This window comes from Sorangium sp. So ce834 (assembly GCF_051521425.1).
Taxonomy (GTDB): Bacteria; Myxococcota_A; Polyangia; order Polyangiales; family Polyangiaceae; genus Sorangium; species Sorangium cellulosum_D.
Genome location: NZ_CP150351.1, coordinates 8978708 through 9209393, shown reverse-complemented (window position 1 = coordinate 9209393; position 230686 = coordinate 8978708). Strand labels below are relative to the sequence as shown.

At 72.1% G+C, this 230686-nt stretch carries 181 protein-coding genes, 9 tRNA genes and 1 pseudogene (2 of these 191 cut by a window edge); 107 read left to right on the top strand and 84 right to left on the bottom strand.

The window, feature by feature from the left end:
- Positions 1-982, top strand: partial view of a M20/M25/M40 family metallo-hydrolase gene (locus WMF20_RS33555; RefSeq protein ID WP_437605931.1) — the final stretch only. It extends 1304 nt beyond the left edge of the window; the window shows 982 of its 2286 coding nt (coding positions 1305-2286); the start codon falls outside the window, past its left edge; the stop codon is at positions 980-982.
- Between the two features lie 124 nt (positions 983-1106).
- Here WMF20_RS33555 and WMF20_RS33550 read toward each other — a convergent pair whose 3' ends face one another.
- From WMF20_RS33550 to WMF20_RS33535, 4 genes are all read right to left on the bottom strand, one after another.
- Positions 1107-1973 carry a fibro-slime domain-containing protein gene (locus tag WMF20_RS33550; RefSeq protein ID WP_237244323.1) on the bottom strand — a complete coding sequence of 289 codons (867 nt, stop codon included), beginning with the start codon at positions 1971-1973 and terminating at the stop codon, positions 1107-1109.
- A gap of 182 nt (positions 1974-2155) precedes the next feature.
- The gene (locus WMF20_RS33545; protein ID WP_437605929.1) at positions 2156-3220 is read right to left on the bottom strand and encodes a pyridoxal-phosphate dependent enzyme; all 1065 of its coding nucleotides are present in this window, start codon (positions 3218-3220) and stop codon (positions 2156-2158) included.
- Between the two features lie 37 nt (positions 3221-3257).
- Positions 3258-3719, bottom strand: a complete 462-nt coding sequence (locus WMF20_RS33540) for a PaaI family thioesterase (RefSeq protein WP_129578161.1) — start codon at positions 3717-3719, stop codon at positions 3258-3260.
- Between the two features lie 59 nt (positions 3720-3778).
- A complete protein-coding gene (locus WMF20_RS33535; RefSeq protein ID WP_437605928.1) occupies positions 3779-5242 on the bottom strand; it encodes a phosphatidylglycerol lysyltransferase domain-containing protein in 1464 nt (487 codons plus the stop codon).
- A 306-nt stretch (positions 5243-5548) separates the two neighbouring features.
- Here WMF20_RS33535 and WMF20_RS33530 point away from each other — a divergent pair, with 306 nt between their 5' ends.
- From WMF20_RS33530 to WMF20_RS33520, 3 genes are all read left to right on the top strand, one after another.
- Entirely contained in the window at positions 5549-7441 is a 1893-nt protein-coding gene (locus tag WMF20_RS33530) for a DUF4215 domain-containing protein (RefSeq protein ID WP_437605927.1), read from the top strand.
- Positions 7442-7597: 156 nt separating this feature from the next.
- Entirely contained in the window at positions 7598-8335 is a 738-nt protein-coding gene (locus WMF20_RS33525; RefSeq protein WP_437605926.1) for a hypothetical protein, read from the top strand.
- A gap of 267 nt (positions 8336-8602) precedes the next feature.
- Positions 8603-9037 (top strand): hypothetical protein, encoded by a 435-nt coding sequence (locus WMF20_RS33520; RefSeq protein WP_437605924.1) that lies wholly within the window; start codon positions 8603-8605, stop codon positions 9035-9037.
- A 31-nt stretch (positions 9038-9068) separates the two neighbouring features.
- Here the strand turns inward: WMF20_RS33520 and WMF20_RS33515 are convergent, their stop codons facing one another.
- The 3 genes from WMF20_RS33515 to WMF20_RS33505 all read right to left on the bottom strand — a co-directional run bounded on the left by WMF20_RS33515 (position 9069) and on the right by WMF20_RS33505 (position 12864).
- Positions 9069-10520 carry a peptidoglycan-binding domain-containing protein gene (locus WMF20_RS33515; RefSeq protein ID WP_437605922.1) on the bottom strand — a complete coding sequence of 484 codons (1452 nt, stop codon included), beginning with the start codon at positions 10518-10520 and terminating at the stop codon, positions 9069-9071.
- Positions 10460-12082, bottom strand: a complete 1623-nt coding sequence (locus WMF20_RS33510) for a flavin-containing monooxygenase (protein ID WP_437605921.1) — start codon at positions 12080-12082, stop codon at positions 10460-10462. Before WMF20_RS33510 ends, WMF20_RS33515 begins: the two co-directional genes overlap by 61 nt.
- A 77-nt stretch (positions 12083-12159) precedes the next feature.
- A complete protein-coding gene (locus WMF20_RS33505) occupies positions 12160-12864 on the bottom strand; it encodes a hypothetical protein (RefSeq protein WP_437605919.1) in 705 nt (234 codons plus the stop codon).
- 212 nt (positions 12865-13076) lie between these two features.
- Here WMF20_RS33505 and WMF20_RS33500 point away from each other — a divergent pair, with 212 nt between their 5' ends.
- From WMF20_RS33500 to WMF20_RS33445, 12 genes are all read left to right on the top strand, one after another.
- Positions 13077-13802, top strand: a complete 726-nt coding sequence (locus tag WMF20_RS33500; RefSeq protein ID WP_437605918.1) for a RibD family protein — start codon at positions 13077-13079, stop codon at positions 13800-13802.
- Positions 13786-14889: a zinc-dependent alcohol dehydrogenase gene (locus WMF20_RS33495; protein ID WP_437605917.1), complete on the top strand. Its 1104-nt coding sequence runs from the start codon at positions 13786-13788 to the stop codon at positions 14887-14889. The genes WMF20_RS33500 and WMF20_RS33495 overlap by 17 nt, the downstream gene beginning before the upstream one ends.
- Before the next feature lie 14 nt (positions 14890-14903).
- Positions 14904-15302 (top strand): 6-pyruvoyl trahydropterin synthase family protein, encoded by a 399-nt coding sequence (locus tag WMF20_RS33490; RefSeq protein WP_437605916.1) that lies wholly within the window; start codon positions 14904-14906, stop codon positions 15300-15302.
- Between the two features lie 646 nt (positions 15303-15948).
- Entirely contained in the window at positions 15949-18486 is a 2538-nt protein-coding gene (gene nirB / locus WMF20_RS33485) for a nitrite reductase large subunit NirB (protein ID WP_437605914.1), read from the top strand.
- 104 nt (positions 18487-18590) lie between these two features.
- Positions 18591-19007, top strand: a complete 417-nt coding sequence (locus WMF20_RS33480; protein ID WP_437605913.1) for a Rieske (2Fe-2S) protein — start codon at positions 18591-18593, stop codon at positions 19005-19007.
- Positions 19008-19469: 462 nt separating this feature from the next.
- Positions 19470-20192, top strand: a complete 723-nt coding sequence (locus WMF20_RS33475) for an HPP family protein (protein WP_437605912.1) — start codon at positions 19470-19472, stop codon at positions 20190-20192.
- Positions 20189-21316 carry an MFS transporter gene (locus WMF20_RS33470; RefSeq protein ID WP_437605910.1) on the top strand — a complete coding sequence of 376 codons (1128 nt, stop codon included), beginning with the start codon at positions 20189-20191 and terminating at the stop codon, positions 21314-21316. The genes WMF20_RS33475 and WMF20_RS33470 overlap by 4 nt, the downstream gene beginning before the upstream one ends.
- Positions 21317-21340: 24 nt before the next feature.
- Positions 21341-23566, top strand: coding sequence for a molybdopterin oxidoreductase family protein (locus WMF20_RS33465; protein WP_437605908.1), 2226 nt, complete (start codon positions 21341-21343; stop codon positions 23564-23566).
- Entirely contained in the window at positions 23563-24231 is a 669-nt protein-coding gene (locus WMF20_RS33460; RefSeq protein ID WP_437605907.1) for a 4Fe-4S dicluster domain-containing protein, read from the top strand. Before WMF20_RS33465 ends, WMF20_RS33460 begins: the two co-directional genes overlap by 4 nt.
- Positions 24231-24746 (top strand): ubiquinol-cytochrome c reductase iron-sulfur subunit, encoded by a 516-nt coding sequence (locus WMF20_RS33455; protein WP_437605906.1) that lies wholly within the window; start codon positions 24231-24233, stop codon positions 24744-24746. Before WMF20_RS33460 ends, WMF20_RS33455 begins: the two co-directional genes overlap by 1 nt.
- An 8-nt stretch (positions 24747-24754) precedes the next feature.
- Complete coding sequence (locus WMF20_RS33450) at positions 24755-25018, top strand: DUF6755 family protein (protein ID WP_437605905.1); 264 nt, start codon at positions 24755-24757, stop codon at positions 25016-25018.
- A gap of 65 nt (positions 25019-25083) precedes the next feature.
- A complete protein-coding gene (locus WMF20_RS33445; RefSeq protein WP_437605903.1) occupies positions 25084-26151 on the top strand; it encodes a glycosyltransferase family 4 protein in 1068 nt (355 codons plus the stop codon).
- Between the two features lie 4 nt (positions 26152-26155).
- Here the strand turns inward: WMF20_RS33445 and WMF20_RS33440 are convergent, their stop codons facing one another.
- Both WMF20_RS33440 and WMF20_RS33435 read right to left on the bottom strand, forming a co-directional pair.
- Entirely contained in the window at positions 26156-26686 is a 531-nt protein-coding gene (locus WMF20_RS33440) for a hypothetical protein (protein ID WP_437605901.1), read from the bottom strand.
- A 461-nt stretch (positions 26687-27147) separates the two neighbouring features.
- Positions 27148-28095, bottom strand: a complete 948-nt coding sequence (locus tag WMF20_RS33435; RefSeq protein ID WP_437605899.1) for a 1-acyl-sn-glycerol-3-phosphate acyltransferase — start codon at positions 28093-28095, stop codon at positions 27148-27150.
- Positions 28096-28324: 229 nt separating this feature from the next.
- Between WMF20_RS33435 and WMF20_RS33430 the strand changes: the two genes are divergently transcribed.
- Positions 28325-29794, top strand: coding sequence for a cytochrome P450 (locus WMF20_RS33430; RefSeq protein WP_437605898.1), 1470 nt, complete (start codon positions 28325-28327; stop codon positions 29792-29794).
- A 21-nt stretch (positions 29795-29815) separates the two neighbouring features.
- On the opposite strand, the gene tpx is transcribed toward WMF20_RS33430, so the two are convergent.
- From tpx to WMF20_RS33400, 6 genes are all read right to left on the bottom strand, one after another.
- A complete protein-coding gene (gene tpx / locus WMF20_RS33425; protein WP_437605897.1) occupies positions 29816-30310 on the bottom strand; it encodes a thiol peroxidase in 495 nt (164 codons plus the stop codon).
- 172 nt (positions 30311-30482) lie between these two features.
- Positions 30483-30857 carry a hypothetical protein gene (locus WMF20_RS33420; protein ID WP_437605896.1) on the bottom strand — a complete coding sequence of 125 codons (375 nt, stop codon included), beginning with the start codon at positions 30855-30857 and terminating at the stop codon, positions 30483-30485.
- Between the two features lie 418 nt (positions 30858-31275).
- Entirely contained in the window at positions 31276-32559 is a 1284-nt protein-coding gene (locus tag WMF20_RS33415; protein WP_437605895.1) for an SGNH/GDSL hydrolase family protein, read from the bottom strand.
- Positions 32560-32843: 284 nt separating this feature from the next.
- Positions 32844-34316: a hypothetical protein gene (locus WMF20_RS33410; protein WP_437605893.1), complete on the bottom strand. Its 1473-nt coding sequence runs from the start codon at positions 34314-34316 to the stop codon at positions 32844-32846.
- A 338-nt stretch (positions 34317-34654) separates the two neighbouring features.
- Positions 34655-35998, bottom strand: coding sequence for an endo-1,4-beta-glucanase (locus WMF20_RS33405; RefSeq protein ID WP_437605891.1), 1344 nt, complete (start codon positions 35996-35998; stop codon positions 34655-34657).
- A gap of 158 nt (positions 35999-36156) precedes the next feature.
- The gene (locus tag WMF20_RS33400; protein WP_437605890.1) at positions 36157-36705 is read right to left on the bottom strand and encodes a tetratricopeptide repeat protein; all 549 of its coding nucleotides are present in this window, start codon (positions 36703-36705) and stop codon (positions 36157-36159) included.
- A gap of 438 nt (positions 36706-37143) precedes the next feature.
- Between WMF20_RS33400 and WMF20_RS33395 the strand changes: the two genes are divergently transcribed.
- On the top strand, positions 37144-38925 hold the full coding sequence (locus tag WMF20_RS33395; protein ID WP_437605889.1) for a hypothetical protein: 1782 nt from the start codon (positions 37144-37146) through the stop codon (positions 38923-38925).
- 66 nt (positions 38926-38991) lie between these two features.
- Here the strand turns inward: WMF20_RS33395 and WMF20_RS33390 are convergent, their stop codons facing one another.
- Positions 38992-40410: a proteinase inhibitor gene (locus WMF20_RS33390; protein WP_437605888.1), complete on the bottom strand. Its 1419-nt coding sequence runs from the start codon at positions 40408-40410 to the stop codon at positions 38992-38994.
- Positions 40411-40772: 362 nt separating this feature from the next.
- On the bottom strand, positions 40773-41906 hold the full coding sequence (locus WMF20_RS33385) for a hypothetical protein (RefSeq protein WP_437605887.1): 1134 nt from the start codon (positions 41904-41906) through the stop codon (positions 40773-40775).
- Positions 41907-42361: 455 nt separating this feature from the next.
- Here WMF20_RS33385 and WMF20_RS33380 point away from each other — a divergent pair, with 455 nt between their 5' ends.
- Positions 42362-43786 carry a peptide MFS transporter gene (locus tag WMF20_RS33380; RefSeq protein ID WP_437605886.1) on the top strand — a complete coding sequence of 475 codons (1425 nt, stop codon included), beginning with the start codon at positions 42362-42364 and terminating at the stop codon, positions 43784-43786.
- Between the two features lie 54 nt (positions 43787-43840).
- On the opposite strand, the gene WMF20_RS33375 is transcribed toward WMF20_RS33380, so the two are convergent.
- The 7 genes from WMF20_RS33375 to WMF20_RS33345 all read right to left on the bottom strand — a co-directional run bounded on the left by WMF20_RS33375 (position 43841) and on the right by WMF20_RS33345 (position 54366).
- A complete protein-coding gene (locus WMF20_RS33375) occupies positions 43841-44200 on the bottom strand; it encodes an S-adenosylmethionine decarboxylase family protein (protein WP_437605885.1) in 360 nt (119 codons plus the stop codon).
- A gap of 97 nt (positions 44201-44297) precedes the next feature.
- Positions 44298-47948 (bottom strand): response regulator, encoded by a 3651-nt coding sequence (locus tag WMF20_RS33370; RefSeq protein WP_437605884.1) that lies wholly within the window; start codon positions 47946-47948, stop codon positions 44298-44300.
- A gap of 112 nt (positions 47949-48060) precedes the next feature.
- The gene (locus tag WMF20_RS33365) at positions 48061-49107 is read right to left on the bottom strand and encodes a response regulator (protein WP_437605883.1); all 1047 of its coding nucleotides are present in this window, start codon (positions 49105-49107) and stop codon (positions 48061-48063) included.
- A complete protein-coding gene (locus WMF20_RS33360) occupies positions 49104-49478 on the bottom strand; it encodes a response regulator (RefSeq protein WP_129578129.1) in 375 nt (124 codons plus the stop codon). The genes WMF20_RS33365 and WMF20_RS33360 overlap by 4 nt, the downstream gene beginning before the upstream one ends.
- A gap of 527 nt (positions 49479-50005) precedes the next feature.
- A complete protein-coding gene (locus WMF20_RS33355) occupies positions 50006-50722 on the bottom strand; it encodes a hypothetical protein (protein ID WP_129578128.1) in 717 nt (238 codons plus the stop codon).
- Positions 50723-50977: 255 nt separating this feature from the next.
- A complete protein-coding gene (locus WMF20_RS33350) occupies positions 50978-51442 on the bottom strand; it encodes a PaaI family thioesterase (RefSeq protein WP_129578127.1) in 465 nt (154 codons plus the stop codon).
- On the bottom strand, positions 51439-54366 hold the full coding sequence (locus WMF20_RS33345; RefSeq protein WP_129578126.1) for a 2-oxoglutarate dehydrogenase E1 component: 2928 nt from the start codon (positions 54364-54366) through the stop codon (positions 51439-51441). The genes WMF20_RS33350 and WMF20_RS33345 overlap by 4 nt, the downstream gene beginning before the upstream one ends.
- A gap of 144 nt (positions 54367-54510) precedes the next feature.
- Between WMF20_RS33345 and WMF20_RS33340 the strand changes: the two genes are divergently transcribed.
- Positions 54511-56148, top strand: coding sequence for a glucose-6-phosphate isomerase (locus WMF20_RS33340; RefSeq protein ID WP_437605882.1), 1638 nt, complete (start codon positions 54511-54513; stop codon positions 56146-56148).
- Positions 56149-56313: 165 nt separating this feature from the next.
- Here WMF20_RS33340 and WMF20_RS33335 read toward each other — a convergent pair whose 3' ends face one another.
- From WMF20_RS33335 to WMF20_RS33300, 8 genes are all read right to left on the bottom strand, one after another.
- On the bottom strand, positions 56314-57114 hold the full coding sequence (locus WMF20_RS33335) for a hypothetical protein (protein WP_437605881.1): 801 nt from the start codon (positions 57112-57114) through the stop codon (positions 56314-56316).
- A 47-nt stretch (positions 57115-57161) separates the two neighbouring features.
- Complete coding sequence (locus WMF20_RS33330) at positions 57162-57989, bottom strand: hypothetical protein (protein ID WP_437605880.1); 828 nt, start codon at positions 57987-57989, stop codon at positions 57162-57164.
- 119 nt (positions 57990-58108) lie between these two features.
- The gene (locus WMF20_RS33325; RefSeq protein WP_437605879.1) at positions 58109-59500 is read right to left on the bottom strand and encodes a S41 family peptidase; all 1392 of its coding nucleotides are present in this window, start codon (positions 59498-59500) and stop codon (positions 58109-58111) included.
- A 589-nt stretch (positions 59501-60089) separates the two neighbouring features.
- Positions 60090-61766: a hypothetical protein gene (locus tag WMF20_RS33320; protein WP_437605878.1), complete on the bottom strand. Its 1677-nt coding sequence runs from the start codon at positions 61764-61766 to the stop codon at positions 60090-60092.
- A gap of 56 nt (positions 61767-61822) precedes the next feature.
- The gene (locus WMF20_RS33315) at positions 61823-62578 is read right to left on the bottom strand and encodes a hypothetical protein (protein WP_437605877.1); all 756 of its coding nucleotides are present in this window, start codon (positions 62576-62578) and stop codon (positions 61823-61825) included.
- 146 nt (positions 62579-62724) lie between these two features.
- Positions 62725-64335: a hypothetical protein gene (locus WMF20_RS33310; protein ID WP_437605876.1), complete on the bottom strand. Its 1611-nt coding sequence runs from the start codon at positions 64333-64335 to the stop codon at positions 62725-62727.
- Positions 64336-64478: 143 nt separating this feature from the next.
- A complete protein-coding gene (locus tag WMF20_RS33305; protein WP_437605875.1) occupies positions 64479-65465 on the bottom strand; it encodes a tetratricopeptide repeat protein in 987 nt (328 codons plus the stop codon).
- 22 nt (positions 65466-65487) lie between these two features.
- Positions 65488-67110, bottom strand: a complete 1623-nt coding sequence (locus WMF20_RS33300) for a serine/threonine-protein kinase (RefSeq protein ID WP_437605874.1) — start codon at positions 67108-67110, stop codon at positions 65488-65490.
- A 338-nt stretch (positions 67111-67448) separates the two neighbouring features.
- On the opposite strand from WMF20_RS33300, the gene WMF20_RS33295 reads away from it, so the two are divergent.
- The gene (locus WMF20_RS33295) at positions 67449-68153 is read left to right on the top strand and encodes an FmdE family protein (RefSeq protein WP_437605873.1); all 705 of its coding nucleotides are present in this window, start codon (positions 67449-67451) and stop codon (positions 68151-68153) included.
- 88 nt (positions 68154-68241) lie between these two features.
- Here WMF20_RS33295 and WMF20_RS33290 read toward each other — a convergent pair whose 3' ends face one another.
- Both WMF20_RS33290 and WMF20_RS33285 read right to left on the bottom strand, forming a co-directional pair.
- Positions 68242-69231: an ATPase gene (locus WMF20_RS33290; protein WP_437605871.1), complete on the bottom strand. Its 990-nt coding sequence runs from the start codon at positions 69229-69231 to the stop codon at positions 68242-68244.
- Positions 69232-70172: 941 nt separating this feature from the next.
- Complete coding sequence (locus WMF20_RS33285) at positions 70173-70421, bottom strand: hypothetical protein (RefSeq protein ID WP_437617264.1); 249 nt, start codon at positions 70419-70421, stop codon at positions 70173-70175.
- Positions 70422-70466: 45 nt separating this feature from the next.
- On the opposite strand from WMF20_RS33285, the gene WMF20_RS33280 reads away from it, so the two are divergent.
- The 5 genes from WMF20_RS33280 to WMF20_RS33260 all read left to right on the top strand — a co-directional run bounded on the left by WMF20_RS33280 (position 70467) and on the right by WMF20_RS33260 (position 75640).
- A complete protein-coding gene (locus tag WMF20_RS33280; RefSeq protein WP_165374332.1) occupies positions 70467-70613 on the top strand; it encodes a hypothetical protein in 147 nt (48 codons plus the stop codon).
- Between the two features lie 922 nt (positions 70614-71535).
- Positions 71536-72312: a hypothetical protein gene (locus tag WMF20_RS33275; RefSeq protein ID WP_437605870.1), complete on the top strand. Its 777-nt coding sequence runs from the start codon at positions 71536-71538 to the stop codon at positions 72310-72312.
- The gene (locus WMF20_RS33270; RefSeq protein WP_437605869.1) at positions 72309-72875 is read left to right on the top strand and encodes a hypothetical protein; all 567 of its coding nucleotides are present in this window, start codon (positions 72309-72311) and stop codon (positions 72873-72875) included. Before WMF20_RS33275 ends, WMF20_RS33270 begins: the two co-directional genes overlap by 4 nt.
- A gap of 1126 nt (positions 72876-74001) precedes the next feature.
- Complete coding sequence (locus WMF20_RS33265; protein WP_437605868.1) at positions 74002-74925, top strand: TIR domain-containing protein; 924 nt, start codon at positions 74002-74004, stop codon at positions 74923-74925.
- A 13-nt stretch (positions 74926-74938) separates the two neighbouring features.
- On the top strand, positions 74939-75640 hold the full coding sequence (locus WMF20_RS33260) for an adenylate/guanylate cyclase domain-containing protein (protein ID WP_437605867.1): 702 nt from the start codon (positions 74939-74941) through the stop codon (positions 75638-75640).
- Between the two features lie 531 nt (positions 75641-76171).
- Here WMF20_RS33260 and WMF20_RS33255 read toward each other — a convergent pair.
- Positions 76172-76729 (bottom strand): hypothetical protein, encoded by a 558-nt coding sequence (locus WMF20_RS33255; protein ID WP_437605866.1) that lies wholly within the window; start codon positions 76727-76729, stop codon positions 76172-76174.
- A gap of 147 nt (positions 76730-76876) precedes the next feature.
- Positions 76877-77857: a cupin domain-containing protein gene (locus WMF20_RS33250; protein WP_437605865.1), complete on the bottom strand. Its 981-nt coding sequence runs from the start codon at positions 77855-77857 to the stop codon at positions 76877-76879.
- Between the two features lie 183 nt (positions 77858-78040).
- On the opposite strand from WMF20_RS33250, the gene WMF20_RS33245 reads away from it, so the two are divergent.
- Positions 78041-78490 carry a DUF4267 domain-containing protein gene (locus tag WMF20_RS33245; protein ID WP_237244314.1) on the top strand — a complete coding sequence of 150 codons (450 nt, stop codon included), beginning with the start codon at positions 78041-78043 and terminating at the stop codon, positions 78488-78490.
- A gap of 97 nt (positions 78491-78587) precedes the next feature.
- Here the strand turns inward: WMF20_RS33245 and WMF20_RS33240 are convergent, their stop codons facing one another.
- On the bottom strand, positions 78588-79733 hold the full coding sequence (locus WMF20_RS33240) for a hypothetical protein (protein ID WP_437605864.1): 1146 nt from the start codon (positions 79731-79733) through the stop codon (positions 78588-78590).
- A 616-nt stretch (positions 79734-80349) separates the two neighbouring features.
- Here WMF20_RS33240 and WMF20_RS33235 point away from each other — a divergent pair.
- The 3 genes from WMF20_RS33235 to WMF20_RS33225 all read left to right on the top strand — a co-directional run bounded on the left by WMF20_RS33235 (position 80350) and on the right by WMF20_RS33225 (position 84378).
- Positions 80350-81999, top strand: a complete 1650-nt coding sequence (locus WMF20_RS33235) for an FAD-dependent monooxygenase (protein ID WP_437605863.1) — start codon at positions 80350-80352, stop codon at positions 81997-81999.
- A 104-nt stretch (positions 82000-82103) separates the two neighbouring features.
- A complete protein-coding gene (locus WMF20_RS33230; RefSeq protein ID WP_437605861.1) occupies positions 82104-82955 on the top strand; it encodes a Cof-type HAD-IIB family hydrolase in 852 nt (283 codons plus the stop codon).
- A 22-nt stretch (positions 82956-82977) separates the two neighbouring features.
- Positions 82978-84378, top strand: coding sequence for an FAD-dependent oxidoreductase (locus WMF20_RS33225; RefSeq protein ID WP_437605860.1), 1401 nt, complete (start codon positions 82978-82980; stop codon positions 84376-84378).
- A gap of 92 nt (positions 84379-84470) precedes the next feature.
- Here the strand turns inward: WMF20_RS33225 and WMF20_RS33220 are convergent, their stop codons facing one another.
- Positions 84471-86918 (bottom strand): membrane dipeptidase, encoded by a 2448-nt coding sequence (locus WMF20_RS33220; RefSeq protein ID WP_437605859.1) that lies wholly within the window; start codon positions 86916-86918, stop codon positions 84471-84473.
- A 125-nt stretch (positions 86919-87043) separates the two neighbouring features.
- Between WMF20_RS33220 and WMF20_RS33215 the strand changes: the two genes are divergently transcribed.
- Entirely contained in the window at positions 87044-88129 is a 1086-nt protein-coding gene (locus WMF20_RS33215; protein ID WP_437605858.1) for an AraC family transcriptional regulator ligand-binding domain-containing protein, read from the top strand.
- 63 nt (positions 88130-88192) lie between these two features.
- Here WMF20_RS33215 and WMF20_RS33210 read toward each other — a convergent pair whose 3' ends face one another.
- Positions 88193-90412, bottom strand: coding sequence for a cytochrome c peroxidase (locus WMF20_RS33210; protein ID WP_437605857.1), 2220 nt, complete (start codon positions 90410-90412; stop codon positions 88193-88195).
- 525 nt (positions 90413-90937) lie between these two features.
- Between WMF20_RS33210 and WMF20_RS33205 the strand changes: the two genes are divergently transcribed.
- The 5 genes from WMF20_RS33205 (at position 90938) to WMF20_RS33185 (ending at position 97528) form a co-directional block, all read left to right on the top strand.
- Positions 90938-92212: an L-tyrosine/L-tryptophan isonitrile synthase family protein gene (locus WMF20_RS33205; protein WP_437605856.1), complete on the top strand. Its 1275-nt coding sequence runs from the start codon at positions 90938-90940 to the stop codon at positions 92210-92212.
- An 81-nt stretch (positions 92213-92293) separates the two neighbouring features.
- The gene (locus tag WMF20_RS33200) at positions 92294-93586 is read left to right on the top strand and encodes an MFS transporter (protein WP_437605855.1); all 1293 of its coding nucleotides are present in this window, start codon (positions 92294-92296) and stop codon (positions 93584-93586) included.
- Between the two features lie 303 nt (positions 93587-93889).
- Positions 93890-94486, top strand: coding sequence for a DUF4142 domain-containing protein (locus tag WMF20_RS33195; protein WP_437605854.1), 597 nt, complete (start codon positions 93890-93892; stop codon positions 94484-94486).
- Positions 94487-94943: 457 nt separating this feature from the next.
- Entirely contained in the window at positions 94944-96563 is a 1620-nt protein-coding gene (locus WMF20_RS33190) for an ABC-F family ATP-binding cassette domain-containing protein (protein ID WP_129578104.1), read from the top strand.
- A 95-nt stretch (positions 96564-96658) separates the two neighbouring features.
- Positions 96659-97528 (top strand): phytanoyl-CoA dioxygenase family protein, encoded by an 870-nt coding sequence (locus tag WMF20_RS33185; RefSeq protein ID WP_129578103.1) that lies wholly within the window; start codon positions 96659-96661, stop codon positions 97526-97528.
- A gap of 27 nt (positions 97529-97555) precedes the next feature.
- Here WMF20_RS33185 and WMF20_RS33180 read toward each other — a convergent pair whose 3' ends face one another.
- Complete coding sequence (locus WMF20_RS33180; RefSeq protein WP_437605852.1) at positions 97556-98479, bottom strand: hypothetical protein; 924 nt, start codon at positions 98477-98479, stop codon at positions 97556-97558.
- Between the two features lie 142 nt (positions 98480-98621).
- Here WMF20_RS33180 and WMF20_RS33175 point away from each other — a divergent pair, with 142 nt between their 5' ends.
- From WMF20_RS33175 to WMF20_RS33115, 13 genes are all read left to right on the top strand, one after another.
- Positions 98622-102422, top strand: coding sequence for an RHS repeat-associated core domain-containing protein (locus WMF20_RS33175; RefSeq protein ID WP_437605851.1), 3801 nt, complete (start codon positions 98622-98624; stop codon positions 102420-102422).
- Positions 102423-102454: 32 nt separating this feature from the next.
- Positions 102455-103042, top strand: coding sequence for a hypothetical protein (locus tag WMF20_RS33170; protein ID WP_437605850.1), 588 nt, complete (start codon positions 102455-102457; stop codon positions 103040-103042).
- The gene (locus WMF20_RS33165) at positions 103029-103325 is read left to right on the top strand and encodes a hypothetical protein (RefSeq protein ID WP_437605849.1); all 297 of its coding nucleotides are present in this window, start codon (positions 103029-103031) and stop codon (positions 103323-103325) included. Before WMF20_RS33170 ends, WMF20_RS33165 begins: the two co-directional genes overlap by 14 nt.
- Positions 103322-103930: a hypothetical protein gene (locus WMF20_RS33160; protein WP_437605848.1), complete on the top strand. Its 609-nt coding sequence runs from the start codon at positions 103322-103324 to the stop codon at positions 103928-103930. Before WMF20_RS33165 ends, WMF20_RS33160 begins: the two co-directional genes overlap by 4 nt.
- A gap of 76 nt (positions 103931-104006) precedes the next feature.
- On the top strand, positions 104007-104447 hold the full coding sequence (locus tag WMF20_RS33155) for a hypothetical protein (protein WP_437605847.1): 441 nt from the start codon (positions 104007-104009) through the stop codon (positions 104445-104447).
- A gap of 106 nt (positions 104448-104553) precedes the next feature.
- Positions 104554-105111, top strand: coding sequence for a hypothetical protein (locus WMF20_RS33150; RefSeq protein ID WP_437605846.1), 558 nt, complete (start codon positions 104554-104556; stop codon positions 105109-105111).
- A 124-nt stretch (positions 105112-105235) separates the two neighbouring features.
- Positions 105236-107440: a type VI secretion system Vgr family protein gene (locus WMF20_RS33145; RefSeq protein WP_437605845.1), complete on the top strand. Its 2205-nt coding sequence runs from the start codon at positions 105236-105238 to the stop codon at positions 107438-107440.
- A 12-nt stretch (positions 107441-107452) separates the two neighbouring features.
- On the top strand, positions 107453-109690 hold the full coding sequence (locus WMF20_RS33140) for a type VI secretion system Vgr family protein (RefSeq protein ID WP_437605844.1): 2238 nt from the start codon (positions 107453-107455) through the stop codon (positions 109688-109690).
- A 3-nt stretch (positions 109691-109693) separates the two neighbouring features.
- The gene (locus tag WMF20_RS33135) at positions 109694-112369 is read left to right on the top strand and encodes a type VI secretion system Vgr family protein (protein ID WP_437605843.1); all 2676 of its coding nucleotides are present in this window, start codon (positions 109694-109696) and stop codon (positions 112367-112369) included.
- A gap of 6 nt (positions 112370-112375) precedes the next feature.
- Positions 112376-113404: a DUF2169 family type VI secretion system accessory protein gene (locus WMF20_RS33130; protein WP_437605841.1), complete on the top strand. Its 1029-nt coding sequence runs from the start codon at positions 112376-112378 to the stop codon at positions 113402-113404.
- Positions 113401-114444 carry a beta-ketoacyl synthase N-terminal-like domain-containing protein gene (locus tag WMF20_RS33125; protein ID WP_437605840.1) on the top strand — a complete coding sequence of 348 codons (1044 nt, stop codon included), beginning with the start codon at positions 113401-113403 and terminating at the stop codon, positions 114442-114444. The genes WMF20_RS33130 and WMF20_RS33125 overlap by 4 nt, the downstream gene beginning before the upstream one ends.
- On the top strand, positions 114441-114815 hold the full coding sequence (locus tag WMF20_RS33120) for a PAAR-like domain-containing protein (protein WP_129578090.1): 375 nt from the start codon (positions 114441-114443) through the stop codon (positions 114813-114815). Before WMF20_RS33125 ends, WMF20_RS33120 begins: the two co-directional genes overlap by 4 nt.
- Positions 114816-114892: 77 nt before the next feature.
- Positions 114893-116926: a hypothetical protein gene (locus WMF20_RS33115; RefSeq protein WP_437605839.1), complete on the top strand. Its 2034-nt coding sequence runs from the start codon at positions 114893-114895 to the stop codon at positions 116924-116926.
- A gap of 1 nt (position 116927) precedes the next feature.
- Here the strand turns inward: WMF20_RS33115 and WMF20_RS33110 are convergent, their stop codons facing one another.
- The 4 genes from WMF20_RS33110 to WMF20_RS33095 form a co-directional block, all read right to left on the bottom strand.
- A complete protein-coding gene (locus WMF20_RS33110; RefSeq protein ID WP_437605838.1) occupies positions 116928-119285 on the bottom strand; it encodes a hypothetical protein in 2358 nt (785 codons plus the stop codon).
- A gap of 464 nt (positions 119286-119749) precedes the next feature.
- Entirely contained in the window at positions 119750-119926 is a 177-nt protein-coding gene (locus WMF20_RS33105; RefSeq protein ID WP_165374328.1) for a hypothetical protein, read from the bottom strand.
- A 40-nt stretch (positions 119927-119966) separates the two neighbouring features.
- Positions 119967-120230 carry a hypothetical protein gene (locus WMF20_RS33100; RefSeq protein WP_020738639.1) on the bottom strand — a complete coding sequence of 88 codons (264 nt, stop codon included), beginning with the start codon at positions 120228-120230 and terminating at the stop codon, positions 119967-119969.
- A complete protein-coding gene (locus tag WMF20_RS33095) occupies positions 120227-120847 on the bottom strand; it encodes a hypothetical protein (RefSeq protein WP_437605837.1) in 621 nt (206 codons plus the stop codon). The genes WMF20_RS33100 and WMF20_RS33095 overlap by 4 nt, the downstream gene beginning before the upstream one ends.
- Positions 120848-120898: 51 nt before the next feature.
- Here WMF20_RS33095 and WMF20_RS33090 point away from each other — a divergent pair, with 51 nt between their 5' ends.
- The 18 genes from WMF20_RS33090 to WMF20_RS33005 all read left to right on the top strand — a co-directional run bounded on the left by WMF20_RS33090 (position 120899) and on the right by WMF20_RS33005 (position 134551).
- Entirely contained in the window at positions 120899-122563 is a 1665-nt protein-coding gene (locus tag WMF20_RS33090) for a Ppx/GppA phosphatase family protein (RefSeq protein WP_437605835.1), read from the top strand.
- Between the two features lie 191 nt (positions 122564-122754).
- On the top strand, positions 122755-124239 hold the full coding sequence (locus WMF20_RS33085) for a hypothetical protein (protein ID WP_437605834.1): 1485 nt from the start codon (positions 122755-122757) through the stop codon (positions 124237-124239).
- Between the two features lie 185 nt (positions 124240-124424).
- Positions 124425-124799: a hypothetical protein gene (locus WMF20_RS33080; RefSeq protein ID WP_020738635.1), complete on the top strand. Its 375-nt coding sequence runs from the start codon at positions 124425-124427 to the stop codon at positions 124797-124799.
- A gap of 178 nt (positions 124800-124977) precedes the next feature.
- Complete coding sequence (locus WMF20_RS33075; RefSeq protein WP_437605833.1) at positions 124978-126057, top strand: protoporphyrinogen/coproporphyrinogen oxidase; 1080 nt, start codon at positions 124978-124980, stop codon at positions 126055-126057.
- A gap of 32 nt (positions 126058-126089) precedes the next feature.
- On the top strand, positions 126090-127313 hold the full coding sequence (locus WMF20_RS33070) for a tetratricopeptide repeat protein (protein ID WP_437605832.1): 1224 nt from the start codon (positions 126090-126092) through the stop codon (positions 127311-127313).
- Positions 127314-127533: 220 nt separating this feature from the next.
- Positions 127534-127710 (top strand): hypothetical protein, encoded by a 177-nt coding sequence (locus WMF20_RS33065; protein WP_437605831.1) that lies wholly within the window; start codon positions 127534-127536, stop codon positions 127708-127710.
- Positions 127711-128221: 511 nt separating this feature from the next.
- A tRNA-Lys gene (locus WMF20_RS33060) sits at positions 128222-128295 on the top strand.
- 151 nt (positions 128296-128446) lie between these two features.
- Positions 128447-128518: transfer RNA gene (locus WMF20_RS33055), tRNA-Asn, on the top strand.
- Positions 128519-128693: 175 nt separating this feature from the next.
- Positions 128694-128768: transfer RNA gene (locus tag WMF20_RS33050), tRNA-His, on the top strand.
- 97 nt (positions 128769-128865) lie between these two features.
- Positions 128866-130545, top strand: a complete 1680-nt coding sequence (locus WMF20_RS33045) for a TROVE domain-containing protein (protein ID WP_437605830.1) — start codon at positions 128866-128868, stop codon at positions 130543-130545.
- Positions 130546-130730: 185 nt separating this feature from the next.
- A tRNA-Arg gene (locus WMF20_RS33040) sits at positions 130731-130802 on the top strand.
- Positions 130803-130878: 76 nt separating this feature from the next.
- Positions 130879-131000 (top strand) — tRNA-OTHER (locus WMF20_RS33035).
- Positions 131001-131007: 7 nt separating this feature from the next.
- Positions 131008-131079, top strand: a tRNA-Asp gene (locus WMF20_RS33030).
- A gap of 154 nt (positions 131080-131233) precedes the next feature.
- Positions 131234-131305, top strand: a tRNA-Ala gene (locus WMF20_RS33025).
- A gap of 139 nt (positions 131306-131444) precedes the next feature.
- Positions 131445-131518, top strand: a tRNA-Glu gene (locus WMF20_RS33020).
- Positions 131519-131589: 71 nt separating this feature from the next.
- Positions 131590-131662: transfer RNA gene (locus tag WMF20_RS33015), tRNA-Phe, on the top strand.
- Between the two features lie 60 nt (positions 131663-131722).
- On the top strand, positions 131723-132241 hold the full coding sequence (locus WMF20_RS33010; RefSeq protein WP_437605829.1) for an HNH endonuclease: 519 nt from the start codon (positions 131723-131725) through the stop codon (positions 132239-132241).
- 114 nt (positions 132242-132355) lie between these two features.
- Positions 132356-134551 carry a protein kinase domain-containing protein gene (locus tag WMF20_RS33005; protein ID WP_437605828.1) on the top strand — a complete coding sequence of 732 codons (2196 nt, stop codon included), beginning with the start codon at positions 132356-132358 and terminating at the stop codon, positions 134549-134551.
- A gap of 75 nt (positions 134552-134626) precedes the next feature.
- On the opposite strand, the gene WMF20_RS33000 is transcribed toward WMF20_RS33005, so the two are convergent.
- The 4 genes from WMF20_RS33000 to WMF20_RS32985 all read right to left on the bottom strand — a co-directional run bounded on the left by WMF20_RS33000 (position 134627) and on the right by WMF20_RS32985 (position 139060).
- Positions 134627-135202, bottom strand: a complete 576-nt coding sequence (locus WMF20_RS33000; RefSeq protein WP_437605827.1) for an HPF/RaiA family ribosome-associated protein — start codon at positions 135200-135202, stop codon at positions 134627-134629.
- Between the two features lie 34 nt (positions 135203-135236).
- Positions 135237-135644: a hypothetical protein gene (locus tag WMF20_RS32995; protein WP_437605826.1), complete on the bottom strand. Its 408-nt coding sequence runs from the start codon at positions 135642-135644 to the stop codon at positions 135237-135239.
- A gap of 698 nt (positions 135645-136342) precedes the next feature.
- Complete coding sequence (locus WMF20_RS32990) at positions 136343-137125, bottom strand: hypothetical protein (RefSeq protein ID WP_437605825.1); 783 nt, start codon at positions 137123-137125, stop codon at positions 136343-136345.
- A gap of 357 nt (positions 137126-137482) precedes the next feature.
- On the bottom strand, positions 137483-139060 hold the full coding sequence (locus WMF20_RS32985) for a DUF4215 domain-containing protein (protein ID WP_437605824.1): 1578 nt from the start codon (positions 139058-139060) through the stop codon (positions 137483-137485).
- 278 nt (positions 139061-139338) lie between these two features.
- On the opposite strand from WMF20_RS32985, the gene WMF20_RS32980 reads away from it, so the two are divergent.
- Positions 139339-140307 (top strand): ornithine cyclodeaminase family protein, encoded by a 969-nt coding sequence (locus WMF20_RS32980; protein ID WP_437605823.1) that lies wholly within the window; start codon positions 139339-139341, stop codon positions 140305-140307.
- A 9-nt stretch (positions 140308-140316) separates the two neighbouring features.
- On the opposite strand, the gene WMF20_RS32975 is transcribed toward WMF20_RS32980, so the two are convergent.
- Both WMF20_RS32975 and WMF20_RS32970 read right to left on the bottom strand, forming a co-directional pair.
- A complete protein-coding gene (locus WMF20_RS32975) occupies positions 140317-141462 on the bottom strand; it encodes a formylglycine-generating enzyme family protein (protein WP_437605822.1) in 1146 nt (381 codons plus the stop codon).
- A 385-nt stretch (positions 141463-141847) separates the two neighbouring features.
- A complete protein-coding gene (locus WMF20_RS32970) occupies positions 141848-142762 on the bottom strand; it encodes a hypothetical protein (RefSeq protein ID WP_437605821.1) in 915 nt (304 codons plus the stop codon).
- 881 nt (positions 142763-143643) lie between these two features.
- Here WMF20_RS32970 and WMF20_RS32965 point away from each other — a divergent pair.
- A complete protein-coding gene (locus tag WMF20_RS32965; RefSeq protein ID WP_437605820.1) occupies positions 143644-144525 on the top strand; it encodes a DUF4351 domain-containing protein in 882 nt (293 codons plus the stop codon).
- Between the two features lie 236 nt (positions 144526-144761).
- On the opposite strand, the gene urtE is transcribed toward WMF20_RS32965, so the two are convergent.
- The 5 genes from urtE to urtA all read right to left on the bottom strand — a co-directional run bounded on the left by urtE (position 144762) and on the right by urtA (position 149828).
- On the bottom strand, positions 144762-145463 hold the full coding sequence (gene urtE / locus WMF20_RS32960; RefSeq protein WP_437605819.1) for an urea ABC transporter ATP-binding subunit UrtE: 702 nt from the start codon (positions 145461-145463) through the stop codon (positions 144762-144764).
- A gap of 4 nt (positions 145464-145467) precedes the next feature.
- Positions 145468-146331 carry an urea ABC transporter ATP-binding protein UrtD gene (gene urtD, locus WMF20_RS32955; RefSeq protein ID WP_437605818.1) on the bottom strand — a complete coding sequence of 288 codons (864 nt, stop codon included), beginning with the start codon at positions 146329-146331 and terminating at the stop codon, positions 145468-145470.
- Between the two features lie 14 nt (positions 146332-146345).
- Entirely contained in the window at positions 146346-147506 is a 1161-nt protein-coding gene (urtC, locus tag WMF20_RS32950; RefSeq protein WP_437605817.1) for an urea ABC transporter permease subunit UrtC, read from the bottom strand.
- 14 nt (positions 147507-147520) lie between these two features.
- Complete coding sequence (gene urtB / locus WMF20_RS32945; protein ID WP_437605816.1) at positions 147521-148417, bottom strand: urea ABC transporter permease subunit UrtB; 897 nt, start codon at positions 148415-148417, stop codon at positions 147521-147523.
- Positions 148418-148523: 106 nt separating this feature from the next.
- The gene (urtA, locus tag WMF20_RS32940) at positions 148524-149828 is read right to left on the bottom strand and encodes an urea ABC transporter substrate-binding protein (RefSeq protein WP_129578071.1); all 1305 of its coding nucleotides are present in this window, start codon (positions 149826-149828) and stop codon (positions 148524-148526) included.
- Positions 149829-150505: 677 nt separating this feature from the next.
- On the opposite strand from urtA, the gene WMF20_RS32935 reads away from it, so the two are divergent.
- Together WMF20_RS32935 and WMF20_RS32930 are read left to right on the top strand one after the other, a co-directional pair.
- Positions 150506-151267 (top strand): hypothetical protein, encoded by a 762-nt coding sequence (locus WMF20_RS32935; RefSeq protein WP_437605815.1) that lies wholly within the window; start codon positions 150506-150508, stop codon positions 151265-151267.
- 369 nt (positions 151268-151636) lie between these two features.
- Positions 151637-152152, top strand: coding sequence for a hypothetical protein (locus WMF20_RS32930; protein ID WP_437605814.1), 516 nt, complete (start codon positions 151637-151639; stop codon positions 152150-152152).
- A 201-nt stretch (positions 152153-152353) separates the two neighbouring features.
- On the opposite strand, the gene WMF20_RS32925 is transcribed toward WMF20_RS32930, so the two are convergent.
- The 3 genes from WMF20_RS32925 to WMF20_RS32915 all read right to left on the bottom strand — a co-directional run bounded on the left by WMF20_RS32925 (position 152354) and on the right by WMF20_RS32915 (position 157198).
- Positions 152354-154168: a hypothetical protein gene (locus WMF20_RS32925; protein ID WP_437605813.1), complete on the bottom strand. Its 1815-nt coding sequence runs from the start codon at positions 154166-154168 to the stop codon at positions 152354-152356.
- A gap of 1 nt (position 154169) precedes the next feature.
- Positions 154170-155219, bottom strand: coding sequence for a tetratricopeptide repeat protein (locus WMF20_RS32920; RefSeq protein WP_437605812.1), 1050 nt, complete (start codon positions 155217-155219; stop codon positions 154170-154172).
- 212 nt (positions 155220-155431) lie between these two features.
- Positions 155432-157198, bottom strand: a complete 1767-nt coding sequence (locus tag WMF20_RS32915) for a protein kinase domain-containing protein (RefSeq protein WP_437605811.1) — start codon at positions 157196-157198, stop codon at positions 155432-155434.
- A gap of 385 nt (positions 157199-157583) precedes the next feature.
- Between WMF20_RS32915 and WMF20_RS32910 the strand changes: the two genes are divergently transcribed.
- The 4 genes from WMF20_RS32910 to WMF20_RS32895 all read left to right on the top strand — a co-directional run bounded on the left by WMF20_RS32910 (position 157584) and on the right by WMF20_RS32895 (position 164148).
- The gene (locus WMF20_RS32910) at positions 157584-158519 is read left to right on the top strand and encodes an ATP-binding cassette domain-containing protein (RefSeq protein WP_437605810.1); all 936 of its coding nucleotides are present in this window, start codon (positions 157584-157586) and stop codon (positions 158517-158519) included.
- Positions 158519-159571, top strand: a complete 1053-nt coding sequence (locus WMF20_RS32905; protein ID WP_437605809.1) for an ABC transporter permease — start codon at positions 158519-158521, stop codon at positions 159569-159571. Before WMF20_RS32910 ends, WMF20_RS32905 begins: the two co-directional genes overlap by 1 nt.
- 147 nt (positions 159572-159718) lie before the next feature.
- Positions 159719-162490: a hypothetical protein gene (locus WMF20_RS32900; protein WP_437605808.1), complete on the top strand. Its 2772-nt coding sequence runs from the start codon at positions 159719-159721 to the stop codon at positions 162488-162490.
- A 299-nt stretch (positions 162491-162789) separates the two neighbouring features.
- Positions 162790-164148: an LLM class flavin-dependent oxidoreductase gene (locus tag WMF20_RS32895; protein ID WP_437605807.1), complete on the top strand. Its 1359-nt coding sequence runs from the start codon at positions 162790-162792 to the stop codon at positions 164146-164148.
- Positions 164149-164309: 161 nt separating this feature from the next.
- Here the strand turns inward: WMF20_RS32895 and WMF20_RS32890 are convergent, their stop codons facing one another.
- The 5 genes from WMF20_RS32890 to WMF20_RS32870 form a co-directional block, all read right to left on the bottom strand.
- Positions 164310-164678, bottom strand: coding sequence for a VOC family protein (locus tag WMF20_RS32890; RefSeq protein ID WP_129578065.1), 369 nt, complete (start codon positions 164676-164678; stop codon positions 164310-164312).
- Between the two features lie 696 nt (positions 164679-165374).
- Entirely contained in the window at positions 165375-166673 is a 1299-nt protein-coding gene (gene lysA, locus WMF20_RS32885) for a diaminopimelate decarboxylase (RefSeq protein WP_437605806.1), read from the bottom strand.
- Between the two features lie 179 nt (positions 166674-166852).
- Entirely contained in the window at positions 166853-168490 is a 1638-nt protein-coding gene (locus tag WMF20_RS32880) for a phospholipase D-like domain-containing protein (protein ID WP_437605805.1), read from the bottom strand.
- A gap of 211 nt (positions 168491-168701) precedes the next feature.
- A complete protein-coding gene (locus WMF20_RS32875) occupies positions 168702-168959 on the bottom strand; it encodes a hypothetical protein (RefSeq protein WP_129578064.1) in 258 nt (85 codons plus the stop codon).
- A gap of 348 nt (positions 168960-169307) precedes the next feature.
- Positions 169308-169853: a hypothetical protein gene (locus WMF20_RS32870; RefSeq protein WP_437605804.1), complete on the bottom strand. Its 546-nt coding sequence runs from the start codon at positions 169851-169853 to the stop codon at positions 169308-169310.
- On the opposite strand from WMF20_RS32870, the gene WMF20_RS32865 reads away from it, so the two are divergent.
- Positions 169852-170319, top strand: a complete 468-nt coding sequence (locus WMF20_RS32865) for a hypothetical protein (RefSeq protein ID WP_437605803.1) — start codon at positions 169852-169854, stop codon at positions 170317-170319. The genes WMF20_RS32870 and WMF20_RS32865 overlap by 2 nt on opposite strands.
- 178 nt (positions 170320-170497) lie before the next feature.
- Here WMF20_RS32865 and WMF20_RS32860 read toward each other — a convergent pair whose 3' ends face one another.
- Complete coding sequence (locus WMF20_RS32860) at positions 170498-172252, bottom strand: alpha/beta hydrolase (RefSeq protein ID WP_437605802.1); 1755 nt, start codon at positions 172250-172252, stop codon at positions 170498-170500.
- A gap of 332 nt (positions 172253-172584) precedes the next feature.
- Here WMF20_RS32860 and WMF20_RS32855 point away from each other — a divergent pair, with 332 nt between their 5' ends.
- Both WMF20_RS32855 and WMF20_RS32850 read left to right on the top strand, forming a co-directional pair.
- Complete coding sequence (locus WMF20_RS32855) at positions 172585-173502, top strand: class I SAM-dependent methyltransferase (protein WP_437605801.1); 918 nt, start codon at positions 172585-172587, stop codon at positions 173500-173502.
- A gap of 214 nt (positions 173503-173716) precedes the next feature.
- On the top strand, positions 173717-175234 hold the full coding sequence (locus WMF20_RS32850) for an SIR2 family NAD-dependent protein deacylase (protein ID WP_437605800.1): 1518 nt from the start codon (positions 173717-173719) through the stop codon (positions 175232-175234).
- A gap of 291 nt (positions 175235-175525) precedes the next feature.
- Here WMF20_RS32850 and WMF20_RS32845 read toward each other — a convergent pair whose 3' ends face one another.
- Positions 175526-176896: a sigma-54 interaction domain-containing protein gene (locus WMF20_RS32845; protein WP_437605799.1), complete on the bottom strand. Its 1371-nt coding sequence runs from the start codon at positions 176894-176896 to the stop codon at positions 175526-175528.
- A gap of 176 nt (positions 176897-177072) precedes the next feature.
- Here WMF20_RS32845 and WMF20_RS32840 point away from each other — a divergent pair, with 176 nt between their 5' ends.
- Positions 177073-177381 (top strand): 4Fe-4S dicluster domain-containing protein, encoded by a 309-nt coding sequence (locus WMF20_RS32840; RefSeq protein WP_129578057.1) that lies wholly within the window; start codon positions 177073-177075, stop codon positions 177379-177381.
- 300 nt (positions 177382-177681) lie between these two features.
- Positions 177682-178359 carry a hypothetical protein gene (locus WMF20_RS32835; protein ID WP_165374322.1) on the top strand — a complete coding sequence of 226 codons (678 nt, stop codon included), beginning with the start codon at positions 177682-177684 and terminating at the stop codon, positions 178357-178359.
- Between the two features lie 56 nt (positions 178360-178415).
- Here WMF20_RS32835 and WMF20_RS32830 read toward each other — a convergent pair whose 3' ends face one another.
- Positions 178416-178880, bottom strand: a complete 465-nt coding sequence (locus WMF20_RS32830; protein ID WP_129578055.1) for a helix-turn-helix domain-containing protein — start codon at positions 178878-178880, stop codon at positions 178416-178418.
- Positions 178881-179313: 433 nt separating this feature from the next.
- Between WMF20_RS32830 and WMF20_RS32825 the strand changes: the two genes are divergently transcribed.
- Positions 179314-180162 (top strand): polysaccharide deacetylase family protein, encoded by an 849-nt coding sequence (locus WMF20_RS32825; protein WP_437605797.1) that lies wholly within the window; start codon positions 179314-179316, stop codon positions 180160-180162.
- Positions 180163-180973: 811 nt separating this feature from the next.
- Positions 180974-182485: a hypothetical protein gene (locus WMF20_RS32820; RefSeq protein WP_237245696.1), complete on the top strand. Its 1512-nt coding sequence runs from the start codon at positions 180974-180976 to the stop codon at positions 182483-182485.
- A 16-nt stretch (positions 182486-182501) separates the two neighbouring features.
- On the opposite strand, the gene WMF20_RS32815 is transcribed toward WMF20_RS32820, so the two are convergent.
- The gene (locus WMF20_RS32815; protein ID WP_437605796.1) at positions 182502-183863 is read right to left on the bottom strand and encodes a restriction endonuclease subunit S; all 1362 of its coding nucleotides are present in this window, start codon (positions 183861-183863) and stop codon (positions 182502-182504) included.
- Positions 183860-185323: an N-6 DNA methylase gene (locus tag WMF20_RS32810; protein ID WP_437605795.1), complete on the bottom strand. Its 1464-nt coding sequence runs from the start codon at positions 185321-185323 to the stop codon at positions 183860-183862. Before WMF20_RS32810 ends, WMF20_RS32815 begins: the two co-directional genes overlap by 4 nt.
- Before the next feature lie 204 nt (positions 185324-185527).
- On the opposite strand from WMF20_RS32810, the gene WMF20_RS32805 reads away from it, so the two are divergent.
- From WMF20_RS32805 to WMF20_RS32795, 3 genes are read left to right on the top strand one after another with little or no spacing between them, the layout of a single operon-like run.
- Complete coding sequence (locus WMF20_RS32805) at positions 185528-186163, top strand: hypothetical protein (RefSeq protein ID WP_437605794.1); 636 nt, start codon at positions 185528-185530, stop codon at positions 186161-186163.
- On the top strand, positions 186160-187026 hold the full coding sequence (locus tag WMF20_RS32800; protein WP_437605793.1) for a DUF4159 domain-containing protein: 867 nt from the start codon (positions 186160-186162) through the stop codon (positions 187024-187026). The genes WMF20_RS32805 and WMF20_RS32800 overlap by 4 nt, the downstream gene beginning before the upstream one ends.
- 6 nt (positions 187027-187032) lie before the next feature.
- Positions 187033-187449, top strand: coding sequence for a hypothetical protein (locus WMF20_RS32795; protein WP_437605792.1), 417 nt, complete (start codon positions 187033-187035; stop codon positions 187447-187449).
- A gap of 64 nt (positions 187450-187513) precedes the next feature.
- On the opposite strand, the gene WMF20_RS32790 is transcribed toward WMF20_RS32795, so the two are convergent.
- The gene (locus tag WMF20_RS32790) at positions 187514-188950 is read right to left on the bottom strand and encodes a PAS domain-containing protein (protein WP_437605791.1); all 1437 of its coding nucleotides are present in this window, start codon (positions 188948-188950) and stop codon (positions 187514-187516) included.
- A gap of 279 nt (positions 188951-189229) precedes the next feature.
- Between WMF20_RS32790 and WMF20_RS32785 the strand changes: the two genes are divergently transcribed.
- Positions 189230-191590: a glutamine amidotransferase gene (locus WMF20_RS32785; protein WP_437605790.1), complete on the top strand. Its 2361-nt coding sequence runs from the start codon at positions 189230-189232 to the stop codon at positions 191588-191590.
- Between the two features lie 55 nt (positions 191591-191645).
- On the opposite strand, the gene WMF20_RS32780 is transcribed toward WMF20_RS32785, so the two are convergent.
- From WMF20_RS32780 to WMF20_RS32750, 7 genes are all read right to left on the bottom strand, one after another.
- Positions 191646-192767 (bottom strand): SMP-30/gluconolactonase/LRE family protein, encoded by a 1122-nt coding sequence (locus WMF20_RS32780; RefSeq protein WP_437605789.1) that lies wholly within the window; start codon positions 192765-192767, stop codon positions 191646-191648.
- A 440-nt stretch (positions 192768-193207) separates the two neighbouring features.
- Positions 193208-194179 carry an RNA polymerase sigma factor SigJ gene (gene sigJ, locus WMF20_RS32775; RefSeq protein WP_437605788.1) on the bottom strand — a complete coding sequence of 324 codons (972 nt, stop codon included), beginning with the start codon at positions 194177-194179 and terminating at the stop codon, positions 193208-193210.
- A complete protein-coding gene (locus tag WMF20_RS32770) occupies positions 194176-195501 on the bottom strand; it encodes an FAD-dependent oxidoreductase (protein ID WP_437605787.1) in 1326 nt (441 codons plus the stop codon). The genes sigJ and WMF20_RS32770 overlap by 4 nt, the downstream gene beginning before the upstream one ends.
- Before the next feature lie 97 nt (positions 195502-195598).
- Positions 195599-197158, bottom strand: coding sequence for a hypothetical protein (locus WMF20_RS32765; protein WP_437605786.1), 1560 nt, complete (start codon positions 197156-197158; stop codon positions 195599-195601).
- Positions 197159-197289: 131 nt separating this feature from the next.
- On the bottom strand, positions 197290-198366 hold the full coding sequence (locus tag WMF20_RS32760; RefSeq protein WP_437605785.1) for an ABC transporter substrate-binding protein: 1077 nt from the start codon (positions 198364-198366) through the stop codon (positions 197290-197292).
- The gene (locus WMF20_RS32755; RefSeq protein ID WP_129578043.1) at positions 198366-199148 is read right to left on the bottom strand and encodes an ABC transporter permease; all 783 of its coding nucleotides are present in this window, start codon (positions 199146-199148) and stop codon (positions 198366-198368) included. Before WMF20_RS32755 ends, WMF20_RS32760 begins: the two co-directional genes overlap by 1 nt.
- Before the next feature lie 385 nt (positions 199149-199533).
- Positions 199534-199665 carry a hypothetical protein gene (locus WMF20_RS32750; RefSeq protein WP_257792738.1) on the bottom strand — a complete coding sequence of 44 codons (132 nt, stop codon included), beginning with the start codon at positions 199663-199665 and terminating at the stop codon, positions 199534-199536.
- A 420-nt stretch (positions 199666-200085) separates the two neighbouring features.
- Here WMF20_RS32750 and WMF20_RS32745 point away from each other — a divergent pair, with 420 nt between their 5' ends.
- The 6 genes from WMF20_RS32745 (at position 200086) to WMF20_RS32720 (ending at position 205621) form a co-directional block, all read left to right on the top strand.
- Positions 200086-200925, top strand: a complete 840-nt coding sequence (locus tag WMF20_RS32745; RefSeq protein ID WP_437605784.1) for a hypothetical protein — start codon at positions 200086-200088, stop codon at positions 200923-200925.
- A gap of 60 nt (positions 200926-200985) precedes the next feature.
- Positions 200986-201633 (top strand): HAD family hydrolase, encoded by a 648-nt coding sequence (locus WMF20_RS32740; RefSeq protein ID WP_437605783.1) that lies wholly within the window; start codon positions 200986-200988, stop codon positions 201631-201633.
- A gap of 159 nt (positions 201634-201792) precedes the next feature.
- The gene (locus WMF20_RS32735) at positions 201793-202767 is read left to right on the top strand and encodes a hypothetical protein (RefSeq protein ID WP_437605782.1); all 975 of its coding nucleotides are present in this window, start codon (positions 201793-201795) and stop codon (positions 202765-202767) included.
- A gap of 190 nt (positions 202768-202957) precedes the next feature.
- Positions 202958-203560, top strand: a complete 603-nt coding sequence (locus WMF20_RS32730) for an RNA polymerase sigma factor (protein WP_129578038.1) — start codon at positions 202958-202960, stop codon at positions 203558-203560.
- Positions 203557-204336, top strand: a complete 780-nt coding sequence (locus WMF20_RS32725; protein ID WP_437605781.1) for a hypothetical protein — start codon at positions 203557-203559, stop codon at positions 204334-204336. Before WMF20_RS32730 ends, WMF20_RS32725 begins: the two co-directional genes overlap by 4 nt.
- Positions 204337-204406: 70 nt before the next feature.
- A complete protein-coding gene (locus WMF20_RS32720) occupies positions 204407-205621 on the top strand; it encodes a glycosyl hydrolase family 8 (protein ID WP_437605780.1) in 1215 nt (404 codons plus the stop codon).
- Positions 205622-205722: 101 nt separating this feature from the next.
- On the opposite strand, the gene WMF20_RS32715 is transcribed toward WMF20_RS32720, so the two are convergent.
- Complete coding sequence (locus WMF20_RS32715; RefSeq protein ID WP_129578036.1) at positions 205723-206493, bottom strand: class I SAM-dependent methyltransferase; 771 nt, start codon at positions 206491-206493, stop codon at positions 205723-205725.
- Positions 206494-206551: 58 nt separating this feature from the next.
- Entirely contained in the window at positions 206552-206995 is a 444-nt protein-coding gene (locus tag WMF20_RS32710; protein WP_129578035.1) for a hypothetical protein, read from the bottom strand.
- Between the two features lie 298 nt (positions 206996-207293).
- On the opposite strand from WMF20_RS32710, the gene WMF20_RS32705 reads away from it, so the two are divergent.
- The gene (locus WMF20_RS32705) at positions 207294-208295 is read left to right on the top strand and encodes a metallophosphoesterase (protein WP_437605779.1); all 1002 of its coding nucleotides are present in this window, start codon (positions 207294-207296) and stop codon (positions 208293-208295) included.
- 36 nt (positions 208296-208331) lie between these two features.
- Here the strand turns inward: WMF20_RS32705 and plsY are convergent, their stop codons facing one another.
- A complete protein-coding gene (gene plsY / locus WMF20_RS32700; protein WP_437605778.1) occupies positions 208332-208982 on the bottom strand; it encodes a glycerol-3-phosphate 1-O-acyltransferase PlsY in 651 nt (216 codons plus the stop codon).
- Positions 208983-209103: 121 nt separating this feature from the next.
- On the opposite strand from plsY, the gene WMF20_RS32695 reads away from it, so the two are divergent.
- From WMF20_RS32695 to WMF20_RS32665, 7 genes are all read left to right on the top strand, one after another.
- Positions 209104-210390 carry a patatin-like phospholipase family protein gene (locus WMF20_RS32695; protein WP_437605777.1) on the top strand — a complete coding sequence of 429 codons (1287 nt, stop codon included), beginning with the start codon at positions 209104-209106 and terminating at the stop codon, positions 210388-210390.
- Between the two features lie 158 nt (positions 210391-210548).
- Positions 210549-212582: a bifunctional serine/threonine-protein kinase/formylglycine-generating enzyme family protein gene (locus WMF20_RS32690; protein ID WP_437605776.1), complete on the top strand. Its 2034-nt coding sequence runs from the start codon at positions 210549-210551 to the stop codon at positions 212580-212582.
- 294 nt (positions 212583-212876) lie between these two features.
- A complete protein-coding gene (locus tag WMF20_RS32685) occupies positions 212877-213563 on the top strand; it encodes an STAS domain-containing protein (RefSeq protein ID WP_437605774.1) in 687 nt (228 codons plus the stop codon).
- A 101-nt stretch (positions 213564-213664) separates the two neighbouring features.
- Complete coding sequence (locus tag WMF20_RS32680) at positions 213665-214297, top strand: RNA polymerase sigma factor (protein ID WP_437605773.1); 633 nt, start codon at positions 213665-213667, stop codon at positions 214295-214297.
- Positions 214288-215565, top strand: coding sequence for a FecR domain-containing protein (locus tag WMF20_RS32675; RefSeq protein WP_437605772.1), 1278 nt, complete (start codon positions 214288-214290; stop codon positions 215563-215565). The genes WMF20_RS32680 and WMF20_RS32675 overlap by 10 nt, the downstream gene beginning before the upstream one ends.
- A 71-nt stretch (positions 215566-215636) precedes the next feature.
- Positions 215637-216674: a hypothetical protein gene (locus tag WMF20_RS32670; RefSeq protein ID WP_437605771.1), complete on the top strand. Its 1038-nt coding sequence runs from the start codon at positions 215637-215639 to the stop codon at positions 216672-216674.
- Between the two features lie 75 nt (positions 216675-216749).
- Entirely contained in the window at positions 216750-218339 is a 1590-nt protein-coding gene (locus tag WMF20_RS32665; protein ID WP_437605770.1) for a hypothetical protein, read from the top strand.
- Between the two features lie 30 nt (positions 218340-218369).
- On the opposite strand, the gene WMF20_RS32660 is transcribed toward WMF20_RS32665, so the two are convergent.
- Positions 218370-219389 carry an amidohydrolase family protein gene (locus tag WMF20_RS32660; RefSeq protein ID WP_257792737.1) on the bottom strand — a complete coding sequence of 340 codons (1020 nt, stop codon included), beginning with the start codon at positions 219387-219389 and terminating at the stop codon, positions 218370-218372.
- A 176-nt stretch (positions 219390-219565) separates the two neighbouring features.
- On the opposite strand from WMF20_RS32660, the gene WMF20_RS32655 reads away from it, so the two are divergent.
- From WMF20_RS32655 to WMF20_RS32645, 3 genes are all read left to right on the top strand, one after another.
- Complete coding sequence (locus WMF20_RS32655; RefSeq protein ID WP_437605768.1) at positions 219566-220351, top strand: hypothetical protein; 786 nt, start codon at positions 219566-219568, stop codon at positions 220349-220351.
- 204 nt (positions 220352-220555) lie between these two features.
- Positions 220556-221737: an oxygenase MpaB family protein gene (locus tag WMF20_RS32650; RefSeq protein ID WP_437605767.1), complete on the top strand. Its 1182-nt coding sequence runs from the start codon at positions 220556-220558 to the stop codon at positions 221735-221737.
- 56 nt (positions 221738-221793) lie between these two features.
- Complete coding sequence (locus WMF20_RS32645) at positions 221794-222696, top strand: hypothetical protein (protein ID WP_437605766.1); 903 nt, start codon at positions 221794-221796, stop codon at positions 222694-222696.
- 35 nt (positions 222697-222731) lie between these two features.
- Here WMF20_RS32645 and WMF20_RS32640 read toward each other — a convergent pair.
- A pseudogene (locus tag WMF20_RS32640) lies at positions 222732-223508 on the bottom strand (aldo/keto reductase); the annotation flags it as partial.
- On the opposite strand from WMF20_RS32640, the gene WMF20_RS32635 reads away from it, so the two are divergent.
- Together WMF20_RS32635 and WMF20_RS32630 are read left to right on the top strand one after the other, a co-directional pair.
- Entirely contained in the window at positions 223480-224067 is a 588-nt protein-coding gene (locus WMF20_RS32635; protein WP_437605765.1) for a LysR substrate-binding domain-containing protein, read from the top strand. The pseudogene WMF20_RS32640 and the gene WMF20_RS32635 overlap by 29 nt on opposite strands.
- 192 nt (positions 224068-224259) lie before the next feature.
- Complete coding sequence (locus WMF20_RS32630) at positions 224260-225573, top strand: endo-1,4-beta-xylanase (protein ID WP_437605764.1); 1314 nt, start codon at positions 224260-224262, stop codon at positions 225571-225573.
- 129 nt (positions 225574-225702) lie between these two features.
- Here the strand turns inward: WMF20_RS32630 and WMF20_RS32625 are convergent, their stop codons facing one another.
- The 3 genes from WMF20_RS32625 to WMF20_RS32615 form a co-directional block, all read right to left on the bottom strand.
- Positions 225703-226254, bottom strand: coding sequence for a nuclear transport factor 2 family protein (locus WMF20_RS32625; RefSeq protein ID WP_437605763.1), 552 nt, complete (start codon positions 226252-226254; stop codon positions 225703-225705).
- A 546-nt stretch (positions 226255-226800) separates the two neighbouring features.
- A complete protein-coding gene (locus WMF20_RS32620) occupies positions 226801-227295 on the bottom strand; it encodes a hypothetical protein (RefSeq protein WP_437605762.1) in 495 nt (164 codons plus the stop codon).
- Positions 227296-227512: 217 nt separating this feature from the next.
- Positions 227513-228961, bottom strand: coding sequence for a glucose/sorbosone family PQQ-dependent dehydrogenase (locus tag WMF20_RS32615; protein ID WP_437605761.1), 1449 nt, complete (start codon positions 228959-228961; stop codon positions 227513-227515).
- A 675-nt stretch (positions 228962-229636) separates the two neighbouring features.
- Between WMF20_RS32615 and WMF20_RS32610 the strand changes: the two genes are divergently transcribed.
- Positions 229637-230359, top strand: a complete 723-nt coding sequence (locus WMF20_RS32610) for an SAM-dependent methyltransferase (protein WP_129578018.1) — start codon at positions 229637-229639, stop codon at positions 230357-230359.
- A 150-nt stretch (positions 230360-230509) separates the two neighbouring features.
- Positions 230510-230686, top strand: the beginning of a protein-coding gene (pgm, locus tag WMF20_RS32605; RefSeq protein WP_437605760.1) for a phosphoglucomutase (alpha-D-glucose-1,6-bisphosphate-dependent). It continues 1470 nt past the right edge of the window; only the first 177 of its 1647 coding nucleotides appear in the window; it begins with the start codon at positions 230510-230512; its stop codon lies beyond the right edge, outside the window.

The window sequence follows — 230686 nt, the reverse complement described above, 5'->3', positions numbered from 1 at the left end:
CGTGTGGCTCTCGCTCCTCCTCGGGGCGAGCCTCTTCATGCCGGGCGCGAGCTTCTACTTCGCCTGGCCGCTCGCGTTCGCGCTCGTCGGCGTCGTGGCCGTGACGATCCGGCGCGGCGACGCCCCGCCCACGCTCGGCGACGCGGCGCTCCTCGTCGCGACCGCGGCGCCGGCGGTCGCGCTGGCCGTGCCCGGCCCGTACCTGCTCTTCGTCGCGCTGGGGCTGCCGCTGGCGGCGGCGCCGGCCCTGGCCGTCGCGCTCGTGTTCGGGCTCTTCCTGCCGCACGCCGAGCTGCTCGGCGGCGGCGCCTCGCGGCGGCTCGCGCTCGCCTTCGCCCTGCCGGGCCTCGCGGCGCTCGCCGCGGCCTGCGCGACCCACGGCTTCACCGAGGCCGAGCCCCGGCCGGCGAGCCTCGCGTACGCGCTCGACGCCCCCGGCGGGAGGGCCCACTGGCTCTCGGCGGACCGGGACCTCGACCCGTGGACCGCCGGGTACTTCCCGGCCGGGCGCGCGCAGGCGCCCTCGTTCGCGGTGCCGTACGTGCGCGTGGCCCGCCAGAGCGAGGCGCCGGCCCTCGCCCTGCCGCCGCCCTCGCTCACGGTGCTCGGCGACGCGACGGGCGGCGGCGTGCGGTCGCTCCGGCTGCGCGTCGCGTCGCCCCGGCGAGCCCCCTGGCTGCTCGCCGAGGTGGCGTCCCCCACGGCGGTGATCCGCGCGGTGGTGGACGGGCGGCGCGTGGAGGAGTCGGCCCGCGGGGCGGGGCGGAACCAGCGCTGGGGTTTCACCTACATGGGGTTGCCGCCGGAAGGCATCGAGTGGTCGCTGGAGGTCGAGGACGCGGGGCCGATCGAGATCCGGCTGATGGACCAGACCTACGAGCTCCCGCGCGAGCTCGCGCCCGGGCCGCGGCCGAGGGAGATCATGGGGGTGCCGTACCGGCTCGCGGATTCGACGTTCGTGAGCGGGTCGTCCTGGCTTTAGCCCCGCGCCGCCGCGTCGTCCCCGGGCTCACGAGCGAGAGAGAGAGAAAGAATCACAGAGGGCACAGAGGGAGAAGAATAATCTCTGTGCCTCTGTGGCTCAAATCCTCCCGAGGAACGCGCGCTCAGTCGACGAAGATGGGCTCGCAGTTCGTGAACGCGAGCGTCGACTGGATCTTGAAGTTCGACTCGTTCGTGTGCCGCTCGGCGTGGAAGAAGTCGAGCGGATACTCCTGGCCGGGCGTGATCCCGAGCTCGCTCGCCATCGCGTCGAGGTCGAGCTCGTCGGACTGCGGGCTGTGGAGGCCGCCGAGATCGATGGCGAGCCGGTTGTTGATGAACACCCAGAGATCGTCGTCGCCGGAGAACGAGAACTCCTCGCCACCTCTGTAGACGAACTTCATGTGGAGCTCGAACGTGAAGTGGAAGTTGTGCTCCCTCCGCTCGTTCCCGAAGCCCTTCCCGTCGATGGGGAAGAAGGCCCGGTTGTCGTAGGTGGCAATGCCGTTCCCGTCGACCGTGGGCGTGATGGTGAACTGGATCGGCATGTTCACGCCGTCGACGTCGCGGTACCACTGATCGAACTCGGCCGGCCCGGTCGTGTGCTCGGTGCCGCCCCGGTGCGCATAGACGGGCTTCTGATCCGGGCCCAGCTCGCGCTCGACGATGCCCTTCAGGCCCTGGCCCGTGAACGTCTCGAAGTCGGGGTGCCCCTCGCCGCGGTTGTAGGCGCGGAAGTCGCGCACGATCCCCGTGAGGGTCGTGTCGCACCCGCTGCCGCTGCCCGCGCCCGAGCCCGCGCCCGGCCCCCCCGTCACGCCGCTGCCGATGTCGTCGCCGCCCGTCGGCGCGCCCGCGCCAGCCCCGGCGCCGGAGCCGGCGCCGTTCCCAGAGCCGCTCGACTCGCCGTCGCTGCCGCCACAGGCGACCCCGGCCAGGACCAGCATCATTGCGAGCGGAGCACACCAATTCGATTGCAGCGGCTGAAGCATGCGAAGACTCCTTCTGAGCGTGAGTTGCGCGCGCGAGGCGCCCGGGCAGCCAAACCAAACACCGGCCGAGGGCGCAAGGGAGAACGCGATCTTATCCCGCCGCCATCGCTGGTCGAATCATAAAATTGCGACGATGCGACAGAGCGGTAGGTCCGCCGGAGATGCGCTGAGCTGTGGGGCATTCACCGAGCGCCGCCGCCGCAGTGGGCGCCGAGCCGCTGCGACAGCCTCGCCGGGAGGCGGTCGCAAAAGCCGGGCGCGCGGGGCAGGGGCTCGCGCCGCGCGGTCTGCCAGAAGAGCGCCGGGCCGAGCCGGCGACGCCGCGCGTCGGCCATGAGCGCGGCCATCGCCTTGCCGGTGTAGACCGGCTCCAGCGAGATGCCCTCGGCCGCGAGCGCCTCGCAGGCCGCGAGCGATTCGGGCGTCGGGGCGCCGTACCCGCGGCCGAGGTAGCCGTGAACGAGGTCGATCGGCGCCGCGGCGGGCACCGGCCAGGCGCCCTTCTGCGCGAGCAGGGCGCGGAGCTCGGCCGTGAGGGCGCGGAGGCGGAGGCGCGAGGCGAGGAGGCGCTCGACCACGGCGACGGCGACGACGCGCGACCGCAGGCCGCCGAGCGCGAGCCCGACGGCGAGCCCGGCGGCGGTGCCGCCGGAGCCGAGCGGGACGTAGACGCGCTCGGGCTCGGGGAGCTCGCCCGCGCGCACCTGCGCGCAAAGCTCGAGCGCGGCGCGCGCGACGCCCACCATGCCGAGCGCCGAGGAGGCGCCGAGCGGCACGATCGCCGCGCCGTCGCCGTCCCGCGCGCGGAGCGGCAGGAACAGCGATGGGCGCGCGAGCGCGAGCTCGAGGCGCGCGGGGTAGAAGCGGATCGAGGTCGGCCCCGAGGCGATGAACGCGAGGTTGTCGACAACGCTCCTCGACAGGTCGGTCCAGAACAGGTGCGCGTGCACCCGCCGGCCGAGCCGCTCCGCCGCCGCGGCGAGCGCCGCGAGGTTGCCCGAGCCGATGCCGCCCGCCGCGGACCACGCCGCCGCGGTCGAGAGCGGAGGGGCGGCGAGCACGTAGTCGAGCTTCCGCATCTTCATCCCGCCGTGGACGGGCTCGCAGAGGTCGTCGCGCTTGACGCCGAGGTAATCGAGGCCCAGCGCGGCGGCGAGCCGCGGCAGCGCCGCGACCGGCGAGGGGGCGTCGATCCAGCCGAGCCGGGGAATGCGATCGATCGTCCGGAGGGCGACTGCGTCGCGCATCGAGGGCACCTCGCGAAGGGGCGTCGAGGCTACCGCGTCAGCCGGGCGCGCCGGCGCGCTGCCCGGCGAGCACCGCGTCCGGCTCCAGCACGAGCAGGCGCACGCGCCCGGTGGCGCAGAGCCGTCCCTCCTCGTCGTGGACCGAGCCCTCCCAGACCTGGGTGCGCCGCCCGCGGTCGAGCGGCCGCGCCCCGGCGCGGAGCTTCCCCGACCGGACCGCGCGCAAGAAGCTCGTGTGGTTCTCGAGCCCGACGACCGATCGGCCGTCCGGCAGGGCGTGGAGCGCGGCGCCGACCGACGCGAGCGTCTCGATGATCCCCGCGTGGACGCCGCCGTGCACGATGCCGTAGGCCTGCCGGTGCTGCGGTCCGATGTCGAGCTCGGCCTCGACCCCGTCGCCCGTCGCGCGGAGGAGCCGGAGCCCCATGGCGCTGACCCAGCCGTCGATGTTCGCGGCGTTGAACGCCGCGGCGAAATCTTCAGGTGCCCCTTCGGCCATGGAGACAGCCTAGTCCATCGTCGGCCGGAGACGAACCTGCAGTGGCAGGTGCTGCGATCCTATCGTGAGTGCACGGTCGAGGACGAGCTTGGGCCTCGAATTTGCGGTGGCGGACCGCGCCGCGCCTCGTCTCGCCGGCTCCTTTGAGGCGCCGCCCGGACGAGCCGCTTCGGCCTGTGCATCCGTGCGCTCCACAGCAGCACCGCCGCGACCGCCGGCGCCGCGACCGCCACCCCCACGACCGCGAGCTCGAACGCCCCCCGCGCCCGCGGCAGGTTGAACAGCAACGCTTGCGCCAGCGTCAGCGCCGCGTCGCAGGTCACCAGCCCGGCCAGCACCAGAGAGAGCGTCTGCCCGTGCCGCTGGCTCAGCCGCAGCATGGCCGGCGCGAGGCACGCGTCGAACGCCACCCACGCCCATTTCACGGCGGCTGACGGGAACCATCGCTCCGCGGGAGCGAGCGCGAGCAGCGCGGTCCACGGAATGAGCAGCCAGCCGAGCACCTCGAAGACCACGGCCGGCCCGCGCAGCAGCGTCGCGAGCCCGAAGCGCAAGAGACCTCCGCGCGCGAACGCCGCGAGCGCGTCATAGATGGCCACGAGCCCGTGGCCGCCGGGCGGGTACACGAGGTAGATCGGGACCCAGCTGTCGGGCCGCAGCTTCGCCTTGAACGCGTAAAGGCCCTGGAAGTCGTAGAGACGAGCCCCGAGCCGCTGCGCCGCGCGCAACCCGCGCCGCACAGGCCCGGCGAGCGGCGCGAGGCCGAGCGTGACATAGACGCACTCCTCCGCCGCGGCGGTGCGCATCGCGTGATCCACGAGCACCTCCGTGGTGCCGTTCGGCGCGGACGGGTCGCGCAGCAGGTCCTCCAAAAAGAGGCCGCGCCGCGCGTACACCGGCACCGCCGCGAGGAAGCCGACCACCGCGCCTCCGGCCTCCGCCACGACGTAGCGCCGCTCGCCGGCGAACGAGAACGGCTCCAGCTGCACGAGGAATCCCATGGGCGCCATCGGCCGCGAGGAGGCCCAGCGCGCCATGAGGCGCTCCACTTCTCGCCGCAGCGGGCTCTCGGCGTCCTCGATCTCGCCGGGGCTCACCGCGCGCGCGACCACGCCCTTCGCGCGCGCGCGCCGGAGCTGCTCGCGCAGCCTCCGGCTCGACCGGAGGACATCGCCCCAGCGCGCCGGATCCCACACCGGCTGCTCCCCGATGAGCATCGCGCTCCACGGGACCCTCTCGGAGAGCCGCGCCTCCGCGCCGAAGAGGCACGCCCGCCGCCCCGCCGTCGCGGCCGCCTCCACGAACGCCCGCGCGACCTCGGCCAGCCGCTCGGCCGCCGCGATCGGGGCGCCGGCGGCGACCCACGCGCCGCCGGTGTCGACATAGGCCACGCAGGCGTCTTCGCCATGGAACCAATACCGAAAGTCGGACTCCAGGGTCTGGAACGAGGTCGCGTTCCACCCGTGGCGTTTGAGCAACGCGAGGACGCGCTCGCGGTCGGGGCCATGGTTCAGCGGCGGCACGGTCCGGCCGAGCTTAGCGCAGGGGCGCTCCGGTGCGCGCCGGGCTGTTCGAGGCAGCCGCGTCGATACGCCACGCAGGAGTCCAGCGGCAAACGGCCTGATCGACAGCGCGCTCCTCGATCCGCCCTTGTAGAAAAGCGACGCTGCATCGGTATTTATCCGCGCACCGGAGAAGGGGCCTTCACCGCGCGATCCTCGCGGTCGACGGCGCGGCCCACGAGGGGCTCGAGTTCAGGGCATCCGCGTGAAAGACTGCGGCCGCTTCGCGCGTCTCGGGCGATCGCGGGCGACCGAAAGGAGCAGGTCATGCGTCCTCGTGCTTCGTGCTTTGGTTCGACGATCTTCATCGCGGGCTGCCTCGCCGTCGCGGCGAGCTGCTCTGCGGCCGGCGAGGGCAAGAGGGGCACGTCCGGCGGCGGCGGCGGCCCCGGGGACGACCCCGGCGCCGGCGCCGGCGGCGATTTCGGCGACGGCGACATCGGCGTCGACGGCCCGACGTTCCGTTGCGGTGACGGCGTCCTGACCTCGGACGAAGCGTGCGACGACAGCAATATCCAGAGCGGGGACGGCTGTGCCGGGGATTGCCTCTCGGTCGAGCTGGGCTGGTCGTGCCCGATCGCCGGCGCTGCCTGCTCCCGCATCGCCCGCTGCGGGGACGGCGCCGTGGTGTTTCCGGAGCTCTGCGACGACGCCAACACCGCTGCGGGCGACGGCTGCTCGCCGACCTGCAAGGTGGAGGTGGGCTACAAATGCGACGGCAGCCCGAGCGCCTGCGCGGCGACGACCTGCGGCGATGGCGTCCAGGAGGGGGCCGAGAGCTGCGAGGACGGCAACACGATGCCGTTCGACGGCTGCTCCTCGACGTGTCAGGCCGAGCCCGATTGCTCCGCGGGCACCTGCGTTTCCCGCTGTGGAGACGGCCTCGTGCTCGCGGAGGACTGCGACGACGGCAACAACATCGACGGCGACGGGTGCTCCTCGGCGTGCACGAGGGAGCCCGGTTATGAGTGCGCCGTGCCCCAGCCTTCGGGATCCATGGCCGTGCCGGTGGTGTTCCGCGACTTCCGGGCGGCCCACCCCGACTTCGAGCCGAACGGTCCAGGCCGGAGCGCGCCTGTCTTCGGCATGGTCGCGAACCGGCTCGACGCGGAGAAGAAGCCGGCGTACGTGGCCGCGGCGAACAGCCAGGTGACGAGCGCGCAGAGCTTCGCCGCCTGGTATCACGACGTGCCTGGCACCAACAGCACCACGGTCACCACCCTCACGCTGTGGGACATCGGGGATGGCCGCTTCGTGAACCGCTGGGGCGAGGACGGCGCGCCGTGGACCCTGTTGTCGCCGGAGAGCGCGCACTATTGCGGCAACGTGGGCAACGAGGTGGACGGCGAGCGCTGCACCTCGTCCACCGAGAACACGGCGGCCTGCGGCGATATCCACGGCCCCGATTTCCGCAGCTGCGAGGTGCGCGGCGGCGTCTACTGGGCGAGGTACGTGGAAGCCACGTACGACGGGAACCCGCTGTTCTTCCCCGTCGACGGAGATCGGTTCACCCCGGCGGCCGAGCGCGTCCCTGCCGACATCTTCCCGAGCTACGGGGACGGGAGCTGGCTGAAAGAGGAAGGCACCCCGGACCACAACTTCCACTTCACGAGTGAGATCCGCTACTGGTTCCAGTACACGGCGGGCGAGCAATACGTCCTCGACTTCACCGGCGACGACGACGTGTGGGTGTTCATCAACGATCGTCTCGCGGTCGACGTCGGCGGCATCCACAGCGCCGTCACCGGGCACCTCGTCATCGGCGCCAACGGGACAGGGACGGTGACCTACGCCGGGGGCGAGGACGACGTCATCCGGCCGCGGAACGTCGACCTCGGCCTCGCGGACGGCGGCGTCTACCAGATCGCCGTGTTCCACGCCGAGCGCCAGACGGCGGCGTCGACGTTCAAGCTGACGCTGCAGGGCTTCGCGACGGCGCGCAGCGAGTGCAGGCCGATCTGCGGCGACGGCGTCGTCGGCCTGGGCGAGCAGTGCGACGACGGCGTGAACGACGGCGGCTACGGCGAGTGCGGGCCGGACTGCCAGCTCGGCGAGTACTGCGGCGACGGCATCGTCCAGGGTCCCGAGGAGTGCGACGACGGCAACAACCGCGACGGCGACGACTGCGGCAGCGGCTGCCGCAACCTCATCCCCCGCTGAGCCGGCGCGCGCCCGTCCGGCAGCGCGCCCCTCGCGAGCGCGCGCGGGCGCCCGCACGTGCGGGCGGGCTCGGCCGCGTCGAGAACGGCCGGTCGCCGACAGCGTGCGCACATCTCCCACGCAGCGCGGAGGGCGCCTTTGCGCTACGACTGCGGGATGTTCGGTCCCGGGCATCCTCAGTATCGTCCCCAGCAGCCGCCTTATTACCCTCCCCAGCAGCCGCCTTATTACCCTCCTCCGCCGCCCCCGCCGCAGCGCCCGAAGCCGGGCGTGTCGCCGATCGTGATCGTGCTCGCGGTGCTGGGCGGGTTGTTCGCGCTCGGCGTCGGCGCGCTCGTCGTGATCGGCGGCGTGGTGTACGTGGTGGCGAGCGCGGAGCCCGAGAGTGCGGAGCCCGAGAGCGCCGTCGGCGAGCCCGCGCTCACCGGCGCGCCGACCGCGGGCGGCGCCTCGCCCGTGCTGCCCGTGCCGCCCGCGTCGACGAGCACCCGGCTGCGCCCCGACCAGGAGGCCGACGAGGCGGCGGGCGCTGACCCGTCCAGCGGCGGCGACGGCGTCCCCGAGGTGCCGTCGCCCGCGGGCGACGACGGGGCGGGCGACGCGCCGGCGCCCTCGCTGGCCGGGACGCGGACGCCCGCCTCCCCGAGCGCGGGCGCCTCGAAGGAAGGGTCGAACAGCGGGAGCGCGGCGAGCGGGACGTCCTGGTGGTGCACGGCGAGCGCGTCCGTGCGCGTCTGCGGCTTCGCGGGCGCCTGCAACTATCAGATGGTGTTCGGCAACGGCACGGGGAACGACCGCTTCATGGCGTCGCAGCAAGCCAAGCGCTCGTGCGAGGCGAGCGCGCGCGCGAAGGGCGCCTCGGCCATCTGCGTCGTGCAGTGCAGCCCTCGCTGACGTCGTCGATGATGCAGAGTCGATGTCGTCCCATGTGAGAGGGCGACGACCCGTCGTTGCGTGCGCGCGCGTGCGTGGCGGATGAATCAAATAAATCCCCAAGAGCCCTCACGATCGATTAGTTTACGCTTGGGAGATCCGTCGTCCCGGAGCCAACGAAGCAGAGGAGATGGCTCCGGAGCCGATAGGACATGCGCCTCCGGCGCGCTTGCTTCGGGCAGCCGCGTGCGGGTCGTCACGCGGTGGGTATCCAAGGGTATCGTCATCATGAAATCGTTCAGTGTGCTTCTGATCCTGGGTTCGGTGTTCGGGCTCGTGGGGTGCGTCGCCGACATGGACTCCTCGTCGGAGCAGGGGGACGACGCGGAGGCCGGCGAGCAGACCGGTGTCGCCGAGCAGGGGGTGACGAACGGCGCGGTGAACGCCGCCTGCGCCGATTCGCTCACGCTCCGCAGCTCACCCGGCGGAGCGACGATCGGCACGATGTACACGGGCCCGTACAACGGCATCTCGAAGTTCTACGTCGCGTCGACCGACGGTGCCTGGTCGTACGGCTACTCGTATTCGCTCGGTCGCTGGGGCTACGCGATGGCCTACTACCTGACGACGAGCTATTCGGAGTCGGGCACACCGGGGCAGATCGGCTACAACTACGTGTGCTATCGATCGGACGGGACGGCCAGAGGCGGCGGCATCGGCTGACCGGCGCTCGGGGTCGCGGGCGGCGCCGCCCCTAGCCCCTGAGGGTCGCGCCGTTGATGTGCGCGGCGAGATCGGCGTACTTCATGCGAAACCGGCCGCCAAGCTCGGGGACCGGCGCGCGGGGCGGGGGGCCCTGGCAGCTGTCCGACCCCACGGGGTTGCGCAGGACGACCGCGGCGGGCGCGCCGTCGGCCCCGCGCTCGATCTTCTCGGCCGCGACCCAGTGGTAGCCGCCGTCCCATTTCAGGAGGACGGGCACCCTCTCGCCGCGCTCCATCGCCGCGGCGACGTCGGCGGCGACGGACGCGCCGCTGCGCAGGAGCGACGAGACGCTCGTGTAGCTGCCGCCCATGATGTCCTGGAACAGGCTCGTGAAATTGCCGAGCGGGACGCGCGAGTCGCCCCCCAGGGCGGCCCAGAACGAGTCGTTGTCCTCGGGGTTGTCGTAATCGAAGATCCAGCTCATCGCGGTCGCGTGGTTCATGAGCGCGGATTGCAACAGCCGGTCGATGTCGACCCGGCCCGAGGCGTCGCGCAGGATCGCGTTGCGCGGCATCCTGAGCGCGCGGCCCGAGCGGAGCGTCACCTCGCCCGCCTCCCGCGTGATCCCGTCGAGGATCCGCACGAACTCGGCCGGATCGACGCGCAGCAGGACGTACTCCATCGTCCCCGCGCCGCAGGTGCCGTGACACGCGCCCTGCTTGACACGCAGCGGGTTGTCCACGTGCCGGATCGCCTGCGCGAGCACGAGGTGCGGATCGATGCCGCCCTCGAGCACGAGCCTCGGATCGCGCCGGACGCCCGCCATCGTCGCGAAATTCGGCAGGAGCGCCCCCGTGTGCAGCCGGCCCGCCGCGAGCAGCCTGTCGAGCGCGGCCAGCGCGGGCGCGTCGCCCCGGAGCGCGCGCCGGACCTCGTCGAGGCGCGCGCCCCGATCGGCGGCGAGCGCGCCGGCGGCGGTGGCCGCGGGCCTGTCGTCGACGGAGTCCACGGCGGGCGGCGGCGAGTCCGGATCCGGCTCGGCCCCGGGCACCACCTGCGGGAGCTCGTCGCCATCCTTGAAATAGCCCTCATCGTGGCGCGAGGGCCCGCCGGACGCCTGGACCGCGGGCGACTTGCGGCCGAGCGCCGCCACCTGGTCCGGGCTGAGCCCCGCGGCCCTGGCCAGGGCCTCGTCGAGCGCGAGCGCACGCTGGGCGGCGAGGCGTCGATCGAGGACGGCGATCGTCGCGGCGTCGACGATGCCCGTCTGCGGCAGGCCCTCCGCGGCTTGCAGCGCGACGATGGCGTCGCGCGTCTTCGGCCCGAACGAGCCGTCGGCCGTCATCCGGTCGCCGATCGCGCCGAGCGCCTCTTGCAAGGCGCGCACGCCGTCGCCGCGCGCCCCCTGCGCGAGCGTCGCCGCGCCCGCGGCGATCGATCTCAGCTCCTCGTTCGCCGCGAGCTCGGGGGCGCCGAGCCCCGTGTTCCCGCTTTCGCCCATGGGTCCCCTCCGGCAGTCGCCACACGCGCTGGTTCCGTCCCAGGATACCACGCCTCCGCGTGCCGAGGACGCTCCGCGCTCGCGACATCGCGGCGCGGCGGCCGACCCTCTTTGGAAAAGACCATGGCGCGGTCCTCCACCGGGCCGAGCTTCATCGCGAGCAGATCGAGCACGTAGTTCTGGCGGAAGTACCACGGCGCCTTCGATCCCTGCTTGGGCAGGTGGTCCGCCGAGCGCCGCACGTAGCCCGACGTCAGCCCGAGCAGCGGCCGAGGATCGAGGTCGGATTCGTCATGGCGGGGCAAGCACTGCCGGTAGCCGTGGCGATCCATGTGGCTTAGCAGCCGACAGACGTATATCGAGGCCAGCTCCGCGCGGAGCGTCCACGAGGCGTTGGTGTAACCGAAGCAGAGCGCGAAGTTCGGGACGCCGCCCAGCATCAACCCCTTGTAGATGAACGCCCGCCCGGGCTCGAGGACGTCGCCGTCGACGTCGATGCGGATGCCGCCGCAGAGCAGGAGCTCCAGGCCCGTCGCGGTCACGATGATGTCCGCCTCTAGCTCCTTGCCCGACTCGAGCAGGACGCCGCTCTTCGTGAAGGTCCGGATCCGGTCGGTGACCACCGAGGCGCGCCCCTCCTTCACCGCACGGAAGAGGTCGCCGTCGGGCACGAGGCAGAGACGCTGATCCCACGGATCGTAGCGAGGGTTGAAGTGCGTATCGATGTCGAAGTCGGGCGGCAGGTGCCGGGCGACGCCGCTGCGGAGCATCCGCCTGGCGAGCGACGGCGCGCGCTGACAGACCTGGTAGACGAGCAGGCTGAGCGCGACGTTCTTCCAGCGGGCGACGCGGTGGGCGACCCGCTCCGGCAGGTGCTCGCGGATCGCGTTCGCGATCGCGTCCTCCGAGGGCAACGAGGCGATGTAGCTCGGCGAGCGCTGGAGCATCGTCACGTGCGCTGCGTCGGCGGCCATCGCGGGCACCAGCGTCACGGCCGTGGCGCCGCTGCCGATGACCACGACGCGCTTGCCCCGGTAGTCGAGATCTTGCGGCCAGCTTTGAGGGTGCACGAGCCGTCCCTGAAAGTCGTCCGCGCCAGGGAAGCTGGGCGTATAGCCGCTCTCGTAACGATAGTAGCCGCTGCAGACGTACAGGAAGTCGCAGGAGTAGCGGACGCGCTCCTCGCCTGGCCCGACGTCGACCTCGACGGTCCAGCGCGTGTGCTCCGAGGACCACGACGCGGAGCGAACCCGGTGATTGAACCGGATGTGCCGGTCGACGCCGAACTCCCGGGCCGTATCGCGCACGTACTCGCGGATCGACGGCCCGTCGGCGATCGCCTTGGCCTCCTTCCAGGGGCGGAAGGAATAGCCGAGCGTGAACATGTCGGAGTCCGAGCGGATCCCGGGGTAGCGGAACAGGTCCCAGGTACCGCCGATGGCGCTGCGCCCCTCGAGGATCGCGTACCGCTTGCCGGGGCAGCGCGCCTGGAGGTGGTAGCCGGCCCCGATGCCGGAGAGGCCGGCGCCTACGATCAGGACGTCGAAGTGCTCGATGGACATGCTGCGTTCCCTGGGGGCGAGCGCCGTTGCGCTCCAGGACCCGAGCATAGCCTGGCGAACCACGGCTGTGCTCGGCGCTACGAGCTGATTTCGCTGCGCCCCGCGGGCGGGGCAGCGCGGAGGAACGCGCGCATGTGGAAGCGGCGTTGATCGTCGGAGTAGATGTGCTCCTGCCCGACGGGGCACGCGCGGCGCGACAGGCACCCTGCGGTCATGCACGCCCCGGCAGGCTGGGCGTCGAGGTGGCCGACGCAGGCGGCGACGTCGTAGCTGCCGGGCGAGAAGGCGGAGACGGGGCAGGCGCGCAGACAGGGCTTGTCGGCGCAGGACGCGCAGGGGCTCGGCAGGTCCTCGCGCGGCGGGAGCGACAGCCGCTCGGCGAAGACGAGCGCGGCGCGGTACCCGTGCCAGAGGCCGAACCGCGGGTGGATGAGGATGCCGAGGGGCGACGGGGACACCGGCTCGGCCCGCTGCGCCCAGCGCTGGAAAGGCCAGTACGGAGGGCCGGTGAAGGGGAACAGCGGGGCCGCGCCGAGCTCCGCGGCGAGCGCGGAGACCACCGCGGAGGTCCAGTCGTCGAGCGCGAGATCGGGCGCTTGCTCGCGGGCGCGCGAGAACGCGCGCCACATGGAGGGGCCCGCGTTGCCGAGCAGGACGAGCGTCCCCGCGGGGAGCTCTCCGGCCGCGGGGACGCCGTCGCCCTCGCCGGGGTGGAACCCGCCGCGCAGCGGGATGCCCGCGCGGTCGCAGCGCGCCGAGAGATCAGGCCAGCCGATGGGCATCGGGGCTCGCTTAGGGCGCCAGCGCCGGCGCGGCAAGCGAGCGACGGCGAACGCGGCCCCGCGGGCGCCCTCCTCGCCCGATCAGGCGTTCTGTTCTAGAGTGGCGCCGTGGTCCGGAGGCTCGATGGCCGGCTCGGGACGAGGACGTCGTCCCCCAACGCCCGCGCGGCGCGCGCGTTCGGCCGCGCCGGGCGTCCGCCCGCGAGCGCGCCATGAGCCTCCCGCGCCCGCTGGTCACGCTCCACTTCGCCCAGACGCTCGACGGCCGCATCGCGGCCCCCAACGAGCGCGTCGAGCTCAGCACGCCCGCGGGGATCGAGCACGCCCACCGGGCGCGCGCGGATCACGACGCGGTGCTCGTCGGGATCCGCACCGTCGTGATCGACGATCCCCTGCTGACGGTGCGCGCATGCGAGGGCCCGCAGCCGATGCGCGTCGTGCTGGCGAGCTCCCTCGGCGTGCCGGAGGGGGCGCGCCTCTTGCGATTGTCGTTCACCACGTTCACCACGTCCACCACCACCGGCACCGCACGAGGGCAGCCGGCCGGCGGGCGCGTGGTCGTCGTCGGCGCGGCGGGCCGCGCGCTCGACAGCGCGCGCGCGCGCCTCGAGGAGCGCGGCGCGGCGGTGATCGTCGTGCCCGCGGACGACCACGGCCGCGTCTCGCTGCCGCACGCGCTCGCCGAGCTCCACGCGCGCGGCGTGCGGCGGCTGCTCGTCGAGGGGGGCGCCGCCGTGCTCACCTCGTTCCTGCGCGCGCGGCTCGCCGATCGCGCCGAGGTCGAGATCGCGCCGCGCCTGCTCGGCGACACGGCGATCCCCGCGGTCGGCGCCCTCGGCGAGGCGCCGCTCGCGTCGGCGATCGACCTGCGCGAGCCGGCGGTCGAGCTCCTGGGGGGCAACCTGCTCCTGCGAGGGGAAGTTGCCTATCCCGACTGATCCTCCGGCGCCGCCCGGGACCTCCGCGCCGCCCGCGGCGCCAGAGGCCTCCACGCCGCCGGGAGCGCCCGCGCCGCTCGCGGGGCCCGCCCGGGAGCTCTGGTTCGTCCGGCCCGGCGTCGTCGAGGTGCGCGCCGTCGACCCGCCGCGCGAGCCGCGGGCCGGCGAGGTCGTGGCGCGCGCGGTCGCCTCGGGCATCAGCCAGGGGACGGAGCTCCTCCTCTTCCGCGGCGAGGGGCCGACGCCGTTCGATCCGTCGCTCGACGCGCCGGGCGCGCCGACCTACCCGCGCCGCTACGGCTACGCGTGGGTCGGCGAGGTCGTCACCCGCGGCGAGGGCGCGGCGCTCGGGCTGGGCGACCGCGTCTTCGCGCTCGCGCCGCACGGCGATCTGCACCTGTTCGGGCCGGGCGCGGCGCGCGCGCTGCCCCGCTCGATCCCGGGCGAGCGCGCGGTGCTGGCCGCGAACCTCGAGACGGCGATCACGTGCGTGTGGGACGCGGGGGTGGGGCTCGGGGACGCCGTGGTGGTGCTCGGCGGCGGCGTCGTCGGGCTGCTCGTCGTGGCGCTCGCGCGGCGCGCCGGGGCCGAGGTCCGGCTGGTCGAGCCGAGCGAGCGGCGCCGCCGCGCCGGCCTCGCGCTCGGCGCCGCCGCGGCGATCCGGCCGGAAGACGACCGGCCGCGCGGCGACGCGGACGTCGTGATCGCCGCGACGGGCGACCCGGGCGAGCTCGACCGCGCGATCGCGCACGCGGCGCGCGAGGCGACGGTGACGGTCGCGTCGTTCTACGGGGCGCGGACGAGCCCGGTCGCGCTCGGCGCGGAGTTCCACCGCCGCCGGCTGCGCCTGCGCGCGAGCCAGGTCTCGACCATCCCGCCCGAGCGCGCGCCGCGCTGGGACCACGCGCGCCGCTTCGCGCTGGTGCGCGCCCTGCTGGAGGACGCCGCGCTCGACGCGCTGCTCGACCCGCCCGTCCCGTTCGACGCCGCGCCCTCGGTGTACGCCGAGCTCGCCGCCGCGCCCGGGGCGAGGCTGCAGACGGTCTTCCAGTACGCACCGCGATCGGCTACGCGAGGGGCAACCTAACCAAGGGGCCTCCCATGTTCCTCCTGGGCGTCAGCGATCACGTGATGATCGCGCACAGCTTCTCCGATCCGTTCTTCGGCCCGGCGACCCGGATGCACGGCGCGACGTACGCCGTCGAGGTCGAGATCCGCGCGAAGGCGCTCGGCCGGTACCACGTGGTCATGGACATCGGCGCGCTGCACGCGTCGCTGCGCCGGGCGCTCGACACGATCGACTACCAGAACCTCGACGAGCACCCGGCCTTCCCCGGGCGCACCTCCACGACCGAGCGCGTGGCCGAGCACGTGGCCGGCCTGCTCGCCGCGGACATCGCGAAGCTCCCCGCGGACGAGGCGCCTTGCCCGGGCGCGACGCTGCGGGTGCTCGTCCGCGAGTCGCCCACGGCATACGCGGGCTTCGAGCGCGACCTCTAGGCCCTGTCGGACGAGCTGCTGCGCCGCCCGGACGGCCGGCCGACCCCGCTCGAGGACCTGCAGATCTCCTCGCTCGCTCTCCCAGGCCCGAGGCCGCTCGCGACGCTCGTCCGGCAGAGCCGAGCGCCCTTGAGCCCGGCGAGGCGCGCGCCTGTCCGGCCGAGGCCGAGCGGCCAGCGGCTCGGCGCCTGCTCCGGCGCTCGCGCGGGAGCAGGGCAGTCGGCTCCGCCGGCATAACAAGGCCGAGACAGGCTTATTCCTCTGACGAGCGATCTTCACAGAGACGCCATGTAGCCCGACCGGGCGCGCCCGGAGGACACCCGCGGTGTCTCGCGACATGCGATCGGGATCGCACAATTCGTCACGACGCCCGGAACCCGGCACCCCCCTGTTCCGTCTTCTGGGCCACAAAGGCGCGGCGCATCAAGGCGACCCGCGCGGGGCTGGATCAATTTTTGTATCCATGTTGCATCAGTAACTCGATGCGAGAACGCGACCGAGCCCGCTCCGCCGCGTCGTCGTGACGTCGAGGGGCCGCTGTTCCGGATGGCCCGACGAGCGCTCGCGTACGACCGCGGGCGACAGCGCTCGGGGCGCGCGCAGCCGCGTCGAGCGGCTGCCTGAAGAACAAGGAGGACTGGATCTCATGAACGATGAACCTGGATCTGCCGTCGCCGACGGGGGCACGACCGGCAGGGGCGGGCAGGCGGTCCCAAAAAGAGAGAAGGGGCGCCTCGTGGTGATCGGCAACGGGATGGCCGGCGCGCGGTTCGTGGAGGAGCTCGTCGCGCGGGGGGGCAGGGACCGCTTCGAGATAGCGATGTTCGGCGATGAGCCTTACGGCAACTACAACCGCATCCTGCTATCGAACGTTCTTGCGGGAATCCAGGATCCGAAGGACATCTTCATCAACCCTCTGTCGTGGTACGAGGACAACGGCGTCCGCCTCCACGCCGGGGTCCGGGTCGCCTCGATCGACCGCAGGAGCAAGACCGTCCGCGGCGCCTCGGGCGTCGTCGAAGCCTACGACAAGCTCGTCATCGCCACGGGGAGCCGCGCCTTCGTGCCGAAGCTCGAGGGGCTGGAGCGGGAGGGCGGCGGGTACAGGAGCGGCGTCTTCGTGTTCAGGACGCTCGATGACTGCAGCGGCATCATCGAGCACGCGAGGCGGTCGCGCCGGGCCGCCGTGATCGGCGGCGGGCTCCTCGGCCTCGAGGCCGCGCGGGGCCTGCTCGGGCTCGGCCTGGAGGTGCACGTGGTGCACCTGATGAAGCACCTCATGGAGGTCCAGCTCGACGCGGCCGGCGGCGCCGTGCTCCGGCGCGCGCTGGAGGACATGGGGCTCGTCATCCACCTCGAGAAATCCACCCGGGAGATCCTCGGCGACGAGCGGGTCGAGGGGCTCCGCTTCGAGGACGGGAGCGAGCTCGCGTGCGATCTCGTGGTGATCTCCGCCGGAATCCGCCCGAACGCAGAGCTCGCGCGCGACGCGGGGCTCACGGTCGAGCGGGGGATCGTCGTGGGAGACGACCTCTGCTCGCCCGACGATCCGGACGTCCATGCGATCGGCGAGTGCGCACAGCACCGCGGGCGCACTTACGGGCTCGTGGCTCCCCTGTGGGAACAGGCGCAGATCCTGGCCGATCGGCTCACGGAGCGCAGGCCCGACGCGGCGTACGCGGGCTCGAAGGTCTCCACCAAGCTCAAGGTGATGGGCGTCGATCTCCTGGTGATGGGGGAGCAGCGCGCCGCGACCGACGCGGAGGAAGAGGTCGCCTACGTCGAGCCGTCGCGCGGGATTTACCGGAAGCTCGTGATCCGCGACGGCATCCTGGCGGGCGCCATCCTGCTCGGCGGCGGGGGGCCCGGCGGGAGGCTGCTCCAGGCGTTCGAGCGGGGCCTCGCGATCCCCGAGGATCGCGCGGCGCTCCTCTTCCCCGGGGCCCACGCCGGCGCGGGCGAGCCCAGCGTGGCGGACATGCCGGACGAGGCGCAGGTATGCAACTGCAACGGCGTCTCGAAAGGCCAGATCGCCGCGGCGGCGCGGGGCGGGTGCCGCACGCTCCGGCAGGCGTGCGCCGCGACGCGCGCCGGGTCGGGCTGCGGGGCGTGCAAGCCGCAGGTGCAGGCCGTCCTCGAGCTGGTCCTCGGGAGCGGCGCGGCGGAGGACCCCTCGGCCCACTACTACGTGCCCGGCGTGCCCTACGCGAAGCCGGAGCTCGTCCGGCTCATCAAGGAGCGCGGGCTGCGCAGCGTCTCGTCCGTGTTCCGGGAGCTCGCGGGCGGGCAGGAGGACGTCGCGAGCAAGCCGGGGCTCGCCTCGCTGCTCAAGAGCATCTGGGGGAGAGCCTATGAGGACGAGCGCGACGCGCGCTTCATCAACGATCGGGTGCACGCGAACATCCAGCGCGACGGGACGTTCAGCGTCATCCCGCGCATCTATGGAGGCGTCACGACGCCGGCCCAGCTCCGGAAGATCGCCGACGTGGCCGAGCGCTACGACGCGAGGATGGTGAAGATCACGGGGGGCCAGCGGATCGACATCCTCGGCATCTCGAAGGAGCGGCTGCCGGACGTGTGGCGCGACCTGGGCATGCCGTCCGGTCACGCTTACACGAAGGGATTCCGCACCTGCAAGACGTGCGTCGGCAGCGAGTTCTGCCGCTACGGGGTCGGGGACAGCACGGCGCTCGGCATCGCGATCGAGCGCCGGTTCCAGGGGTTCGAGGCGCCCCACAAGCTGAAGCTCGCCACCGCCGGCTGCCCTCGCAACTGCTCGGAGGCGACGACAAAGGACGTGGGCGCCGTCGCCATCGAGGGAGGCCGGTGGGAGATCTACGTGGGAGGCGGGGCCGGCTCGCGCGTCAGGAAGGGAGACCTGCTCTGCGTGGTTGACACGCAGGAGGAGGTCATCCGCTACGCGGGCCGCTTCATGCAGTATTACCGAGAGCAGGCCAGGTACATGGAGCGCTCGTACGATTTCGTCGAGCGTGTCGGCATCGAGAAGGTGCGGAGGGTGATCGTGGACGACGCCGAAGGGATCGCGGCGCGCCTCGACGCGGAGGTCGAGGCCTCGGTCGACGCGTACGCGGACCCCTGGAGCGAGGCCGAGAGCCCGATCCATCCGTCCCAGTTCACGACGCTGCTCCCGCCGCCGAGCGGCGCGCCCGCGCCGGCGGAGTAGGCCGTGGATCGGCGGAGAGGAGCGCCGGGCCAGCGCCCGGCGCCCGCGGAGACGAGGGGTGTCATCCGGTCGGCCCGCGCGCCGGCCGGGGAGGAGTTCAGGTGATGGGCAATGTCGCGCTGAAGGAGAGGAACGTCTTCAACCTTGGCCCGCTGGGCCAGATACCCGAAGGAGAAGGGAGGGCGTTTCATGTCGGCGGCTACGAGGTAGCCGTGTTCCGGACGCGAGCAGGGGAGCTGTTCGCCGTGCAGGCGCGCTGCCCTCACCGGGAAGGGCCGCTCGCGGACGGGCTCCTCGGGGGCAACGTCGTCCAGTGCCCTCTTCACGGGATCGCCTTCGACCTCTCGACCGGTCACCCGATCGGCGCCGAGTGCAGCGCGCTCGCGTGCTTCGAGGTGGCGCTGAGCGCGTCGGGAGAGATCCTCGTCCGCCTCTCGCGTCCCGAGGCGGGCACCTCCCCCTTTTCGCGCGAGGAGCCACCCGCGCTGGCGCAGCTGCGCGCCGAGGCGACCGCCCGCTGAGGAGGGCAGTCGGCGCGCACTATCGAAACACTATCGAAACAATCCCGATCCCGAAACAATCCCGATCCCGAAACAATCCCGATCCCGAAACAATCCCGATCCCGAAACAATCCCGAGCCGCGCGTATTCCGCCGACACGATCTCTTCGTGAACGCCATTCAGGCTGGCCCGGTCGCGTCCGGATGACACGCGCGGTTTCTCACGAATCGCTCGGGGCTCTCCTGAATCGTCGTGACATTGGAACCCGGCGCACGGCTCGTTCCGTCTTCTGGGTTACATGGATGCACGTCGAGGCTGCCGGGCAACGGCGCCTGTTCTACTGCAATCGTGCTGCATCAGTGACTACGTGGCCGGAAGGCGGTCGAGCCCGCTGTGTCGCGTCTGCCCGGTAGCGCTGGACGCGGCGGCGAGCGAATGCGAGGGCCCCAGCCCATGATGGAAGACAGGGACATTCGATCCAGGATGCAGGAAGAGCCGTGGGGCGCCGGGCGCGGCTACGGCCCGATCTCGCCGCGCCACCCGCTCGGCGGCGAGATGTCGGACGTCGCGCGCGGGATCTTCTCGCGCCTGCGGCTGCCGCGGCTCCTTCAGCGCTACGCACAGGTGCCGGTGCTCGCCGCGTTCAGCTTCGTGAACGGGTTCGTGAGCATCGGTCTGATGGCGGCCCTCGCCGCCGTGACGAAGGAGCCCTTCGTGTTTCCGTCGCTCGGTCCGACCGCTTTCTTGTTCTTTTACACGCCCAGGGCTGCCTCGGCCGCGCCGCGCAACACCCTCATCGGGCACAGCATCGGTATCGCGGCCGCTTACTTCAGCCTGTTCGTCACGGGGCTGACGCACGCGGGCCCGGCGACCGCCGCGAGCGTGACGCTCCCGCGCGCCCTCGCCGCCGCGCTCTCGCTGGGGCTCACGGCCGGCCTCATGGTGCTCGCCCGAGCTCCCCACCCGCCGGCGGGCGCCACGACGCTCATCGTCTCGCTGGGCATCCTGGACCGGCCGCCGATGTTTCTGGTGCTCCTCGGAGGCGTCGCCCTGCTCACGATGCAAGCCATCATCATCAATCGCCTCGCGGGCGTCGATTACCCGCTCTGGGCGCCGCGGCAGGCGCGCGGAGCGGAGGACGCGCCGCCGCACGTCGCCGCGCCGCCGGGGCGGAGCGCGGCGACCGGCACGGCGGTGCAGCCATGAGCGCGGAGCTCACCGAGCGCCCCGCGTGCCGCGCGGTGCCCGTGCGCCCCGGCGCCGCCGCGAGCCCGCCGCGGCGCGTCCCGCTTGCGCACTGGGGCGCGGTCCGCAACGGGGCCGCCGCCGCCGCCGCGCTCGCGGCGCTCATCGTCCTCGGCAGCCGCGACCTCGCGGACTTCGACTCCGCGCTCGTGGGCTACACCTTCGCGTGCCTCTTCATGACCTTCGGGGTCGTGTACCGGTACTCCGTCTGGCTCAGCAAGCCGCCGACCCGCAAGTACTGGGTCCGCGGCGTGGAGGTGCTCTTCTCGCCGCGCCGCTGGCCGCGCCTCGGCCGCCCGACGCTCATCGTCAAGGCGCTGTGGTCGAAGATCATCGCGCAGGATTTCATCCTGCGTCGCGGCCTGACCCGCTGGATCGCGCACATGCTCATCGCGTGGGGCTGCGCGCTCGCCGCGGCCGTGACGTTCCCGCTCGTGTTCGGCTGGCTTCACTTCGAGGCCGGCGCCGCCGGCGCGGTCTATCGCGTGGTGCTCTTCGGGGTCCGCGTGTCGGAGATCCCGGTCCACGGCGTCGTGGGGTGGGCGATCTTTCACGCGCTCGTCGTCAGCGGCTTCATGGTCGTCCCGGGGGTGATGCTCGCCATGCTCCGCCGCATGCGGGAGGGCGGCGCGGTGGCGGCCCAGCGCTTCGAGCGCGACCTCCTGCCGCTCCTCCTGCTCTTCGCCGTGAGCGCGAGCGGGCTCTTGCTCTGGGTGAGCTACGAATGGCTGCACGGGTATTTCTACGGCGCGCTCGCCCAGGTCCACGCGCTGACGGTGATCGTCACGCTCGTTTACCTGCCGTTCGGCAAGCTCTTTCACGTGTTCCAGCGCCCCGCGTCGGTGGGCGTCACGTTCTACAAGGAGGCGGGCGGCCGGGGCGAGCAGGCGGTCTGTCCGGTCACGGGCGAGGCGTTCGCGGCCAAGCTCCAGACCGACGATCTCAAAGAGGTGCTCGCGGAGGTGGGGTTCGACTACGCGGCGCCGACGGCGACCGGACCTGCGTGGAGCGAGATCTCCCCGCGGGGGCGGCGGATGCTCATCGGCCGCGCGCACCACCGCGCGCGCGGCGGCCGCTTCTCGTGAACGACGGAGCGGAGGAGACGACACATGGCTCACCTGAGATTGCCTATTTCCGACTACATCCGCGAGTACGGGCCGCACGTCTCGGACTCGCCCGTGACCGGGTGGGGACCGAAGCCCGAGCCCGACAGGCTGGTCGAGACGCACTGCTGCTTCTGCGGGATGCAGTGCGGCGTGAAGCTGCAGGTCAAGGACAGCCGGGTGATCGGCATCGAGCCGTGGGAGGAGTTCCCGTTCAACGAGGGGCGGCTCTGTCCGAAGGGGGTCAAGCGGTACATGCAGACGCACCACCCCGACCGCCTGACCGACCCGCTGATCCGCGACGGGGCCGGGTTCAGGAAGGCGGGCTGGGACGAGGCGCTCGATCTCGTGGCGTCGAGGGTGCGCGCCATCCAGGCGAAGCGGGGCAAGGACGCCTTCGCGATGCTGAGCGGGGTCTCGCTGAGCAACGAGAAGAGCTATCTCGTGGGCAAGTTCGCGCGCCTCGCGCTCGGCACCGCCAACCTGGACTATAACGGCCGGTTCTGCATGGTCTCCGCGGGCGCGGGGAACAAGAAGGCGTTCGGGATCGACCGCACCGCGAACCCGTGGGACGACATCCCCGAGGCCGGCGTCGTGCTGCTCGCGGGCACCAACGTGAGCGAGTGCTTCCCGACGCTGACGCACTACATCTGGAAGGCGCGCGACCGGGGGGCGAAGCTCATCGTGGTCGATCCGCGCGAGACGCCCATCGCCCGCACCGCCGACCACCACGTGGCGCTTCGCCCGGGCACCGACAGCGCGCTCAACCAGGCGCTGCTCCACGAGCTCGTCGCGAACGGCTGGTTCGACCGGGAGTTCGTCGAGCAGCGCTGCACCGGCTGGGCCGAGCTGCGCGCCTCGGTCGAGCGCTGCACGCCCGAGTGGGCCGCGGAGATCTGCGGCGTCCCGGCGGCGCTCATCCGCGAGGTCGCCGCGGCGTGGGGGCAGGCGAAGACGAGCTTCCTGCTGCACGCGCGCGGCGTGGAGCAGCACACGAAGGGCGTCGAGAACGTCCTCAGCCTGATCAACCTCGTGCTCGCCACCGGCAGGATCGGCCGCAAGGGCTGCGGCTACGGGACCATCACGGGGCAGGGCAACGGGCAGGGCGGGCGCGAGCACGGGCACAAGTGCGATCAGCTCCCCGGCAACCGCGACATCGAGAACCCGGAGCACCGCAAGCACATCTGCGATATCTGGGGGATCTCCGACGCCGAGCTGCCGCGCAAGGGCAAGACCACCGTGGAGATCGTCGAGGCGATCCACGCGGGCGAGATCCGCGGGCTCCTCAACATCTGCTTCAACCCCATGGTCAGCCACCCCGACACGGGCTTCGCCCGCGAGGCGCTCGAGAGGCTCGAGTTCTTCTGCGTCGTCGACTTCTTCATGAGCGAGACGGCCCGCTATGCCGACGTCGTGCTGCCCGGCTCGCTGCACGAGGAGGAAGAGGGCACCTCGACGACGGCGGAGGCCCGCGTGGTGCGCCTCCGCGCCGCCGTCGATCCGCCCGGCAACGCGCGGCGGGACACGTGGATCCTCCTCGAGCTCGCGAGGCGGCTCGGGAAGGAGGAGCACTTCCGCTTCTCGAGCAGCGAGGACATCTTCAACGAGCTGCGCCGCGCGAGCGCGGGAGGGACCGCCGATTACGCCGGCGTCACGTACGAGCGCGTGGAGCGGGAGATGGGGGTGTTCTGGCCCTGCCCGTCGGAGGGGCACCCGGGCACCCCGAGGCTCTTCGAGGACGGAAGGAGCTACCACCCCGACGGCAAGTTCAAGCTGATCCCCACGCCTCATCGCCCGAGCGCGGAGGTGCCCGACGCGGAGTTTCCGCTGTACATGACCTCGGGCCGGAGCGTGTTTCATTACCTCAGCGGGACGCAGACGCGGCGGATCAAGTTCCTCGTCGAGAAGAGCCCCGGGCCGAGCTGCGAGATGCACCCCGCGCTCGCGGCGCGGCTCGGCCTCGCCGATCGGCAGCTGGTCACGGTCGAGACCCGGCGCGGCGGGATCACGGTCCCGCTCCGGGTCGCCCCGACGATCCGGCCGGACACGGTGTTCCTCCCGTACCACTGGCCCGAGGAGCTCGCCGCCAACCAGCTCACGGTCCGCGCGCTGGATCCCGTGAGCAAGATGCCGGAGTTCAAGGTCGCGGCGTGCAGGGTGCGCGCCGCCACGCGCGCCGAAGCCGCTCGGGCGCGATCGCTGTTCGCCGAGCTCAAGCTGGAGGCCTCATGAGCGCTGTGGTGCGGGATTTCTTCATCGATTTTCAGCGGTGCATCGGCTGCCAGGCGTGCGCCGCGGCGTGCTCGGAGTGCCACACGCACCGCGGGCTGCCGATGGTGCACGTGGACCTCGTCGCGCCGGGCGTGTCGCTCCAGACCGCGCCGATGGTCTGCATGCATTGCGCCGATCCGACGTGCGCGTCGGTCTGCCCCGCGGACGCCATCAAGGTCGATGAGCACGGGATCGTGCACTCGAGCCTCAAGCCCCGGTGCATCTCGTGCGGCAACTGCGAGCTCGCGTGTCCGTTCGGGGTCCCGATCATCAAGATGGAGATCCAGCAAATGCAGAAGTGCGACATGTGCTTCGACAGGACGAGCGCCGGGAAGAAGCCGATGTGCGCGACGGTCTGCCCCACGGGCGCGCTGTTCTACGGGACGCGCGAGGAGATCGCGCAGCAGCGGCCGGCGAGCAAGCCGATCAACCGCTGGCGCTTCGGCAACCAGCGGATCGCGACGCGCGTGCACGTGATGGTGCCGCACGACGTGGACGAGATGGGGGTCGAGCTGCCCGCCTTCGACGAGGGCGGCGGCCCCGCGGCGCTCGCGACCGCGCTGGCGGCGGGCGCGGGCGACGGGCGAGCGCCGGAGGAGGCGCGGCTGGACGCGGAGTTTCTGTGATGGGCGCGGACGATCTGCCCAAGTGGCGAGAGGACTTCCCCTACGAGTCCGAGGGCGACGACCACGTGACCCGCCGCGATTTCGCCCGCTTCCTCGTGCTGCTGAGCGGCGGGCTCGCGACCGGCAACGCCGTCGTGTACCTCCGCTCGCGCCGCCCGCCCGCGGAGCCGCCCGGCCGCGTGGAGATCGCGCGGATCGAGGATCTCGCGCCGGGGAGCGCCGTGGCCTTTCGCTACCCGGACGAGACGACGCCGGCGCTGCTGATCCGCCGGGAGAGCGGCGAGCTCCTGGCGTTCGAGCAGAAGTGCTCCCACCTCGGATGCCCGGTCTCGTATGCGCGGGAGGGCGGGGAAGAGCACCTCCGGTGCTACTGCCACAACGGCCGCTTCGACGTGGCCTCCGGCGAGGGCACGTCCGGTCCGCCGCGCGATCTGCGGCCGCTCGGGCGCATCGCGCTGGCGGTCGAGGACGGCAAGGTGTTCGCGGTAGGGCTCTCACGGCGGCGCGCGACGTGAGGTGAGCGATGCCGATCCCTGGACCGAAGCACGATCTGCGCCCTGGGGCGAAGGGCGCGATGAGCGCGAGGCTGCTCTCCGTGGCGATGCTCTGCGCGTTCCAGTACTGGCTCCTGACGTCCACGGTCGAGGCGTACAACGGCGGCGATCGCGACATCCCGCTGCCCGCGCTGGCGACCTCGCTGGTGTGCTTCGCGCTGGGCGCCGGCCTTGTCGCGGCGGGGGAGCTGTCGGCGTGGAGGGCGCGCCGGAGGCCCCCGCCCGGCGCGTGACACCCGGGCGCGGCGCCTGGCCGCCCGCGCGGGGCTGGCCGGGTTCCGTGGTACTGGGTCGACGCATGCGCATCGCCTGGGTCGTCTACGGCGCCCTCGACCAGATCACGGGCGGGTACATCTACGATCGGCTCGTCGTCGAGCGGCTGCGGCGGAGGGGCGATGTCGTCGAGGTGGTGTCCCTCGACCCGGCGCCGCGGTCGCGCGCGCTGGCCGGGCTCGCGCTCGCGGGGCGCCTCGCCCGGCTCGACCCTGCCGTCGTGGTCGGCGACGAGCTCTGCTTCCCGGAGCTCGGCCCGGCGTTCGCGGCGCTGCCGCGGCGGATCGCGCGCGTGCTCCTCGTGCACCACCTGAGCGCGTGGGAGCTCCCGCCCGGCGCGCGGCGCGTGGCGCTCGCGCTCGCCGAGGCGGCGGTGATCCGGCTCTGCGACGCGCACCTCGCGACGAGCGCGACGACCGCGGCGCGGCTCCGGCGCGAGCACGGGCTCGCCCGGGTGGACGTGGCGCCGCCGGGCGCGGACCGGCTCCCCTTGCGCCCTCGCGCCGCGCGGGGCGGCGGCCCCGCCGCGCGGGGCGGCGGCCCGCTGCGGCTCACGTTCGTGGGGAGCTTCATCCCGCGCAAGGGGCTCCTGGAGCTGCTCGCGGCGTTCGAGCGGGTCGGGAGCGCGCGCGCCGCGCTCGTCCTCGTCGGCGACGCGGCGCGCGACCCGGCCTATGCCGAGCGCGTGCGCCGGGCGATCGACGGCTCCGCGCACCTGCGGGCGCGCGTCGAGGTGCGCGGCCTGCTCGACGACGAGGCGCTCGCGGCCGCGCTCGCGGAGACGGACGCGCTGGTCCTGCCCTCGCGGCTGGAGGGGTACGGCATGGTGCTCACCGAGGCGGTCCGCGCTGGCGTGCCGGTGCTCGCCGCCCGCGCCGGCGCGATCGCCGAGGTCGTGCAGGACGGCGCCGAGGCGCTGCTCTGGGACGACGGCGAGGGGCTCTTGCGGGCGCTCACCCGCTTCATCGAGGACGGGGCGCTCAGGGCGAGCATGAGCCGCGCGGCGATGCTCCGCGCTCCGGCGCTGCCCACGTGGGACGGCGCCGCGGCCGCGGTCGGCGCGGTGCTCGCCCGGGCGGCGCCGGGGCGCTGAGCCGTCATCCGCCGCTGCCGCCGGGGTTGCGCAGGACGCACCTCTTGGCGCGGACGAAGGCGTCGAAGCGGGCCTCTTGCAAGCCGTCCGCGTCCGGGGTCGGGTCCCTCACGATGCACGCCGCCACGGAGAGCTCCCCTTCGTAGAGGTCCTTCTCGCGAGTGGTCTTGTGGTTCAGCTGGCAAACACCGCTGAGCACGTCGTCGCCGAGGTTGGCGGACACGTTCCATTCGTCGTCGTCCAGCTCGCGAGATGCGCGGAGGGTGATACCCCAGAACCCCTTCTTTTCCCGGATGGGATCGTTGAGGATCATCACCTCGAGCCCATCTCCTTTCACCCCACAATCCGTGTACCAGCTGCGCTGGTTGTCCTCGTCGAACGCGACCGCGGTCTCCCCGTTGTTCCCCGTATCGAGGAAGAGCTGCTTCGCGCCGAGGGTGAGCACGGCTCTCCCCGCGACCAGCGGCGGCTCGAAGTCGCTGCCGCACCCGAGCGGCGCGAGCGACAATGCGGTGGCGAGCAATGTCCTGAGCATGGGTATCCTCGGTTGCGAGGATCATGCGTGGTCAATCCACAAGTCAATCTTCAAATCGACCGAATCGCGCGCGGTGAAGTGGTAATTTGCGCAGGCTCGCGGGAATGAGTCCGACTGATAGCGTGGAGATCGGTCTTCCTGTCAACCGTCAGCGTCCAGTTTCATGATCTGGGGACGGGATTCGGATTAGACGATGATAATTTTTGTCGGTTTATGGGAATGGTCTTGCTGTGGATTTCGTCGCAGGGGCCCCGATGCCGCCCGCCTCCTGCGTATGAAGCAAATACCACCTCATCCATGGCAGCCCCCGTCGGCCGCCCCCACATCACGGCAAGCCTCCTCGACCGGATCCACCCCCTTTACCGTAGGCCCCCGGAGAGGGTGTTCTCGGCGCGGGGTGGGGGGTGGGGATGGGCCGATGTTTGAGCCTGAGATGTGAGCCATCCGGCTTGCCGGATGGCTCACATCTCAGGCGAGTTCGGCGGGGCCCCACCCCCCACCCCGCGCCGAGAACACCCTCTCCGGGGGCCGGTCCTCGCAAGCAACATCGCCGCCTCTTCCCGGAGCCGCCGCGTGAGCCCCGCGTCATCGTCCCCCTCGCCGACCGCCGCCGCCGCCTCCCGCGCCTCGCCGAGCCGCACCCGCACGTCGACGTCGTCGAAGCCCGGCAGCGCCACCTGGAGGAGCGGCGCCAGCGTGCTGATCCCGCGCCGCTCGGCCCAGCGCGTGACGGCCAGCCGCTTCGCCCGCGGCGAGTGCACCCCCGAGACGACCGCCACCGCGACGCGCCCCCCCGCGGCCGCCGCCGCGCGCAGCAGCGCCCCGGCGCTCGGATGCCACGCCCCGAGCGGCGCGTCGCCGTCGCCCGCGAACGCCGGATCCGCCTCGATGCGGCCCGCGGGGAAGTGCAGCAGCGCCCCCCCGCCGCGCAGGTGCCGCAGCGCGCGGCGCACCCCGGCCGTGCGCGCCGCGAGCTCCCGCCCGCCGCCGCCCCCGTCGATCGGCACGAAGAGCAGCCGCTCGCTCACGTGGGGCAGCGCCCGCAAAAATCGCCGCTCGGCCGCCACGATCATGAGATCCCCCCGGCCGATCGCCGCCATCAGCGCGAGCGCGTCGTAGGCGCCGGGGTGGTTCGACACCACGAGCAGCGCCCCGCGCGACGGCGGCGCCGCGTCGGCCGTCCACCGCGCCCCGAAGCCCGAGAGCGCCTCCCGCGCCGCCACGTGGATCCCCGCCTCGCCGGCGCGCCGGTCGAACCGCGCGAGCGCGCGCCCGAGCGGCCACGACGGCACCGCGAACGCCGCGCGCCCCGCGCGGCGCACCCACGCCGGCGCCCCGCCGAGGCCGAGCGCCGCCACCATCTCCTCGCCGGACAGCATCGCGAGCTCTCTCGCCAGCGGCTCCGCCATGTCCGCGTCTCTACCCGCGCCGGTGCCGCCACGCCAGCGCCGCGCTCCGGCCCGGCCGACCACCAGGCGCCGCGATCCGTACCCCACCGACGCTGCGGCCCACCGCCCCGGCGCCGGGCGACGGCCCGGCGCGCGGCGGCCTCGAGCTGCGCTCCAGCGCGACCTGCGGCGCGCCCATCGTGGCCTGTCGTGTTTGCGCCGGGGCGCGCCGGCTCTGTATGAAGAGAGCATGAAGGCCACGTCCCTGACCCTGGATGACTCCATCCGACGCGGCGCCGCGCCCGCGCGCCCGCGGCGGACGCTCGCGGACCTCCCGGGGCCGAGGGGGCTGCCCGTGGTCGGTCATCTGCTCGCGCTCCACCCCGACCGCTGGCACCTCGACTTCGAGCGATGGTGGCGCGCCCACGGAGACCTGTTCGCCGTCCGGCTGGGCCGCAAGTCGAACCTCGTCGTGGCCGACGGCGAGCTCGTCCGCGACGTGCTCCAGCGCCGCCCCGCGGTGTTCCGGCGGATGCGCACCATCGAGGACGTGTCGCGCGAGGCGGACATGGTCGGGCTGTTCTCGGCGGACGGGGACGCGTGGCGGAAGCAGCGGCAGCTCATCGGCCCGACGTTCCACGCGCGGCACGTCGAGGGCTTCTTCCCGAGCATCTCCGCGATCACGGGCAGGCTGCGCGCGCTCTGGGCGCAGGCGGCCGACGAGCGCGCCGCGCGCGACGTGCTCGGCGATCTCATGCGCTACGCGGTCGACGTCACCTCGTCCGTCGCCTTCGGCCGCGATCTCGACACGCTCGCGCGCGGCCCGGACGCGCTCCAGGAGCACCTCCAGCGCGTCTTCGTCGGCCTGAACCGGCGGATGCTCGCGCCGCTGCCCTACTGGCGCTACCTGGGCCTCCCCGCCGACCGCGCCTACGATCGCGCCATCGCCTCGGTGAAGCGGTTCATCCTCGATCTCGTGACCGCCGCGCGCCGCGAGATCGAGGGCGGCGCGGACCGGCCCGCGCGCCCGAGGACCCTCCTGGAGCTCATGATCGCGGCGCGCGACGGCGAGGACCCGAAGGCGCGCCTCTCGGACGCCGAGGTCTACGCGAACGTCCTCACGATGCTGCTCGCGGGCGAGGACACGACGGCGAACACCCTCGCGTGGATCCTCTATTACCTCGGCTCGCGCCCCGACGTGCAGGCGCGCGCCCGCGAGGAGGCGGATCGCGTCGTCGGCGGCGCCCTGATCCCGACGCTCGAGCAGAGCAAGCGGCTGGAGTACGCGGGCGCGGTCGCGCACGAGACGCTGCGCCTGCGGTCCGCGGCGCCGCTGCTCTACCTGGAGGCGAACCACGACACCGTCGTGGGCGACGTCGCGGTGCCGGCCGGCGCCGGCGTCGTGGCGCTCACGCGCGCCGCGGGGCGGAAGCCCGAGTATTTCGGCGATCCGGAGTCGTTTCGCCCCGAGCGCTGGCTCGGGGGCGCGCCCGCGACGCTGCCGCACGAGCCGCGGATGGCGCTCGCGTTCGGCGGCGGGCCGCGCGTCTGCCCGGGGCGCTCGATGGCGCTGCTGGAGTGCGCCGTGACGGTCGGCATGGTGCTCCGGAGCTTCACGGTGGAGCTCGCGGATCCCGCGGCGCCGGTGCGGGAGCGGATGGCGTTCGCGATGCAGCCGGAGGGGCTGCGCATCCGGTTCACGAGGCGCGCGAGCGCGTGAGGGCGAAGGCGCCGGCGCGGCTCACCGCACCTTGGCGAGGGCCGCGTCGTAGTCGGGCTCCTGCGCGATCTCCGGGACGAGCTCCGCGTGGACGACCTTGTTCTGCTCGTCGAGCACGAGGACCGCGCGCGCGAGCAGGCCGGCGAGCGGCCCGTCCACCAGCTTGACCCCGTATTTGTCCCCGAAATCGCCCCGGAAGGTCGAGAGGCTCTCCGCGTTCTTGATGCCCTCGGTCCCGCAGAAGCGGCCGTGCGCGAACGGCAGATCGGCCGAGATGTTGAGCACCGTCACGCCCGGGAGCTGCGCGGCGCGCTCGTGGAACGTCCGAACGGACTTCGCGCAGACGCCGGTGTCGACGCTCGGAAAGATGTTGAGGATCTTCTTGCCCGAATACGACGAGAGCTTGCCTTCCGACAGATCGCTCTTCACGAGCGTGAAATCGGGTGCGGTCGCGCCGACGGACGGCAGCTCGCCGGCGGTGTGGACGGGGCTTCCCTTGAACTTGGTCTGAGCCATGGTCGCATCCTCCTCTGTGCAGCGGTGCTTCGGCGCCCGTCGTAGGCGCGCGGAGGGCGGATGCCAAGCAGATCCAGCCAGGCCGCCGGCGCCCCGAAGCGCCGGCCGGCCTGCCGCGTGGGCGATCGCTGCCTCGCGGGCTTCCGGGCGCGAGCCGTCGCTCGCGGCCGGATCATCCGCCGAGGGGCGAGCGGCTCACCAGGGGGAACGGCTCGACCTCGGCGTCGTCGGGGTTCATCGAATCCCTGCTGTACCCGATCTCCTGCTCGGCCGTGGTGATGATGAAGGGGCCCCCGATCTCCTCGGGATCCACCGCGTCCTCGTAATCCTCGGTGGTGTCGCCCTTGCCCGACGTCGCGGAGGCGAGGTACTGCTCGGCGATCTGCTCGGCGAACTCGTCCACCACCCGCGGCGGGCCGTCCCCCGGATCGGGGATGAACGCATCGCGGTCGTCCGTGCGAGTCGCGCTCTTGCGCGCTGCCTCCACGAAATCCTTTCCGTGGCTTCTGCTGGTGGCCCGCTGGGAGCCGTCTTGCTTGGTCTGCATGATGGGTGATCTCCTCGCTCGGCGGCACGCTCCCACGCGCTTTCAGCGACGCCGCCCGTCCGGTGTTACGACGTTCCGACATCCAGAGATGCACCGCGTGTACCAAGGCTGAAACGCTGCGCGGCGCGCGCTGTGGCGAGCCGATCCGATCGGCGCTCGAGCGCCAGGGCGCGGGCGAAAGCCCCAACGTGCGTCGGGTGTAGCGGCGTGCCACAGCCGACGAGAGGCGCCGGTGACACGATGCCCCGGCGTTGCGCCGCCGGTGCACGGCGCTGCCCCGGCGTGTCCGGCTCGCGTGGGCTGCTGGAGAAGAGGCCAATCTCATGGCCGGCGCCTCGTCGAGCGCCGCGCGCGACGAGGCGCGGCGCGCGCCGGGGCGCCGCGGAGGAGCGATGTCGTTGCGCCCCGCGCCGTGCCTTTACCAGCCGAGCTCTTCGCTGATCGCGTCGGCGAGCTGCTCGGCCATGTCCCGGTTCTTCTTCGCGCTCGGGTGCCAGTCGCAGCCGAGCCCGTCCGTCGCCTTGTCGTGCGGCGGGAACTCGAGGAAGCGCACCCGATCGTCGCCGCCGGCGGTCCGGTCCTCCACCACCTGGCCGATGTAGTCGCGCGCCCTGCTGAGCGCCTCGGCGCCCTCCGGGTACGAGTCGCTGAGCATGGGCCCGATGGTGCAGAAGATGTACGCCTCCGGGTAGTTCTTCCTGACCGTGTCGACGAGGCCCTCATAGGCGTTCGTGAACGGCGCGCGGAACTGGGCGTCGCCCGGGACGTTGATGCTGAAGTCGTTCGTGCCGAGGTTGATCACGACGACCTGCGGCACCCAGGACGAGAAGTCCCACGCGGGCTGCGCCTCGTCGGCGATCGTCCGGCCGTAGATCTCCGGCATGGTGGGCACCTTCTCATCGTCGTAGTTGCGGACCACGCCCCTGCCGGACCAGGCGACGATCGTTGTGTCGGCCTCGAGCAGCCGGCCGACCAGGGCGCTGTAGGCGAGGTAGTTGTTCTCCGTGTCGCTCGTGAACGGGCACGTCTCATCCGCTCCGTCGACCCCGTAACCGGCGGAGATCGAGTCGCCGATCACCTCGATCCGGCGCTCGGGCGCGGGCGCGACCGGCAGGAGCTCCCCGCCTTGCTCCGGGACGAACTCGAGGAACTGCGTCACGCCGACGAGCGGCTCGGTCCGGCGGTGGAGCAGGAGATCGTGCTCGCCGTCGGGCAGCCCTTCGGCGACCGTGTAGAGCTCCTCGTTGGCGTTGACCTTGAGGACGCCCTTCGACTCGCCGTCGATCACCACCTGGAAGAAGTTGGACCGCGCCGTCGTCGACGCGTCGTCGAAGCGGACGCTGATCGACGTCCCCGAGAACCGCGTGGCGATCGCGCTGCCGGCCCAGGAGAAGCGGGGGCCTTCGGGCTTCGTGGTGTCGAAGCGCCCGATGAAGCGGACGGTGTCCCCGGAGGGGTTTCCCCCGCCGGTGCCGCTCGTGCTCGACGCCGTCGTCGCGCCTGCGCCGCCCTCGCCGGCGCCGCCCTCGCCCGTGCCGCCGTCGCCGCCCGCGCCCGAGGCGCTCGTCGTCGAGGTCGATGAGCCGGCGCCGCTGCCCGTCGTCCCGTTCGGATCGTCGTCCCCGCACCCGGCGAGCGCCGACCAGGCGATGCAGACGGCGGAAACGAGCTTCGGGAAGGTTGAGTAAGCTGCTGTCTTCATGGGGGCGGAGGATGCTGCAGGTCCGTGGCGCACACAACTCCAATCTGTCCCTGGAAACCGGTGCAGACTCCGCGATGCGGCCGTGGAGAGGCGGAGATCGGTTGGCGCGCGGGCGCTCCGACGATGTCGGGTGAGCGAGCGGCGGCGCTGTCGCCAGAAGAGGGGACTCGAACAGGACGGCGGGAGGCGGGGCGGGAGCGCTGAGTGGTTTGCGCGCCTCGGCTGCCGCGCCGGGGGTCAGGGGAGGGATACGCGTCTAGCGCGATGGATCGGCGCGGAGGCGCTCAGTTCCAGGTCCGGTTCTGGCTCTGGTGCTCGGAGCGACCGCTCTCCTCGGCGGAGGAGCGGCCTGGGCCCTGCGAGGCGCGCACGTCGTCGCGCTCGTGGACCCGGGTCGAGTACCCCTGCGGGATCTCGTCGCCCATGAAGCGGCCGAACCCGGGCCGGCGCTCCGGGCGGTTGTAGATGTCGCCCTGGCCGCCGCGCTCCTGGCCGCGGCCGTGGCTCTCGCGCTCGTCGCTGCGGCCCTGGTGGCCGCGGTCCTCGTCGCGATCGCGGCGCCCGCCGCGCTCTGCCTCCCAGCCCCGGCCGCCGGCGCGCTGGTGCTCGTCGCGACCGCGCTGGCCGCTGGACCCGCCGCGCTCGTCGCCCCAGCCGTAATGGCCGGGGTTCTGGCGCTCGTCGCCGCCTCGATACCCGCGGTGCTGGTCCTCGCCGCGCCCGTAGCCGCGGCCCTGGTACTCGTCCTGTCGCCCGTAGCCGCGGCCGTAGCTCTCGCGGCCCTGGTACTCGTCCTGTCGCCCGTAGCCGCGGCCGTAGCTCTCGCGGCCCTGGTAGTCGTCGCGGCCCTGATAGCCGCGGCCCTGGTAGTCGTCGCGGCCCTGATAGCCGCGGCCCTGGTAGTCGTCGCGGCCCTGATAGCCGCGGCCCTGGTAGTCGTCGCGGCCCTGATAGCCGCGGCCCTGATAGTCGTCGCGGCCCTGATAGCCGCGGCCCTGACTCTGGCCCTGGTAACCGCGGCCCTGGTCGTCGTCGCGCCCCTGATGGCCGCGGCCCTGGCTCTGGCCCTGGTAGCCGTGGCCCTCGTACTCCTCCTCGCGCCCGTAGCCGCGGTGCTGGTTCTCCTCGCGGCCGTAATCGTCGCGACCGTAGTCGTCGCGCCCGTAAGAACCGCGGCGCTGGCCCTCTTCCTGTCCGGTGGTCCCGCGGTTCACGTCGCGGCCGTAATAGCCGCGGTTCTCGTCGCGCCCTCGCTGCGCCGAGCCGAACCCTCTGCGCTCGTCCTCCGCGCCCCGGCCGCCGAAGTGATCGCCGCGCCCGCCGCTCCGCTCCCACGAGGGGCTGTCCTGTCCGTACGCGCGGCTCTCCTCGTGCTCGCGGTAGCCGGGCCCGCCGTAGCCGCCTTGCTCCTGCCCGCGCCCGCCGTACCCGCCGTACCCGCCGCGGTGGTCCTGCCCGTGCTGGCCGCCCGCCTGCCACGGTCCCCTGCCTTCGCCGCGCCCCTGCTGGCCATCATACTGCGGCTGCCCGTACTGTGGCTCCTGGCCCAGCTCGCCCTGCCGGCTGCCGCCGCTCTGGTTCGCGTAGTTGCCGCGGCTGTACGAGCCTCGTTCGAACGCGTCCCGCTCCTCCTCGTGGCCGCGGAAGCCGCGTTGATCGTAGCTCCCAGGAAAGCGCCCCTGCTCTTCCCGGCGACGCCAGTCGTCGCGCGCCCCCTGGTCACGGAAATCTCGGTCGTCGTAGCGATCTCGTGCCATGTCGCTCTCCTTGCTGGGTGCTGGTTGACAACGCTCGTGGCTCACGCAAGCGAACACCTCCGTGAGCAGCGGGCCTGCTTGCCCAGCAACCGACGTGCCCGCAGGAGACGGAGGACGAGCGCCGGGCCGCCGAGCGACTGCCTCGGCGGCTCAATCGCGCGCTGCGCCTCGCGCGCCGCGCGCGCGACGACGCGCCAATGCGCCACACGCTGGGGCAAGCTGTCACGCGAGCGCGGTCGAGCTCGTCCAGGACGATCTCGCCACCGCCGGCGCGACGACGAGGTTCAGGCTGGATGGCGGGAAGCGCGGCGCCGCGGACAGCAGCGCTCGCCCGGCGCTCAGTACCGCGTCTCGCAGGGGTGCTGATCGGCGAACGCCTTCACGCGGGTCTTGTTGGACGACCAGGGGAAGTTCGCATCGGTGATCGACCAGGACATCGCGCCCGCATACCCCATGTTGTAGAGGTCGCCCACGAACTTGTCGTAGCCCACGTCCATCTCGGCCATGTTGATGGGGAACTCGCCCATGACGACCGGCTTGTCCGTGAGTCGGTACTCGGACAGGGGCCTGTCGTACGGGAAGTAGTCGTTGACCCAGCCGTACATATGGACCTGGTAGAAGTCGACGTCCGCGTGGGTCCACGCCTGACCCCACTTGATCGCGGCGCTGCCGACGCTCACGGGCGCGCCGGTCTCCTCCCGCAGCACCGCGGCCGACTCCTTGGCGAGCGCCTCCATCTGCTGGTGCGTCACGAGATCGAACTTGCTCGAGTCCCCCTCGAACGCCGGGTCGCCGCCGTAGAGGCTCGGCCCGGTCATCGCCCACTCGGGCTCGTTGATGACGTCCCAGGCCAGCATCCGGCTCTGGTGCGGGCTCGACACGACCGTCTTGGCGATCGGCCGGACGACGTTCTCGATGAGCTTGGCCCGCCGGCCCGCGTCCGCGACGATCGGCCCCATGCTCCAGACCGTCAGGCCGTTCGGCGGGTTGTGCGACGTCTTGTAGAAGCCGTCGAAGGAGAACAGGGTGAACATCACGTTGACCTGCGCCTGGTCCGCGAGCTCGAGCGCCGCCAGGATGTCCTGCGTCGAGGTGCCGCCGAGCCCGGTCGGGTTGCCCTGCCCATCGAAGTTGATCTGGTCCCCGTAGAAGCGGGGGTAGATCCACCAGCGGACCACGTCGACGCCGTTGGCGCGCATGTCCTGGAGGTCGGAGAGCACCTGGCTCCTCTTGCCCGAGACGCCCGCCTGGCTCCACCGGGACTGACCGCCGAAGTCGGCGCCGAAGTCGCGCCACGCGTAGTTCACGCCGTACATGAAGCGGAGGCGGCAGGCGATCTCGACACCGGCCTCGAACGGGCATTCGTCCTCCACCGTGCAGGTGCTGGGCTCTCCGCCGCTGCTTGTGCTGCTGCCCACGGGCTCGCCGCTGCCCGTGCTCGCGGGCCCGCCCGTGGGCGCGCCGCCGCCCGTGCCCGTGGGCCCTCCGCCGCCCGTGCCCGTGGGCGCGCCGGCGCCCGTGCCCGTGGGCCCGGCGGTGCCCGAGGAGCCGCTGCCGGTCGGGCCGTTGTCCGCCGATTCCCCGCCGGCGCCGCCCTCGCCGCCGTCGCCCGTCCCGTCGCCGCACCCAAGGCCAGCCGCGGTGAGCTGGAGAACCCCAACAAGAAGAAGCCAATTGCGCATGGGCCGATTATCGCCAGAAACGCACGTTCGAGCCAGCCCGAAATCTTAATCGGTTCAGTGACTCACCGCGCAACGTTCTGCCGTGGCTACAAGATGCTTGTCACAGCGGCCCTGGCGAGATCATCGCCTCTCCTCTGGGGCAGCTGCGGTGTTTCGCCTTACCGCGAGGGGCCGCGCGGCCTGGGGTGAACCCCCATATAGGCGGCGGCGCTCCTGGCGGACGGGTCGTCCGGATAGCGCTCGATGAGGTCTTCCGCGAGGCTGCGTGCCTGGCCGGCCCGGTCGAGGCGCACGAGCGCCCGCACGCGGAGCAGGCCGCGCTCGGCGGCGCGCGGGCTGTCGCCGAAATCGCGAGACGCCGCGTCGTCGAGCCGGAGCACCTCCTCCGGGGCGCTCGTCAACGCGGCGCGCATGTGCTCGAGGACGCGGGCCTCGGGGTCCGCGTCCAGCGCCGCCGGCGCCGCGTCGGGCTGCGGTGCTGCGGCGCTCGCGGGGGTAGCGGCCGGCGGCGGCGCCGGGGGGACGGCGGACGACTCGTCGCGTCGCTGCGGCCTCGCGCCCTCGCTGGGCTCCGCGCTCGACGGCCGCGCCTTCCGGGCGGGGCGCTCGTCGCGGCCGAGCGCGAGGAAGCCCGCCACGGCGAGCGCGGCGAGGGGGAGGCCGATGAGCAGCGCACGGCGGGTGCCGGACGGTCGGGGTGCGTCCACGGCGGCGAACGTAGCGCGGCGGCGCGGCCGGCGGTAGCCGCCGCTCGAACGGCGGGGCGGCGGCTCGGGCGCGCTCGATCGGGACATGAGGGCGCGCGGGTCGTGGAGCGAGCCATCCTCGGAACAGGCCATCGAGGTGCGCTGTGCGCCGCGCGAGGGCCGCGCGCTGGAAGCGCGTTGAGGGACTCGCCCTGTCGGAGCGCGAGCTGGCACAGATGGCCGCGGCGCCGGGGGAGTGTGCCAGGATCTGATCCCCGTGTCATGAGGGGGCGAAGGCCGCGCGCCGCGCGGCCCGCGGGGCGAGAGGGATGATCTCCTCGAAGATCTCACCGGATCTGCGGGGTCGGCATGGCCCCGGGGCATCGCCACCGTCGCTGTCACAATTTTGCCACGGACGGTACGATTTTTGCAGTGACATGGTGCGGAAAGGTTGCGCTCATGCCCTCTCAGCTACCGTCTCTTTCGGCTCGGTCACGGTCGTTCCGCACGCGAGCGATTTCGCTGTTCGCCCTCTCGGTCATCCCGTCTGCCATCCTCCTCGCGGGCTGCGCCGATCCGCCGGACACCATCAACAACTACTATTACACGAACGGGGAGGGCGGGGCCGGCGGCGACGGCGGCGACCGCGGCGACGGCGGCGATGGCGGCGCGCCGGCAGAGGAGTTCCCGGGGGCGCCCGTCGCGGACACCGAGGTGGCCGATCATGCGCTCGACGTCTTCGGCGCCATCGGCAACCGCTACTGGCTCGCCGTCTCGAAAGAGCAGCTCGAGCTCATGAACGAAGGGCTCGACAACGGCCCGATCCCCATCGCGCGGCCGGGGTTCGGGGATATCTACTCACCGACCGGGGAAGACGCGACCTTCGTGGATCACCTGTGGGTGACGACGGCCGGCGCCAAGGGCAAGACGGCCGATTACGGCAAGGTCCAGGTGGGGGTCGCCGGCCAGTCGACGCTGCGGCCCTGGACGAAGCGGACCATTCCCAACCTCAACGTCGACGCGGACGAGTTCGTCGAGAAGCAGCGGCTCGGCGGCTTCGAGCACCTGCGCTTCAACAACGGCCAGGTCGGCACCATCTTCCGCGAGCGCCTCACGCTCGAGCTCTATGCGCGCCTCGATTACCCGGCCCCCCTGACCAACTACGCCTGGATCTCGAGCAACGTCTGGGGGCCGGAGGTGTCGATTCCATACATCGTGGTCGAGCGCTACAAGAAGGCGTTCTGCGCGCGCCTCGGGGACAAGCTCGGCGGCGGCTGCGCCAACATGTGGGAGTTCGCCGGGGACTTCGCCGGCAACTTCCCGGGGGGCGGCTGGATCCCGAAGCCGATCGACGTGGTGATCCCCGGCGGCAGCATCTTCGACGACCCGGCGACCTGCCAGCTGAAGACGTGCGACAACACCCGCGCGAAGGCGCTCGAGCAGGCGATCGCCGAAACGCCGCCGGGCGAGGGCTTCAAGGCCGCGCTCGAGGGCTGGATCGACTGGCCTGCTTTCCATCGGTTCCAGTGCCTGTCGTGGGTGCTCGCCACCGGGGATGACGCCATCCACAACAGCAACAACGTCGTGCTGGTCGAGCGGTCCGATGGTCTGTTCCAGTACCTGCCGTACTCGGTCGACATCAGCCTGGGGCAGAGCTGGTATCCGCTGGTCCCCCTGGCCGGCGCGAACTCGCTGGCGCGCGGGTGCCAGAGCGATACGGCCTGCTGGGCCGACACGATCGCGATGTGCGAGGACGTGATCGAGGATTTCGCGGCGCTCGACCCGAACGCGGTGCTGAAGGGCATCTACGAGCAGCTCTCGGACGAGGGGATGCTCCGTCCGGGCGACGAGGAGCGGTACGCGGCGCTGGACGCCTGGCTCACCGAGCAGCTCAAATTCCTGCCGGAGGATCTGGAGAGGAACCGCGAGCAGCCGCAGCTCTGCGTTCCTCCGCAGGTCGATTGCGGCGGCTACTGCGGCTATCCCCAGGACTGCGGCTGGGGCGTCGGTGCGGCGGTCGGCGCGGGCGGATTCGGCGCGGGCGGTGGAGGTGAGGGCGGATTCGGCGAGGGCGGTAAAGGCGTCGGCGGATTCGGCGAGGGCGGTGGAGGCGTCGGCGGATTCGGCGAGGGCGGTGGAGACGCGGGGAGCGGCGGCCTCGGCGGAAAGGACGAGGGGAGCGGAGGCCTGGGCGGTGGCGCGGCGGGGAGCGGCGGCGCCGGCGGTGAATCCGCGGGCTGACGCCGGATAAGCCTCGACAGGCTCGACGCTCGGAGAGAGAGGGGCGCCGCGCTCCGGCGCTCCCTCTCAGGGCGAGATCTCGAACAGGCACCGCGTGATCGGGATGCCGACGTCCGCCAGCACGTACAGATAGTATTTCGTGCCGGGGACGAGCTCCTCGGGGGCCCCATCGGCGGGATAGCCCTGCTTCGCGCTCGGTGGGACCTCGCCGTAGGTGATACCGCTCTTCATGGGCTCGGCGCTCGAGGGCACGTCGAGCCGCCAGATCGTCCCCTCGGGCAGGTCGAGGTTGGGGGGAGCGCCCGGGTTCTCGGCGTCCGCCGACATGACGTAGACGTAGCGGGCGCCGCCGCCGGCCCAGGTGACCTTGCCTGCGGCGTCCACGCCTTCCCCCGCCGCGCAGTCGCTCGGCTCGTAGAGGCTCTGTTCATAGATGGGCCCGCCGAACGGGGTCATGTCCGCGAAATCCTCCCTCGTGAGCCCGCGGCGCTCGAGCTCGCCCTCGAAGAACGCGATCATGCGCGCCGGGTCCGTGGTGGGCAGCCCGGCGACGTCGCGGGAGAAGCCGTTGTTCTGGTCCGGCGGATACGCGCCGAGCGCCGCCGAGGAGACCCAGCCGGCGGCCAGCGCGAGGCCCGACGGCTTGAAGCTGTCGGTCCAGATCGGCCCGGCCTCGATGTACCAGTTCGACGGCCCCGTGGCGGGCGCGGCCTCCGTCGAGTGACAGCACACGCACCCGCACGCCTCGGTCTGCTCCGTGACCCAGGCGAGCTCGGCGAGCCATGCCGGGTCGGACAGGCGCGGATCGTCGCTCGGGGTCTTGTACCCGGAGGGAGGCGCGGGCCAGTACGGGCGCTGCGTGAGGACCGGCTCGCACGACGCGTAATCGGTGAATCGGCGGCCCGGCTCGGTGCAGCCCGAGATCGCGCCGAACGTGCAGACCTTGCCGTCGCTCTGCCCGGCCGGCTCGCCGGCCTTCGGATCGACGCAGACCTGCTCGGGCCACTGGAAGACGGCGCCGCCCGTGCCGATGCCGGGGTCGTCGGTCGCGGCGCCGCAAGCGTCGGGCTCGAACTGGCCGCCGCCAAACATCTCGCAGCCGCGCTGGGTGGCGGCGCACTGGCTCGTGTCGCCGCCGGGGAAGACGAGGGTGTACGCGTCGTCGGTCCCGCCGCCGAGCACGCAGCGGCCGAGCGTCTCTGGATACGCGCAGCTCTCGCCGCTGGTGAAGGTCGAGCCCTGGAGCGCCTTGCAATCGGCCTCGGCGGCCTCCGCGGTCCAGCCGCCGCCGGTGTACTCGCGGCACTCCTCGGCCTGGCTGAAGGGGCTCGTGTAGACGCAACGGCCCGGCGTCCCGGAGGGCTCTGGAGCCCCCGGGGCGGCATTGTCTTCGCTGTTTTGGCAGGCGCCCAGCCCTCCGAAGGCCGAGACGAGGAGCGCTGCGACCAGCATCGCGTGCGGTGAACGGAGGAGCTCTCGCTTCACGGTGAATCTCCTGAACGTGGACCTTCGAGCGAAGGTGAATGTGGTTTAGCTCACCGGAATCTCCGGAGAGCATGTTGATGTGTATCGTTTGTTCATGATTGTGCAATCTTGGTACATAGTTTTGTGAAGAATTTGTGTTGCAGAACACAAATTCTGTCCACCGACGCCAGGAACGGAGGCATGCCGGAGGCGTGCCGGGGGGACGGCGCCCGCCTGTCCAGGAAGCATGAAGGGGCGGTCCGAGGCGCTTCAGCGACGGGAGGCCGGCGTCGCCGGCGCAACTCGCCCGTAGGCGACGCGATGCTGCGGGGCGGAACGGCGCGCTCGGCGGCGAGGAGCAGCGGCCGGGCGGCGCCGGCCCGTCACCGGAGCGCGCCGATGCCGAACGAGAGGCACGGCTCTCCGTCGCGCAGCGACACCGCCGCGAACTGCTTCTCCGGCGGGTACATGTACCCGAACAGCGTGCACATCTCGTTGTCGCCGAAGCCGAACCTGAGATCGTGGTCCGACGTGTTCTGGAACCTGCACGCGTACCGGAGCGAGTCGCCCTCCTCGAGCGCGATCGCCGGCCGGTACACCTCGATGTCGCCCTCCAGGTCGAACGCCCCGCCCTCGTAGACGCGCGCCTCGCCGCCGTCCTCGCCGACGACATCCACGTCGAAGGCCTCGGCGTAACGGTGCGTGTGGGGCATGAGAGACACGATGTTCCCGCCGAACGTCGAGCACGTGGCGCCGACGGTCCGGGTCGCGCGCGGCGGGACGAGGAAGTCGTTCACGTTCATGACGAACGGCACGAGCTCTTCCGTGCGCTCGGAAAGGGGCATGGTGAAGAAGTCGTAGGCGAGCTCGACGACCGCGGGCTCGGCCGACGCGTTGAGCAGGTGGACGCTCGTCGAGATCTCGCGGGTCGTGTCCAGGGTGAAGCCCATCCCCTCGGGGAAGACGAGCGTCTCGTCGCCGACGACCTGGGTGGAGCTCGCGAAGAGGACGTCCGGGATGACCGCCGGCAGCGCGCCAAAGGGATCGTCGGCGCCAGGATGGCAGCCCGGGTAGGGGTTCGGCCCGAACGACGGATTCACCGGCTTGGCGATGACGTTGCTGTGGTGCAGCCCGGCCGTCGTGTAGAGGCGCGCCGCGTGGACGGTCTCGTTCACGAGGGCAGGGAAGGGCCATGAGAGGCAGAAGAGCGCCTCCTCGCCGGGCGCGAGGGTCCGCGGCGGCGCGATGATCCTGAAGCCGCTGCGCGGCGGCTCCGGCAGCCGGAGCCGGGTGAGCGGCGCGCCGAACGCGACGACGTTGTCCCGGTCGATCCGCTCTTCAGGCTCGTAGCGGGCGGCGGGGGGGACGCACCGACCCCGGAAGAGCTCCTCGCCGGGCGCGCACGCCGCGGGCGGCGAGGGCTCGATTCCGGCGCAGGCAGGGAGGAGAGGAATCCAGAGGAGGATCGACGAACGAGCGATATCCCTCGGGACGGAGCGGAGCTTTGGAGTTCGCATCACGCGTCACCTGCGACCGGCGGCGCCTCACCGGAAGCCTCGACTGCCGATCTCCACCGCTCGATCGGATCTCCCGTCGTCGACGCGCGCGGCCTCGCGCGGCCAGGGCGGAGCGCGCGGCCGCGCGGCGCTCGCGGCGCGACCGAGGGCGCGCCGGCCGGCGCCGCCCAGCCGCCTCGACCGCCGCCCCGCCGCGCGGCGCCGGCGCCGCGGCCGCCTCGGCGCAGGGCCATCCGGGCGCGTACCGACGGCCTGGAACGCCGGAGGGGCACCGCGCGCCGCGGGGCCGCCCACGTGGATACCCGGTTCACCCGGGTCGACGCTGTGCGCAACAAGGGCGTGACGTGGGCGTCGCGGATCGTCTAGCATCCGCATGCCGAGGGGCATCGCGCCCCACCATCCCCTGCATCGCCCGACGACCACGCAGCGTGGTCCCAGCTCGTGGAGAGACAGCATTGAGCGAGCAAGCAACCGAGCCGGCCCTCCCCGTCACCGCCTTCGAGAGGCGCTTCAAGCACCCGCCGGGGCTCGTGATCCTCTTCTTCGCGGAGATGTGGGAGCGCTTTTCGTATTACGGCATGCGTGGCCTCCTCAAGCTGTATATGGCGAACTACCTGTTCGTCACGGCGCGCGAGGCGTACCAGGGGTGCCGCCAGCACTCGCCGCCGTGCGACCTCGTCCCTGGCGATCCGGCCACGGTGTTCGCCGGAGACTTCATCCGGGGCTTGCTCCCGAGCGCGCCCGCCGAGCAGGCGTCCATGCTCTACGGGCTGTACACGGGCCTCGTCTACCTCACCCCGTTCTTCGGCGGCATCCTCGCCGACCGGGTGTGGGGCCAGCGCAAGACGGTGGTGATCGGCGGCGCCCTGATGGCCGTCGGACACTTCGTCATGGCCTTCGAGAACTCGTTCTTCCTCGCGCTGCTCCTGCTCATCCTCGGCAACGGCGCGTTCAAGCCCAACATCTCGACCCAGGTCGGCAGCCTGTACCCGAAGGGTGATCCGCGCCGCGACGGCGCCTTCACCATCTTCTACATGGGCATCAACCTCGGCGCCTTTATCTGCAACTTCGTGTGCGGCACGCTGGCCGCCGTCTACGGCTGGCATTACGGCTTCGCCGCCGCGGGCGTCGGGATGTGCCTTGGGCTCGTCGTCTACCTGATGGGGCAGAAGTACCTCGCCAAGGACAACCTCACCAAGGCGGCCGAAGGGACCGGCGAGGAGAAGCAGCCGCTGTCCAGCGAGGAGTGGAAGCGCGTTGGCGCGCTCGTGGCGCTCTGCGCCCTCAATATCGTCTTCTGGGCGGTCTACGAGCAGCAGGGCAACACGATGCAGACCTGGGCCGACGAGAAGACCGTGTGGCCCGTCATCCTCGGCTTCCAGATCCCGTCGACGTGGTTCCAGTCGTGGAACCCGCTCTGCATCATCCTGTTCGCCCCGCTCCTCGACATCTTCTGGCGCTGGCAGTCGAAGCGCGGCACGGAGCCGACGAGCGTGTCGAAGATGGCCATCGGCTGCACCCTCCTCGGGCTGTCGTTCATCGTGATGATCCTCGGCGCGCAGGCGGTCGGCGACGGCAAGGGCAGCCTGTTCTGGCCGCTCTTCTGCACGCTGCTCCTCACGATCGGCGAGCTCTACCTGTCGCCCATCGGCCTGTCGCTCGTGACCAAGGTCTCGCCGGTGCGGATCGTGTCGATGATGATGGGCATGTGGTTCGTCTCGAGCTTCTTCGGCAACACGCTGAGCGGCTACATCGGCATCTTCTACACGCGCTGGCCGAAGGAGATGTTCTTCCTGCTCCTCACCGTCCTCGGCGTCGGCGCCGGCGCCGCGATGTTCGCGTTCAACAAGCCGCTCCGCCGGGTCATCGGCAGCCACTGACACCGACCGTCGAGAGGCGCGGCGGCGCCCCCGGGGAGGGGGCGCGCCGCCGCGTCAGGGCGCCCTGGCGCCGCCGGGGTCGACGATCCGCTCGTCGAGCACCGCGAGCCGCCCCGCGGGCAGCGCGGCCCCGATGGCCTCCACGGCGCGGCGGACGCTCTCCAGCGTACTGCACGAGGCGACGTCGACGAAGAGCCGCCCCGACTCGGGCCAGGAGTGCAGCGCCACGTGCGACTCGCTGACGACCGCGCACGCGGTGATGCCCTGCGGCGAGAACGGGACGACCACCATCTCGAGCAGGGTGAACCGCCCGGCGGCCACGGCCGCCTCCAGCGCCCCGCGGAGCGCGGCCTTGCTGTTCAGGAAATCGAAGGGGCAGCCTTCGAAGTGGGCGAGGGCGACGTATAACCGCATCGTGGGCGAGGCGCGCAGCGGCGGCGCCGCGCTGGCCGCCGAGGATAGCCGAGGCCGGGCGCGCCGGCGAGCTCACGCCGCGGGCGCGCCGGCGAGCTCACGGCGCGGGCGCGCCGATGGGGGCGGGCGCCCGCGGAGCGCCGGCCTGCGCCGCAGCCTCGACGCAGACGCGGACCTCCTCCAGGAGCTCCTGGAGGCCGAGCTCCCCCTTCTGGAACACCCGCTCGGTGCCCAGCCGGAGCCGCGCGCGATCCTCGTCCGTGAGCTCCTTGGCCGTGAGCACGATGAGCGGCATCCGGCGCCAGTGCTCGTGGACGCGCAGCCGCTCGATCAGCTCGAACCCGTCCATCTCGGGCATCATCAGATCGACGATGGCCGCGTCGGGCGCCTCGGCGTCGGTCTCCAGGAGATCGAGCGCGACCCGGCCGTTCGCCGCCGACAGCGCGTCGCAGCCCGACCTGCGCAGCATCCCCTCGAGCACCTCCCGGCTCGGCGCGTCGTCCTCGACCACGAGGACGCGCGGGCTGCGCCCGCTCCGGAGCGCGCAGCGCGCGAGCGCGCGCTCCAGCGCCTCGCGCTCCACCGGCTTCGTGATGTAGTCCGCGGCGCCGAGCGAATACCCGATGCCCCGCTCCTCGACGATCGAGATGACGATCACCGGGATCGACGCGAGCGCCGGGGTGGACTTGAGCGCCGAGAGCACCCGCCAGCCGTCCATCTCGGGCATCAGGAGATCGAGCGTGATCACGTCGGGGAACAGCGTGCCGGCGAGGCGCAGCCCCTCCCGCCCGCCCGGCGCGAGCGCCACGTGGTGGCCGAGCGCCTCGATGTGCCGCTTGAGCAGGTCGCGCACCGTGACGTCGTCGTCCACCACGAGGACGAGCCGCTGAGCGTCCGCGTGGCCCGGCGCCCACGCCTCGGCGCCCGCGCGGTCGTGGCCGTCCGCCGCGCCGCCCCGCGCCGCGGCGTCGTCGGGCGGCGCCGCGAGCGGCAGCCGCACGCGGAACGTGGAGCCCTTGCCGACCTCGCTCGTCACCTCGATGGCGCCGCCCATGAGCTCGACCAGCCGCTTCGTGATCATGAGGCCCAGCCCGGTGCCGCCGTACCTGCGCGAGGTCGACGCGTCGGCCTGGACGAACGGCTGGAACAGCCGATTCAGCTGCTCCTCCGTCATCCCGATGCCCTCGTCCTCGACCTCGAGGTGCAGCGCCGGCAGGCCGGGCCCGCGCTCGACCGCGACCCGCACCCGCACGGCGCCGTCGGCGGTGAACTTCGCCGCGTTGCTGAGGAGGTTGTAGAGGATCTGCCGCGTCCTCCGCGGGTCGGCGTGCAGGGTGATCGCGCCCTCGGGGCGGTGGATCGAGAGCGTGTTCCGGCGCTGCGCGACCAGCGGGCGCACGGTGGAGGTCACCTCGTCGAGCACCGCCTGGACGTCGAACGACTCGGGGTGGAGCTCCATCCGGCTCGCCTCGATCTTCGACAGGTCGAGGACGTCGTTGATGAGGCCGAGGAGGTGGGCGCCGGCCTGGTGGACCTTCTTCAGGTCCGCCACGAAGGCCTGGTTGCCGAGCTCGATCGCGTCCTCCTGGAGCATCTCGCTGTAGCCGAGGATCGCGTTGAGCGGCGTGCGCAGCTCGTGGCTCATGTTGGCGACGAACTGGCTCTTCGCCAGGTTCGCGCGCTCGGCCGCCCGCGCCATGGCCTCGGCGTGCGTCTTGGCCTCCGAGAGCTGCCGGTTCACGACCTCGGCCCGCTCCATCGCCTGGGACAGCGCCTGCTCGGTCTCCTTGTGCAGGGCGATCTCCTGCTGCAGCTGCTCGTTCTGCCGATCCAGCTCCTCCTCGACGAGCTCGCGGCTCTCCCACGAGAGGACGAGCCACCACGCGCCGACGCCGATGAGGACCACGACCGCGGCGTAGAGCTTGATGAACGCGGCGAGGACCTCGGGCCGCGCCTCGGCGGTCAGGGCGGCGCTCCAGTAGAAGAGCCCGAAGAGCGCCCCGACGACGCCGGCCATGGCGGCGAACACGAGCGCGAAGCGCGCGAGCCGCGACGAGAGCCGCGCCGACAGCCGCTCCGCCACGAAGGCGCGGAGCGCCGTCGCCCGGCGCGCGGACACCCCGGGCCGGGGCGTCTTGCAGACGTCGTGGCAGCGCGCGTCCAGCGTGCAGCAGAGCGAGCAGATCGCCCCCTCGTACACGGGGCAGTACGCCATGTCCTGCGGCTCGTAGCCGTGCTCGCAGACGCAGCACTGGGCGATCCCGGGGGCCTTGTCGCTCGGGAAATGGGTGTTCTCGCGGGCGATGTAGTACTTGCCCCGGGTGAGCCAGGCGATCGCGGGGGACAGCGCGAACGCGAGGCCGAGCGCGATGAACGAGGAGTACGCCGCGGCGGCGGGGCCGAACACCCCGGCGAAGCAGAGGATGGAGGCCGCGGCGCCCGCGCCCATCGCGCCGACCCCCACCGGGTTCACGTGATAGAGGTGCGCCCGCTTGAACTCGATATACCTTGGGCTAAAGCCGAGGGGCTTGTTGACGACGAGGTCGGCCACGATCGCGCCGATCCACGCGATCGCCACGCTGGAGTAGATCGCGAGCACCTTCTCGAGGGTATGGAAGACCCCGAACATCATGAGGAGGAGCGCGATGGCGACGTTGAACACGAGCCAGACGACGCGGCCGGGGTGGCGGTGCGTGAGCCGCGAGAAGAAGTTGGACCACGCGAGCGACCCGGCGTAGGCGTTGGTCACGTTGATCTTGAGCTGCGAGACGATGACGAACGCCATCGCCGCGAGGAGGACGACGCTCCGGTTCGAGAAGACGTGCTCGTAGCCGGCCAGGTACATCACCACCGGCCGGAGCGCCGCGTCCACGCTCGAGCCCTGCCGCACCGCGAGCGACGCGAGGAAGCCGCCGGCCAGCTGCTTGGCGCCGCCGAGCAGGATCCACCCCGGCCCCGCCAGGATCAGCGCGAGCCACCAGCGGCGGCGGTTCGATCGCGTCCTGTCCGGCATGAACCGCAGGTAATCCACCTGCTCGCCGATCTGCACGATGAGGGAGAAGCTCACGCTGGCCGCGAGGCCGAAGAGGACCGGGTCGAACCGGTCGCCGCCCTCCGACCTGCCGGCGAAGCTGGTCCAGCCGGACAGCGCCTCCGGGTCCCTCTGGAGCACGAAGACGAACGGCAGCGCCATGAGCACGAGCCACAGCGGCTGGGTCCAGAGCTGGAACTTGTTGATCAGGGTCACGCCGAAGAGCACGAGCGGGATGATCACCGCCGAGCACAGGAGGTATCCGGGCACGAGCGGCAGCCCGAAGTAGAGCTCGAGGGCCTGCGCCATGATGGCAGCCTCGAGGGCGAAGAAGATGAACGTGAACGACGCGTAGATGACCGACGTGATCGTCGAGCCGATGTAGCCGAACCCCGCGCCCCGCGTCAGGAGGTCCATGTCGAGGTTGTAGGTCGCGGAGTAGTACGAGATCGGCAGTCCCGTGAGGAAGATGATGACGCTGGAGACCAGGATCGCCCAGAGCGAGTTCGTGAACCCGTAACTGACGAGCAGCGAGCCGCCGATGGCCTCCAGCGCCAGGAACGAGATCCCGCCGAGCGCCGTGTTGGCGAGGAGCGCCGGGGACCATTTGCGGAACGACCTCGGCGCGTAGCGGAGGGAGTAGTCCTCCATGGTCTCGTTGGCGACCCAGCTGTTGTACGCGCGCCTCTCCCTGACGATGGTGTGGATGACCTGCATGGCTCGCCGCTCCGCGCCTGTCCGCGGCACGCCCCGGACAGGCGCCCTCGTGTCCTCGGTACAACCGCCCTGTGAAGCGCCCCGCGCGCGCCCGGCCGGCGCGGCCTCGCGCTCAGCCCCCGCCCTGCTCGCCCGCGGCGCCCCGCGTCGCCGCGCGCTGCGCCTCCTCGGCGCGCGCCTGGTGCTCCCGGAGCAGGGTGACGTAGGCCTCCTCGCACTGCCTGAGCCGCTTGAGCTCGAGGCAGGCGCGGATGCGCGCCTGGAGCAGGACCATGTTGAACGGCTTGGTCACGTAGTCCTCGGCGCCGCACTCGATGCCGCGCGCCACGTCGCCGAGCTTGTCGGACGCGGAGAGCAGGACCACCGGGGCGAGGCCGAGGCGCCCCTCGTCCCGCAGCTTCTCCAGGACGTCGAGGCCGCTCAGGTCCGGCATGACGAGATCGAGCAGGATCAGGTCGTAGTCGTTCTCGCGGATGAGCTGCAGCGCCGTGCGCCCGCCGGGCGCCTGGTCCACCTCGTACCCCCGCCGCTCGAGGCACGACGTCAGCATGTCGCGGTTCACGGAGTTGTCGTCGACGACGAGCAGGCGCCCGCCGATGCTCCCGGCCCTGGCCGGGGAGGTGAGCGCGGGCGGGGGAGCCTCGTCCTGGACCAGCGGCAGCCCGAGCCACGGGGCCTTCGGGAGGCCGCTCTGCGAGTAGCCCGCGATGAGGCTGCGCAGCATCACCCCCGCCGCCTGGATCCGGCAGAGGATGGGAATCAGCGCGAACCGCTCCTCGCGCTCGAACCGGGAGAGCAGCTCCGCGCAGAGCGGCTCGATCTTGCTGGTGTGCGGCTCGGTGGCGTCGTTGAGCTCGCGCAGGCTGCGGAGCAGCGCCTGCGAGTCGCGGTTGCCGAGCGCCTCCTCCGAGATGCGCTCGTTCACCTGGGTGAGCACGGAGGCCCCGATGCCCCGGAGCCCGTTGAGCGCGTCGAACGTGCTCGTCGGCGCGTCGAGCGGCAGGCACTCGAGGAGGTGGTCGCCGTAGCCGACGATCGCGGTGAGCGAGGTGCGGAGCTCGTGGCGGAGGTGCGCGATGAGCGATCTCCAGAGCTCCTGCTTCCCGGGCCTGTCGCTCGCGGCGCCGCGCCCGGCGAGGGGATCGGTCGGGCGCTTCACGGCGACTCCCGGGCGAGCAGCGTCTGGATCTTGGCGTCGAGGCGCTCGATCTCGACGGGCTTGATGTCGTAGTCGTCGCCGCCCGCCTCGATGGCCTGCTCTCGATCGCTGCTCATCGCGTGGGCGGTGAGGACGATGATCGGGATGTCCCTGGTGCGCGTGTCCCCCTTGAGGCGGCGCGTCGCCTCGAGGCCGTCGATGTTGGGCAGGCCGACGTCCATGAGGATCAGCTGCGGCCGCGCGGCGCGCGCCATCTCCACCCCCGACTCGCCGTCCACGGCGGTCATCACGGCGTATCCACGGCGAAGCAGGCGTCGCGATAACATGTCGCGGTTCATCTCGTTGTCTTCGACGAGGAGAATGGTGGTCATGAGGTCGCCCCCTTGAAAGCAAGATCCCCGCAGCGCCCCGCCCGACGACGAGCGCGGCCGCCGCTCGCGCACGCGCGCGACTGAGGCGCCGGAAGAGGACCGCAAGGGCGCAAGGGACGCAAGGGGAAGAGAAGAATACAATTTTATCTCTGTCCCGTTGCGCCTCTTGCGCCCTTGCGGTCTCTCCTCTTGCCCCATGCCGTGCTCTTCCAGCTTGCTCGTCGCCTAGAAGAGCTCCTGAGCGGTCGTGTCCCCCGTCCGCGCCGCCTTCGTCGATTCGATGTCTCGTACGTTACGGTATCGGTTTTTGAGGATCCATAGAAATCGGTGTTTGCCACCGCCAGAGGCGTGCTGCTCGGAGAGCGAATGTCCGCGGCCCGAGCCTCTCCTGGAAGGGGAGCCGCGTTGTGTCCAGCACGTGTCGAGCGGTGATGGAGAGAGCGGTGAGGCCACGAGATGGCCTGTCGCAGGTGGATGAATGGATTCGGGACGTACGCTGCCGGAGCGCCGCTCCGCTCCTCGAGCGCTCAGCGCCGCGCGATCTCGACGATCTCCCGCGCGCGCTGGCCGCCGAGGTCGAAGCGCCCCTCGAGCCCCGCGAACACGAAGCCGTTCATGCGGCTGCCGCGGACCTCGTGGGCGGCGCTCGCGCCGCCGGTGCGCTCCAGGAAGAAGACGTTGAGCCCGCCGCCGACCGATGGGCCGAGCGCCACGCTGTCCGACATGCGGACATCGAGCGTCGCGGTGAGGCGCGCGAGCTCGACGCCGTGGGTGAGCGTGTCGCGCTCCTGGCCGGGCGCCGCCGTCCAGAGCGCGCGGTAGCCGCCGCCGAGCGCGATCACCGGGTCGATGCGCTGGAACGGCGCCATGTGGAACCTCGCCTCGGCGCCCGCCGTCAGGCCGCGGACGTCGGTGTCGCGCCGGGCCGGGCCCATGGCCATGTACTGCTCGTAGCTCGACGTCAGGCCGAGGCCGATCTTCGGCGTCGCGCGGTAGCCGAGCTTCACGGCCACGCCGGCGCCGGGGCCCGACACGTCGCGGAGGCGCCGCTCGCTCCCGATGTTGCCGAACCCCTGCGTGTACCCGGCGGCGACCCCGAGCTCGAGCGCGTTGCTCGGCGCCCGGAGCGGCGAGCTCAGGTAGCTCGGCGGGACCTCGCCCTCGTAGTCCTGCGCCGAGGCGACGCGCGCGTACAGCGCGCCGAGCGCGGCCGCGGCGACCGCGAACCCCGTGTATGCCTTCATTGCGGATCCTCCTCGTTCGCGGCGCCGCGAGGCGGCGGAGCCGATCCGCGCGCCACGATCCGCGCTGCGCGGCCCGCGCCGCGCGAGCCGTCCGGGGGCGCCGCTCGCGGGGCGCGGAGCATCGCGTGTGCCACGGAGGCGGCGAGCACCGCCTTCTCGGTCGCGGACGGGCGGCGCGGCGGCGCGCGCGGCCGCCGGCCTACCGCAGCGGCGCGCGCGACCGCTGGCCTACCGCGGCGGCGCGCGGCCGCCGGCCTACCAGCGGTGGTAGGCCGGGTGCCCTTCCTTGACGGCCACGAACGTCCCGCGGCACGTCGCCGTGACCCGGCCCCCCGCCTCCAGGGTCGCCTCGACCACCACGCGGTCGCCCTCGGCCTCCGCGACCTGCGCCCGCAGGCGCACCGGGCCGAGCGGCGTCGGCTTCTTCAGCTTCACGTGGAAGTCCGCCGTCACCGTGCACGGCGGCGCGTCGGCCCCCCGCGCCTGCATGAGGTGGTGGGCCGCGGTCCAGTTCGAGTGGCAGTCGAGCAGCGCCCCGATGATGCCGCCGTTGACCATCCCGGGGAACGCCTCGTGGTGCGCCTCCGGCGTGAAGTCGCAGACCACCGCGTCGCCCTCGACGCGGCTCTTCAGCCGGAGCCCCCTCTCGTTCGCCGGCCCGCACCCGAAGCACCGGCTCTCTGGCGCGTACCTGTCCTGCAGGCTCGCCGCTTCGCTCAACGGGTGCCCCCCACGAACGCCTCGTCCATCAGCATCTTCTGCTCGAGGAGGTGGCTCGCCCGCGAGCCGGTCGCCGGGCTCGCGCTCGGCGCGCGGCTCACGCACGAGAGCGGCAGCCGGTCGCCGAGCTTGTTCCGGAGCACCGCGAGGACGTAGTACCAGGACCCGTAGTTGCGCGGCTCCTCCTGCACCCACACGAGCGGCGTGCCGTCCTTGTAGGGCGCGAGCGCCTGCACGATCTCCTCGTTCAGCGGGAAGAGCTGCTCCAGCCGCAGGATCGCCACGTCCTTGAGCCCGCGCGTCTCCCGCGCGAGCGCGAGGTCGTAATACACCTTGCCCGAGCAGAGCAGGATCCGCTTCACGTCGGCCGGATCGACGCCGCTCGTGTCGGGCAGCACGCGCTGGAACTGGCCCTCGGCGAGGTCCTGGATCGTCGACACGGGCCGGTGCGGGCCCTTCGACGTCGCCGGGACGCGCAGCAGGCTCTTCGGCGTGGCGATGATGAGCGGCTTGCGCCACGGGCGGTGCACCTGCCGCCGCAGCACGTGGAACAGCTGCGCCGGCGTCGTCAGGTTGCACACCTGGATGTTGTCCTCGGCGCTGTTCTGCAGGCAGCGCTCGATGCGCGCGCTCGAGTGCTCCGGCCCCTGGCCCTCGTAGCCGTGCGGCAGGAACAGCACGATGCCGCTCAGGCGGTGCCACTTGTCCTCGCTCGACGTGATGAACTGGTCGACGATGACCTGCGCGCCGTTGAGGAAGTCGCCGAACTGCGCCTCCCAGATGACGAGCCCGTCCGGGTAGTCGAGGCTGTAGCCGAAGTCGAAGCCGAGCACGCCCGCCTCGCTGAGCGGGCTGTTGTACGCCTCGAAGCGCGCCGGCGCCTTGGCCACGCTCGACAGCGGCGCGAAGCGCGCGCTCGTCTCCACGTCGCGCAGCACCGCGTGCCGGTGGCTGAAGGTGCCGCGCTGCACGTCCTGCCCGGAGAGCCGCACCGGCGTCCCCTCGGCGAGCAGCGACGCGTAGGCGAGCATCTCGCCCGTGCCCCAGTCGAACGGCTCGCCGGCGACGAGCTTCTCGTGCCGCTGCTTGAGCGTCGGCAGCACCTTCGGGTGCGCCTTGAAGCCCTCGGGCAGCTCGAGGAGCCGCTCGGACAGCGCGATGAGCCGCTCGGCCGGCACGCTCGTCGGCACGTCCGGCGTCGCGTGATCGGCGCCGCCGCGGTAGTGCGTCCACACGCCGCCCATCGAGTAGAGCACCGGCGCGAAGCCCTTCTGCTTCACCTCGTCGAGCGCGGCGGCGAGCGCCTCGCGGCGCCGCAGCACGATCTCCTCGGCCTTCTCCGCGGTGATCTGGCCGAGCTCCATGAGGCGCCGGACGTAGACCTGCCGCACGGTCGGCTTCTTGTCGATCGCGGCGTACATCCGCGGCTGCGTGTAGCGCGGCTCGTCGCCCTCGTTGTGGCCGTACTTGCGGTAGCAGTACATGTCGATGACCACGTCCGAGCCGAAGCGCGTGCGGTAGTCGATCGCGAGCTGCGCGACGTGGGCGACCGCCTCCGGGTCCTCGCCGTTCACGTGGAACACCGGGACCTTCAGCATCCGCGTGATGTCGGACGCGTAGCGGGTCGAGCGGCCCTCCATCGGATCGGTCGTGAAGCCGACCTGGTTGTTCACGATGACGTGGACCGTGCCGCCGGTCGAGTAGCCCTTCAGGTTCATCATGTTGAGCGTCTCGGCGACGACGCCCTGCCCGATGAACGCCGCGTCGCCGTGGATGAGCAGCGGCATCACGCGGCGGCGCGCGTCGGCCGCGCCGTCGGCGAGCCGCCGGTCCTGCTTCGCGCGGACGCGGCCCTGCACGACGGGGTTCACGAACTCGAGGTGGCTCGGGTTGAACGTGAGCGTGAGGTGGACGTTGCGCCCGTTCTCGAGCGTGCGGTCGGTCGAGTAGCCGAGGTGGTACTTGACGTCGCCGCTGCCGAGGTGGCGCTCCGCGTCCTTGTCCTCGAAGGCCGCGAAGATCTCGCGCAGGCTCTTGTCCATGATGTTCGCGAGGACGTTGAGCCGGCCGCGGTGCGCCATGCCGACCACGATCTCGTCGACCTCGTGCGACCCCGCGCGCTCGATGATGAGGTCGAGCAGCGGGATGAGGCTCTCGGCGCCCTCCAGCGAGAAGCGCTTCGTCCCCGCCTCGTAGGACTTGTGGATGAACTGCTCGAAGATCTCGGCGTCGGAGAGCTTCGTCAGGATGCGGAGCTGCTTCTTTCGGTCGAGCGTCAGGCGGTTGCGCGTCGACTCCATCTGCTGCTGGAGCCACAGGCGCGCCTCGGGCTCCTCGATGAACGTGAACTCGACGCCGATCGAGCGGCAGTACGTCTCCTCGAGCCGGCGGATGATCTCGCGCAGCGTGAGGACGGGCGGCACGCCGGCGAGGTCGGTCGTCGGGAAGGCGAGGTCGAGGTCCTCGACGCGCAGCCCGAAGTTCGTGAGGTCGAGCTCGGGCGGCGTCGCGGGCGGCAGGCCGAGCGGGTCGACGTGCGCGAAGAGGTGGCCGCGCACGCGGTAGGCGTTCACGAGGGCGTAGACGCGCGCCTTGAGCGCCGCCTCCGCGAGCACCTTCAGATCGCGCGACGTCTCGAGCGAGGTCGGGTGCTCGCTCAGCGTCTGCGCGAACGCGGCCTCCAGCGTCTTCGCGGCCTCGCCGTTCGTCTTGCCGTGCCCGTTCCCCGGCGCGGCCGCGGGCCGCACCACTTGAGGCTGGACGGACGGCAGCGCGGCCGGAGCGGGCAGCCTGATCGGCGCGGCGCCGCCGTTCTTGCTCTCGAAGAACGAGCGCCAGCCGGGGTCTACCGACTCCGGGTTCTCGAGGTACTGCGCATAGAGCTCCTCGACGAGCCCTGCATTGATTCCGAAATCAAGCTGCATCGTGGTTCGGCGTGCAAATAACGCGTGTCGGGGCGGCACGCTAGAGTCGTTTTCCGATGGCCTCGGTGCATAGGGCGGAACATCGTCCGGGCAAGGGGTCCGAGCGCCTGGAGAAACGGTAGGGAGAAGCGGTAGAAGGGGGCCATGGATCAAGACCGCGCAACCCCGGGTCGAGGACCGGCGCCCGCCGTCCTCCCCATCGACCGTTTCCGGGACCACCTCTTCCACGACGGGAGCCTCGGCCTCTGGCTGGACGTGAGCCGGATCCGCTTCGAGAAAGACTTTTTCGCCACGATGGATCCGCGCATCCAGGCGGCGCTCGCCGAGATGGCGGCGCTCGAGGGCGGGAGCATCGCCAACCCCGACGAGAACCGCCGGGTCGGCCATTACTGGCTGCGCGCGCCTGAGCTCGCGCCCGAGGCCGCGCTGCGCGCCGCGATCGAGGCGACGAACGCGCGCATCCTGAGCTTCGCCGCGGACGTGCACGCGGCGCGGGTGCGGCCGGAGCGGGCGGCCCGCTTCCGCAAGGTGCTGGTCGTCGGGATCGGCGGCTCGGCGCTCGGGCCGCAGTTCGTCGCGTCGGCGCTGGGGACGCCGGCCGACCGAATGCAGCCGTATTTCTTCGACAATACGGATCCGGACGGGATCGATCGCACGCTGGACGCCATCGGGGACGACCTCGGCGCGACGCTCGCGGTGATCATCTCGAAATCGGGCGGGACGAAGGAGACGCGCAACGGAATGCTCGAGCTCGAGGCGGCGTACCGGCGGCTCGGCCTCTCGCTCGGGGCGCACGCGGTCGCGGTGACGGGGGAGGGGAGCGAGCTCGACAAGTACGCGGTAAAGCACGGCTTCCTGGCCCGCTTCCCGATGTGGGACTGGGTCGGCGGGCGGACGAGCGAGCTCTCGGCGGTCGGCCTCTTGCCGGCGGCGCTGCAGGGGCTGTCGATCCTGGAGATGCTGCAGGGGGCGCGCGAGATGGACGAGGTCACGCGCTCGAAGGACGTGCTCCGGAACCCGGCGGCGCTGCTCGCGCTCGCCTGGTACTCGGCGACGGGCGGCGTGGGCCGCAAGGACATGGTGCTGCTCCCGTACAAGGACCGGCTCGAGCTCTTCTCCCGCTACCTCCAGCAGCTCGTGATGGAGTCGCTCGGCAAGCGGCTCGATCGCCAAGGCAAGGAGGTGTGCCAGGGGATCGCCGTCTACGGCAACAAGGGCTCGACCGATCAGCACGCGTACGTGCAGCAGCTCCGCGACGGGCTCGACAACTTCTTCGTCACGTTCATCGAGGTGCTGCGCGATCGCGCGCCGCCGCGCGGCTCGATCGAGGTCGACCCCGGCGTCACGACGGGCGACTACCTCTCCGGCTTCCTGCAGGGGACGCGCAAGGCGCTCACCGAGAGCGGGCGCGAGTCGATCACGATCACGATCGAGACGGTCGACGCGCGCGCCGTCGGCATGCTGATCGCGCTCTACGAGCGCGCGGTCGGGCTGTACGCGTCGCTCGTGGGCATCAACGCGTACCACCAGCCCGGCGTCGAGGCCGGCAAGAAGGCCGCGCAGGAGGTGCTGGATCTGCAGGCCAAGGTGCTCGCGGCGCTGGCCGCGGGCGCGGGGCGCGCGCTGAAGCTCGAGGAGATCGCGGGCGCGGCGGGCACCGGCGACGTCGAGACGGTCTTCTGGATCCTGCGCCACCTCGCGGCGAACCCGGAGCGCGGCGTGGTCCGGGAGGTGCCGCAGGGGGGCTCGCCGTTCGACGCGACGTACCGGCTGGCGCGGTGAGCGGGCGCCCGCCCGGGGGGGCGGGCCGCCTCGCCCGGGGCGGCCGACGGGGCGGCGCCGCTGAGGCGTGAGGCGCGCCGCTGAGGCGTGAGGCGCGCAGGAGGCGCGGGGAGCGAAGGGCGCAGGGGGCGCCGGGAGCCGGGGTGGGCTCCCGGCGCGCGTCGCTCAGAAGTGGACGCGCAGGGTCCCGCCCGTCGGGCCGACGCGGAGCTCGGGGGCGTGGAGCGACGTCTCGCGCGGGATGTCGTGGCGCACCCAGACCTGCTGGTTGGAGACGAGGCCCGCGACGAGCAGCGCGAAGCCCGTCACCTGCGTGAGCCCGTTGAGGAGCACGAGGGAGCCGGCGACCTGGCCGTCGTCGCGGGAGAAGTCGACGTCCTCGCCCGTGGCGAGCGTGATGAACGGGCCGCCCACGGGCACGAACAGCGGCGTGTAGCTGCTGGCCTCGCTCTCGCCCTCGCTGAGGATGCTCCCGGCCGTGAGCGCGGCGAGCGCCCACGCGGTGCCGAGGACGATGGACCCCGCGACAAGCAGCCGGCGGCTCTTCTGCGTCTCGAGGCGGTAGCCCTGCGGCGCCGGCTCGCCTTCCTTGAAGGGCAGCGTCCGCGGCATGCCGAGGACGAAGGGCGCCGTATACGATGCGTCGTCCGGCGGCGGCGGGTAGCCGGGCGGCGGCGGGTAGCCCTGCGGCGGGTAACCCTGCGGCGCGAAGCCCGGCGGCGGCGCGTAGCCGGGCGGCGGGTAGCCCGGCGGCGCGAAGCCCGGAGGTGGCGCGTAGCTCGGAGGTGGCGCGTAGCCCGGAGGTGGCGCGTAGCCCGGAGGTGGCGCGTGGCCCGGAGGTGGCGCGTGGCCCGGCGGCTGCGCGCTCTGCGCTGACGGAGCGTCGCTCTCCGCCGCGGCCGGGGTCGCGAGCGCGAGCACGCCCAGCAGCGCGGCCATCGAGAGGACAGTGCGGATCGCGATCACGTGCGTCTCCCTTCGGGGATGAGAGCCGCTGGCGCAGGCTCGCCGGATCAGAATCGCCATCGGAGCTCCGCGGACGACGCGCCGATCGAGATCGCTGGCCACGGGGACGCAGCGTGCTCGGGGCTGCGCGAGCTCACCGTGAACTGCCGCTCCAGGTAGACCTCCTCGTGCGCCAGGCCGGCTGCAACCAGGAGCAGCCCGCCCACCTGGGCCACGGCGTCCACCGTGAGCCAGAACATGCCCGCGCCCTCGGCGTCCAGGCTCACCGTGCCGATCATCGGGCCGACGAACGGGATGAACAGCGGCCCGAACTCGTCGAAATCCTCCTCCGCGAGGGTCGCGACGCCCGCGACCGTGAACGAGAGCGCGTACGAGATGCCGAACGTCAGGAGCCCCGCGCCGACGAGCGCGCGGTCCGTCCTGGTCTTGAGCGCGTAGCCGCGCGGGATCGGGTCGCCCTCCTCGTACTGGATGGTCCGCGGGTTCGCCCACGGCGGGAGCGGCGGCAGCAGGTAATAGCCCGGCGGGATGGACATCGGCGCCCCGCCCGGAGGCGCGGGAGGAGCGGTCGCGGGCGCGGGAGGAGCGGTCGCGGGCGCGGGAGGAGCGGTCGCGGGCGCGGGAGGAGCGGTCGCGGGCGCGGGAGGAGCGGTCGCGGGCGCGGGAGGAGCGGTCGCGGGCGCGGGAGGAGCGACCGGCGCGGCGGGAGCCGCCGTCGTGCTGCCGAGCGCGGGCCTCTGCGGCGCGCCAGGCACCTGCGCGGCCGCGGGCGCGGCGAGCCCGAGCAGCGCGGCGAGCACCGCGGCGGCCTGCGCGCCGCGGGCGCGCGGCGCGGCGAGGCGGCGGCGCGGCACGGCGAGGCGGCGGCGCGGCACGATACTCCCTTCCGTTGGCCCGATCGGCATGCTGGCTCCCGTCGCGCTCGCGCGGCGACTCCGAGGAACTGCGGTGGCTTCGGTGCAGCGAGGCCAGCATACGCGGACGGCTCGCGAACTCAACGAGGCGCGCACGATGTCCGCGCGCCGCGGCGACGCGCGCCGGACGGCGCCCCGCGCAGCGCGAGCGCGGCCGCGCCTTCGACGACATCGGCGCCGTCGAGCCGCACGTCGGGCTCGAACCCGCGCAGCTCGACGAAGTCGCCGAGCGGGTCGCGGTACGCGCGGGTGCCGAGCGAGAGGGTGACGCCCGAGCGCGGGAGCCGGAAGAGCGCGAGCTCGCCGACGCTCATGCCGCCGCGGGTGTTCTGCCCGACCACGAGGACGCCCGGGATCTGCCGCACCAGCGCGAGCAGCATCTCGCACGCCGACGCGCAGCCGCGGTCGACCAGGAAGACGGCGCGCCCCTCGAGCGGCCCCGTCGCCCGCCCGCGGACCACGGCGCCGCGGGTCGTGAGGTCGACGCGCGGCGCCGCGGCGGCGCGGTCCGCGGCGCGACCCCGCAGCGCCCCGGCGACGCGCTCGAGCGCGGCGAGGTGCTCGACGAAGCGCGGCCGCGCCTCGGGCGGGACGTCGCCGCGGGCGAGCCGGCGGCGGGCGCTGTTGGCGCGCCCCTCGGCCGCGGCGACGGAGATGACCTCGCGCTCGTCGAGCGCGCAGAGCGGCGCGTCGGTGAGCGCGAGCGCGAAGCGCTCGGCGAAGAGGTAGTTGCCGCCGGCGTTGCCGCGCAGGTCCACGACGAAGGCGGGCGCTCGCCGCAGCTCGGCGGCGAGCGCGGGGAGCGCCGCGAGCGCCGGGGCGGCGGCGGCGCTGAAGGTGCGGATGGCGAGCACCGGGACGCCGTCGCGGCTCTGCGTGAGCTCGACGGGCGGGCCGGGGCGGCGCGGCGGATCGAGCGGCCGCGGCGGGGCCTCGGTCCGCGCGTCGGCGCCGCGGCCGGCGCACGCCGCCGGGGCGGCCGGCGCGAGCGCCGGGGCGGCCGCCGGCGCGGCGGTGAGCCGGAGCGGCGCGCGGCCGCCGTGGCCGAACGCGAGGTGGCCGTCCGGCGCCGCGAAGACGTCGCGCAGGAGCCGCGCGAGCTCGCCGGGGCGCCACGCCGCGCGGCCGCGGAGCGCGGCTTCGGCCCGGGCGAGCGCGAGCGGCGAGGGCGCGGGCGGGCGCCCGTCGAGGCCCGCGTAGGCATGCTCGAAGGCGTAGCGCGCGTCGTCGAGATCGAGGATCGCCTCGGCCGAGGACACGGTCCGCGGCTCGCCGTCGAGGTCGACGTCCGCGATGCGCAGGCTCCGGAGCGGCGCCGGCGCCTGCGAGGGGGCGACCGCCGGCGCCGGGGCGCATGCGAGCGCGGCGCAGGAGAGCGCGGCGCCTGCGAGCGCGGCCCATGCGACCGAGGCGCAGGAGCGCGCCGCGGTCGCGGCGCGGCGAGGTCGGCGGAGCGAGCTCTCGGGGGGCACGGCGCGCGAGGGTGCGACGGCGCGCGTCGCCGGCGCAACCGGAGCCGCTCGGGCTCGTGAAGGAGATCACGGCACCGCAGCGAGATCCAGGGCCAGGCGCGACGGCGCGGCGCCCGCACCGCGCGCCGGCTAGCTGGATGCGCGCCGTCGCTCGACGCGTAGCGCGCCACGAAGATCCCGCGGCCCTCCGGGGCGCGGGGCGTGTCCTCGCCGAACGCGACGGCGCCGCGCGCCGTGTCGCACTCGCCACAGAGCCCAGCTCGGAGCTTCGTGCGAGAGCGCTTCATTGCGTCGACCTCTATCGCACGGCGCAGTCGCGGCCGCCATGACAGGAGGCGAGCGAAGCCGCAATCGCCGCTCCTCTCGAAACCCAGCGTGCCTGAGCCCGGAACCGCAGAGAGCATGAGGTCCCGGACGGGTCCTCTCCGCTGCTCACGACGTCTCCTGGAAACACGCTGGTTGCGCGGCGACAAACAACTCCGCCCTTGAAGTCGACTGCATGGATCTCCTTACGCCTCGTCGCCGCGCGCGCCGTGCGGGACGCGACGGCGCCTCCGCCGCTTCCGGCTGTGCTCGGCGCGATCGCAGCTCAGCGCACGCCCGAGAGCCTCGCGATGAACCCGTGAGACTCCGGATCGCTGTCGCTGCCGAGCGGCTCGTCGAGCCCGGGGAGGTGGAGGGTCCCGGTCACGGCGCCGGCGACATAGAGGGGATCGCCGGACGCGCCGTTCGCGGCGACGACCCGCAGGGCGACGGTGCCGTCTCCCTCGAGCTGGGCCGCCGAGACGAGGTTGCCTCGAGCATCCAGCCTCATCAGGAATCCCGCCCGCTTCCGGGAGGTGGTGAGCGCCCCGGCGCCCCCCAGCGGGAGCGCGCCCGTGAACTCGCCGGTGACGTAGATCGAGCCCGCCTCGTCCACCGCCACGCCGGCCGCGACCTGGCTCTCCGTCGCGTCGCCGAACCCGCGGCTCCACACGACGCCGTCGTCGGAGACGCGCGCGACGAAGAAGTTCTCGGTCTCCCCCGCGTCGGGCAGCGGCGGGCAGCGCTCTTCGAAGCGGACGCGCCCGCGGTACGTCCCGGCGATCACGACGTCGCCGCCCGGGAGCAGCGCGGCCCCGTGCTGCGCCACCTGCTGATCTCCCTCGACGTTCAGCGTCTTCACGTCCTGCAGGGCGCCGTCGGTGGCCACGTAACGCGCGATGAAGACGTCGCGGCGCTCCGAGGCGAAGGGGAGGTCCCCGCCGAACGAGACCGCTCCGCTGAGCGAGTCGTAGTCGCCCACGACGGTCACGAACCTCGACCCTGACCTCGCGTTGGCGGCGATCGCCTTGACCGTCACGGCGGCTCGCGGCCCGAGGCGGTGCTGCCACCGGCACGCGCCGTCCTGCGGGTGGAGCGCGGCGAGCAGCGCCGACTCCTGCGGGATGTCCCGGAGCGCGCACGGCCCGAAGCTCCTGCCGGCGTCCGTCACGTCGACGGCGAAGACGAGCGCCTCGGAGGTCGCCGCGAGGCCGCGCGCGGTGGTGCCGTGCGCGGCGTCGACGCTCCACACCCACCCGCATTTGCCCTCTGGGCCGAGCGCCGCCACGAAGCTCGTCGTGAAGGCGGTGTCGAGCAGGCCTGGTCCGATGCGGCAGGCGCTGAGCGACCCCGTGGGCAGGTTGGTGGCCCCGTCGGACTCCCCGGCGACATAGGTGAAGTCCTTGCCGGCGGCCAGGTGCAAGCCCCAGATGTCATTCACCGAGAGCCCGTACCGGCCGTCGCGCGCCCCGGCGGCGCTCCACTTCGCGACCGTGAATTGATAGCGTGAATCCTCGAGGACATCCGTGGCGACGGCCGTCAGCGCGCCGCCCGAGGCGGTGAGATCGCCCACGTCGAAGCCGAGCGTCTCGCCCCACGCGGCCGACGGCTCGATGATGGCGCCCGGGGCCTCGCTGCACATCGGAGCCCCGCCGCCGCTGCCCCCGCCGCCGCCCGCTCCTCCCGCGCCCGAGCCCCCGCCGCCCGATTCCGCGGCTCCGGAGCCGCCCTCGCCCGTGCCGCCCGCGCCCATGCCGCCCGCGCCCATGCCGCCCGCGCCCGTGCCGCCCTCGCCCGAGCTCGCCGCGGAGGAGGTCGCGCCCGGGGCCGCGCCAGCGCCGGACTGCGACCGGTCGAGCTCGCCGACCTCGAGCCCGATGATCGCATTGCAGCCGCCCGCCACGACGGCGCACAGGCCGGCGCAGGACACGGCGGATCGGATCGGACGGGGCTCGCGTTTCATCGGATCGGCTCTCCGCGGGGTGGCATCCTCCAGGCTGCCGCCGCGCCAGCGAGGGCTCAATGGCAGGCTCTGACGTAATCAGGAAAGAGGATGGTGGACTGGCAGGTGAGGCTGCACGACCCGAACGGGCCGCGTTGCCCGCACGGGACGTCCGCCAGAAACACGTTGGATACCACCGCGCACGTCAGGAGGCCGCTGCAGTTGACCGAGCGGAACTCCTTCTCCTCGGCGCCGCTGCAGTCGTAATCGAAGCCGCCTCCCGGGCTGATCGGCCTGTCGTAGAACGCGCTGGCCTGGCCGGGGTGGACCAGGGGGTTGTCGTCGTTGCAATCGTTGCCGCCCTCGCACGCCTTCGAGCGATAGCCGTCGCCGTCCGCGTCGCAGTCGACGCCGCCGCCGCCGCCGGAGCCCGAGGTGGCCGAGGTGGAGCTCGCGCTGGAGGTCGCCTCGCCCCCGCCGGCGCCGGAGGTGGCCGAGGTGGAGCCCGCGCTGGAGCTCGCCGCGCCCCCGCCGGAGCCATCGCCGCCCGCGCCGCCGCCGGAGCCGGAGGCCGTTGCGCCGCCGCCGTCCCCGCCGGCGCCGGAGCTCGCCGCGCCGCCGCCGGAGCCTGCGGCGTCCGCGGACGAGGCGGCGGTGCTCGCGGACGAGGAGGTGGTGCCTGCGTAGTCCCCGCCAGCGCCTGCGTCGCCTGGGCCGCCCGGGCCCTCGGTGAACGTGACCTCGGGGAAGCACCCCGCGACCGCGCCCAGCGCGGCGGCCGCGGCGGCCGCGGCGGGCAGAGCCAGGCGGAAACATCGGTGAAGCGAGCGCATCCTCGAATGGAAGCCCCCGTTCCCACCGGCGTCAACCGGCGGCGGCCGGATCACGCGCCGCGCCGCTTCCGTGGCAGGCTCAGCGGCGCCGTGTGGAAATGTCGTGGGCTGTTCTGCAGGCGCGCGCTCGATGCCGAGCGCAGCGGTCACGGCATGCCCTTCAGCCGAACGATGAACCCCTCTCCCGGCGCCCGGATGGGACGGTCGAAGTCCATGAGAGGGAACGTGTCCGTCAGCTCGCCGGCGATGTGGAGCGGATCGCCGGGTCTCTCGCCCGGCGCGACCGACCAGACTGCCACGGTGCCGTTCCCCGCGATCGCGGTGCCCCAGAGGACGTTGCCGCGCGGGTCGAGCGCGATCAGATAGCTGGACAGCTCGTCCGTCCCGGCGGCGAGCGTCTCGCCGCTCTCCAGCGGGATCTCGCCCTCGAGCGTCCCCGCCACGTAGATCGCGCCGCTCTTGTCCACTTCGAGGCGGACGGCCATCTGATCTTTCACCGCGTCGCCGAATCCACGGCTCCAGACGACTCCTCCTCTCGAGACGCGCGCGACGAAGGTGTTCTCCGAGCTCCCCGCGTCCGGCAGCAGCGGGCAGTCATCCTGGAAATTGAAGGACGGCCCGGAGTACGTTCCGGAGATCGCGAGGTCGCCGCCCGGGAGCAGCGCGGCCCCGTGTCGCGCCGCCGACTGGCTCCCAGGGGCCCTGAGCGGGAGGAGGTCCGTCAGCTCGCCGTCCTCCAGCCGGACGCGCGCCACGAACAGGTCGCGATCCGGCGTGCGGGGGAGCTCCTTCGTCTGGATCTTGATCGCCGCGTCCGGCGCATCGTAATCGCCGAAGACGAGCACCTCCCCGGTCTCCGGGGCCGCGACGAGCTCTTCGATGCGCACGGCCGCGGCGGCCTCGAACGGGCGATGCCAGAGGCACGCGCCGTCGGAGTCGAGCGCCACGAGCTCCGTGGAGCCGCGCTCGTCGCCGGGCCCGAGGGCGCAATCGCGGGTGCCCGCCGTCGCCTGTCCCGAGAGCGAGACCGCGAACACGACCCGCTTGGGCATCGCCGCGAGGGCGAGCGGGGAGGTGTTGAACTCGGCGTCGACGCTCCAGATCCACTTGCATTTGCCCAGCGGATCGAGCGCCGCCAGGAAGCTCGGCCTGTGCCCGTTCTCGTCGGGCAAACCGATCAAGCACCCGCCGTCCGGCGTGAGCAAGGTGAACGGCGCGTCCGACCAGCCGGTCACGTAGGCGGTGTCCGACACGACGGCCAGGTGCTCGGGCCAGACGCTGCCGGGCAGCTCGCCGGTCCTCATCCCGTACGTGGAGTCGAGGGCCCCGGACGGGCTCCAGCGCGCGACCGAGAACCCGACCTTGCCGGGCATGCTGGGGAGCTCCCGCGCCTCCTTGATGACCGCCGTCACCGCGCCGTCCCGCGCCGCGATGCCGGCGACCGACAGGCCCGACAGCTGTCCCCACGGGCTCGACGCGCCGCGGACCGCCCCCTCGCGGGTCGGGCCGCAGAGCGCCGCCTCCCCGCCGGCGCCGCCGCCGTCCCCGCCGTCCCCGCCGCTGCCGTCCCCGCCGGCGCCGTCCCCGCCGCCGCCGCCGCCGCCGCCCGTGCCGACCGCGGACGCGTTCGCCGACGTCGCGCCCGCGCTGCCGGAGGACGAATCGAGCTCGCCGACCTCGAGCCCGATGATCGCGTTGCAGCCCGCTCCGGCCGCGGCCGCGAGCAGCGCAGCGCGGAACATGGGTCGAGTGTTCATGAGATCGCGCGTCATCTCTCCGTCTCCCGTGGCGCGGCGCCTCCGGCGGCCGGCGAAAGATCACCCTCGCCACCGCCGGCTGCATGCCGGGCGTGGCTCCGGACGTCGCGAGATTACCAGCGCTCCGCCGGCCGCGGCTGCCGTCAGAAGATCACCTTCGCCACGGCGCCTCCCGGCACCACGCCGACCGTCGCCCTCGGGGCCGCCGGCGCCTGCGCCGACGACGGCGCCGTGAAGATGAGCACCGCCCCGGCGCCCAGCGCCGCCGCCCCGACCAGGAACGCGACCGTCGAGATCGTCCCCGCGGTCGCGCCCTGCCGCTGCAGCTGGATCCCTCGCTCCGCGCAGACGTTGGCCTCGTCGCAGTACGGCTCGGCGTCGCCCTTCTTCCCGAGCGCGCGCAGGCCGAACGCGGCGCCGACGCCCAGCCCGACGACGCCGGCGCCGGCGCTGATCCAGCCGGCCGTCCGCTGCATCGAGCTCCCCCCCGCCCGCGGGCCCTCCTTCGGCGGGAGCGCGGGCCCGGCGCTCCCGCCGCCGGCCGCGGGCTCCTCCGGCGCCACCAGCAGCTCGGCCTGCGCGCCCTCGGCGAGCTGCACCGTGAACGTCTTCTGCTTCCGGCCCGGCGCCGCCGCCGTCACCTGGACCTCGCCCGGATCCACCGGCAACGGCGCGCCCAGCGAGCCCGCGCCGACCGGGATCCCCGAGCGCTGCACGGCCGTGTCCGACGGCGCGCCGGGCGCGAGCCGGATGGTGAGCCTCGGGACGCGGCCCTCCAGCGCCGCGGCGCGCGCCTGCGCGATGGGGCGCCGGTCGTCGTTCGCCGGCAGATCGCGCGCGAGCTGCCGGAAGATCGACCACGCGGTCGCGACCTTGCCGCGCTTCTCCTCGCAGTCGGCGAGGTTGAGCAGCGCGCCGGGCGCCGGATCGAGCTCGTAGCTCTCCCGGAACTTCGGGCACGCCGCGTCGTAGTCCTTCGCCTGGAGCGCCGCCCTGCCGGCGTCGAACAGCGCCTCCGCCGCCGCGGGATCGCGCACCTGCGCCGAGGCGCCGGGGCAGGCGAGGAGCGCGGCCCCTCCCAGGGCGAGCACCTCGACCGGGAATCGTTTACGCGAGCTCAATCTACCCATCGGTCTACCCATCGGTGCGACCTCAGCGTCGCCGGTTGAACGGGTCGTCCGCCGGCGTGGGCGCTGGGGCCGGCGCGGGGGCGGGCGGCGTCTTCGCCGGGGCGGTCGCGGGCGGTCGCGCCTTCCCCGCGGCGGGCCGCGCGGTGGCCGCCGTGGGCGCGGGCGGCGCCCCGGTCGCGGACGCGCTCGGCGTGGGCGCCGGCGGCGGCGTGGGCTCCGGCGGCGCGGGCACGGGCGCGGACGGCGCGATCGCCGGGACCGCATCGCCGGACGCCGCGGGCTCTGCGCCGGCCCCGGGCGCGCCCGCGCCGCCGAGCGGCCCCTGCGCCCCCCCTGCGCTCGCCCCGGGGCGCGGCTCTGCCTCCACCGCGGAGCCGTTCGACGCGTGCTCCGCGCCCCCGGCGCTCCCGCGCTGCCACCACACGAGCCCGACCAGGGCGCCCACGGCCAGCGCGCCGGCGCCGGCCAGGAGCGCGCCCACGGCCGCCGCGCGCGGCGCCGGGCGCTCCGTGCCGCCCGAGCGCTCCACGACCGGCGAGACCGTGCCCGCGCCCCCGCCGGCCGAGCCGGCGCTGACCGCGCCGCCGCTGCCCGTGCTGGGCGAGCTCGCCGCGGAGAGCTCCGTGCCGTGCGGCCCGCTCCCCGGGGCGCGCGCGTGCGCCGCCTGGCGCCCTGGATCCGAGAACAGGTGCCCGCGCCCCGGATCCGGGTGCGCGGACATGCGCGATGGATCCGGGTGCGAGCCGGGCGCGGGGTCGAACGCCGCGCCGCCCCGCGCCTGGCGCAGCGCGCGCTGCATCGCGCGGGCGTTCGGCCAGCGCCGGTCGGGATCGAACGCGAGGGCCACGTCCATGACGGCGGCGATCGGCGGGGGGAGGGCCGGAAGGACGCTGCCCACGGGCGGCGCCGGCTGGGTCATGGCCGCGAGCAGGAGCAGCGGGAGCGTCTCGGCCTCGTGCACGTAGCGCCCCGAGAGGAGCTGGAACATGGTGCTCCCGACGGCCCAGAGGTCGGTGCGCGGGTCGACCCTGTCCCATTGCCCTCGCGCCTGCTCGGGCGGCATGAACTGCGGCGTCCCCATCAGGCTGCCGGCGCGCGTTGTCGCGTTCGCCGGGGACGAGAGCTCGCGCAGCCGCGCGATGCCGAAGTCGAGCACCTTGAGCTGCCCCTGGCGCGTGAGGAAGAGGTTGTCTGGCTTGAGGTCGCGGTGGACGATCCCGCGCTCGTGCGCGACGGCGAGCACGTCGAGCAGGTCGTCGGCGATGCCGAGCACCTCGCCCACGCCGAGCACGCCGCTCGGCTCGCGGGCGCGGCGCGCCTCGACCGTCTCGCCCTCGAGCAGCTCCATGACCAGGAACACCGAGCCGTCCTCGGTGACGTCGTCGTCGAGGACCCGGACGATGCCCGGGTGGTCCACGCGGTTCGCGACGTAGCCCTCGCGCAGGAAGCGCGAGCGCGCTTCCTGGTCCTCGGACAGCTCGCGGCGGAGGATCTTCACCGCGCCGCGCATCCCGTTGCGGTGCGTGCCGGCGTAGACCATGGCCATGCCGCCGAAGCCGAGGAGGCGCTCCAGGCGCCATTTGCCGCGCAGGACCTGGCCTACGAGCGCCTCCGGCCGGAAGCCCTCAGGGTCGACTCGGGTCATCGGCGGAGACCACCTCTTGTCCTGGCCACGGGGGGCGTCGCCCCGCCGGCGAGGCCGGCGGAGCCGACGAGGCCGGCGCGGCTCGAGCGGCAGGGGTGGCTGACGGGCGCGCGGCGCATGACGGCCGCATGTTACCCCGGTCTCGGGCGGTGGGGCGCGAAACCGTCCAACACACGCGCGCCTTCCGATCCGCGCGCTGGCGCCGGCGGATCGGAAGGCGCGGGGGAGCGGCGCGCGTGCGGCGCGGGGGAGCGGCGCGCGGCGCGCGCGGGGGCCGACACCCTTGACGTCGCGCGCGAACGGGGACACTTCGCCTGCTCCCGGAGGATCGAGCGAGCATGCGCAAGACGGTGAGCCACGCGGCGTTGATCCTCCTCGCCGCCGTTTCCTCGATTCGGTGCGGCGGCGCGGGCGCCCATTCCCCGACAGCCCCTGCGCACGAGCCCGTCGTCCATGCGCAGGCGCCTGCCGGCCCTGATCGCGGTCCCGGGCACGCGGCCCATCACCACGATCGCGGTCCCGGGCACGCGGCCCATCACCACGATCGCGGTCCCGCGCAGCACGACCACGGCCACCGGCCGGCGGCGGGCGCGGCCCCGGGGGCGCCCGAGGACGAGCTCCGCGCGGTCGCCGCGATCCATGGCGGCGCGGGGCCGTGGGCCGTCGCCGGCTACCGCATGGGGCGGTATGCCCTCGCGAAGCTCGGGCTGCCGGCGCGGAGCTTCGACCTCGAGGTGATCCACCACAGCCCGAGGAACGTGCAGTTCTCCTGCATCGCTGATGGCGCCGCGGCGGCCACGGGCGCGAGCCTCGGGAAGCTCAACCTCAGCCTGGTCGAGGCGACGGAGGCCGGCGTGGAGACCACGTACCGGCGCAGGTCGACCGGACAGGCCGTGACGCTCCGCCCGTCCGCGGCCTTCCGCGCGCGCTTCCGCGACGTGCCGAGAGAGGGGCTGGAGGCGTCCGGCAAAGAGGTCCTGTCCTTGCCGGACGCCGAGGTGTTCGAGGAGGTGCCGCCGCCTCCCGCCGGCGCGCCCCGCTGACGAGGCGGCCCCGGGGGTGGGGGAGCTTGGGGGAGCCAAGGACGAGCCGGCCACCCCCTCTGGACGCGCTCACCGCGGCCTGAGGCGATTACCGCTCGTCCTCGTCCTCGTCTTCGCCCGACTCGCCGACTTCCGTTGCGCCCCCATCCGACGCGCCGCCGTCCGCTGCGCCCTCCTCCGACGCGTCGCCTTCCGGCGCGCCGTCCTCCGCGAAGGCCTCGTCTTCCTCTTCATCTCCGGTGGACGCGGCGCCGCGGGAGACGGGGAAGGGCGCATAGTCCTTCATCTTGTCGGTGCCGGCGTACCAGTACTCCGCGGCGGCGCGCAGCCTCCGCTCGGCGTGCACGACGAGCGTGTAGGCGGCGTCGCGGAGCTTGCGCGAGCGCTGCGCCTCAGGGGAGAGCGTCTTGTCGGCGAGCATGCGCGCGAGCAGCGGCGAGAGCTCGCGGAGGCGGGCCGCCGCGTCGGCCTCGCCGCGAGGCGCCTTGTGAAGGGCCTCCGCGTGCTCGGAGCAGAGCAAGAGGAGGTCGGAGACGTCCTGGACCAGATCCGCGTCGCCGCTGCCCGCGCGGATCGCCGTGAGCCGCTTTTGACCCTCGGGGCTCTTCCTGAAGCGGAGATCGAAGAAGCGGAGGAGCGTTTGCCGGTGCAGGGCGGCCTCGGCCGCCGGCTTCGCGAACGTCGCTGCGGCCCGCTCCTGGCGCTGCTGCGCGGCTTGCCAGCGCGATTGCGTGGCGCGCAGGAGCTCGATCTTGTCGCGCAGCGCGAGGATCTCCTGGCGCGTGAGCGGGGGCTCGTCCTCGGGGAAGGGGGTGCGGACGAGATCCGCCGCGTCGCGCTCGGCGGCGAGCTGGATGCGGCTCGCCCAGACGACGCGCCGGGCGAGCTTGCCTGGAAACACCACGGTGTTGTCGCCGACCGACTCGGCCTCTCGGAGGAGCTCGGCCTCGCGGGCGGCGCTCAGCGTGGTTGCTGCTGCTCTCGTCGAGGAGCGAGGCGCGCCCTGTGTCTCGCGCGGAGCGGGCTTCTTCGAGGCCTTGTCGGTCCTGGGCGACGTGGTGGTGGATGCCTTTGCCATGGTAAAAATACGCCTCCTTGTCGGGGCCAGCGCCCCTCGGAACGAGGGGCTGGAAGATCGGCGAGGGTATCGGCGAACAAGGCATTGGCCAGAGGAGAGCACGAGTCGGTCGCGTCGCGAGCGAGGCGCTGGGGCGAGGGTTGGGAGATGCGGTGTGCCGCGGCATCGGAAGGATGCGGTGTGCCGGCGTCGCGGGTAGCGGGCACGGAGCTGGCGAAGGGGGCGCGGGCGCAGGAGGGAGGAGGGAGAAAGGGGTGCGCAGCAACCACAAAGGCGCGCGAGACGACGCCGGGGCTGCGCAGGAGGGCCGACGGGGCTGCGCAGGAGCCGGACGATGGTGGCGAAGGACACCATCGGGGGCGCGCAGGTGAGGCGCGGGGGCTGCGCAGGACAGCGGCGAGTGTGGCGTAGGACACGGACGGGGGTGCGCAGGAGGACGCCGGGGCCGCGCAGGAGGGCCGGCGGGGCTGCGCAGGAGGGTCGACGGGGCCGCGCAGGAGGGCGCCGGGGCTCGTGCAGCAGGGCCGACGGGTTGCGCAGGGGGGCCGACGGGGCTGCACTGGACGCCCGACGGCGCTGCGCAGGAGGGCGCCGGGGCCGCGCAGGAGGGCCGGCGGGGCTGCACAGGAGGGTCGACGGCGCTGCGCAGGAGGGTCGACGGCGCTGCGCAGGGGGGCGCCGGGGCCTGTACAGGAGGGCCGACGGGTGCGCAGGAGGGGGTACGAGCGGAGCCCTGATAACACTTCACACCGGCAGCCGCGGTGACCCTTTCCTGAGCTACGGGTCCGTGCTCCGGGAGGACCGGAAACAGGGACCGGATCCACGTCGACGCGACACGCTTGCCTCGTTCTCTCGAACCGCCAGGATCTATATACGAACCGCTCCCCGCGGTCTCGGTACACGCGAGCCTCTGCTCACGGTCCGGCGTGCGAGCGCGCAGGTCACCGTGCCTTGGCGAGCTGCAGCTCCTTGTTCTTCAAGGTGACCTGCGCGAGCAGAACCGGCCCATAGTACAGCTCCCAGACGTCGTCGGCGCGCGATCGCGTTGGCGTTCCACAGGATGCCGGAGCAGACAGCGCGGCCGCGGCGTCGAGATGGACGCCGGCGAGCTCGCGATCGCGCTTGCGTACACGGCGCCCGCGCAGATAGTGGGGCCGCGACGTCGAGGAGCACCGCGGCGTGCTCCGCATTTTCCGGCGGACCGGAGGGGCGGTCTATGAGAGGAGGGCTGCCTGATGAAAAGAGCGTGTTCTCCCGGATGCGGCGCGGTGGCCGTCTCCTTTAGCTCGGATCCCCTGGATTGGGTGTGGGTCGGCGTGGCCCTGCTCGTGCTCGTCGGCATGGGCGCCGCGCTCGTCCTCCGCTTCCGGCGCCGTCGCTGACGCGGTAGGCTGGGTGTACCCCGCACGGGGGCGCCGCTCGCTTGGGGCGGCGCCAGGCGGGGGAGCGGCCACGGGGACGAGGTGAACGTCCGCAAGCCTCGGGCTCGGTGCCGTCGGTGTCGCCTGGCCGGGCCGCGGAGCGGCCGCGAAGATCGAGGGATGCATCGGGCGCTGGTGACCGGCCGTTCATCGACCAGCTCGTTGGCGACACCCCCGCCGCGTAACCGCGTGCGCCCCTGCGCACGCCCGGGACGGGCCGACCCACATGCATCCCGGTTTCACCGCGAAAATTGTCTTTGACGCCCACGTCACGCTCAGAGAAATGGCTCGCGGTCCTCAGCGCACTGCGCGGCCACGGCCAAAGGCTTCCAACCCGGGGGGAGACGGTGAGGGCGTCACAGCGACGGATCTCATGGGCAGCAGGGGTTGTCCTCCCGCTCCTTGTCGTCCCGGCGCGCGTAGAAGCGTACGAGCTGAGCACCGGCGTAAGCCTCGGGTGGCTCCAGGCCGGTACCGTTCCGCGCCTCGCGGTGGGGCCGCACGCGGGCATAGCGTGGCCCATCCAGCGAGACATCCTGTTCGCGGTGCACGACCTTTGCACGATCCTACCCCCGACCCAGGAGGACGGGCCCGGGGTCTACAACCAGACCTCGGTTGACCTTGGGTATGCTTGGGAGGACGGCAACGTCAGCGTGGGGCCATCGGTCGCGTTCTACGTCGTGCCGGCGTGCGGCATCACCTTGTGCGGCCTCGTCGGTGGCTTGGCCGTAGGCGGCCACGCGCAGACGAACGCGTACGTTGCCGGACCGCTGGGGGTGTCGGTGAGCGTCAACGTGGATTGGGTCGGTCGGGGTAGTCTGGTGCTCCCGAGCTACGTGTCCGTCGTCGTTGTTGCTGGTCCTGTGCTTCGATGGAGTGCTAAATGAACGTGAGAACAGTCCTGTTATCGATCGTGGTCATATCGGTTTGGACGCTGGCGGCGTGCAACTGGACGATCGGAGACTGCTACCCTGTCGGGGAAAGAACTTCGGGTGCAGGTGCCGGTCCAGGCTCGGAGCCCCGCCCCGTCTACACCTCCGCCGCATCCGGGGACTTCGGGGCGGAGCCGCCAGACGGCCCGCACGACGGCAGCGAGCGCAAGATCGCCTGCAACGAGTGGGAGCTCGAAGATGAAGAGGAGAGACCGAGCGACAGCTCGGAGACCCCGACGACATATAGCCCGGAGAGCCCGCGAGACACGTGCCCCGGAGCCGGCGACGTAGCCGCAGACGGAGCGACCTTCTTGAGCTGTAGCGGTGCATGCAGCTCGAAGTGTCCGAAGCCCGGAATGGCCCACTTTGTCTGGGTAAATTTTGATCCATCGGATTTTCCGTTTGTTACCACTGTCCAGGATGACGGAAGGGGTAAGGCCGGAGGGTACCAACAGGCCAAGGCAAACCTGAAATTCGAGCACGTGTCTACAGCCGGCACCAGGGAGTGGTACTGTTCTCTCACCATCCAGATGCCGCTCCGGACTGAGTTGATGGGAAAAATCGATCCACTCCTTGCAGCCAACCTCAGCGAAGAGATCACGGAGGAGGTCGGACAGCTCATGGACTATAACTTGCCGCCGGGGATCTTCTGCGAAAGGTTTCACCGCGCGGTGGACGCTGCGTTCAAATTCAAGTACCCGAAACTAGGCGCCTCGGTGACGAAATGATGGTGATAAACCGCTCCGATCTGCTCGACCTCGTCTACCGCTTCTACCCGCGGGGCGTGCATAACTTCGAACGCAGGCACGTGCCTCCCAACGAGCCCTTCTACGACGACACGGAAGAGCACCGCCGCCTGGTGGAAGCCGCAAACCGCGGGCGAGCGGAGTACCCAACGTGGGAAGCGATGATCCACCGCATGTACGAGCGATACAGCCTTCAAAACGAATCGCTCAGCCTTGTGGCAGGGGGGAGCGACCCGGCATACTCGGCCCGCGTCTATCGCCCCCAGGACTCGGGGCCCGTTCCCTCGCTCAGCGACAGGGCTTCGCTCAGCTTCCACGTGAGCCTCCTCGGGCCCTATTATGGGATCCACGATACGGGCGAGCCCGACGAGATACCGGCGGCGGTCGCAGAAGAGATCGAGGCCACGTACCCCGGTTGCCAGACGATCCCGCCGGAGCTCGGGAACGAGGTGGTGCCGGACGTGGCGATGGACGGGGCGTTGATGGGCGAGGCGACGATCTACATGTGCCTCTTCTCGAAGGTCTGGACCTGGGTGGATCCGTAACTACTCCCCCCGGGCGGCCGCCGTCCACGTGGCTGAGCTCGGGCGCTTCGTCCTCGGAAGCGCTCGCGGGGAGCTCGGCGGCGCTCCGCCGCCGCGGCGCGGTCATGGCCGCACGAGCCGGCGGAACCCTGGCGGCTCGCATCTCGGCAGGGGATCTCCTCCTCGAGGGAGAAGCGCCGCCCACGCGGGCCTCTGCACAAGGAGGCCAGTGCTCGGGCGGGAGCGCGTCCGCGGCGTGCCCTGGAGCGCGAGCTCGGCCGCATGCGCCTCGACGTACGCGGCCCCGTGCTGTCGGCTCGCCCTTGATGCCTTCTGCGCGCGACCACGGCGGCACGCTCGCGAGTTCGCAGTCGTCGTCGCCTACCTCGACGCCCTCCACCCCGGGCCAGCCGCGTCGAGCTCGGCGAGGCGGCGTGCGCTGTCCACCTGCCGCGCGGATGCGCTCCGCGGCGCCGCGGGGAACGCTAGCACCTCGTGCACGGCGGGCAGCCAAACGAGAGCGACGAGCCCCAGCGGTGGACCGGCAGGTCGGCCGCGCGCATGATGGCGCGGATCTCCCGCTCCGAGTCTATCGTCTGGGCATGGCTCACGGAGTGGCCGGCAGTCTTGCTCCACGTCGCAGGAAACACGGGACCGTCGGGCCTGTACCAGCCGCGCGCTCGTAGCTGAGCACGCAGCTGGCGGAGCGCCCACACCGCGACTGGATGCGGCTCCTGGGCTTGTCGGAGTTGTCCTTGGCGTTGCGATGCTTGGGCCGCTGCAGGGGGTCGCGTCCATGTCGGGGTCGTCCGTCGTCAGCTGTCGATCTCGTGATGGCGCCCCCTGAGGATCAGCAGGGCTCCGAGCACAGGCATTTCGCGGTCCAGGCTTTCGAAGTCGTCCCACCCGAGCCTTGCGAGCTCGACTTGCCGGAGTCCTGTCAGCACCGTGAACAAGACCCGGTGCCGCGAGGTCCGCGAAGCCTCGGGAAGCACGCTGTTACGCGTTCCGCTCGGCAGCCGAGAAGTAAGCCGACCGCATCGTGGAGGGAGGAGCATGGTGGTCGCCATCCGCGCCTCTCGCTGGTATCCTCACGCTCCCGGCCGGGCCGTCGGCAAGACGGGCCACCTCGGCTGCCAGAGGAACCATGCTGCTGGACAGATTCACCGAAGCGAAAGAAGGTCGAGGGCGGCGCCGGTTAGAGGAGGCGCTGCGCGAGCAGTCGATCGTCGCGCATGACGGGCACGTCGCGAGCGAGATCGCCGACTCGGTAAGGCTCGAGGCTTACATGCCAGGCGAGATCGTGATTACCCAGGAGTATACGGACACCGACCTCTGCCTTATCCTTGCGGGAGTCGTGGGAGTAGAGATCAATGGTCGCGAGGTCGCCAGGCGCCGCGCCAGCCAGCACGTAGGCGAGATGGCCATGATCGACCCCTCGGCCAAACGGAGCGCGACGATCCGCGCCCTTGATGAGACGGTTGTCGCATGGATCGAGGAGCCGGCCTTCTCGACAATCGCAGATCGGCACCCCAAGGTGTGGCGCAGGCTCTCGGTCGACATTAGCAAGCGCCTGCGAGAGCGCGGCCAGCTCGTCAGGCCGTCCAACGCGCGGCCCGTCGTCTTCATCGGCTCCCCCACGGAGCGCCTGCCCGTCGCGCGTGCCATCCAGGCGGCCTGCCAGCACGACCCGTGGACAATGCGCCTGTGGACCGACGGGGTCTTCGGTGCAGGCCAGACGCCCATCGAGTCCCTCGCTGCGCAGCTTGACACGCTCGACTTCGGGCTTGTCGTGGTTACGGCCGACGACGTAGTGGAGACCCGTGGGGCGCGGAGCCCGACCCCGCGCGACAACGTCACCTTCGAACTCGGGCTGCTCATGGGGGCCCTCGGGCGCGAGCGCACCTTCATGGTGCGACTGCGCGATGAGCGCGATCTCAAGCTCCCCTCAGATCTTGTCGGGATAAAAGCGCTTGAAATCGCTCCCGGTCCCGAGACTGATCTTCCGTCGCGCGTAGCGCCGGCGATGAACGAGTTCCGCACTATAGTTTCCCGGTTGCGGTGCAGGTGAGGAAGGGACGACCATGGCTTTCACAGACGACCTCAGAGCCGAAGTCACGAAAATTCTCAAGGAGCAGTGGACATCTCGCGATGGCGCGAAAGTGCCCGATACCCCAGATCTGAAGCTCGCGAATGACGCTGTGAAGCTCACGGGTACCGTGCTCTATGCGGACCTCGCAGATTCGACGGGCCTGGTTACACTTTATAAGCCAGAATTCGTTGCCGCGGTGTATAAGGTCTACCTGAACTGCGCCTGCCGCATCATCCGTGAGAAGGGTGGCGAGATCACGGCGTTCGACGGCGACCGAGTTATGGCAGTCTTCCTCGGCAGCGGGATGGCCACGAACGCTTGCCGCGCAGCTCTTGCGATCAACCATGCTGTCGTAGAGATCCTGAACCCGAAGGTCCGCGAACAATACCCGACCCTTCCCCAAAGCTTCCGCGTCAGCCAGGCCGTGGGCATCGACATGAGCTCCCTCTTCGTCGCCCGGACCGGAATCCGAGGAGCGAACGACCTAGTGTGGGTGGGACGCGCAGCTAACATCGCGGCGAAGCTCTGCTCCTTACGCGAGGGAAACTACGCCACATACATTACAAATGACGTCTACTCGGCGGCGGACGAGAGCGTCCGAGTGTCCCGCGACGGCAAGTCGATGTGGGAGTCTTACCCGGAGACCGTGAGAAACCTTACTGTACGGCGCTCCGCATGGCACTGGGCACTTTAGACATCTACGTCTGCGATGGGTGAGACATCATGTGAACGTGGCGTCCGCAACGTCGACCCTGCTGGTTCCCGCACCTGCTGACTGTAGCCGTGCAGCCGGACACGTCGGATGAGCTCCGCCGTCGCCCGACGAGGGTGGCACGGTGCTCGCAAGCCTCGTCGAGTAGGGGTCCCTGGTCGCCTAGGGGTCCCTCTGTCAAGCGACAGCAAATTTTACTGATACTCTACACGATCCGTCCGATCCCGCCGGCGCTCGGGAACGAGGTGGTGCCAGATGTGGACATGGATGGGGTGATGATGGGCGAGGCGACGATCTACGTGTGCCTCTTCTCGGTCGTGTGGACTTGGGTGGATCCGGTGTAGTCCTTCCCTGGCGGCCGCCGTGCCTGTGGCTGAGCTCGGGCGCCCCGCCGCGGCGGCGCGACCGTGGCGATACGCGCCGGGGGATCTCGGGCGGCTCGCACCTCGGCAGCGGCGTAGCTGCGCTTGGCCATCGTCAGCCCATCCGTGAGTAGGTGGTCGATAACCGCTGCTACCGCCACCGAAACAGGGTCCACCAGCTTCGCTTGGGCTTTGCGGCGGCGCGTGAAGCGCCGCCATCACCGCCGCTCCCGGCGCCCTCCCCGTGGAGCGAATCGCCCCGCTCCACGATGGCGCCGCTCACCATCGTCGTGAAGAGCATCCGCAGGGACTCCTCCTGTTCGAGCGGCGCGACGAAGCCGAAACCGAACAGAAGCAGGTCGCCGTGGGCCTCGCAGAGGAACAGCTCGTACACCGCCCCGGGGGCGAGCTTCGTACACTCCTCCAATCGGTGCTGCTCGAACGCCATGCCCTGCCAGCTCGTGCTCTCGCGGAGGTGACGCAGCGGTGCCTTACCCTTCACGAATCCGTCGACGTGCCGCCGTCGTTCCTCCTCGTCCCGCCCCCGCCCGACGATGACGTAGAAGTCGAAGCTCACCCCCACGATGGCGACGGCGTTGTACCCAAAGAAGCCGGGCTTCTCGCGGACGTCACCCTCCTCGTACCAGAGCTCGGGCAGCCGAAGGGGGTAGGGGCCGACGTGAACGATCTTCGGCTCGATCATGCTCATGCGCTCCAAACGGAGCTCGACCGATACCACGGCGGCCGAGCAGGTCACGACGAAGAGTGCGTTGAAGCTCCAGATCCCTACCCGCTTCGCACCGGAAAGGGGGCCGGCCTGGTTCGAGCCGATGGGCGTCGAGCGTGCTCCCGCCCTTCACTCGATGAGGGAGGGCGCAGCCGGCGCGTCGTCGCCGGCCTCACGCCGGTCATGCGCGGCGCCCTGCTTGCGGAACGCGCCGGGCGGCACCCCGTGCTCGCGGTGGAAGGCGCGGTTGAAGGCGGACACCGAGGTGTAGCCCACCGCCTCGGCGATCTCGGTGAGCGGTCGATCGGTCTCGCGCACCAACCTCGCGGCCTCGTGCATGCGTGCCTGGGTCAGGTACGCGAGCGGGGAGAGACCCACCTCGGCCACGAAGCGGCGCGCCAGCGTGGGCCGCGAGGTCCCGAGCTTCGCCGCCAGCGTCGCGACGTCCCAGGGCGCGGCGAGGTCCTCGTGGAGGCGCGAGAGCGCAGCGGCGACGAGCGAATCGCGCAGCGCGCCCAGCCAGCCGGCGCCGCCGGCGGGCTGATCGTCGACCCAGGCGCGGAGGAGCTGCACGAAGAGCACGTCGAGGAGCCGCGACACCACCAGGGATTGGCCGAGATCCGCGCGATCGTGCTCGCGCGTCAGGCCGGCGATGGTCTCGGCGAGCTCGGGCCTTCCGCGCGTCTTCTTCGCCGGGATGTGGACCAGCTCGGGCAGCACGCGCAGCGCCGGGTGGCGGGCGCCGGGGACGTCGAACGCGTACACCCCGCAGAGCACCTGCGTCTCCGCGCCCTGGCCGTCGCCGAGGCGCATGCGGTGGTCGACGGCCCCGCGCGCCGCGAGCCACGCCGCGAGCGGTATCCGCCGGCTCCGCGCGTGATCGGCGAGCGCGTGCGCGCTGCCGCGCGGCAGGAGCACCACGTCGCCCGGCCCGAGCGCGACCCGCTGCTCGCCGAGGAAGAGCCAGCACGTGCCGGCCGTGACCAGGTGGAAGACCGCGCCCGCGGACGCGTCGAAGCAGAGCCCCCACGGCGCCCGCGCCGACGAGTGGCAGTAGATCCGGCCGCGCAGGTGCGTCAGCTCCAGCACCCTTCCCAGCACATCGTGCACCGCGCCCTCGTTCATGGACCGCCACGGTAGCAGCCTTCTCCCGAACGATCGCGCCGTGAGCGCTTCAGACAAAACATCGAGAGCCGGAGCGATGGCTCGTGGCGGCGACAATCCCTAACTTCTCTCGCATCGAACGGCTCGCGCACCGCAAGGGTGGCGATGCCGTATCGGAGGAGGCGGATCGTGAAGCGTGAACCTTTGGAGCAATCGTCGTCCTGGAAGCCCACCTCGCCGTCGTTCATCCTCGGCGCGCTGGGCGGCGCGTTCATGCTGTTCCTCGCGGTGCGCGGCTTCGCCCAGCCGGTGACGGCGGCTCAGGGCTTCGGCCTCCCGCTCCTCGACGTCGGAGACGCAGTCTTTCTCCACATCAAGGCGGGCCGCGATCTCGGGATCGGCCTCATGTTCGTGGGTCTGCTCGCGCTGCGGATGCGCACGGCGCTCGGCGTCGTCACGCTCGCCTCCAGCGTGATGCCGCTCGTCGACTGCCTGGTGACGAGCACGAGCGGCCGTTGCAGCATCCCCTACGCGCTGATGGTCCACGGCTCCGCGGTCGTCTACTGTGTGGTCGCCGCCGTGGTCATGCTGTGGACGCCGCGCCCCGTGCTGGAGCCGCACGCGGCGCTGGAGCGTTGAGCGGCGCGGCGGGCAGCTGCCGCGGCGCCGCTTGCTACGTGCCGCGTGCCCTCTTCCTGATGACTCTTGATGGTGTTTACCTGCCAGCGTTTATCGATCATTGCATCGGCGCAGGCGCAGGCGCGGCGTCCGGTGCGGGCGCAGGTGCAGGCGCCGCGTCCGGTGCGGGCGCAGGCGCAGGCTCGGGGGCCGGCGTGGGCGCAGGCGCCGGCGCGGGCTCCGGGGCCGGCGTGGACACCGGGGCTGGCGCGGGCTCCGCCTTGGTCGGCGCCGGCTTGCAGGGCACGCAGGGCGGCAACCCTGGCACCTTCGAGCCCACGGCATAGGAGAGCGTGAGCAGGATGTTGTTCTGCACCTGCCAGGCGTCGACGAGCTGCGGCTGGCGCACGACATGGAGCTGGTAGTCGAGGGACGCCCACTCCACGAGCTTGAAGGAGAGCCCCCCGACGATGTCGACGTTCATGAGGTCCAGCGCGCCGCGCTCATCGCCTGCGTCCAGATCCGAATACACGATCGGCAAGAGGGCGGCGATGCCCGCCTTGTACGTGATCTGCTTGTCACGGAGCGTGCCCGAAGCCTCGATGACAGCCTCGGCGCCGAGCTGGCTATAGCTCGAGAGCTCGCTCACCTCGACCTCGGGCGTCCCGTCGTCGTCCCCCAGGGCGAGCACGCCCGACGCAATGACCTCCTGCGCGCCAGCGCCGGCGCGCGCCTCGACGAGGACGGACTCCCGATTGACAGGCTGGACGAAGACGCCAAGCGACTGCTTGAGCGTCACCGGCTGGAACGGATCGCTTAGGTGAAGGCGCGTCCCGGTGATCGCCTCGGTCGTCCCGTCCGCGCGCGTGATCGCATAGGTCGTCGGCGCCGAGCGCGGGTCGCTGCCAGGGAACATCTGCGTATCGAGGGCGAAGCGGCCGAACGGCCCGAACCAGGGCACGGCGTGGTAGAGGTAAATCGCCTCGAAGGCGAGCGCGTCGCGCGTCTTGACCCAGGCATCCAGGGCCGGCGTGCGCGTCACGCCAGCGCCAGCCCCGAGCGTCGCGCGGAGCTCATGGGCGGCCTTATTGAAGTCGAGGGAGCCCTCCAGAACGAAGCCTGCGGATACGCCTGTCCCGTCTGCCTGCCCGACGACGCTGCGATTGTTGGCCAGGTGGAACGTGCCGCCGAGGAGCAGCCCCGGTGACCAGCCTTCCACGCGCCCCGGATCGGTCGCGGGCGCGTCGACGTACGTGGTCTCCACGGAGGGGGCCGACTGCGCAGAGGCTCCGCGAGCGAGGAGACCGGCCACGGCGCACGCTGATACTACAAGCCCGAAGCGTTCTGAAGAGATTTTCATGGGATGCCCTCGGCGATTGTACTGAATTGGGTGCAAACGCGGGGTCTATAGCACACAAAGCGTTTGACGAGGGTCGAACGTAGAAATAACTCAGAAGAGATCGGCCCCGTCGAGTGAACGGCTGGGTCTCACGTGAGCTCACCTCGCCCGAGCCCCTCTGTCACGAACGACGCTGCTTGGAGGAGATGGGGCCACGGCCGCTCCTCTCCAGTCGCTTCCAGTCGCTCGTAGTCCAGTCGCTCGTAGCGCCCCGCCCGCCTGCGCGCTTTTCCGGAGAACGGGTCGATCGCTTCAGGATTCCGGTGCGCAGAACGAACACGATGCCCGTCGACGCGACGCGGTCGGGCGTCCTCGATCGGCCTCGTCGCGATCGGCCCCGCGGCTGGGAAGCAGAGGTTCGATCTCTGCCCACGACTCGTCATCGAGCAGCGACATCCAGCGCCGGATCCTCCGCTCCGAGCAGGCAAGGTCAGCATTCGCCGCGACCTTCGAATGGCACGGCGGATGCGAACGACGGGGCATGTCGATCCCCGTGCTGATCGTAGGCGCCGGGCCCACCGGAATGACGGCCGCTCTGGAGCTCTCGCGTCTGGGTATCCCGGTGCGCCTGATCGAGAAGGTGCCTGCTCCGCCTCCGGCTGCGGCTCCGCCGCCCGAGCGGTCCCGGGCCATCGGCGTCCAGGCCCGGACGCTGGAGCTGATGGAGATGCGGGGGTTGTCGGAAGAGATGCTGCGGATCGGCCATCCAACCGCCGGGGTCAGCGTCTACGGCGGCGGAAAGCGCCTCTTTCACCTGGACTTCAGCCACATCGACAGCCGGTATCATTACCTCCTCTTCATCTCGCAGATGGAGACCGAGCGGATCCTCCGCGAGGCGATCGAGAAGCTCGGCGTCGCGATCGAACGCGGCGTCGAGCTCGTCGGCTTCGAGCAAGACGCGCGGACCTCCGACCCGAGCCCGGTCAAAGCCACGCTGCGCCACCCGGATGGGAGGCTGGAGCAGGCGCAGGCGCCCTGGCTCATCGACGCCGAGGGCGCGCACAGCGCCGTTCGGGCCACGCTCGACCTTCACTTCGAGGGCCGGACGATGGACGAGACGTATGCGCTTGGCGATCTGCACGTCGACGGCGACCTCGCCGAGGATGATTTTCATATCTTCTCCACGGAGTACGGCTTCATGGGCCTGTTCCCGCTGGGCCACCGGCGCTTCCGCATCATCGCCGGTGTGCCGCCGAGCAAGGTGCGCAAGGACGCCGCCCCGGCGATGGCGGACCTACAGGCGATCTACGACGAGCGCTCGCCCGTCCCTGGGCGCTTCAGCGACCTGCGCTGGGCCTCCTGGTTCCGCATCAACAGCCGCATGGTGCCGCACCTCCGGGTTGGCCGCGTGCTCCTCGGCGGCGACGCGGCGCACATCCACAGCCCGGCGGCCGGTCAAGGGATGAACACCGGCATCCAGGACATGATCAACCTCGCCTGGAAGCTCGCCCTCGTGATGCAGGGGCAGGCCCCGGAGGCCCTGCTCGACACCTACGAACAGGAGCGTGTGCCGGTGGCGCGCTACGTCCTCCGCAAGACGGAGCGGATTACGGACCTCATGACGTCCCGCCGTCCCGTCGTTCGCGGTCTGCTCCGTCACCTCGCCCCCAGCCTCGGGGGAGTCCGGCCGCTCCAGCGGATCGTCCCATTTCGAATCAGCCAGGTCGCGATCGCCTATCGCCGCAGCCCGCTCTCCGCGCACCACGGGCGTGCCGGCCGACTGCGTGCCGGCGATCGCGTGCCCGACCTGCCCGTCCTGAGCCTGGTCGGCCACGGCGATGCCTGGCAGGAGAGACGGCTGTTCGGCCTGCTCGATCCATCCCGATTCACGCTTCTGGTCGTGCACCCCGAAGCCTCCGACGCAGCGAGCGTGGACTGGTGCGAGGCCGTGCGGCCGTGGCCCGCCATCCGTGTCGTCGGGATCGCCCCCCTATCGGACGACGCCGCCCGCGCGCGATTTCACGCGATCTTCGGCCGATCGAGGGGCGTGCTCCTGGTGAGGCCCGACGGCTACGTCGGGTTCGTCGGCGACAAGAGCGCGTCGGCCAGGCATCTCGAATCCTATTGCCGGCGGTGGCTCCGCACGTGGCAGGAGGCCCGAGCTCTCCAGCAGCAGGCGGCGCTCGGGTGAGCGCAGAGGTCCACCACGCGCTCGCGCAGGCAGCGTTCGGCCCGAGGGAGGGCGCGCCTCGCGCCGCGCGGACCTCGTCCGCCCATCATGGGAGTCGTGAGACAATGGACTCGTCACCTGCAATCAAGCTGCTCCTCACCGACGTCGACGGCACCCTCGTCACCTCGGACAAGCGTCTCACCGATCGCGCCCGCGCGTCGGTCGAGCGGTTGCGCTCGGCCGACGTCGGGCTCGCCATCATCAGCGGTCGCCCGCCGCGCGGGATGGCGATGCTGAACGGACCGCTCGCGCTGGCGACGCCCATCATCGCGTTCAACGGCGGCATGTTCGTGACGCCCGATCTCGCCAGGGTGCTCGAGCAACGCTGCCTGCCGGTCACCGTCGCCGAGGAGGTGGTGACGGCGCTCGCGAACGCCGGCCTGGACGTCTGGGTCTACCGTGGCAGCGACTGGTTCATCCGCCGCCGCGACGCGCCGCACGTCACGCGCGAGGAGCAGACCGTGCAGTTCGCGCCCGTCGTCACCGACGATCTCGGCGGCGTCCTCGAGAACGCCGTCAAGATCGTCGGCGTCAGCGACGACCTCGCCCTGGTAGCGCGCTGCGAGGGCGAGCTGCGTCGACGCTTCGGAGCACAGGTGTCCGCGGCGCGATCGCAGCCTTACTACCTCGACGTGACGCACCCCGAAGCGAACAAGGCGGCGGCGCTGCGGTGGCTGTCGCGCACGCTCGGCGTCCCGCTCTCGCAGGTCGCCTGCATCGGCGACATGCCGAACGACGTGCTCATGTTCGGCCTGGCGGGGCTGAGCATAGCGATGGGGAACGCAAGCCCCGACGTGCAACGCTGCGCGCGCCACGTCACCACGTCGAACGACGACGAGGGGTTCGCGAGCGCCGTCGACCGGTTCGTCCTCGGCGCGCGCGCCGACCCGTCACCGCGATCTGGTCAGCTTCAATGACCCCGAAAGCCAGGAGGGCCTCATGTCTCCCGAACAGTTCGACATCCTCATTCTCGGCAGCGGCGCCGGCGGAAAGCACGTGGCCTGGGACATGGCCCCGGCGGGGAGCCGTACGGCCGTCGTGGAGCGGGACCGCCGCATGATCGGCGGCGCGTGTCCCACCACCAATTGCCTCCCGAGCAAGAATGAGATCTGGAGCGCCAAGGTCGCCGACCTGGTCCGCCACGCGGCCGCGTACGGCACGATCACCGGCCCCTTCGCGGTCGACATGGCGCGCGTGCGGCAGCGCAAGCGCAACATGGTCGAGGCGCAGATCGCCCGCCATCTGGCGCTCTTCCGCGCGAGCGGCGCCGACCTGATCATCGGCGCGGGACGGTTCGTCGCGCCGAGGACCCTCGAGGTGCGATCCGACGGCGAGACACGCGTGCTGAGGGGCGACCGCGTGTTCCTCGACCTGGGGACACACGCCACGATCCCGGACGTCCCCGGCCTCTCGGCCGCGGGACCGCTCACGCACGTCGAGGCGCTGGAGCTCGACAGGCTCCCCGAGCACCTCATCGTGCTCGGCGGGGGCTACGCGGGCCTCGAGTTCGCGCAGGCGTACCGTCGCTTCGGGAGCCGCGTCACCATCCTCAGCCGCGGGCCGCAGCTCGCCCCTCGTGAGGACCCCGACGTCGCCGGGGCGCTCCGCCAGATCTTCGAGGGCGAGGGGATCGAGGTGCTGCTGTCGGCCGAGCTGCTGCGGGTGCAGGGCCGGTCCGGCGACCATGTCAGCCTGCGCGCGCGCACGCCGGGCGGCGAGCAGACCATCGAAGGGAGCGATCTCCTGGTCGCGGTGGGGCGCACGCCCAACACGGCCGGGATTGGCCTCGAGAGCGCCGGAGTCGAGCTCGACGCTCAAGGGTACATCAAGGTCAACGAGAGGCTGGAGACCACCGCGCCTTCTGTCTGGGCGATGGGCGAGTGCGCCGGCAGCCCCCAGTTCACCCACGCCGCCATCGACGACTTTCACGTCGTCCGCGACAACCAGGCCGGGGGCCACCGGACCACGCGCGACAGGCTCATCCCCTTCTGCATGTTCACCGACCCGCAGCTCGCCCGCGTCGGCCTGAACGAGCGCGAGGCAAGGAGCCGTGGGGTCGAGGCGCGCGTCGCCACGCTGCCGATGAGCGAGGTGCTGCGGGCAGCGACGACCGGCGAGACGCAGGGCTTCATGAAGGCCCTCGTCGACGCGCGGAGCGACCGCATCCTCGGCTTCGCCATGCTCGGCGTGGAGGCCGGGGAGGTGGTCGCCGTGGTGCAGACCGCGATGCTGGCCGGCATGCCCTACACAGGGCTGCGAGACGCCATCCTGGCGCACCCGACGATGTCCGAAGGCCTCGGCGCGCTGTTCGCAAAGGTGCCGGCCAGGTCCACGCGCTAGGTCCTCCCCCCGGAGACGTCAGCTCGTCCGGGTCGCCGGGCCGCCGCCGGGCCGCGGCTGTCCCACGGTGAGCGCCCGACGCGCTGCCACGGTCAGCGGCAGAAGAGGAGCCTGCAGTTCCCGGACTGGCACTGGTTGTCCTTCGTGCACGCCGCGCCTCGGCCGCGCTTGTTCACGCACTCGCCCTCGTTGGTGCCCCAGCCGCAGAACTGGTTCGCGCCGCAGTGCGCGTCGTTCCGGCAGAGGCAGGTCTGGGTGAGGTCGCCGCAGCGGTTGCTCGGGCACTCCTCGTTCACCCGGCACCCCTGGCCGATGGCCTTCGATCCGGGCGTGTAGCACCAGCCGGTGCCGGCGATGAACCCGCCGCAGCGGCCGGACGCGCACTGGCCGTCGCGCGTGCAGATCGCGTGATCGCCCTTGTCCGGCACGCACTCGTTGTCGCCCCCGATCCCCGGCGTCTTGAGCGCGCAGTAAGCGACGCTGTCGTCGCAGTCGGCGTCGTCGTTGCAGACGCAGCGGCCCGGGATCGCGTTGCAGGCGACGGCGGTGCACTGGCCGCTCTCGCACTCCTCGTTGAACCTGCAGCTGCCCCCGAGCTCCTGGAAGCCGGGGCAATACGCGGCGCCGCACTTGGTGGGATAGGCGAGCTCGCGCGCCTCCGCGGGGACGAACGGCGCGACGCCGCTCTCGTCCATGTCGGCGGCGGGGTCGGCCATGCCGGCGCGCGGGCCGTGGGCGCGCTCCCACATGCGGAGGAAGGACTCGGTCGAGGAACGCAGGCCCGTCGTGTCCACGCCGAGGCGTTCCAGGTCGGCCACGAGATCGGGCAGCATCCCCTCGTGGGCGAGGCCCTTCTCGTCGAACTCCGTTCCCAGGGGGCCGGGCCCCTGCTCGCGCTGCTCCCAGGCCTGGCAATCGGCCTCCGCCCGGAACGCCGCCGAACAGGCGCCGTCCTCGCCGAAGCGCGGCCGTGTCTGCTGGATGAAGCCGTTGAGATCGGCCCCGAACGCCATGGGGACCTTCAGGCCGAGCCGCCCGTAGTCGTAGGCCTGCGCGAAGGAGCGCGAAGACCCCTGGCAGCTGTTCTCGACCGAGCTCCGGGTGTACTGCTTTGTCTCGTCGTGCGCGGTGCGCAGGCCGAAGATGCCGCCGGTCTGCCGGAGCATCCGGATCACCCGCGCCGGCGTGGACTTCTCGGCCTCGGCCACCTTGGGGCCCATGATCTCCCGGAAGTGACCGTGGGAGATGTACATCGGGTAATAGTCGCGCGCCCGCGCCAGATCGAAGACGCGGTCGACGCCTCGCTCGGACATGTGGGCGACGTCGATCAGCATGCCTCGGCTCATCATCTCGCCGACGAGCTGCTCGCCGAGCGGCGTGAGCCCACGCATGTTGTTGCAGTTCGCGTCGACATCCATGCCCAGGGTGACCCCCGCGAGGGTGGCGCCGCAGTCGGTGTCGATGAAGCAGCTCTCGGTGTACTGCGCGAACTGGAAGATCGGGTTGTGCAGCGCCGCCCCGGAGAAGGCGTTGTCGACCTGGTGCACCGGCTGGAGCGTCCGGACCCCCAGGGCGTGGTACTTGTCGAGCTGCGCGCGCATCCTGGCCGCGTCGACGTCACGACCGAACAGGTGGCTGGCCTCGATGGACAGGACCACCGCCAGCTTGCCCGCCCCGATGATCTGCCGGGCGTGCGCGGGCGAGAGCGCGATCTCCATCCAGCCGGCGTTCCGCGCGGCCAGCGCGTGGGTCATCTGGAGCTGGAGGTCGACGTCGGCCATCTCGTCACAGGCCCGCTCGCGGTTCTGCGCCGGCAGGATCGAGCACAGCCAGTCGTAGCTCACCGCCGACATGACGATGAGGCTCAGCCCGCGATCGTGGGCTGAGCGCAGCCAGCTCACGTGACCTTGCTGGTGAGCGATGGTGTCCCAGCGCGGCCAGCCCTCGGAGAAGCGCTTCCGCTGGAGGTGCAGCCCGGTGTCGCCCTGCGTCCCTTCGGTCTTGCCTATCGCCTCCGAGCCGAGGGCGCCGCCCCCGATGCCGAGCAGCGCCGACAGCGCGCCGTTGCTGGCGAAGTCGAGCATCGTCGACTGAGGGCAGCTATCCAGCAGGCCGCTGAGGTCCTGTCGAACGCGGGCGTGGTCGCTCGCGGGCATGCCGCCGTCGCAGTCGTCCAGGGCGCCGGGGCCGTCGTGCTTGCCGTGCAGCCATCCGCCGCCGAACGCCTCCTCGGACATCATGTGGAAGTGCAGATCCGCGAACCCGCTCACCGGGGACGCGGCCAGCGCGGCGAGCGCGCCCGACGCGGCGGGCCCGGCTGCCGCCGCCGCCTCGGCGGAGAGGTCGCTCCGCGCAGGGAGGGTGAGCTCGGCCATCTCGTCTTGCCCGCTGGCCGAGGGCAGGATCGCGGCGTCACACCCGCAGGCCAGCAGGGCGGCGGCGGCCAGCGCCGCGGTCGCGAACGGGCGCGCGCGCCGGCGAGGCGCCGCGCCGGGGAGGGTGGATAGGCCAAGTCGTGAGAGGTGGTCGTGGCTGGTCATCGCTGTTGCGGCCGGAGGGGTTCGAGTGAGCTTGTCCCCGGCTTACGCGCAGAATAGCTGCGCTGCCATCGATCGGACGCCGCGACAGATTTACATTTCGCGACACGCTCTCATAATGCGCCATCGTGCCCGTCCAAGGTTCGGCGTCGACGGAGTTCCTGCGCGTCCTGGCGACGGCGGCGGTGAAGGACGGCCTCGAGGTCGACGACGTGCGGCGCGTGATGGCCGTGCCCGGCGATCTGCTGGAGAGGCGGGGCGCCCGGGTCCCCATCGCGCTGGTCCGCCGTGCCTGGAGCGGGCTGACGGCGCGGGCGGCAGACCCTCTCCTGAGCTTGCGCGCTGCCCGCAGGCTCCCGCCGGGCAGCCTGGACATCCTGGACTACCTCGCGCAGACGAGCACGACCGGGGCCGAGGCGTTCGAGCAGCTCACGCGGTACCTTCCGCTGCTCGCGGACGCCGGGCGCGTCTGGACCGAGGTGGATCGGCGCTCCTTCCGGTTCCGCCACGCCGCGCCAGGCGGCCTGCCCTCGCTCGCGGAGCTGCTGCTCGGGCTGATCGCCGAGCGCGCCCGGGCGATGTTCGGGCCGGCGTTCGCGCCGCGCCTCGTCCGCTTCGCGCACGCGCCCTCGTCCACGGCGAGCGCGTACGAGGAGGTCCTGGGCGCCCCGGTCCAGTTCGGCGGCGACTTCGACGAGCTCGTCTTCGATCGCGACATCGTCCGGGCGCCGGTCTCCAGCCACGACCCGGCGCTCCGGGGCATCCTCGTGGCGCAGGCGGAGGACGCGCTCTCCCGCGTGCACCTCGACCTCCGGGCCGCATCCTCGCTCGATCGCGAGTTCGTGCCGGCGTTCCGGCACGCCCTGGCGCTGGCGCTCGACGCGGGCGACCCCAGCATCTCGCGCATCGGCGAGAGCTTCGGGATGAGCGCGCGGACACTGCAGCGCCGGCTGGCCGCGGCGCGCGTGAGCCACCGGGAGCTCCTGCAGGAGCTGCGGCTGGAGCGGGCGCGGCAAGCGCTGGCCGCCGCCCAGCCCAAGGCGGTGTCTCATGAGCTCGGCTACTCGAGCCCCAGCGCCTTTCATCGCGCGTTCAAGCGGTGGACCGGGCTGACCCCTGGCGCCGTGGCCGAGGGCGGCGCCTCGCCGCCGGCGGGTGGGGGCGGCCGCAGCGCGCTGCCGGGGGCGGGAGGGAAGCCGTCCGCCGGCGCGTGAGCCGTGGTGTAGGGCCGGGTGGTCCTGGCCCCTCGTACGTTGTCGCCCGCCCTCGGGAACGGCTCAAGGCGCCGCGCGATCCATCACGATCGCGCGGGACGCGTCGTCGAGCTCGATGTCGGCGTGGGGGATCTCGCCCGTCAGGCTGCCGAGCCAGAGGGCGATGAGGCGCGCCTCCTCGTCGCGCAGCTCCTGCCCGAGCTGGTGACGCGCCATCCTCCGCACGGCCTCTTCGAGCGAGGATACGGACCCGTCGTGGAAATACGGCCCCGTCTGAGCGACGTTGCGCAAGCTAGGCACCCGGAAGACCATCCAGTCCACGTCGTGCCGCGTGATCTCGTAACGACCCCGGTCCTTCGTGTCGGGCCACGGCTTCACGAGCCCGGCCTTCTGGTACATCGTCGCGCCGACGTCAGGACCGAAGTGGCAGGAGATGCACCCGACGTCGACGAACAGGTTGAAGCCCTCCTTCTCCTCGCCGCTCAGCGCGCCCGTGTCCCCCTCGAGGAACTTGTCCCAGCGGCTGCTCCGCGTGAACAGCGTCTTCTCATAGGCCGCGAGCGCCCGCGTGACCTTGTCGAACGTGATGGTGTGCGGCGGATCGGGGAACGCCTCGGCAAAGGCCCGCGCGTAGCCTTCCGACGAGCTCAGCGCCGCCTCGACCCCCTCGGGCGTCGACGCCATGGCGCGCGGCGACGCCAGCACCTCCTTCGCCTGATCCACGAGGTTGTCCTTCCGGCCGTCCCAGAGCAGCGCGAAGTAGTTCGCGACGTTGTAGATGCTCAGCGTGTTCCGCGGGGGCTCGCGGTCGTCGCTCCCCCGCGATAGCTTCCGCCCGTCCACCCCCCAGGTCTCGAGCGGATGACACGAGCTGCAAGCGATATCGTGGTTCTTGGACAGGCGTGGATCCTGAAAGAGCATCCGGCCCAGCCTGATCTGCGCCGCGGTGGACGGGTCCGGCGGCGTGGCCGGGCCGGCGGGCATGGGCGCGAAGCTCGCGAGCCGCTCCGGGGCGATCTCCGAAGATAGCGCGTGGATCGGCGGCGCCTTGCGCGAGAGCGCCCAGCCGAGCACGGCGGCCGCGACGATGGCGGCGCCGAGGAGAAGGGTGAGGCGCCCCTGGGACGCTCGCGCGGCGGCGCCGCGGGGCGAAGCGATCCGCACCTCCGGCTCCAGGGTGCCCGTCGACGTGACGAGCGGTGGAGCCGGCGCGACGAGCGGTGGAGCCGGCCGCGCCGCGGGAGGCAGCGCGCCCGGCGGCAGCCGCTGCGTCGCGTCCTGGTCCTCTCGGGCCGTCCACCCGCCACCTGCCGGGACCTGCTCCGCGGTCGGATCGAGCGACAGCGCCCAGGAGTCGGGCGGCGCCAGGCAGCGGCGGATGCGCTCGACGGAAGGGCCGGATGCCGGGGTCGCGAACGGCTCGAGCGCCCGGGCCAGCTCGGCGACCGTCTGCGGGCGCAGGCGTCGATCCCTCTCCAGGCAGCGCAGGATCGCGTGCTCGATGCCCGCCGGCACGCTGATGCCCCACGCGCTGAGGGGCTCCGGCGGGACCGCGAGGCTCGCGAGCAGGCGCTCCGGCGTCAAGCCGCCCTCGAAGGGGCGGTGCCCGGTGATGAGCTCGTAGAGGATGACGCCGAGCGCCCAGATGTCGGCGCGCGCATCGGCGCATTTCAGGCTGAACGCCTGCTCGGGCGCCATGTACGGGATCGAGCCCCCGGCCAGGCTCGAGCTCGTGATGCTCCCCTCCGCATCCTCCGTGTCCGCGAGGGTGCACTTCGAGAGCCCGAAATCGAGCACCTTGACGACCTCCTCGCCGCCCTCGTCCCTCGCCAGGAACAGGTTGGCCGGCTTGAGATCGCGGTGGACGATGCCGCGCGCGTGGGCCTCGGCGATCGCCTCGCAGACCTGCAGGACGAGGTCGACGGACTCGGCGACCGGAAGGCGGCCGCGCGCGCGGAGCGCCTGCCGCAGGTCGAGCCCCGTGAGGCGCTCCATCGCGAGGTACGGCGTGCTCTCGTCGATCAGGCCGGCGTCGAGCACGCGCACGACGTGCCTGCTCTGCAGCGACGCGGCCACCCGAGCCTCGCGCAGGAAGCGTGCCAGGGACTCGGGAGATCGCGTGCAGCTCGGGAGCAACAGCTTCAGCGCGACAGGCTGCTTCAGCGCCAGGTGCTCCGCGGCGAGGACGACCCCCATCCCGCCTCGCCCGAGCACGCGCTCGACGCGGTACCTACCCGCGATGACCTCGCCCGGCTCCGGGACTCCGGCGATGGATGCGTCCATGTCCTCTCGACGAACCGATGAGATGGAAAGGCAGCCGCCGCCCGGGCTGCAGCGGCGCTGCAGCGGCGTGGCGCGGCGTCCGGGCCGGGAACATGGGCGAGTCGACGACCGCTGGCAAGGCGAGGACAGCCGCCTTGACGCGCGGTGGCAGGCGAGCTGAAACGAGGGACAGCCCGCGGAGCATGAGGCCGCGCGGGCGTCGAGGGGCGCGGTCCAGGAGCCCGAGCCGTCGGCCTAGCAGGCCGAGGTGCCCGGGCCCCCGCACCGGCACGAAGTTGCTTGATCGCGCAATATGGCCCGACGGCCCATCCCCACGATACTCCTCGATATCGGACCTTTACCCCTCTCGACGTCGCTTCCTCCAGGCTCTCCCGGCCCGGCGGACCTCTGCTCTGGAACGCGATGTGGACCGGGATTGGTCCGGCCCTTGCTCGAGAGCTCGCGCACGGCGCCGAACGAGAGGGTCGGGCGGGCCGCGAGATACATCGCTCATCTACACGGCGGAGACCGCCGTGACGGGAGACCATGTCGAATCAGGGCTATGTGGCTGGTGGTCACGAGCTCGGCACCTCCGAACCCACGGATCTGACGAAGCTCGAAAGCGGCGCTCTTGCGCGAGGCCATCACTCTTATGTTGAAGTCGGCCGCCGTGGCGAGATTATCTCCGATTGCAAGCTCGGGAAGCGATATCGCTGGCCCGCGACGGATCCTCGACAGCAGCAGCGGCGCGTGCGTGTCGCGTCCGAGGCCGATGCGCGCATGGTGAAGCGGGCGTCCATCACGCCGCACTTCAGTCCGGGCTCGTTCTTCGAGGCGAACAGAGGCAATCCAGTCGACCTGCAGGTCCTCGAGCTCCTCAACCACAGGGCGTTCCAGTTCAACTCGCGGCGCCGGTTCCGCGAATCGCCCGTCTGGCGGGAGCGAATCAGCGCCGCCTGCAAGGACCAGCGCCCGGTCGAGATCGTCGTCCCGGTGTTTTGTGTGGTCGCCAACCCTGTGAAGAGGCTCCAGTCAACCGTGGCCACCGCGGCGGAGGACGTCTCTCTCCTTCACCTGGGGAACCTGGCCAATCTCGTGTCCGAGGTATATGCCCCAGGAGCGGTCTTCCACGTCGTCACCGACAGCACGTTCTACAGCATGCCGTTCCAGGTGACATCGGTCGAGGCGCAGCGATATGTGAGCCTGCTTCGCGCTCGCGTCGCGGCGCTCGAGCTGTCGGCGAGCGTTCGCATCCACGACATGTCGGACGTCCTCGCAGAGCACGGCTCCGCGTTTTATCGGCGCTTCGAGGGCCGGCGGCAGGAGTTCTTGAACAACGCCTTGGCGGACGGGATATCGCGGGACAGCTATGAGGGCTGGCTCTCAAGCATGAAGGCCAGCATGAACACGCGCGACCTGAGCCTCTCGTACGATAAGCTGCGGGACACCTTTGGCGCCGAAGGGGGCTCCCTCAGCGGCGCGCTCGATGAGCGCGCCCGCAATGCGCTCGCGGAGTACAGGGCGCTCAAGGCCGCCGCCGCCGATCTACAATGGGAAGAGCGAGCTTTCCCCGGCGCGATCCGGGCGACGATTCACAGCAAGAACATCCCGGTGCTGGGCCTGCGAATCTACCCGGAGTACAAGTTCCGGTCCACGCTCCTTCCGTACCACGGCATCGGAGCGATCTCGTCCTCGGAGGAGACGGGCCGCTGCGTCTTGAAGATAGAGCCCGAGATGTTCCTCTGTGGAGATCCGGAGTATACCAGAGTGATCGACAGCCAAGGAAAGACGTTATTCTACCACAGGTCGTCGGACCAGTAGGCGGCGTTCGGCTCCGGCACAAGGAGCCCTGGGGTCCTGGGATCAGCTTGAGAGCGTCGCGCGACGCCCTGGGCAGTGCGCATGAAGATGGAAGAGCTGGACGAGCAGGTCGTTCCCCTCTCGCGAGCCGGAGGAGTCACGAGAAGCGACGAAGAGCCAGGCAGGAAAGCAGGGGTAGATGAATCGGTGGGCGGCCGAAACACGCGCGTGCTGGCGGTCTGCCAGGCGCTGTACACGTCGTCGCTGTCGATCGATCTGACGCTTACAGGGCTCGTCGGGTACACGATCTCCACAGACAAGTCGCTCGCGACGCTCCCTTTTTCGCTCATCACGGTCGCGGCAGCGGTGACGACGGTGTTCGCGTCGCTCCTGATGAGGCGCATCGGGAGGCGAGCGGGCTTCATGCTCGGGGCGACCGCTGCGTCCATCGGAGGCGCGGTTTCCGTGTGGTCGATCGTTCATCGAAGCTTTCCGGCGTTCTGCCTCGGAACCTCGCTGGTCGGAGTTTTTCAGGCTTTTGCTCAGTATTACCGGCTCGCCGCCGCAGACGCGGCCGGCCTCAGCTCGAAGGGGCGCGCCATCTCTGTCGTGCTGACAGGCGGCGTCGTCGCGGCTGTCGCGGGCCCCGTGATCGCCAATTGGAGCAAGGATCTCCTGCCGTCTGTGACGTACGCCGGCTCGTACCTGGTCGTCACGGTGTTCGGCATGCTCTCGCTGGCGTTGCTCGCGTTCGCGTTCCATGACGACGGCGCGCGTCGACCGGAGGGGGCGGCGGAGCAGCCGCGATCCGGTCGCCCCCTCGGGCAGATCGTGCGCCAGCCGGTCTTCGTCGCTGCGGTGGCCAACAACGCGCTGGGCTATGCGGTGATGATGTTCGTGATGACCGCGACGCCCATCGCCGCGGTCGGGTGCGGGCATACGATCGGCAGCGGCGCGCACATCATCCAGTGGCATATGGTCGGCATGTATGCGCCATCCCTGTTCGCGGCGCGCCTGCTCCAGCGGTTCGGCGTGCTCTCCTTGGTCTTCGCAGGGATCGCCCTGTCCGCGGCGTGCGGGGGGCTGGCGCTGCACTCGACCGACGTGCAGTACTTCTATGCGGCGCTCGCGTGCCTCGGCGTGGGGTGGAATTTCATGTTCGTCGGCGGCAGCACGCTGCTCGCCCACTCGTACCGTCCAGGGGAGCAGGCCAAGGCGCAAGCGGTGAGCGAATTGACGACGTTCGTCTTCTCGGCCTTCGGCTCGCTCTTCGCTGGTCAGGTGCTCGCCCGCTATGGTTGGGGAGCGGTCAACGTGGCGATTTTTCCTCCTCTCGCTCTGGCTGCTCTGGCGACGATGTGGTTCGGGCTGTCGGAGCGCCGAGCGAGACCTTGAGCGCGGATGCCGCTTCTGCTCACGGAGGTCTCGTCGCGCGCCGGGAGTCGTCGCCGACGAGCGCCGCGGCCGCGCTGCTCTCCGGCCGCATTGCAGCCGGCGGCGCCTGCGTCCGGTGGATGACCGCCGCCATGGGCGCCGACAGCGCGCCATGGCGGCTCCGAAGCGGCCCGCCGCTTGCTTGACGTGAGCCGCGGCGGGCTGTCGCGCGTGCGCGATGGTGCGCGCTTTCGGCGACGTCCAGCTTTTACGGCTGGTGCCGTATCCTTTCGACGTTTCATCGGAGCATTGTAGGGGGAATCCATGAACCGCAAGCGATGTGAGCTCTGCACCGTCGTCCTCTCCGTCGTCGGCTGTGCCCTGTTCGGGTCCGCCGCGTGCAGCACAGAGGACATAGCCGATCTCTCTGGCCGGGAGAGGGGCACGCCCGAGCAACAGGGACCGGTGGTCGTGTCGGACGCGGAGATCGCGGCTGTCGTATCGGCTGTCAACGCGAGCGAGATCCGTCGAGCCCAGGTCGCCTTGCAGAGCGCCCAGCTCCCGGCGGTGCTCGATTTCGCGAGGGCCATGTTGCACATGCACAGCGAGGCGGAGCAGCGCCAGTCCGTCTTCTTCGCGCAGCTCGGGATCTCGCCTCGACAGAACCCGGTGAGCGCGGCGCTCGTGGCCGACGCCACCGCCTTCACGGCCTCCTTCAGCGCATCGGACGGCTCCTTCGACCGGAAGTACATCCTCACGGAGATCAAGGCGCACTCGAGCGGGCTCTCGCTGATCGACGAGCAGCTCCTGCCCCGCGCGCAGAGCCCGGAGGTCAGGGCGGAGCTCGAGAGGTTCCGCGCCACGGTGGTGGCTGCGCACCTCGCGAGCGCCGAGCAGGTCCTCCGGTCCATGGGAAGGTGAGGCGCTCTCCGGCGCCCCCTGGACGCCGGTGACGTCGGCCTGCGCGCCGGTGACGTCGGCTCCCTCGTGCCACCAGCCCAAGCAGCCGACCGATCGCCTCGTGGACGCCCGGGTGCCACCTCATCCGCCCAGGGCCACGGCGTGGCTCAGGGCGCTGGCAAGCTCGGCAATCACGGCGACCCGAGGCGGCGAGTCGGCCGCCGTCGGCTCCCCGAGCCGGGGGTTCGCCAGTTGGACCCGGCGGCTGGACCCGGGTTGGGGCCATCACTACCGAGGGGGATCCGGCGTCACGCTCGCCGAAAACGCCGGCGGAACGCACCGACCGCGCCGGATCGCCACCGCAAATTTCTCCCTGGGCGACGGCGGCGCTCGCCGCGGGCCACGCTGGCGGGCGCGCGCGGCCGCCGATATTTACCGGAAGCGCACGCGCACACGTGCTACTGCCCGCCCCGCTGCGATGATCACGCTCGAAAAACTCACCAAGCGGTACGGTCCAAAAATTCTCTTCGAGAACGTCTCGATGCGCTTCGACCCCGGCAAGCGGTATGTGCTCGTCGGCGCGAACGGAGCGGGCAAATCGACGCTCCTCAAGATCATCTCCGGCGAGGAGGAGTCGGATCAGGGCACGGTCGAGATCCCGAAGCAGCTCCGGGTCGGGGTGCTCAAGCAGGACCATTTCGCCTACGAGTCCTGCCGCATCCTCGACACGGTCCTCATGGGCAACCGGGCGCTCTGGGACGCGATGCAGGAGCGCGATCGGCTGTACGAGGTCGAGATGACGGACGAGGTCGGCATGCGGCTGGCCGAGCTCGAGGGGACGATCGGCGAGGAGGACGGCTACACCGCCGAGGCGCGCGCCTCCGAGATCCTGGAGGGGCTCGGGATCGCGACCGCCCGGCACACGAGCACGGTGAGCACCCTCGCGGGCGGCTACAAGCTCCGCGTCCTCATCGCTCAGACGCTCTTCGCGGGCGCCGACGTCCTGCTCCTCGACGAGCCGACGAACCACCTCGACCTCGACTCGATCCGCTGGCTCGAGTCGTACCTCACCGAGACCTTCCGCGGCACGCTGCTCGTCGTGAGCCACGACCGGCACTTCATGAACGCGATCGCGACGCACGTCGCCGACGTCGATTACCAGACGGTCCAGCTCTACACGGGCGACTACGACGACTTCATCGAGCAGAAGACGACGGGCAAGCGCCAGTCCGAGGCCGACGCCGCGCAGAAGAAGAAGAAGATCGCCGAGCTCAAGGACTTCGTGGCCCGCTTCGGCGCGAGCGCGAGCCGGTCGAGCCAGGCGCAGTCGCGCGTGAAGGAGATCGAGAAGCTCGAGGCGGGCATCCAGGTGAAGCGCACGAGCGTCGTCCGGCCGTACATCAAGTTCGAGATCGAGAAGCCGTCCGGCCGCGACGTGCTGCGCGTCGAGGGGCTCGCGAAGAGCTTCGGCGATCTGCGCGTCCTCGAGAAGCTCGACATGAACCTGAACCGCGGCGACAAGCTCGCCGTCATCGGGCCGAGCGGCATCGGCAAGTCGACGCTCCTCAAGCTCCTCGTCGGCGAGCTCACGCCCGACGCCGGCACGGTCACGTGGGGCCACGACACGAGCGTCGGCTACTTCGCCCAGGACCACCACGAGGCGATCGAGCCGGGGTTCACGGCCTACGAGTGGCTGTACCGCTTCGACCCGAGCGCGACGAAGGAGCACGTCCGCTCGGTGCTCGGAAAGCTGCTCTTCAGCGGCGAGGCCGGGCTCAAGAAGACGGAGAACCTGTCCGGCGGCGAGGCGGCGCGCCTGTTCCTCGCGAAGCTCATCCTGGTGAAGAACAACGTCGTGGTGCTCGACGAGCCGACGAACCACCTCGACGTCGAGAGCATCGACGCGCTGCTCCAGGCGCTGGTCGAGTACAAGGGCACGGTCATCGTCACGAGCCACGACCGGCATTTCGTGGGCAAGCTCGGCACCCGCGTGCTCGAGCTGTCGTCCCGGGGGCCGCAGCTCTTCAACGGGACGTACGACGAGTTCCTGGAGGGTCCGGGCAACCCGAGCGCCTACCAGGGCGCCAAGGCGTCGTAGCCAGGGCGCCGTCGCGCCGCGCCCGACGGGGGCGCGGCGCCTCGGGGCGCCTGGCCGCCGGCCTGCGTCCCGCCGGCGCGCTGGTAAGGTTGGGCATGTTCTCCGCCAGGCCTCCCGGGCTCACCGCCGACGAGCGCGCCCGCTTCGCTCGCGACGGCTTCCTGGTCATCGAGGGCTTCGTGCTCCCGGCGCAGTGCGACGCCCTCAGGGCGCGCGCGGCCGAGCTCGTCGAGGGCTTCGATCCCGCGGAGATCTCCATCTTCTCGACCCGGGATCAGGCGCGCTCCACCGACGCGTACTTCCTCGGCTCCGGCGACCGGATCCGGTTCTTCTTCGAGGAGGAGGCGTTCCTGCCCGACGGCTCGCTGCGGCAGGCGAAGGCCTGCTCGATCAACAAGATCGGCCACGCGCTCCACGATCTCGATCCGGTCTTCGCGCGCTTCTCGCGGGCGCCGGCCCTCGCGTCGGTGGTGTCGCATCTCGGGCTCGCGCGCCCGCTCCTCCTGCAATCGATGTACATCTTCAAGAACCCGTTCATCGGCGGCGACGTGGCCTGCCACCAGGACGCGACGTTCCTCTACACGGACCCGCTCAGCGTGATCGGGCTCTGGTTCGCGCTGGAGGACGCGACCGTGCACAACGGCTGCATGTGGGCCCTGCCCGGCGGTCACCGGGGCCCGCTGCGCAAGCGCTTCGTGCGCGACGGCGATGCCGCGAGGATGCTCGCGCTGGACGACACCCCGTTCCCGGCGGTCGCCCCGCGCGCTCCCTATGTGCCGATCGAGGCGCCCAGGGGCACGATGGTCCTGCTTCACGGGCTCTTGCCGCACTGGAGCGGCGCCAACCGGTCCGAGCGCTCGCGCCACGCCTACGCGCTCCACGTGGTGGACGGCGCGTGCCGCTACCCCGAGGACAACTGGCTGCGCCGCGCGCCCGACCGGCCGGCGCGCGGCTTCGAGGCGTAGCGCCGCGGGCGCGGCGAGCGGGTCGGCTCAGCGCGCCCTGTAGTAGGCCCGGTAATGAGCGACGAGCTGCTGCCAGCGCGCCTCGAGGGCGGGGTCGCTGCGCATCCGGAGCTGCCACGCGGCGTCGGTGGCCTGCCACGCGGCCGCGTCGCGGAGGCCGTAGCGTGGGTAGAGGGCCGCGGCGCCCCGCGGGCGCAGCGAGAGCTCCGCGCACAGCGCGGCGTAGTGCTCCAGCGAGAGGGCGGGCGCGGCGCGGGCCGCGATGGGCTCGGTCGGCGCTGTCGCCGGTGCGGGGCGCTTCTCCGGGACCGGGGTGAAGGGCAGGGAGGCGACGAGCGCGGGCATGTCGGGGAGCGGGGCCGTGCCGACCGCGATGGGCTCGGCCGGCGGTGTCGCTGGTGCGGGGCGCTCCTCCGGGGCCGGGGTGAAGGGCAAGGAGGCGACGAGCGCGGGCATGTCATGGAGCGGCGCGGTGCCGGTGAGCCCGGGCGGCGCCGGGCGCCGCGGCGCTGGGCCGGCCGCCGACGGTGCGGCCGGCGCCGGACCACGCGGCGCGCCTGGCAGGAAGGGCAGGGCGGCGACGAGCGCAGGCATGTCGGGGAGCGGGGCCGTGCCGGAGGGCGCGGGCGGCGCCGCGCGCCGCGGCGCCGGTGCGGCCTTCGGCGGGGCCGGCGCTGGACCGGGCGGTGGGCGCACCGGCGTCGCGCTCGCGGGCCGCGAGGCTGCGAGGATCGCCCGCTGGTGCTCGAGGAAGGCCTGCGTGTAGCGGTTGGTCAGCTCGAAGCTGCCGTGCTCGAGCTCCGCCCCCATCCGCTCGAGCCAAGCGCGCTGCGCGGCCGTCCACTCGTCCGCCGTGAGCCCGGCGCGCGCGAGCACCTCGTCGCGGAGCGTTCCGGCCTCCATCTGCGCGCGCATCTCCGCGTAGCGCTCCAGCGAAAGCGCCGTACCCATCGCGTGCATCCTAGCCCGAAGCGTCGCTCCTCTGCTGCGCCGCCTCGAGGCGTTGCGCCGCGCCGCGGGGAAGCGATACGTTCGCGTCGTTTGTCGCCGCGATCTCGCGACCGAGTCACCCGCCCGGAGGGCACGCTGAGCCATGTCGACCGCACCGGCGCCTGATGCCTCTGCTCCCCCCGGGATGTGCCCTGGGGTCGCCGTGCTGGGAGGCGGCGGTGGATCCGGCGACGGCGGCGGCGGCGGCAGCGGCGGCGATGGCCGCAGCGGCGGTGGGGGGAGCGGGAGCGGCAAGGGCGGGGACGGCGATCAGAAGAGCGCCCCCTCCGGGGCGGGGAGGCAGAGGTCCGAAGGGGAGCCGGTCGATGTCGTCACCGGGCGGGTTTACACCGTGCCGCGGACCGATCTGGCGCTGCCCGGCCCGCTCCCGTTCTCATTCGTCCGCCGATACTCCTCGGCCATGGCCGAGCGCGACGTCGGCCTCGGCCACGGCTGGGCGCACAGCCTCGGCTGGCGTGTCACCGTCGCCCGGCGCGCGATCCGGGTGTGGACCGACGAGGGCATCTCGGTCGACTTTCCGGCGCTGGCCGAGGGCAGCGAGGCGATCGGGCCCTGGGGCTGGCTGCTGCGGCGCGAGCGCGGCGGCTACCGCCTCGACAAGGGCGACGGCCTGCTCCACGCCTTTGCGCTGCCGCTCGCCGGCGAGCGGGAGTGGCTGCTCACGGCGATCGAGGATCGCTCCGGGAACCGGATCGCGATTTCCTACGACGGATCGCGGATCGCGGAGGTGCGGGACAGCGCCGGCCGGCGCGTCCGCTTCGCGCCGGGCCCCGAGGGGCGGATCGCCTCCATCAGCGTCTACAACGCCGCCTCCCAGGGGCGCTGGGTCCGCTTCGCGCGCTACGAGCACGACGACCTCGGCCGCCTCGTCGCCGCGGCCGATGCCGAGGGCTTCACCTCGCGTTATGCGTACGACGAGCGCAACCTGCTCACGGAGCACACCGATCGCGCCGGGCTCACGTTCCACTACCGCTACGACGCCGAGCGGCGCTGCGTCGAGACCTGGGGCGATCGCGACGGCCGGCCGGATCCCGGCCTCGCCGACGGGCTGCCGCCGCTGCTCGCCGACGGCACGACGCGCGCGAGGGGCATCTATCATTGCCGCTTCGCCTACCTGCCGGACGGCTACCGCGAGGTCGCCAATTCCCGGCAGGTGAAGCGCTTCTTCGGCAACCGGCACGGCCTGCTCGACCTCGAGGTGGACGGCGGGCACGCCGTGTCGGCGACTTACGACGACGCCGGGCACCTGCTCTCGGAGACGGATCAGCTCCAGGCCACCACGCGCTACGAGCGCGACGCGCGGGGCCGGCTGCTCTCGCAGACCGATCCGCTCGGCCGCGCCGTGCGCTACGAGCGCGACGCGCGGGGCGACGTCGTGCGCGTGATCGATCCCGCGGGGCTCGCGACGGCGATCGAGCGCGACGCCTCCGGCCTGCCGGTGCGGACGACGGATCCGACCGGCGCGGTGCGGCGCTTCGCGTACGACGCGCGCGGCCAGATGATCGAGGCCGAGGACGCGACCGGCCGCGCCGTGCGCATCGGGTACGACGCCCACGGCAACGTGGTCTCGCTCCTCGATCGGCGCGGCGGAAGGTGGCAGTGGACCTACGATTTCTTCGGCCGGACGCTGTCCATGACCGATCCGACGGGCGCGGTGAGCCGCTTCGAGTATTCGCCGCGCGGGGATCTCGTGGCGACCACGGATCCGGCGGGCGCCACGGCGCGGTATGCCCACGACGGGGAGGGCCGGCTCGTCTCGGTCGCCGACCGCGCGGGGCGCACGTCGCGCATTGCGTGGTGCGGGTACCACTGGCTTCACGAGGTGACGGACGCGACCGGCCGGACCGCGCGAATGCGCTACGGGCGCGAGGGGGAGGTGCTGGAGGTCGAGAACGCGCGCGGCGAGCGGCACGTGTTCGAGTACGACGCCGCCCTGCGCCGCGTGAAGGAGCGCACCTTCGACGGGCGCGTGCTGCGCTACCGCCACGATCCGGCCGGGCAGCAGACGCGGGTCGAGCCGGGGATCGGCGCGCCGATCAGCTTCGTCTACGATCTCGCCGGGCAGCTCGTGGCCCGCGAGGTCGAGGGCAAGCGCGAGGTATATGTGTACGACGTGCGCGGCTTCCTCGAGTCGGTGGCGGGGCCGGACGGCACGGTCGCCTTCGAGCGCGACGCCATGGGGCGCATCGTGCGCGAGACGCAGCAGGGCCCGGGCGGGCCCGCGTTCACGGTCGAGGTGGGGCACGACGCCGAGGGGCGCGCGATCGGGCGAAGGACGTCGCTCGGCCACACGCTGTCGTGGGAGCCGGCGCCGGACGGCCGCGCCGCCCGGGTGACGCTCGACGGTCGGCAGGTGGTGCGCCGGCACTTCGATCCGGTCGGCCGGGAGATCGCGCGCGTGCTGCCGGGCGGCGGGGAGGTGCACAGCGCCTTCGACGCCGTCGGTCGCCTCTCGCGCCGCGTCGTGCGCCGCGCCGCGGCGGACCCGGCGATCGGCGCCGGCGATCCCGGCTGGGTGGGCCCGCGCCCGGCGGGGACGGTCGTGGACGCGCGTTACAGCCATGATCCGACGGGGCGCCTCGAGGCCGTCGAGGATCTCACCCGCGGTCGCACCGCGTACCGCCGCGATCCGGCCGGGCGGCTGCTGGAGGTCGTCGCTGAGGCGGGCCTGTCCGAGGTCTTCGCCTTCGATCCGACCGGGAATCTGGTCGATGCGGGCCCGCTGGCGCCGGCGCGCGAGCACGGGCCCGGCGACCGGCTGATCCGGCGCGGCGACGTGGCGTACCGCTACGACGCGCTGGGCCGGCTCGTGGAGAAGCGCGAGGGGGGAGGGCGGATCACGCGCTACGCGTGGGACGGGCGCGGGCTCCTGCGCCGGGTGGAGACGCCGGAGGGGCGCCGGGTGGAGTTCTCGTACGACGCCTTTGCGCGGCGGATCGAGAAGCGCGTCTCGACGCTGGACGGCGCGGGGGCGCGGTTCGTGTCGCGCACGCGGTTCTACTGGGATCGGCACGTGCCGGTGCACGAGGTGCGCACGCGCGAGGGCGATACGGTCATCGAGGAGCGGACGTACGTGTTCGACGGCGGGAGCGCGGTCCCGCTCGCCCACTGCGAGACCCGCCGGGTGAGCGGCGACGTGGCGTCGCGCTGGTACCACTACGTGAACGACCCCCTGGGGACGCCGGAGCGGCTGCTGGACGAGCGCGGCGACGTCGCCGGGGAGCTGCGGCTGTCGGCGTGGGGCAAGCGGATCGAGGGGGGCGGGGAGGGGGGAGTCACGACGCCGATCCGCTTCCTCGGGCAGTACGCGGACGAGGAGACGGGGCTCGTCTACAACCGGCACCGGTACTACGACCCGGAGGCGGGGAGGTTCATCAGCCCGGATCCGATCGGGCTGGAAGGGGGAGACAATCTTTATGCGAGGGGCGTGGATCCGACGGCGGAGGCCGATGTTTACGGTAAACGCATCATCCAGCCCGAGCCGATCAGCGATGCCGAGAGGAAGGCAATGCGCGACGCGGCCCGGGCGAGGTTCGAGGCGGATCCAGTGCTCAAGGCGCGGCAGGCGGCGATCAACCAGCCGAAGAACGCGATGCAATGCGCGAACGTTGCCTTCGACGCAAGTCGCATCGGCGGAGGTTTTCCTGTGAATATCCTAGGACCGGACCGGGACGACGGGAGTAACGAGCATCTCGCATCGTGGGACGACAGCACGGGTAAGCCCAAGAAGTGGACCGATCACTGGGTGAACAAGGATCCTGACGGGAGAATCGTCGACTACGATCAAGGGATGGTATTCGATAGCTACGAGCAGCATGCGACGGCGATGTTTGAGAATCGAGCTGTTGGCTACTTTGTCGAAATCGATCCTAGGATGAGCTAGTGATTCCCTGTCTGCCGCTCTCGCACTTGGACGTGCTCTACTACAAGGCCACGATGAGCGCCCCCGACGCGCATCTCCGGCTCCTTTGCTCACTGGGGCGTGATGGTGTAGTGGCCGACGGCTCAGTGCCGTACGAGGGCCGCGTGCTCTGGCCGCACGGCGACGTCGTGTACTCCCTCCACCTGTTCTTCGTCTGGATGCGCGGTACCTGGCCGGCCCCAACCATCGCGGAATGGGCGGCCCAGGAGGCCGCCGAGGGGCACGGCAGCACCTACTTCGCCCAGCAGCTCGCTGCGCTAAAACGTGCGAATGTCATCGTTTTCGTGACCGACAATCAGACGTACCGTTTCAAACGGAATCGGCTGTTTCTCCTGAGGCTCCGCGCGGATCTCGTCTCGGCAGGGCGGGACCCCGATACCGTTCCGGTGTTGTTTCTGATCGACTGTTATCTTCGAGAAGACATCGAGAAGGCGCCGACGCCCGACATCATTCAGGTGCTCACCTGGTCTCGATGCGATCACGTGCAGGTCTTCCCCGAGGAGAAACGCGGTGACAAGGAAGCGCTCGACCGCGCCATCGCGCTGTACGAAGAGATGAGGGCCGAACATGAAGCCAAGTAACCTCCTCTGCCGGCAGCTCGCCGCCCGCGCGGCCGCCGACGGCGGCGGCGCGCCGCTCGCCGTCGTGGCCTGCGGACCCGACGGCGCGCCGGAGCCGCTTCGCACCTGGGACGACGCCACGGGCGAACCGGTGCTCTGGGGCGTCCACTGCGTCAACGAGGAGCCCGGCGGCCGCATCGTCGACTACGCCCAGGGCCTCGTCTTCGACGACCGGCGGCAGCTCGTCGCCGCGCTGTTCGAGAACGCGCGCGTGCTCGTCGAACAGGAGGATCTGGACTGGTGACCACCCCCGCCCAGCCGCTCCCGCTCCACGTCGCCTACTACACAGGCCCGACCGGGAGCCCCTACCGGCTCCTCCGGCACCTCGCCGCCCTCGCCCGCTCGGCCTCGATCGAGGCCGGCCCAACCCCGGCGCGGGCCGACCTGCTCTGGCCGCGCGGCGCCGCCGTGCTCCCCCTGCGCCTCTCGCTGATCGTGACGCGCGGGGTCGCCTGGCACGAGCCCATCGAGGGCCTCGCAGCCGAGAGCGACGAGGTGCGCGGCGAGCTCGACGCCCTGAGGCGCGCGCAGGTCGTCGTGCTGCCGATCGACGGCCGGGCGCGCCGGCTCGCCCTCGGCGTGCACCGCGCGGCCGCGCTGCGCGCAGACCTGATCGCGGCGGGACGACAGCCCGAGCAGGTGCCGGTGCTCTTCCAGGTGCACCGCTACGCAGACCCGAACGAGCCGGCGGCGGCGCTCCCGGACATCGCGCGCGCGCTGGCGTGGCCTCGGTGGGATCACGTGGAGGCGTTCCCTCGGGAGAAGCGCGGGGCGAGGGAGGCGCTCGATCGCGCCATCGCCCTGCACGAGGAGAGCCGCGGCGCCTCGGCCCGCGGCGACGCTCGCTGATCGCTCCGTCGATGGAGCTCGCCGTGCTCCGTGGTGGATCGGCACACCCGCATCGCATACGCTCTGCGGCTCGCTCATGGTGCTCGATCTGGAGACGTACGCGCGGGTGATGGCTCGGCTCGCCGAGTCCGGCGGCGCGCGGGCCGAGGTGCTCGCGCGACACGGGGTCGACGAGGCGCGGTGGGACGCTGCCGACGCACACTGGCAGGCGCGCCTCTCCGGCGCTCTGGCCGACGAGGACGTGCCGGTCCCGGCGCTGCTCGCCGCGTATTGCGAGGCCTACCAGGCGGCGTCGCGCGCGGCCGCGCCGCCGGTCTCGCTCGAGCAGTTCGCCCGGGTGACATCGCTGCTGCAGTCGACCGGCGACGTGCAGGCCGCGCTCGCCCAGGTGGGCGTGACCCTGGCCGACTACGTGCGCGGGAGCGAGCACTGGAGCCGTCGGATGGCCGAGGACTCCGGCATGGAAAGGCGGTTCCACGCGGCGCTCCGCGGCGAGACCGGAGGCTCCCCGGAATGAGGGCGTCGACCTCGGCGCCGCTCGCCGCACGGTCGACATGGAGAACCATGGTCGCTCATCGAGGTCGCCGCGGTCGAGCGCTGCCGCCACGTGGAGTATCGGAGGCATGATGGGAGCTCACGACAAGGGCGCCGACGCCGCCGGCAGCGCGACCGTCGAGCTGGAGGAGGCTGCGCCGGCGTCGCGCCTCTCCATCGACGATCTGCTGCCGGATCCCACCTCTCCGGCGCCGCGCCGGGCGGGCGTCGCGCCAGGCGTCGCGCCGGCGGCCGGCACGCGCACCGCGCGCGTGCTCGCCGTGACCGGCCGCAGCGCGACGATCGTGCTCCGCGGCGCGCCCGCGGCGGTCGAGGCAGAGCTCGCGCCCGAGGTGGATCCCGAGGTGATCGCCGACGCCCTGGACAACGGCGATTCGGTGCTGGTCGAGTGCTGCGAGGGCGAAGCGCCGCTCGTCGTCGCGGCGCTCGCGACGCGCAAGCCCCGCGAGCTCCGGCTGCAGGCGACCACGGTCCACATCGAGGCCGAGGACGAGGTGCTCCTGCGCTCGGGACACGGCGCGATCCGCATCCGCCAGGACGGGGACATCGAGGTGATCGGCAGCCGCATCAGCGCCGCCTCCCGCGGGCTGTTCCGCCTCGTCGGGCGGATCTTGAGGCTGAATTGAGCCCGCGCCCGCGCCGGTGCGCCCCGCGCCCCGAGGAGATCCCGCTGGCCCCGCGCGAGGAGCGTCGCCAGGGGCGGAGAGCACGGGCGCTCCTGAGGTTTCCCGATCGTGGAGGGCTCGTTTGATGGAGGGCACGCTCGGCCACCTCCTCCTCGCGGGCGACGGTCTGCCCGGCGATGTGCGGGTTCAATCCTACGAAGCGCACGAGGCGATCTCGCTTCCGTACGCGGTCCGCGTCGAGATCTCGACCTGCGACCCGTCCTTTCGCGTCGATGCGTGCCTCCAGCGCCGGATGCTGCTCGAGGTCGATGACGGCCACGGGAGCGTCCGCCATTACGACGGCCTGCCCGACCGCGTCGGCTTCCTCGCGTACCGGGCCGGCGAATACGTCTTCGAGCTCCGGCTCCGGCCCGCCGTCGCCGCCCTCGAGCACCGCGAGGGCTCACGCATCTTCCAGGACAGGAGCCCGGTGGATGTCGTCAAGGCCGTCCTGGCCGACGCCGGTGTCGACCGCGGCGTGGAATGGCGGCTCCGCCACAGCTACGCGCCCCGCGAGCTCCTGTGCCAGTACCGCGAAACAGAGCTGGATTTCGTCCACCGGCTCCTCGAGGAAGAGGGGATATTCTACTTCTTCCTCCACGGCCCTGACGGGCACAGGCTCGTGCTCGCCGACGACCCGGCGGCGTTCGCGCCGCTGGACGGGACCCCCGAGGTGCGGCTCTCCGTCCGGCAGGGCGCTGGCGCGCACGCCCGTCCGGTGCTCGATCTGCGCCGGAGAAAGGCCTTGAGGCCCACGGAGCTCGCGCTGCGCGACCACGACTTCGAGCAGCCCGAGGTCTTCCCCACGGCCTCGGCAGCGGCGCCCGGCAACCGGGCGATTCGCCACTTCGAATACCCAGGCGGCTTCACCGCGGCCGCCGAGGGCGCACGGAGAGCCGCGCGGCGGCTGAGCTCCCTCCGCGGTGACGTCGACCTCTGCCGCGGCAAGACCGGCGCGGCGGGGCTCCTGTGCGGCACGCCGGTGGCGATCGAGGGGGCGGCCGAGCCGTTCCTCGAGGGAGAGTTCGTGGTCGTCGAGCTCCGGTCGCGAGGCCGGGCGGGCGCAGCAGCGTGCGAGAACGAGTTCTCCGCCATCCCGAAGGGCGCGCCGTTCGCCCCGCCCCGCCGCACGAAGAAGCCGAGGGCTCGGGGCGTCCAGACGGCCATCGTGACCGGGCCATCGAACGAGCCTCAGGCCGTCCACGTCGACCGGTACGGCCGTATCAAGGTGCGATTCCTGTGGGATCGCTCGGGCAAGCAGGACGACACCTCGAGCGCCTGGCTGCGCGTATCGCAGCTCGCGCTCGGCGGCTCGATGATCCTTCCCCGCGTCGGCTGGGAGGTCTCGGTCGGCTTCCTCGACGGCGACCCGGACCGCCCCCTCGTGCTCGGGCGCGCGTTCAACGCCGAGGACACCCCTCCTTACGCCCTGCCCGGCGCGGCGGCCAGGAGCGCGCTGAGGAGCATGTCCACGCCCGGCGGCGCCGGGCACAACGAGATCACGATGAGCGACACGGCGGGCGGTCAGGGGTTCTCCATCTCCGCCCAGAGGGACCTCCACATCGCCACCGGCCACGACAAGGACGAGACCGTGGGGGTCGACGAGGAGCACAGCGTCGGGGGCAACTACGCGGTCTCCGTCGGCGCGAGCGAGTCGGTCGCGGTGGGCGCGAACCAGTCGATCGAAGTGGGCAACGCGCTCCAGAACAAGGTGGCCGGCGCGCAGACGATCTCCGTGGGCGGCGACGACCGGATCCACGCGAGCGCCGATCTCGTGGAGAAGGTCGGCGGGGCGCGCGACTATGCCGTGGGCGGGGACCAGATCTCCATCTCGTGCGGCGTCCGCCAGCAGATCACGGGCGCCTTCACGCGCGACGTCGGCTCGGTCCAGACCAGCCTCTCGCTCGCCTCGATCGATGACGACATGCTCTCGACCTACGATGAGACGGCCGGGGCGCTCATCGCGCAGCTCGTCGCCGGCGCGAGCGTCGAGAGCGTCGCCGCGAGCAAGGACCAGACGTCGTCCGCGGGCGAGGTTCACAGCGTGGGCGCGCTCTCGACGCAGGCGGGCGAGGTGAAGCAGCTCATCGGCGGGCTGCACCTGCGCAACGTGGGCGGCGATTGCGTCGTCGAGGCGCCGCAGATCGTCCTCGCGGGCGGCGTGGCGAGGCTCGTCGGCGGCGGGAGCGCCATCAAGCTCGACGGAGGCCCGATGACGCTGGAGGGCCCGAAGATCGCGATCGACGCGGCGCTCATCGTCCGGCAGGCGGCGAGCCTCAAGATCGGGTGAACGAGGCCAGGCGTGGCAGACCTCATCGAGATCGGACACGAGCTCACGATAGACGGCGCTCCGTTTCCCCTCCTCTGGCTCGAGGCGCGCGAGGCGATCGACGACATCGGCTCGCTCCGGTGCGAGATCGCGGGCGGCGCCGGCGGGCCGGACCCGGCGACCCTCGTCGGCAAGCCGCTCGTGCTCACGCTGTCGCGCGGCGGCCGCGAGGAGCGCAGGCTGGCCGGCGTCGTCGTCGAGGCCGAGCGCGGGACCACGCGGGGCACGGACGAGCCCGGGACGCGGCTCGTCGCGCGCCCCCGGCTGTTCCGCCTCACCCAGCGCGCCGATTGCCGCGTCTTCCAGCACATGTCGGCTCCCGACATCGTGAAGGAGGTCCTCGCGGGCGCGGGCATCCCCGCCTCCGCGCAGCGCTGGCGGCTCGTGGACAGCTACCCGACGCGCGAGATGGCGGCGCAGTACCGCGAGACGGATCACGATTTCGTCCGGCGACTCCTTGCGGAGGAGGGGATCGCCTTCTTCGTCGATTCGAGCACGGGCGCCGACACGGTCGTCTTCTTCGACCGCGAGCCTGAGGACATCGAGGGACGAAAAGAGCTGGCTTTCCGCCCGGCGGACGGGCTCGACACGGCGCATGACGCGATAACCACCCTCTCTTACGAGAGGACGACCGCGCCGGGGCGCGTGCACCTGCGGGATCACGATTTCGAGCGACCCCGGGTGAAGCTCGACGCCACGGCCGAGGGGGACGACGCGCCGGAGAGAGCGCTGGAGGTGTACGCGCACCCCGGCCGGTTCACCGAGCCCGCCGTGGGCGATCGCCGCGCCAGGGTGCTCCTGGAGTCGCTCCGTGCCCGGCGCGAGCTCGCGAGCGGCACGACGAACACCCTCCGGGTGCGCCCCGGGCGCAGGCTCTCGCTGGTGGACCATCCGTACGAGCCGCTCAACCAGGAGTACCTGGTCGTGGAGGTCGACATCGCGCTGGAGGCGCGCGCGACGGCCCAGCCGCGCGGGGACGCGATGGGGCGCGGCGCGCGCGTCGCCTTCCGCGCGATCCCGGCGTCGACGACCCCCTATCGGCCCCCGCGAGCCCCGCCGGCGACGGCGGTGGCAGGCGCGCAGTCGGCCGTCACGACGGGGCCGCCGGGCAGCGAGATCCACCCGGATCGGCATGGCCGCGTGAAGGTCCTGTTTCCCTGGGACCGCCGGGGCAAGGCCGACGACTCCTCGAGCCCGTGGATCCGCACGAGCCAGCTCCCGCTCGGCGGCGGCATGCTGACGCCGCGCGTGGGCTGGGAGGTGTGCGTCGGCTTCGTCGACGGCGACGTGGATCGGCCGTTCGTGGGGGGGCGGCTGTACAACGCGGCGTCTCCGCCGCCGTATCCGCTGCCGGCGCACAAGACCCGGATGGCCCTTCAGACCGCCACGACCCCCGGCGGCGGTTCGGTGAACGAGATCCGCATGGACGACCGGGCGGGCGCCGAAGAGATGCTCATGAGCGCGTCCCGGGACGGCTCGGTGCGCGCAGGGAACAACGCGACCGAGAGCATAGGAAATAACGAGTCGCGTTCCATCGGGGCCGATCACACGCTGGCGGTGGCCGACAGCTTGTCCGCCACGGTCGGAGCGAACCAGGACCTTGCGATCGGCCGCGACCAGAGCGTGCGCGTCTCGACGTTCATGGTGGATGACGTCGGCAGCCATTCGCTCACCGTCGGGGGCAACCGCGATCTCGCGGCGGGCGGAGATCACAAGCGCACGGTCACCGGGAGCTCGACGCTGACCATCGGCGGCATGCAGGTCGAGGTCGCGGCCGGCTCGGTGGACGAGGCGACCATGGCCACGATGAACGATACGGTCGGCGCGGCGCTGATCGAGGTGACCGCCTCGGATCGGACCGTGACGGTGAAGGGGAGTCGGACCGAGACCGCGGGGGCGGCCAAGGTGATCCTCGCCGGCGGCGGCCGCTCGGTCGAGGTCGGCACCAGCTTGAGCCAGAAGGCCGCGGGCGCGATCCTCAACCAGGTCGCCGGGGACCGCCACGACGTGAGCGAGACGGATTTCCTCGAGATCGCCGGGGGCGCGCAGATCGTCAAGGCGACGAACGTCGTGTTCGAGGCCCAGACCCTGCTCAGCGTCGTCATGGGGGCCTCGACGATCACGCTGACCCCTGCGTCGGTGTCGATCGCCGGCACCGCGATCACGTTCGACGGCGACTGCGGCGAGCTGGGCGTCATCAAGGAGAACTGAGCCGTGACACCCCGGACGCTGAGCACCTTCTTTCGAGCCCACGCCATCGCGTCGCGGGACGTCCTCGGGTTCCGGGTCGAGCACCGGCTCGGGCTCGTCACCAGGGCGGAGGTCGAGCTGCGCTCCGGGGCCTACGTCGATCCGGACGAGCTGCTCGGCAGCCCTGCCACCCTTGCATTCGGCCGGGAGGGCCCGGAGCACGAGGTCCACGGCGTGGTGACGGACGTCGAGATCACCGCCACGCCGGCGGACCACGACCTCCAGGGCGCCTTGTACCGGATCCACGTCGCCTCGTGGATGGGGCTGCTCGAGCGCGAGGTCGACTGCCGCATCTTCCAGGACAAGGACGTGAAGGAGATCGTCTCCGAGGTGCTGCGGCGCGCTGGTATCGACGACCAGCGCCAGTCATGGCGGCTCGTGAGCAGCTATCCGAAGCGCGTCCATTGCGTGCAGTACAACGAGAGCTCGCTGGCCTTCGTCTCGCGGCTCCTCGAGGAGGAAGGCATCTACTTTCACGCCGAGTCCGGCGACGCCGGCGAGGTCGTCGTCTTCGAGGACGACAGCACGTCGAGCGATCCGATCGACGGAGACAAGGAGGTGCCCTATCGGCTCGGCGCCGGGCTCACCGGCGCCGAGGACGCGATCGGCGTCCTCACGCGGCGGTGCCGTACGGCGACGGGCAAGGTGGTCTTGCGCGATGTCGACTTCGAGGCGCCGACGTTGGACCAGACCGTGACCGCGGCGGCGGATACGGACGCGGACCTCGAAGTGTACGACCATCCGGGGCTGTACACGGATCGGCGCGAGGGGGAGCGGCTCGCCCGGGTCCGGCTGGAAGCCCTGCAGGCCGAGCGGGCGCTCCTCGAGCTGGAGTCCGGATGCCCGCGGCTCATGGCGGGCCGGTGGCTCAAGCTCGTCGATGCCCCCGACGCTCTGGACGGCGATCACTTCATCACCGCTGCCGTCCACGAGCTGCGCGACGGGGTGTACCTTGCCCGCGCCACGACCGTTCCGAGGAGCGTCCGCTACCGCAGCCCGCGGCGGACGCCCGCGCCGATCATCGAAGGTCCGCAGACGGCGGTCGTCGTCGCGCCGCCCGGCGCGCCCACCGAGGACATCCATACGGATGCGCACGGCCGGTGCAAGGTCAAGTTCCACTGGGATCGCCACGGCGAGGGCGATGACACGGCTTCGTGCTGGATCCGCGTGGCGCAGCCGCAAGCGAGCGGGGCGATCCTCCTGCCGCGGGTGGGATGGGAGGTGATCGTCGAGTTCCTGGAGGGCAACCCCGACAGGCCCATTGTGACGGGGCGCGTCTTCAACGGGCGATTCATGCCGCCTTACGCGTTGCCCGAGGGCAAGTCGCGCACCGCGCTCCGGACGAGCTCGTCGCCTGGCGGGTCGGGCGCGAACGAGATCCGTCTGGAGGACAGGGCCGGGAGCGAGGAGATCAGCATCCGGTCCCAGAGGAACACGACGCTTGCGACGGCGAACGACAAGACGCGCTCCACGGGCGCCCATGAGTCGAAGAGCGTCAAGGTCGACGCGCGGCTCACGGTGGGCGCGGACCAGAAGATCCAGGTGACGAACGGTTACCTGAGCACGGTCGACGGCGCGCAGACCGCGACCGTGGGCGGCAATCGCACGGTGCAGGTGAGCGCCGCCTTCGGGCTCACGGCCAGGGGGGCGAGCGCGGCGACGGTGGGCGGCACGCACAAGGAGATGGACGGCAATCCGGCCAGCGCCCTGCTGTCCCTCGCCGGGAAGGCGCCGACCGAGGCGGCGACAGCGGAGGCGCGCCGCGCGCTCATGGCGCTCGATCGGGCCGTCGTGGCGAAGGTCGACCAGGTGATGGCGCCCGTCCATGCGCTGGAAAGCCAGCTCGGGGATCTGGGAGCTGCCATGGACGCCCTGGGGGCCGGGAACCTGGGCGCCACGGGGAAGGCGCTCGACGCGGCAGCGAGCCTGCCTTCGCCGGCGGCCTTCGGCGCGTCGCTCGGCGCGATCGCCGGCGGGCCAGCGCCCCCGGGCGGCGACGCTGGCTGGCTCGAAGCGCTGCTCGGGCGCGGACGGGAGGCCGGCTCGGGCCGCCCCGGCGATGCGTCGGGCGTTGCCACCGGCGCCTCGGGCGAAAGCGGAGCGGGGCCGGACGGCGGAGCGGCGAGCCCTTCGGCATCGGACAGCGCCACCGGGCCGGGGCACTCCGTCAACGTGTGCGCCTCGACGCACGAGGAGAAGGTCGGTGGCATGAGGGCGACGATCGCGGCGGCCGGCATCCACACGACGGTCGGGGGCGCGCGGACGCAGCGCGTCGGGGCGGCGCGGGTCGAGCTCGTGGCCGGCGCGCGGGTCGAGACGTGCCTCGGCGATAAGGCGGAGAAGGCGGCTGGCCTGGCCGTCGTGAGCGGCGCGCCGGAGTCGGAGAGGGTCGGCGGCAGCCGGACGACGATGGTGGGCGGCGCCGTGATCGACAGGATCGGCGGATCGCACACCGTCGTGGCAGGCGGCAAGGGCATGTTCATCGGGGCGTTTCACGAGGTGGACGCCGCGGGGGCCATCCTGCTCAAGTGCGGCCCGAGCGAGGTGGTCATCGACGGCGGGGGCGTGACGATCAAAGCCGGGCTCGTCACGATCAGCGCGCCCAACGTCAGGCTGAAGCGCAACGTGTCCTTGATGTGAGGCGGTATGGATGCGCCGCGTGTGGACAACAGGACCGATTTCGCCGCCGCGCCGTTCCTGCTCATCGGCAAGGACGGCGAGCGCCTCGTCGTCGTGGTGAAGGCGACGTTCGTGCTGGCCGCCGGGCAGGGCGAGCTCGAGCTCCCGGACAGGGCGGAGCAGCGCCGCATCCGCAGCGCCGACGTGCCGTGGGGCGATCCGGAGAAGAGCAGTATCAAGTATCCAGCGGACCTGTGCATCGCGAAGCCGGGCACGGACGTCATCGTGGTGGCGGCGGCGCACGCGCCCGGCGGGAAGGCCGTCCCTTTCTTCGATGCCGGCGTGCGCCTCGGCGCGCTGGAGAGGGTCGTGCGGATCTTCGGGTTGCGCGTCTGGCAGGCGAACGGCGCCGGGCTCTCCGAGCCGCGCCCCACGACCGGGATCGAGGTGCGGTACGATTACGCGTGGGGCGGGTTGGATCGGAGCGATCCGTCGCGCCCCGTGGAGGAGCCGCGGAATCCGGTGGGGATGGGGATCGCGCGCGATCCGGCGGCGCTGACGCACAAGCCTGCTCCGTTCATCGAGGATCCGGCGGATCTCATCGCCTCGGCGAGCGCGCGCCCGGCGCCTGCGGGGCTCGGCGCGATCGGCCGGCACTGGGAGCCGCGGCGGCGTCATCTGGGGACCTACGACGCCGCCTGGCGCAGGCAGCGCGCGCCGCTCTTGCCCCTGGATCACGACGACCGCGCCAACCTGTGCGCCTCGCCAGGGCTCATCGCGGCTCCGTCGCTGCGCGGGGGAGAGGACGTGGCCCTGCTCAACCTCACGCCGGGAGGGGGGACGACGCGCTTCCGGCTCCCCAGCATCGTCGTCGAGATCGCGATGAGGGCGCGAGGGCGAGCGCCTGAGGTCCTCTTGCCCGAGGTCGATACGGTCCTTGTCGACGCGCTCGCGCCGGCGTGCGTCGTCGTCGAGCTCGTGTGGCGAGCGGCGTTCCAGCCCCCGCGGCGCATGAAGGGTGTCGAGATCGTCGTGACCGAGAGGGGGGTAGGGTGAGCGTGGTCGGGGTCGTCAGGGTCGGGGCACGGACGCCGATCGGGCTGAACGCCCGGCAGACGGGCTTCTTGCTGCGCGCGGGCTTCCCGGCGGTCTCCGAGGCGCCGCTCGCGAGCTCGGCGGGCGAGGCGATCTCGATGGGCTTCATCCCGGCGATCGATCCGCGCATCGTGGGGCCCGAGCGGCTCGTCCTGCTCGCGGCGCCGGCGTTCGAGGAGGCGGCCGCGCCGATCCGCGACGGGAGGACGGTGGTCCAGCTCGCGCTGGACGAGGGAGTTCCCGACGCGCCGGCGGCAACGCAGCTCCTCGCGGCTGCCGTCAAGCGCTCGATGCCATCGGCGACCGTGGGCATCGTCGCCGGAGGCGAAGCGGCCCTGGGACCGCTCCTGCTCGAGGCGTTGAGCGCCCTCTCGTCGAGGCTCGTCGACGCGGTGATCCTGGGCGGCGTGCACAGCGATTACGACCCGCGCGCGATTGCGGCCCTCGAGGAGAGCGGGCGGCTCTTCTCTCCTGACAACCTCGACGCGCGCATCCCGGGGGAAGCTGCGGTGTTCTTCGTGCTGATGCGCGACGCGGACGCGGAGCGCCAGGGCCTCCGAGCGCTCGCGCGCGTGCTCGGCGTCGGCGTCGGGCGGGAGCGCGCCCGGCCTGGCGACGACGCGCCGGCCTACGAGGCGCTCGGGCTGACCAGCGCGGCGCAGCAGGCGGCCGAGCCCCTGGCGCGGGCCGGGCGGACGGCGGGGTGGATGTTGACCGATCTCACGGGTGAGGTGCGGCGGCTCCGCGAGTGGCAGGCTGCGTTCGTGCGGATGCAGGACGTGCTCGGCCGCCCTTACGTCATCGATTCTCCAGCGCAGCGCATCGGCTACCTGGGGGCCGCGGCGGTGCCGCTCTTGGTCGCGATGGCGGCCACAGGGTGGGAACACGGGTATGCGCCGTCGCCTGTGGCGATCGCGACGGCGGGGAACGACGGCGGGGAGCGGGCTGCGGTGCTGCTCGCGAGCCCGGCGCGATGGGCCGAGAGGGAGGAGCAGGCATGAGCATCACGGCGTGCGGGATGGATTGCATCACGGCCGGGTCGGGGCACCAGATGGTCCCGCTGGCGGTCAGCGTGTGCACGACGCCGGCCGCGCCTGGCCCGGTTCCGGTGCCGTATCCGGTGTTCGCGAGCTCGGCCGACGGGATCGAGAACGCGCCGGTACGAACGAAGATGGGCGGCGCGAAGATCCTGACGGTGGGTGGGAGCTTCAAGGCGTGCCACGGCAACGAGCCAGGGACGCTGAAGGAGGTGGTCAGCCTCAACACCGGCGGGCCGTCGTTCATCGTGATGGGAGCGCCGATCGTGTTCGTGGAGCTGGGCATGGTGGGGATCACCGGCAGCCCCGGCTTCTTGAACAAGGGAGGGCTCTGATTCATGTCGACAGGCGCTGGGCGCCGCGGTCCCGCCGGGAGCGTCCGCACGCAAGGCATCGGGTGAGGCGGCCAGCCATGTCCGACGAGCTCTCCGCCTTCGACGCTGGCGCGCCCTGGGTTCAGCACCTGGAGCGCGCGCACGCGCTCCTCCACGCGGTCGCGCGCTCCATCGAAGCGCAGCGTGAGCCGAGCGCCCATCTCGCGCCCGCGGCGCGCAAGCTCGAGAGCGGCCTCGGCGCGCTGTACGACGCGTTCGATGGCCGCGCCGACCGCCTCACGGCCATCGGTCGCGCGCACGGCCACGCCTGGGCGGCCGCTGTGCTCGTGGCCCGCGCGGGTCTGCCTCGGGCGCTCGCTCCCCTCCGGGAGGCGTGCGCAGCGCTCGTCGCGGCCGAGGAGCGATTCCCCGGCGCGCCGCTCGCCGGGCCCAGCGCTGCCCTCCTTCGCGCGGGCGTCGATCGTCCGCCGCTGCACTTCGTCGAGCGGGCTTCGCTCGTCCCATCGTTCCGCGCGCCGAAGGTGCCCGAGCCTGAGCCTGAAGCGCGAGAGCTCGCGCCTTCGGAGCCGAGGACGTTCGAGGAGCTGGCCGCCATGGCCGAGGCGATGCGCCGCCTGGCGCGCGAGCGGACCGAGGCGCTCGTCCGTCCAGCGAGACCAGCGCCGAGGCTGGTGAGGCCGGCCTCGGCCGGGGGAGAGGCGCCGCCCGGATTTGCGTTCGCGCCGCCCGCCGCGATCTCCGACGGGGACTTCGTCCGTCGCTGGGCGCGCGTGTGCTTCGAGGACATCGGGATGCTGGGAGTCCAGCGGGCGCCGCTCCCGGGTGACGACTGGCGTTCATGTCAGGCGCTCGAGCTGCGCATGGTCGCTGCCATCGACGCGCTGGCCGCGCTCGGTCCGACGGCGATCGCGCACGTCGAGCCGATGGCGATGGATGCGCCGGCCGCCGACCCCATGCGCGTCTTTGCTGCTGCGATGATCGCCGGGTGCCTCGAGGGGCGCGACGTGCTCGCCTGCGCCGAGCGGGTGCTGTTCCGGTTCGGCCCCGGCAATCCGGTCGTCGCCGAGGCGTTCGTCTCGGCCATGAAGCTCGCCCAGAACCCGTTCTCGCCGAATTGCCTGCGGACCTTGTCCGCGTCCTCCGAGCGAGGGTGCCGGGCGATCGCCGTGGAGGTGCTGGCGCACCGCGGCTGGCTCACGCCCGCGGAGCTCGAGGAGCTGAGCGAGGAGCAAGACGCGCGCGTCTTGGCTCTGGGGCTGTCCGCGCTCGCCTCGGCGAGACATCCGCGCGGTCGACACGCGATGGAGCGGGCGCTCGCGCACGAGGATCTCGACGTCCAGGCGGCGGCGCTCGATGCCATGCTCCTCGCGGCGCACCGGGGTACGGCCGAGGCCGCGCGCAGGGCGGCGCAAGGGGCGCTCGGGGATCGGGCGCTCGTGCGCCTCTCGCTGGCCGCCCGCGAGGAAGACGCCTGGTGGCTGCTCGAGCGCATGCAGCGCTCGCCGACGCCCGCCGCCGTCGAGGCCGTGGGGTGGGCCGGGCTCGTCGAGGCGATCCCGAGCTTGCTGGATCTGCTGGAGTCGGCGGTAGAGGAGGTGGCGCGCGCCGCCGGCGCCGCGCTCGAGCGGCTGCTCGGCGCGAACCTCGTGAAGGAGGTGGAGGTCGACCCGGAGGCGCTGGAGGATGTGGTGGTGATCGATCCGGACCCGGCGCCGCTCCGGGGGCGTCGTCCGCTCGGAGAGCTGGTGAGCGATCCGCGCGACCGCCCGCCGGTCGGATCGAAAGAGACGCTGGAGGTGCCATCGACGGATCCCGCGCATTGGCGGGCATACTGGTCGGAGCACAGGGGGCGCTTTGACCCGAAACGGCGACTGCGGCGCGGGCAGATGTACTCGCCGTCGGTGTCGCTTCACGAGCTGTGGAGGCTCTCGCTGCCTGTCGAGGATCGGCGGCGGCTATGCAGGGAGCTTGCGGCGCAGACAGGGAGATGGACGCGCTTCGATCCGCACGATTTCGTCACGGAGCAGGAGCGGTGCCTCGGGGCGTGGCAGGCGATTCTCCAGGGGACGCGCGAGGCGCCGGGGGCCTGGGGACAGCAGCTGGGAGAATAGGCTACTGCTTGGCGGTGTCGCCGGAGCAGATGACGAACTGCGTGGCGCCGTCCTGAGCGTCACCGTCGCCGGTGAACCGGACCTGCCGGCGCTCCGTGGACGGGCACTTCGCGACGACCTCGTCTCTGCCCAGGCCGAGCCGCGGGTCGACGTAGCACCACCCGTGCACCTTCTCGCCTCCGACCTCGACGGGCGCCGGCGGCACCGTCTCCTGGCAGGCCTTGAGCTCGTCCGGATCGCTGAGCTGCTCGACCTCGCAGACGCAGTTCCAGCCGTTCGCCTTCGCGACCGGATCGTCGCGCACCATCTGCTCCGCCATGCTGTGCTCCGTGGGCACCTTCCGCCGCGCCGCGAGCCCGTCGCAGCTGCACTGCCCGTCGGCGACGGTCCGCGCCTCCAGGACCAGGCAGCTGACCTGGCCCTCGTCGTTCGGCTGGAGGGCGCGGGGCAGGCACTGCCCGGCCAGCTTCGTCTTCAGACGATCGACGATCGCGCCGATCGCCGGCCGATAGCCGAAGTCGAGCGCGCCCTCGGCCGGATTTGTGAGCTGCGCCGGGCACACCGATCCGACGATGCCCTGGTCCCCGAGGCTCCGGATGAGCTCCAGCTGCCGGAGTCCCGGATAGGCCTTCGCCTTCACCTGGAGGTTGCTGTCGGTGCCGTCGGGGTTGTCCTGGCACAGGGGGCTGTTGTAGTCCGTCTTGTCGGTCGCCTTGTCGCAGTCTCCGTTCATCACGGGGTTCCGCAGCGGAAACACACAGGCGAACTGGAGGTCGGTGGCGGGCGTCCACTCGTGGCCGTTGATGACGTTGGCGTCGTCCGGCGCGTCCACGCCGGCGATGGTCGTCCCGGTGATCGGGTTCACCCCGTCGCGGGGGGCCGGCGACTCGACCATGTGCGGATCCGCGGGGGGGCGGCGCGCCTTGGGATCTCCGAGGATGATGTCCCAGGTGCTCGAGAAGCCGGCGTTCGGGGCGGTCAGCTCCTCGGCGCTCTTGAAGCCGCCGACGGGGTTGCCGTCCTTGTCCTTGCCGCTCTTCAGATCGGGCTGGCCCGCGTCGTTCTGGCGCGCGATGTCCTGCCAGGGGACGCCGATGAGGCCCGCGAAGAACACGTGCTCCGGCGGGCGAATCGTGCTGAGCTCGTCGTCCGGGTCGAGATCCGAGAAGATCGGGTTGTCGACGAGATTGCCCTCGTGATCCTCGATCTGCGTGTCCGTGAGCGCCTTCGTGTAGCGGTCGATCGGGTAGAGCAGGTTGGCCCCGAACCGCCGCTTCTGGTCGAAGCAACGCAGGTTGGTTGGGTCCTCTTCCTCGTCGAGGAACGTGAGCGCGCCCCCTTCGTCGGTGCAGGTCTCATCGACCGGGCATATGCCCTTCTCGTCCTTCCACGAGCACGACTTGCAGCACGGGTCATCCGGGCCTTTCGTCGCGCACTCCTGGCGCGGCCGGGGCATCCGTTTGTACTTCGCTACCCAGAAGTCACCCCCGCCCTCGCGGATCGAGCAGTCGTTCTCGTCCGACAGCATGATGATCGCGAGGAGCGAGTCCGGCCGGAGGAACGCTTTGCGCTGGTCCAGCAGCGCCCTATCCAGCCCTCTCCGCATGGCCACTTTGTCCACCACCTCGATGGTCTCGTGGGGCGCGGGGTCCGCGAGGAACCGGTACCAGCTCTCCAGCTGCGACTCGTAGCCGCACCCGACGTCGCCCACCCCTCTGACCATGTTCGCCAGCGTCGGCACGAGTCCGCCGCCCTGGCCGTCGTCGAGGATCGACTCGCCGGCCGGGGTCAGCTTCTGCTCCGGATCCCAGGCGAGGAACCCCTTGTTTTGATACGTCGGCGGATCGTTGTCCGCGTAGTTGTCATCGTCCGTGTCGCTCCGGGCGATGAGGTGCCCCTTGTCGTTGTTGGAGAAGTGCCTGTTCAGCCCCTCGCATACGGTCCCCGCGCCGTGGTCGCCGAGGCTCGTGCTGATGATGCCGATGTGGATGTCGAGGACGGGCTCGAACTCGCGCTCCATGCCGCTCGGGCAGCCGCCGTTCACCGGCGGCGACGCACTCGTGGGGTTCAGCGGATCGACGCACTGGGGGTTGACCAGGCGCCTCACGAGGTCGGGCACGGCCAGCGCGAGGATCTCCTGCTTGTCCTTCATCGACGACGAGTTGTCGATGGTCAGGAGGAGATCGATCTTGTCGACGCGCTGCGGGAGCCGCTCGACGACGGTGCCCGTCGTGCGCGTATCCTGCTCGGCGATGGGTCGGGTCAAGCACCCCGAGATGAGCGATGTCCCGCCCACGACGAGGGAGCACCAGAGCAACGCGGCTGCGCGGGCAGCGCGGGACGGAGGACGGTCGGCCATGAATCCTTCCTTGCGCGAGAGATGGAGTAAGCCCTTCGCGCGTCGCACGCGGCGCGCGCGCTCTGCCGGCGCGCCTGTCTCGCGCGGAGTGGACGACAGGCCGCCTGGCGATCGCGAGTCAGACGCGGAGAGGGGGTGTTCGCTTGGCTGCGTGGCAAGAGCAGCGCGGCGCCATCACGAAAAATGCAGGAAGCACAGGAAGGGCGGGACGGCCGCCGCGTCGCGCAGGGGTGGTGCGGTCGTCGCGTCGCGCAGCATCGGCGCGGCCGTAGCCCGGCGTGGGACGGCGCGACCGTCGCCGGGCGTGGACACGGCGCGACCCTGGCCCGGCGTGGGGACGGCGCTTCCGTCGCCCGGAGCGGACGAGGCTCGCATCAGGTGGTGGTTTCGGAAAATTGAATTGAAGGCGGAAAGGGAGCGCCGGGCGCCTGGGGCGCCGTCGGCCGGCGGCCGGGGCGCGGAGCTCAGCTCTCGGCGGGGGCGGCCGTCTCGGCGCCGGCGACGAGCGGCGCGTACTGCGTGAGGAACTTGTTCCAGCGCTTGGTCTTGCGGCCGGGCTTGCGGGAGCTCTGGGAGCTCCTCTCCTGCTTCTGGGTGACTTTGAGGGTGAGGTGCTGGTGCTGGCGCGTAGGGCGATGCATGGCGGCGGATGCTGCTCGAAGGCGCCGCGCTGCGCAAGCCTCAACGCGAGGGAAGCCGCGCCCGCTCGTCCCGCTCCGGCCCCAGGCGGCCGAAGCTGTGGATCCCGTAGATGAGGACGACGAGCGCGATCAGCGTGAGCCCCATGCCGGCGTCGGACGGCCCGACGCCGACGAGGGCGAGCCCGGCGACGAGGAGCATCCCCCCGCCGCCGAGCGCGCGGCGCGCGCGCGCCTCCTCCTCCGTCCGCTGCCCCCGGCGGCGCGCCGGGCGGCGCGCGCCCTCGCCCTGATCGACCGCGCTCACGGGAACTTCTGCGTCCGCGCGTAGGTGATGAAGTCCTGCACGTCGCGCGTCAGCTCGCGCTCGGCGGTGATCGTCGTGCGCTCGTGCGACTCGCCGACGAGGTCGTCGTAGAGGTAGTTTTGCTGGTAGAGGAGCACGATGCGGACGGCCCCGTCCGGCCCGCCGCGCACGATGCGCAGCTTCTCGTCCCGGCCGTTGGGCGGCGGGATCGCGGCGCCGAGCGCCTGGGCGTCCTCCTCGGTCACGTAGACGACGCCGTACGAGCGGTTCTGCACGCCGACGTCGACGCGGACCTTGCCCCCGCTGACGAGAGCGACCTCGCGCCCGAGCACCGGCTGCGCGCCCTCGTGCACCATCGCGCGGCGGATGACCTCGATCGCCCGGCGCTCGTCGAGGGCGCGCATCGGGTTCGGCGCGCGCGCCTCACCGCCGCCGCAGCCGGCGAGCGCGAGCGCCGCGGCCGCGATCCCTAGCGCGACGCGCGCCGCGTCGCGCGCGCCGCCGAGGAGACGGCGCGCGCTCCGGGCCTCGCCGGGCGCGGCCGCGCGCGCTGAAGGCCGATGCTGAAGGGGACCGAGATGGCGGGCCCCCGACCCGCGTTGAAGCTTCCTCCACATGAGCGGGCATGAGAGTAGCCAACAGCCCGGAGCTTCGCTACTTCTCCCGGCATGGCGCGGCTCGCTGCCATCGACATCGGATCCAACGCCATCCGCCTTCGCATCGTCGACGTCGATCCTCCGGCGCTCGGGGCGTTCGGCGGCGGCCGGGAGCCGGCGCTCGCCGGGGGCTCGGCCGGGGCGCTCGACGCGCCGCGCTTCCACCCGTTCCGCGACGTCCACGCGGATCGCGCCCCCGTGCGCCTCGGGCACGACGTGTTCACGAAGGGCCGGCTCGAGTCGGGGGTGATCGGCGCCGCCTGCGAGGCGCTCCGGCGCTTCCGCACGGCGATGGATGCGGCCAAGGTCGACCGCTACCGCGCCGTGGCGACGAGCGCCGCGCGCGAGGCCCAGAACGGCGACCTCTTCGTCGAGCGCGCGGCGCGCGAGGCCGGCGTCCACATCGAGGTCATCGAGGGCGTCGAGGAGGCGCGCCTGGTCCAGCTCGCCGTCCTGGAGCGCGTCGCGCTCGGCGACCGGACCGCGCTCCTCGTCGACGTCGGCGGCGGCTCCACCGAGCTCACGCTGCTCCGCGGCCGCAGGGCGGTCTTCTCGCGCTCGCTCCCCGTGGGGACGGTGCGGATGGTCGAGACCTTCCTCGAGGCTCGCCGCCCCGTCGACGCGGGGCACCGGCGGCTCGTCGAGGAGTACGTCGACCGCGTCATGGCCGACGCCACGCGCGAGATCGTGGAGCTGCTCGGCGAGGGCTCGGGCTCGGGGGTCGACTTGCTCGTGGGCACGGGCGGCAACATCGAGACGCTCGCGGACCTCTGCCCCCTGCCGGGCGCGCCGGTGGAGGGGCGGGCGATCGACGTGGCCGCGATGTCCCGCCTGCTCGACGAGCTGGTGTCGAAGACGCCCGAGGAGCGCGCGCAGATCTACGGCCTGCGCCCGGAGCGCGCCGACACGATCGTCCCCGCCGCGACGATCCTGAGCCGCGTCGCCCAGTCGTTCGTGCAGCCGCTCATCGTCGCGCCCGGGGTCGGGCTGAAGGAGGGCGTGCTCGTCGACCTCGCCCACGCGCACTTCCTCGGGCCCGACTTCCGCGGCGAGGCCGCCGCCGTCAGCGACGCCTGCACCCGGCTCGGCCGCCGCTACCACTTCGACGAGCAGCACGGCGCGCTCGTGGCGCGCTTCGCCGAGCGGCTCTTCGACGACCTCGCGCCGCGCCACCGCCTCGGCCAGCGCGACCGGATCCTCCTGCGCGCGGCGGCCCTGCTCCACGACATCGGCGACTTCGTCCGCTACGAGGGGCACCACAAGCACAGCTATTACATCATCGCCCACAGCGACCTCATGGGGTTGACCCCGGAGGAGCGCGCGATCGTCGCGAACATCGCGCGCTACCACAGGAAGTCGCCGCCCAGCATGGACCACGACAACTTCCGCGCGCTCTCGCGCGACGCGCGCGCCAAGGTGAAGGCGATGGCGTCGATCCTCCGCATCGCCGACGCGCTCGATCGCGAGCACCGGGCGAAGGTCGTGGACGTGAGCGGCCGCATCGAGGAGGACACGTTGGTGCTCGAGGTGCAGGGCGCGGAGGACCGGGCGCTCGAGGAGTGGACCGTCGTCGCGAAGGCGGGGATGCTGCGCGACGCCCTCGGCCTGGACGTGCGGATCGTCGACGCCACGCCGAGATCGCTCCCGCCGGCGTCCGGCGCGACCTCCGGCGGCTGACCCGCGGGAGCCGCCGCGGCCCCCGAAAAAATCGCCGCGGCCTTTGCGCGGAGCCCTGCGCGTCACCATGTAGGTGAGCACGGGGGCAACTGTGCCTCCGGGAGGGAGCGCGGCGACGCCGTGCCAGCGAGCGCGGCCGTGCCGCGAGCGAGGGCGGCTGCGCCGCCGCAGAGAGCGAGGGCGAGCGACCGTTGACGCTGAAATCTCCAAAGCTGATGGAGGCCCGCCGGGCCGCCGGCATCCTGGAGTCCGCCCTGCGCGGGCACAGCGGCGATCTGACGCTCGCCGACGCCTCGGCGAGGAGCGGCTTGCCGCTGCGCGACGCCGAGAGCGGCCTGCACCTGCTCGTCAGCGAGTACCGCGGGCACCTCAAGGCGACGTCCGAAGGCGAGCTGCTCTTCCGTTTCCCGCACGGCTTCACCAAGCCGTGGGAGACCCGCACGCGGCTCGAGCGCGCGCTCGGGTTCGTCCTCCGGGGCGCCGCCGGCGTGGCCCGCTTCGTCGTGCGCGCGTGGATCGCGATCGTGCTGATCGCGTACGTCGCGATCTTCGTCGGGATCCTGATCGCCCAGCTGCTGGCCCGGTCGAACAGCGACTCGCGCGATCACGGCAGCTTCTCCGGCTCGTTCGCGGGCTACGTCCTCTTTCGGATGGTCTTCGACGCGATCTTCTGGACGTTCCACCCCTTCTCGCCGTTCGTGTGGACGGCCGAGCCGCCTTGGTCCTCGTCCTCGTCGTACGAGCGCCGCGGGGCGTTCGGGCGGCGCAGGGACGAGACGCCGTTCTACGAGAAGGTCAACCGGTTCTTCTTCGGCCCGACGCCGGCGCCGCGCGATCCGCTGGAGAGCGAGAAGCTCATCCTGGCCGAGATCCGCGCGCAGCGGGGCCGGATCGGGCTCGCCGACGTGATGCGCGTGACCGGGCTGTCGCGCGACGAGGCGGACCCGATGATGGCGCGGCTGATGCTCGACTACGACGGCACGGTCGACGTCTCGGAGGAGGGGGGGATCGTGTACCGGTTCGAGGCGATCCGGCGGACGGCGGCCGAGGCGCCGTCGCGGGCGCCGGCGCCGGTGTGGGCGAAGCGCGAGGAGCTGCCGCCGCTCACCGGGAACGGCCCGGGGGTGAACGCGCTCATCGTGGCGCTCAACGGGTTCAACCTGATGATGAGCCTCTACGCCCTCGGGGCGCACCTTACGCTGGACAACCTCGGTCTATTGGCCCGCGGGGTGCCGATGGCGGAGCTGCCCGCCACGGGGACGGCGATGGCGCTCGGGGTGGTGCCGCTCGTCTTCTCGCTCGCGCTCTTCGCGCTGCCGCTCGGCCGCGCCCTCCTGCGCCCGCTGAAGCGGCGGCGGCTCGCCCGGCGGAACGCCCGGCGGGCGGTGCTGCGGGCGATCCTCACCCGCATCGGCGCGCGGCAGGCCCGGGAGCCGATCACGGAGGCGGTGCTCCAGCGGGCCTGGCAGGACGCGGCCGGGGAGGCGCCGCGCTCGGAGGAGATCACCCGCGAGGTGGTCGCGCTCGGCGGTGACGTGGACCTCGAGGCGGGCGACGGGATCCGGTACCGCTTTCCGGATCTGGAGACCGAGGCGAAGGCGCTCGAGGCCGAGCGGGAGGCCGCCTCCGAGGACGAGGCGCGCCCCGGGAAGGTGATCTTCTCGTCCGGCGCATGAGCACCGTCTCGGGCGGTTTTGTTCTATCGAGGCGGCCGCCGACAAAGCGTCATTGCCGTGGGCGCGCGTACGGGGCCGTACCGCACGGATTCGCCGTTGATTGACGCGCTCTGGCTCGGACGTCTACGGTAGGTTTAATTTCGCTCATGTACTCCGTTGACAATAGAGCCGGTCGTCTCATCGAAGTGAGGCTGGCCTCACCGCTCCCGGCTGGCGAGGTCGACGCGTGCATCGCCAGGATCCAGGGCATCGTGACCCAGAACCGGCACGGGGCCGTGGTGTGCATCGAGCTGCTCCAGGTGGACGTGCTCGCGCCCGAGAGCGCGGAGAAGTTCCTGGAGATGATGCGCGTGCAGAACGCCACGGTGCATCGGACGGCCTACCTGCTGCCGGTGGCGAACGCGATCCTGGGGCTCCAGGTCGAGCGGCTCATCCGGGACGCGCACAACTCGAGCCGAAAGGCGTTTCGCGACACCACGTCGCTCGAGGCCTGGCTCGTCCCGGTGATGACGATGGTGGAGGCGCAGCAGCTCCGGAAGTTCCTGTCGCAGCTCGGCTGAGGCGCCGGCGGACACCGAGGAGAACGGGCCGTCGAGGAGGCCGGCCCGGCCGGCCGCGCGCCGGGCGCAACAGGCATCCTGCGGCGCGCCCTGACGAGCGCGATCGGGTCCAATCGACGTCCAGGGGCCCGCGGCCGAGCGCGCCGCTCGGGGCGCCGCCTCGTGGTATACGGGTGCGATGCGACGCGTCGCCATCGTCGGAGGCGGTCTGGCCGGGTGCATCGTCGCGTTCAGGCGAGCGGCGGCGGGCGATCGGGTGACGCTCGTCGAGGCGGCGCCGCGGCTGGGCGGGCAGCTCTGGACCGAGCGGACCGCTGGCTTCGTGGTGGAGCACGGCGCCGAGGGGTTCATCGCGCGGAGCGAGGCGGTGCCCGCGCTGGCGGGCGCGCTCGGCATCGCCGGCGATCTCGTCGGCCAGGAGACGCACAGGTCGTTCGGCTTCGACGGCGCCGCGCTGCGGGAGCTCGCGCCGGGCGAGGCGGCGGCGTTCCTCGGTTTCCAGGTGCCGCGCGACGAGCTCGGCAAGGGGATCCGGACCTTCCGCCTCGGGATGGCGCAGCTGACCGAGGCGCTCGCGCGCGCGCTCGCGAGCGACGAGCGCGTCGACGTGCGCACCTCCGCCGCGGTCGCCTCGCTCGCGCGGGGGGCCGGCGGCGGCTTCCGGCTCGCGCTCGCCGGCGGGGCCGAGATCGACGCCGACGCGGTGGTGATCGCCACCCACGCCGCCGGCGCGGCCGCGCTGCTCGGCGAGCCGGCGCGGCCGCTCCGCGACGCCGAGACGCTCTCCAGCGTGACCGTCTCGCTGGCCTACCCGCGCGCCGCGATCGAGCACCCGCTCGACGGCACCGGCTTCGTGGTCGCCGCGGGGCACCAGGCGCACGGCTTCCGCGCGTGCACGTTCACGACCTCGAAGTTCGCCGAGCGCGCTCCCGCCGGCCATGTCGCGCTTCGCCTCTTCTTCCGCCCCGAGCCGGCGGACCTCGAGCAGATGGGCGACGACGCGTGGGCGGCGCGCGCCGAGGCCTCGCTCGCGCGCGTGCTGCGCGTGCGCGGGCCCGCCGAGCGCGCCTGGGTCTCGCGCTGGTCGAGCGCGCTCCCGGTCTCCACGCCCGCGCATGCGGCGCGGGTCCGGGAGGTCGAGCAGGCGCTCGCCGGCACCGGCGTGCTCCTCGCCGGCTCGGCGTTCCACGGCTCCGGGATCGACGCGGCCGTGCGCTCCGCCGAGGCGACCGCGGAGCGCGTCGGCGCCCTGTCGTGATGTCCCCGACCCGGACGCGGACGATGCGCAGCATGACCACGCGCTTCACCGGCAGCTGCTGCACGCGCGGCGCGGGCGGGCCCCTCGCGCTCGGCCTCGCGGCGGCGTGCGCCGTCGCGGGCTGCCGTGACGCGCCGCAGAGGCCGGTAGCCGAGCGCGCGCCGCCCGTCGCCGAGAGCGCGCCGCCGGCCGCGGCGAGCTCGGCCGCCGCCGTGGCATCCGCGAGCAGCGCCGCGCAGCCGGCCCCGCCCTCGCCCGGCGCGCGGCCGCTCACCGAGAAGGAAAAGCAGGCCCTCGCCGCGAGCAAGGCGGCCCTGGCGAGGGGCCGGCTCGCGACGAAGGCGCGGGATTTCGGCGCGGCCATCCGGGCGTTCACCGAGGCGCTCGCCGCGGATCCGAGCGACGCGCGTGCGCTAGCGGAGCGGGGCTTCGCGCACCTCGGCGATGGCGACAGCGACGCGGCGGAGGCCGATTTCGCCGCGGCGCTCTCGGGGGCCGGCGACCCCGAGCTCCGCTCGCAGATCTGGTTCAACCTCGGGCTGCTGCGTGACAAGGCCGGAGACGCCGAGGCGGCCCGGGTCGCCTATGCGAACGCGCACGCGCTCAAGCCCTCGCCGGCGACGCGCGGCAAGCTCGCCGGCAGGTCGACGTGCGCCGTGGAGGTCCGCAAGACCGGCCTCGAGCACGCCGCCCTCGTGACAGGCTGGATCGAACTCCTCGATCGGGTCGGCCACGACGGGGAGGCGCCCGGCGAGGTGACGACCGAGGCCGCGGCGAGGGCGCGCCTGTGTGGACCCGACGGGAAGAGCGCGAGCGACGGCCCGTGCGCCGGCGACCCGCCGTGGACCTTCCCTCGCGAGTACGCGACGTATACCTACTTCCGCAACCATGTGGTCTTCCCCCGCAAGCCAGGGGGGTTCGTGGTCGCGAACGGCGGTCACTCGGGGGGCTGGCCCGCGCGCTGCCACGGGATGCGCAGCGTGAGCGGCGCGATCAAGGGGGATCTCCTCGTGGTCGAGGGGTACTTCGACGGCACCGGCGCGGTCTTCGACGGGGAGCCCAATGAAGAGCAGCGCTGCCGCGATGGCGTGAGCCACCGGGAGCAGACGTTCTACGACGCGCGCACCGGCCGAGCGGTGGTGGCGCTGCGCTGGCCGGTGGGGAGCGAGGCCAGCGTGACGGTGGAGGGAGGCCACGTGGTGGTCTCTGGGGCCGGGTGCAATGAGCGATTCCGGATCGAGGCCGGTGCCCGATAGGGCACGAGGTGTGCTTTGCTTGCGCAGCTGCCTTCCGCCGCCCTCGGCATATCCAGGGCAAATCGCCATATATCCGCGGCATTCCCCGATTGCGCCGACCGGCGCTGAGGCCCGGCGAGCTCTGGTCTCGAAGGCGAAGAAAAAAAGAATCGACTCGAAGAACTTTTCTGTTGCGCAGCCCCTTCAAGGGGAGTACTCATTCGGCACACAGGGATTCGTTATGTTCAGCCGCCGCGACAACATGCAGCTCATCGCCAACCAGCCCAAGGCCGCAACGCCTGAAGCGATCGTGGCATGGGACCATCTGTTGGGTGGCGATTCCTTGGCGCACGACCACGGATACTCCTGCGGCATCCGCACGTCGCGGAAGCTCGGTAACCCGGAGAATAGCGCCTAGGGGCAGCTAAGCACGCGTCGATCGACGACGTTCGCGAAGGCCGCCTCGGGAGACCCAGGCGGCCTTCGGCGTTTTGGGGCTCGTGAGCTGTAGGTCCGATGTGGGCTGCAGGCCTGTTGTGGGCCGTAGCCTCCTCGTGGGCCTCAGGCCTGCTGTGGGGCGCGAGCGATAGGCTCGCCGAGGAGAGGGATTGTATTGCTTGCAGCGCGTGCGAGGTCGCCGCGCGCTGCGCTGCGCTGCGCTGCGCTGCGCTGCGCGCGCTGCGCTGGGGGATTGCGCCCATGGAAAGGAGGCGCGGTAGAGAATGCGCTGAAAGCATTCGAGTCGATAGCGAATGACGTACGGGGGGATGGTGCGCCCGCGAGGGCGCGATAGGGATTCGTGTGCGTCGTCTCCGGGCGCGGTAGCGCCCGAGCGGCCGTGGGTCGCTCTCTCTCGGCTCGGAGATCGAGCTCTTCAGATCATGACGGCCTGCCGCGCGGCAGGCGATGCGGAGGTGCGCCCTCCGCGCGGACCCGTAGCTCAACTGGATAGAGCAGCCGCTTCTTAAGCGGACGGCTGGAGGTTCGATTCCTCCCGGGTCCACCCGGCGCACCGCTCGGCATTCCATGCCGGCGCGCGCCGTGAGAGCGCAGAGATCGTCGATGCGCTCTCATGGATCCCTCCGTGGAGGGATCGCTCGTTCTGTGACAACCAGGATGTGCAATGTCGATGGAGGCGCGCTGCGCCTCCATGTTCCGGTGTAGCTCAATGGTAGAGCGCCCGCTTGTTAAGCGGTGGGTTGGAGGTTCGATCCCTCCCGCCGGAGCCGCGCCCCCGGCGCTCGGAGGCAGGGCCCGCCTCGTTCACGCGAGGCCCGGGCCCGCCTCCGGCCGGGGGCCGCCGGCGCCTGCCGCGAGCAGGCGCCCCGGGATGGAAAGGCGCCTCATCTGGGGTGAGGAGCTCCGCCGGTTCGAATCCGGCCATCCCGACGATAGCTTGCGTGGGTGTTACTCTTCTGGTGAAGAGGGCAGGTTGTGACCCTGCGGAGACGGGTTCGATCCCCGTACGCCCACCCAGGACGGGTCGATCGCGCTCGGTTATCTTTGGTAGATCCTCCGAGCGCGCCGCTTATCCGTCCTCTTTTGCCCGGGCCCTCGGGCCGGAGGTGGTGTCATGGCCAATTATCTGAAGCACTTCGCCGCGCTGGTCACCCCGCAGCGGCGGAAGGCCCGCGCCGATCAGGTGCAGAACAGCGCCGGTGGCTTCGCCTTCGCCCTGGACGAGTGGGCGAGGCTCGACCGCTGGCTGATCCTCGGCGCGGAGGGGGGGACCTACTACGCGACCGAGCGGAAGCTCACCGTGGAGAACGCCCGCGCCGTCGAGGCCTGCCTCGCCGCGGACGGGCCCCGCGCCGTGCAGCGCATCGTCGACGTCAGCGGCTCGGGGCGAGCGCCGAAGAACGCGCCTGCGATCTTCGCGCTCGCCATGGCCTCCGCCGACCCGAAGCTCGAGACCCGGAAGGCCGCCCTCGCGGCCTTGCCCGAGGTGTGCCGCACGGGGACGGATCTCTTCCACTTCGCTCGCGACGTGCAGGGGTTCCGCAAGTGGGGCCGCGGGCTCCGGTCCGCCGTCGCTGCGTGGTACAACGGCAAGCCCGCCGACAAGGTCGCGCATCAGGCGATCAAGTACCAGCAGCGCGACGGCTTCAGCCACCGCGATCTCCTGCGGCTCGCGCATCCTGTCGCGCCGACCCCGCAGCACGACGCCCTTTACCGCTGGATCGTCGGCGGCATCGAGGCGCTCGGCAAGGAGTCGGCGCGCGGCAAGGCGCTCCCCGTCGGGGAGCTGCCGGACGCGGTGCGCGCGTTCGAATCGCTCCGCGCGGCGACGAACCGGAAGCAGGTCACGGCGCTGATCCGACAGCATCGCTTCACGCACGAGATGCTCCGGACCGAGTGGAAGAACGACCCCTCGGTGTGGGAGGCGCTGCTCGAGCACATGCCCCAGACGGCGCTCGTCCGGAACCTGGGGAAGATGACCGCGATCGGCCTGCTCGCGCCGATGAGCGACGCTTCCCGCAGGGTGGCGCAACAGCTCACCGACGCCGGCCGCCTGAAGGCGGCGCGGGTCCACCCCGTCGCCGTGCTCTCGGCCCTCAAGGTCTATGAGCAGGGGCACGGCGAACGCGCTCGCCGGCGCGAAAACGCGCTCTCGTGGACCCCGGTCCGCGAGATCGTCGACGCGCTGAACGAGGCGTTCTACCTCGCGTTCCGGTCGGTCGAGCCGACCAGGAAGAAGCACCTCCTGGCGCTCGACATCTCCGGATCGATGACCAGCGGTTGTATCGCTGGCATCCCTGGCCTGACGCCGCGCGTGGCGAGCGCGGCCATGGCCATGGCGACGGCGCGGCTCGAGCGCGAGTACAGCGTGGTCGGCTTCTCGGCGGCGTCGGGCGGGTACGGCGGCAAGTGGGGTGGGGGAGTCCCCGGCCTCTTGCCGCTCTCGATCTCGCCGGAGCAGCGGCTCGACGACGTGCTGCGCGCGGTGGAGGGCCTCCCCTTCGGCGGCACCGACTGTGCTCTGCCGATGATCTGGGCGAAGCGGAACCGGGTGGAGGTCGATTCGTTCGTCATCTACACGGACAACGAGACCTGGGCGGGCGGCGTTCACCCGTTTCAGGCGCTCAGGGACTACCGGCAGGCGATGGGCCGACCGGCGAAGCTGATCGTCGTCGGTATGACGTCGACCGGCTTTTCGATCGCCGACCCGACGGACCCCGGCATGCTCGATGTCGTGGGGTTCGATGGGGCGGCCCCCCAGGTGATGGCGGATTTCACCCGGGGTGTCTCGTGACAGACAGCGTGACGGACGGGCTCCGCCGGCCCGTCCGTCCGACGCCGGGGCGCCGCGCGGGCGCCCCCTCCTGCGGGACGCCGCCATGATGGATGGCACCTGTTCTTCATCATTTGCCCGGCCTTGCCCGGGCCGCCGGAGGACAGTTCTCGTGGTTCGACTCCAGCGTCCCGCTCCCAGGAGCTGCCCCCGAGCCCGATCGGATAGGGGCCGGCCTACGAAGCCGGTCGATGCGGGTTCGAGTCCCGCCGGGGGCGCCGGGATCCCGCCCTCCGTCGTCCGCTCCATGGCCCGACCCGGGCCGAAGGACGACGGTTCTCGGATCCCGACCATGCCGCTGTAGCTCAGCCTGGTAGAGCACCTAATGCCGTTCTCCGCCCGCTTGCCCGACCCGGGCCGAAGGAGGACGGTTACCGTAACCTAGGATGTCGCGGGTTCGAGTCCCGCCGGCGGCGCCGCGTTGCCCTCGTATGCATCTGGTGAAGCAGCCTGATTGTCGATCAGGTGAGGGGAGTTCGACCCTCCTCGGGGGCGCCTCGGGAGCTCTCCAGAGCTCCTGCGAAACGGCGCGATCGCTTCATGCCCGGCTCCCTCCAAGAAGAGCGAGCTCGGTCCAAAGAAACCGACGGCTCGCCGTCCAATGCACAAGGAGATGACGATGAAGATCTGACGCGATGATCGCTGGTCCGGGGTGATGGTTCAACCGGGAGAACACTGCCCTCGCACGGCAGGGATCGAGGTTCGACCCCTCGTCGCTCCACCGGACGGGCCGAAGCTCGTGGGTTACCGCCATACCTGTTCCGTGTGTCCCCCACGGCGTCCCTTGCCCGTCCGTTCGTCTCCCGCGACCGCGCGGCGCGGCGCTCTCCCCCGGCCCGCGGTCCTCGTCGCGTGACCACGTCCCCATCTTGCTAGCGGCTCAGGCGGCCGGATTTTCGCTCCGGAGACGCGGGTTCGAATCCCGCTGGGGACGCCGGGCCGCTCCGCTCGCCTGCGTGCTTCCTCGGGAGCCCGCGCCCGAGCGAGCCCCACGGGTGACACCCTGCCCGGGTGGCGAAACGGCAAACGCTGCTGGCTAAAACCCAGCCTACTGGGGGTTCGATTCCCTCCCCGGGCACCGATCGCGCGTGACCTGGAGCGACATCATGAAAAGAAAGAGACGATAACGAGGTGGGCCATGACCGCGCAGACGCTGCTTTTGACGCCGTGGATGGTGCCCCATAAGGTCATCCCGTGGCAGACCGCTGTCACGATGAGCTTCCTGGGCAAGGTGGAGATCATCGAGGAGTACGACGACGTCATCCGGTCGCCGTCGCTTTCCATCAAGGCGCCCGCGGTGGCGCGGCTGAAGCGGCCGACGCTGGGGATGAAGCGCGGCGTGAAGTTCTCGAGGGTCAACGTCCTGCTGCGCGACGGCTTCCGCTGCCAGTACTGCGGCGTGAAGAAGGAGGCACGCGAGCTCAACTATGATCACGTCGTCCCGCGCGTGCAGGGCGGCAAGACCGTCTGGGACAACATCGTGGCCTCGTGCTACGCGTGCAATACGATGAAGCGGGGCCGGACGCCGGAGCAGGCCGGCATGAAGCTGCTCCGCGCCCCGGTGAAGCCGAAGTGGCTGCCCCCGGCGCCCGTCCTGGGCCTGAGCGAGCGGCGCATCCCGGAGGTGTGGGCAGGCTACTGCGCGAGCGCGGGATGACCCGAGCCCCGCGCGCCGGCGCGACCACGACGCCGCCCCACGGGCGAGGCGTCCGGCGCGCCGGCGCGCCTCGGGGCTTCCGCCGCCGGGCGGGCAGGTGCAGGATGGTCGGGCATGGTGACGCGTCCGACGTCCGACGGCATCGAGGACGAGCTCGCGCCGTTCCCCGCGGTCCTGCGCGGCTGGCTCATCGAGGGCGAGCTCGGCCGCGGCGGGATGGGGCGGGTGTTCCGGGCGCGGCACCCGAAGACGCGGGCGCGGGCGGCGATCAAGGTGCTGCTCGGCGATTACGCCCGCCGGCCGGACGTGGTGGCCCGCTTCCGGCAGGAGGCGATCGCCGTCAACATCATCAACCACCCGGGAATCGTCCGCGTCTTCGACTCCGGCGAGCTCGAGGACGGCTCGCCCTACATCGTGATGGAGTACCTCGACGGCCGGGGGCTCCGCGACTGGGTGCAGGCCGTGCCGCCCGCGGATCGGCCGCGGCAGGTGGTGCGGCTCGGCTACCAGATCGCCTCGGCCATGGCCGCGGCCCACGCGTCCAAGGTCGTCCACCGCGATCTGAAGCCGGAGAACATCATGGTGGTCGACGACGAGCTCGCGCCCGGGGGCAGCCGCGTCAAGATCCTCGATTTCGGCATCGCGAAGGTCCTCTGGGGGGGTCTGCCCGAGGTGCTGGAGCTCGAGGGGCGAGGCTCCCTCGCGCCCGCGTCCGCGTCCACGATCCGCACCGAGCTCTCGACGCGGCCGGCGCCGACGGTGGGCGCCACGACCGGCCCAGCGAGCGCGCTGGGCGCGAGCGCCACGCCAGAGAGCGCCCTGGGCGGCGCGAGCGCCACGCCAGAGCGCGAGGCCCACGAGGACGACGCGCTCCGGAGCCTCCCCGTCGTGAGCATCGGCAGGCCCGCGATCCACCCCGCGCCGGTCGAGATCCCGCCCGAGGCGGTCTCCTTCGCGGCGTCGCGCGGGTCGCGCGCGTCGATCGAGCCAGGCGCGCCCGCGCCGCAGAGCGAGGGCGCGGGACAGCCCACGATGCCGTTCACGCAAGAGGGCGTGTGGGGCCTCGGGACGAGGAGCTACATGGCGCCGGAGCAGGAGCGCCACTCCGGGAGCGTGGACGTCAAGGCGGATGTCTACTCGCTCGGCGTCATCCTCTATGAGCTGCTCGAGGGGCGGACGCCCGACGCGCCGAGCGCCGCGTGGCCGCCCCCGATGAGCGCCGCCACGCCGCCCGATCTCGTCGCCCTCGTCCACCGGGTTCTGGCGTTCGAGCCCGAGGCGCGGCCGCGCATGGCGGAGGTGGCGAGCGCGCTTCACCGGCTCGGCCGGGCGAAGAAGGAGCTCGACGAGGCGCTCTCGAGATGGGTCGCCGGCGGCAGGGCGCCGGGGCTCTTGCCGCGCGGCAAGGCGCTGCACGAGCTGTCCGCCTGGGCCCGGGACATCGACGATCTCTCCGGCCTGGAGCGCGGCTTCCTCGACGCGGCCGCCGCCGCAGAGGCGCGCCGCGAGCGCCTCACGCGGGTGCTCCTCGGCCTCGGCGTGGTCGTCCTGATGGGGATGGTCGCGACGACCACCGTGTTCTGGATGCACGCGACGCGGGCGCGCAAGACGGCGGAGGCCGCCGAGCGCGCCGCGCGCGAGCACAGCCGCCTCGAGGCGGCCGCGAACGCTTCGGCGCAGGAGGCGCTCGCGAAGATGAGCGAGGCGCAGCGCGCGACCGAGGAGGCGCTCGCCCTGGCGATGAAGGCGAGCGACGACGCGAAGAGCGCCAACTCTGCCAAGGAGTCGATGACCGAGGCAAAGCGCCTGGCCGAGAACGCCGAGCTCCGGGCGAGGCGCGCGGCCCAGGCCGCGGCCGCCGCGAAGGCCGAGGCCGACGCGCGCTACGAGCAGTCGAAGAGCGCGCTGGAGCGCGAGATCGCCGGCCTCGAGATCGACCGCGAGCGCCTGGCGGCGCGGCTCGATCAGGCCGAGAGCGAGCGCGAGCGGGCGAGGGCCGCGCTCAGATCGAGAGATCACGATCTCAGGACGGCGCTCTCGGAGCTGAGGCGTGAGTCCGCGCGCGTGGGCTGGCTCGAGCGCAAGCTCGACGAGGCCTCCGAGCGGATCGACGCGCTCGAGCGGCAGCGCGAGGAGTGTGTCATGCGGCAGCCCAGAGCGCAGCCGCAGCCCGATCCGCCCCGGGACGGGGTCGCGGTGCCCGTACAGGAGGAGAAGGAGGAGATCGCGACGCCGCCGGCCGAGCCCCCGCTGGGCTCGACGCCGCAGCCGGCGCCTCTCCCGCCGTTGCCGCGCGGTACGACGATATAGCCGCTCGCAGGGGGAACGAGGGAGAGCAGGGCTCGCGCGCCGCCCGCGCGAGCCCCGTGACCTCTTCGCTCGGGGCTAGCTGAGCGTAGGGATCTCCTCGCGACCGCGATTGCCGCCGCGCGCGTCCACGATCCGCACCGTGCTCGCCTGGGGCCCCTCGTCGCCGTCCTCTTCCGTGTAGGCGACGCCCATGCCGATCTTCAGATCGGAGAACGGCGCCGACACGATGCTTCGCTCGTGAAAATAGATCTCCCGACCATCGATCGTCGTGATGAACCCGTAGTCGTTGAACAGCTTGGAAATGACGCCGGCCGTGTCTTGCGCCGGGTGGGACTTCACCTCGCTCCGCTGCTCGCTCGCGAGCTTCTTCAGCTGGCGGACGGCGCGCTGGAAGACGTCGCGCACGGCCGCGGGCAGCAGGTTCCTGGCGGCCCGCTCCTCGCTCACGATCTCGTGCTTGCCGGCCACGTGGAGATCGACGCGCACCCGGTACTCTCCGCCCGTGCCCTGGCTCGCGTGGTCGCGCTCGACGACCACGGCGCAGCTGTTGATGTGGTCGTTGAAGCGCTGGATCTTGTTCGCTTGCTCCCGGATCAGCTCCTCGAGCGAGGGGCTTTTGTCGATGTGTCGGAAGGTGAGCTCCACTTGCATGCTCGCTCCTTTCATCCTGCGTCGCTGGGACGCGTCACTGCTGCCGATGTGAATCGCTGATTCGTACCAGCCGATTCCAGTACATGTGCGGGGTGTCTGATTTGGGTACCAGGTACTGTCCGGACCTCGCGAGCATCTGTGCGGTCGCCCGGAACGCGCGCCGCTCCGGATCGGCCAGGTCGACGTAGACGGCGTCCTGCAGCAGCCGGGCCCCCTCGGGCAGGACCGGGATTTCCCGGAGCTCGCCCGAGGTGAAGTCCTGAAGCTGGCGCGTCGGCTCCTTGATGTCCGACGCGAGCTTCACGCTCGGATCCAGGGTGGAAGGCCCGCCCCCGATGTTCTGCCCGGCCATGTGGTTCGGGCTCAAATCGCGCTGCAGCTCATCGGGATGCTTCTGCTTCGCCTGCTGCGCAGGTTCCGAGTGGTTGCTCTTCGCGACCATGAACACCTCGTGTGTGCTTGACGTGAGCAGGTAGCAAGTTCGCTGCCACGGTCGCTCCGCCGCGCGGCAGCCGCGGGCGGCGAGCTCCGCGGTCGACCAGCGCCGGGTCGGGTCAGGGCGGCGCAGGCTCTGCGCGACAGGCGCAGGTTCTTGCGTCCGTCGTGGATCTCCAGGCTGGCGCGGGGAGCGTGGCGAGGAGCGGCGGAGCGTCCTCCTCTGGGGCAGTTTGCGACACGCGGGGCATCTCGGGTCGTTCCGTCACATCTCGTCGGAATGCCACGCGCCTGTCCGGTCCGGGAAATCGGGGCAGCACGATGCGAGCGGGCTCGACAGCACCAGGCGGCGGGGGTTGACCACCGCAGCGGGCCTTCGGTCGCGCCGAGCGACTCGGTGGTTCGCCCGCCGCGCCGCAGCCGTGCCGATCGGGAGCAGGTGCGCACGGCGCGTCGCGCCGGCGCTGGGCGGCACCCAGGGGAGCGAGCGCGAGGGCGAGCGTTCGCAAGCTCCCCTCGCCAGGCTGCGCGAGCTCTCCTCGCCTCGCGCTCGGAGGAGCCCCGCGAGGCATAGCGCCCCGCGCTCGGGCCGTTCGGAGCGCCGGACGCCGTCGGCGCGAGCGCTGGTCGGCCTGGACGCAGGCATCGCGGCGCATCGGCCCGGCCGTCCGTCGGCGGGCGCGCCGGCCGCGCCCCGAGCGCCGCTCAGCGGATCTCGAAGACGTAATCCGTGTCGTAGGTGCGGACGAAGAGCTTGCCGTCCTTCTCGACGAGGTAATCAGGCCCGCTCTTCAGCGAGAGCTTCGAGACCACCTTGCCGGTGGCGCGCTCGAGGACATAGAGGAAATCCGGCTCGGCCGTGAAGCCGTAACCGCAGAGGAGATGATCTCCGCGGAGGACGAAGTTCTCCGCATTGCAGACGAGCGGCGCGCTCTGCCAGAGGAGCTGCCCAGACGCGAGATCGACGGCTGACAGGTAAGCGTTCTTGCCCTTCGAGGAGGCCGCGTACGTCCTGTGCCCCGACGAGACGTAGAGCACGCCGTCCTTGACGACGGCCCAGCCGACGTGGCCCCGCACGAACTCGGCCTCGTTGGGAGCGATCTCGGGCGGCGTGAGGAAGCTCTCGAAATCGAAGAAGGCGACGACCCCGTGCGCCGCGTCGAGGATCGCGACGAAGCGCTCCTCGGCGAAGCTCGAGCCGTAGAACAGGGCGAGGTGATCGCCGTGATCGATCGCCTTGACGAGCGGTTGATCGCGGTAGCTCTCGGGAACGAAGGAGGGGAGGGGACGGGAGCCGCTCGCCCCGCCCGCGGCCGCGCTCGGAATCTGCAGCGTCGGCAGCGACAGGCCGTTCGCGGTGAACCACGCCGCCTCGTCCGTGATCTTGTTCTTCTGCTCGGCGATCTTCACGAGGCGCGGGGCGGCGGAGCTCCCGGCCGGCGCGGGCCGGAAGAGCGTCTGACCGAACGGCGGCGGCGCGAGCTTCACGGGGGACCTGCCGTCGAGCGACGATGCGCGCGCCCCGCCGGCTCCCGGCGCTGGATCGCCCGCGGCCGTCGGCGCAGGCTGCGCGGCGCTGTCGCCCGCGGCCGCTTTCAGGGGCCGCGGGGACGGGGCGGCGACGTGAGATGACGGCGTCGCGGCGCCGGGGTGCAGCGAAGCGTCCTGGGGGGCGCGGGCCGGCGACGCGGCGCCCGGCTGGCAGGCACACACGGCGAGCAGCGCGGCGGCGGCCAGGCGAGCACGGCGACATGGCTGAGCTGAAGGAGGGGTGGCAGGCACGCGCGCAGCGTACCTCATCCACCGGCCCGGGGGGCGCTACGCCGCGCCGCGCGGCGCCAGAGCTCAGGGAGAGGGGGTGAAGGAGAGGCGGAGCGTGTAAGGCCCCACGTCTCTCAGGCGGTACGCCTCGACGAAGATGATCAGGGGCACGCCGCCCTCGACGGCGATCGAGCGCCTCTCGTCCCTGCCGGCGATCTCGCTCTCGACGCACGCGAGCTCGCGGCCCGAGCAGCCCGTCCGCACGTAGAAGCCTTGGTCGGTCGCGGAGGACAGCACCAGCCTGAGCGTGCCGCTGCTCGGCGGCGTGAACGCGTGGAGCCTCTCCGGCGTGCCACGGGCGGTGCAGGTGCCGTCGAACACCGTTGTGCCGCCCGTCGTGTCGCCCGCATTGTTCCCCAGAATGGCCACGGGCGCGTCCGCGCAGACGTCGTCGATCTCCACGGCGCACGCGGCGGAGCAGCCGTCGCCGTCGACGGTGTTGCCGTCGTCGCACGTCTCCGGCTCGCTGACGATCCCATCGCCGCAGGTGGCCGGCGAGAACACGAGGTCCAGCGTGTACGGCCCCGCGTCGGCGCGCGTGCGGGCGTCGACGACGATCGGCACCGCCTGGTCCTTGCGCACGACGACCTCGATCTCCTCCGCCTCGGGCTCGGCGCCCGAGGCGACGTGCTCATCCTTGCACGCGATCTCGGTGGACGCGTCCGTGCACGCCGCGCGGGCATAGAGGCCGTGGTTGCTCTCCGACCGGAGCACGACGAGGAGCTTGCCCGACTGGCCGGCGGGCGGCGTGAACACGTGGATCTCCTCCGGCCCGGCGCCGGTGCAGCTGCCTTGGAGCACGCTCGTGCCGCTCGACGTGTCGCCCTCGATCGTGGTCGTCACCGGCGCAGCGCCCGCGCAGGCTGCGCCGACGAGCGGGCGGCAGGCGGCCGCGCAGTCGCTGTCCGCGCAGTCGACCTGGCCGTCGCCCTCGTCGTCCTCGCCGTCGGAGCAATCGATCTCGCCGAGCTTGCAGAGGCCGTCGCCCCTGTCGCACAGGCCGAGCGCGGCGCACTGCGCGTTCTCGGTGCACGCCGGGATGCACGCCGTGATCTCGCCGCCGATGTCGCTGCACTTGTAGCCGTCGCGGCACTCGTCGGTCGTGCTGCAGCGACGGATGCACAGGCCCCGATCGCCGAAATCGACGCAGACGCCGCCCTCGTCGCAGGCGCCCACGATGGGATCGCAGAGGCCCGCACAGGACCCGGCCGGCCAGCCCCAGTCGGTCTCCTTGATGCAGTACTCGCCGTCGCACGCCCCATGGTAGGTGCACGCCGCGCCGTAGTTGACGGGCGTCCCTCCACCGCCGCCGGTGCCGGTGGGCTCGGCGCCGCCGGTGCCAGTGGGCTCGGCGCCGCCGGCGCCGCCGGTGCCGGTGGGCTCGGCGCCGCCGGTGCCGCCGGCGCCGCCGGTGCCGGTGGGCTCGGCGCCGCCGCTGCTGCCCGTGCTGGTCGCGCCCGATGCGCCGGCGCCGCTGCCCGTGACGCCGGCGCCGCCAGCGCCGCCGGAGCCGCCATTGCCCCCTTCGCCTCCATCATCACCGCATCCGGCGGTCGCCGAGAGCGCGAGCACAAAAAGACCTGCAACGAGTCGTACGTTCATCCACCCGCTCCACCACAAGAGAGATCGTCGAGACGCGGGGTGCACCCCACCCCACGGCGCAGCCACGCCATCTTCAGCGCAACGGCGTGGCCTGCCAACCCCCCGGTTCATGTCGCCGGCGCTCCGTGACTGCCGCTCTCGGCCGCTGGATCCGAGCGGGACACCCGTCCCTTTCGCGAAAAGAGGGCCCACGGAGGCGGCGGGCGGAGCATGCGCGCACACCGGTCCGCACGTGGGGCGCGTGCGTTCGCGTGCGGCGTCGCGTACGGTCGCATCCGATGAAGCCCGAGAAAGCATTGCTCCTCTCCCAGTCCGATGTGGTCTCCCTCCTCGCGATGGACGCGGCGATCTCCGCTGTGGAGGCGGCGTTCGCGGCGTATGGCCGCGGCGAGGCCGCGATGCCGCCGAAGGTGTACCTGGGGCTGCCTGCCCACGACGGCGACCTCCGTGCGATGCCGGCCTACGCCGAAGGGGCGGCCGGGGTGAAGTGGGTCAATTCGCACCCGAAGAACCCGGCGCGCTTCGGCCTGCCGTCCGTCATGGGGCTCTACATCCTCAGCGATCCGGCCACGGCGGCGCCCCTCGCCGTGATGGATGCGACCCGCCTCACGGCGGTACGGACCGGCGCGGCCGCGGCGATCGCGTCGAAGCACCTCGCGCGGCAGAGCCCGAGGACGCTCGGCTTCATCGGCTGCGGCGTGCAGGCGCGCTTCCTGCTCGACGCGCACCGCGTCGTTTACGGCGATCGGCTGGAGGTGCTCACCGCCGACGTGTCGCGCGAGGCGAGCGAGCGGTTCGCGGCCGAGGCGGGCGGGCGCGCCGTCTCGGTGGAGGAGGCCTCCGGCTGCGACATCCTCTGCACGTCCACGCCCGCGCGCGCGCCGGTCGTGCGGCGCGCGTGGGTCCGCCCGGGGGCGCACATCAACGCGATGGGCGCCGACGCGCCCGGCAAGCAGGAGCTCGATCCGGAGATCCTCCGGGACGCGCGCGTGATCATCGACGACTGGGCGCAGGCGACCGAGAGCGGCGAGGTCAACGTGCCGCTGCACGAGGGCGCCCTGCACCGCGAGCACCTCCAGGGGACGCTCGGCGAGGTCGTCGCGGGCAAGCTGGCGGGGCGCGGCGACGCGGCCATCACGGTGTTCGACTCGACCGGCCTCGCCATCCAGGACGTGGCGCTCGCGCGCGTCATCTACGCCGCCGCGCGCGAGCGGGGCGCCGGGACGGCGTTCGACTTCTTCGGCTGAGCGCGGCGCCTACAGCCTCCTCGCGCACCGCATGCCGAGGCTGTAGTAAGGGGCCGACGGCGCGACGCTGACCCGCGCGGACGTCAGCAGGTAGCTCGGCGTGCCGAAGCTGCTCCCGCCGCGGACCACCCGGTTCGAGGTGTCCGTCAGGTTGGCGCAATCGACGCACTCCGCCGGATAGGTCCCGTATCCATCCAGCGTCCACTCGCGCATGCTCCCGCCGAGATCCGCCTGCGTCCACCGCCCGTCGCCCTTCGGCGAGCGGGATCCGACGGGCACGATGTCGCTGAAGTCGCTCTGGAACGTGCAGCCGGGCGCCGCGCTCTCCCTGCAATCGTAGGAAGCGTAGCTCGGGTCGATGGTCGTCGACTCTGGTGGATTCGACCACGGATACTGCCGCTGCTCGCCCCCTCCGGCCGCAGCGTAGTTCCACTCGGCCTCGGTCGGGAGGCGGCCCCCGTCCCACGCGCAGAACGCGAAGGCGACGTACCAGCTCACGCAGTTCATCGGCAGGTGCTCCTGGCCGCCAGCCTCCTCCGTCCACGTCCGCATGTCCGGGTTGTCCGGATTGCACATCACCGCGGCTCGCAGCGCCGCCGCGTCCGCGGGCAGCTCGCCGTTCCAGGCCGGGTTCCACCCGCTCCCCGGGATGCTCGGGTGCGCTCCCGCGTCGGCCGCGGGCTGGCTCGCGGGGTACGCCGCCACGAACTTCCGGAACCGCCCCACCGTCACCTCGAAGCGATCGAGCCGGAGGTCGCTCACGGTCGCCGGGTATGCGGGATCGCTGCCGCGGTGGAACGTCCCCCCGGGCACCACCGCGCTCGCGCAGCAGCTCTCGGTCGCGCCGGGACCGCACGTCGACGGCAGCCCTTCGCAGCTCGGGGGGGTCGCGCACGCCGCTCCGCGGCACACGGGAGCCTCCGCGGGACACGGCTCCGGGGCATCCCACTGGCCGTCGTCGTTGCACCGCGCCAGCAGGTCGTCCGAGCAATGCGTGTCGCCGGGCGTGCACGCTCCAGCGCCGCCGCCGCCATGACCGGCGCCGCCGCGGCCCGAGCTTGCGTCGCCGCCGCCGGAGCCGGCGTCGCCGCCCGAGCCCTCCATCGAATGATAGTCCTTGTCGAGCCCCAGGAGCGCCGTGCAACCGCTGGCCATGAAGGCCGATGCTGTCCACCACCATCCAGCGCGCACACTTCGCATCTCTTCTCCTTAGCTCGCTCACGGGTCCGTTCGGCGCAGAGCGCGTACGCCTCGCGCCAGCTCGGGCAGCTCATCGGCGGATGCCCATGGTCCCCGGACTCCTCGGTCGATGTCGAGCCATGTCGAGCGCGGCGAGCCCAGCGCGCACGTCACCGCGGCCCGCGGCGCGGCCGGCTCCGCGGGCGAGCGAGGCGGCGTCGCGGTCGATGCCGGGCGCGATTCCCATGAAGGAGGGAAGGCAGGAAGAGCATCGAGCTTTCTTCCCGCCTTCGAGCTCGAATCCGGCCACCTCCGAGGGCCCCGCCGCAGGAGGAGGTGGCCGAGCTCGGCGGCCGTGGATTCAGACGGGCGCCGGATCGCCGCCGGCAGGCGCTGCCGGCCGCACCGGCGCCGCCGCGGGCGCTGGCGGCGCCGAGGCCGAGGCCGAGGCCGAGGGCGCGGGGGCCGGGGAGGGGGCCGGGGCGGGCGCGGGGGCCGGGGAGGGCGCGGTCTGGGGCTGGGGCGCGGCGGCGCGCTGGGGCGCGGCGGCGCCGCGCTCGGCGGCCACGGCCGGGAAGCGCTCTGCGGCCGCGGGGTCGCGCCGCTCCAGGTAGCGGCCGAGGTGGAAGATCTCGACGTAGGCCGCGAGCCAGTGGGTGTACGCCCGCTGCCGGAGATCGCGCGGCGAGCCCTTGGCCGAGGTCTCGCCGGCGTCGAGCAGCCCGAGCAGCTCGGTCGCGTCGGCCTCGGCCTCGTTCAGGTAGCTCTCCTTGACCGGCGTCTGGCCCTTGATCGCCGGCCAGTGCTCGCGAAACAGCGCGACGAGCCGGACGGTGTCCTCGGCGTCGTCGCGGATGCCCTTGCCCCGCTGGATGTCGGCGACGACCGCGCTCGCCTCGGCGTCCTTGCGGAAGACCGGCACGGCCCACGCCGAGAGGAGCTCGTCGTGCTCGCGGACCTTGCGGACGAGCGCCGCCCGGCGCTCCTTCTGCGCCGAGGTCCACGGCGCGTCGACCGCGAGATCCGCGGCGTAGAACACGAGCGCTCGCGGTTCGAGCGCGTCGAAGTCGGCCCGGCGCTTCTTCGCCTTGGCCGGGGAGAGCTCCTCGGCGAGCCGCGGCACGAGCGGCGCGAACTCCTGCCGCAGCGCAGCGGTGAGCTGGAGCGCGCGCTCGCGCGAGACGCGCGGCCGCTCCAGCGCGTCCGAGGGGAGCTCGAGCAGGGTCGGCTTCATCTCGGCGAAGAGGTCGTTCATTCTCTTGGGTTCAGGGCTCATGTCGGCTCCTGGGTTGGTAGGGTGAGGCGTAACCGGAGGACGTTACCGAGCGGCAAACGGCGGCATCAAGGCGGTGGCAGGATCTCGGCGGCGGTGGGGTGATGGCGGCGCCGACGTTGGCCCTGCGCGGCGTCACCGACGGGCGGAGCGAGCGGGCCGTGATCGTCGCGAGCGCAGGGCGAGGCTGGCGCAGCGCGCGGCGCGTGGTTCGAGCCCTCGGCCGCCGATCTGCCGCGCAGCGGCGCGTGGCACCGCGGCGGATCTGGCGATCGGGGTCCGCGCCGGCGCTCGCAGCCCGCACCAGGGGGCGCTGGCGAGAGCGGCGGGCGAGCGTGCTCGCGACGTTCCGCGGATGCGCCTCCGTGCCGGCATCGGTGCGAACGGACATCCGCGGATCCGCTCTGGTACGAAAGACGGTGAGATCCGCCATCCCGAGATCGCCGGGCGATCCATGGTGGGCTCCGGCTGGCATCCCGGGATCGCCCGCCGCCCGCCGCGTGGGCTCGCGGCGTGCACTCTGCGCCACCGCCGCTGCCACCGGTTCCGCCGCCGGCCTCTCCTCCGGTGCCCGGGCCCCCTCCGGTACCGATCACACTGCCACCGGCCTCTCCTCCGGCGCCAGCATCCCCTCCGGTCCCCGTCGCCATGCCGCCGGCTTCCCCACCGGTCCCGCTCCCGCCGCTGGCAGACTCACGCCATTACGCGCGAGCTGTCGCAAGCGTGTCTCCATTTCTGCTGCTCAGCGTCGATATTTCGAATGCCCTGCTCCCGGAGCGCTGATATCACTCCGCCGCGGGCAACCTCGATGGGGGCGCGAAGCAGACCTTCGCCGAGGAGACCCCGCGCACTCCTGGATTCGACCGCCTGCGAGCAACGTCGCGATGCCCTCCATGGCCCACGAGATCCTCGTGGATCTCTTCAAGAACCGCCCCTCGCTCGCCGCCGAGCTCCTCGTCGAGGCGCTGGGCGTCCCGCTCCCGCCCTACTCGGGAGCGCGCCTCACCTCGATCGACCTGACCGAGATCCAGCCTGCCGAGTACCGCGCCGACCTCGTCGTCGTCCTGCTCGACGGCGACGCGCCGATCTGGGTGCTCATCGTCGAGGTCCAGCTCGGCATCGATCCACGAAAGCGCTTCAGCTGGCCCGACTACACCATGGGCGCGCGCGCCGCGCACCGCTGCCAGGTGGGCCTTCTCGTCGTCGCGCCCGACCCCCACGTCGCCGCCTGGTGCGCAGCGCCGATCGAGACCGGCATCCCCGGCTTCGTCCTGCGGCCGCCGGTGCTCGGGCGTGAGGCGGTTCCGGTCGTGACGGACCCCGCGGAGGCAGCCCGCCGGCCCGAGCTGGCGGTGCTCTCCGCCCTGGCGCACGGCAGCAGCGAGCAGGGAGCGACGATCGCCGCCGCGGTGCTGCCCGCGATCCGGGAGCTCGACGAGGACAGGGCCAGGTTCTACGGCGATGTCGTGCTAAATTCCCTGAACGACGCGGCCCGCAGGGCGCTGGAGGCGATGATGAAGGGCTACGAGTACCAGAGCGATTTCGCCAAGAAGTACGTCGCGCAGGGACGCGATCTGGGGCGTCAAGAGGGTCGCCGGGAAGGAGAGCGTGCCATGCTGCTGCGGCTTCTGCGCGCTCGCTTCGGCGAGCTGCCCGAAGCCGCCGTTGCCCGCGTCGAGGGAGCCGAGATCGCCACCCTCGAGCAGTGGGCCGAGCGGGTGCTCAGCGCGAAGACGCTCGCCGAGGTGCTGGACCAACCGAGCTGAGGAGACCGCCGGGCCGCCCGGCACGCCGGCTCGGCCGCAGGGGAGCCCGCGGCGCGCGCCGCAGCCGCTCTTCGCGCCCGCCCGTTCAGCTGACCACCCTGCACCGCTGGCACGACCAGGCGGTGACCGCGACCAGCGTAGAAGACGCGCTGGCATAGTCCCGGGCCGTTGGCGCCTTGTGGCCACCTGCCCGCGGACGTGCCGCTGCCAGCGTCAGGAGCCCCGGCGCCGCCCCTTCACACCGCCAGAAACTCCCTCGCGATCTCGTCGCTGAACTCCGCCACGCTCCCCCGCCGCACGATCCCCCCGTTATCCATGATGAAGTACTCGCTCGCCGTCGAGAGCGCGAAATCCAAGAACTGCTCCACGAGCAGGATCGCCATGTCGCCCTTCTTCCCGAGGTCTTTGATCACCTCCCCGATCTCCTGCATGATCGACGGCTGGATCCCCTCCGTCGGCTCGTCCAGGAGGAGGAGCTTCGGCTTCCGCAGCAGCACGCGCGCGAGCGAGAGCTGCTGTTGCTGCCCGCCGCTCAGCGTCCCTGCCGCCCGCGCCTGGAACGTCTTGAGGATGGGGAACATGGACATCATCTCTTCGAGCGCCGCCGGGCTCGGCGCGGAGTCGCTCCTGGCCTCGAAGCCCATGAGCAGGTTCTCTCGCACCGTCAGGTAGGGGAAGATCCCGCGCCCCTGCGGCACATAGCCGATGCCCGCGCGCGCCCGATCGCTCGGCGACCTCGAGGTGAGATCCGCCCCGTCGAGCGCCACCTTCCCGCGCCGCGGCTTCAGCACGCCCATGATCGCCTTGAGCAGCGTCGTCTTGCCGACCCCGTTCCGCCCCAGGAGACACGAGACCCGGCCGGGCGCGACATCCAGGCTGACCTGCGACAGGATGCAGCTCTCCTCGTAATAGACCGCGAGATCCTCGACCACCAGCATCTCTCTACCGCTCCTCCGCCGCGACCGCGGCCCGGGCGCCGCCGCGTGCGCCCCCCGCGTCGTGCGCCCGACCGAGGTAGACCTCGATCACCTTCGCGTCGCGCTGGACCTCCTCGACCGGCCCCTCGCACAGCCTCCTGCCGGCGTGCAGCACCGTCACCGTGCTCGCGTAACGCCGGACGAACTCCATGTCGTGCTCCACGACAAGCACCGACCGCTCCTTCGCGATCTCCTGGACGAGCTCCCCGGTGCGATCGCGCTCGCGCCGGGTCATCCCCGCCACCGGCTCGTCGAGCAGGAGCAGCTTCGGCTGCTGCACGAGCAGCATGCCGATCTCCAGCCACTGCCGCTCCCCGTGCGCGAGCACCGCGGCCCGCACCTCGGCGCGCCGCCGGAGCCCGATCCGATCGAGCGTCTCGGCGATCTCCTTCTCCTGCTCCGCGGACAGCCCGCGGAGGAGCCCAGGCGCGCTCTCCCGGAAGCCCATCGCCGCCTCGAGGTTCTCGAGCACCGTGAGGCTGCCGAACACCGCCGGCGTCTGGAACTTCCGCCCGATCCCGAGCCGGACCAGGGCGTGCTCCGGCAGCCGGTGCGCCTCGACCGCCTCCCGCCCCGACTCCCCACCTCCGTGGAACACCACACGCCCGCTCGACGGCTTCGTCTTCCCGGTGAGGATGTCGAGCAGCGTCGTCTTCCCGGCGCCGTTCGGGCCGATCAGGAACCTGAGCTCCCCGCGCTGGATGGAGAAGTCGAGCCCGTCCAGCACCTTGAAGCCGTCGAAGCTCACCGTCACCTGCTGGACCTCGACGATGTTGCCGCGGCTCATCCCATCGCTCCTCTGCTCGCTCTCGCGCTGATCTCCGCTCATGTCCGCTCCTCCCCTCAGCGCCCGGACGTCGCGGGCGCCTCGGCGCGCGCCGCCGCCTCCACCTCGCCCACGGGCCCCTCCACGGCGGCCTCGCCGCGCGCGCCCGCCGGGCCCGCCGCGCTCGCCTCGCGGCGCGCGAGCCGCGCCGCGTGGCGGCGCAGGAAGCCGGCGATGCCCGTCGGGAGCAGCATGACCGACGCCGCGAAGAGCGCGCCGAAGCCGAGCTGCCACACCTCGGGGTACGACTCGCTCAGCGCGCTCTTGCCCAGGCTCACCAGGATCGCCCCGACCACCGCGCCGATCAGCGTGCCGCGCCCGCCGACCGCCACCCAGGTCACCATCTCGACCGACGGCATCACGCCCATCGAGGACGGCGAGATGAGGCCGACCTGGCAGACGAACAGCGCGCCAGCGATGCCGGCCATGCCCGCCGACAGCGCGAACACCAGCGTCTTCAGCGTGACCGGGTTGTAGCCGAGGAAGCGCACCCGGTTCTCGTCGTCGCGCGTCGCCACGAGCAGGCGCCCGAAGCGCGACTGGGTGAGCCGCCGGCACAGGAGGTACAGCGTCCCCAGGCAGAAGAGCGTCACGAAGTAGAGCACCGTCTGCGTCGAGGCGGCCCCCCGCGCGAAGCCGAAGATCGTCTTCAGGTTCGTGATCCCGTTCGTGCCGCCCGTGATCGCCTGCTGGCCGACGAAGAGGATCGACGCGATCAGCGTGAGCGCCTGGGTGATCAGCGAGAAATACACCCCCTGGACGCGGCTCCGGAAGACGAGGTAGCCCACCGCGGCCGCGATCGCCATCGGCGCGAGGACCACGGCGCAGAGGGCCACGATCGGCGAGCGGAACGGCTCCCAGAAGAGCGGGAGCGCCTCGAGGCCGCTCCAGCTCATGAAGTCGGGGAGGCGCGAGCCCGACGTCTCCAGCTTCAGATACATCGCCATCGCGTAGCCGCCCACGCCGAAGAAGAGCCCCTGTCCGAGGCTCAGCATCCCGCCGTAGCCCCAGATGAGGTCGAGGCCGAGGGCGACGATGGCGAACGTGAGGAACTTGCCGAGCAGGTTCAGCCGGAAGTCGGAGAGCACGAGCGGCGCGACGAGGAGCGGCAACGCCACGGCGAGGGGCGCTCCCCAGGTCCAGAGGAAGGTGCGAAGGGCGGAGTCTCGAGGGGCCATGTCCGTGTCCTCTCCTATCGGGTGCGCAGGGCGAGCAGGCCTGTCGGCCGCCACTGCAGGAAGGCGATCACCAGCGCGAACACGAGCGCCTTGCCGAGCGAGGCCGTCGTCGACAGCTCGAGCAGCGTGTTCGCGACGCCGATCACGAGCGCCGCGATGGCCGTCCCGGGCAGCCGCCCGAGGCCGCCGAGGATGACCACCATGAAGGCGTCGACGATGTAGTTCGTCCCGAGCGACGGGCCGATCGAGCCGAGCTGCGTCAGCGCGCACCCGGCGATCCCGGCGAGCCCCGCGCCGAGCGCGAACGTCGCGGCGTCGACCCGGCGCGTGCGGACGCCGAGGCACGAGGCCATCTCCCGGTTCTGCATCACCGCCCTGAGGCGCCTGCCACCCGCGGAGCGGTGCAGGTACGTGTAGACGGCGGCGATGCACGCGATCACGAGGGCGATCAAAAAGACGCGCTTATAAGGCAGCTGCACGCCGCCCGAGAGCGCGACGCCGCCGCTCAGCCACGACGGGCTCGAGACCTGCACATTGGACGCGCCGAACAGGCTGCGCGCGGCCTGCTGCAGCGCGAGGCCGACCCCCCACGTGGCGAGCAGCGTGTCGAGCGGCCTGCCGTAGAGGAAGCGCACGATCGAGAGCTCGAGCAAGAGCCCGAGCACGCCGGCCACGAGGAACGAGGCCGGCAGCGCGAGCAGGAACCAGAGCCCGGCGTCCGTCCCCCCGACGAGCGGCGCGACGTGCTGCCCGACGACGTACGTCGTGTAGGCCCCCGCCATGATGAACTCGCCGTGGGCCATGTTGATCACGTTCATCAGCCCGAACGAGAACGCGAGGCCCATCGAGATGAGCAGGAGGATCGAGCCCAGGCTCAGGCCGTTGAAGGCGTGGAGGAGAACTTCGTTCATGCTAGAGCACCGAACAGGTTGAGACGCCGCGCAAGAGAGGTTCGAGCCGCGGAGGCACAGCGGGGATCACGGCGAGCCCGCTGCGCGCTCCGCGCCGCCGGCCGCGCTACTTCGCGGCCAGCTCCTTCGCCCAGGGGTATGCGGTGAGGTACGGATCCGGCTGGATCGCCTTGCCCGTGCTCCAGACCTCGTCGATGAGGCCGTCCTGCCGGACCTTGCCGATGCGCACCGTCTTCCACGTGTGCTGGTTCTTCCCGTCGAGCCGGACCAGCCCTTCGGGCGCGGCGTACTCGATGCCTCCGGCGCTCACCGCCTCCTTCACCTTGGCGACCTCGGTCGACTTCGCCTTCTCGACGGCCATCTTCCAGAGATAGACCCCGAAATAGCCCGCCTCGATCGGGTCGTCCGTGACGCGCGCGGCGCCGTACTTGGCCTTGTACGCCTCGACGAACTTCTTGTTCTCCGGGGTGTCCGTGGTCTGGTAGTAGTTCCACGAGACGAGGTGTCCGGCGATGTTGTCGGCGCCGATGCCGCGCACCTCTTCCTCGGCGACGCTCACCGAGAGGACCGGCACCTTGTCGGCGGTGTAGCCGGCGTCCTTGAACTGCTTGAAGAACGCCACGTTGCTGTCGCCGTTCAGCGTGTTGAAGATCGCGTCCGGCTTGGCCGCGCCGATCTTGCTGATGATCGTGCTGACCTCGGTCCCGCCGAGCGGCAGGTACTCCTCGCCGGCGAGCTCGCCGCCCTTCGCCGCGAGCTGGGCCTTGATGATCTTGTTCGCCGTGCGCGGAAAGACGTAGTCCGAGCCGAGCAGGTAAATACGCTTCTTGCCCTTCTCGAGCAGGTAGTCGACCGCGGGGACGATCTGCTGGCTCGGCTCGGCGCCGGTGTAGAAGATGTTGGGCGACTGCTCCAGGCCCTCGTACTGGACCGGGTAGAAGAGCAGGCCGTTCAGCTCCTCGAACGAGGGCAGCATCGCCTTGCGGCTGGCGCTGGTCCAGCCGCCGAACACGACCGCGACGCCGTCCTGCTGGACGAGCTTCCTGGCCTTCTCGTTGAACGTGGGCCAGTCGCTGGCGCCGTCCTCGATCACCGGCGTGAGCTGCTTGCCGAGCACGCCGCCCGCCTTGTTGATCTCCTCGATCGCGAGGATCGTCGCGTCCTTGACGGCCACCTCGCTGATCGACATGGTGCCGCTCAGCGAGTGGAGCACGCCGACCTTGATGGTGGCGCTGTCCGAGGCGGGCGCCGCCCCGGGCGAACCCCCCGGCGCCGGCGCCTCCTTGCCCTCGTTGCCGCAGGCGGAGAGCAAGGCCGCGCCGGCGACGGCCGCCGCCGCGACGCAGAGCGACCGCCGCCGAAAGGAGCCCGCCGCCGGCCGCTCCTCAACGCTTCGCCCAGACGTGAACATATTCAACGCATCCTCCTTGGGTGCCGGTGCGCGTTCGATGCCCTGCATCGACGCGGCGCGGCGAACCGACTGCACAAGAGCCGTTGGGAAGCTCGGGAGTCGGCAACTGGAGACTCCCGGCCGGACACCGAAGGACCGCCCCGCACAGCGAGGTTCGGCCCTCGAACAGGGGCCAGCGACACGACGTCGTGGTGAAATGTCTTATGCCGAGCGCCATGTTTCCTCGACGTTTCGTCGAGATGAAATGTCGACCGGCCGGGGGACGAGGCGCGCTTTCCGCAGCGCCAATCGGGGTCCCCGATCACAAAGCGAGTCTCGACCGCACCTCGGCTTCGGCCGGGCGGAACGGCGCCGCGGATAGGCGGGGCGGCGCGCGCAGGCGGAGCCGTCCCAGGCGCCCGCGCGGCCGGGCACGACGGTCGCTCCGGAGCGCCGGCCCGGCGTCCGACCCGCCGCGCCGGTGTCGCTGGCGACGAACCGGTGTGGGGCGCTCTGTCCTCGGCGCGCACGAACGCTGAGCGCTCCGGCGCTGTTGCGATGAGGTGCGCTCTCCAGCGCAGCGAAAAACTTGTATCAAGAGCGGAGGAGTCCACGTAAATTGGTGGATGCTGTCTGCGCCCTGTGCTCGGACGACACGGAGGGCAGGCGGGGTGGAGCGTATGGGAAGCACGAAATCCATGTCCGGTGATGCGGAGAAGCAATCCTCGAGCGGCGGCGCTGCGCCGAACGGCGTGGCGGCCGGGCCGCGGGACGAGAACTCGGTGGTGATCTCCCTGAGCGCGCTGCTCGCGGTGGAGGAGGCGGCCGCCGCGAAGACGGCGGGCGCGCGGGCGGATCAGGGGCCAAAGGGCTCCGGGATGGTGGATATCCAGGGGCTGGCCGCCGGCGATGATCAGCAGCGCAGCAGCTATCTGGATCTCTTCCCGTTCGGCGCGCCGGAGCTGCCGGCGTTCAGGCCACCCGATCTCACGCCCGTGCCCTCCGAGGTCCCCATCGATCTGCGTCCGCCGCGCGGCCGGCGGTCGGCGGGCGTGCGCCATGGAGTCATGGGCCTCGCGGGCGCCGCGGTCGTGGCGAGCGCGGTGTGGCTCGGCGCCCCGCGCGAGGCGCTCCGCGCTGCCGCGCAGCCCGGGGTGCGCTCCGCGGCGAGCGCGGCGCTCTCGCGCGTGCCGAAGGTGGAGGCGACGGCCCAGGCCGAGAGCGCGGCGGCGCCCTCGACGAAGCGCGGCGACAGGGCGAACGAGCGCGCCGCGCGCGGCGCGAAGGCCCGGCCCGCTGCCCCTGGAGGCGCGGGCAAGGCGGCGGCGCGGCGCGCCGAGAGCAGCGGACCGGCCGGCGGCGGCGCCGCCCCGCCGAGCCAGGGCGGCGCGCGCGCGGCGAGCGATCCCTGCAAGGGCGATCTCGACTGCGCCATGCGGCGCGCGACGGGCGGCTCGTAGCGCCGCGCGCCCTGCGAGGCGCCCGCGATCTCCCTGCTTCGTGGGAGCTCAAAGCACGTCGTCGGAGCGCAGAGCAAGCCGCCGAGGCGCCGCGCCGCTCCGGCGCTCTGGAGCTCGCGGCTCAGCTCGGCTGCGCCGCGCGGTCGTCCGGACGACGTACCGCTACAAACCCTCCGGACGAGCGCCGGGTGGCGCCCCCGGGGCGCAGCTGTGAGCACGCAGCGGATACCATCGCGTAAATTTCTGGTGTAGGAACAGAACCCGGCGCCAACGGCGGCGCTGAAGTGCACAGGAAGGGCTGCCGGGCGGCGTCGCCCGACGCGTCCTTCCCCATGAGCAGCGCAACTCTTCTTGTCGGAGGATTCAGGGATGAAAGCTTTCAACTTTGCGGCGATCCTGGTCAGCGTGTGTGCGATGGCGGCCTGTACGGTCACCGACGGCAGCGGCGACGGCGGCGAGGGCGGCACGGGCGGCGACGGCGGCGCGGGTACCACCACGACGACCACCACGTCGGGGACCGGCGGCGAAGGCGGCACGGGCGGCGAGGGCGGCGCCGGTGTGTGCGCCGAGGAGACCGCGGCCACCTGTCAGACGTGCTGCGATGAGGAGCTCCCGGATGAGAGCGCGCTCATCGCGGCTTACTTGTTCTCGCAGTGCGGCTGTGCGGCGGATTCGCCGTGCGCCGACGTGTGCGACACGACCGATGCCACGACCGACTCCTGCTCCGACGAAGGTGGCATGACGGACGTGACGAACCCCGACTGCGTGGAGTGCCTGAACGGCCTCGCTGATGACGCTCCCTGCTATGACGCCGCCGCGGCGGACTGCGAGGGGGATGAGGAGTGCAACCCGTACCTGGAGTGCTTGATCTCCTGCAGCGAGTGAGATCTCGCGAACGCTGAGCGAGCGCCGCGCGCCAGAGACCCTGGGGCGACCGGCGCCGGCCGGGCAGGACAGGCGACCTCCCGCGGGTCGCCTGTCCTGTTTTTGTCGGCGCGGGTCGAGCCAGCCGGCTGGGTCTGGTGCCGTGTCGGCGCGCGGTCGAGCCTGCGTGGCCGGCGCGCGGTCGAGCCTGCCGCCGGGGATCTACGGCGCCAGCCGGACCAGCAGGATGTCGGCCGCGCGCGCCTGCGCCGCGACGCCGTCGAGGTCCACGCTCCCCTCGACGGTCCCCGCGAGCAGGACGTGGCCGCGGTCCACGAACGCCGCGACGCCCGCCGCGGACCGGCTCCCGCCGCCCTCCCCGGCGCCGGGGCCGAGCCGCTTGCTCCACACGTGGCGCCCCTCGGCGTCGAGCCGCGCCACGACGATGTCGCCGCCGCGGCCGACGCCGTCGAGCGGCCCGCCGCCGAGATCGGTCGGCCCCTCGACGGTGCCGGCGAGGACGAGCCCGCCGTCCGCCTCGAGCGCGAGGCGCGGCGGCTGCTCCGCGGCGTAGGCCCGGCTGAAGCGGTGCTCCCGCGCGGCCCCGAGCTCGACCACGAACGCCGAGAACCCCTCCGAGAACAGCGCGCTGCCGCCGAGGCCGAGGAGCCCCTCGAACGTCCCGCTCAGCGCGATCTCGCCGCCAGGACCGATCGCGATGTCGCCCCCGTACTGGCGGCGGCCGTCGCCGAAGGACTGCGACGCGACGTGCTCGCCGCCCTCGTCGAGCTTGGCCAGGAACACGTCGCTCATCCCCGCGGACGAGAGGTGGGGCGCCCCCTCGCCGAACTGGAGGTCCCCCTCGAAGGTCCCCGTCAGGAGCACGTCCCCGTACGCGTCCACGGCGACGCCGGTCGGCTCCTGCGTCCCCGGCCCGCCGAAGACCCGCTCCCAGAGCTGCCGGCCCCCCGCGCTGAGCCGGGCGATCGCGACGTCGCTCCCACCTTGCCCGGGGAGCGCCGACGCTACGGCGACGTCGCCCGCCGCCCAGACCGCGACGTCCTGCGGCTTGCCCGAGACCAGCGTGCCCCAGCGCAGCTCGCCCCAGGCGTCCAGCTTGACCACGAACCCCTGCGCCTCGGGCGCGGTGAGCTCGGCGGCGCCCATCACCCCGGCGAGCTCGCCAGCGACCGCGATGTCGCCCTCGGCGTCCACCGCGAGCGCCCGCAGCGCGCCGTGCCCGCGGTCGACGAGCCGCCGCACCCAGGCGATCGCGCCGTCCGCCTCGATCCGCGCGACGAAGACGTCCCGATCGGCGCCGGTCGCGATGGGGCCGGCGCCGAGATCGAGGGAGCCCTCGAAGTCGCCGCCCAGGACCACGAAGTCCCGGCCCGCCGCGAGCGCGCGCGCCCGCTGGCGGCCGGAGCCGCCGAGGAGCGCGCCGAGGGGCCCGCCGGGGATCACCGCGCCGCAGTCGCCTCCGCCGCTGCAGTCGTCGTCGGCCGGGGTGGCGCAGTCCTCGGCCCGCGGCGTGATCTCGCCGGTGCACGCGCCCCACCGGCCGTCGCTCCCGCACGTCCGCTGGCCGGCGCTGCACGCGCCGACGCCGAGGGTCCCCGCCGGCCCGCCGTAGGGGCACGCCTCGACCGCGCCCGGGTCGCAGGCGCAGACGTCGCCGCCGCCGGCCGCGGGGCCGCCTGCGCCGCCGTCCGCCTCGTCGACCGCGCCGTCGCAGTCGTCGTCGGCCGCGTTGCCGCAGCGCTCCGGCGCGGGCGTGACCTCGCCCTCGCAGGGACCGTAGCCGTCGCCGGAGGCGTTGCACCGCCGGAGGCCGGTCCGGCAGGCGCCGACCCCCTCGGTCGCCGGCGGCCCGGTGTAGCAGGCGACGGCCGAGAGCGGCTCGCAGCGCTCCTCCACGAGGATGCCGTCCTCGAGCCCGAGCAGCGCGTTGCAGCCGGCGCAGCCGTGCGCCACGAGCGCCGCGAGCGCCGCGCGCGAGAGCCGGCCGACGGTCGGGATCGAGCCGCGCGCGCGCATGTCAGTAGCTCCCGCCCACGACGAGCGAGAACGCCCCGGGGCCGGCCGTGGCCGCCGCCGCGGCGCGGCGCGCGGGCGGGGCGGCGGCGTTCGGCGGGGCGGTCCAGAAGAGCAGGCCGGCCGCGAGCAGCGCGGCGGTGCCGGCCGAGAAGGCGATCGTCGAGGCGGTGCCGGCCGCCTGCGCGTCCTCGCGCAGCGCGACCCCGGCGGCGTCGCAGCGGCTCCGCGCGTCGCAGTGGCCCCGGTTCGAGGCGTCCCGGCGGGCGATGGCCTCCAGGCCGAACGCGGCGCCGAGGCCGAGCCCCACGAGGCCGGCCCCGCCGCTCGCGAGCGCGATCACCCGCTGCGCGCGCCCGCCGCCGTCGCCGTCGCCGTCGCTGCGGCCGGCGCCCGCCAGGAGGCGAGGCGCCTGCCCGCGGGGGCCGGGCAGCGCCGCGGCGAGCGCGCGCGGGGGCGGCTCGTGCTCCAGGGAGGGCACGTGGACGAGCTCGCGCGCGCCGTCCGGCGGGACGGCGCGCACGGTGGACCAGCGCCTCCTGCCGGGCGCGCGCGCCTCGACCGTGTGCGTTCCAGGATCGACCGGGAGCGCCCGTCCCCACTGCGCGGGCGGGATCAGCACGCCGTCGTGCCGGATTTCCAGGCCCGGCGCGGCGGCGGCCGCGGGCACGTCGATGGTGATGCGCGAGAGCCGCGGCTCGAGCGCGGACGCGAGCGCGGCCGCGCGCGCGGCGCGGCGGTCGCCCGCGCTCTTCGCGACGGCCGCGGCCTCGCTGAAGACGTTCCAGGCGCCCGCGGTCCTGCCCGCGCGCGCGAGGCACTCGCCGAGCCGCAGGAGGAGGTTGATCGCCGTCGGATCGAGGGTCCTGCCCTGCTCGAGCACGGCGCAGGCCTCCGCGACGCGCCCGGCATCGAGCAGCTGCCTCGCTGCCTGATACAGCGCGAGCACCTGCTCCTTGCGCGCCTCGAGCTGACCCGGGTTGGGCTGACCCGGGTTGGGGTGCGCCGAGCCGGACGAACCCGGGTTGGGCTGACCCGGGTTGGGGGGCCTCAAGCCGGACGGACCCGGGTTGGGCTGACCCGGGTTGAGGTGCGCCGAGCCGGACGGACCCGGGTTGGGCTGACCCGGGTTGGGGGGCCTCAAGCCGGGCTCGGCGGCCGTGCCGCTTGCCGGCGAAAGGAGCAACGACAGCGCAGCGAGGGCACAGGCGAGCTCGCGCGGGCGCGACCTGCTGACCTTCGGGAGAGCTCCTCGGCACATGGCGATCACCAGGGGCTGTCCTGCGCGCCTACCGACGGCGGGGCTTCCGCGCCGCGGCCGGGCGCCGCCATGGGGACCGGCGCGCCGGTCGCGGTGCCCGGGCCGGACGCCGGCGCCGGCGCCGCCGGCTCCGCGGCCGCCGTCCCCGCCGCCCCCGCAGCGGCGGCGGCGCTCGCCGCCGGCGAGGGCACCTCGGCCGGCCCAGGCCGCCGCGACGTCCCATCGCGCCCTGCCGAGGGCGCATCCCCGAACGCCGCCGGCGGCTCCTGTCGCTCGGATCGCCCCTGCGGCGCCGGGCCCACCCACGGGCCGGCTACGAGCGCCGCGCGCGCGGCCGCCCGCGTCGGCCTCCCTGCGTCCGCCCGCGCGTGCGGCACGCCCCTCGCCGGCGCGACGGCGCTGGCCCCGTCGCACGCGTCCGGGGGCACCGCTCTGACCTCGGTCTCGGGCCCGCCGCACGCCGCGCCGGCGCCGCCGTGCAGCACGCCGTCGGCGGCGGCGCGGGGCGCATGGAGCAACCCGTCCGCCGCGGTGGTCCCCAGCGGCCCCGCGACCAGCCCCTGCGGCATCCCGGCCAGCCCCAGCGGCTCCGCGGCCAGCCCCTGCGGCACCCCGGCGAGGTGCGGCGCGCTGGCGCCGTCGGACCACGCGACCCCCGCCGAGCGCGGCCACCCGGGCGGCGCGACGGTCGCGGCCAGCGCGGCGCTCGCGGAGAAGGCGCCGGCCATCAGCCACGCCCGCCTCGGGCGGCGGACCCCGGATGCCGGCGCCTCCGACGGCCTGACGGCGGTCGTGGGCGGCCGGACGGCGCTCGTGGGCGGCCCCTCGTCCACCCACGTGTACGTCGGCTGGCTCCGGTGGACCGCCGTGGGCAGCGTCGCGTCGGGCGGCCCGCGCAGCGCGAACGGCGAGAGCGCGGCGGCGAGCTCGCGGGCCGAGGCCGGACGGCGGGCCCGGTTCTTCTCGAGGCAGCCCATCACGATCTCCTCGAACCCCTCGGGCAGCTCGGCGCACGCGCTCCGGAGCGGCCGGGGCGCCTGCTCCGACACGACGAGCACGAGCTGCTCCAGCGTCTCCGCGCCGAACGGCAGCGCGCCGCTCACGAGCTGGTAGAGCACCACCCCGAGCGCCCACAGGTCGGCGCGCAGGTCCACGTCCTTGGGCGTGAGCATCTGCTCGGGCGCCATGTAACGGCGCGAGCCCATGACCGACCGCGCCGTCGTCATCTCGAGCCCGTCCTCCTCGGGCCTCGCGAACGTGAACTTCGCGACCCCGAAGTCGAGCACCTTGACGAGCGGCGTGCCGTCGGTCCGGTACGTCAGGAACAGGTTCGCGGGCTTCAGGTCCCGGTGCACCATCCCGAGCGCGTGCGCCTCCATGAGCGCGACGCAGGCCTGACGGACGTACTCGGCCGCCTCGTCGACCGGCAGCCGCCCGCGGCGCTCCACGATCGAGCGGAGATCGTTGCCCGAGAGGTGCTCCATCACGATGTACGGCACCGGCAGCGCGATCCCCGCCCTCGGCGCGAGCGCGCCCAGGTCGTAGACCCGCGGCACGTGCTCGGTCTTCAGCCGGAACATCCCGCGCGCCTCGCGCTGGAACCGCCTCAGCAGCGCCGCGTTCCCGCAGTGCTCCGCCCGCATGAACTTGATGGCCACGAGCTCGCCCAACGACAGGTGCCGCGCCGCGACGACGGCCCCCATCCCGCCGATCCCGAGCAGCCGCTCGACCCGATAGCGGTCCGCGATGACCTCGCCGCAGTGCACGGGCACCACTCCCTCTTCATCGCTCACCACGCGCCCCCCCCACTCCGTCGCTCTGAGATTGCAGACCGGCCAGCCACGATCTCGGACCGGATGGTTCCTTGCAGGGCCACGCTCCTCGCGCTTGCCGCAGGCTCTGGTGAGATTCGATTCTCCGGGGAGGCAATGCGTCGCGTCGGCTGTCGAATTTTCCGGCGCTCCTGTGGGCGCGTGCGGGCCCGCGCCGTGCGCCGCGGGCGATCTGGAGCGCGCCTCCGCCCGGCATGCGCCGCCCGCGCCGTCCGCGCCGTCCGCGCCGTCCGCGCCGCCCGCGCCGCCCGCGCCGCCCGCGCCGTCCGCGAATGATTGCAGCGCGGCGGTTCCTTTTCGGCGCTCCTCGCGATACATGCGTTCCGTGTCCGCCCCTCCCGCCCTGGTCTGCCGCGGTCTGGTCAAGCGTTACGGCGACGTCGTGGCCGTGAACGGGCTCGACCTCGAGGTGCGGCGCGGCGAGTGCTTCGGCCTGCTCGGCCCGAACGGCGCGGGCAAGACGACCACGGTGGAGATCCTCGAGGGGCTGACCCGCCCCGACGGCGGCGACGTCGAGGTGCTGGGCGAGCGCTGGACGGGCGACGGCATCGCGCTGCGCCGGCGCCTCGGCATCCAGCTCCAGGAGACGCGCTTCCCGGACAAGCTCCGGGTCGGCGAGGTGATCGCGCTGTTCCGCAGCTTCTACCCGCGCGGGCTCGATCCGGAGGAGGCGCTGCGCCGCGTGTCCTTGCAGGAGAAGGCGGGCGCGTTCGTGCGCGGGCTGTCGGGCGGGCAGAAGCAGCGGCTGTCGCTCGCCTGCGCGCTCGCGGGCGACCCGGAGGTGCTCTTCCTCGACGAGCCGAGCACCGGCCTCGATCCGGCGTCGCGCCGCGAGATCTGGGACATCGTCGAGGACCTGAAGGCGCGCGGCCGCACGATCCTCCTGACCACGCACTACATGGAGGAAGCCGCGCGCCTCTGCGATCGGGTCGCGATCGTCGACCGCGGGCGGCTGCTCTCGCTCGGCACGCCGGCGGCGCTCGTCGCCTCGCTGGGCGCCGAGCACGTCGTGGAGATCGAGGTGGACGGCGCGCTCGACGAGGAGGAGCTGCGGGGCCTGCCCGGCGTGGAGGCCGTGCGCGCGGCGCAGGGGGCGCTCCGGCTCACGGTGCGCGACGTGGCGCGCGTGCTCCCGCCGCTGCTCGCGCTCTGCGCCGCGCGCGGCGCCGCGCCGAGGCGGCTCGCGACGCACCACGCGAGCCTGGAGGACGTGTTCATGGCGCTCGCCGGGCGGAAGCTCGCGAGCGAGGAGGCGGCGTGATGGCAAGGGGACTCCGCTCCCTGCGCGGCTCGCCGCTCGCGCTCCTCATCCGGGCGCGGGTGGTGGAGTTCCTGCGCGAGCCCGAGGCGATCTTCTGGATGCTCGTGTTCCCGATCCTGCTCTCGTCGGCGCTGGCCGTCGCGTTCGGGGGCGGGGCCGCCGAGCCGCTGCCGGTGAGCGTCGAGGCGGGCGCCGGGGCCGAGGCGCGGCGCGCCGCGCTCGAGGCCTCGGGGCAGGTCGCCCCCCGGGTGGTCCCGCGCGACCAGGCGCAGCGGGAGCTCCGGACCGGCAAGGTCGCGCTGGTCGTGCTGGCCACCGATCCGCCCACGTACTGGTTCGATCCGACGCGGCCGGAGAGCCGCGCCGCCCGGCTCGAGGTCGACGAGGCGCTCCAGCGCGCGGCGGGGCGCGCGGACGCGTTCCGCCCGGCCGCGCTCGAGATGACCGAGCGGGGCTCGCGCTACATCGACTTCCTCGTGCCCGGGCTGCTCGGCATGAACGTGATGTCGACCGGGATGTGGGCGATCGGCTTTTCGATCGTGCAGCAGCGCATCGGCAAGCTCCTCAAGCTGTTCGTCGCGGCGCCGATGAAGCGCTGGCAGCTCCTGTTCGCGCACCTCGGGGCGCGGCTCGTGTTCCTGGCGATCGAGGTCGTCGCCCTGCTCCTGTTCGCGGTGCTCGCCCTCGGCGTGCCGATCGCCGGCTCGCTCGCCGCGCTCGCGCTGGTCATCGTGGTCGGCGCGCTGTCGTTCGTCGGGCTCGGCCTGCTCGTCGCGGCGCGGCCGCGGACGCTCGAGGGCGTCTCGGGCCTGACCAACCTGGCGATGTTCCCGATGTGGATCTTCTCCGGCGTCTTCTTCTCGACCGAGCGCTTCCCGGCCGCGATGCAGCCGTTCATCCAGGCGCTGCCCCTCACGGCGCTGAACGACGCGCTCCGCGGCGTGATGCTCGAGGCCGCGCCCCTCGCCTCGCTCGCGCCCGAGCTCGCGTTGCTGGCGGGCTGGGGCGTCGTCTGCTTCGCGCTCGCCCTCAAGCTCTTCCGCTGGCAGTAGCCCCCCGCGCGGCGGCCAGCGGAGGCGCGGGACGGTTCGCCGGCACCTCCGTCGCATCATGCTCCTGGGACCCGGCCAGCCCACCGGGCCACGTCGCGCGACGTTCGCGACGTTGTAAAATATTTTTAATTTATATAACTTGAAACAATGCTGCCATCACGCTCTTTGCGCTGCCTTCTGGCTGTGAGCTCCAGTGTTACAGCCGTGCTCCTGGCCGCCGCTCTCCCCGCGGCGGCCGCCACGTCGTTCACGACGTTCGAATCGGGCCAGGTCCGCCCCCTGGCCCTCTCTGCGAACGGCAAGCTGCTCTTCGCGGCGAACACCCCCGACAACCGGCTGGAGATCTTCCGCGTCCAGGCCGATCGTCTGCGGCTCGAGGCGTCCGTGCCCGTGGGCCTCGAGCCTGTCGCCGTGGCTGCCCGGGGCGACGACGAAGTCTGGGTGGTGAACCACCTGTCCGACAGCGTGAGCGTGGTCGATGTTCGAGACGCCAAAAGGGCGCGCGTCGTCCGCACGCTGCTCGTGGGTGACGAGCCGCGCGACATCGTGTTCGCCGGACCGAAGCGCTCGCGGGCCTTCATCACCACGGCCCACCGCGGGCAGAACATCCCCTTCGATCCGCAGATCACGACGCCTGGCGTGGGGCGCGCGGACGTGTGGGTGTTCGATGCCAGACAGCTCGGGACCTCGCTCGGCGGCACGCCGCTCTCCATCGTGACGCTCTTCAGCGACACGCCGCGCGCGCTCGCGGTGACGCCGGACGGCAGCCGGGTCTACGCCGCCGCCTTCCACTCGGGCAACCGCACGACCTCCATCGACGAGAGCCTCGTGCCGAACGGCGGGGAGGCCGCGGGCGGATTGCCCTGGCCCAACACGAATGTCGAAGGCGTCCCGCAGCCCGAGGTCGGGCTGATCGTCAAGTTCGACGGGGCCCACTGGGTCGACGAGCTGGGCCGCCCCTGGGACGACATGGTGCGCTTCTCGTTGCCCGACAAGGACGTCTTCGTCATCGACGCGACCGCCAACCCGCCGCGTCAGGTGGACGGGCCAGGCGGCTTCTTCACGGGTGTGGGGACCGTCCTCTTCAACATGGTCGTGAACCCGGTGAACGGGAAGGTCTATGTGTCCAACACCGACGCCCGAAACGAGCAGCGCTTCGAGGGGCCGGGCCTCTTCGCTGGCCACAGCGTGCGAGGCCACCTGCACGAGAGCCGGATCACCGTCCTCGGCCCGGGCGGCGTCGTCCCGAGGCACCTCAACAAGCACATCGATTACAGCAGCTGCTGCGCGCCGGTGCCGAACGAAGAGAGCGAGAAGAGCCTGGCGCAACCGGTGGAGATGGCCGTGACGCGAGACGGCGCGACCCTGTATGTCGCGGCGCTCGGCTCGGACAAGATCGGCATCTTCGACACCGCGAAGCTCGAGAACGGTACGTTCGTGCCCAGCAGGGCGAACCAGATCCGCGTCCCTGGAGGCGGCCCGACCGGCCTCGTCCTCGACGAAGGCAGGCGGCGGCTCTATGTGCTCACGCGCTTCGACAACGCGATCTCGGTCATCGATACACGGACCCGCCGCGAGGTCGCGCACGTGCCGATGCACAACCCGGAGCCTCCGAGCGTCGTCCGGGGGCGCCGCTTCCTCTATGACGCGTCGCTGAGCTCGAGCCACGGCGACTCGTCCTGCGCGAGCTGCCACATCTTCGGCGACTTCGACAGCCTCGCGTGGGACCTCGGAAACCCGGACGGCTCCGTGCTGGACAACCCGGGACCGTTCTGCACCGAGCTCTTCGGCCTGGATCCGAGCCTCCATCCGATGAAGGGGCCGATGACGACCCAGAGCCTGCGCGGCATGGCGAACCACGGGCCGATGCACTGGCGCGGCGACCGCACGGGCGGCCACGATGAGCCCACCTCCCAGCCGGACAGCGGCGTGTTCGACGAGCGGGCGGCGTTCAAGAAATTCAGCGGAGCGTTCGTCGATCTGCTGGGGCGAGACGAGACGATCTCAGAAGAGGACATGGAGGACTTCACGGACTTCATCCTCCAGGTCACCTATCCGCCCAACCCCATCCGCGCGCTCGACGACTCGCTCACGCCCGATCAGCTCGCGGGGCGCGCCTTCTTCGGGGGGCCCGTCTCGAGCATCCTCGGCACCTCGTGCATCGGGTGCCACGTCGTCGACCCCGACGCCAACCCCGACGACTTCGCGCCGGGCTTCTTCGGCAGCGACGGCGGCTCGGCCAACGCCAACGAGTCTCAGGTCTTCAAGGTCCCGCACCTGCGCAATCAGTACCAGAAGGTCGGGATGTTCGGCATGGCGGAGTCGTTCGTCTTCCCGTTCGGCGGCTCCAACGCGCACATGGGCGACCAGGTCCGCGGCTTCGGCTTCCTCCACGACGGCGCCGTCGATACGCTCTTCCGCTTCAATTCCTTCTCCGATTTCGTCCAGATCCCGGAGAACCCCGGCGGCTTCGCCGTCGGCCCCGAGGGGGACCTCCTGAAGCACCAGGTGGCAGCGTACATGCTGGCGCTGGAGTCGAACCTGAAGCCCATCGTGGGCCAGCAGATCACGCTCACGTCGTCGAACGCGGCGGCGGCCGGCCCGCGCGTCGATCTGCTCGTGGCGCGCGCCGACGCCGGCGACTGCGATCTCGTGGTCAAGGGCTGGTCGCACGGCGCCGAGCTGGGCTTTGTGTACATCGGGAACGGCTGGTTCGACCCCGACCGCGTGCGCGAGCCGTTGCGATCGGACGCCGAGCTCCGCCTGCTCGCCACGGGGCGCCGCGGCGAGCTGACGTATACCTGCGTGCCGCCCGGGTCGGGCGAGCGTATCGGCATCGATCGCGACGGCGATGGCTTCCGCGACGGTGACGAGCGGGACGCGCGCAGCGACCCGGCCGACCCGAATCGGGTTCCGTGATGGGGGTGGCCGCGGCGTGACGGGCCCGTGCGGGGGCGCCTGCGAGCACGCCAGCGGGAGGACGACCGTCGAGCGGCGGGCCGGCCGCGGCCGGGTGCTTCCCTGACAGCAATGCTTCCGCAGCGCGGGCGGTCCAGTGCTGCTCTCGCAGCACTGCCTCGTTGCCGGCGAGGGGAGGCGCCTTGCTCCCGGCCGGTGCGCCCGTGGCTCCGCCTCCGGGCACGACGCTTGCGGTGTGCGGCGCGGCCGTGCGGCGGCACGCGCGCGCCCGCGCGCGAACGCGAGGACCGAGGACATCCATGAGCGACCATCAACGAAAGATCCGTCTGGGCGCCTTCTTACCCGGCGCAGGACACCACGTGGCAGCGTGGCGGCACCCGGAGGCGCAGGCGGACGGAGGCATCAACTTCGCGCATTACAAGCGCATCACGCAGGCCGCGGAGCGGGCCAAGTTCGACGCCGTGTTCCTCGCGGACGGGCTCGCGCTGCAGAGCCGGCCGGGGGCGCAGGGCCGCACCGCCTACGGGGCCAGCTTCGAGCCGGTCACGCTGTTCTCCGCGCTCGCGGCGGTCACCGAGCGCATCGGCTTCATCGCCACCGCGTCCACCACGTACGAGGAGCCCTACCTCCTGGCCCGCAAGTTCGCCTCGCTGGACCACCTCAGCCAGGGGCGGGCGGGGTGGAACGTCGTCACCACCGGCGGGGGCGAGGCGGCGGGGAACTTCGGGCTCGACGCCCACCCCGACCACGCGCAGCGGTACGTCCGGGCGCGGGAGTTCGTCGACGTGGTCACCGGCCTCTGGGACAGCTGGGAAGACGACGCCTTCCTCCGCGACAAGGCGTCGGGGATCTATTACGACCCGGAGAAGCTGCACAGGCTCGATCACAAGGGGAAGTTCTTCTCCGTTCGCGGGCCGCTCAACATTCCGCGCCCGCCCCAGGGGCACCCGGTGATCGTGCAGGCGGGGTCCTCGGAGGCGGGCAGGGAGCTCGCCGCGGAGACGGCCGAGGTGATCTTCACCGCGCAGCAGACGCTGGAGGACGCGCAGGCCTTCTACGCCGACGTCAAGGGGCGGATGGCCAAGTACGGGCGCCACCCCGACCAGCTGAAGATCATGCCGGGGGTGTTCCCCGTGGTCGGGCGGACGGAGTCGGAGGCCCGGGCGAAGTACCAGGAGCTGCAGGACCTCATCTTGCCGGAGGTCGGCCTCTCGCTGCTCTCGGGGCTGTCGGGCGGGGTCGATCTGTCGGGGTATCCGGTGGACGGCCCGCTGCCCGATCTGCCGGAGACCAACAACAACAAGAGCCGGCAGGCGCTGATGTTCGACATCGCCCGCAAGCGCAACTTCTCCATCCGGGAGCTTTACCTCTGGGTGGCTGGGGCGCGCGGGCACTGGACGATCGTTGGCTCGGTGGAGCAGGTCGCGGACCAGCTGGAGGCCTGGTTCACGCAGGGCGGCGCCGACGGGTTCAACGTGATGCCGCCGTGGCTCCCGGGCGGGCTGGACGACTTCGTCGAGCTGGTGATCCCGGAGCTGCGGCGGCGGGGGTTGTTCCGCACGGAGTACGAGGGCCGCACGCTGCGCGAGAACCTCGGGCTGGCCCGGCCGGCGAACCGCCACGCGAGCAAGGCCGGGTCGCGGGCCTCGGCGGCCTGAAGGCGCGCCGTCGCGCGCAGGGCGCCTGGCCCCCGGCGGAGCTGCGCGCGGCGGGGCGGCGCCGATTCACGCGCTGGCGGTCGCGTTCGACGGGAAGCTGATGCGGGCGGCGCGCGTCCCCGGGGAGGTCGCGCCGTGAAGCTCGGGCTGCGCGGCGCGCCTCAGCCGCCGTCGATGATCTCGATCCGGTTCCCGAACGGATCGTCCGTGTGGAACCGCCGCACCTCGGGCAGCTCGTCGCTCCAGCGCACGGCGTGGCCTGCGGCCTCGAGCGTCGCTGCGATGTCCTCGATGCCCTTCACGACGAGGCCGGGGTGCGCCTTGCGCGCCGGCCTGAAGTCGTGCTCCGCGCCGAGGTGGACCGCCACGGCGCCTGCGCGGAACCAGGCGCCGCCGCGCGACGCGAGCGGCTCGGGCTTGGGGACGTGCTCCATCCCGAGCACGTCCCGGTAAAACGCCACGGCGCGCGATTCCTGCCCGGGCGGCATCGCGAGCTGCACGTGATCGATGCAGACGAACGTGAACGGCATAGGCCACGTATACAAGAAAGCAGGGCAGATCGCGAGCGGCCCCGGGCGCGACGCGCGCCGAACGAGCCGCCGTCCGGCGGATGGTGTTCGCCGGATTCGCGCGAATCCACGCGTCGTTTGCCGCCTCTCTCGACCGCTCCGCCGCGATTGACGAGCTGCCTGTGTCATCCAAGGTAATCGGGGCTGGTCAGCTGTGTCGTGGCGACTCTGTCGGTCTTCGGGGCAGCGGTCGAGCAATCTTGTCTCGCCCTTCAATCAGGAGATTCCACATGGCTGAATCGAGGAGGATCGTCGTGCTGCTCGCAGCCTCGTTGTCGGCGGCGATCGCCGGCTGCATGGCGGCGACGGACGAGGGGGATGGGCGGGAGGACCCCTCTGCCGCCCTGGCGCCGGCGGACGTCGAGGAGAGCGTGGGTGAGGCGTCGGCCGCTCAGCAGTGTCACGGCTGTCCGCCGGGGACCACGTATGTCGCCGTGGTGAACACCTGTGTCACCGAGCCTGCCAGGTTCGATGCCACGCCGGGGGGCTACGGGTGCCGTTACGGCGCCATCCTGACGGGTCGCGGCAACGTCATCTGTTTGCCGGCCTCGGAGTGGGGGCCTGTGCCCCCTCCGATCGTCGCGATAGGCCCCGGCCTTCCGGGACCGCAGCCAGGCGACTGGCTTCCCCGCGCCGCGGCCTCCCGGGCTCCGCCGCTCAGCCGCGTCCCGCCGGGTCCACCCCCATCGTGCGCAGCCGCTCCTTGATGTCGTCGGACAGGCACATCCGCGACACCATGTCCTCGAACGTGTCCCGCCGCCGGATGAGCCGGCTCTTCCCGCCGTCGACGAGCACCTCCGCCGGCCGCAGCCGACCGTTGTAGTCGTAGCTCATCACGTGCCCGTACGCGCCCGCATCCATCAACACGACCACGTCCCCCTCGGCCACGTCCGCGGGGAGCTCGCGCTCGCTGATCCACATGTCCGTGTTCTCGCAGACCTGCCCCGTCATCGCCATCGGGGCGGTCTTGCCGCGGCGGCCGTTGATCCGCACCTCGTGATACGCGCCGTACATCACCGGCCGCGCCATCGTGTTCATCGAGATGTCCGTGCCGATGATCGTCTTGTATCCCTGCTTGATCGAGATCACCCGCCCGAGCACGTAGCCCGCGTCCCCGACGAAGTAGCGCCCCGGCTCCATCACGAGGCGCGGCGCCTTCAGGCCGTGCTCGGCGCACTTCTTCTGCACCACCGCGGCGATCTCGCGGGCGACGGCGTCCACGTCGAGCGCCGGCTGCTCCCTCCGGTAGGGGATGCCGAGCCCGCCGCCGATGTCCAGGAACGCCAGGTCGAAGCCGAGCTTCCGCGCGACCGGCCCGATCAGGTCGAGCAGCTTGGCGGTCACGTGCGCGAAGCTCTCCGGCTTGTTCGCCTGCGAGTGCGGCATCATGTGCACCCCGAGCCGCTCGACCCCGTTCTCCAGCGCCGTGCGGTAGGCGTCCTCCACGTAGCGCGGGTGGATCCCGAACTTGGCCGACGGCCCCGCGAACGGCTTCAGATCCGGCGTCGCGATGTCCTCGCCGCTCGGGTTGATCCGGAACGACATGCAGCGCGGCCGCCCGAGCGCGAACAGGCGCCGCAGGATGCCGTGGTCGTCCACGTTGAAGATCACGCCGGCGCGCAGCCCCGCGGCCAGGTCCTCGTCCGAGAGGCTGTTGCCCGTGTAGATGATCTGCTCGCCCGAGAGCCCGAGCGCCTGCGCCAGGCGGATCTCGTTCGGGCTCGCGGCGTCCACGCCGGAGCCCTGCTCGACCAGGAGCTTCGCTATCTCCAGGTTGTTGCACGCCTTGATGGCGTAGAAGACGGACACCTCCGGGTAACAGCTGCGCAGCGCGCGCGTGAGTCGGCGGAAGTTCTCCCGGATGCGCTCGGCATCGTAGGCATAGAGCGGCGTGCCGTACTGCTCCGCGAGGTCGCGGACCGAAATGCCCCCGATCTTGATCTCTGCCTCTTGCATACTCCTCATCGCGTCAACGCTTCAGAAACGCTTCAAATTCGAGAGAACACCCGAAGGAACCGTTTGCAGGTTTGCAGTACACCAGCATACCATGTGCCACCGGCGTCCGGCAACGGCGCGCGCGGCGCGGGCCTTCCGTGGGGCCCGTCCGTCGGCGAGCGCGGAGCGCCGCCTGCCGGCTACGTGGCGTCGGTGCGGCTCGTGTCGGTGAGGCTGGCGTCGGTGAGGCTGGCGTCGGTGAGGCTCGCGCCGGCGTGGTTCGCGCCGGCGTGGTTCGCGTCGCTGCGGCTGCTGAAGAGGTGGCGCCAGAGCGCGCCGAGCCCGCCCACGAACAGCGAGCCGTTCCGCCTGTCGATGTCCTCGACCGCGGCGGGGTCGAACGGCAGCTGATGCGGGTCGATCACCTCGAGCAGGGCGCGCTCGTCCGCCGTCGGCGACGGGTGGAGCCTCAGCCGGCACGAGCTCCCGGGCGTGCGCGGCCCGGTCGGGGGGCTCGCCAGCCCGTCGAGGTACGCGACCAGGTCGTCCGCCCGGTCGAACTCGGTGTCGCCCAGGTGCTCGCCGATGAGCGACGCGCGCACCCTGCGGATCGAGCGGCCCAGCGCGTCGCCCGGGTCCTCGGCCTCGACCGAGGCGTTGATCTCCGTGTCGATCGACAGGCTGCGGTTCGTCAGGTTGGCGGAGCCCACCGTGAGGAACCGGTCGTCGACGATCATCAGCTTGGAATGGATGTACGTGGCGCGCTCGGCCGTCTCGTCCTCGCCGCACGCCGGCAGGGTGTAGTAGATGCCGAGGCGGTGGCCGGTCTCGGCCGCCGCCGCGCGCAGCGCGCCGAGCACCTTGGCCTGCGAGAGGCCGACGGCGATCTGCTCCTTCATCGTCTCGGCCTCCATGTTCAACACGAGCACCACGTCGAGCAGCGGCCGGCCCTCGGCGCGCATCCGCCGCACGATCCCCTCGGCGATGACGTGAGAGCTGAAGTACTGCGTCTCGATGTAGATGAAGCGCTCGGCGGCGTCGATCGCGTCGAGGTAGAGGTCGCGGATCTCCGTGCAGCTCGGGGCGCCGGTCGGCGCGCCGTGCGGATCGGTGCGGCTCAGCGTCACGTGCCGCGCCGCGATGGGGGTGCCGCCCTCGGGCCGGTAGTCGGGGAACGTCGGCTCGGCCCCCTCGAGGTCCGGCAGCGCGATGGGCACGCCGCCGGCGCGCCGCCAGCGATCCGTGAAGATCTCGGTCAGCGCCCGGGCGACCTCGCGGCCGCGCAGGTAGGCCTGCACGTCGTGAAACGGCTTGTGCGGCTCCCCGCGGCTGACGCGGAGCGGGTTCTTGTTCGCGTGGCTGCGGTCGTCCCAGCGGTGGTCGCACAGGTCGAGGCCGCCGAGGAAGGAGAGCTCGCCGTCCACCACCACGAACTTCTGGTGGTGCGAGGCGCGCTCGACGTGGGTGGAGTCGAAGAGGAAGTGCAGCCTCTGGTTCGTCCACTCGAAGACGAGCTGCTGCAGCCACTCGCGCTCGAGCGCGAACACGAGGTGGAAATCCCAGGCGAGGATGAAGATCTGGAGATCGGGGTTGATCTCGCAGAGGTGGTTCAGGAACTTGAGCAGCGTGATCGGGCTCGACACCTCCGCCTCCCGCCCGCCGCGGAGCAGGGCGACGTCGCTGTCGAACTGCCAGCCGGCGAGGAGCACGTAGCGCCGCGCCTTGGCGGCGACCCGGTAGAACTCAGGGTAATACTCGTCGGCATCGACCAGAAGGCCGAAGTCGTCCACCGGGGTGTTACACCACGTGTGACGCCGAGGGTCGATGATCTTGGCCATCGCCCCTTCCTTAGCGACGCGCGAGGCGCCCCGCCAGGGCGCCGCGCACGCCGTGGGCCGGAGCCGCCGGCGCCGCGCGGAGGAAGCGGCGCGACCTCGCTGCCGAGACGAGCACGTCAGACGAATGACACCGAGTCATCACGTTCGCTCCGCGGCATCCCTCTCGGTCTTTGCCTTCATCGGTCATTCCCGTCGTCGCGCCGCCGCGCCTTCACGTCGTTGCGTCCGGGCGCTCCGCGCCGTGCGGCTCTGGCCTCGCGTGCGCCTCGATGAGCCGCTTCAGGCCCGCCACGTCCGCTTGGTCTCCGCTCGCCTCGCCGATGACGGCGAGGCGCTCCGCCTCGTCGCGCGAGAGGTCGGGGCATATCCATTCCAGCAATGCCGCCCAGTCCGGCGAACCGTCGCAGCTATAGCAGTCATCGGGGATCGGCGTATCGTCGGGGAAATTCCGGAAAACGAAGTACGGCATCGCATCTACCTTTGTGCCGAGATCACGGGCATGTCCTCGTCCCGGCTCGCGTCGCGCCGGCGTGACAGCCGGTCGGCTATGGAGCCGGCCGCGCGGGGGAGCAAGCCCATCCATGCCCGCCTCGGCCCGTTCGCCGCCGATCGCGCCCGGAGGGCGGAGGAGAGCCAGCGCCTCGAGCCGAAGCCCGGGGCGCTCCTCGACCTCGCCGTGTGCCACGAGAAGGTGGGGAAGCTCGCGACCGCCTGGGCCGATCTCGGCGCGGTGGAGGAGGTCGCGCGGCGCGAGGGCCGGAGAGACCGCGGAGAGAGCATCGCGCCGGCGCCACGTGCGCGCCGGCGCTCGGGCGTGTCAGGGGGTGGCGCAGCCGATCCGCTCGGGCGCGACCGCCACGTCGTCGTACCACATCGAGCGTGCGGGGCCGTGGAAGCCGAGGTAGCCGAAGCTGAACGTCTTGAAGTCGAGCTTTTTCCAGCCGGTCTTGTCGATGATCTTGGTGCCGTTGGCGTAGATCTGGACATCGCCCTTGGTGCCGTCGAAGTAGGCCTCCATGCAGTGCCACTGGTCCTTGGGGAGGCTCGCGCCGCCGCTCCCGCACCGGAAGTCGCCGCCCATCGGCAGGACGACATCGTCGTGCAGGTTCAGGACGATCTGGCAGTACTGCTCGGCGACCTCCACGTTGTCCCCCTCGTTCGGCTCGCCGGTGCCGGTCATGGCCTGGAAGTAGGCGTTGTGGTCGGACTGGCCGAGATCCACGCTGCTGCGCACGTAGAGCCGGACCCAGAACGTCGGGCCGGGCGCCGGGACGGAGAGCATCCTCCAGTCGTAGCCGCCGCCTCCGGGCTTCACGTGCAGCGAGCGGGCGCCGGCGTGGACGATCGAGGCGTCGATCTCCATGTTCTTCAGCGCGTCGGCCGCCTGGTACGACGGGCGGTACGTCGCGCCTTCGGGGAGCCCGTCGCCCTCGAAGTCGGCGCAGAACGTCGCGGTCGCCGGGCACGCGCCGGTCGGCGTGCCGGTGCCCGTGCTCGACGTGGTGCTCGTCGCGCTCGGCGTCCCGGTGCTGCTGCTGGTCGTGGTGCTGCTGCTGGTCGTGGTGCTGCTGCTGGTCGTGGCGCTGCTGCTGGCGCCGCCGCCGGCGCTGCTGCTGCTGGCGACGGGGTTGCCCGTGCCCGAGCTCACGCTCGACGCGCCGCCGGTCCCCGCGCCGGAGCCGCCGGCGCCCCCCGCGTCCGAGCCGCCGTTCCCGTCGTCCGAGCACCCCGCCGCCGCGGCGGACAGGGCCAGACAGGAGATCCCAACCCACGTGAAGCGTGCGATGTCGCGATGCAAAGAAGAAGTCATGTCGATGCCCGAAAGGTGATAGGCGCGCTCGCCGGAGCTGCGCTGCCGCAGCGCGGCACGTTCGCCGTCGTCTTAAGAATCCGCCGCTCGCGTCGGGGCGCGATCCGCGCTCGACGCGGGTCACAGCTCTAGCAGAATTCGCCGCGCCCCGGGAGACGTTCTTCCGGATCTAGTCTTGTTGTAACTCTATGCAGCGATCATCGAGGCGCGATCGCCTCGCGCAGGCGCTCGAGCGCGCGCTCGTGCTCGGGCGTGAGCGAGGCGGGGGGCGCGCGCCGCGCCGCGCCCGGGTCGCCGTCCCATGCGTCGTCCGTGCCGAGGTAGGCGGCGCTCAGGGTCGGATCGACGCTGAAATCCAGGGGCAGGACCCGCTCCGTGCACGACGTGTCGAGGGGCGCCTCGGGATCGGCGATGAACTGGAGCAGGATCTCCAGGTCGCACGAGGCGCCGCTGCTGGTCGGGCTCTCGAGGCCGTGGGGGGCCCGCGGAATCATCACGAAGGTCTGGTTCGGGCCGGTGAAGTGGCGCTCGACGGCCTCCGGTATCGCGCTCGGGATGAAGTCGAGCCCCCCGTGGAGGAGCAGCAGGGGCACGCTCGTCGTGGCCCACTGCCCTGCGTACGCGTCCGGGGTGTACCGCGGCCAGCTCTCGTGGACCGCGGCGGCGTCGTCCGTCAGCCCGAGGGCCACGTTGGCCTCCGCGAGGTACTCCTGCATCTCGGACGCGGGCGGCGGCGGGTCGGCCCAGAGCTCCGACAGCATGATGTTGTTGCGGAGCACCGGGGAGTAGAACCGCAGGGAGGGCGAGAGCGGCTCGGGGAGGGGAGCGAGCAGGATCCCCGCGAGGTGGGTGAACGCGGCGACGTCGGCAGGAGAGCACCGGTCCAGCCGGTAGATCAGCGCCGGCATGAGCGGCCGCGGCGCCCATTGATAGAGGAGCTGCGCGAACAGCGCCTGGAAGACCGGCCGGTCATATCCGAGCGCGGCCACCTCCGGGCAGGCGCCTTCGTCGAAGGCGTCCAGGGTCTCCGTCATCGTCCCCCACGGGTCGGCGCCGAGCTTCTCCGAGCAGGACGGGTCGTCGCCGCAGAGGCCCATGAACCGCTGGCCGAGGTCGTTGAGCCAGACATCGATGTCCGAGAGTCGCGAGTTGACGGCCAGCGCGGTGAGCGACACGGCCGCTGGCTGGTCGGGATAGAGCTGGAGGTAGCGGTGACCCCAGATCGATCCGTAGGAGCCGCCGAAGACGATGACGTCGCCGCCTGGGGCGCGCGTCCGCGCGATGGTCTCGCCGACGTCGCGCGCGGCGTTCGTCACGGTGTAGCCCTGGATGTCGTCGCCCAGCTCGGCCTTGATCGACGGTAGACAAGCGGCCAGCTCGGCGTCGGTGAGATAGCTGCCGGCCTCGCTCTCCGGCGTCTCCCCGTCCGCGCAGCCGAGGCGGCTCGAGCGGCCGGTGCCGCGGTGGTCCGGCATGTACATGTCGAGCGTCGGGTCGACGCCGGCGAGGAACTGCACGGTCGGCTCGAAATCGGCGCCCGAGTACCCCGGCCCGCCGTTCAGGAGCCAGAGCTGCCCGCGGCTCGGCTGGGCCGCGGCGAGCTTGCGCTTGACGAAGAAGGTGATGGTCTTGCCTTCCGGCTGGTCCCAGCGGAGCGGGACGGGGATCTCGGCGCACTCGGCGTCCTCGCCGGTGCCGTCGGTGAAGAGCGGGCAAGGGGTCCAGGCGATGGCGTCGCCTCCGCCGTTGCCCCCTTCACCGCCGCTGCCGCCCGCGCCGCCCCCGCCATTGCCACCGTCGCCGCTGCCGCCGGTGCCGCCGCCGGTGCCGCCGCTGCCGCTCGTCGAGGAGCTCGACGACCCGGTTCCACCGGGATCCGTATCATCCCCGCATCCCAGCATGCCCTGGGCAAACAAGATGACCATCGCGCCGCAAGCAAGACTCGCCCTCATGCTCAACACTCCTGAAGAATGGGTGAGCCCCGCACCTCACGTGAAGGGCAACCGTTAATTTATCGACACGTCATGGCGGCTCTACCGGCCCGCGGCCGCGTGGCAAGCAAGAACCGGGGCATTCGGTGTCGCGCCGCGCCCGCGGCTCTCCGCGCCTTGGATCTCCGCAGCGACAGCGCGCTGACGCAGGGCGTGCGAGCCGCAGCGACCGCGACCTGGAACTGAGCGGGAACGGAACGACGGGAGGCGGGCGCGCCAGCGGCGTGGCATGTACGCTGCCGGTGCGCCGCCGCGGACGACCCCGGGCGGCCCACCGCGAACCCGGGCACCTCGTGCGATCTCAACGTCCAAGCCTCACGGCCTCCATCGTCGCTGCGCTGCGGGCGCTCTACACCGAGATGCCCGAGCCCTACCGCCTCGCGCCCGACCCGCTCGCGGCCCGCCTCGTCCCGTGGCCGCTCGCGCTGCCGGCGCGCGCGCTCCCGCTTGCGGCGGGCTCTCCTGCCGCCGCCCGCGCCCTCCACCGCGCGATCGGCGTCGCCATGTTCGGTGTCAGCTACCACGTCGCGCTCCGCACGCGCGCGATCGACGACGCGCTCCGCGAGGCCGCCGCGCGCGGCACGTCCCAGCTCGTCGTGCTCGGGGCCGGCCTGGACAGCCGCGCGATGCGCCTGCCCGAGCTCGCGGGCGTCCAGGTCTTCGAGGTCGATCACCCGAGCACGCAGCGCGACAAGGTCGAGCGCCTCGCGTCGCTCGCGCGCGGGGACGGCAGCGCCGCGGGCGCGCCGGGCGCCGCGCCGGAGCTCAAGGCCCGCGGCCTCGCGCGCGTGCCGGTGGACTTCGAGCGAGACCGCCTCGACGAGGCGCTCCTCGCGGCCGGCTTCCGCCCGGCCGAGCCCACGTTCTGGATCTGGGAGGGCGTGACCGTCTACCTGACGCGCGAGGCGATCGAGGCGACGTTGCGCCTCACGGCGGCGCTCTCCGCGCCCGGCAGCCGCATCGCGCTCACCTACGGGATGCTCCCCGACGCCGAGCTCCCCGCCTGGGCGGAGCGCGTGATCAGGGGCATGTTCCGCTCCCTGGGCGAGCCCGTCCGTACGCCGCTCGCCCGCGAGGACATGCATGAGCTCCTCGCGCGCGCCGGCTTCCGCGTGCTCTCCGACGAGTCGACCGTGGACTGGGCCGCGCGCTACTGGCCCCCGCAGCGCGGCGTCCGCGCCATCGAGCGGCTCGCCGTCGCGGAGCGCTGACGCGTGCGTCGAAGCGACGACGACGGTCCAGAGCGTAGGAGGCCCGGCGGTGCTCGGCGCAGGTCGGCAGCGCGCGCGACCTCGCGGCGGCGTTTGCCGATCGGAGGCGGCGGAGGGTTGCCCCCGCTTCCGCCGCCTTGTTAGCCTGACCGGGAGCACCGAGTCCGTCAGCGCAAGCGCGCGAAGTCCTGCGCGCCCTACATCCAGGAGGCCCATGCTGCGATCCGTACGCGTCTTCACCAACTGCGTCGATGAGGAGCAGCGGGCACAGCTGGAGCGAGCGCTGGCCCATTTTCACGCTGCACAGGGAGTCATCCGCATAGAGCCTTGCGGCGACACTGAAGTGCCAGTGAGCGTCGAGCGGCTCAATGTCACGAGGTTCTTCGCACAGGCCGCTGTCTCCGACCCGCAGATCGTGGTGACTGGACGACGGCTGAGCGACAACTGGTTCACACATGCGGAGCAACGGCGAGCGGTCATCTCGGTCGCGGACTGGACCATCGCCTTCGTCAACGAGCAGGGTGAGACTCCGCTCGGAGCTCCGGACGCCAACATCCTGACGTCGCTCGCGCTCACGACCCTGCTCGCGATCGCTGGCTGCAATGATTTGGATGTCCTCCACGAGACGGTCGGGTGCCTCTTCGATCTCTGTCTGAACAAGCCCGACCGCGCGCTCAAGATGCGCGCCGCCTACATCTGTTCTCGCTGCGCGACCAGGTTAGCTGCACAGGGTGTCTCATCCGTCGAACGGGACGCGATCAGCGCAGTCCTGGATCGCGTTCGTGCCCTCCTGCTGGGGCGCCGCCCTCAGGCCATGGCCCCCCAGACAGACGATGCCGAGGACGAATCCTTCGTCCAATACACTCCTCCCCCCGATGGCGTTCACCTGCCGCCTCGCCTGATCGAGGCGTGCGTCACAGGACGGCTGACAGTGCTGGTCGGATCGGGAATGTCCTTGCAGAAGGATGTCGCCGTGAAGTACCCTCCGAAGCTTGGATGGTCGTCCTTGCCGTCCTGGGGCGAGGTCCCGCGGCGACTTGCGAACGCGGTAGCTCACTACGCAGGTCGGTCCGTCGAGCCGAGGCAGACCGTGACCCTGGAGGAGCTGCTCGCCGACATGGATTTCTTCCGGCGAGCGCTGGGAGAAACCGTCTACTATCCGCGAGCCATCTTCGATCTCTTCTCGCCGCACGTAATCTCCCCTGGTCGCGCCAACCGGCTGCTCTTCAAGATGCCGGTTCAGTGGATCCTGACCACCAATTACGATTTCGTGCTTCAATACGCGGCTCCGCCGGGGACCCCGGTCTTCACATGGCGTGAGGCTCGACAGGCACGAGAGTATCTCGCAGCTGTGAGCGCACATCGCCCATTGTTAAAGCTCCACGGGTGCGCGTCGCGTCCGGATACCGTCGTGCTCACTGGCCTCGAATACGAACGCCTACGACAGAATGAGGAGTATCTCTCGCTGCTTCGTTTTGTTTTCGATTCCCAGGCTATCCTCTTCCTCGGTTTTGGTCTATCCGATCCGCTCGATCTCGATCTCGCGATGAGGCAGGCTCGGTACGCTGGCGCCGCGGAAGGCGAAAAATTCGCGTTGCTCCACCGCGATTGCGCGGCTCAAGTCCGAGAGAAGTTTCCACAGGTCCAGGTGATAACTTATCCCCATCATTCCTCGGTTCCCGCCATCATTGCCCAGCTCGTGCGAGCTGCGCGTCAGCGCCAACGGCCCTGACCTGTTAGAACGCCGATCGCATTGAAAGTGGGCAAAAATCGATTCATGGGAAGATGACCGCAAGGGCGCAAAGGGCGCGGGGGAGGAGAAGAATAAAAATCCCATCTCTGTCCCCTTGCGCCTCTTGCGCCCCTGCGGTATCTCCTCTTGCAGCATGCCATGCTCTTCCAGCTTGTTGCTCGGCGGCTCCGGCTGGTGCTGCAATCTGTTGAATTTAGCTGACTTTTAACACGTTTGTCGCTCTAGCGTGGTACCCCGAGAGGGCGGGAGGCGATTCGCTACCTTGCGGCGTCATCCCTTCCCGCCATCCTCCCGCCGGATCCCGAGCTTCCGCATCTTGCTTTGCAGCGTCGTCGGCTTCAGCCCGAGCGCCGCGGCCGCCCCGTCCTCCCCGTAGATCTTCCCGCCCGACGCCCGCAGCGCGTCCTCGATGCAGCGCTGCGCCGCCTCCCGGTACGTCATCGCGCGCCCGGCCTCGCGCGGCGCCGCGGCGAGCGGCGCGGACAGGATGAGCTCGTCCCCGGTCGACATCACCATCGACCGCTCGATCACGTTCTCCAGCTCCCGCACGTTGCCCGGCCAGTCGTGCGCCCGCAGCCGCGCCATCGCCTCCGCGCTCACCCGCGGCGGCCGCCGGCCGAAGCTCGCCGCGACCTTCTCCACGATGACCCGCGTGAGCGGCTCCAGGTCCTCGGGCCGCTCCCGCAGCGGGGGGACGACGATCGGGAACACCTGCAGCCGGTAGTACAGGTCCTCGCGGAACGCCCCGCTCGCCACCATCGCCTCGAGCGGCCGGTGCGTCGCGGCGATCACCCGCACCGACACGCGCACCGCGCCCTCGCCGCCGACGCGCTCGATCTCGCCCTCCTGGAGCACGCGCAGGAGCTTCGCCTGCGCCGCCCTGGGCAGCTCGCCGATCTCGTCGAGCAGCAGCGTCCCCCCGCTCGCGCGCTCGAACGTCCCGAGGTGCCGCGCCGCGGCGCCCGTGAACGCGCCGCGCTCGTGGCCGAAGAGCGCGCTCTCGACGAGCCCCTCGGGCAGCGCGCCGCAGTTCACCGCGAGGAACGGCCGCTCCGCGCGGCGCGAGAGCGCGTGGATGCGGCGCGCGATCACCTCCTTGCCCGTGCCGGTCTCGCCGCGCACCAGCACGGTCGTGTCCTGCCGCGCGACGAGCGGCACCATCTCCAGGAAGATCGCCCGCATCGCCGGGCCCCTCGCGACCACCTCCCGGGGCAGCGCGACGCGGTCGAGCTCCTCCTTCAGCGCCCGCTTCTCGCCCTGCGCGCGGCGCGCGATCGCCGCGACGCGCCCGAGGACCTGCACCTGCCGGAGCGCCACGGCGAGCAGGCGCCCCAGCGCCTCGAGCAGCGCGGGCGAGAGGTCGAGCGCCGCGCCCTCGCCGAGCTCCATCGCGGCGCAGCCGACCGCGCCCTCCGCGTCGCGGAGCGCGAAGACGGCGATCGCCTCGCCGCCCGCCCCGCGCCGGATCTCCGGCGCGCCCGGCGCGGCCGCGCCGCGGCGGAGATCGAGCCGCCGGAGCGGGAGGTGGCGCGCGAGCACGGCGCTCACCGCGGGGACGAGCGTCGCCTCCGTGTGCGCGCGCGCCGAGGCCTCGCCGAGGTCGGCGAGCAGGAGGAGGGCGCGATCGGCGGGGGCGGTCATCGGGCGGGGAACGACGCCACCGAAATGGCGTTGCGCGGCACCGTAGGGGCGTTGCCAGGGCCGCACAAGGCCGGCGCGAGCCCGGGAAAGGGCCGTTCGGGGCGCGGGTATGCGCCGTGCACATGCACAAAGGAGCGAGGAGAGCGCGGGCGATCGTTCCGCGGAAAGGACCCCTCATGGCTTACGTCATCGCCGAGCCCTGCATCGCCACCTGCGACACCGCGTGCGTCTCCGTCTGCCCCGTGGAGTGCATCCACGGCCCGATCCCGGCCGACGAGATCGCGCGCATCGCGGAGCTCCCGGAAGAAGAGCGGCAGACGCGCCTCGCGCGCCTCCAGCTCTACATCGATCCCGAGTCGTGCATCTCTTGCGGCGCCTGCGAGGGCGAGTGCCCGGTGGACGCCATCTTCGATGAAGACGAGCTGCCGGCCGAGTGGCAGCACTACCGGGAGATCAACGCCCGCTTCTTCGCCCAGCGCGCCTGACGCGCCGCCGGGCGGCCTCCCAGGGAGGGCTCCCAGGGAGGGCGCGCCCCGCGCGAACGGACGAACGGACGACAGGCGGCGACCACCACCTCGCCGAGCGCGGCAAGCCGAGCCACCGGGTGTTCTACAGCCGCCGCATCATCGCGTGGGTCGAGCGCTACTGCGCGAAGGAGCGCGCTCCGGACGGGGCGTGACCGCGATCTGCGCTGCCGCCGCCATGGCCCGATCTCCGCGCGCACGTCCGCGGGAACGCGGGGGCCGAGCGGTGGTACGATGGGGCCCGATCGGAGGACGTCATCCATGAAGGCCGCGACCGCGCTGGTGAAGGACATCCGCGAAGAGCTCCGCGACATCGACGATCGGCTGAGGGCGCACCCCTATCCGGGCGCCATCGAGCGCGGCGAGATCACGCTCGAGGGGCTGAAGGCGTTTCCGGGCCACCAGCACCATGTGGTGCTCAGCGACATGCGGTCGATGGCGATGATGCTCCAGCGCTTCGCGGACACGCCCTTTCGCGATTTCTGGAGCGGCGTCCTCCAAGGCGAGCTCGCGGCGCCTGCCGGGGTCGCCGCCATGGGCCAGAAGCTCGGCATGACGAGGGACGACCTGGATCGGTACGAGGTCACCGCGGAGGGATTCGCCTACGCCACCCAGATGGCCTGGGCGGCGGCCAACGCCTCGGCGGCCGAGATCGCGTGTGCCCTGCTCATCAACTTCCCTGCCTGGGGGTTCAGCTGCGGCAGGATGGGGAAGGCGCTCCGCGACCGGTACGGCTTCGGCCCGGAGCACACGGCGTTCCTGGACGCGTTCGCGAACCTGCCGTCGTTCGAGGACACCGCGGTCGCGATCGTGCAGGACGGGCTCGACCGCGGCGTGGAGCCCCGGGCGATCCGCCGCACGACCCGGCTATTTCAGGCCTACGAGAAGATGTTCTGGGACGCGATGCTGGCGCTCGGGGCGCGGCAGGCGAGCGGCTAGCGCCGGCTGCGGGGAGCGCGACCGGCGCTCGCGCTCTCCGCGGAGCCGCCCCTCGCTCACCCTTCCTCGCGCTCACACCCATACGTCTCGCGGATCTCCGCCGCCATCCGGTGCACCACCGCGCCTGCGTCCGCGCGCACGTGCAGCTCCAGCCCCGGCATCAGCTCCACGCGCCGCCACGCCCGACCGATCTCCGCCGCGTGCTCCCCCACGCCGGGCGCCGCGCTCGCGGGCGGCTCCGGCGGCAGCACCTCCTTCGCCAGCTCCTCGAGCGGGATCGCGGCGAGCTTCCGCTTGATCTCCGAGAGCAGCAGGTTGTGCTCGCGCAGCTTCTTGATCGCGAGCGCCCGCACGAGGTGCTCGCGGCCGTACGTGGTGCGGCGGCCGCGGAACGCGGGCTTGTCCATCAGCCCCTCCGCGAACCAGTGCTTGATCGTGCCGGTGCTCACGCCGGCGGCGCGGGCCAGCTCCAGGGCGCTGTAGCCGCGCGGGGCGGCGGGGGGCGTGGGGACCAGGGGCATCGAGACATCCTAGCCAGAAAACCAGACAAAGATCCAGGAAATCTAGAAAATATGCCCGGATTTTTGGATGTACAACGGCTTTATCTAGAAATTTATCGGTCGAATCAGGATAAATTGCAGCCAAATCGAGAAAATCAATTCAAAAAATAGGACGATCTTGCCCTGAATCCAGAAAAAATGCTCAGGAATCAGGCGAATCTGGCCGCTCCGACGTACCCCTTCGGTGAGCGCGCGGCTTCGCGCGCCACCTTGTAGGTCGTGCCGCCAAGAGCAAAAGAAGACAAACCACAGAGGGCACAGAGGAGAAGAGGAGAAAGAGCTCTTTTCTTTCTCTCTCCTCCGTGTCCTCTGTGCCTCTGCGGTTCAAATCTCTTGTTGAAGACGTGGCCCGATCGCTGGCGGCGTCGGCGCAGGCACGGCCGATGATACGGCGGTGTCTGGTGTGGAGAGCCTGCGCACAAAGAAGGGCGGCGCGCCGCGCCTCGCGACGCGCCAAGACCAGGCGGTGCTGCTGTGCATCGGGGCGTGCCTTGCCGCCGTCCTCCTCGCCTCGATCCTCCTGACAGGGTATCCCCCGGGCGTCGCCGTCGTGTCCCTCGAGTTCGACGATACCCTGGCGAATCAGCTCTCCGCGCGCGCCATCCTCGCCGAGCACCGGATGCATGCCACGTTCTTCGTGAACAGCGGTCGACTCGACCGTCCCGGCTACCTGACGGTCGCGCAGCTCCGCGCGCTCGCGTCCGACGGCCATGAGATCGGTGGCCACACCGTCGATCACGCGCCGCTGCCCGGCCTCCCCGCCGGAGAGCTGCGCCGGCAGATCTGCGACGATCGCCGCGCGCTCCTCGCGCTGGGCCTCGACGTGAGCGACTTCGCGTACCCCGCGGGCCACTACGACAGTGTCAGCGAAGAGCAGGTGCGCTCCTGCGGTTACGACAGCGCCAGGAGGGCGGGCGGGCTCGGCATGCCCCCGTGCATCCTCTGCGCACCGGCGGAGACCATCCCGCCGCGCGACCCCATGGCCACCCGCACGCCCGGCTCCCTCCGCCGCGTTCACCGCCTCCCCACGATCCAGGCGCTCGTCCGCCGCGCGCAGCAGGAGGGCGGATGGATACAGCTCACCTTCCACCATATCTGTGACGCCTGCGACGACTACAGCATCTCCAAAGAGGACCTCTCCACGCTCCTGGGCTGGCTCGCGGAGGAGCGCGAGGCGGGCCGCGTGGCCGTCCTGACGGTGCGTCAGGTGATCCGCGGGGAGGCGCCTCCCCCCGCAGGCTGAGGACGCCGCTCGACCGAACTGCAGAGCCCGCCGGGCCCGGGCGAGGAGCCCGCGTCTGCGAGCGCGTCCATCAAACTTCATCGGGCACAGTGGAACACGCACTCCGGGGCGCAGGCCTGCCGCACCCATGGTCTCGTCTCGTGAAAATGTTCTGCTGGACGCGGTATCGATACGATCAGCGAGTCCGAGTGATCAAAATTCGGAGCCGCGGGAATGTCAGGGGTGGGGTGGTCCACGGCGAGGGCGCCGTGTGCTGCCTGCGTAGAGCTTGAGGAAGGCAGGTTTTGATGTCCCTGAAGCGCGAGCGTTCTTGGATTCTCCGCGGATGAGCCTGTTTCGCAGAGGATCCCGGGCCGATGATCGGGATCGGGGCTGGCTCCACCTGGAGACGGCTGGGGAGGCAGAGGTCGCCACGCGTGCCCAACACAAACGCTCGATGCCCGACGGGCGTGATGCGCTCTTCGATGCATGGGTAAGTTCTTGAATCAGCGTCACTTTTTCAAGAGGGAGGCGGATCGCGCAAGGAACCTTTTGTCACCTGAGGAGAGCGTGGCGATGCGCCCTTGACATCCTCGGAGTCGCTTCGCTCTTCCTTTTCCCTCGGCTCATCCAACGACGGCGACGATCCTTTTCAACAAACTTTACACTCGCCTTTCTGCTCGGACGCCTCGTGCGAGGCGATGCGACCAGCCGCTGCCTGACGCCCCCCCCATCCGGCGTCTCGCCCAGCGGCTGCGCGGGAGCACGCACCAGGCATCCAGCGGTCACTAGGAGCACCATGCGAATCAACGATCAGGCAGGCTTGTCCACCGTGTCATTCGGCAAGATCTCGCAGCGCACGTTCTGTCTCGTCTCGTGCGTCACGGCCCTTCTGCTGGGAGCCTGCAGCAGCGGAGATCCCGACGCGGAGGGCACCGCTGGGGGAGGGGAGGGCGCGGGCGGAGCGGGCGGCGCGACCTCCGTCGCCAGCGGCAGCGGCGCGCCCACCTCCTCCTCCGCGACCACGACCTCCTCGTCCGCCGGACCGGCCGTCGGCAGCGGCGGCGGCGGCGAATCGAGCGGGACCGGCGTCACGCACCCGAAGGATCATTGCTTGGATGGCTTCGATCCCCATCCCAGCGACGCGACGATCAAGGACGGCCCGGCGGAGTTCGTCAAGAACGGCCAGACCGATCTCACGGTCCAGCCGGAAGTGATCGCCTGGATGCAAGAGAACGAATGGCAGGCCGCCCACTTCGAGTGGCACAGCATCCGGCGCTGCGGCCCCGGTGCGCTCGGCGGGATGAGCAGGGTCGATATCTGCAACTCGTCGGTCCCGGTCCCGTCGGACCAGGAGTGCAAGACCACGGGCGACGGCTTCCAGTTCCTCGCCATGCATCGGCACATGATCCAGTCGCTGAAGCAGCTCTGGCCGAATCACTCGGAGCAGTTCGAGGGCTTCGACAAGTTCCCCACGAGCGCGGAGGAGCTGCCCCAGCAGTGGAGAGCGGACTTCAGGCCCTGGAGCGCCACGACGATCGCGAACGCGAAGATCGCCGACGAGATCGACAAGCCGGAGAACCTGAGCCGCTTCCCGGACGAGGGCGCGTTCGGCATGTGGCTCCAGTGCTTCGCCGGTCAAGCCATCCCCGGTGCGAGCGTGAGCGCCAGCGGCCTGCACGGCGAGCTCCATTTCAAGTGGGTGCGCAGCAACAACACCGACCACGGCCTCGGCAACCAGTTCACGAACATCGACAACTACATGTTCTGGAAGCTGCACGGCTGGATCGACAAGGTCTGGGAGAAGTACCGCGTCGCCAAGGGCCTGTCGCCCGACGACCAGAAGCTGAAGGACGCCATCGCGGCCCAGTGCTACGAGATGGACGCGATCGCTCGGGTCATCAATCCTGAGCTGACCCCCGACCCGGTCGACCCCCTGCCCACGGAGTCGGGCGTGTTCCACACCAATGTTCGTCCGATCTTCGAGAGCATGGTCAACAAGTGCAGCGGGTGCCACGCCGCGCCGTCGACCGGTCCCCAGGCCGGTCTGTCGCTCGGCGGCGAGATCAGCTCGACGGACATCGTCGCGGGCCTCGTCAACAAGCCGGCCAAGGGCGGCGGGCAGTTCAAGCTCGTGGTGCCGGGAGATCCGGAGCAGAGCTGGCTCTACCGCAAGGTCGCGGGGACGGCGGCGAGCGCCGGATGCAGGCCCAGCGCCACGGCCAGCTGCAACACGGGCGTGATGCCGCAGAGCGCGGACAACAAGCCGACCCTGACGAGCGCCGAGCTCGCGACCCTCCGCCAGTGGATCCAGGACGGCGCGCCCGCGCCGACGAAGAACTAAGCTCTCCCCATCTGCCTCACCCGCGGCCGCTCGCCCCGGATCCCGCCTGATCGCCGTGGATGCGGCGCAGGAGCGCGCCCGCGGGCTCGCAGCCGCGGCCCTCTGCGCGGGCCAGCTCCGCCTCGGTGGGGACGAGCTCGCCCGAGAACGCCCGGGCGAGGATCGCCTGCGGGAGCCGGTCGGCCCGCGCCGCGGCGGCGGTCACGCGCTCCTCGATCGCGCCGGCGAGCGCGAACAGCGCCCGCGCGCGGCGGACGATCTCGACCTGCTCCTCGGTCGGGGGGAGCGGGGCGGGGATGGCATGGAGCGCCGCCTGCGTGAGCTTCGGCTGCGCGGAGCCGGTCACGTGGTGCTGGAGATCGAGCGAGTTCAGGAGCAGCTCGAGGTACCCGAGGACCACGCCGGGCTTCGGCTGGAGGACGTGAGCGTGGTTGTTCACCCAGAACCGCCCGCTCGCGGCGAAGGCCACCGCGGTGCTCCTGGACAGGAGGTTCGCGCCGTCCTCGGCGACGAGCAGGTAGTCTCCGTCGAACCGATATCCATCGATCGAGTCGATGATCCCCGAGGCGCCATAATAGGGGTACGGGCCCCGGCGCCGCTCTCGAACCGTGGAGTTCAGGGGGACGCGCCTGCCGTCGTGGTTGTCCACCAGGGCGCCGAGCGGGCAGAGGGCCCACGACGCCGGCGGGGGCCGCGCCCCGGCGCCGTCGCTCGCCGTGAGAGGCGCCGCGGGCCACGCGCGCACGAGGGGCTCCGCGAGCCCGGCGGGCGGCGGCGCGGCGGCGGCGAGCGACGGCGGCGCGCGGAGATCCTCGGTGAGCCTGCCCGAGCACGCCGCCGAGAGCACGGCCTGCCGGAGCCGCCGGAGGACGAGCGACGCCCTGGCGAGCCGCGCCTTCGCGGCGTCCACCTCGGCGAGCAGCGCCTCGACCTTGGCGACGATGCGGCGCTGCTCGGGGAGGGGAGGCAGCGCGAAGGGGCGCTCGAAGGTCTCGCGCACCTTCACGAACGGCTGCGCGGAGCCGCCCTTCACCCAGAAGCCCTCGTCGTTGAGGTGGAGGAACAGGTAGTCGAGATCGATGGCCCGCCCGTCCGGCCAGACCACGTGGGTGTTCGCGATCGCCGACCACCGCCCGCGCGCCTTGAACGCCTTCCCGCACCGCGTCCCCACGGCGGAGACGACGATCGCCTCGCCCTCGTGCTCCCAGCGGTCGCACCACACGTCGGGGCCGGAGGCGCTGAACGCCTGGTAGCGCCCGGGCCGCCGCTCGGGGTGGAGCTTGCCCTTGATGAGCTTCGAGCTCCCGGTCCGGTGCGCGCAGATCGACGCGAGCGTCGTCTCGGCCCACGCTTCGGGTAGGCGCAGGCGCCCGCTCACGCCTCGGCCGCCTTCGCCCCGCCCTCGAGCAACGCGAGCACGCGGCCGAGCGCGGCGACCGCCTCTTCCAGCTCCAGGATCGCGTCGGTCGCCAGCTCCTCCGGCTCCGGCAGCTCGCCGGCGTCGTCGGGCGACTCCTCCCTGAGCCATTTGAACCCGTCGAGCTTGAACTCCCGCTCTTCGATCTCGCGGAGCTCGAAGCTGCGGAATCGGCCCTCGCGGGAGCTCGCCGCCTGGCGCCCCGCCCGCCCGTCGGGGTCGTCGCCGTAGCACCGCTCGAACTCGGCGAAATGCGCCGGCGAGAGCGGCCGATCCTTCTTGGTGATCGACGGGACGCCCGTCCGGGCGTCGTAGATCCAGACCTTCTCCGTCGCGCGGCCCTTCGTGAAGAAGACGACGTTGGCCTTCACGCCGGGGCTGTACGGCGTGAACGTCCCGCGCGGCAGGCGGAGCACCGTGTGCAGGTCGCAGCCCTCGGCGAGGATCTCGAACACGGCGCCCGCCTGGTCGGCGAACAGGCAGTTGTCGGGCAGGACCATCGCCGCCCGCCCGCCGGGCTTCAGGATCGTCAGCACGTGCTGGATGAAGTTGAGCTGCTTGTTCGCGGTCGCGATCGCGAAGTCCTCGCGGCCCGGCGTCTGGTGCGCCCCCTTCGTGCCGAAGGGCGGGTTCGTCAGGATCACGTCGAACCGCTCGGCGGGCGGCGGGGCGTCGATCGAGTCGCCGAGGGCGATCCTCGGCTCGATCCCGTGGAGGTACAGGTTCATGAGGGCGAGGCGGCGAGGGCGCGCGACGAGCTCGTGACCGAAGAACGCCGTGGACTTGATCCGGTCCGCCGTCTCCCGGTCGAGCGCACCTCGCGCCTCGGCCTCGAGCCACTCCCAGGCGGCGACGAGGAACCCCCCGGTGCCGCACGCCGGGTCGCAGAGGGCGAAGCCCGGCCGTCCCCGCGGATCGGGCCGCATGCACCGCACGATCGACTGGATGAGGACGCGCGGCGTGAAGTACTGCCCGGCGCCCTTCTTGCCCTCGGCGGCGGCCTTCTCCAGGAGGCCCTCGTACGCCGCTGCCTGGATGTCCACGCCGAGGCCGGTCCACTCGATCTCGTCGATGAGGTCGACGAGCCGCTTGAGGTTCGCGGGGCTCTTGAAGCGCGGCTGCGAGCCCGCGTAGATCTCCCCCAGCACGCCGGGGGCCTGCTCGAGGGACCGGAGGACCTCGGCGTAGCGGTCGAGCAGCGCCTGCCCGCTCGCCGCGCGCAGGGCGGGCCACGAGCAGTCCACCGGCTCGGGCTCGCCGCGGGGCGCCCTCGGCGCGACGCGCGAGAGATCGAGGCCTCGCTCCGCGGCCATCTTCAGGAAGAGCAGGTACGTGATCTGCTCGATGTAGTCCCCGTGGTCGATGCCGTCGTGGCGGAGCGTGTGGCAGAACCCCCAGAGCTTTCCAACAACATCGGTCATGCGGCGATGGCTTCGTTCGGGTCGAGGAGGCGTCGAGGCGCGGGCCGAGCCGCCTTACCACGGCCGCGCCCCCACGGCGCCGCGGCGCGCCACGCGGGCCGATCGCGGCGGCCCCCGCGGCGGCCGCGGCGCGCCTCGGCGGCCGTCGCGGCGCGCCCCCACGGCGCTGGGACGCGCCGCCGCCGATGTACTAGGCTCGCCCCCGTGCCGCGCGCCCTCCTCTCGCCGCTCGCGCTCGTCGTGCCGCTCGCCGGCCTCGCCTGCGCGTCGCCCTCGCTCCCCGACCCGAATGAGGCGGTGCGGGCCTACGCGGACGCGGCGGCGCGGGGCGACGCCGACGCCATCTACGGCATGCTGAGCGAGCGGAGCCGCACCGCGATGTCGCGCGAGGAGGTGCGGCGGCGCGTGGCCGAGGCGCGCGCCGAGCTCGCCGAGCAGGCCAGGAGCGTCACGGCGCCCGGGGTGGTGATCAAGACCCGCGCCCGGGTCCGCTACCCGGACGGCGAGGTCGCGACGCTGGAGCTCGACGACCGCGAGCGCGCCTTCCGGATCTCGGCCGCCGACGCGCTGCCCGCGGGCGGCCGCACGCCCGAGCAGGCGCTCGAGCAGCTGCGCCGGGTCCTCGCGCGCCGCAGCTACGCCGGGCTGCTGCGCGTCCTCACGCCGGCCACGCGCAGCGCCATCGAGAGCGACCTCCGCTCGCTGGTCGAGGGGCTCGCCCAGCCCGAGGGCCTCGAGGTCCGGATTGCGGGCGACTCCGCGACGGTTCAGATCCCCGGTGGGCACGAGGTGAAGCTCCGGCGCGAGGCGGGTGTATGGCGGGTGGAGGACTTCGATTGATACGGCAGCTCGGCGCCGCCGGCGGCTCCGGGCGCCGCCGCCTGGCCGCGGCGATGCCGCCCCGCCGCCTCGCCGCGGCGGCGCTGGTGCTGGTCTCGGCGCTGCTGCTCGCGGCGGTGCCGCGCCCCGCGCGCGCCTTCGGCGAGGAGGGGGCGTGGAACCCGAGGCCGCTGCTCACGGGCAACGCGCGCTGGGAGGGCGTGCGCGCCACCGCGCCGGCGCGCTGGTCGTTCGAGCTGGAGCGCCGGACGAGCGCGCCGGCGCGCCGCAACCCGACCACGGTCCGCGCGGACGACCCGGCGCTCCTGGCCGAGCCGTTCGCGCTCTGGGGCGGCGAGGGCGACATCCCGCCGCTCACCGAGCGCGAGGTCTTCGGCCTGCGGCGCTTCCTCGCGCTCGGCGGCGTGCTCTTCGTCGACGATTTCGCCCCGGGGAGCGGCGCGTTCGGCCGCGCCGCGCGGCGCGAGCTCGCCCGCGTCCTGCCGGAGGGCTCGCCCATCCCGATCGGCACGGAGAACGTCGTCTTCCGTTCCTTCTATCTCCTCCCGCGCGCCGTCGGCCGCGTCGAGGGCCCGCAGAAGCTCTCGGCGATCGTGCGCGGCGGCATGCCGCAGGTGATCTTCTCCGACCACGACCTCGCCGGCGCGCTGGCGCGCTCGGACGGCGGCGGTCCGAGCGTCGAGGTCACGCCCGGGGGCGAGGCGCAGCGCGAGCGCGCGTTCCGGCTCGCCGTGAACATCGCGATGTACGTGCTCTGCTCGAACTACAAGGACGACCAGGTGCACGCGCCGTTCCTGATGCGCCGCCGCGCCGTCGACGACACGCGACCCCGCTCCGCGCCTGCGCCCCGCGGGGCGCCCTGAGCCGATATGTCGGACCGCCTCGTCCCCGCGCCGAAGCTGGTCTGGCAGAACGACTACTACGCGGTCCTGGTCGACGCGCAGCTGGGCATCGTCTGGAACGTGCGCAGCAGCAAGCCGTTCGCCTCGCTCGACGAGCTCGATACAAGGATGGGCGCGGTCGTCGATTACATGGATGGGCTGGACCGCCCGCGGTACTCCCTCCTCCTCGACATCCGCGCCGGTCCTGGCCGGAACGATCCCGAGTTCGAGGCCGCCATCGCCCGCCTCCGGCTACGGTGGTTCCAGGGCTTCCGCAGGATCGGCGTGCTCGTGCAGACGGTCGTCGGCGCGATGCAGGCCCAGCGCTATGCGAGGCAGGACGGCATCAGGCGGATGATCACGAGCGACGAGGCCGCGCTCCTGCGGTACCTCACCCAGCCGTGAGCCTGCCCTCGGCGCCGCGAGCGCGCCATCTGCTCGGCGGCCTGCGCCTCCGAGGAGCTCGCCGTCACCGCCGGGCGTGGCGCAGGGCGTTCGCGATGCCGCTCTGCAAGGTGCTCAGCGTGGTGATCCCGGAGAGGTCCACGCCGAGCGTGACCAGCGTCTGCGCCACCTCGGGGCGGACGCCCGTGAGCACCACGCGGGTGCCGAGCAGCTGGGCCGCGCGCGCGGTCCGCGTCAGCGCGTCCGCGACGTGCGTGTCGACCGCGCGCACGCCGGTGATGTCCAGGATCGCGGTGTGGGCGCCCTGGCTGCTGATGCCGGAGAGCAACGTCTCCATGATCTGCGCCGCGCGCCCGGTGTCGATCGTCCCGACCAGCGGCATCGCCACCACCCCGTCGGCGAGCGGGATGAGCGGCGTCGACAGCTCCCGCAGGGCGGCCTGCTGCGTGGCGATGATCTCCTCCTGCAGCGCGGCCCGCTCGGCCTCCGCGCGGCGCAGGGACGTGATCTCGGTGACGATGCCGCCGAGGCCGATCGGCTGGCCGCGCTCGTCGTGGATCGGGAATTTGACCGTGAAATAGTGGAGCTGACCGTTCACGGTCTGCAGGGCCTCCTCGAACTGCATGACCCGCCCGCCGGTCATCACCTCTTGCTCCTTCGCCGCGAGCACCTCCGCGATACCGGGGAACAGCGCCTCCCTGTCGTCCCTGCCGATGAGCTCGACGACGTGCTTCTCCACGGGCTGGGCCTGCGCATAGGCGCGGTTGGCGAAGACGTAGCGTCCCGCGATGTCCTTGACGAAGATGAAGCTGCGCGCGTTGTCCACGAGCTGGAGGAGCATCTGGTAGCGCCCGTGCACCGTCCGCTCCCTCCGTCGCTGGTCGCCCGTGTCGTCGACGATCGCGGCGATCTCGCGCGCGTCGCCCCGATCGTCGCGCAGCACGGCGTAGGTCCACCTGCAGAGGAGCGCGTGCCCCTCTCTCGTCCTGGCCTCGCTCGAGGCCGCCGCGAACCGGCTCTCCGCCCGCGGGGAATCGAACGCCCGCACCGCGGCGGGGGACACGGGATCCGCGGCGACGAGGTCGGCCAGCCTGCGGCCGAGGGCCTCGCGCGCGCTCCACCCGAAGAGGCGCTCGGCGCCGTCGTTCCAGTGCGTCACCGTGCCATCCGGGCGCCAGTAGATCACCGCCGGCACCTCCGTGGGCAAGCCGTCGAGCGCGGCGTGATCGCCCGCGCTCGCCGCGGCGTCCAGCGCCGCGCCGTTCGACGCCGCGCCGTTCGACGCCGCGCCGTTCGACGCCGCGCCGTTCGACGCCGCGCCGTTCGACGCCGCGCCGTTCGACGCCGCGCCGTTCGACGCCGCGCCGTCCAGCGCCGTTCCGTCCGGCGCGCGCCCGCTGGATCGCTCTGCCAGCGCCTTCTCCAGTGCCGCGACGCGCGCGCGGAGCTCCGCGTTCTCTTCTCTAAGCCGCCCAGCCTCGCTCAGATCTTCGCGCATCATCGGCCAGATTCGAGCCTACGCGGGGCATCTCCGGCGTTGCAAGGTTGCTTTGGGTCGTTTCACGTTGCCTCTCAGGTCGCAGAGATGACGCTGGGCTGGGGCGCCCGGCGTCGATGTGAGCGCCGGGCTGGGACACCCCGGCCCGATGTACTAGGCTCCGCCCGTGTCGCGCGCCCTCGACTCGCTGCTCGCGCTGTCGCGCTTCCACGCCGCCGGCGCGTCCAGCGAGCCTCCCTCCTCGCCCTCTCCCACTCGTGCTCCCTCGCTCCCGGAGCGGCCGTGACCCAGAGCCTCGCGCCCTCGGGCGACCTCTCCTCGCCGGTCGTCGCCGTCGCCTGCGTCGTCGCCGCGCTGAGCTTCGGGCTGCTCGCGCTCGAGCTCGTCCGCGCGCGGGGCCGGACCGCGGCGGGGTCGGGCGGCTTCCGCGGCGCGGCGCTCGCCACGGCGCTCACGGGCGCGATCGCCGTGCTCTGCCTGCTCGCCGCCATCCTCCGCCCGGTCGCGGTCACGTCGCGCGGGAGCCTCGTCGGCCCGAAGGTCGTGGTGCTGGTCGACGGCTCCCGGTCCATGGACCTGCCCGGCCTCGCGGGGACCCGCCGCGACAGCGCGGAGCGGGCGCTCGCGGAGCTCGGGAAGCGCGCCGACGTCCGGCTCTCCCGCTACCTGTTCGGCGAGGGCGCGCCGCTGCCGGCCGACGGGCAGGCCGGCGTCGGCCCCGCGCCGGCGCCGGGCGGCAGCGCTGGTCCCACGCCGGCGTCGACGCCGCGCGCGGACGCGGGCGCGGCGGCGCCCGCCGCTCCGGCCGCGCCGCCCGCGCGAGGCCGGCCGCAGCGCCGCTCGGACCTCAGCGCCGCGCTCGAGGCGCTCGCCCGCGCCGCCGACGAGCGGCCGTCGGCGTTCGTCGTCGTCTCGGATGGCCGCCTCGACCGCCCCGGCCCCGAGGACACCGCCGCGGCGACGCGGGCCGCGCTGGAGGGGCTCGGCGTCCCGGTGCACACGGTCGCGGTGGCGACCGAGTCCCCGCGCGACGCCAGCGTGCGCGCGGTCCGGACCTCCGGCGCCGCCGTCGCCCACCAGCCGCTCTCGCTCCGCATCGACATCGGCTGCAGCGGCGGCCTCGCGTGCGACGCGGTCCCCGTCGTCGCGCGCGAGCTCCGCGAGCAGGGCGCGCCCACGACGCTCGCGACGGGCACGGCGCACGTCGAGGGGGGCGTCGGCACGGTCGAGCTCGGCGTGACGCTCGATCGCGCCGGCACGCGCATCCTGGAGGTCGCGATCGACGCGCCGGACGGCGACGAGCTCCCCGAGAACGACGTCCGCTACGTCACGCTCGACGTCGCGCGCGATCGCATCCGGGTGCTCCACGTGGCGGGCCGGCCGACCTACGACGTGCGCGCGCTCCGGATGTGGCTCAAGGCCGACGCCTCGGTCGACGTCGTGGCGTTCTTCATCCTGCGCACCCCGGGCGACGAGGTGAACGCGTCCTCGGACGAGCTCGCGCTCATCCCGTTCCCGGTGGACGAGCTCTTCAGCGTGCACCTGTCGAGCTTCGACGCGGTCGTCCTGCAGGACTTCGACGCCAAGCCGTACGGTCTGACCAAGCACCTGCCGGCGCTGGCCCAGTACGTCGACAAGGGCGGGGGGCTCATCATGGTGGGCGGCCCGAACGCCTTCGTGCCCGGCAACTACGCGCGCACGCGGCTCGCCCGCGTGCTGCCGGTCGATCTCGAGATCGGCGGCGGGCCCGGCGTGGATCTCGGCGCCTTCGTGCCGCGCATCACCGCCGCGGGCCGCGCGGCGCCGGTGCTCGCGCCGCTGCTCGCGCTGATCGGCGACGAGATGCCGGAGATGCCGGGGACCAACGTGGTCGGCGACCCGCTCCCCGGGGCGACGGTGCTGATGACGCACCCGAACCGCACGACGGCCTCGGGCGCGCCGATGCCGGTGCTCTCGCTGGGCGAGCACGAGAGCGGCCGGACGATCGCGCTGACCCTCGACGGCAGCCACCGCCTGCTCTTCAGCGCGTTCGCCTCGAGCTCCGCCGGCCGCGCGCACGGCGCGTTCTGGGACGCCCTGCTCGGCTGGCTCATGCGCGACCCCCGCTTCGAGCCCGCCGCGATCGAGCCGCGCGGCGGCTGCCTCGCGGGCGAGGAGACGACGCTCGTCCTGCGCCCGCTCGCCGGGCAGCGGGGCGAGGCCAAGGTGACGATCGCCCGCCTCGGCAGCGGCGCGGTCGTGCGGACGCTGAGCGCGCGGATCGGCGAGGGCGGCGAGCCGGTCGAGCTCGCGGCGGGCCGCCTCGATCCCGGCGGCTACGCGGCCACGGTGGAGATCGTCCCGGCGGAGGGCGCGGGCGACGCGAAGGGGGCGACCACGCGGCGCGACTTCGCGTGCGAGCGCGGCGGCGACGAGTGGGCGGATCCGCGCCCCGACGTCGCCCGCCTGGAGGAGATCGCGAGGGCCACGGGCGGCGCGTCGGTGCTCCCGCCGGGCGCCGGCTCGCTGCCGCTGCCGGCCGCGACGCAGGTGGCGGCCGAGCGCCACGTCGCGCCGCTCCTGCCCCCGTGGGTCTGGACGCTCGCGGCGGCCGCGGCCCTCGGCGCGCACTGGATCGTGCGCCGGCGCGGAGGGCTCGCCTGAGGCGCGATGGCCCCCGCTCCGCGGGGCGGCCCGCTCGCGGGCTACCCGCCTCGCCTCAAGGCAGCCACGGCTTCTCCAGCGGATCTGCCTTGTCGCCGACCCAGACCCTCAGCACCCCGAAGTTGTCCGGGTTCCCGCTGAGGAGCGCGTGGTTCACGATGAGCAGCGTCTGCGCCGGGTCGTTGAAGGCGACGTTGGCGGGCGCGTCGAGCGGCACCTCGTCGCAGGGCGAGCTCTCGATGCGCGACACCTCGTCCCCGTCCTCGTCGAGCACCGAGATCGCGTTGGCCGCGGCGAGCGTGACATAGAGCTTCCCCGACTTGCCGAAGGCGAACCCGTCGGGCGCCTCGCCAGCGGTGTAGTCGTGGACCAGCTCCAGATCGGCCTCCTCGGGGGCGTCGACGAGGGGCAGCCGATAGATGGACCCGAGGCTCGGATTCGCCAGGGAGAAGGTGACCGAGAAATAGACGTGCTCCCGCAGCGGATCGAGCCTGATCCCGTTGACGCCGAACGGCTGGAGGCCCCCTCCGGCGAGCGCCGCGCTCTGGAACCAGATCTCCGGCGCGCCGCCGCCGGGCGCATAGCGGAAGATCGTCGCCTGGAGCGAGTCGGTCACGTAGGCATAGCCGTCCTCGTCGAAGACGATGTCGTTCGGGATCGGCGTCGCGTCGAAGGGCGCCGGCGAGCACGCCTCTCCCGGCGCGGCCGTCGCGCACGGCGGGAGATCCGGCAGCGGATCGCCGTAGCTCTCCTGGACATATCCATGTCCAGTCTTCCTGAAGCGCAGCAGCCCGAGCTGCGTGCTGAGCGCGTAGACGCGGCCCGGGCCGTCGACCGCGATGCAGCTGAGCGCATGCTCCGCGCCGAGCGCCTCGCCCGCCACGGTGATCGTGCTCTTCAGGACCTTGCTGTCCCTGTCGTAAACGAAGATCTTCGACGGCCCCGAGCCCGCGGTGCCGAAGGTCGCCGGACCAGACACGAAGACCCGATTGCCATCGACCGCGATCCCCTCAGGGAACCCGGGAGTCGCCGGGAACGTCGCGAACGGCTTGATTTCACCGTGCCACGCCGCCATCGCCCAGGCCGGATCCGAGATCTGCGCCGATGCGATGGAGAGGAGCGACAGGGCGCCGCAAACAAGCCCCGTTTTGCTGGAGCGGGATAGTTTTGACTGCATAAAACGCGACATGATCCCTCCTGGGTCCGTGGCTCACGGACCGGGGTTGTCGAAGTGAACGCTCGAAATAAACGCTGATGAACGCTATCGAGAAGCCAAGGTGCGATCGGCCCGGCTTCGTCAAGACGAAGACGCGTCCATGATGGCTGGAGTATATGCCGATAAGCCAATCGGCTGTCGAGATAATTTTCTCTGGTCTCTGAAGTCTCGGCGAGGCCGGCTGCGCGACGCGCTTAGGTTATGGTCTTTATTATGGATGCATCTGCGCACTTGCGCATTCATGTTTGTTGCGCCCCCGCTGAACTACGTGTTCCCACGTGCAGACACGTGTGTGTAACAGGCGGACGTCGCGCTGTTATCGATTGCCGTCCGATTGTCATTGAACCGCGCGCCGAGCAGTGTTTCGTCGGCGCGGGCTCGGCGCGATGCGCCGGCGTCGGTCACGCGCGCGCGTCGGGCAGGCCGCGCGACGGGAGCAGCGGGAGCGCGGCCCCGAGCCGGGCCAGCTTGTCGGGATTGCGCATGAGCCAGATCGCGTCGATGCCGGCGGGCGAGGCGTCGAGGCCCACGGCGGTCGCGAGCCGCGCCCCCTCGTAAACGAGGAGGGCGGGCGCGCCGTTGACCGACGCGACGCGGAGGACGATCGCGCCGGCGCCCTTCCGCCACAGGCCGATGAAGTAGCGCGCGATGCGATCGCGGCCGCTCAGCACCCGGCGCGCCGCGCTGGCCTTGCCGCCGGAGTCCGGGGTCACGCTCGCGCCGTCGGCGAGCATCGCGGCGAGGGCGCCCGCGTCGCCGCGCGCCGTCGCGTCGAGGAACGCCTCGAACAGGCGCCGCCGCTCCGCCTCCGTGGCGCGGAACCGCGGCTGGCGCGCGGCCACGTGCTCGCGCGCCCGGTGCACGAGCTGCCGGCAGGCCGCAGGCGAGCGGCCGAGCGCCCCGGCGAGGGCGTCGAACTCCCAGTCGAACACGTCGCGCAGGATCAGCGCGGCGCGCTCGAGCGGCGACAGGCTCTCGAGGACGACGAGGAACGCCATCGAGATCGACTCGACCCGGTCCATGCGCGCCGCCGGGCTCTCCGCGCCCGCGCGCTCGACCAGGTAGCCCGCCGCGGCGCCGCCGCCGTCGAGCAGATCGCCGGTCGGCACGGGCTCGGGCAGCCACGGCCCCACGTACGCCTCGCGCCGCGCGCGCGCCGACTTCAGCACGTCCAGGCAGAGGCGCGTCACGATCGTGGCGAGGTACGGCCCCGGCGCCTCGGGCACCTCCCCGGCGGCCCGCGCGCGCAGGTACGCCTCCTGGACCACGTCCTCGGCCTCGGCCGCGCTGCCGAGCATCCGGTAGGCGAGGCCGAAGAGGGAGCGCCGGTGCGCCGTGAAGCACTCGGCGCTCACGCCCGCGGCGGCGCTCATGTGGCGGCACCGGACGGGAGCCGCTCGCCGGACGCGTCGCTGCCGAGCGACCGCGCGCCCCGCGGCCGCGGCGCCTCACCGGGCGAGCCGTGACCGCCGGCGCGGAGCCCCTCGAGGCGGATCGCCGCGATCGTGGAGCGGCAGACGAGCTCCTTCGCCCACGCGCCCAGGCGGCCGGTGATCACCCGATCGAGCGGCCTGTCGCGGGGATCGACCCGCTGGATGAGCCCGCGACGCCGGCCGAGGCTGATGCACTGGATGAAGAACGCGAAGCGGAACGGCGGCGGCGGCGCGTCGCCGGCGAGCGCGGCGACGACGCTGTCCGCCGCGTACGCCGCCTGCGGCAGGGCGGTGGCGCAGCCCATGCGCAGCGGCGCGCCGTCGCCGTCGAGCACGGCCGCGGCGTCGCCCGCGCCCCAGATCTCCGGGTGCGCGGGCGCGCGGAGCCACCGGTCGACGGCGAGCCGCCCGCCGGCCACGGTGGCGAGCCCGGAGCGCTCGGCGAGCGCCGCCGGCCGGAAGCCAGCGGCGAGGACGACGATGTCGGCGGCCAGGCGCTCGGCCGCGCCGTCGCCCGGGGCGGCGCCGCCCGCCTCCGGGGCGACGGCGAGGCCGCTCGCGTCGACGGCGACCGCGCGCACGCCCTCGCGGATCGCGACGCCGAGCTCGCGGAGCGCCCGGCCGACGTACGCGCGCCCGCCGACCGACAGGCCCTCGCCGACGCGCCCGCGCGTCGCGAGCGCGACGCGGAGCGCGGGGAACGCCTCGGCGATCTCCGCCGCGGCCTCGATCGCCGTGAGCCCGCCGCCCACCACGACCACCCTGCCTCCGGGCGGCGCCGCGCGCAGCCGCTCGCGGAGCGCGCGCGCGCTCGCGGCGTCCGCGACGGAGAGCGCGTGCTCGCCGCCGCCGGGCACGATCTCCTGCGCCGCCCCGCTGCCGGGCGCGTACACGAGCGCGTCGTAGCCGAGCCGCCGCGTCTCCGCCCCGGCGTTCCCGCCGCCTTCGAGCTCCACCTCGACCGCGCGCGCCGCCGCGTCGATCCTGCGGGCGCGGCCGAGCACGAGCTCGATCCCGCGCGCCCCGAGGAGCCGCGCGAGCTCGATCCGGCGGGGCGCCTTGCCGGCGGCGAGCTCGTGCAGCCGGATCCGCTCGACGAAGAGCGGCGACGGGTTCACCAGCGCGACCGAGACCGGCACGCGGCGGCGCGCCGCCTTGCCGACGATCCGCAGCGCCGCCGCCACGCCCGCGTACCCGCCCCCGATCACCACGACCCGGGCGCGACCGGAGATCTTCGTCCCGCCTTGCTTCCTCTCGTCCATGAGTGCCTCCCGCCCCGCAGCCCGGGGCTCGGCGGCAAGACGAGAGGGGGGATCCGGTTGTGACATGGCGGTCGCCGGATTCGTCCGGAGCCCGCCCCTACGGCCGCGACGGCCACTTGACGGCCGTCGGCACGAGCCGCGGCGTGTCGGTCCCGTCGCCCAGCTCGCCGTTCCGGTTGTCTCCCCAGCAGAGCATCTCGCCCGTGCGCTTGAGCGCGCAGCTGTGGTCCGCCCCGAGGGCCAGCTCGATCACGTCGGTCAGATCGAGCGGCTGCGGGGTGAAGGCGGGGTCCTGGGTCCCGTTGCCGAGCTGCCCCTTCGTGTTGTCGCCCCACAGCAGCGCCTGTCCGCTCGCCAGCACCGCGCCGGAGTGCCTCGCGCCGAGCGAGAGCCGGCTCACGTCCACGAGATCCGGGATCTCGCGCGGCGCCGCCTCGACGTTCACGGTGCCTGTCCCGAGGCGGAACTGCGCGCCCTCGCCCCAGCAGGAGGCCGCGCCGGTCGACGGCGCGGCGCACGTGTGCAAGGCGCCCGCGGCCGTGATCGCGACGCTGGTGAGGCCCCTGATGGTCCGCGGGACGCTCGACGGCTGGAAGTTGCCGGAGCCGAGCTGACCGCTCTCGTTGTGGCCCCAGCAGCTCATCAGGCGCTCGCCCATCCGCTCGATCATGCCCGCGCAGGTGTGCGAGAGGCCGGCGCTCACCGAGGCCACGCCGTCGAGGACCACCGTGGGCTCGAACAGATCGGCCTCGTCCCCGTACCCGAGCTGGCCGGAGCTGCCCTCGCCCCAGCACCAGAGATCGTGCAACGTCGTCACCGCGCAGGTGTGGCTCCCGCCGACGGCGACCTGGGTCGCGCCCGCGAGCTCCTTCGCGCGCACGGGGGAGAGGGCGTTCATCGCCTCGCCGTCGCCGAGCTGCCCGCTGTTGCCTGCGCCCCAGCACGCCACGGCGCCGTCGGTCAGCACCGCGCAGGTGTGCGAGCGCGCCGACGAGATGCTCGTCGCGACCGTGTCGGCTTCGCCGCCGAGGCCGACGACCTGCCTCGGGATCCGACGATCCTGCTGCTGCGTGCCGTCGCCGAGGTTGCCCCAGGTGTTCCTGCCCCAGCACCAGACCGTGCCGTCGCTGAGCGCCGCGCACGTGTAATCGGTGCCGGCCGAGATGTGCTTCGGCACGACGCAGGCGCCCCGCACGCACTGGCCGCTGCACGGCTTGTCGCAGCTGCCGCAGTGCGAGAGGCTCGTGAGGAGCTCCTCCTCGCAGCCGTTCTCGGGGTCCTCGTCGCAGTCGCCGCGGTCCTCCTCGCACGCCGGCGACTGGCAGACGCCGTCATGGCAGCTCGGCGTGCCGCCGAAGGCCGAGCAGACGACATCGCACGCGCCGCAGTGCTCCGCGTCCGTCCTCGTGTCGACGCACGCGTCGCCGCACACCTCGCCGCCGCCCGGGCACCCGCCGCCGCTCCCGCCGCCTCCGCCGCTCCCGCCGCCGGTGCTCGAGCTCGTCGACGCGTCGGGCGGGCGCGCCGTGAACTCCTTGCCGCACGCGCCGGAGGCGACGGCGACGGCGACGGCGACGGCGGCAGGCACGTACGCCGCCGCGAGGGGCAGCGAGGCGAACGGGAGCCGGCTGGCCCGAGGTCGATGCGTGGAAGCCATGGAGGGCGGTGTTTCCCTTGCGTTGTGGCGCGGCGGCGCCGTGGGGGCGCGGCGCGCGCGCCGCATTCTAGACGAAGTCGCGCGCCGGGATCTCGCCTCGCGCCGCGCGGGAGGCGCGCCCGCCGCGTCGATCAGAGCGCGGCGACGAGCAGGTCGTCGAGCGGCGGCACCTTCTCCAGCACGCCGAGGTCGGCGAGCTGCTTCGCGAGCGTCTCCCAGCGCTCGCGGGTCATCACGCCGAGGCCCTTCTCCTGGCTCTCGGGGGTCTCGATGAGCGGCCGCTGCGCCTCCGCGGCGGCGACGAAGGTCTCCGCGTCCATCGACGTGTTCAGCTTGGCCATGACCTCGTTGGCGCGCGTCGGATCGTGCAGGTAGCTGCGCCAGCCCTCCCGCGTAGCGCGGATGAAGGCGCGGACGCGCTCCGGGTTCTCCTTCCAGAGCGCCGCGCGCGTGATCACGACCACCACGTACGGGTTGAACCCCTCGCTGGCGACGAGGAACGCGGCGGGATCGCTCCCCTTGCGCTTGGCCGCGATCGGCTCGGCGGTGATGAAGCACTGCTGCGAGAAGTCCTTGTCGGCGACGAAGCGGGCGACGCCGCCGTCGTACGGCACCACCTTCACCTTGTTGAACCCGTACTTCTTCTTGAGGTACGCGGCGTAAGGCAGCCCTGGCTCGATGGCGAGCGTGCCGCCCGACGAGAGGATGTCGGCGATGCCCTTCGCGCCGCGGCTCTCGTGGGTCATGATGGCCTGCGGCGAGGTCTGGAACACGGCGAAGAGGGGGAGCACGTCCGCCCCGCGGGCGCGGGCGGTGAGCACCTCGTCGGCGCCGGCGAGGCCGAAATCCACCTGCCCGCCGGCCACCATCTGGACGACCGGCACGCCGGCGCCGCCGCCGAGGATCTCGACCTCGAGCCCCTCCTTCGCGAACGCGCCCGACTCGCGCGCCGCGTAGAAGCCGCCGAACTCGGGCTCCGGGACCCAGTTGAGCGCGAGCTTCACCTTCGCGGCCGGCGCGGCCTGGGCGGGCGCCGCAGCCGCGCTCTGGGCGGGCGCGGCCGGCGCGCTTCCCTGAGGGGAGGCGGCCGAGGAGCGGCCGTCGCCTTCGGGCGACGACGAGCGCGAGCAGGCGGGGGCGAAGAGGGGGAGGGCGACGAGGGAGGCGAGGCGCTGGAGGGCCAGCCGGCGGCTGTCACGGGAGTGCATCAGCGATTGATCTCCGAAGGATGCCAGCGCCGCAAGAGCCGCTTGCCGGCGAGGTCGACGGCGCCGAAGAGCGCGAGGCCGAGCGCGGAGGCGAGCAGCACGGCGGCGAAGAGCAGATCCGTGCGCAGCTGGCGGTAGGCGGAGAGGACCAGGATGCCGAGGCCGGCGGCGTCCTCCGAGAAGCCGGCGACGAACTCCCCGACGATGGCGCCGATGACGGCGAGGCCCGCCGCGATCCGGAGCCCGGTCACGATGTGGGGCAGCGCCGAGGGGAGCTCGAGCTTGCGGAGCATGGCGAAGCGGCGGGCGCCGTAGAGCCGGAAGAGATCGCGCAGCGCCGGCTCGACGGAGCGCAGGCCGGTGAGCGTGTTCGCGATGACCGGGAACACGGAGACGATGAACGCCGAGACCGCGACCGCGCGCAGGCCGGGGCCGCACCAGAGCACGAGCAGCGGGGCGATGGCGACGATCGGGACGGTCTGCAGGAAGACGGTATAGGGGTAGAGCGCCCTCTCGAGCGGGCGAGACGAGGCGAGCGCGATGGCGGAGAGCACGCCGACCGCGGCGCTGAGGCAGAAGCCGGCGAGCGCGGCCTTCGCGGTGGTGGCGGCGCCGGCGAGCAGGGTGGCGGCGTCCGCTGCGCCCGCGCGCGCCACGTCCGAGGGGGGCGGCAGGAGGTAGGCGGGGATGCCGAGCGCGCGGGCGAGCACCTCCCAGAGCGCGAGCACGAGCACGAGCGCGGCGAGCGGCGGCGCGACGGCCTGGAGCAGAGTGGGTCGCACGGCCCGAGCCTCATAGCGCGGGGTCGCCTCGCCAGGAAGAGGGCCCGGCGGAAGAAATCCGGCCGGCGCGCCGGCGCGGCGCGGGCACGACGGCCCGAGCGCGCAGCGGAGAGAGCGACTCGAGGCGAGGAGACGCAGTGGCGGAGAGGCCGAGAGCACAGGGCGGTTTGTCGCGCGGAGGACGCGGAGGAGCTGCGTCGAGGGCCCTCTGCGATCGAGGAGAGATCGGGTGGAGAGCGACGCATCGCGTGGCCGGTGCTTGCCCGCGATGGCGCGCTATGCGTCCGGAACGCCCGCGGCTGCGGGAGGAAGGAGGGGCTCGGGTAACGGGGGTTTTGTCGAGACGGGGCGTGAAGGGCGCTGAGCGCGGCGCCTCTCGACCCGACTATTTGCTCTTCTTGGCAGGCGCGGCCGGAGCAGGCGACGCCTTGGCGGTCGCGGCGACCTTCTTCTGGTTCTTCTCCGCCGCGTCCTGCTTCTTCTGTCGCTCTTTGGCCTTCGGAGATTTGTCACCCATGGGAGCACCGCCTCGGTGGATGCGTTGTTAAAATCGACCTTGAGCGAGGCTAGCACCAACTCCGGTGGCGGCGTCACGAACTTTGTACTTCGCGGTCGTTTGCATTCCGCCGTCTCGCCGCCTCGCCGCCTTGCCGTCTCGCCGCTTCCGCGCGCCCGCGGATAGGCAGGACGGTCGGGAGACGGTGAAACCTTCAGCATGGCCGCCTGCTTCCTGCGGGCGGAAGCGCCGCTGGCGCCGGTGTCCACGCCGTGGACACCGGCCGCCTACCGGCTGGGCGCCGGCGGGGCCTCCGGTCTCGAAAGTCGCCAAAAACCAGGGCTTTCGACCCGGCACCGGGCTTGCTGAACCGCCCGAGCGAAGGGCACCGGGAAACCGCCGTGGTCTGCCGGCGTTCACCGGGCTCGAGGGGAGCCTGTCATGAGAGCCACGTACCGAAACGATGAGGACGTCGCGCGTTTACATATCGAGTCGCTCCTCGCGCGCCACCGCCGTCAGGTCGACGCCATCCCGGAGCACCTCCGTCGCCTCTACGCCCGCCGCGTCGCCCGGTCGCTGGCCGGCCAGGTCGCCCTCGCGGGCGCGGTCCTCGTGGCCATGGCCGCCGCCGCGCCCCCGCTCCTCGGCGTCCTCGACGACGGCGCCGCCACGATCACGCTCCTCGCCGCGTGGGCGACGTCCGCGCTCGCCTACGTCGTGGGCCGGGAGCTCGCCGGCGGCAGGCTCCAGCGGGCGCTCTCCCGCGAGATCCAGCAGAGCGGCGACGTGCACGCGGATCGCGCGAGGATCGAGGCCGCGGCGCCCGCGGCGTGCGTGCGCGGCATGATCGACGCCGAGGAGCGCCGCAGCGTCGCGCTCCCCCTCGCCGGCGTCGTGGTGCTCGCGCCGCTCACGCTGCACTTCGCGATCTACTGCTGCCTCGGCGGCTGGTTCGCCACGTGGAGCGAGCTGATCGAGGACTTCGACGGATGGGTGCGCATCTCCCTGGTCCTCGTGGGCCACGTGCACGCCGTCGTCGCGTACCTCGCGTTCCGCCACGCGCGCGACATCCACGTGGCGTCGACGCCCGATCTCGCCGCCGGCGCTCCCCGGGGCGCGGTCCGCGCGCTCGGCTACGCGGCGCTCGCGAGCCTCTTGCCGGGCGGGGTCCTCTACCTCATCCCGCCGCTCATCGTCCTCGCCACGGGCGCCGTGATCCTGCCCGTCTTCGCCCTCGCCCGCCGCCGCGCCCTCGCCGAGCGGCAGCTCCTCGAGGCGTGACGCGCGCGCTCCGCGGCCCTCTCTTGCCGGCCTGGAGGGGCGGCGCTAGGAACGCCCCGCGTGTTCAAGGCGATCCTCTGGGACAACGACGGCGTCCTCGTCGACACGGAAGGGCTCTACTTCCAGGCGACGCGCGAGACGATCGCGTCGGTCGGCGTCGAGCTCACCGCCGAGGACTATCGTCAGCTGTTCCTCGTCGAGTCGCGCGGCGCCTGGCACCTCTGCAGCGCGCGCGGCGTCGACGAGGCGGGGGTGCGGCGGCTGGCCGACGAGCGGGATCGCCGGTACCTCGAGCTCATCGCGCGCGGAGATCCCCTGTTGCCGGGCGTGCGCGAGGTCGTCTCCGCGCTCGCCGCGCGCTTCCGCATGGCGATCGTCACGAGCAGCAGGCTCGAGCCGTTCCACCGCGCGCACGCGACGACGGGGCTCCTCCGGTGGTTCGAGTTCGCGCTCACGCGGGAACAGTACGCGCGCGCAAAGCCGGATCCCGAGCCGTACCGGGTCGCCTGCGAGCGGCTGGGGCTCGCCGCGCACGACGTGCTCGTCATCGAGGACTCCGAGCGCGGGCTCCGGTCGGCCAAGGCGGCGGGCCTGACGTGCTGGGTCGTCCCGTCGCCGCTCACCGCGCCGTCGGATTTCACCGGCGCGGACGCGGAGCTCGGCTCGCTGCGCGAGGTGCTCGAGCGCCTCGGGGGAGCTCGAGCGTGATCTCGCGCTCGCACGATGGGGTAGCTCACGGCGCCGGCCCGCTCACCCCCCGCCGCCGCGCGCACCGCGACGCGCGGACGAGTGGATTTTTGCACGACCCCGCCGAGGAGCGCATGAGCTTCTGGCGGTTCGCGCGCGGTTCGTGGCACCTTCGGGCCCGTGGCTTCCGGTGACGGCATCTCGTTCATCGAGCTCGTCGTCCTCGGCTGGTCCTCGGCCACCGCGGCGCCGACGCCGATTCCCATCCGCGTCGACTTCGACGCGCCGGCCGGCTGCGCGACGGTCGACGATCTCTACGAAGCCATCCGCGCCCGCTCGGATCGCGTGCGGAAGGCGGAGGACGGAGAGGGCGCCTGGGGCCTCCGCGTCCGGCTGACGCGCGTCGGGGCCGGGGTCCACGGCGAGCTCCGTGTGATCCACGAGCGCGGCGCGACGGACACGCGCACCGTCGATGCGACCTCGTGCGAGGTCGTGGTCCAGGCGCTCTCGCTCACCGCGGCGCTCGCGCTCGACGAGGCGGCCGAGGAGACCGCGCCCCTGCCGCCGCCCCCGCCGCCTGCGCCCCCGCCGCGACCCGTCCGACCGCCGCCCGCGGCCCCGCGCCCGCGGCCGCCGATCACGTTCGGGGTCGGCGCGCAGATCCTGGTGACGCAGGTCGTCTCGCCCTACGCGAGCTTGGGCGGCGCGCTCTTCGCCCGCGCGACCGCGCACACGGACGGCGCGCTGAGCCCTTCGCTCGGGCTCTCGCTGAACTACGCCCGAAACGACATCCTGCAGGGCACCGACAACGCCTTGATACACTGGGCGGCCGCTGCCCTCACCGCCTGCCCCCTGCGCTGGCAGATCGCCGATTTCCTCAGCGCAGAGCCGTGTGTCGTGGTCACCGGCGGCTGGCTCACGGCGTCGGGGGAAGACCTGTCGCACCCGCGCTCCGCCGTGCGATCGTGGTGGAGCGCCGGTGCCCTCGCGCGCGCCGCCGTGCCGCTCGGCGGGGGCACCGCCATCGAGATCGAGGCGGGGGCCAGTGTGCCGCTCGTTCGTCGGAGCTTCACCATTTCCCTGCCGGCGGAAGCCGTCGGCGAAACTCCTGTGATTTCGCCGCTGGCGGGCGTCGGGATCGTGCACAGCTTCTGAGCCTGGACTTCCGTGATCACTTCGATGCAGCCTGGGAATTATGGGACATGGACGTCATCTGGAAGCAGCGCGTCGCGGAGGCTGCCCCTCGCAACCCGGGGCACCTGGTCCGCTCTCGCTGCTGCCGGGCGCCGTTCCTTCGGAGCCCTCGTCCACGGGTCTCAGGCCCCGCCTCGCGCTGAGCGGAAACATGGTCGTCGAGGTCATGACATCGCCTGCTTTATCTGACCTGGAGCCGGCGAACGTGAAGCCTTCGGCAGAGAGCGTGAGACAGCGGGATGCGCGACTGCGCCGGATGGTGGACGCCCATCTCGACTTCATCGGGCGGGTGCTCCGCAATGCGGGGACCCCCGCCGCCGAGATCGACGATGCGGTGCAGCGCACCTTCATCGCCGCAGCCCAGCGGCTGGACGACGTCCGGCCGGGGGCGGAGAAGAGCTTTCTTCTCCAGACCGCGCTTCATGTGGCCGCCCACGCGCGACGCAGCGCTGCGCGTCGGCGGGAGTTTCCGGCGGCCGAGCCGCCGGAGGTCGTGGACGCTGCGACACCGGAGCAGCTTACCAGCCAGAAGCACGCGCGGCAGATGCTAGACCAGGTACTCGACCAGATGGAGTCGGACCTGCGGACCGTGTTCGTGCTGTACGAATTCGAGGAGATGAGCATGGTGGAGATCGCCGGCGTGCTGGGGATCCCGCAGGGTACCGTGGCCTCTCGGCTACGAAGGGCCAGGGCCGATTTTCGAGAGCGCGTCCGAGCGCTCGAGCTCGTTTCGACGAGCGAGGTGAGACGATGAGCGAACCACGCCGCATGCTGGAAGAGAGCGACAGCCCGCTCGAGCGCGCGCTGCTGAACGCCGGCGCGTCGTACCAGGCTTCACCGGAGACGCGCGCGAAGACGCTGGCCGCGCTGGGGCTCGCCGGCGCCGCCGCGCTGTCGGCCAGCGTCGCAGCGCCCGCCGCGGTCTCCGCGGCAGGGACGGCCGTCGCGTCGTCGTCGGTCGCCGTGAAGCTCGGCTGGACCAAGATCCTCGTCGCGCTCTCGACGGTGGGCGTGCTGGCCGGCATCCCTGCCGGCTACCTCGCCTGGCGCGGGGTTGAGGCGCCGGAGCTCGTCGCGGTCCACCGCTTCGGCGGCGCGCTCGCGGGTCCGGTCGAGCGCGCCGCAGCGCGCCCGGCGCCCGCGGCGGTGCCGGCGCCCGTGCCGCCGGTGGAGGCTCAGCCGGAGGAGATCCCCGCCCCGGCGCGCGCTGGCAGCAGCGGCGGCGCGGCCTCCAGGGTCGACCCGAAGCCCGCCTCCACGAGCGCGGCCCTCAAGGCGGAGCTCAGCGCGCTGGACGCGGCGCGCTCGACGCTGGCGAGCGGGAACGCGCAGGGCGCGCTCGCGCTCCTGGACGCCTACTCCAAGGAGCATCCGCGCGGCCGGCTCGGGCTCGAGGCCGAGGTCCTGCGGATCGACGCGCTCGCGAAGAGCGGCCGGCTCGACGCCGCGTCGCAGCGCGCGAAGGCGTTTCTACAACGACATCCGAACAGCGTGCTCGCCTCCAGGGTACGACGCTATGTAAACGATTAAACTCCGGGTCATGCGCTGTCCCGTCCCCCTCCGCTTGTTCCGCGCAGCATCGGGCATTGCCTGTGGCTCGTTGGCGCTCTGCGCGCTGCCCGCGTGCGGGAACACGGTGGACTGGCTCGGCCACGACCGGATGACCAGCGACGAGCTCCGCCCGCTGACCGGCCCACAGGAGTACCCCAACGCGCTCCGCGACGTGCTGGGCAAGACGGACGAAGAGATCGCGTCGAAGATCGACGCTACGTTCCAGCAGCTCTTCTACGGCGATAAATACAACGAAGCCATCTTCTACCACGACGCCTACGACGCCAATCGGGCTTACATCTGGGACACCCTGCACTGGCAGGTGCGCACCGAGGGCATGGGCCTCGGGATGATGATCACCGTCCAGCTCGACAAGCGGGATGAGTTCGATCAGCTCTGGAGGTACGCCAAGGAATGGCACGAGCACACGTCCGGCCCCAAGCAGGGCTACTTCGTCTCTTGGTGCGACGTGCCGGGGGGCGAGAAACCGGTGCTCTGCTCCGATCCCTTTGGTCTCCAGCAGCTCGCGATGGCGCTGATGTTCGCCCACGGCCGCTGGGGGAGCGACACCGGGAGCATCGACTACGGAGCGGAGGCGATCGCCCTGCTCGAGGTGATGCAGTTCAAGGAGACGCTGAACGGGGGCGTCGACGACGGTGTGACGAACACCTTCGACCCGGAGACGAAGCTCGTCTTCGACGTCCCGCACGTCGACGCGGCCGACACGACCCGCCCCTCCGCCGAGATGCCGGCGTACTACGAGCTCTGGGCGCAGGCCACGGGCAACCCGTTCTGGTCCGAGGCCGCGGACAGCGCGCGCGAGCACTGGAGGCGGGCCGCGCACCCGAGCACCGGGCTCATCCCGGTGCGCGCCCACTTCGACGGCACGCCGGTGACCGGCTCGGCAAACTTCGATTCGGAGTCCTACCGCACGCTGCTGAACCTCGCGCTCGACCACATCTGGTTCGGGGTCGACCCGTGGCAGGTGGAGGAGGCCAACCGGCTGCTGGCGTTCTTCTCGAGGCAGGGCATCAACTGGTACGGCGGGTCCTACACGCTCGACGGCGTGCTGATCGAGGGCAGGGACCCGGCGCTCGTCGTCGTGAACGGCGTCGTCGGCCTGGTGGCGACGGCCAAGGATCGCGCCGCGTACATCCAGGCGGCGTGGGCAGCCCAGCCGACGACCGGATTGTCGCGCTACTACCCGGGGCTGCTCCACCTGCTCTCGCTGCTGACGCTGAGCGGGCAGTTCCGCGTGTACTGATCGAGGGCGCGCCCTGCCCCGCGAGCGCGCGGGCTCGCTCGTGATCCCGGCCTCGGCGGGCACATCGCGGCTCGGGCGCAGCGCCGTCGCGCTCGGCGGGCTCATGCGAAGCGGAGGTGGAGGACGGGCGGGGCGCCTCCGTCCTGGTGCAGGCGAGGCACCCGGCTCGCGTCGCGCAGCGCGCGCCCGAGCGCGGTCGAGGCGTCGCCCTCGCTGAACGGGCGCAGCCGCGGATAGCGCGCCACGGATCCGTCCAGCGAGGGGAGCTCCAAGCAGGCGCGCGCCCGCGGCGGGACCAGGAGCGGCGACGCCTCGTGATCGAGGATGAGCTCCGTCCCCGGCGCGAGGCGCCGGGAGGCCCGCGTGAGGAAGGCGTCGACGACCTCGGGCGCCTGGCGGGCCAGGGCGCCCTCGGCGATGAGGAGCGTCGGCACGTCGCCCGCGCCGCGGAGGCAGTCCATCCAGCCCGTGCACGCGATCGAGCAGCTCCGCGCGACGGCGTGGCGGTCCGACGCGTGGCCGAGGCGATGCGCGCACTTGAACTCGGCCAGGTGGGGCGGGTCGAGCTCCACCCAGCGGAGCGTCCCGTTGTCGACGCGCGAGAACCGCGTGCAGAGCCCGGCGTCGAGCGCGATGACGAGGCCGTACGGGCTCCGCGCGACGTAGTCGAGGACGAGCCGATCGATGGCCATGGTGCGCACGGTCGAGGTGCGGAGCGCGCGGGCGTCGAAGCCCGCCGGGTCCACGTCGAGCGAGGCCAGCATCGCCTCGGCCCACGGGTCGGCGAAGCCGAGGTCCGGAAAGCGCACCCGCGCCTCGGCGCGCCCGACCAGCGAGAGCACCGCGTCCCTGGAGACCGCCGTGGAGATCATGCGCCCTCCTCGCGGCGCGGGGCGCGAGGTCGCGCGAGCACCCCCGGGGGCCGGCGCGTCACGACGGCACCCCGCCGCTGCCCCGGACGACCTCGGCGACGAGCGCGCGCTCGAGGCGCAGCACCGCGGACCTCTCCGGGAGCTTCGCCGGGAACAGCCCGCCGAGGAGCGTCACGAGCTTGTCGTAGTCGGGCGCCTGCGCCTTCCAGTTCGCGATCGGGTACGCCTCGTAGAGCCCGCACGTGAGCCGCGAGGGCGTCAGCACCGAGACGCGCGCCTCCGGGTGCCAGAGCTGGAGGTGCCAGAAGCCGCGCGCGACGAAGTACTCGAACTTCCGCCCGACGAAGAGGCGTACCTCCCAGCCCGCGACGACCAGGGCGAGCTCGCGCTCGCGCGGATCGTGCGGCGGCGGCGGCCAGCCTTCGTCTTGTGCGGGCTCCGCGGGGCGCGCGGGATCGAGCCGGAGCGGGGGAGCCACGGCGAGCGGCGTGCGCGAGCTCACGAGAGCTCCGCCTGGGGCGCGTCGGACCCGGGGAAAGCGGCGAGCGCTGCGCATGGGGGCGGGCTCGGGGCAGGGGGCATCTCTCGGCTCACGTGGGCTCCGTTGTTGATATTGAAAGTGATGTTCAACTTCGTTAGACGGAGACCTTGATGGTGTCAAGCGAAAACGGTGCCGGCTAGAATGCGCGCCGATGACACATTCCTGTCGTTTGTCCGGCGCGTTGCGGTCCTTTGCGGTCCTCGCCCTCTCCGCGTTGCCGGCCGTCGCCTCGGGCGCAGGCTGCGGTGTAGCGGACAGCGTGACGCCCCCCTTCGGCGTCGCGCCGGCCGGAGCGGGCGGCGGCTCGAGCGGCTCGAGCGGCGAAGGCAGCGGTGGCGCGGCGAGCGGCGCCGCGAACGACGGGGGCGCCGAGGTCGACGGCGCCGTCGGCGAGCCGCCCAGGGTCGTGAGGATCATCGCGATCGGCGACACCGGCGAGGGCAACCTCGCGCAGCACCAGGTCGCCGATCGCATGAGCGAGAAGTGCCTCGCGGTGGGGGGCTGTCACGCCGTGATGATGAACGGCGACAACTTCTACGATCACGGCGTGCTCGATACCGGCGACGCGCAATGGGGGCCGAAGTTCGAGCAGCCCTACGATCGACCGGGGCTGAACGGCCTCCCGTTCTACGCGGTCATCGGCAACCACGATCACGGCCCCAGCAGCAGCGGCGTGCGGCAGGCGCAGATCGATTACTCGCTGCTGCCCGTGGGCGACGGGCCGGGAACGCGGACGACCGACAAATGGCGCATGCCCGCTGCGTATTATGATGTCCGCGTCGGGCACGTACATCTCTTCGGGATCGATACCGTCGACTTCACCTCCGATGAGCAAGCGGTCGACATGAGCGCGCGGGTCGCCGCCTCGGACGCCCGGTGGAAGATCGTCTTCGGCCATCACCCCCGCTACACGTCGGGCGCTCACGCCGCCGACAATCAGCAGCTCGGGCTGGACGGGATGTTCGCCATGCAGCGCGCGATCTACTGCGGGGCCGACATGTACATGTGCGGCCACGATCACAATCTCGAGCTCATCGACAAGGGGCGCGACGAGCTCTGCCCGGATACCTATTTCGCCGTCAGCGGCGCCGGCTCGAAGACCCGCCCGAGGCTCGCCTCGGCTCCGAACGAGCCCGGGCAGCTCTTCTATAACGACGAGACCGAGGCCTTCGCTTACCTGGAGTTCGAGGAGACCGCGCTGCGCTTCGAGTTCATCGACAAGCAAGGCGCGGTGATCTACGCGAAGACGATCACCAAGTGAGCTGGCGAGGCGCGCGGCCCCGGCCGGCCTGCGGCGTCAGCGCCGCTCGCCCTCGCGGGGGGCCCCGGCGCTCGCGCCGCCATCGGACCGCTTCCCGAAGGAGAGGGTGCTCTCGGTGCCCGCGAGGATCCGCCGCAGGTTCGGGGTGTGCTTCAGCCAGATGAAGGCGCCGAGGAGGAGCGAGAGGCACAGCACCGGGGCGCCCCGCTCGCCGAGGAGCCAGAGGAGCGCCGGCAAGGCGAGCGCGCCGGCCAGGGAGCCGGCCGAGACCATGCGGGTCGCCCGCACGACGATCGCGAAGACGGCGAGCGTGGCGAGCGTGGCCCGCGGCGCCAGCACGAGCAGCACACCGCAGGACGTCGCGACGCCCTTGCCGCCCCTCATCCCGAGGAACACCGTGTAGTCGTGGCCCAGCACCGCGGTGAGGCCGCCGGCCGCCGCGACCCACCCGCCCGGCGCGGCGGAGAGCCATGACGCGAGGGGACCGGCGACGAGCGCGCCCTTCGCCATGTCCGCGGCCAGGACGGCCAGCCCGGGCCTCCAGCCGAACGCGCGAAGGACGTTCGTGGCGCCGATGTTCCCCGAGCCCATGGCGCGGATGTCGACCCCTTTGACGAACCGCGCAAAGAGGTAGCCTGTCGGGATCGCTCCGAGGAGGTAGGCAAGGACGAGGTAGATTGCCGTCATCGGGCGCCTCCGTGTCCGCGCGCGCGCGCCATGACCATGGCCACGGGGGTGTAGCATGGCGCCTCGCGAGGCGCGCTTTTCAGGGTCGGTGTCGCGCTGGCGATCGTGGTACTCTGCGACCATGGCCAACGCCTCGCCCGCTTCGACCCGGCATGGCCGCGCCCCCAAGATCGCGCTCGTCCTGGCCGGCGGCGCTGCCCGCGGCGCGTACGAGGTCGGCGTCGTGCAGCACATCCTCGAGGAGGTCTCGCGCGACCTCGGCCGCGAGGCGCCGCTCGACATCCTGTGCGGCACCTCGGTGGGCGCCATCAACGTGTGCGGGCTCGCCGCGTTCGCGGACGAGGCGCGGAGCCGAGCGCGGCGGCTCGCCGCGGTGTGGACACGCCTGCGCATCGACGACCTCGTGCGCCTCGACGTGCGCGGCGTGCTCGCCGTCGGGCACGACCTGCTCCGCGGCGGCGCCGCGGGCGCGCCCTCGAGCGGCGGCCACGCCGCGCTCCTCGACACGTCGGGCCTCGAGCGGCAGATCGCGGAGGCTGTCCCCTTCGAGCGGATCGACGGCCACCTCGAGCGAGGGCTCCTGTCGGCCGTCACCGTGTCGACGACGCTCGTCAAGAGCGGCCGCACCGTCGTCTTCGTCCACCGCGGGGAGCCCGGCCTGCCGCCCTGGAGCCACGACCCGACGATCTCCCCGCGCGCCACCGCGATCCGCGCCGAGCACGCGCTCGCCTCGTCGGCGCTGCCCATCCTGTTCCGCCCGGTGAACATCGACGGCGAGCTCTACTGCGACGGCGGGCTGCGCCAGAACGTCCCGCTCTCGCCGGCGCGGCGCCTCGGGGCCGACGGCGTGATCGTCGTCAATCCGCGGGACATCGAGCCCGCCTCGGCCGCGCCCGAGCGCGACGCGCCGGGCTTCCCCGGGCCGCTCTTCCTGCTCGGGAAGACGCTGAACGCGCTGATGCTCGACCGGATCGACAACGACCTGGCGCGCCTGGAGAGCATCAACGGCATCCTGGAGGCGGGGCGGCGCCGCTACGGGGAAGGCTTCGTCGACGCGCTGAACGAGGGGCTCGGGCTCCCGCCGGGGCGCGCGCTCCGGCCGCTGCGGTCGCTGCTCATCCGCGCCTCCAAGGACATCGGCAGCCTGGCGGCGGAGTTCGTGCGCTCGCCGGCGTTCCGCGCGCGGGCCACGAGCGTGCTCGGCCGAGTGATGCGGCGCCTCGCCGAGGGGGACGAGCAGCGCGAGGCCGACTTCCTGTCGTATCTGCTGTTCGACGGTGAGTTCGCGGGGCGGCTCATCGAGATAGGCCGCGCGGACGCGCGGGCGCGGCACGAGGAGCTGTGCGCGTTCTTCGAGCGGGCGCTGAGCTCTGGCGGGTTCGAGGCGCGGGCGCGCGACGAGGGCTGAGGGACACAGGCGCTCCTCCGGAGCGCTCGGCGCCTCTCGGGCGCTGAAACGTGATGAGGGCGACCGAGGTCTCCACGCGCGATCACCGCGCGATCACCACACGATGACGGCATGATCTCCGCGCGGCCGCAGCGCCCGGTGTAGACTCGCGCCGCGAGATGGCACCTTCGGATCCCTTCGGCTGGGCGGGCGCGACGATCGGCGGCAAGTACCGGCTCGACGCCGTGGTCGGCGAGGGCGGGTTCGGGGTCGTCTACCGCGGCCATCACCTCGGGTTCGACGAGCCGGTCGCGGTCAAGTGCCTGAAGCTGCTCGGATCGCTGGCGCCGGCCGAGCGCGAGGCGTTCCAGCGGATGCTCCTCAACGAGGGCCGGCTCCTCCACCGCCTCTCCCGCGCGAGCGCAGGCATCGTGCAGGCCCTCGACACGGGCGCCGCGGTCTCGCCGTCGGGCGAGTGGACGCCCTACCTCGTGCTCGAGTGGCTCGACGGCGCCCCGCTCGACCACGACATCGCCGCGCGGCGCGCCCGCGGCGGGGCGGCGCGCCCCCTCGCCGAGGCGATCGCCCTGCTCGCGCCCGCTGCGCACGCGCTCGAGGTCGCGCACGCGCAGGGCGTCGCCCACCGCGACATCAAGCCCGCGAACCTGTTCCTCACGGACATCGGCGGCCGGCGCACGCTGAAGGTCCTCGACTTCGGCATCGCCAAGGTGCTCGGCGAGCTCTCGAGCATGACGCAGGCGATGGCCGAGACGGGCAGCGCCCTCCGGGCCTTCACCGTCCACTACGGCGCGCCGGAGCAGTTCCACCAGCGCTTCGGCGCGACCGGGCCGTGGACCGATGTCTTCGCGCTCGCCCTGGTGCTCATCGAGGTGGCGTCGGGCAGCCGCGCCCTCCTCGGGAGCGACGTCACGCAGCTCTACATCGCCGCGACAGATCCGGCGTTCCGCCCGAGCCTGCGCGGCGCGGGCGTGAGCGCGCCGGAGGCCGTCGAGGCGGTGCTGCGCCGCGCGCTCGCGGTCGAGCCGCGCGAGCGCTACCGGACGGCGGGCGAGCTCTGGGGAGCGCTCGAGGCCGCGATGGCCGCGGCGGTGGCGTCCGTCGCGCTCGCGGCGGACGCGACCGCAGGCGCGCCGCCCACGCCCGCAGCGCTGCCTCCGCCCGAACCCGCACCGCCGGTCGCGCCCCTCACGACGATGGGCGGCATCACCGCGAGCGCGCCCCCGCCGGGGGCGCCTCCTCCGGGCTCGCTCCCGGCCGCGCCTGCGGCCGCGGCCGCCGGGGCCGCTCGGCGGCGTGGTCTGCTGCTCGCGGTCGTCTCGGCGGTCGCGCTGGCCGCCGCCCTCGGCGCGGGCGCCGTCGCGTTCTTCCAGCTCCGCGCCCCCGACGACGCGCTGCCGGCGCGCGCGGGCGGCGGCCTGACCGCGCCGCCGGCCGAGGCGCCGCCCCCGCGGGACATGGTCCGGGTGCCCGCGGGCCGGTTCTCGATGGGCAGCGCCAAGGGCGGCAAATCCGAGCGGCCGCCCCACGAGGTCACGCTGACCCGCGCGTTCGATCTCGATCGAACCGAGGTCACGGTCGCCGCCTACCAGCGCTGCGTCGACGCGGGCCGGTGCACGCCGAGCGGCCTGCACGGCCCCCGCGCCAGCGACGCGGACGTGGAGCAGCGCGGCGCGCTCTGCACCGCGGCGGATCCCGCGAAGGCGCAGCACCCGATCTCCTGCGTCGATCAGGCGCAGGCGGCCGCGTACTGCGCCTTCGTCGGCAAGCGGCTCCCGACCGAGGCCGAGTGGGAATACGCCGCGCGCGGCGCCGACGGCCGCGAGTACCCGTGGGGCAACGAGCCGCCGGGGTGCGCGCACGCGGTCGTGTCGCGGCCTGCCGGGCAGGGCTGCGGCGCGATCGGCAAAGGCACCCAGGAGGTCGGCTCGGCCACGGCCGGGGCGAGCCCGTCGGGCGCGCTCGACATGGCGGGCAACGTCTGGGAATGGGTGGCCGACGGCTGGGACCCAGGCGCCTACGCGAAGGGCGCCCAGACGGATCCCCAGGTGCCGGCGACCGGCAGCAAGGGCGTGCTCCGCGGCGGATCGTGGGATTTCTCCGCCAGCACGGCGAAGTCGACCTTCCGCCTGGCGTTCGATCGTGAGGCGGGCGACGTCTCGACCGGGTTCCGCTGCGCCCGCACGGCCGACTGATGATCGCGAGCAGCCTCGACGCTGCCGGCCGGGCGAGCAGGTTCCTTCCAGCCGCGATGAAGATGGGCTATCTGTTGGACCTTGGTCGAAGGTAGATTCACTCGTCGGACGGCGAAATAGGATATCTGGACAGGTGTGGTCGTGTGGTCCGGCGCGCGGTGAGGTCGCTACGAGCGCGTTCGCGCGCAGGCCGCCGGTGAGGTCGGCGCCGCGCCTCGACGCAGCGACATCGCACCGCGGCCCCCCGGTCAACCTCTGCCGAGCGCACAGGAGCCCATGCAAGAATCCGAGAACATGATCTCTTTCGAGGAGCGCCGGATGCAACGCGTCATCGATGCGGTCGCGCTCGCGTCGACGGGAGAGATCGAGCTCGCCTTGAAGCAGCTCGAGGCAGTCGAACAGGATGCCTTCGGGGTGGTCGAGGAGGCGCTGCGGGTCTTTCTCTTCGAGCTCTCCGCGACCGCGGAGCAGAACGCGCAGGCGCTCGCCGCGCTCGCGGCCTCCAAGCGCGAGCTCGAGAGCCAGCTGGACACCATCCAGCGCCAGGAGTGCGCCATCCGGGAGCTCTCGGTGCCGATCATCGATATCTGGCATGGCATCCTCACGCTCCCGCTCGTCGGGCTCTTCGACTCGGTGCGGGCCGTCGAGGTGACCGAGCGGCTGCTCGCCCGCGTGGCGGACGACAGCGACGTCGAGTGGGTGATCCTCGACCTCACCGGCGTCACGGTCATCGACTCGATGACCGCCCAGCACCTCGTCAAGCTCGCCCAGGCGGTGCAGCTCCTCGGCGCTCGCTGCGTCCTCACCGGGCTGGGCGGCCACGTCGCCGAGACGCTCGTGGCGCTCGGCGTCTCGTTCGACGAGCTGAACCCGATGCGCAGCCTGCGGGAGGGCCTCAGGTTCTGCCTGGCGCAGCGCAGGGCGGGCAGCGCCGCCCTTGCAGCGCACGGGGAGCGCGCGACACCCCGCACGCAGACCTAGCGTCGGCGCGCGGTCACCTCGCCAGCGGGCGCGCGCGGGCTGCCCATGGCGACGATCGCTGAGCCGTCGCGACGGCGACCGGCCATTTAGAGGCTACCGCGATGTCCGCGCACCTCCGCGTCGTCCGAAAGCCTCGCTCGCCGGATCCCCCCGTCGACGCGCAGCCCACCTCGTCCGAGGTCCTGCGCGGCCTGCACGCCCGGAATCCCGCGGCGGAGCGCCGCCTGCTCGACGCGTACGCGGGCCTCGTCGAGCGGATGCTGTTTCGCATCCTGGGCGACATTCGGACCCTGGAGGATCTCGTGCAGGACGTGTTCGCCCGGGTGTTCTCCCGCATCGACGACGTGCGCGAGCCCGCGGCGCTGAAGCCGTTCATCACCAGCGTCACCGTGTTCGTCGCGCGCGAGGCGATCCGCAAGAAGCGGCGGCACCGATGGCTCGCGTTCTTCGCGAGCGACGAGCTGCCGGAGATCGCGGCCAGCGTCGATCCAGAGGCCCGGCAGGGCGTGCGCGCCTTCTACCGGGCCCTGGAGACGCTCGATCCCGACGAGCGGCTGGCCTTCACGCTGCGGATCGTCGAGGGCCAGGAGCTCGCCGACGTGGCCGCCGCGTGCAGCGTGTCGGTGGCGACCGTCAAGCGCCGGCTCCAGCGCGCGGAGGTCGCGTTCGTCGAGCGCTGCAAGAAGGATGAAGTGCTTGCCTCCTGGCTCGCGGAGGGCGACCGATGGACGTGAGGACCAAGGACATCGCGGCCCTGGGGCGCCGGGTCGCCGCGCACCAGGACGCCGCGCTCGAGCGGCTGGCGCGGCCCCGGGCGGCGGATCGGCTCCAGGCGATCTACCGCAAAGAGGCCGCGCTCTCGCTGCGCGAAAGGGCGGCTCCCTCCCCGCGGCGGCTCGGCTTCGCGCTCGCGGCGGCGTGCGTCGCCGCTTTCGCCCTCGTCGTCTTCGCGCTGTCCCGGCCGAGCGATCCGTTGACGTACCGGGTCGACGGGTCGCCCGGCGCCGTGGGCCGGTGGGTGGCCGCGGACGCGTCGCGCGTCGGGCTCGACTTCTCGGACGGGTCGCGCGTGGACCTCGCGCCGGGGACGCGCGCCCGTGTGACCGAGGTCGGCCCGCTCGGCGCGGCGGTCCTCCTGGAGCGCGGATCGCTGCACGTGCGCGTCGTGCATCGCGACGACACCCGGTGGGTGGTGGCGGGAGGGCCGTTCGAGGTGCACGTGATCGGCACCGAGTTCGACGTCACGTGGGACACGGAGGCCGAGGAGCTCGCGGTCTCGATGAGCGCCGGCCGCGTGCGCGTCCTGGGCTCTTGCGTCGAGCCGCCCGGGCGCGCCGTCGCCGCGCCCGAGTCGATCCGGCTGACGTGCGCGGCCCCCCGCGCCGCCGCGCCGCCTCCGGCGCCCGATCCGGAGGCGAGCCCACCCGCCGATCCGCCGGCCCTCCTCGCGAGCGCGAGCGCCGCCGCGCTCGCGCCGGCCGCGCCTCCTTCGCCGCCGGCCCGCGCAGAGGCGCCCTCGTCCGCGGCCCCCGCCGGGGGCTGGCGCGCGCACATCGCCGCGGGCAAGCTCGCCGAGGCGCTCGCGGACGTGGAGCTCCTCGGCATCGACGTGGTGCTGGAGCGCGCCGCCGGCGCGGAGCTGGTCGAGCTCGGGTCCGCGGCGCGGCTCGCGCGCAAGCTGGACGTCGCGGCCCGGTTCTACCAGACGGCGCGAGCGCGGTTCGCCGGGAGCGACGCCGCCGCCGTGGCGGCGTACCACCTCGGCCGCATGGCGTTCGACGGGCGCGGCGCCTGGGCGGAGGCCGAGCGCTGGTTCGCGGTGTACCTCGCGGAGCGGCCGCGCGGCGCGCTCGCGCCGGAGGCGCTCGGCCGCTCCCTGGAGTGCGCGAGGAACCTGAAGCTCCACGCGCGCGCCCGCGAGCTCGCCGCGCGCTACCTCGCGGCCTATCCGAACGGCGCCCACGCCGGGCTCGCGGCGACGCTCGCTGGTGGGGCCGATTGACGCTGCGCCCGCGCACGTCGCGGGGGTCGGGCCGGCGCCGGCGGTCCGGAGCGCGCGCCGCGGCGCGCTCGATGGGCGGCGCGCTCGTCGCGCTCTCGGCGTCCCTGGCGCTCGCGGCGCCGTGTTTCGCCGACGAGCGCTCGCCGATCACCGTCGTCGCCGGTGCGCGCGGCGCGCTGGCGCACCGGCTCTCGCAGGAGCTCGAAGCGGCAGGCTTGCCGGTGCAGGTCGAGGCGAGCCCGGCGGCGGCCGCGCCCGGCGGGCTGCTCATCGTCGTCCCCGAGGGGGATGCGGGGGCCATCGAGATCTGGTCGGCGTCGGGCGGGCGGGCGGACCTCGTCGCGAGCGTGGCGCCGGACGGCCCGCTCGACACCCGGGTGCTCCGCGCGGCGGAGCTGGTGCGGGCGCTCCGGTCGGCAGCCGACGCCCCCGCCGGCGCGACGCCGGCGCCGCTCCCGCCTGCGCCCGTCGCGCCGGCGCCGCTCCCGCCCGCGCCCGTCGCGCCTCCGGCCGCGGGGTCGGGGCAGGCGTGGTGGGGTCCGCCGCTCCGCGCGTGGGCGCCGCCGCCGCCCGCGTTCCCGGTGTCCGCGGCGCCGAGGGCCGCGCTCGTCGATGTGGGCGTCGCGGTGGCCGTGGGGTGGCAGACGCCGGGTGTGTCGCTGGCGCTCGATGCCTCGCTCCGGCTCTGGCCTTCGGCCCGGGTCGGCGTCGGGCTCCTCGCAGACCTGCCGCTCGTCGGCCCGACGATCGACGCGCCGGAAGGCGAGGTCGGCTTTCGCGCCACGCTCCTCGGCGCCGAGCTCGTCCTCGCGCCCGTCGCGAGGACGGGCCGTTTCGGGCTCGTCCTGTCCCCTGGCGTGGGCCTCGCCCACGTGAGCGCGTCTGGCGAGGCGAGGCCGCCCTATCTCGACAGCGACGAATCCACGTTCACCGCCCTCGTCTACGGGCGAGGCGAGGCGCGCCTCCGGCTCATCGACTCCCTGGCTCTCACGGCGGGCGCGCTCGGCGGCGCGGCGATCCCCCCTGTCGATCTCCGGTTCGTGGGACGGGTGACATCGACCTTCAGCCCGCTCGCGTCGTTCTCGCTCGGCGTCGTCGTCGAGCGGTGAGCCGCCGGCGCGGCAGGCGGCCATTTCTAGGAGCAGGACACGCGCGCTTCCTCAACCGAGATCGGAGAGTGCTCCTTGAAACAGCTCATCGTACCTGGATACCTCGCGCTCAGCGTGCTCACGGCGGCGTGCGACAGGATTCCGCTCGATCCCATTCGCGGCGATAACGCCGGCGGCGATGCGGCGGGAGAAGGCGGAGCCGGCAGCGGCAGCGCCGGCAGCGCCGGCAGCGCCGGCAGCGCCGGCAGCGCCGGCAGCGCCGGCAGCGCCGGCAGCGCCGGCAGCGCCGGCAGCGGCAGCAGCGGCGGCAGCGGCGACGCGCCCGGCGCCGGCGATTCCCTCTGGAGCCTGCACTTCGGCTCGACGGTACGCCAGGCCAGCGTCTCCGGGGGCCGCATCGCCGTGGACGGGGCGGGCCACGTCATCCTCGCGACCGAGGTCGCCGATGGCGTCGACCTCGGCGACGGCCCGCTCTCGACAGAGGGCCGCTCGGACGTCAGCCTCGCGAAATTCGACGGGGAAGGACAGCTCATCTGGCACAAGCGGCTCTTCGACGCGGGCTACGTGCAGGATGTCGCCGTCAATCCAGCGGGGCTCATCGCCATGACGGGACGCGCTCGCCAAAGCAGCATCGATCTCGGGGGCGGTCCGCTCGTGGGGCAGGGGGGAGCGCTCGACGCCTTCGTGGCCGTCTTCACGGCAGAAGGAGAACACGTCTGGTCGGCTCGAAGCGGCGCAGGATCCTATGCATTATGGGACCGCATCGCCGTGGACGCGGCCGGAAACGTGGTCGTGGCCGTGAGCTTCACGGGCCAGATCAGCCTCTGCGGGCGCTCGCTGACCAGCGCCGGGGTGGACGACTCGTACCTCGCGAAATTCGACCCTGCGGGGCATTGCCTCTGGGTCAAGCAGCTCGGCGCCACGGAGACGCACGACGTCGCGCTCGATGCGACGGGCAACGTCGTCCTCGCCGGGAGCTTCGGCTATGGTGACATCAAGACGATCGACCTCGGCGGCGGGCCGCTGACCTCGGCCGGCGGCGAGGACGTCTTCGTGGCGAAGCTCGACGCCGCCGGGGCGCACCTCTGGAGCAAGCGGTTCGGCGACGACGCGCTCCAGAGGGCGTACGGCGTCGCGATCGACGGCTCCGGAGCCGTGGTGATCGGCGGGACGTTCCTCGGGAGCGTGGATTTCGGCGGAGGCCCTCTGGTGAGCGCGGGCGGGTTCGATTTTCTCGAGCCCGGCTCGGTCACGTGGGGCGGCAACATGTTCGTGACCAAATTCGGCCCCGCGGGCGAGCTCCTGTGGGCCAAGCGCTTCGGGGAGTACGGGCCCCAGACGGCGCTGGACGTCGCGGCGAACGTGGAAGGCGACATCGCCATCACGGGCTTGCTGTACGGCGATGTCGACCTGGGCACGGGCCTCATGGACTGCACCTACGGCGATGCCTTCGCCGCGAAGCTCGACGCGACGGGCGTGGTGCGCTGGGCCAAGCACAGCGGCGACAGGGGGCGCCAGTACGGCCAATCCACCGCCATCGACGCGACCGGCAGCGTGTTCGCCGCCGGGCCGTTCCTGGGCACGATCGACTTTGGCACGGGGCCGCTCGTGAACCCGCCGTCGGAGCGGGCCTTCGATTCGTTCCTCGTGAAGTTCGGGCCCTGAGGTCGCGGGCGGCGATCCGCGAGATGGCTCTCACCGCAGGCAGGCGCCGAGCCATCGCGAGGCGTTCTGTCCGAGGGCGGGGCCGAGGAGCTCGGGGGGCAGGTGAAGGCCCTGATAGGTGCCGAGGGTGCGGGCCGGCTGGTCGGCGGTTTGACGAAAGAAGCGAAAATTGTCCTCTTTCAAGAGACCCATGTTCGACTCCACCTGCAGATCCCACAGCTCCATGGACAGCGGGTCCAGCCCGCTGGTCACGAGGTCGGTCCCGAACAGGAAGCGCTCGGGCCATCGAGAGAACAGCCTGACGAGCTGGGCGCGCTCGCGCTCGAGGTTCGCGAACCCCTCTGCCGCCGGGCCGGCGGAGCCATGGCTCGTATCGACGAGGAGGCGTGGAAACGCCTCCATCAGGGACTCCATGCGCGCGAGGTCGGTGCGGCTGCCGCAGAGATGTGCGCACACCACCCGCAGGTCGGGGAAGGCGCGCAGGACCGCCTCGAGCTCGCTGCGGTATCGGACGGTGTTGGCATGAAGGAGGACCGGGAGCGACTGATCGGACAGCGCCTGCCACATCGCCTTGTGCGAGGGGTCGTCCAGGGGACGCTCGTGGAAGAGGTTGTGCCCCTGATAGAGCTTCACGCCGCAGGCGCCTCGGCGGCGGAGCTCGGCGAGGTACGCGAGATCGCCGTGACCCAGATCTACGGTGACGAACGGAATGAGCTTTCCGGGGTGAGCCGCCGCGGCGTCGAGGACGATATCGTTGCCCGTACGGTAGCCGGCGAGCCCGGAGCCGCCGCGGCCGCTGGTCAGGTCCGGGCTCGCCAGGATGACGGCGCGATCGATGCGGTGCTTGGCCATGTGGGCGAGCAATGGTGTCACCGCGTCGGCGTGCGTCAGGTGCACATGGATGTCGATGACCTCTTGGCGGGGCGGAGGCGGCGACGAGCGGCACCCCAGGACGGCGGCGAACGCAGCTCCCCACGCGACGCTGCGGAGTCGAGCCCCGCGACCGGCGCGGGTCGCCTTCGGAGAGCGGATTGAACGATGCGGAGCCATCGCCGGCAAGGATACTCCGCGGCTTCGCTGACGCCATGGAAAAGAAGGGAGTCGTGCGAAATGATATGATCTGACATCGCGCTTCCAATCATGGTTCATGCAATGCTCGATGCGCGTGCTTCAGGGGCGACGTCTCGCCCTTGGGGGCGTTGTCGCCTGTGCTCAGGAGGTTTTGTATGTCGCTCATCCGTAGCTCGATTCGATTCATGGGGTTCGCGGCGCTCTGCGCTTCGTTGTTCGGAACGACGTCTTGCTTGCCGAGGCCGGACAATGGCGTGGGCCCCGGCGCAGGGGGTAGCGGCAGCAGTACCAACACCACCGGCAGCAGCAGCGGTGATGGCGGCAGCAGCAGCGGCGGCGGTGGCAGCGGCAGCAGCGGCAGCGGCAGCGGCAGCAGCAGCAGCAGCAGCAGCAGCAGCAGCGGCGGTGGCAGCGGTCCTGGTGGGGTCGGCGGAGGCGGCTCCGCGACCGGGGGCGGCGGAGCGCCGGCTTGCGCGGACGACGCCCACGAGGAGAACGACGCGGCCGCCTCCGCGGCGCCGCTCGCCTACACGGCGGGCGGCAGCGGATCTCCCGACGCGTGGTTCTCGCACGTCGGCTTCGTCCTCTGTTCAGGCGATGAGGACTGGTACCTGATCGATACCTCTCTCGGGTACGAAGAGTTTTATTGGAAGCTCCGCGTCCTGGCCGCCGGGGCAGAGCTGTGCGGCGCGGGGTGCGAGCAGTACACTCCGCCGCCCGGTCCAGAGAACACGGTGATCGTGGAGGTGTACAGCGCGGCCACGATGGAGCTCATCGGATCTGAACAGAGCGATCATGGACGGGTATGGCTCGACGGCGAAGGGCTGGATTCGGCGAACGATCTGCTCCTGCGCATCTATGGGCCGCCGGAGGCGACCTACCCGTACGACATCACGTTCATCGCCAAGTCTTATGAAGGGGAGGACGAGTGCGAGTGCTGAGCATCGCCTAGAGCGCCGGGGCGCGAGCCAGGTCGAGGTGGGCCGCGGCGGCGCCGCCCGAGGGCCGGCGGCTCCGGCGCCGCGCAGGCACGGCCGAGCTTCGGGGCGTGGTGGATCCTGCACGCGTGATGCGAGCCCGCCGGGCGGGCGGCCTCCGCGTTGCGCGACGTCGGCAATGTGCCAAGGAACTCGACTCCACCCCCCATGAAGAACGCGACGCTCCCTGCCCGGTTCCAGGACACCGCGGACGCCCGCCGTCGCTTCGGCGATCAGCTCGATCGCCTCGCCCCCTTCCTGCTCCGCGTCGATCCCGCGGCCGACGCCGTCGTGGAGGCGTTCGCGTCGATGCCCTCGGGTCAGGGCTTCCGCCTCCTCGAGGCCGCCCTCGCGCGCGGCATCGACCACGTCGCGAACGACGCTCCGGCCGAGCTGCGGGCGCTCTTCGCGGACGTCGATCACGTCCCCCTCTGGGTGGACTGGGACGCGGTGAACCGCGGCGGCGCCGCGTTCCTGCGCACTGGCGTGATCGGCGGCGTCCTGCTCGCGATGCAGTCGCTCATCCTCGGGTACGCCTCGCCCGGCGGGAACAAACCGCTCGTCTTCTCGGGGCGGCTCCGCGAGCAGGCCGGGCGCCGCCTCGGCGAGACGAGCCGCTTCGTCTACGCCGTCAGCCAGGCGAACGGCATGCGCCGCTCCGGCGACGGCTTCGCGATCACCGTCAAGGTGCGCATCATGCACGCCCAGGTGCGGCGCCTCGTGCGCGCGAGCGGCCGGTGGCAGACGGCGCTCTGGGGCGAGCCGATCAACCAGCACGACATGGTCGCGACAGCGCTGCTCTTCTCGGTCGCGGTGCTCGACGGCCTCGACAAGCTCGGCTACCACGTCCCGCCGGACCAGCGGGAAGATCTCGTCCACCTCTGGCGCTACGTGGCCTACGTCATCGGCGTCGAGCCGGAGCTCATCCCCGGCTCCTCTGCCGAGGCCAGGCGCCTCGCCGAGATGATCTTCGCCACGCAGGGCGCGCCGGACGACGACTCGCGCATGCTCGTCGACGCGCTGGTCACCCACAGCATCCGCAGCGCGCGGAGCGACGGCGAGCGCCGGCGCGCCGAGCAGGTCATGGCCATCTTCTGCTGCGTCGCCCGCGCCGTCCTCGGCGAGGCGCTCGCCGAGCAGCTCGGCGTGCCCCGGCAGAGCTCGCTCCTCGCCGTGCCGCTGCTCCGCGCCGTCGCCGCCGCCTCGAGCCGCGCGCACGCGCTGCCGTCGCTGCAGGACCTCGCGCTCGACCTCGGCGGTCGCTACTGGCAGCGCGCCATCGCGGTCGGCCTCGGCGGCCGTCCGGCCGACTTCGCCCCTCCGGAGCGCTTCGCCGACGGCCAGACGTGAGCGCGCCCGGCGGTCGGGGTTGAACCGCGCTCCCGTTCTGCGGTACGAGCCCGATCATGGAGATCATCCCCTACGGCGGTTGGAAGCGCGCCGCGCGCATCGTCTGCGGCGACACGGAGGTCGTCGTCACGCTCGACATCGGCCCGCGGATCATCCGCTATGGCGCCATCGGCGGCCCGAACGAGCTGTCCGAGATCCCCGAGGATCAGGGCGCGACCGGCGGGGCCCAGTACAGGTTCTACGGCGGCCACCGGCTCTGGATCGGCCCGGAGGACGAGCAGCGGACGCTGCAGCCGGACAACGATCCGGTCGAGCACCGGGAGGAGAACGGCGCGCACGTGTTCCGGTCCGGCCCGGACAAGTACGGGATGCAGAAGGAGATCCGCATCACGGCGGACGCCGCGGCGGGCAGGTTCGTCCTCGATCACGCGATCGAGAACCACGGCGCCTATGCGGTCGAGCTCGCGCCCTGGGCGCTCACCGTGATGGCGGGCGGCGGTGAGTGCCTGTTCCCGCACGCGCCGTTCTTCCCGCACCCCGAGCGCGTCTTGCCGGCGCGGCCGCTCGTGCTGTGGCCGTACAGCGACATGACCGATCCCCGATGGACCTGGGGCAAGCGCGTGCTCCGCCTGCGGCAGGTCGCCGGTCAGGGCCCGCAGAAGGTGGGGATGCTCGTGAGCCAGGGCTACGCGGCGTACGCGAACCACGGGAACGTGTTCCTGAAGCGGTTCCCGTTCATCGAGGGCGCCACGTACCCGGACATGGGGGTCAATTTCGAGACCTTCTCGAACCAGGACATGCTCGAGGTGGAGTCGCTCGGCCCGCTCCAGCGCGTGGAGCCCGGCGCCCGCGCGCAGCACCGGGAGGCGTGGTATCTCCTGAAGGGCGCGCAGCCGCCCGCCGAGGACGGCGCGTGCGCGGACTGGCTCGAGGCGATCGCGAAGGCTCGGCCGCTGTGATCCGCGGAGCCTGAGCCGCGGACGGGCGCTCCCCGTCAGCGCCGCGCTTCGATCTTCACGTCGCCGGACACGACGCTCCGGGTCAGCGGCCGCGCCAGGAAGTCGTGCGGGAAGCCGAGCTCGACGGCGCTGGCCCGGTCGAGCCGGGCGCGCTGGTCGTCCGTCAGCCGCACGTCGAGGGCGCCCAGGTTGTCCTCGAGCTGCTTCAGGGTCCGCGCGCCCAGGATCGGCGCGGTCACGGCCGGATTCAGCAGCGTCCAGGCGATCGCGATCTGCGACGGCGTCTTGCCGCTCTCGGCCGCGACCGATTTCACCACCTCGGCGATGGCGAGGCCCCGCTCGGTCAGCGCGCCGTTCGCGGCAGCGATGTTCTTCCGCGTGCCGGCCGGGTCCGCCGTGCCGTCGCCGGCGTCCAGATCGGCCTTCGAGTATTTCCCGGTCAGCACGCCGCTGCCCAGCGGCGACCACGGGACGACCCCGAGGCCCATCTCCTGCGCCATGGGGATGAGCTCCCGCTCGACGGTGCGTTGGATGAGGCTGTACTCGATCTGCAGCGCGATCAGCGGCGCCCACCCGCGCAGATCCGCGATCGCCTGCATGCGGGAGACCCGCCAGGCCGGCGCGTCGGAGATGGCGACATAGACCACCTTCCCCGAGCGGACGAGATCGTCCATCGCGCGCAGGACCTCGTCCACGGGCGTCGTCCCGTCCCACGCGTGCAGGTACAGGATGTCGATGTAATCGGTCCCGAGCCGTCCGAGGCTCGCCTCGACCGAGCGCACCATGTTCTTGCGGTGGTTGGTGGTCGAGGACGCGATCGCCGACATCGTCGCGCGCCGCTTCGACGCCGGGGTCCGCCTGGGCGAGCGCCTCGAGCGGGACATGGTGGCCGTGAAGCTGAGCGGCGATCTCTCGATGATGGCGGTGGCGTCGCCGGCCTACCTGGCGCGCCACGGCGTCCCCGCGACCCCGCGCGATCTGCACCGGCACCGCTGCATCAACATGCGCTGGCCGACCGACGGCAGCCTCTATCGGTGGGAGTTCGAGAAGGGGAAGCAGTCCCTGGAGGTCGCCGTCGAGGGCCCGCTCACCGTCAACGACGTGGACCTCGCGCTGCGCGCCGCGGCGGACGGCGTCGGCATCGCGTACGTGTTCGACCAGCAAGCGAGGCCGCTCGTCGAGGCCGGGAAGCTGACGCGCGTCCTGGAGCCCTGGTCGCCGTCGTTCCCTGGCTTTTACCTCTACTACCCGAGCCGCCGGCAGACGCCCCCCGCGCTGCGGGCGTTCGTCGACTTCCTGCGCCGCGCGGGCCCGCCGGAGAAGAAGGCGCGACGCGCCCGTCCCGCCGTCGGCGCGAAGAACCGCGACTGAGATTGGAATTTTCTTCCGGAGTCAGATTTTCTCGTGCCGGCGTCGTTGCGGCTGTGGACTTGGGGGGGAGCGTCCGCTCTACTGTCGCTTCGGCACCCCTATCGGGGCCGCCCGTGCGCGGTGTGACCCGGCGATGATCACGGCACCGCTTCACGGGAACAAGGACGAGATTTTCCTTCGGAGGATGCGAGCATGAGGTCAGCACCCCTTACCCTTCTACTCTCGGCGTTCCTGTGTGCTAGCGGCTGTTCGGACGGCGGCGACGGGGGAGGGGAGACCGGCGGCGCGGGTTCGACGAGCGGCCCTGGTAGCACGACGAGCGGCCCTGGCAGCACGACGAGCGGCCCTGGCAGCACGACGAGCGGCCCCGGCGACACGACATCCACGACCGTCGGCCCGACGAGCGGCTCCGGCGGCGCGGGCGGCGACATGGCCGGCTCGGGCGGCATGGGCGGCGGCGGCGGCTCGGGCGGCAGCGGCGGCGCTGACGCCCGGAGGATCCCCGCCGCGAGCGCCAGCTCGCTCAAGGAGGCCGGCTCGAAGGCGAACCCGCCCATCCTGATCGGCGCGGCCATCTCCGGCTCCGGTCTCAACGACGCGAACTACAAGCGCGTCGCCGCTGCCGAGCACGACTACGTGACGGCGGAGAACGAGATGAAGTGGGACGCGCTGGAGCCCAACCCGGGGAGCTTCAACTACGGTGCCGCGGACAACATCGTCAACTGGGCGACGAGCAATGGAATGAAGGTCAAGGGCCACACCCTGGTGTGGCACAACCAGCTGCCGGGGTGGGTGAACTCCCTGTCTGGGTCGACCGCGGTGGAGCAGGCCATCCGCAGGCACATCGAGAACGTCATGGGCCACTTCAAGAGCAAGATCAAGCACTGGGACGTGGTCAACGAGGCGGTCATTACCAACAGCGACACTGGCGTCGGCAATCCCCGCATGAGGCCCTCGGTGTTCTTCAACACGATGGGGGAGAGGTTCCTCGATTTCGCTTTCCAGGTCGCGAGGGAGCAGGACCCGGAAGCCAAGCTCTATTACAACGACTACAGCATCGACGCGCTCAACGACAAGGCCGATTTCGTCTACAATATGGTCAAGGGGATGGTCGAGCGGGGCGTCCCGATCGACGGCGTCGGCTTCCAGATGCACATCGGGCCGCCGAACAACGAGGCCGGCGGGCCGGACGTGGCGGCGAACCTGAAGCGCTTCTCGGATCTGGGCCTGGAGGTGTTGATCTCCGAGATGGACATCAACCGCTGCGGCGGCGTGGTCACCGCCGAGGAGCAGCTCACTTACTACCACGACATCGTCGCGGCCTGCTTCGCGCTGCCCAAGTGCGTCGCCATCACCTTCTGGGGGATCAACGACGGCAGGTCGTGGCTCAACAGCTGGAGCGGGGCCTTGTGCAACGGGCAGAGCTCGCAGTCGCTGCTCTTCAATGACCAGTATCAGAAGAAAGAGACCTACAACAAGGTGCTGGACGCCCTGCTGGGCCGCTAGAACACCGATCTCGTCGATCGACCGCCCCCACGCGCAGGCGTGGGGGCGCCTTGTAACTGCGCGCGAGCGCGCCTCTCGCCCGCCGGACAGGGGGGCGACGTCAGCGGCGCGCGAGCCGCCCCTCCAGGATCACGGCGCCTCCAGCGGGAGCTCCTCGTTGGGCAGGCCGACCGACCAGTGCCCCTGGATGATCTTCCACTGCCCGCCCTCCTTGCGGAAGACGAGGCTCAGCCGGCTCGGGACGTCGCCGCCCAGGAAGGCGAACGTCGGGTCGTCCGCCACCCAGGCGACGGTGCCCTGCTGCTGCAGCTGGAGGAGCCCTCCGGTGGCCTCGATCGGGAGCCCGCCGTCGTTCGGGTACCCCAGGCCATCGAGGAAGATGAACATGTCCTGCCACCATTGAACGATGGCGTCGTGGCCGGCATAGACCTCCCCGGGCGCCGTGCCGAGGAACACCGCGTTCGGGCTGGTCGAGATGATGTCTTCGATGAAATCGAGATCACCGTTGGTGGACGCCTGGTAGAACTGATGGACCAGGCTGGCGATGTGGGTGTGCTCCGGGACGGTGAGGCAGATGGGTACGACCTCGGCCTCGGCGCTCTTCATCGTGCCTCCGAGCGCCAGCATGGCCGTCGACGCTGCGATCACGTGAAAGACCTTTCCCATCAAACCGTTCTTCATGTCCATTCTCCTTCGCTGGATTCACCACGAGGGCGTGGCATGTGTCATCGTTGCCGCCTTGATCGCGGCGAGCAGACGTTGCTTCCTCACGCAGCGCGAAGCTCGAGTCGGCGGCGATCGTCCTCTCCCCTCTGCCAGCGGCAGAAGGGCGCAACCAGGTGCGCTCCGGAAGGTCGACGCTGCTGCTCGGCCTCGCTCCGGGGGGCAAAGCACCCGACGTGCCAAGCGTAGAAACAGCTCGATTTCTCGAACCGTCGCTTCCCACGCGCCGGACGGTGCGCCGCTCGCCGTGAAATGCGGCCCATTTCACCGTGACATGTCACGGGTTGCGGCGTGACATGTCACGGATCGCAGGATTGCGGCGTGACATTCGCCGGCCGGGCTTCGGGCGGGCGGAGGGGGCGCCCGGCTCGCGCCGCACCAGGCCAGCGCTCTCCGGCGAGCACCTGGGCGGTCGCCGCCGAGGACGCGCCGCTGACGGCGGCGATGCGGTCCGGGGGTGTCGGCCAGCGTTTCGAGGAGGAGAGTCCCCGCCGGCCGCGCCGTCTACGGCACGGGCTCGACGTCGAACGTCGCCGTCGAGACCCCTTGTCCGTCATACGAATCGCCGATGACGCGCAGGCGGTAGAGCGCCGTGTGGTCCGCGTTCCACACGAGGAGCCCGAGCCCGATGACAGACGACTCCTCGGTCGTGTGCGTCGTCGCCCCGCTCAGGTACGTCCTCTGCTCCCAGGTGCCCGTGAGCCCCTCCGGGCAGGTGTCGACCTCCGTCGGGACGTCGCCCAGCGCGCTGAAGGTCCCCTTCGCGCAGAGGGAGCCCGGCGTGGGCGAGGAGAGCGAGAGCACCATCGCCTGATAGAGGCTCAGGTCGCCGGCGCCCGCGACGATGGCGCCGTCGGCGAGCCGCACGCCGTCGCTCTCGGTCGCCACCGACGGCGTCACGAGCGTCACCCGCCTCGGTCCCGTCGATTCCGGCGGGACGGCTTCCGTACCACCGCACCCGCCGACGAACAGCAACGACAACGACAGCCATGCGCGCATCGAGCGCCTCTCCATGCGATGACCCGCCGAGGGAAGGGGACCCGGACAGCCAGGCTATCACGGCGCGCGGCGCGCATGGAGAGCCACCGGCAGCGGGGCGCGGCAGCCTCGCCCCGGGCCGGCGGCACCGGGGCGAGGCACCGCTCGTCTCGGGTCACACCCACGCGGTCGCGGAGCTGCGCTGGCGGGGCGCAGGCCCCGCTCCTCCGGCGTCAGCTCAGTTCGTGCCCGTGTACTTGAACTCCAGGATCGCTCCCGGGTTGCTCAGCGCCGTCGTGGACCCGCCGGTCGGCCCGCTGGTGCTCCCCTGGCTATCCGTGATCACGTAGACCGTCAGGCCATCCGGGCTCAGCGCGAGATCGCGGTAGCGGTTGGTGGTCTGGAAGTGGACGACCGGCTCGCCGATCACGGAGTCCCCGGCGGGGCCCAGGCTCACGCGGTACACCGCGCCCTTCTTGAGGGTGGTCATCAGGAGCGAGCCCTCCCACCCGGGGATGCCGGGCTCAGCGGCATAGGTGTGGAGCGAGGAGGGCGCGATCGTCGGCCAGCAGATGTAATCGTTGCCCCCGCACGCCGGATCCTTGAAGTTGTAGCCGTTCGGGACCGTGTAGAAGGTGACGAGCGGCGGCGTGAAATCGGGGTGGCTCCAGGCGCTCTCCTGCTGCCGGGGGACCGAGGAAGGGGGCGTGTAGTCGTTCCACGCGAGCGACGAGCACGGCGTCGGGCTCGAGGCGGACCAGTTGTCGTACGTATAGGCCTGACTGTCCTGGTAGCCGGCGACGTGCGGCCAGCCATAGTTCTTGCCGGGCTGGATGAGGTTGAGCTCGTCGTCGCTCTTGGGCCCATGCTCGTTCGCGTAGAGCTTGCCGTCGCGGAACGTGAGGCCCTGCGGGTTGCGGTGGCCGTACGAATAGACGTGGCTGCGGACGCCGGCGATCTGCGGGTTGTCGCCCGGGATCGAGCCGTCGAGGTCGAGGCGCAGGATCTTGCCGGTGTATTTCGACCAGTTCTGCGCCGCGACCTCGGTCGCCGTGGGCAGGTCCTGCGCGCCGACGGGGAGGCACTTCCTGTTGAACTGGTTGTTCCCCTGGTCCCCGACGGTGTAATAGAGCTTTTGATCGGGGCCGAACAGGAGCCGCGCGGAGTTGTGATCGTCGCTCCCGGGCAGGCCCGTGATGATGTCGACGGGGCTCCCCAGGGTCTTGGTCGTGGGGTTGTACGTGTAGCGACGGATCTTCGCCCTGCGGTTCACGGCTGAGCCTGGATCGGCGTCATAGGTGTAGGAGACGTACACATAGTCGTTGCCCGTGCCCTGGAGCAGGTCCGGGTGCAGGGCGAGGCCCAGCACCCCGTCCTGTCCTCCCGACTGGTACGCTTCCGTGATGGTGACCGCGGTCGTCTTCTGGCCGTCCGAGGGCCTGACGCGCACGACCCGCTTCCCCACGCGCTCGGTCAACCACAGGTAGCCGTCCGGCCCCCAGACGATCCGCATCGGATACGACAGCCCGCGCAAGATCTCGCGCGACGTGAAGCCGGCGTCCAAGCCCGCGCGCGCCTCGACGACGGGCTCGCTCTCGGCGGGGCCATCGTCGTGCGCTTCGACCGGACCGTCCAGGGGGTCCTCGGAGCCGCATCCGACGAGGCTCCACGAAGCCGCGGAGAGCAAACCAACCTGAGCCAGGAAGATCGTTGAGCGACGTGAGACAAATGCGGACATGGGATTACCTCGCTGTTCGTTTCGAAGGACGGCGCTGACCAAGTCCCACCGCTCCAGGGCCCGGCGGACGTGATGAGCGAGCTTCCGACGTGAAACCGCGGATCGCAGGGCATCCGTCGTGTCGTGCCCTGGCAGGAAGAGGTCTTTACTATGGGTGGCGATTGTCAAGTTGAATCTGCAATGCAACGTGAATGGCCGGGCGTGCGCGCGTGGCGACTGCGACGCTCACGCAAGGATCGGTCAGGCGATTGTTCAACGGCAGGTCAGGTGAACCATGTAGCCATGGCAGGTCAGGTGAACATGCAATGGCAGGCTCAGGTGAGCCAGGGAGGCGGCAGCGCTGCGCTGCAACGTGGATGCCCCGCGATCGGAGGCCCCCGGCTGAGGCCGCCGCTGGCGCCGGCGCGCTCGCGGCTCGTCGGCTCAATCGGCCGCGTCCGAAGCGATCGCGGGCGCCGGGCGGCTCCACCGGGCTGATGGGCGCCGGGTCCCCGCCCTGCGCGGGGGCCCCGACACGAAGCCTCGACCATCGGATCGAAAACCCCGCCCTGCCGAGAGGACGCGAAGGGCGGTACTCCTTCTCTGCAGGCGGTCCGAGCGGCCGTCAGCCGAGGAGAACGCGAGATGGGGACCGACGAGCACGAAAAGAACGCGGCGGCCTTCGGGCGCGAGCGCGCATTGAGCTACGACGACCAAGTGCACCGCTTCTGGCCAGGTCATGGCCTCATGCACCGGATCGCCGCCGAGGTGATCGCCGCGGCGCTCCCGGACGACGAGGCCGCGTCGCTGCTGATGGTCGGCATCGGGACCGGGAGCGAGGTGACGCCGTTCGCGCGCTACATGGGGGCCGGCGTCCGTTTCACGGGCGTCGATCCCTCGGCGGAGATGCTCGCCGTCGCGAGAGAGAGGCTCGCGGCGGAGGGCCTCCTCGAGCGGACGAGCCTGCATGCCTGCGAGCTGCGCGACCTCGCGCGCGGGCCCCTGTTCGACGGCGCCCAGATGATCGGCGTCCTGCACCACCTCCCGGGGGACGAGGCTCGCGTCGCGCTGCTCCGCGAGATCGCCGGGCGGCTGAAGCCGGGGGCGCCCTTCGTGATCGGCTGCCGGACCGGGGACGATCCGCGGCTGACGGCCGTCGAGGACCGGCGGGCGTTCGCGGGGGGGCGGCCGCCCGAGGCGGCGGAGAAGCGACGGAAGATGATGGCGTCGTTGAGGATCCCGGCCTCGGAGGAGGAGGTCTTCGCGCTCCTCTCCCGGGCAGGCTTCGTGGCGCCTTGTTTGATCTTCGGCGAGCTGCACATCAGGGCCTGGGTCACTCGCTACGAGCCATCCACGGTCGGCGCGTGACGTGGCGGGGCGCGGGGCCGCGGCTCCGCCCGATGCCGACTGGGCGGTCCCGAGGGCGGGGCCGCCGCGGGGCGCCGCGGCGCCCGCTGCGGCCCCCGGCGCCTCGTGGGAGGGTTGGCTCGTCCCGCGCGTTCGGCTATGCGGAGGGCCATGGCGCTCCACCCCCTCGCGGGCCGTAAAGCCCCGCCCGATGTGCTGATCGATCCGGACAAGCTGCGCGCGCAGTACTACAGCGAGCGCCCCGACCCGAGCGATCCGCAGCAGCGCGTCGCCTTCGGCACCTCCGGCCACCGCGGCTCGGCCGCGCGGCGCAGCTTCAACGAGGCG

Excerpts from the sequence above, each read along its gene's own strand:
- WMF20_RS33550 (WP_237244323.1), bottom strand. The coding sequence starts at position 1,973 with ATGCTTCAGCCGCTGCAATCGAATTGGTGTGCTCCGCTCGCAATGATG.
- WMF20_RS33545 (WP_437605929.1), bottom strand. The coding sequence starts at position 3,220 with ATGCGCGACGCAGTCGCCCTCCGGACGATCGATCGCATTCCCCGGCTC.
- WMF20_RS33540 (WP_129578161.1), bottom strand. The coding sequence starts at position 3,719 with ATGGCCGAAGGGGCACCTGAAGATTTCGCCGCGGCGTTCAACGCCGCG.
- WMF20_RS33530 (WP_437605927.1), top strand. The coding sequence starts at position 5,549 with ATGCGTCCTCGTGCTTCGTGCTTTGGTTCGACGATCTTCATCGCGGGC.
- WMF20_RS33525 (WP_437605926.1), top strand. The coding sequence starts at position 7,598 with ATGTTCGGTCCCGGGCATCCTCAGTATCGTCCCCAGCAGCCGCCTTAT.
- WMF20_RS33520 (WP_437605924.1), top strand. The coding sequence starts at position 8,603 with ATGAAATCGTTCAGTGTGCTTCTGATCCTGGGTTCGGTGTTCGGGCTC.
- WMF20_RS33515 (WP_437605922.1), bottom strand. The coding sequence starts at position 10,520 with ATGGGCGAAAGCGGGAACACGGGGCTCGGCGCCCCCGAGCTCGCGGCG.
- WMF20_RS33510 (WP_437605921.1), bottom strand. The coding sequence starts at position 12,082 with ATGTCCATCGAGCACTTCGACGTCCTGATCGTAGGCGCCGGCCTCTCC.
- WMF20_RS33505 (WP_437605919.1), bottom strand. The coding sequence starts at position 12,864 with ATGCCCATCGGCTGGCCTGATCTCTCGGCGCGCTGCGACCGCGCGGGC.
- WMF20_RS33500 (WP_437605918.1), top strand. The coding sequence starts at position 13,077 with ATGAGCCTCCCGCGCCCGCTGGTCACGCTCCACTTCGCCCAGACGCTC.
- WMF20_RS33490 (WP_437605916.1), top strand. The coding sequence starts at position 14,904 with ATGTTCCTCCTGGGCGTCAGCGATCACGTGATGATCGCGCACAGCTTC.
- nirB (WP_437605914.1), top strand. The coding sequence starts at position 15,949 with ATGAACGATGAACCTGGATCTGCCGTCGCCGACGGGGGCACGACCGGC.
- WMF20_RS33480 (WP_437605913.1), top strand. The coding sequence starts at position 18,591 with ATGGGCAATGTCGCGCTGAAGGAGAGGAACGTCTTCAACCTTGGCCCG.
- WMF20_RS33475 (WP_437605912.1), top strand. The coding sequence starts at position 19,470 with ATGCAGGAAGAGCCGTGGGGCGCCGGGCGCGGCTACGGCCCGATCTCG.
- WMF20_RS33470 (WP_437605910.1), top strand. The coding sequence starts at position 20,189 with ATGAGCGCGGAGCTCACCGAGCGCCCCGCGTGCCGCGCGGTGCCCGTG.
- WMF20_RS33465 (WP_437605908.1), top strand. The coding sequence starts at position 21,341 with ATGGCTCACCTGAGATTGCCTATTTCCGACTACATCCGCGAGTACGGG.
- WMF20_RS33460 (WP_437605907.1), top strand. The coding sequence starts at position 23,563 with ATGAGCGCTGTGGTGCGGGATTTCTTCATCGATTTTCAGCGGTGCATC.
- WMF20_RS33455 (WP_437605906.1), top strand. The coding sequence starts at position 24,231 with ATGGGCGCGGACGATCTGCCCAAGTGGCGAGAGGACTTCCCCTACGAG.
- WMF20_RS33450 (WP_437605905.1), top strand. The coding sequence starts at position 24,755 with ATGCCGATCCCTGGACCGAAGCACGATCTGCGCCCTGGGGCGAAGGGC.
- WMF20_RS33445 (WP_437605903.1), top strand. The coding sequence starts at position 25,084 with ATGCGCATCGCCTGGGTCGTCTACGGCGCCCTCGACCAGATCACGGGC.
- WMF20_RS33440 (WP_437605901.1), bottom strand. The coding sequence starts at position 26,686 with ATGCTCAGGACATTGCTCGCCACCGCATTGTCGCTCGCGCCGCTCGGG.
- WMF20_RS33435 (WP_437605899.1), bottom strand. The coding sequence starts at position 28,095 with ATGGCGGAGCCGCTGGCGAGAGAGCTCGCGATGCTGTCCGGCGAGGAG.
- WMF20_RS33430 (WP_437605898.1), top strand. The coding sequence starts at position 28,325 with ATGAAGGCCACGTCCCTGACCCTGGATGACTCCATCCGACGCGGCGCC.
- tpx (WP_437605897.1), bottom strand. The coding sequence starts at position 30,310 with ATGGCTCAGACCAAGTTCAAGGGAAGCCCCGTCCACACCGCCGGCGAG.
- WMF20_RS33420 (WP_437605896.1), bottom strand. The coding sequence starts at position 30,857 with ATGCAGACCAAGCAAGACGGCTCCCAGCGGGCCACCAGCAGAAGCCAC.
- WMF20_RS33415 (WP_437605895.1), bottom strand. The coding sequence starts at position 32,559 with ATGAAGACAGCAGCTTACTCAACCTTCCCGAAGCTCGTTTCCGCCGTC.
- WMF20_RS33410 (WP_437605893.1), bottom strand. The coding sequence starts at position 34,316 with ATGGCACGAGATCGCTACGACGACCGAGATTTCCGTGACCAGGGGGCG.
- WMF20_RS33405 (WP_437605891.1), bottom strand. The coding sequence starts at position 35,998 with ATGCGCAATTGGCTTCTTCTTGTTGGGGTTCTCCAGCTCACCGCGGCT.
- WMF20_RS33395 (WP_437605889.1), top strand. The coding sequence starts at position 37,144 with ATGCCCTCTCAGCTACCGTCTCTTTCGGCTCGGTCACGGTCGTTCCGC.
- WMF20_RS33385 (WP_437605887.1), bottom strand. The coding sequence starts at position 41,906 with ATGCGAACTCCAAAGCTCCGCTCCGTCCCGAGGGATATCGCTCGTTCG.
- WMF20_RS33375 (WP_437605885.1), bottom strand. The coding sequence starts at position 44,200 with ATGCGGTTATACGTCGCCCTCGCCCACTTCGAAGGCTGCCCCTTCGAT.
- WMF20_RS33370 (WP_437605884.1), bottom strand. The coding sequence starts at position 47,948 with ATGCAGGTCATCCACACCATCGTCAGGGAGAGGCGCGCGTACAACAGC.
- WMF20_RS33360 (WP_129578129.1), bottom strand. The coding sequence starts at position 49,478 with ATGACCACCATTCTCCTCGTCGAAGACAACGAGATGAACCGCGACATG.
- WMF20_RS33355 (WP_129578128.1), bottom strand. The coding sequence starts at position 50,722 with ATGAAGGCATACACGGGGTTCGCGGTCGCCGCGGCCGCGCTCGGCGCG.
- WMF20_RS33345 (WP_129578126.1), bottom strand. The coding sequence starts at position 54,366 with ATGCAGCTTGATTTCGGAATCAATGCAGGGCTCGTCGAGGAGCTCTAT.
- WMF20_RS33340 (WP_437605882.1), top strand. The coding sequence starts at position 54,511 with ATGGATCAAGACCGCGCAACCCCGGGTCGAGGACCGGCGCCCGCCGTC.
- WMF20_RS33320 (WP_437605878.1), bottom strand. The coding sequence starts at position 61,766 with ATGAAACGCGAGCCCCGTCCGATCCGATCCGCCGTGTCCTGCGCCGGC.
- WMF20_RS33315 (WP_437605877.1), bottom strand. The coding sequence starts at position 62,578 with ATGCGCTCGCTTCACCGATGTTTCCGCCTGGCTCTGCCCGCCGCGGCC.
- WMF20_RS33310 (WP_437605876.1), bottom strand. The coding sequence starts at position 64,335 with ATGAACACTCGACCCATGTTCCGCGCTGCGCTGCTCGCGGCCGCGGCC.
- WMF20_RS33305 (WP_437605875.1), bottom strand. The coding sequence starts at position 65,465 with ATGGGTAGATTGAGCTCGCGTAAACGATTCCCGGTCGAGGTGCTCGCC.
- WMF20_RS33300 (WP_437605874.1), bottom strand. The coding sequence starts at position 67,110 with ATGACCCGAGTCGACCCTGAGGGCTTCCGGCCGGAGGCGCTCGTAGGC.
- WMF20_RS33295 (WP_437605873.1), top strand. The coding sequence starts at position 67,449 with ATGCGCAAGACGGTGAGCCACGCGGCGTTGATCCTCCTCGCCGCCGTT.
- WMF20_RS33290 (WP_437605871.1), bottom strand. The coding sequence starts at position 69,231 with ATGGCAAAGGCATCCACCACCACGTCGCCCAGGACCGACAAGGCCTCG.
- WMF20_RS33285 (WP_437617264.1), bottom strand. The coding sequence starts at position 70,421 with ATGCGGAGCACGCCGCGGTGCTCCTCGACGTCGCGGCCCCACTATCTG.
- WMF20_RS33280 (WP_165374332.1), top strand. The coding sequence starts at position 70,467 with ATGAAAAGAGCGTGTTCTCCCGGATGCGGCGCGGTGGCCGTCTCCTTT.
- WMF20_RS33275 (WP_437605870.1), top strand. The coding sequence starts at position 71,536 with ATGAACGTGAGAACAGTCCTGTTATCGATCGTGGTCATATCGGTTTGG.
- WMF20_RS33270 (WP_437605869.1), top strand. The coding sequence starts at position 72,309 with ATGATGGTGATAAACCGCTCCGATCTGCTCGACCTCGTCTACCGCTTC.
- WMF20_RS33265 (WP_437605868.1), top strand. The coding sequence starts at position 74,002 with ATGCTGCTGGACAGATTCACCGAAGCGAAAGAAGGTCGAGGGCGGCGC.
- WMF20_RS33260 (WP_437605867.1), top strand. The coding sequence starts at position 74,939 with ATGGCTTTCACAGACGACCTCAGAGCCGAAGTCACGAAAATTCTCAAG.
- WMF20_RS33255 (WP_437605866.1), bottom strand. The coding sequence starts at position 76,729 with ATGAGCATGATCGAGCCGAAGATCGTTCACGTCGGCCCCTACCCCCTT.
- WMF20_RS33235 (WP_437605863.1), top strand. The coding sequence starts at position 80,350 with ATGTCGATCCCCGTGCTGATCGTAGGCGCCGGGCCCACCGGAATGACG.
- WMF20_RS33230 (WP_437605861.1), top strand. The coding sequence starts at position 82,104 with ATGGACTCGTCACCTGCAATCAAGCTGCTCCTCACCGACGTCGACGGC.
- WMF20_RS33225 (WP_437605860.1), top strand. The coding sequence starts at position 82,978 with ATGTCTCCCGAACAGTTCGACATCCTCATTCTCGGCAGCGGCGCCGGC.
- WMF20_RS33220 (WP_437605859.1), bottom strand. The coding sequence starts at position 86,918 with ATGACCAGCCACGACCACCTCTCACGACTTGGCCTATCCACCCTCCCC.
- WMF20_RS33210 (WP_437605857.1), bottom strand. The coding sequence starts at position 90,412 with ATGGACGCATCCATCGCCGGAGTCCCGGAGCCGGGCGAGGTCATCGCG.
- WMF20_RS33205 (WP_437605856.1), top strand. The coding sequence starts at position 90,938 with ATGTCGAATCAGGGCTATGTGGCTGGTGGTCACGAGCTCGGCACCTCC.
- WMF20_RS33200 (WP_437605855.1), top strand. The coding sequence starts at position 92,294 with ATGAAGATGGAAGAGCTGGACGAGCAGGTCGTTCCCCTCTCGCGAGCC.
- WMF20_RS33195 (WP_437605854.1), top strand. The coding sequence starts at position 93,890 with ATGAACCGCAAGCGATGTGAGCTCTGCACCGTCGTCCTCTCCGTCGTC.
- WMF20_RS33190 (WP_129578104.1), top strand. The coding sequence starts at position 94,944 with ATGATCACGCTCGAAAAACTCACCAAGCGGTACGGTCCAAAAATTCTC.
- WMF20_RS33185 (WP_129578103.1), top strand. The coding sequence starts at position 96,659 with ATGTTCTCCGCCAGGCCTCCCGGGCTCACCGCCGACGAGCGCGCCCGC.
- WMF20_RS33180 (WP_437605852.1), bottom strand. The coding sequence starts at position 98,479 with ATGGGTACGGCGCTTTCGCTGGAGCGCTACGCGGAGATGCGCGCGCAG.
- WMF20_RS33175 (WP_437605851.1), top strand. The coding sequence starts at position 98,622 with ATGTCGACCGCACCGGCGCCTGATGCCTCTGCTCCCCCCGGGATGTGC.
- WMF20_RS33165 (WP_437605849.1), top strand. The coding sequence starts at position 103,029 with ATGAAGCCAAGTAACCTCCTCTGCCGGCAGCTCGCCGCCCGCGCGGCC.
- WMF20_RS33155 (WP_437605847.1), top strand. The coding sequence starts at position 104,007 with ATGGTGCTCGATCTGGAGACGTACGCGCGGGTGATGGCTCGGCTCGCC.
- WMF20_RS33150 (WP_437605846.1), top strand. The coding sequence starts at position 104,554 with ATGATGGGAGCTCACGACAAGGGCGCCGACGCCGCCGGCAGCGCGACC.
- WMF20_RS33145 (WP_437605845.1), top strand. The coding sequence starts at position 105,236 with ATGGAGGGCACGCTCGGCCACCTCCTCCTCGCGGGCGACGGTCTGCCC.
- WMF20_RS33130 (WP_437605841.1), top strand. The coding sequence starts at position 112,376 with ATGGATGCGCCGCGTGTGGACAACAGGACCGATTTCGCCGCCGCGCCG.
- WMF20_RS33120 (WP_129578090.1), top strand. The coding sequence starts at position 114,441 with ATGAGCATCACGGCGTGCGGGATGGATTGCATCACGGCCGGGTCGGGG.
- WMF20_RS33115 (WP_437605839.1), top strand. The coding sequence starts at position 114,893 with ATGTCCGACGAGCTCTCCGCCTTCGACGCTGGCGCGCCCTGGGTTCAG.
- WMF20_RS33110 (WP_437605838.1), bottom strand. The coding sequence starts at position 119,285 with ATGGCCGACCGTCCTCCGTCCCGCGCTGCCCGCGCAGCCGCGTTGCTC.
- WMF20_RS33105 (WP_165374328.1), bottom strand. The coding sequence starts at position 119,926 with ATGCATCGCCCTACGCGCCAGCACCAGCACCTCACCCTCAAAGTCACC.
- WMF20_RS33095 (WP_437605837.1), bottom strand. The coding sequence starts at position 120,847 with ATGTGGAGGAAGCTTCAACGCGGGTCGGGGGCCCGCCATCTCGGTCCC.
- WMF20_RS33090 (WP_437605835.1), top strand. The coding sequence starts at position 120,899 with ATGGCGCGGCTCGCTGCCATCGACATCGGATCCAACGCCATCCGCCTT.
- WMF20_RS33075 (WP_437605833.1), top strand. The coding sequence starts at position 124,978 with ATGCGACGCGTCGCCATCGTCGGAGGCGGTCTGGCCGGGTGCATCGTC.
- WMF20_RS33070 (WP_437605832.1), top strand. The coding sequence starts at position 126,090 with ATGACCACGCGCTTCACCGGCAGCTGCTGCACGCGCGGCGCGGGCGGG.
- WMF20_RS33065 (WP_437605831.1), top strand. The coding sequence starts at position 127,534 with ATGTTCAGCCGCCGCGACAACATGCAGCTCATCGCCAACCAGCCCAAG.
- WMF20_RS33045 (WP_437605830.1), top strand. The coding sequence starts at position 128,866 with ATGGCCAATTATCTGAAGCACTTCGCCGCGCTGGTCACCCCGCAGCGG.
- WMF20_RS33010 (WP_437605829.1), top strand. The coding sequence starts at position 131,723 with ATGACCGCGCAGACGCTGCTTTTGACGCCGTGGATGGTGCCCCATAAG.
- WMF20_RS33005 (WP_437605828.1), top strand. The coding sequence starts at position 132,356 with ATGGTGACGCGTCCGACGTCCGACGGCATCGAGGACGAGCTCGCGCCG.
- WMF20_RS33000 (WP_437605827.1), bottom strand. The coding sequence starts at position 135,202 with ATGCAAGTGGAGCTCACCTTCCGACACATCGACAAAAGCCCCTCGCTC.
- WMF20_RS32995 (WP_437605826.1), bottom strand. The coding sequence starts at position 135,644 with ATGGTCGCGAAGAGCAACCACTCGGAACCTGCGCAGCAGGCGAAGCAG.
- WMF20_RS32985 (WP_437605824.1), bottom strand. The coding sequence starts at position 139,060 with ATGAACGTACGACTCGTTGCAGGTCTTTTTGTGCTCGCGCTCTCGGCG.
- WMF20_RS32980 (WP_437605823.1), top strand. The coding sequence starts at position 139,339 with ATGAAGCCCGAGAAAGCATTGCTCCTCTCCCAGTCCGATGTGGTCTCC.
- WMF20_RS32975 (WP_437605822.1), bottom strand. The coding sequence starts at position 141,462 with ATGGCCAGCGGTTGCACGGCGCTCCTGGGGCTCGACAAGGACTATCAT.
- WMF20_RS32970 (WP_437605821.1), bottom strand. The coding sequence starts at position 142,762 with ATGAGCCCTGAACCCAAGAGAATGAACGACCTCTTCGCCGAGATGAAG.
- WMF20_RS32965 (WP_437605820.1), top strand. The coding sequence starts at position 143,644 with ATGCCCTCCATGGCCCACGAGATCCTCGTGGATCTCTTCAAGAACCGC.
- urtE (WP_437605819.1), bottom strand. The coding sequence starts at position 145,463 with ATGCTGGTGGTCGAGGATCTCGCGGTCTATTACGAGGAGAGCTGCATC.
- urtD (WP_437605818.1), bottom strand. The coding sequence starts at position 146,331 with ATGAGCGGAGATCAGCGCGAGAGCGAGCAGAGGAGCGATGGGATGAGC.
- urtC (WP_437605817.1), bottom strand. The coding sequence starts at position 147,506 with ATGGCCCCTCGAGACTCCGCCCTTCGCACCTTCCTCTGGACCTGGGGA.
- urtB (WP_437605816.1), bottom strand. The coding sequence starts at position 148,417 with ATGAACGAAGTTCTCCTCCACGCCTTCAACGGCCTGAGCCTGGGCTCG.
- urtA (WP_129578071.1), bottom strand. The coding sequence starts at position 149,828 with ATGTTCACGTCTGGGCGAAGCGTTGAGGAGCGGCCGGCGGCGGGCTCC.
- WMF20_RS32935 (WP_437605815.1), top strand. The coding sequence starts at position 150,506 with ATGTCCGGTGATGCGGAGAAGCAATCCTCGAGCGGCGGCGCTGCGCCG.
- WMF20_RS32930 (WP_437605814.1), top strand. The coding sequence starts at position 151,637 with ATGAAAGCTTTCAACTTTGCGGCGATCCTGGTCAGCGTGTGTGCGATG.
- WMF20_RS32925 (WP_437605813.1), bottom strand. The coding sequence starts at position 154,168 with ATGCGCGCGCGCGGCTCGATCCCGACCGTCGGCCGGCTCTCGCGCGCG.
- WMF20_RS32905 (WP_437605809.1), top strand. The coding sequence starts at position 158,519 with ATGGCAAGGGGACTCCGCTCCCTGCGCGGCTCGCCGCTCGCGCTCCTC.
- WMF20_RS32900 (WP_437605808.1), top strand. The coding sequence starts at position 159,719 with ATGCTGCCATCACGCTCTTTGCGCTGCCTTCTGGCTGTGAGCTCCAGT.
- WMF20_RS32895 (WP_437605807.1), top strand. The coding sequence starts at position 162,790 with ATGAGCGACCATCAACGAAAGATCCGTCTGGGCGCCTTCTTACCCGGC.
- WMF20_RS32890 (WP_129578065.1), bottom strand. The coding sequence starts at position 164,678 with ATGCCGTTCACGTTCGTCTGCATCGATCACGTGCAGCTCGCGATGCCG.
- lysA (WP_437605806.1), bottom strand. The coding sequence starts at position 166,673 with ATGCAAGAGGCAGAGATCAAGATCGGGGGCATTTCGGTCCGCGACCTC.
- WMF20_RS32880 (WP_437605805.1), bottom strand. The coding sequence starts at position 168,490 with ATGGCCAAGATCATCGACCCTCGGCGTCACACGTGGTGTAACACCCCG.
- WMF20_RS32875 (WP_129578064.1), bottom strand. The coding sequence starts at position 168,959 with ATGCCGTACTTCGTTTTCCGGAATTTCCCCGACGATACGCCGATCCCC.
- WMF20_RS32865 (WP_437605803.1), top strand. The coding sequence starts at position 169,852 with ATGTTCTTCAGCGCGTCGGCCGCCTGGTACGACGGGCGGTACGTCGCG.
- WMF20_RS32870 (WP_437605804.1), bottom strand. The coding sequence starts at position 169,853 with ATGGAGATCGACGCCTCGATCGTCCACGCCGGCGCCCGCTCGCTGCAC.
- WMF20_RS32860 (WP_437605802.1), bottom strand. The coding sequence starts at position 172,252 with ATGAGGGCGAGTCTTGCTTGCGGCGCGATGGTCATCTTGTTTGCCCAG.
- WMF20_RS32850 (WP_437605800.1), top strand. The coding sequence starts at position 173,717 with ATGCTGCGATCCGTACGCGTCTTCACCAACTGCGTCGATGAGGAGCAG.
- WMF20_RS32845 (WP_437605799.1), bottom strand. The coding sequence starts at position 176,896 with ATGACCGCCCCCGCCGATCGCGCCCTCCTCCTGCTCGCCGACCTCGGC.
- WMF20_RS32840 (WP_129578057.1), top strand. The coding sequence starts at position 177,073 with ATGGCTTACGTCATCGCCGAGCCCTGCATCGCCACCTGCGACACCGCG.
- WMF20_RS32835 (WP_165374322.1), top strand. The coding sequence starts at position 177,682 with ATGAAGGCCGCGACCGCGCTGGTGAAGGACATCCGCGAAGAGCTCCGC.
- WMF20_RS32830 (WP_129578055.1), bottom strand. The coding sequence starts at position 178,880 with ATGCCCCTGGTCCCCACGCCCCCCGCCGCCCCGCGCGGCTACAGCGCC.
- WMF20_RS32810 (WP_437605795.1), bottom strand. The coding sequence starts at position 185,323 with ATGACCGATGTTGTTGGAAAGCTCTGGGGGTTCTGCCACACGCTCCGC.
- WMF20_RS32795 (WP_437605792.1), top strand. The coding sequence starts at position 187,033 with ATGTCGGACCGCCTCGTCCCCGCGCCGAAGCTGGTCTGGCAGAACGAC.
- WMF20_RS32790 (WP_437605791.1), bottom strand. The coding sequence starts at position 188,950 with ATGATGCGCGAAGATCTGAGCGAGGCTGGGCGGCTTAGAGAAGAGAAC.
- WMF20_RS32780 (WP_437605789.1), bottom strand. The coding sequence starts at position 192,767 with ATGCAGTCAAAACTATCCCGCTCCAGCAAAACGGGGCTTGTTTGCGGC.
- sigJ (WP_437605788.1), bottom strand. The coding sequence starts at position 194,179 with ATGAGCGCCGCCGCGGGCGTGAGCGCCGAGTGCTTCACGGCGCACCGG.
- WMF20_RS32770 (WP_437605787.1), bottom strand. The coding sequence starts at position 195,501 with ATGGACGAGAGGAAGCAAGGCGGGACGAAGATCTCCGGTCGCGCCCGG.
- WMF20_RS32765 (WP_437605786.1), bottom strand. The coding sequence starts at position 197,158 with ATGGCTTCCACGCATCGACCTCGGGCCAGCCGGCTCCCGTTCGCCTCG.
- WMF20_RS32760 (WP_437605785.1), bottom strand. The coding sequence starts at position 198,366 with ATGCACTCCCGTGACAGCCGCCGGCTGGCCCTCCAGCGCCTCGCCTCC.
- WMF20_RS32750 (WP_257792738.1), bottom strand. The coding sequence starts at position 199,665 with ATGGGTGACAAATCTCCGAAGGCCAAAGAGCGACAGAAGAAGCAGGAC.
- WMF20_RS32745 (WP_437605784.1), top strand. The coding sequence starts at position 200,086 with ATGAGAGCCACGTACCGAAACGATGAGGACGTCGCGCGTTTACATATC.
- WMF20_RS32730 (WP_129578038.1), top strand. The coding sequence starts at position 202,958 with ATGGTCGTCGAGGTCATGACATCGCCTGCTTTATCTGACCTGGAGCCG.
- WMF20_RS32725 (WP_437605781.1), top strand. The coding sequence starts at position 203,557 with ATGAGCGAACCACGCCGCATGCTGGAAGAGAGCGACAGCCCGCTCGAG.
- WMF20_RS32715 (WP_129578036.1), bottom strand. The coding sequence starts at position 206,493 with ATGATCTCCACGGCGGTCTCCAGGGACGCGGTGCTCTCGCTGGTCGGG.
- plsY (WP_437605778.1), bottom strand. The coding sequence starts at position 208,982 with ATGACGGCAATCTACCTCGTCCTTGCCTACCTCCTCGGAGCGATCCCG.
- WMF20_RS32695 (WP_437605777.1), top strand. The coding sequence starts at position 209,104 with ATGGCCAACGCCTCGCCCGCTTCGACCCGGCATGGCCGCGCCCCCAAG.
- WMF20_RS32690 (WP_437605776.1), top strand. The coding sequence starts at position 210,549 with ATGGCACCTTCGGATCCCTTCGGCTGGGCGGGCGCGACGATCGGCGGC.
- WMF20_RS32685 (WP_437605774.1), top strand. The coding sequence starts at position 212,877 with ATGATCTCTTTCGAGGAGCGCCGGATGCAACGCGTCATCGATGCGGTC.
- WMF20_RS32680 (WP_437605773.1), top strand. The coding sequence starts at position 213,665 with ATGTCCGCGCACCTCCGCGTCGTCCGAAAGCCTCGCTCGCCGGATCCC.
- WMF20_RS32675 (WP_437605772.1), top strand. The coding sequence starts at position 214,288 with ATGGACGTGAGGACCAAGGACATCGCGGCCCTGGGGCGCCGGGTCGCC.
- WMF20_RS32670 (WP_437605771.1), top strand. The coding sequence starts at position 215,637 with ATGGGCGGCGCGCTCGTCGCGCTCTCGGCGTCCCTGGCGCTCGCGGCG.
- WMF20_RS32660 (WP_257792737.1), bottom strand. The coding sequence starts at position 219,389 with ATGGCTCCGCATCGTTCAATCCGCTCTCCGAAGGCGACCCGCGCCGGT.
- WMF20_RS32655 (WP_437605768.1), top strand. The coding sequence starts at position 219,566 with ATGTCGCTCATCCGTAGCTCGATTCGATTCATGGGGTTCGCGGCGCTC.
- WMF20_RS32650 (WP_437605767.1), top strand. The coding sequence starts at position 220,556 with ATGAAGAACGCGACGCTCCCTGCCCGGTTCCAGGACACCGCGGACGCC.
- WMF20_RS32645 (WP_437605766.1), top strand. The coding sequence starts at position 221,794 with ATGGAGATCATCCCCTACGGCGGTTGGAAGCGCGCCGCGCGCATCGTC.
- WMF20_RS32635 (WP_437605765.1), top strand. The coding sequence starts at position 223,480 with ATGTTCTTGCGGTGGTTGGTGGTCGAGGACGCGATCGCCGACATCGTC.
- WMF20_RS32630 (WP_437605764.1), top strand. The coding sequence starts at position 224,260 with ATGAGGTCAGCACCCCTTACCCTTCTACTCTCGGCGTTCCTGTGTGCT.
- WMF20_RS32625 (WP_437605763.1), bottom strand. The coding sequence starts at position 226,254 with ATGAAGAACGGTTTGATGGGAAAGGTCTTTCACGTGATCGCAGCGTCG.
- WMF20_RS32620 (WP_437605762.1), bottom strand. The coding sequence starts at position 227,295 with ATGCGCGCATGGCTGTCGTTGTCGTTGCTGTTCGTCGGCGGGTGCGGT.
- WMF20_RS32610 (WP_129578018.1), top strand. The coding sequence starts at position 229,637 with ATGGGGACCGACGAGCACGAAAAGAACGCGGCGGCCTTCGGGCGCGAG.